Annotated in this window: 175 protein-coding genes and 6 pseudogenes; 86 read left to right on the top strand and 95 right to left on the bottom strand. The window is 72.0% G+C overall.

Annotated elements, in window-relative coordinates; genetic code table 11:
- Positions 1 to 138 precede the first annotated feature (138 nt).
- From ACFU3E_RS09545 to ACFU3E_RS09530, 4 genes are all read left to right on the top strand, one after another.
- Complete coding sequence (locus ACFU3E_RS09545) at positions 139 to 930, top strand: ATP-binding cassette domain-containing protein (protein WP_384154356.1); 792 nt, start codon at positions 139 to 141, stop codon at positions 928 to 930.
- Complete coding sequence (locus tag ACFU3E_RS09540; protein ID WP_384154354.1) at positions 927 to 2,219, top strand: sugar ABC transporter permease; 1,293 nt, start codon at positions 927 to 929, stop codon at positions 2,217 to 2,219. Before ACFU3E_RS09545 ends, ACFU3E_RS09540 begins: the two co-directional genes overlap by 4 nt.
- A gap of 191 nt (positions 2,220 to 2,410) precedes the next feature.
- Entirely contained in the window at positions 2,411 to 4,342 is a 1,932-nt protein-coding gene (gene dxs / locus ACFU3E_RS09535) for a 1-deoxy-D-xylulose-5-phosphate synthase (protein ID WP_384154352.1), read from the top strand.
- Between the two features lie 136 nt (positions 4,343 to 4,478).
- The gene (locus ACFU3E_RS09530; protein WP_384154350.1) at positions 4,479 to 5,999 is read left to right on the top strand and encodes an amino acid permease; all 1,521 of its coding nucleotides are present in this window, start codon (positions 4,479 to 4,481) and stop codon (positions 5,997 to 5,999) included.
- 522 nt (positions 6,000 to 6,521) lie between these two features.
- On the opposite strand, the gene ACFU3E_RS09525 is transcribed toward ACFU3E_RS09530, so the two are convergent.
- Positions 6,522 to 6,893: an NTP pyrophosphohydrolase gene (locus ACFU3E_RS09525; protein WP_384154348.1), complete on the bottom strand. Its 372-nt coding sequence runs from the start codon at positions 6,891 to 6,893 to the stop codon at positions 6,522 to 6,524.
- Positions 6,894 to 6,975: 82 nt separating this feature from the next.
- On the opposite strand from ACFU3E_RS09525, the gene ACFU3E_RS09520 reads away from it, so the two are divergent.
- Positions 6,976 to 7,995: a hypothetical protein gene (locus ACFU3E_RS09520; protein ID WP_384154346.1), complete on the top strand. Its 1,020-nt coding sequence runs from the start codon at positions 6,976 to 6,978 to the stop codon at positions 7,993 to 7,995.
- Here the strand turns inward: ACFU3E_RS09520 and ACFU3E_RS09515 are convergent.
- The 5 genes from ACFU3E_RS09515 to ACFU3E_RS09495 form a co-directional block, all read right to left on the bottom strand.
- Positions 7,940 to 8,419, bottom strand: coding sequence for a hypothetical protein (locus ACFU3E_RS09515; RefSeq protein WP_384154344.1), 480 nt, complete (start codon positions 8,417 to 8,419; stop codon positions 7,940 to 7,942). The two genes, ACFU3E_RS09520 and ACFU3E_RS09515, sit on opposite strands and share 56 nt — an antisense overlap.
- 41 nt (positions 8,420 to 8,460) lie before the next feature.
- A complete protein-coding gene (locus ACFU3E_RS09510) occupies positions 8,461 to 10,590 on the bottom strand; it encodes a 3-hydroxyacyl-CoA dehydrogenase NAD-binding domain-containing protein (protein WP_384154342.1) in 2,130 nt (709 codons plus the stop codon).
- On the bottom strand, positions 10,587 to 11,804 hold the full coding sequence (locus tag ACFU3E_RS09505) for a thiolase family protein (RefSeq protein WP_384154340.1): 1,218 nt from the start codon (positions 11,802 to 11,804) through the stop codon (positions 10,587 to 10,589). Before ACFU3E_RS09505 ends, ACFU3E_RS09510 begins: the two co-directional genes overlap by 4 nt.
- Positions 11,805 to 11,925: 121 nt before the next feature.
- Positions 11,926 to 12,969, bottom strand: coding sequence for a LacI family DNA-binding transcriptional regulator (locus ACFU3E_RS09500; RefSeq protein WP_384154338.1), 1,044 nt, complete (start codon positions 12,967 to 12,969; stop codon positions 11,926 to 11,928).
- The gene (locus ACFU3E_RS09495) at positions 12,966 to 15,335 is read right to left on the bottom strand and encodes a glycoside hydrolase family 2 protein (RefSeq protein ID WP_384154336.1); all 2,370 of its coding nucleotides are present in this window, start codon (positions 15,333 to 15,335) and stop codon (positions 12,966 to 12,968) included. The genes ACFU3E_RS09500 and ACFU3E_RS09495 overlap by 4 nt, the downstream gene beginning before the upstream one ends.
- Positions 15,336 to 15,498: 163 nt before the next feature.
- On the opposite strand from ACFU3E_RS09495, the gene ACFU3E_RS09490 reads away from it, so the two are divergent.
- The 3 genes from ACFU3E_RS09490 to ACFU3E_RS09480 are packed head-to-tail and all read left to right on the top strand — an operon-like array spanning position 15,499 to position 18,577.
- Positions 15,499 to 16,812: an ABC transporter substrate-binding protein gene (locus tag ACFU3E_RS09490; protein ID WP_384154334.1), complete on the top strand. Its 1,314-nt coding sequence runs from the start codon at positions 15,499 to 15,501 to the stop codon at positions 16,810 to 16,812.
- Entirely contained in the window at positions 16,812 to 17,750 is a 939-nt protein-coding gene (locus ACFU3E_RS09485; RefSeq protein WP_384154332.1) for a carbohydrate ABC transporter permease, read from the top strand. The genes ACFU3E_RS09490 and ACFU3E_RS09485 overlap by 1 nt, the downstream gene beginning before the upstream one ends.
- Positions 17,747 to 18,577: a carbohydrate ABC transporter permease gene (locus tag ACFU3E_RS09480; protein ID WP_384154330.1), complete on the top strand. Its 831-nt coding sequence runs from the start codon at positions 17,747 to 17,749 to the stop codon at positions 18,575 to 18,577. The genes ACFU3E_RS09485 and ACFU3E_RS09480 overlap by 4 nt, the downstream gene beginning before the upstream one ends.
- Positions 18,578 to 18,583: 6 nt before the next feature.
- Here the strand turns inward: ACFU3E_RS09480 and ACFU3E_RS09475 are convergent, their stop codons facing one another.
- From ACFU3E_RS09475 to ACFU3E_RS09465, 3 genes are all read right to left on the bottom strand, one after another.
- Positions 18,584 to 19,873, bottom strand: coding sequence for a ribonuclease D (locus tag ACFU3E_RS09475; RefSeq protein ID WP_384154328.1), 1,290 nt, complete (start codon positions 19,871 to 19,873; stop codon positions 18,584 to 18,586).
- Between the two features lie 187 nt (positions 19,874 to 20,060).
- Complete coding sequence (locus ACFU3E_RS09470; RefSeq protein ID WP_279541410.1) at positions 20,061 to 20,723, bottom strand: response regulator transcription factor; 663 nt, start codon at positions 20,721 to 20,723, stop codon at positions 20,061 to 20,063.
- 322 nt (positions 20,724 to 21,045) lie between these two features.
- Positions 21,046 to 21,720, bottom strand: coding sequence for a DUF3000 domain-containing protein (locus ACFU3E_RS09465; protein WP_384154325.1), 675 nt, complete (start codon positions 21,718 to 21,720; stop codon positions 21,046 to 21,048).
- Between the two features lie 103 nt (positions 21,721 to 21,823).
- Between ACFU3E_RS09465 and hemE the strand changes: the two genes are divergently transcribed.
- The gene (hemE, locus tag ACFU3E_RS09460; RefSeq protein WP_384154323.1) at positions 21,824 to 22,891 is read left to right on the top strand and encodes a uroporphyrinogen decarboxylase; all 1,068 of its coding nucleotides are present in this window, start codon (positions 21,824 to 21,826) and stop codon (positions 22,889 to 22,891) included.
- 64 nt (positions 22,892 to 22,955) lie between these two features.
- On the opposite strand, the gene ACFU3E_RS09455 is transcribed toward hemE, so the two are convergent.
- From ACFU3E_RS09455 to ACFU3E_RS09445, 3 genes are read right to left on the bottom strand one after another with little or no spacing between them, the layout of a single operon-like run.
- Positions 22,956 to 24,488, bottom strand: a complete 1,533-nt coding sequence (locus ACFU3E_RS09455) for a tripartite tricarboxylate transporter permease (protein ID WP_384154321.1) — start codon at positions 24,486 to 24,488, stop codon at positions 22,956 to 22,958.
- A gap of 24 nt (positions 24,489 to 24,512) precedes the next feature.
- Complete coding sequence (locus tag ACFU3E_RS09450; protein WP_384154319.1) at positions 24,513 to 25,061, bottom strand: tripartite tricarboxylate transporter TctB family protein; 549 nt, start codon at positions 25,059 to 25,061, stop codon at positions 24,513 to 24,515.
- 20 nt (positions 25,062 to 25,081) lie between these two features.
- On the bottom strand, positions 25,082 to 26,098 hold the full coding sequence (locus tag ACFU3E_RS09445; RefSeq protein ID WP_384154317.1) for a Bug family tripartite tricarboxylate transporter substrate binding protein: 1,017 nt from the start codon (positions 26,096 to 26,098) through the stop codon (positions 25,082 to 25,084).
- A gap of 334 nt (positions 26,099 to 26,432) precedes the next feature.
- Between ACFU3E_RS09445 and ACFU3E_RS09440 the strand changes: the two genes are divergently transcribed.
- On the top strand, positions 26,433 to 27,263 hold the full coding sequence (locus ACFU3E_RS09440) for a response regulator (protein WP_384154315.1): 831 nt from the start codon (positions 26,433 to 26,435) through the stop codon (positions 27,261 to 27,263).
- A 14-nt stretch (positions 27,264 to 27,277) separates the two neighbouring features.
- Here ACFU3E_RS09440 and ACFU3E_RS09435 read toward each other — a convergent pair.
- Positions 27,278 to 27,624: pseudogene (locus tag ACFU3E_RS09435) on the bottom strand (rhomboid family intramembrane serine protease); the annotation flags it as partial.
- 194 nt (positions 27,625 to 27,818) lie between these two features.
- Here ACFU3E_RS09435 and ACFU3E_RS09430 point away from each other — a divergent pair.
- Positions 27,819 to 28,151 carry a hypothetical protein gene (locus tag ACFU3E_RS09430; RefSeq protein WP_384154313.1) on the top strand — a complete coding sequence of 111 codons (333 nt, stop codon included), beginning with the start codon at positions 27,819 to 27,821 and terminating at the stop codon, positions 28,149 to 28,151.
- 129 nt (positions 28,152 to 28,280) lie between these two features.
- Here the strand turns inward: ACFU3E_RS09430 and ACFU3E_RS09425 are convergent, their stop codons facing one another.
- Entirely contained in the window at positions 28,281 to 29,666 is a 1,386-nt protein-coding gene (locus ACFU3E_RS09425; RefSeq protein WP_384154311.1) for an FAD-dependent oxidoreductase, read from the bottom strand.
- 27 nt (positions 29,667 to 29,693) lie between these two features.
- Positions 29,694 to 30,677, bottom strand: a complete 984-nt coding sequence (locus ACFU3E_RS09420) for a DUF4349 domain-containing protein (protein WP_384154309.1) — start codon at positions 30,675 to 30,677, stop codon at positions 29,694 to 29,696.
- Between the two features lie 157 nt (positions 30,678 to 30,834).
- Between ACFU3E_RS09420 and hemG the strand changes: the two genes are divergently transcribed.
- Together hemG and hemQ are read left to right on the top strand one after the other, a co-directional pair.
- Positions 30,835 to 32,280, top strand: a complete 1,446-nt coding sequence (gene hemG / locus ACFU3E_RS09415) for a protoporphyrinogen oxidase (protein ID WP_384154307.1) — start codon at positions 30,835 to 30,837, stop codon at positions 32,278 to 32,280.
- 5 nt (positions 32,281 to 32,285) lie between these two features.
- Positions 32,286 to 33,029 (top strand): hydrogen peroxide-dependent heme synthase, encoded by a 744-nt coding sequence (gene hemQ / locus ACFU3E_RS09410; RefSeq protein WP_384154305.1) that lies wholly within the window; start codon positions 32,286 to 32,288, stop codon positions 33,027 to 33,029.
- Here hemQ and ACFU3E_RS09405 read toward each other — a convergent pair whose 3' ends face one another.
- Together ACFU3E_RS09405 and ACFU3E_RS09400 are read right to left on the bottom strand one after the other, a co-directional pair.
- Positions 33,030 to 34,634 (bottom strand): alpha/beta hydrolase, encoded by a 1,605-nt coding sequence (locus ACFU3E_RS09405; RefSeq protein ID WP_384154303.1) that lies wholly within the window; start codon positions 34,632 to 34,634, stop codon positions 33,030 to 33,032.
- Between the two features lie 114 nt (positions 34,635 to 34,748).
- Positions 34,749 to 35,519 (bottom strand): TIGR04222 domain-containing membrane protein, encoded by a 771-nt coding sequence (locus ACFU3E_RS09400; RefSeq protein WP_384154301.1) that lies wholly within the window; start codon positions 35,517 to 35,519, stop codon positions 34,749 to 34,751.
- 403 nt (positions 35,520 to 35,922) lie between these two features.
- Here ACFU3E_RS09400 and ACFU3E_RS09395 point away from each other — a divergent pair, with 403 nt between their 5' ends.
- Entirely contained in the window at positions 35,923 to 37,389 is a 1,467-nt protein-coding gene (locus ACFU3E_RS09395) for an aldehyde dehydrogenase family protein (RefSeq protein WP_384154299.1), read from the top strand.
- A 223-nt stretch (positions 37,390 to 37,612) separates the two neighbouring features.
- Here the strand turns inward: ACFU3E_RS09395 and ACFU3E_RS09390 are convergent, their stop codons facing one another.
- On the bottom strand, positions 37,613 to 38,992 hold the full coding sequence (locus ACFU3E_RS09390) for a DUF692 domain-containing protein (RefSeq protein ID WP_384154297.1): 1,380 nt from the start codon (positions 38,990 to 38,992) through the stop codon (positions 37,613 to 37,615).
- A gap of 97 nt (positions 38,993 to 39,089) precedes the next feature.
- Here ACFU3E_RS09390 and ACFU3E_RS09385 point away from each other — a divergent pair, with 97 nt between their 5' ends.
- Positions 39,090 to 39,311, top strand: coding sequence for a hypothetical protein (locus ACFU3E_RS09385; protein WP_384154295.1), 222 nt, complete (start codon positions 39,090 to 39,092; stop codon positions 39,309 to 39,311).
- Here ACFU3E_RS09385 and ACFU3E_RS09380 read toward each other — a convergent pair.
- Positions 39,287 to 39,748, bottom strand: a complete 462-nt coding sequence (locus ACFU3E_RS09380) for a hypothetical protein (protein ID WP_384154293.1) — start codon at positions 39,746 to 39,748, stop codon at positions 39,287 to 39,289. The genes ACFU3E_RS09385 and ACFU3E_RS09380 overlap by 25 nt on opposite strands.
- 70 nt (positions 39,749 to 39,818) lie before the next feature.
- Entirely contained in the window at positions 39,819 to 40,580 is a 762-nt protein-coding gene (locus ACFU3E_RS09375) for an aminoacyl-tRNA hydrolase (RefSeq protein WP_384154291.1), read from the bottom strand.
- A 42-nt stretch (positions 40,581 to 40,622) separates the two neighbouring features.
- Between ACFU3E_RS09375 and ACFU3E_RS09370 the strand changes: the two genes are divergently transcribed.
- On the top strand, positions 40,623 to 41,297 hold the full coding sequence (locus tag ACFU3E_RS09370; protein WP_384154289.1) for an ATP-binding cassette domain-containing protein: 675 nt from the start codon (positions 40,623 to 40,625) through the stop codon (positions 41,295 to 41,297).
- Here the strand turns inward: ACFU3E_RS09370 and ACFU3E_RS09365 are convergent.
- Both ACFU3E_RS09365 and ACFU3E_RS09360 read right to left on the bottom strand, forming a co-directional pair.
- Positions 41,239 to 41,418: a hypothetical protein gene (locus tag ACFU3E_RS09365; protein ID WP_384154287.1), complete on the bottom strand. Its 180-nt coding sequence runs from the start codon at positions 41,416 to 41,418 to the stop codon at positions 41,239 to 41,241. The two genes, ACFU3E_RS09370 and ACFU3E_RS09365, sit on opposite strands and share 59 nt — an antisense overlap.
- Before the next feature lie 28 nt (positions 41,419 to 41,446).
- Complete coding sequence (locus ACFU3E_RS09360) at positions 41,447 to 42,964, bottom strand: FAD-dependent oxidoreductase (RefSeq protein WP_384154285.1); 1,518 nt, start codon at positions 42,962 to 42,964, stop codon at positions 41,447 to 41,449.
- Positions 42,965 to 43,049: 85 nt separating this feature from the next.
- On the opposite strand from ACFU3E_RS09360, the gene ACFU3E_RS09355 reads away from it, so the two are divergent.
- Positions 43,050 to 43,424: an ArsR/SmtB family transcription factor gene (locus tag ACFU3E_RS09355; protein ID WP_384154283.1), complete on the top strand. Its 375-nt coding sequence runs from the start codon at positions 43,050 to 43,052 to the stop codon at positions 43,422 to 43,424.
- Positions 43,421 to 43,906, top strand: coding sequence for an SRPBCC domain-containing protein (locus ACFU3E_RS09350; RefSeq protein ID WP_384154281.1), 486 nt, complete (start codon positions 43,421 to 43,423; stop codon positions 43,904 to 43,906). Before ACFU3E_RS09355 ends, ACFU3E_RS09350 begins: the two co-directional genes overlap by 4 nt.
- 127 nt (positions 43,907 to 44,033) lie before the next feature.
- Here the strand turns inward: ACFU3E_RS09350 and ACFU3E_RS09345 are convergent, their stop codons facing one another.
- From ACFU3E_RS09345 to zapE, 6 genes are all read right to left on the bottom strand, one after another.
- Positions 44,034 to 45,416, bottom strand: a complete 1,383-nt coding sequence (locus ACFU3E_RS09345; RefSeq protein ID WP_384154279.1) for a PhoX family protein — start codon at positions 45,414 to 45,416, stop codon at positions 44,034 to 44,036.
- A gap of 90 nt (positions 45,417 to 45,506) precedes the next feature.
- The gene (locus ACFU3E_RS09340) at positions 45,507 to 46,472 is read right to left on the bottom strand and encodes a slipin family protein (RefSeq protein ID WP_384154277.1); all 966 of its coding nucleotides are present in this window, start codon (positions 46,470 to 46,472) and stop codon (positions 45,507 to 45,509) included.
- A gap of 171 nt (positions 46,473 to 46,643) precedes the next feature.
- Positions 46,644 to 48,128, bottom strand: coding sequence for a SulP family inorganic anion transporter (locus ACFU3E_RS09335; RefSeq protein WP_384154275.1), 1,485 nt, complete (start codon positions 48,126 to 48,128; stop codon positions 46,644 to 46,646).
- 8 nt (positions 48,129 to 48,136) lie between these two features.
- Positions 48,137 to 48,718: a carbonic anhydrase gene (locus ACFU3E_RS09330; protein WP_384154273.1), complete on the bottom strand. Its 582-nt coding sequence runs from the start codon at positions 48,716 to 48,718 to the stop codon at positions 48,137 to 48,139.
- 81 nt (positions 48,719 to 48,799) lie between these two features.
- Positions 48,800 to 49,228 (bottom strand): hypothetical protein, encoded by a 429-nt coding sequence (locus tag ACFU3E_RS09325; protein ID WP_384154271.1) that lies wholly within the window; start codon positions 49,226 to 49,228, stop codon positions 48,800 to 48,802.
- Between the two features lie 197 nt (positions 49,229 to 49,425).
- Entirely contained in the window at positions 49,426 to 50,526 is a 1,101-nt protein-coding gene (gene zapE, locus ACFU3E_RS09320) for a cell division protein ZapE (protein WP_384154269.1), read from the bottom strand.
- 37 nt (positions 50,527 to 50,563) lie between these two features.
- On the opposite strand from zapE, the gene ACFU3E_RS09315 reads away from it, so the two are divergent.
- From ACFU3E_RS09315 to msrB, 4 genes are all read left to right on the top strand, one after another.
- Positions 50,564 to 51,379, top strand: a complete 816-nt coding sequence (locus ACFU3E_RS09315) for a pyrimidine reductase family protein (RefSeq protein WP_384154267.1) — start codon at positions 50,564 to 50,566, stop codon at positions 51,377 to 51,379.
- Positions 51,380 to 51,625: 246 nt separating this feature from the next.
- Positions 51,626 to 52,099, top strand: coding sequence for a hypothetical protein (locus ACFU3E_RS09310; RefSeq protein WP_030838854.1), 474 nt, complete (start codon positions 51,626 to 51,628; stop codon positions 52,097 to 52,099).
- Positions 52,100 to 52,215: 116 nt separating this feature from the next.
- On the top strand, positions 52,216 to 53,607 hold the full coding sequence (murC, locus tag ACFU3E_RS09305) for a UDP-N-acetylmuramate--L-alanine ligase (RefSeq protein ID WP_384154265.1): 1,392 nt from the start codon (positions 52,216 to 52,218) through the stop codon (positions 53,605 to 53,607).
- A 14-nt stretch (positions 53,608 to 53,621) separates the two neighbouring features.
- On the top strand, positions 53,622 to 54,029 hold the full coding sequence (gene msrB, locus ACFU3E_RS09300; protein ID WP_384154263.1) for a peptide-methionine (R)-S-oxide reductase MsrB: 408 nt from the start codon (positions 53,622 to 53,624) through the stop codon (positions 54,027 to 54,029).
- Between the two features lie 144 nt (positions 54,030 to 54,173).
- Here the strand turns inward: msrB and ACFU3E_RS09295 are convergent, their stop codons facing one another.
- From ACFU3E_RS09295 to ACFU3E_RS09280, 4 genes are read right to left on the bottom strand one after another with little or no spacing between them, the layout of a single operon-like run.
- Positions 54,174 to 54,428 carry a hypothetical protein gene (locus ACFU3E_RS09295; RefSeq protein ID WP_384154261.1) on the bottom strand — a complete coding sequence of 85 codons (255 nt, stop codon included), beginning with the start codon at positions 54,426 to 54,428 and terminating at the stop codon, positions 54,174 to 54,176.
- Positions 54,429 to 54,461: 33 nt separating this feature from the next.
- Positions 54,462 to 55,202, bottom strand: a complete 741-nt coding sequence (locus tag ACFU3E_RS09290) for an FAD:protein FMN transferase (RefSeq protein ID WP_384154259.1) — start codon at positions 55,200 to 55,202, stop codon at positions 54,462 to 54,464.
- Positions 55,203 to 55,206: 4 nt separating this feature from the next.
- Positions 55,207 to 55,620 (bottom strand): FMN-binding protein, encoded by a 414-nt coding sequence (locus tag ACFU3E_RS09285; RefSeq protein ID WP_384154257.1) that lies wholly within the window; start codon positions 55,618 to 55,620, stop codon positions 55,207 to 55,209.
- 13 nt (positions 55,621 to 55,633) lie between these two features.
- Positions 55,634 to 56,920 carry a ferric reductase-like transmembrane domain-containing protein gene (locus ACFU3E_RS09280; protein ID WP_384154368.1) on the bottom strand — a complete coding sequence of 429 codons (1,287 nt, stop codon included), beginning with the start codon at positions 56,918 to 56,920 and terminating at the stop codon, positions 55,634 to 55,636.
- A gap of 206 nt (positions 56,921 to 57,126) precedes the next feature.
- Between ACFU3E_RS09280 and ACFU3E_RS09275 the strand changes: the two genes are divergently transcribed.
- The 7 genes from ACFU3E_RS09275 to ACFU3E_RS09245 all read left to right on the top strand — a co-directional run bounded on the left by ACFU3E_RS09275 (position 57,127) and on the right by ACFU3E_RS09245 (position 63,909).
- Positions 57,127 to 57,825: a response regulator transcription factor gene (locus tag ACFU3E_RS09275; protein ID WP_384154255.1), complete on the top strand. Its 699-nt coding sequence runs from the start codon at positions 57,127 to 57,129 to the stop codon at positions 57,823 to 57,825.
- A complete protein-coding gene (locus ACFU3E_RS09270) occupies positions 57,822 to 59,279 on the top strand; it encodes a sensor histidine kinase (RefSeq protein WP_384154253.1) in 1,458 nt (485 codons plus the stop codon). Before ACFU3E_RS09275 ends, ACFU3E_RS09270 begins: the two co-directional genes overlap by 4 nt.
- Positions 59,280 to 59,359: 80 nt before the next feature.
- Entirely contained in the window at positions 59,360 to 60,484 is a 1,125-nt protein-coding gene (locus ACFU3E_RS09265; RefSeq protein ID WP_384154366.1) for an ABC transporter ATP-binding protein, read from the top strand.
- A complete protein-coding gene (locus ACFU3E_RS09260; RefSeq protein ID WP_384154251.1) occupies positions 60,481 to 61,185 on the top strand; it encodes an ABC transporter permease in 705 nt (234 codons plus the stop codon). The genes ACFU3E_RS09265 and ACFU3E_RS09260 overlap by 4 nt, the downstream gene beginning before the upstream one ends.
- On the top strand, positions 61,182 to 61,847 hold the full coding sequence (locus ACFU3E_RS09255) for an ABC transporter permease (RefSeq protein WP_384154249.1): 666 nt from the start codon (positions 61,182 to 61,184) through the stop codon (positions 61,845 to 61,847). Before ACFU3E_RS09260 ends, ACFU3E_RS09255 begins: the two co-directional genes overlap by 4 nt.
- 77 nt (positions 61,848 to 61,924) lie before the next feature.
- Positions 61,925 to 62,881, top strand: a complete 957-nt coding sequence (locus tag ACFU3E_RS09250) for an ABC transporter substrate-binding protein (protein ID WP_384154247.1) — start codon at positions 61,925 to 61,927, stop codon at positions 62,879 to 62,881.
- A 122-nt stretch (positions 62,882 to 63,003) separates the two neighbouring features.
- Entirely contained in the window at positions 63,004 to 63,909 is a 906-nt protein-coding gene (locus ACFU3E_RS09245) for a hypothetical protein (protein WP_384154246.1), read from the top strand.
- A 12-nt stretch (positions 63,910 to 63,921) separates the two neighbouring features.
- Here the strand turns inward: ACFU3E_RS09245 and ACFU3E_RS09240 are convergent, their stop codons facing one another.
- From ACFU3E_RS09240 to ACFU3E_RS09210, 7 genes are all read right to left on the bottom strand, one after another.
- Positions 63,922 to 64,506, bottom strand: coding sequence for an ATP/GTP-binding protein (locus tag ACFU3E_RS09240; protein ID WP_384154244.1), 585 nt, complete (start codon positions 64,504 to 64,506; stop codon positions 63,922 to 63,924).
- The gene (locus tag ACFU3E_RS09235; RefSeq protein ID WP_384154242.1) at positions 64,493 to 64,852 is read right to left on the bottom strand and encodes a DUF742 domain-containing protein; all 360 of its coding nucleotides are present in this window, start codon (positions 64,850 to 64,852) and stop codon (positions 64,493 to 64,495) included. The genes ACFU3E_RS09240 and ACFU3E_RS09235 overlap by 14 nt, the downstream gene beginning before the upstream one ends.
- A gap of 1 nt (position 64,853) precedes the next feature.
- Positions 64,854 to 65,285 carry a roadblock/LC7 domain-containing protein gene (locus ACFU3E_RS09230; RefSeq protein ID WP_020271575.1) on the bottom strand — a complete coding sequence of 144 codons (432 nt, stop codon included), beginning with the start codon at positions 65,283 to 65,285 and terminating at the stop codon, positions 64,854 to 64,856.
- A gap of 14 nt (positions 65,286 to 65,299) precedes the next feature.
- Positions 65,300 to 67,786 carry a nitrate- and nitrite sensing domain-containing protein gene (locus ACFU3E_RS09225; RefSeq protein ID WP_384154240.1) on the bottom strand — a complete coding sequence of 829 codons (2,487 nt, stop codon included), beginning with the start codon at positions 67,784 to 67,786 and terminating at the stop codon, positions 65,300 to 65,302.
- Between the two features lie 190 nt (positions 67,787 to 67,976).
- Positions 67,977 to 68,981, bottom strand: coding sequence for a substrate-binding domain-containing protein (locus ACFU3E_RS09220; protein WP_384154238.1), 1,005 nt, complete (start codon positions 68,979 to 68,981; stop codon positions 67,977 to 67,979).
- Positions 68,982 to 69,492: 511 nt separating this feature from the next.
- On the bottom strand, positions 69,493 to 69,939 hold the full coding sequence (locus ACFU3E_RS09215; protein ID WP_384154236.1) for a DUF6114 domain-containing protein: 447 nt from the start codon (positions 69,937 to 69,939) through the stop codon (positions 69,493 to 69,495).
- On the bottom strand, positions 69,939 to 70,610 hold the full coding sequence (locus ACFU3E_RS09210) for a DUF6230 family protein (protein ID WP_384154234.1): 672 nt from the start codon (positions 70,608 to 70,610) through the stop codon (positions 69,939 to 69,941). The genes ACFU3E_RS09215 and ACFU3E_RS09210 overlap by 1 nt, the downstream gene beginning before the upstream one ends.
- A gap of 630 nt (positions 70,611 to 71,240) precedes the next feature.
- Between ACFU3E_RS09210 and ACFU3E_RS09205 the strand changes: the two genes are divergently transcribed.
- Complete coding sequence (locus ACFU3E_RS09205; RefSeq protein ID WP_384154232.1) at positions 71,241 to 71,882, top strand: Tat pathway signal sequence domain protein; 642 nt, start codon at positions 71,241 to 71,243, stop codon at positions 71,880 to 71,882.
- An 18-nt stretch (positions 71,883 to 71,900) separates the two neighbouring features.
- Here ACFU3E_RS09205 and ACFU3E_RS09200 read toward each other — a convergent pair whose 3' ends face one another.
- Positions 71,901 to 72,830 carry a lytic polysaccharide monooxygenase gene (locus ACFU3E_RS09200; protein WP_384154230.1) on the bottom strand — a complete coding sequence of 310 codons (930 nt, stop codon included), beginning with the start codon at positions 72,828 to 72,830 and terminating at the stop codon, positions 71,901 to 71,903.
- Between the two features lie 360 nt (positions 72,831 to 73,190).
- On the opposite strand from ACFU3E_RS09200, the gene ACFU3E_RS09195 reads away from it, so the two are divergent.
- From ACFU3E_RS09195 to ACFU3E_RS09175, 5 genes are all read left to right on the top strand, one after another.
- Positions 73,191 to 74,990: a S8 family serine peptidase gene (locus ACFU3E_RS09195; RefSeq protein WP_384154228.1), complete on the top strand. Its 1,800-nt coding sequence runs from the start codon at positions 73,191 to 73,193 to the stop codon at positions 74,988 to 74,990.
- 289 nt (positions 74,991 to 75,279) lie between these two features.
- Positions 75,280 to 75,927 (top strand): ScbR family autoregulator-binding transcription factor, encoded by a 648-nt coding sequence (locus tag ACFU3E_RS09190; protein WP_384154225.1) that lies wholly within the window; start codon positions 75,280 to 75,282, stop codon positions 75,925 to 75,927.
- Positions 75,928 to 75,982: 55 nt separating this feature from the next.
- Positions 75,983 to 77,173, top strand: coding sequence for a damage-control phosphatase ARMT1 family protein (locus tag ACFU3E_RS09185; protein WP_384154223.1), 1,191 nt, complete (start codon positions 75,983 to 75,985; stop codon positions 77,171 to 77,173).
- A gap of 141 nt (positions 77,174 to 77,314) precedes the next feature.
- Positions 77,315 to 79,513: a germacradienol/geosmin synthase Cyc2 gene (gene cyc2, locus ACFU3E_RS09180; protein WP_384154221.1), complete on the top strand. Its 2,199-nt coding sequence runs from the start codon at positions 77,315 to 77,317 to the stop codon at positions 79,511 to 79,513.
- Positions 79,514 to 79,754: 241 nt separating this feature from the next.
- Positions 79,755 to 80,315 (top strand): PDZ domain-containing protein, encoded by a 561-nt coding sequence (locus ACFU3E_RS09175; RefSeq protein WP_384154219.1) that lies wholly within the window; start codon positions 79,755 to 79,757, stop codon positions 80,313 to 80,315.
- A 10-nt stretch (positions 80,316 to 80,325) separates the two neighbouring features.
- On the opposite strand, the pseudogene ACFU3E_RS09170 reads toward ACFU3E_RS09175, so the two are convergent.
- Positions 80,326 to 81,080, bottom strand: a pseudogene (locus ACFU3E_RS09170) (metallophosphoesterase).
- A 184-nt stretch (positions 81,081 to 81,264) separates the two neighbouring features.
- On the opposite strand from ACFU3E_RS09170, the gene ACFU3E_RS09165 reads away from it, so the two are divergent.
- Positions 81,265 to 82,392, top strand: coding sequence for a M24 family metallopeptidase (locus ACFU3E_RS09165; RefSeq protein WP_384154217.1), 1,128 nt, complete (start codon positions 81,265 to 81,267; stop codon positions 82,390 to 82,392).
- A gap of 47 nt (positions 82,393 to 82,439) precedes the next feature.
- On the top strand, positions 82,440 to 83,438 hold the full coding sequence (locus ACFU3E_RS09160) for an aminoglycoside phosphotransferase family protein (protein ID WP_384154364.1): 999 nt from the start codon (positions 82,440 to 82,442) through the stop codon (positions 83,436 to 83,438).
- Positions 83,439 to 83,830: 392 nt separating this feature from the next.
- Here the strand turns inward: ACFU3E_RS09160 and treZ are convergent, their stop codons facing one another.
- Positions 83,831 to 85,576, bottom strand: coding sequence for a malto-oligosyltrehalose trehalohydrolase (gene treZ / locus ACFU3E_RS09155; protein WP_384154215.1), 1,746 nt, complete (start codon positions 85,574 to 85,576; stop codon positions 83,831 to 83,833).
- Between the two features lie 173 nt (positions 85,577 to 85,749).
- Here treZ and ACFU3E_RS09150 point away from each other — a divergent pair, with 173 nt between their 5' ends.
- On the top strand, positions 85,750 to 86,301 hold the full coding sequence (locus tag ACFU3E_RS09150; RefSeq protein WP_384154213.1) for an FHA domain-containing protein: 552 nt from the start codon (positions 85,750 to 85,752) through the stop codon (positions 86,299 to 86,301).
- A gap of 159 nt (positions 86,302 to 86,460) precedes the next feature.
- Positions 86,461 to 87,807 carry a M14 family zinc carboxypeptidase gene (locus ACFU3E_RS09145; protein WP_384154362.1) on the top strand — a complete coding sequence of 449 codons (1,347 nt, stop codon included), beginning with the start codon at positions 86,461 to 86,463 and terminating at the stop codon, positions 87,805 to 87,807.
- A gap of 53 nt (positions 87,808 to 87,860) precedes the next feature.
- Here the strand turns inward: ACFU3E_RS09145 and ACFU3E_RS09140 are convergent, their stop codons facing one another.
- The 3 genes from ACFU3E_RS09140 to glgX form a co-directional block, all read right to left on the bottom strand.
- A complete protein-coding gene (locus ACFU3E_RS09140; RefSeq protein WP_384154211.1) occupies positions 87,861 to 89,111 on the bottom strand; it encodes a M14 family zinc carboxypeptidase in 1,251 nt (416 codons plus the stop codon).
- A gap of 180 nt (positions 89,112 to 89,291) precedes the next feature.
- A complete protein-coding gene (gene treY, locus ACFU3E_RS09135) occupies positions 89,292 to 91,661 on the bottom strand; it encodes a malto-oligosyltrehalose synthase (RefSeq protein ID WP_384154209.1) in 2,370 nt (789 codons plus the stop codon).
- Positions 91,662 to 91,767: 106 nt separating this feature from the next.
- Positions 91,768 to 93,900 carry a glycogen debranching protein GlgX gene (gene glgX / locus ACFU3E_RS09130; RefSeq protein WP_384154207.1) on the bottom strand — a complete coding sequence of 711 codons (2,133 nt, stop codon included), beginning with the start codon at positions 93,898 to 93,900 and terminating at the stop codon, positions 91,768 to 91,770.
- A 181-nt stretch (positions 93,901 to 94,081) separates the two neighbouring features.
- On the opposite strand from glgX, the gene ACFU3E_RS09125 reads away from it, so the two are divergent.
- From ACFU3E_RS09125 to ACFU3E_RS09110, 4 genes are all read left to right on the top strand, one after another.
- Complete coding sequence (locus ACFU3E_RS09125) at positions 94,082 to 94,912, top strand: Tat pathway signal sequence domain protein (RefSeq protein ID WP_384154206.1); 831 nt, start codon at positions 94,082 to 94,084, stop codon at positions 94,910 to 94,912.
- Between the two features lie 58 nt (positions 94,913 to 94,970).
- Positions 94,971 to 96,296 (top strand): copper amine oxidase, encoded by a 1,326-nt coding sequence (locus ACFU3E_RS09120; protein ID WP_384154204.1) that lies wholly within the window; start codon positions 94,971 to 94,973, stop codon positions 96,294 to 96,296.
- A gap of 103 nt (positions 96,297 to 96,399) precedes the next feature.
- Positions 96,400 to 97,641 (top strand): SAV2148 family HEPN domain-containing protein, encoded by a 1,242-nt coding sequence (locus tag ACFU3E_RS09115; RefSeq protein WP_384154202.1) that lies wholly within the window; start codon positions 96,400 to 96,402, stop codon positions 97,639 to 97,641.
- A 131-nt stretch (positions 97,642 to 97,772) separates the two neighbouring features.
- Positions 97,773 to 98,495, top strand: coding sequence for a 3'-5' exonuclease (locus ACFU3E_RS09110; RefSeq protein WP_384154200.1), 723 nt, complete (start codon positions 97,773 to 97,775; stop codon positions 98,493 to 98,495).
- 16 nt (positions 98,496 to 98,511) lie between these two features.
- Here ACFU3E_RS09110 and ACFU3E_RS09105 read toward each other — a convergent pair whose 3' ends face one another.
- Positions 98,512 to 99,375: a phosphotransferase enzyme family protein gene (locus tag ACFU3E_RS09105; protein ID WP_384154198.1), complete on the bottom strand. Its 864-nt coding sequence runs from the start codon at positions 99,373 to 99,375 to the stop codon at positions 98,512 to 98,514.
- Positions 99,376 to 99,604: 229 nt separating this feature from the next.
- On the opposite strand from ACFU3E_RS09105, the pseudogene mgt reads away from it, so the two are divergent.
- A pseudogene (gene mgt, locus ACFU3E_RS09100) lies at positions 99,605 to 100,859 on the top strand (macrolide-inactivating glycosyltransferase).
- A 205-nt stretch (positions 100,860 to 101,064) separates the two neighbouring features.
- Here mgt and ACFU3E_RS09095 read toward each other — a convergent pair.
- Positions 101,065 to 102,015 (bottom strand): zinc metalloprotease, encoded by a 951-nt coding sequence (locus tag ACFU3E_RS09095; RefSeq protein WP_384154196.1) that lies wholly within the window; start codon positions 102,013 to 102,015, stop codon positions 101,065 to 101,067.
- Positions 102,016 to 102,216: 201 nt separating this feature from the next.
- Here ACFU3E_RS09095 and ACFU3E_RS09090 point away from each other — a divergent pair, with 201 nt between their 5' ends.
- Positions 102,217 to 102,534, top strand: a complete 318-nt coding sequence (locus ACFU3E_RS09090; RefSeq protein ID WP_384154194.1) for a hypothetical protein — start codon at positions 102,217 to 102,219, stop codon at positions 102,532 to 102,534.
- 67 nt (positions 102,535 to 102,601) lie between these two features.
- Here the strand turns inward: ACFU3E_RS09090 and ACFU3E_RS09085 are convergent, their stop codons facing one another.
- Positions 102,602 to 104,854: an MMPL family transporter gene (locus ACFU3E_RS09085; RefSeq protein WP_384154192.1), complete on the bottom strand. Its 2,253-nt coding sequence runs from the start codon at positions 104,852 to 104,854 to the stop codon at positions 102,602 to 102,604.
- 340 nt (positions 104,855 to 105,194) lie between these two features.
- Here ACFU3E_RS09085 and ACFU3E_RS09080 point away from each other — a divergent pair, with 340 nt between their 5' ends.
- From ACFU3E_RS09080 to ACFU3E_RS09070, 3 genes are all read left to right on the top strand, one after another.
- Positions 105,195 to 105,743, top strand: coding sequence for a DUF1697 domain-containing protein (locus ACFU3E_RS09080; RefSeq protein WP_384154190.1), 549 nt, complete (start codon positions 105,195 to 105,197; stop codon positions 105,741 to 105,743).
- Positions 105,736 to 106,110, top strand: a complete 375-nt coding sequence (locus tag ACFU3E_RS09075) for a DUF4440 domain-containing protein (RefSeq protein ID WP_384154188.1) — start codon at positions 105,736 to 105,738, stop codon at positions 106,108 to 106,110. Before ACFU3E_RS09080 ends, ACFU3E_RS09075 begins: the two co-directional genes overlap by 8 nt.
- 367 nt (positions 106,111 to 106,477) lie before the next feature.
- Complete coding sequence (locus ACFU3E_RS09070) at positions 106,478 to 107,305, top strand: GvpL/GvpF family gas vesicle protein (RefSeq protein ID WP_384154186.1); 828 nt, start codon at positions 106,478 to 106,480, stop codon at positions 107,303 to 107,305.
- Between the two features lie 22 nt (positions 107,306 to 107,327).
- On the opposite strand, the gene ACFU3E_RS09065 is transcribed toward ACFU3E_RS09070, so the two are convergent.
- The 15 genes from ACFU3E_RS09065 to ACFU3E_RS08995 form a co-directional block, all read right to left on the bottom strand.
- Positions 107,328 to 108,068 (bottom strand): sirohydrochlorin chelatase, encoded by a 741-nt coding sequence (locus ACFU3E_RS09065; RefSeq protein ID WP_384154184.1) that lies wholly within the window; start codon positions 108,066 to 108,068, stop codon positions 107,328 to 107,330.
- A gap of 5 nt (positions 108,069 to 108,073) precedes the next feature.
- Entirely contained in the window at positions 108,074 to 108,970 is an 897-nt protein-coding gene (locus tag ACFU3E_RS09060; protein ID WP_384154182.1) for an ABC transporter permease, read from the bottom strand.
- Entirely contained in the window at positions 108,957 to 109,745 is a 789-nt protein-coding gene (locus ACFU3E_RS09055; protein WP_384154180.1) for an ABC transporter ATP-binding protein, read from the bottom strand. The genes ACFU3E_RS09060 and ACFU3E_RS09055 overlap by 14 nt, the downstream gene beginning before the upstream one ends.
- A 49-nt stretch (positions 109,746 to 109,794) precedes the next feature.
- Positions 109,795 to 110,898: an aliphatic sulfonate ABC transporter substrate-binding protein gene (locus ACFU3E_RS09050; protein WP_384154178.1), complete on the bottom strand. Its 1,104-nt coding sequence runs from the start codon at positions 110,896 to 110,898 to the stop codon at positions 109,795 to 109,797.
- 223 nt (positions 110,899 to 111,121) lie between these two features.
- Entirely contained in the window at positions 111,122 to 112,456 is a 1,335-nt protein-coding gene (locus tag ACFU3E_RS09045; protein ID WP_384154176.1) for a sulfate adenylyltransferase subunit 1, read from the bottom strand.
- A 2-nt stretch (positions 112,457 to 112,458) separates the two neighbouring features.
- The gene (gene cysD, locus ACFU3E_RS09040; RefSeq protein ID WP_384154174.1) at positions 112,459 to 113,394 is read right to left on the bottom strand and encodes a sulfate adenylyltransferase subunit CysD; all 936 of its coding nucleotides are present in this window, start codon (positions 113,392 to 113,394) and stop codon (positions 112,459 to 112,461) included.
- Between the two features lie 91 nt (positions 113,395 to 113,485).
- Entirely contained in the window at positions 113,486 to 114,049 is a 564-nt protein-coding gene (gene cysC / locus ACFU3E_RS09035; RefSeq protein ID WP_384154172.1) for an adenylyl-sulfate kinase, read from the bottom strand.
- Positions 114,046 to 114,756, bottom strand: a complete 711-nt coding sequence (locus ACFU3E_RS09030) for a phosphoadenylyl-sulfate reductase (RefSeq protein WP_384154170.1) — start codon at positions 114,754 to 114,756, stop codon at positions 114,046 to 114,048. The genes cysC and ACFU3E_RS09030 overlap by 4 nt, the downstream gene beginning before the upstream one ends.
- The gene (locus ACFU3E_RS09025; protein WP_384154168.1) at positions 114,753 to 114,932 is read right to left on the bottom strand and encodes a hypothetical protein; all 180 of its coding nucleotides are present in this window, start codon (positions 114,930 to 114,932) and stop codon (positions 114,753 to 114,755) included. Before ACFU3E_RS09025 ends, ACFU3E_RS09030 begins: the two co-directional genes overlap by 4 nt.
- Positions 114,929 to 116,626 (bottom strand): nitrite/sulfite reductase, encoded by a 1,698-nt coding sequence (locus tag ACFU3E_RS09020; RefSeq protein ID WP_384154166.1) that lies wholly within the window; start codon positions 116,624 to 116,626, stop codon positions 114,929 to 114,931. The genes ACFU3E_RS09025 and ACFU3E_RS09020 overlap by 4 nt, the downstream gene beginning before the upstream one ends.
- A 127-nt stretch (positions 116,627 to 116,753) precedes the next feature.
- Positions 116,754 to 116,837 (bottom strand): putative leader peptide, encoded by an 84-nt coding sequence (locus ACFU3E_RS09015; RefSeq protein ID WP_311241247.1) that lies wholly within the window; start codon positions 116,835 to 116,837, stop codon positions 116,754 to 116,756.
- Between the two features lie 127 nt (positions 116,838 to 116,964).
- Positions 116,965 to 117,537, bottom strand: a complete 573-nt coding sequence (locus ACFU3E_RS09010) for a GNAT family N-acetyltransferase (protein ID WP_384154163.1) — start codon at positions 117,535 to 117,537, stop codon at positions 116,965 to 116,967.
- Between the two features lie 67 nt (positions 117,538 to 117,604).
- On the bottom strand, positions 117,605 to 118,915 hold the full coding sequence (locus tag ACFU3E_RS09005) for a hypothetical protein (RefSeq protein ID WP_384154161.1): 1,311 nt from the start codon (positions 118,913 to 118,915) through the stop codon (positions 117,605 to 117,607).
- A gap of 175 nt (positions 118,916 to 119,090) precedes the next feature.
- Entirely contained in the window at positions 119,091 to 120,368 is a 1,278-nt protein-coding gene (locus ACFU3E_RS09000) for a GAF domain-containing protein (RefSeq protein WP_384154159.1), read from the bottom strand.
- Between the two features lie 262 nt (positions 120,369 to 120,630).
- Entirely contained in the window at positions 120,631 to 122,265 is a 1,635-nt protein-coding gene (locus ACFU3E_RS08995; RefSeq protein WP_384154156.1) for an acyl-CoA dehydrogenase family protein, read from the bottom strand.
- A gap of 110 nt (positions 122,266 to 122,375) precedes the next feature.
- Here ACFU3E_RS08995 and ACFU3E_RS08990 point away from each other — a divergent pair, with 110 nt between their 5' ends.
- From ACFU3E_RS08990 to ACFU3E_RS08980, 3 genes and pseudogenes are all read left to right on the top strand, one after another.
- Positions 122,376 to 123,557 (top strand): YihY/virulence factor BrkB family protein, encoded by a 1,182-nt coding sequence (locus ACFU3E_RS08990; protein ID WP_384154154.1) that lies wholly within the window; start codon positions 122,376 to 122,378, stop codon positions 123,555 to 123,557.
- A 23-nt stretch (positions 123,558 to 123,580) separates the two neighbouring features.
- A pseudogene (locus tag ACFU3E_RS08985) lies at positions 123,581 to 123,826 on the top strand (cupin domain-containing protein); the annotation flags it as partial.
- A 133-nt stretch (positions 123,827 to 123,959) separates the two neighbouring features.
- The gene (locus tag ACFU3E_RS08980; RefSeq protein ID WP_384154152.1) at positions 123,960 to 124,649 is read left to right on the top strand and encodes a DUF6597 domain-containing transcriptional factor; all 690 of its coding nucleotides are present in this window, start codon (positions 123,960 to 123,962) and stop codon (positions 124,647 to 124,649) included.
- Here ACFU3E_RS08980 and ACFU3E_RS08975 read toward each other — a convergent pair.
- Positions 124,629 to 125,033 (bottom strand): VOC family protein, encoded by a 405-nt coding sequence (locus ACFU3E_RS08975; RefSeq protein WP_384154150.1) that lies wholly within the window; start codon positions 125,031 to 125,033, stop codon positions 124,629 to 124,631. The genes ACFU3E_RS08980 and ACFU3E_RS08975 overlap by 21 nt on opposite strands.
- 232 nt (positions 125,034 to 125,265) lie before the next feature.
- Entirely contained in the window at positions 125,266 to 126,309 is a 1,044-nt protein-coding gene (locus ACFU3E_RS08970; protein ID WP_384154147.1) for a LacI family DNA-binding transcriptional regulator, read from the bottom strand.
- Between the two features lie 461 nt (positions 126,310 to 126,770).
- Between ACFU3E_RS08970 and ACFU3E_RS08965 the strand changes: the two genes are divergently transcribed.
- On the top strand, positions 126,771 to 128,342 hold the full coding sequence (locus ACFU3E_RS08965) for a carboxylesterase/lipase family protein (protein WP_384154145.1): 1,572 nt from the start codon (positions 126,771 to 126,773) through the stop codon (positions 128,340 to 128,342).
- Between the two features lie 6 nt (positions 128,343 to 128,348).
- Here ACFU3E_RS08965 and ACFU3E_RS08960 read toward each other — a convergent pair whose 3' ends face one another.
- The 3 genes from ACFU3E_RS08960 to ACFU3E_RS08950 are packed head-to-tail and all read right to left on the bottom strand — an operon-like array spanning position 128,349 to position 129,378.
- Positions 128,349 to 128,549, bottom strand: a complete 201-nt coding sequence (locus tag ACFU3E_RS08960; RefSeq protein WP_384154143.1) for a DUF397 domain-containing protein — start codon at positions 128,547 to 128,549, stop codon at positions 128,349 to 128,351.
- Positions 128,546 to 129,199: a DUF5753 domain-containing protein gene (locus tag ACFU3E_RS08955; RefSeq protein ID WP_384154141.1), complete on the bottom strand. Its 654-nt coding sequence runs from the start codon at positions 129,197 to 129,199 to the stop codon at positions 128,546 to 128,548. Before ACFU3E_RS08955 ends, ACFU3E_RS08960 begins: the two co-directional genes overlap by 4 nt.
- 2 nt (positions 129,200 to 129,201) lie before the next feature.
- On the bottom strand, positions 129,202 to 129,378 hold the full coding sequence (locus tag ACFU3E_RS08950) for a hypothetical protein (RefSeq protein ID WP_384154139.1): 177 nt from the start codon (positions 129,376 to 129,378) through the stop codon (positions 129,202 to 129,204).
- A 300-nt stretch (positions 129,379 to 129,678) separates the two neighbouring features.
- On the opposite strand from ACFU3E_RS08950, the gene ACFU3E_RS08945 reads away from it, so the two are divergent.
- Together ACFU3E_RS08945 and ACFU3E_RS08940 are read left to right on the top strand one after the other, a co-directional pair.
- Positions 129,679 to 129,951 carry an ATP-binding protein gene (locus tag ACFU3E_RS08945; RefSeq protein ID WP_384154137.1) on the top strand — a complete coding sequence of 91 codons (273 nt, stop codon included), beginning with the start codon at positions 129,679 to 129,681 and terminating at the stop codon, positions 129,949 to 129,951.
- Positions 129,952 to 129,988: 37 nt separating this feature from the next.
- Positions 129,989 to 130,801: a MerR family transcriptional regulator gene (locus ACFU3E_RS08940; RefSeq protein WP_384154135.1), complete on the top strand. Its 813-nt coding sequence runs from the start codon at positions 129,989 to 129,991 to the stop codon at positions 130,799 to 130,801.
- 45 nt (positions 130,802 to 130,846) lie between these two features.
- Here ACFU3E_RS08940 and ACFU3E_RS08935 read toward each other — a convergent pair.
- Positions 130,847 to 131,281, bottom strand: a pseudogene (locus tag ACFU3E_RS08935) (substrate-binding domain-containing protein).
- On the opposite strand from ACFU3E_RS08935, the gene ACFU3E_RS08930 reads away from it, so the two are divergent.
- The gene (locus ACFU3E_RS08930) at positions 131,173 to 132,021 is read left to right on the top strand and encodes a class I SAM-dependent methyltransferase (protein WP_384154133.1); all 849 of its coding nucleotides are present in this window, start codon (positions 131,173 to 131,175) and stop codon (positions 132,019 to 132,021) included. The pseudogene ACFU3E_RS08935 and the gene ACFU3E_RS08930 overlap by 109 nt on opposite strands.
- A gap of 116 nt (positions 132,022 to 132,137) precedes the next feature.
- On the opposite strand, the gene mmuM is transcribed toward ACFU3E_RS08930, so the two are convergent.
- A complete protein-coding gene (gene mmuM / locus ACFU3E_RS08925) occupies positions 132,138 to 133,049 on the bottom strand; it encodes a homocysteine S-methyltransferase (protein WP_384154131.1) in 912 nt (303 codons plus the stop codon).
- A 130-nt stretch (positions 133,050 to 133,179) separates the two neighbouring features.
- Between mmuM and ACFU3E_RS08920 the strand changes: the two genes are divergently transcribed.
- Positions 133,180 to 134,568 carry an amino acid permease gene (locus tag ACFU3E_RS08920; protein ID WP_384154129.1) on the top strand — a complete coding sequence of 463 codons (1,389 nt, stop codon included), beginning with the start codon at positions 133,180 to 133,182 and terminating at the stop codon, positions 134,566 to 134,568.
- 9 nt (positions 134,569 to 134,577) lie between these two features.
- A complete protein-coding gene (locus tag ACFU3E_RS08915) occupies positions 134,578 to 135,693 on the top strand; it encodes an aminoglycoside phosphotransferase (RefSeq protein ID WP_384154127.1) in 1,116 nt (371 codons plus the stop codon).
- 19 nt (positions 135,694 to 135,712) lie between these two features.
- On the opposite strand, the gene ACFU3E_RS08910 is transcribed toward ACFU3E_RS08915, so the two are convergent.
- Complete coding sequence (locus ACFU3E_RS08910; protein ID WP_384154125.1) at positions 135,713 to 137,821, bottom strand: autotransporter-associated beta strand repeat-containing protein; 2,109 nt, start codon at positions 137,819 to 137,821, stop codon at positions 135,713 to 135,715.
- A gap of 321 nt (positions 137,822 to 138,142) precedes the next feature.
- Here ACFU3E_RS08910 and ACFU3E_RS08905 point away from each other — a divergent pair, with 321 nt between their 5' ends.
- The 3 genes from ACFU3E_RS08905 to ACFU3E_RS08895 all read left to right on the top strand — a co-directional run bounded on the left by ACFU3E_RS08905 (position 138,143) and on the right by ACFU3E_RS08895 (position 141,367).
- Entirely contained in the window at positions 138,143 to 138,655 is a 513-nt protein-coding gene (locus tag ACFU3E_RS08905) for a hypothetical protein (protein WP_384154360.1), read from the top strand.
- 176 nt (positions 138,656 to 138,831) lie between these two features.
- Positions 138,832 to 139,953 carry a family 43 glycosylhydrolase gene (locus ACFU3E_RS08900; RefSeq protein WP_384154123.1) on the top strand — a complete coding sequence of 374 codons (1,122 nt, stop codon included), beginning with the start codon at positions 138,832 to 138,834 and terminating at the stop codon, positions 139,951 to 139,953.
- A gap of 1 nt (position 139,954) precedes the next feature.
- Entirely contained in the window at positions 139,955 to 141,367 is a 1,413-nt protein-coding gene (locus ACFU3E_RS08895; RefSeq protein WP_384154121.1) for an RICIN domain-containing protein, read from the top strand.
- 6 nt (positions 141,368 to 141,373) lie between these two features.
- Here ACFU3E_RS08895 and ACFU3E_RS08890 read toward each other — a convergent pair whose 3' ends face one another.
- Positions 141,374 to 143,035, bottom strand: a complete 1,662-nt coding sequence (locus ACFU3E_RS08890; protein WP_384154119.1) for a rhamnogalacturonan lyase B N-terminal domain-containing protein — start codon at positions 143,033 to 143,035, stop codon at positions 141,374 to 141,376.
- A gap of 196 nt (positions 143,036 to 143,231) precedes the next feature.
- On the opposite strand from ACFU3E_RS08890, the gene ACFU3E_RS08885 reads away from it, so the two are divergent.
- Both ACFU3E_RS08885 and ACFU3E_RS08880 read left to right on the top strand, forming a co-directional pair.
- Positions 143,232 to 144,275, top strand: coding sequence for a rhamnogalacturonan acetylesterase (locus tag ACFU3E_RS08885; RefSeq protein ID WP_384154117.1), 1,044 nt, complete (start codon positions 143,232 to 143,234; stop codon positions 144,273 to 144,275).
- 95 nt (positions 144,276 to 144,370) lie between these two features.
- Positions 144,371 to 146,053 carry a DUF2264 domain-containing protein gene (locus ACFU3E_RS08880; RefSeq protein ID WP_384154115.1) on the top strand — a complete coding sequence of 561 codons (1,683 nt, stop codon included), beginning with the start codon at positions 144,371 to 144,373 and terminating at the stop codon, positions 146,051 to 146,053.
- Between the two features lie 67 nt (positions 146,054 to 146,120).
- Here the strand turns inward: ACFU3E_RS08880 and ACFU3E_RS08875 are convergent, their stop codons facing one another.
- The 3 genes from ACFU3E_RS08875 to ACFU3E_RS08865 form a co-directional block, all read right to left on the bottom strand.
- Positions 146,121 to 146,711, bottom strand: coding sequence for a TetR/AcrR family transcriptional regulator (locus ACFU3E_RS08875; protein WP_384154113.1), 591 nt, complete (start codon positions 146,709 to 146,711; stop codon positions 146,121 to 146,123).
- Positions 146,712 to 146,869: 158 nt separating this feature from the next.
- On the bottom strand, positions 146,870 to 148,189 hold the full coding sequence (locus ACFU3E_RS08870; RefSeq protein WP_384154111.1) for a jacalin-like lectin: 1,320 nt from the start codon (positions 148,187 to 148,189) through the stop codon (positions 146,870 to 146,872).
- Positions 148,190 to 148,308: 119 nt separating this feature from the next.
- Positions 148,309 to 148,767: a hypothetical protein gene (locus tag ACFU3E_RS08865; protein WP_384154109.1), complete on the bottom strand. Its 459-nt coding sequence runs from the start codon at positions 148,765 to 148,767 to the stop codon at positions 148,309 to 148,311.
- 91 nt (positions 148,768 to 148,858) lie between these two features.
- Here ACFU3E_RS08865 and ACFU3E_RS08860 point away from each other — a divergent pair, with 91 nt between their 5' ends.
- A complete protein-coding gene (locus tag ACFU3E_RS08860; protein WP_384154370.1) occupies positions 148,859 to 149,020 on the top strand; it encodes a hypothetical protein in 162 nt (53 codons plus the stop codon).
- A gap of 175 nt (positions 149,021 to 149,195) precedes the next feature.
- Here the strand turns inward: ACFU3E_RS08860 and ACFU3E_RS08855 are convergent.
- From ACFU3E_RS08855 to ACFU3E_RS08825, 7 genes and pseudogenes are all read right to left on the bottom strand, one after another.
- A pseudogene (locus ACFU3E_RS08855) lies at positions 149,196 to 149,335 on the bottom strand (ABC transporter ATP-binding protein); the annotation flags it as partial.
- A gap of 127 nt (positions 149,336 to 149,462) precedes the next feature.
- On the bottom strand, positions 149,463 to 152,333 hold the full coding sequence (locus tag ACFU3E_RS08850) for a glycoside hydrolase family 2 TIM barrel-domain containing protein (protein WP_384154107.1): 2,871 nt from the start codon (positions 152,331 to 152,333) through the stop codon (positions 149,463 to 149,465).
- 11 nt (positions 152,334 to 152,344) lie between these two features.
- Entirely contained in the window at positions 152,345 to 153,241 is an 897-nt protein-coding gene (locus tag ACFU3E_RS08845) for a carbohydrate ABC transporter permease (RefSeq protein WP_384154105.1), read from the bottom strand.
- Positions 153,238 to 154,203, bottom strand: coding sequence for a carbohydrate ABC transporter permease (locus ACFU3E_RS08840; protein WP_384154103.1), 966 nt, complete (start codon positions 154,201 to 154,203; stop codon positions 153,238 to 153,240). Before ACFU3E_RS08840 ends, ACFU3E_RS08845 begins: the two co-directional genes overlap by 4 nt.
- 20 nt (positions 154,204 to 154,223) lie before the next feature.
- A complete protein-coding gene (locus ACFU3E_RS08835) occupies positions 154,224 to 155,489 on the bottom strand; it encodes an ABC transporter substrate-binding protein (protein ID WP_384154101.1) in 1,266 nt (421 codons plus the stop codon).
- 219 nt (positions 155,490 to 155,708) lie between these two features.
- Positions 155,709 to 156,956 (bottom strand): ROK family transcriptional regulator, encoded by a 1,248-nt coding sequence (locus ACFU3E_RS08830; protein WP_384154099.1) that lies wholly within the window; start codon positions 156,954 to 156,956, stop codon positions 155,709 to 155,711.
- Positions 156,957 to 157,157: 201 nt separating this feature from the next.
- Positions 157,158 to 157,823 (bottom strand): ANTAR domain-containing protein, encoded by a 666-nt coding sequence (locus ACFU3E_RS08825; protein WP_384154098.1) that lies wholly within the window; start codon positions 157,821 to 157,823, stop codon positions 157,158 to 157,160.
- A 238-nt stretch (positions 157,824 to 158,061) separates the two neighbouring features.
- Here ACFU3E_RS08825 and ACFU3E_RS08820 point away from each other — a divergent pair, with 238 nt between their 5' ends.
- Positions 158,062 to 158,412 (top strand): helix-turn-helix transcriptional regulator, encoded by a 351-nt coding sequence (locus ACFU3E_RS08820; RefSeq protein ID WP_384154096.1) that lies wholly within the window; start codon positions 158,062 to 158,064, stop codon positions 158,410 to 158,412.
- A 284-nt stretch (positions 158,413 to 158,696) separates the two neighbouring features.
- Here ACFU3E_RS08820 and ACFU3E_RS08815 read toward each other — a convergent pair whose 3' ends face one another.
- The gene (locus ACFU3E_RS08815) at positions 158,697 to 159,953 is read right to left on the bottom strand and encodes a D-arabinono-1,4-lactone oxidase (RefSeq protein WP_384154094.1); all 1,257 of its coding nucleotides are present in this window, start codon (positions 159,951 to 159,953) and stop codon (positions 158,697 to 158,699) included.
- Positions 159,954 to 160,126: 173 nt separating this feature from the next.
- On the opposite strand from ACFU3E_RS08815, the gene ACFU3E_RS08810 reads away from it, so the two are divergent.
- From ACFU3E_RS08810 to ACFU3E_RS08785, 6 genes are all read left to right on the top strand, one after another.
- On the top strand, positions 160,127 to 161,134 hold the full coding sequence (locus ACFU3E_RS08810; protein WP_384154092.1) for a hydroxyacid dehydrogenase: 1,008 nt from the start codon (positions 160,127 to 160,129) through the stop codon (positions 161,132 to 161,134).
- A gap of 123 nt (positions 161,135 to 161,257) precedes the next feature.
- Positions 161,258 to 162,577, top strand: a complete 1,320-nt coding sequence (locus ACFU3E_RS08805) for a radical SAM protein (protein ID WP_384154090.1) — start codon at positions 161,258 to 161,260, stop codon at positions 162,575 to 162,577.
- A gap of 236 nt (positions 162,578 to 162,813) precedes the next feature.
- Positions 162,814 to 164,304: a cellulose binding domain-containing protein gene (locus tag ACFU3E_RS08800; RefSeq protein WP_384154088.1), complete on the top strand. Its 1,491-nt coding sequence runs from the start codon at positions 162,814 to 162,816 to the stop codon at positions 164,302 to 164,304.
- Positions 164,305 to 164,534: 230 nt separating this feature from the next.
- On the top strand, positions 164,535 to 165,680 hold the full coding sequence (gene rsgA, locus ACFU3E_RS08795) for a ribosome small subunit-dependent GTPase A (protein WP_384154086.1): 1,146 nt from the start codon (positions 164,535 to 164,537) through the stop codon (positions 165,678 to 165,680).
- 88 nt (positions 165,681 to 165,768) lie between these two features.
- A complete protein-coding gene (locus ACFU3E_RS08790; RefSeq protein WP_384154084.1) occupies positions 165,769 to 167,181 on the top strand; it encodes a DNA-3-methyladenine glycosylase 2 family protein in 1,413 nt (470 codons plus the stop codon).
- On the top strand, positions 167,181 to 167,675 hold the full coding sequence (locus tag ACFU3E_RS08785; protein ID WP_384154082.1) for a methylated-DNA--[protein]-cysteine S-methyltransferase: 495 nt from the start codon (positions 167,181 to 167,183) through the stop codon (positions 167,673 to 167,675). The genes ACFU3E_RS08790 and ACFU3E_RS08785 overlap by 1 nt, the downstream gene beginning before the upstream one ends.
- Before the next feature lie 4 nt (positions 167,676 to 167,679).
- Here the strand turns inward: ACFU3E_RS08785 and ACFU3E_RS08780 are convergent, their stop codons facing one another.
- Positions 167,680 to 168,162, bottom strand: a complete 483-nt coding sequence (locus ACFU3E_RS08780; protein WP_384154080.1) for a DUF456 domain-containing protein — start codon at positions 168,160 to 168,162, stop codon at positions 167,680 to 167,682.
- A gap of 211 nt (positions 168,163 to 168,373) precedes the next feature.
- On the opposite strand from ACFU3E_RS08780, the gene ACFU3E_RS08775 reads away from it, so the two are divergent.
- Together ACFU3E_RS08775 and ACFU3E_RS08770 are read left to right on the top strand one after the other, a co-directional pair.
- Positions 168,374 to 170,482, top strand: a complete 2,109-nt coding sequence (locus tag ACFU3E_RS08775) for a protein phosphatase 2C domain-containing protein (RefSeq protein ID WP_384154078.1) — start codon at positions 168,374 to 168,376, stop codon at positions 170,480 to 170,482.
- A gap of 66 nt (positions 170,483 to 170,548) precedes the next feature.
- Positions 170,549 to 172,291: a pyruvate dehydrogenase gene (locus tag ACFU3E_RS08770; RefSeq protein ID WP_384154076.1), complete on the top strand. Its 1,743-nt coding sequence runs from the start codon at positions 170,549 to 170,551 to the stop codon at positions 172,289 to 172,291.
- 78 nt (positions 172,292 to 172,369) lie between these two features.
- Here ACFU3E_RS08770 and ACFU3E_RS08765 read toward each other — a convergent pair whose 3' ends face one another.
- Positions 172,370 to 173,713 (bottom strand): helix-turn-helix domain-containing protein, encoded by a 1,344-nt coding sequence (locus tag ACFU3E_RS08765; protein ID WP_384154074.1) that lies wholly within the window; start codon positions 173,711 to 173,713, stop codon positions 172,370 to 172,372.
- Between the two features lie 231 nt (positions 173,714 to 173,944).
- Between ACFU3E_RS08765 and ACFU3E_RS08760 the strand changes: the two genes are divergently transcribed.
- On the top strand, positions 173,945 to 174,568 hold the full coding sequence (locus tag ACFU3E_RS08760) for a hypothetical protein (RefSeq protein WP_384154072.1): 624 nt from the start codon (positions 173,945 to 173,947) through the stop codon (positions 174,566 to 174,568).
- Between the two features lie 425 nt (positions 174,569 to 174,993).
- Positions 174,994 to 175,476, top strand: coding sequence for an ATP-binding protein (locus ACFU3E_RS08755; protein ID WP_384154070.1), 483 nt, complete (start codon positions 174,994 to 174,996; stop codon positions 175,474 to 175,476).
- A 57-nt stretch (positions 175,477 to 175,533) separates the two neighbouring features.
- Here the strand turns inward: ACFU3E_RS08755 and ACFU3E_RS08750 are convergent, their stop codons facing one another.
- Positions 175,534 to 176,574, bottom strand: a complete 1,041-nt coding sequence (locus tag ACFU3E_RS08750; RefSeq protein ID WP_384154068.1) for a DUF2637 domain-containing protein — start codon at positions 176,572 to 176,574, stop codon at positions 175,534 to 175,536.
- 303 nt (positions 176,575 to 176,877) lie between these two features.
- Complete coding sequence (locus ACFU3E_RS08745) at positions 176,878 to 177,729, bottom strand: (2Fe-2S)-binding protein (protein WP_384154066.1); 852 nt, start codon at positions 177,727 to 177,729, stop codon at positions 176,878 to 176,880.
- A gap of 177 nt (positions 177,730 to 177,906) precedes the next feature.
- Here ACFU3E_RS08745 and ACFU3E_RS08740 point away from each other — a divergent pair, with 177 nt between their 5' ends.
- On the top strand, positions 177,907 to 178,722 hold the full coding sequence (locus ACFU3E_RS08740) for a GntR family transcriptional regulator (RefSeq protein ID WP_384154064.1): 816 nt from the start codon (positions 177,907 to 177,909) through the stop codon (positions 178,720 to 178,722).
- A gap of 317 nt (positions 178,723 to 179,039) precedes the next feature.
- Here the strand turns inward: ACFU3E_RS08740 and ACFU3E_RS08735 are convergent, their stop codons facing one another.
- Together ACFU3E_RS08735 and ACFU3E_RS08730 are read right to left on the bottom strand one after the other, a co-directional pair.
- Positions 179,040 to 179,807: a hypothetical protein gene (locus tag ACFU3E_RS08735; protein WP_384154062.1), complete on the bottom strand. Its 768-nt coding sequence runs from the start codon at positions 179,805 to 179,807 to the stop codon at positions 179,040 to 179,042.
- A gap of 164 nt (positions 179,808 to 179,971) precedes the next feature.
- Entirely contained in the window at positions 179,972 to 181,645 is a 1,674-nt protein-coding gene (locus ACFU3E_RS08730) for a PucR family transcriptional regulator (protein ID WP_384154060.1), read from the bottom strand.
- Positions 181,646 to 181,953: 308 nt separating this feature from the next.
- Between ACFU3E_RS08730 and ACFU3E_RS08725 the strand changes: the two genes are divergently transcribed.
- From ACFU3E_RS08725 to ACFU3E_RS08705, 5 genes are all read left to right on the top strand, one after another.
- Positions 181,954 to 182,844 (top strand): FAD binding domain-containing protein, encoded by an 891-nt coding sequence (locus tag ACFU3E_RS08725; protein WP_384154058.1) that lies wholly within the window; start codon positions 181,954 to 181,956, stop codon positions 182,842 to 182,844.
- Positions 182,844 to 183,425, top strand: coding sequence for a (2Fe-2S)-binding protein (locus ACFU3E_RS08720; protein ID WP_384154056.1), 582 nt, complete (start codon positions 182,844 to 182,846; stop codon positions 183,423 to 183,425). The genes ACFU3E_RS08725 and ACFU3E_RS08720 overlap by 1 nt, the downstream gene beginning before the upstream one ends.
- A gap of 2 nt (positions 183,426 to 183,427) precedes the next feature.
- Positions 183,428 to 185,869, top strand: a complete 2,442-nt coding sequence (locus ACFU3E_RS08715) for a xanthine dehydrogenase family protein molybdopterin-binding subunit (RefSeq protein ID WP_384154054.1) — start codon at positions 183,428 to 183,430, stop codon at positions 185,867 to 185,869.
- A gap of 112 nt (positions 185,870 to 185,981) precedes the next feature.
- Positions 185,982 to 187,439, top strand: coding sequence for an NCS2 family permease (locus ACFU3E_RS08710; protein WP_384154052.1), 1,458 nt, complete (start codon positions 185,982 to 185,984; stop codon positions 187,437 to 187,439).
- Between the two features lie 37 nt (positions 187,440 to 187,476).
- A complete protein-coding gene (locus ACFU3E_RS08705) occupies positions 187,477 to 188,628 on the top strand; it encodes an XdhC family protein (RefSeq protein ID WP_384154050.1) in 1,152 nt (383 codons plus the stop codon).
- Positions 188,629 to 188,663: 35 nt separating this feature from the next.
- On the opposite strand, the gene ACFU3E_RS08700 is transcribed toward ACFU3E_RS08705, so the two are convergent.
- Together ACFU3E_RS08700 and ACFU3E_RS08695 are read right to left on the bottom strand one after the other, a co-directional pair.
- The gene (locus ACFU3E_RS08700; RefSeq protein ID WP_384154048.1) at positions 188,664 to 189,104 is read right to left on the bottom strand and encodes an SRPBCC family protein; all 441 of its coding nucleotides are present in this window, start codon (positions 189,102 to 189,104) and stop codon (positions 188,664 to 188,666) included.
- Positions 189,105 to 189,223: 119 nt separating this feature from the next.
- Positions 189,224 to 190,012 carry a polysaccharide deacetylase family protein gene (locus ACFU3E_RS08695; protein WP_384154046.1) on the bottom strand — a complete coding sequence of 263 codons (789 nt, stop codon included), beginning with the start codon at positions 190,010 to 190,012 and terminating at the stop codon, positions 189,224 to 189,226.
- 145 nt (positions 190,013 to 190,157) lie between these two features.
- Here ACFU3E_RS08695 and ACFU3E_RS08690 point away from each other — a divergent pair, with 145 nt between their 5' ends.
- Positions 190,158 to 191,159, top strand: coding sequence for a glycosyltransferase (locus ACFU3E_RS08690; protein ID WP_384154044.1), 1,002 nt, complete (start codon positions 190,158 to 190,160; stop codon positions 191,157 to 191,159).
- Positions 191,156 to 191,824, top strand: coding sequence for a D-glycero-alpha-D-manno-heptose-1,7-bisphosphate 7-phosphatase (locus ACFU3E_RS08685; RefSeq protein WP_384154042.1), 669 nt, complete (start codon positions 191,156 to 191,158; stop codon positions 191,822 to 191,824). Before ACFU3E_RS08690 ends, ACFU3E_RS08685 begins: the two co-directional genes overlap by 4 nt.
- Positions 191,825 to 192,036: 212 nt before the next feature.
- On the opposite strand, the gene ACFU3E_RS08680 is transcribed toward ACFU3E_RS08685, so the two are convergent.
- The 3 genes from ACFU3E_RS08680 to ACFU3E_RS08670 all read right to left on the bottom strand — a co-directional run bounded on the left by ACFU3E_RS08680 (position 192,037) and on the right by ACFU3E_RS08670 (position 194,895).
- Entirely contained in the window at positions 192,037 to 192,357 is a 321-nt protein-coding gene (locus tag ACFU3E_RS08680; RefSeq protein WP_384154040.1) for a DUF3040 domain-containing protein, read from the bottom strand.
- A gap of 107 nt (positions 192,358 to 192,464) precedes the next feature.
- Positions 192,465 to 193,391, bottom strand: a complete 927-nt coding sequence (locus ACFU3E_RS08675) for a polysaccharide pyruvyl transferase family protein (RefSeq protein ID WP_384154038.1) — start codon at positions 193,389 to 193,391, stop codon at positions 192,465 to 192,467.
- A gap of 61 nt (positions 193,392 to 193,452) precedes the next feature.
- Positions 193,453 to 194,895 (bottom strand): family 43 glycosylhydrolase, encoded by a 1,443-nt coding sequence (locus tag ACFU3E_RS08670; protein ID WP_384154036.1) that lies wholly within the window; start codon positions 194,893 to 194,895, stop codon positions 193,453 to 193,455.
- 505 nt (positions 194,896 to 195,400) lie between these two features.
- Between ACFU3E_RS08670 and ACFU3E_RS08665 the strand changes: the two genes are divergently transcribed.
- Positions 195,401 to 196,261 (top strand): helix-turn-helix domain-containing protein, encoded by an 861-nt coding sequence (locus ACFU3E_RS08665; protein WP_384154034.1) that lies wholly within the window; start codon positions 195,401 to 195,403, stop codon positions 196,259 to 196,261.
- 64 nt (positions 196,262 to 196,325) lie between these two features.
- On the top strand, positions 196,326 to 196,778 hold the full coding sequence (locus ACFU3E_RS08660; protein WP_384154032.1) for a VOC family protein: 453 nt from the start codon (positions 196,326 to 196,328) through the stop codon (positions 196,776 to 196,778).
- Positions 196,779 to 196,787: 9 nt separating this feature from the next.
- On the opposite strand, the gene ACFU3E_RS08655 is transcribed toward ACFU3E_RS08660, so the two are convergent.
- Positions 196,788 to 198,317, bottom strand: coding sequence for an MFS transporter (locus ACFU3E_RS08655; RefSeq protein ID WP_384154358.1), 1,530 nt, complete (start codon positions 198,315 to 198,317; stop codon positions 196,788 to 196,790).
- A gap of 624 nt (positions 198,318 to 198,941) precedes the next feature.
- Here ACFU3E_RS08655 and ACFU3E_RS08650 point away from each other — a divergent pair.
- Positions 198,942 to 200,501, top strand: coding sequence for a Re/Si-specific NAD(P)(+) transhydrogenase subunit alpha (locus ACFU3E_RS08650; RefSeq protein WP_384154030.1), 1,560 nt, complete (start codon positions 198,942 to 198,944; stop codon positions 200,499 to 200,501).
- Positions 200,502 to 200,507: 6 nt separating this feature from the next.
- Positions 200,508 to 201,941: a Re/Si-specific NAD(P)(+) transhydrogenase subunit beta gene (pntB, locus tag ACFU3E_RS08645; protein WP_384154028.1), complete on the top strand. Its 1,434-nt coding sequence runs from the start codon at positions 200,508 to 200,510 to the stop codon at positions 201,939 to 201,941.
- Positions 201,942 to 201,989 lie beyond the last annotated feature (48 nt).

The following is a 201,989-nucleotide window of genomic DNA, read 5'->3' as shown; positions in this document are numbered from 1 at the left end:
CGCCCACCTGGCGGGCGGCACGACCACGCACAGCTCCTCCGGCGCCCCGCACACACCAGCCCCGCAAGCTAGGCGGGGCGCCGGACGGAACCCCCAACTCTTCTGCACTACCTTCCGCCGGGTCAGGCGGCGAAGGAGATGATTCACGTGTCCGCTACGCCCGTGCTGGCGTTGCGCGGGGTCTCCAAGCGATTCGGTGCCGTCCAGGCGCTCACCGACGTAGAGCTTGAGGTCCATGCCGGTGAAGTGGTCGCCCTGGTCGGCGACAACGGCGCCGGAAAGTCCACGCTGGTCAAGACGATCGCCGGCGTGCACCCCATCGATGACGGCGTCATCGAGTGGGAGGGCAAGGCCGTATCGATCAACAAGCCGCACGACGCCCAGAATCTGGGCATCGCGACCGTCTACCAGGACCTCGCGCTGTGCGACAACATCGACGTCGTCGGCAACCTGTTCCTGGGCCGGGAACTGCGCCGCCGCGGCGTCCTCGACGAGGTGGAGATGGAGCGCCGCTCGCGCGAGCTGCTCGACACGCTGTCGATCCGCATCCCCAGCGTCCGCATCCCGATCGCCTCGCTCTCCGGCGGTCAGCGCCAGACCGTGGCCATCGCCCGCTCCATGCTCGGCGAGCCGAAGCTGGTCATCCTCGACGAGCCGACCGCGGCGCTCGGCGTGGAGCAGACCGCACAGGTCCTCGACCTGGTCGAGCGGCTCCGTGAGCGCGGCCACGCCGTGGTGCTCATCAGCCACAACATGGCCGACGTGAAGGCGGTCGCGGACAAGGTCGCCGTGCTGCGCCTCGGGCGCAACAACGGTGTCTTCGAGGTCAAGTCGACCTCACAGGAAGAGATCATCTCCGCCATCACCGGTGCCACGGAGAACGCCGTGACCCGCCGTGCGGCGCGCACCAACGGGGAGGCTCAGAAGTGAGCATCGACAAGACCTCCACGCCCACGGACGAGCACATCGTGGAGAACCCCGAGGCCGCCGCCGGTTCCGACACCGCCGTCGACCCCCGGCTGCTCGTCCGGGAGCAGGGCTTCGCCGGCTACCTCAACGAGTTCAAGCGGAAGATCCGCGGCGGTGACCTGGGTTCGATCCCGGTCGTCGTCGGCCTCGTCGTCATCTGCGTCACGTTCCAGAGCCTGAACTCGGCGTTCCTGTCCGCGAAGAACCTCAACGACATCTCCGTCGCCATGGTCGCGACCGGCATGATGTCCATCGGCATCATCTTCGTGCTGCTGCTCGGGGAGATCGACCTGTCGGTCGGCTCGGTCAGCGGTGTCTCCGGTGCCGTCTTCGCCGTCCTCTCCATCACCCACGGCGTCAACGAATGGCTCGCCCTGCTGATCGCCGTCGTCGGCGGCGCGGCGATCGGCGCCCTGCACGGCTTCTTCTTCGCGAGAATCGGGGCACCGGCCTTCGCGGTCACCCTCGCGGGGCTGTTGTTCTGGAACGGCTTCATGCTCCAGATGCTGGGCCAGAACGGCACCATCAACATCGACAGCGAGGGCGTGGTCGGGCAGCTGACCACGTACTACTTCTCCGACGTCGCCGCCGCGTACGGCCTGGCGACGCTCGCCGTCGCGGGCTACTTCGTCTCCGCGTTCCTCGACAGCCGCCGGCGGGAGGCCGCCGGGGTCCCGTCCCGGCCGCTGAGCGACATTCTGCTGCGTACCGGTCTGCTGGCCGTCGTCGCCTTCGCCGCCGCGGTCATGTTCAACCAGTACAAGGGCCTGCCCCTGGCTCTGCTGCTGTTCCTCGTCGTCCTGGTCGCCATGGACTTCCTGGTGCGCCGTACCCCGTACGGCCGCAAGGTGTTCGCGCTCGGCGGCAGCGTCGAGGCGTCCCGCCGCGCGGGCATCAACGTCGTCGCGGTCCGTGTCTCGGTGTTCGCCCTCGCGGGCCTGTTCGCCGCGGTCGGCGGCCTGTTCTGGGCCTCCAAGATCGCGGCCGCCAACCAGAGCGCCGGGGCCGGCGACCTGCTGATGAACGTCATCGCGGCGGCCGTCATCGGCGGCACCAGCCTCTTCGGCGGCCGCGGCCGCATCTGGAACGCCCTGCTCGGTGTCATGGTGATCACCTCGATCCAGTACGGCCTGGCCCTCCAGGGCACCGGAGCGCCGGTCCAGTACATGATCACCGGTGGCGTGCTGCTGGCGACCGTGGTCATCGACTCGGTCACCCGCAAGACGCAGCGGACGGCCGGTCGCGCGTAACAACGCCGACGGACGTCCCGGAAGCTGTGCCCGGCACCCCTGGGGGTGCCGGGCACAGCCGTGTCGTAGAGCGGGCCGTAGCTGGGTACGGCAGATCGGGTGACGTACGACGCACCGCCCGGACACCTTCCACCGCGGCGGAACATTAGACTCGACAAGCCCGGCAACAGCTCTACTGCAAGGAGGCACGGGTGCCGCTGCTGACCCGTATCAGGGGACCGCGCGATCTGGACCGGCTCAACCCGGAGGAGCTGAACCAGCTGGCGGAGGAGATCCGTAGCTTCCTTGTCGAAGCGGTCTCCAAGACCGGCGGTCACCTCGGCCCCAACCTCGGCGTGGTGGAGCTCACCATCGCCCTGCACCGGGTCTTCGACTCGCCGAAGGACAAGGTGCTCTGGGACACCGGCCACCAGTCCTACGTGCACAAGCTGCTCACCGGCCGCCAGGACTTCTCGAAGCTGAAGATGAAGGGCGGCCTGTCCGGCTACCCCTCGCAGTCCGAGTCCGAGCACGACGTCATCGAGAACTCGCACGCCTCGACGGTCCTCGGCTGGGCCGACGGCATCGCCAAGGCCAACCAGATCCTGGAGCGCGACGACCACGTCGTGGCCGTGATCGGTGACGGCGCGCTGACCGGAGGCATGGCCTGGGAGGCGCTGAACAACATCGCCGACGCCAAGGACCGCCCGCTCGTCATCGTCGTCAACGACAACGAGCGGTCCTACGCGCCGACCATCGGCGGCCTCGCCAACCACCTGGCGACCCTGCGCACCACCGACGGCTACGAGCGGTTCCTCGCCCGCACCAAGGAGGTCCTGGAGCGCACCCCCGTCGTCGGGCGGCCGCTCTACGACACCCTGCACGGCGCCAAGAAGGGGCTGAAGGACTTCATCGCCCCGCAGGGCATGTTCGAGGACCTCGGCCTGAAGTACGTCGGGCCGATCGACGGGCACGACCTGGAGGCCCTGGAGTCCGCGCTCGCCAAGGCCAAGCGGTTCGGCGGGCCGGTCATCGTGCACTGCCTCACCGAGAAGGGCCGCGGCTACCAGCCCGCCCTCCAGGACGAGGCGGACCGCTTCCACGCCGTCGGCAAGATCCACCCCGACACGGGCCTGCCGATCGCCAGCTCCGGCGCCGACTGGACCTCCGTCTTCGGCGAGGAGATGGTCAGGCTCGGCGAGGAGCGCGAGGACATCGTCGCCATCACGGCCGCCATGCTCCAGCCCGTGGGCCTGGACAAGTTCGCCAAGCGCTTCCCCAAGCGGGTCTACGACGTCGGCATCGCCGAGCAGCACGGCGCCGTCTCCGCGGCCGGCCTGGCCACGGGCGGTGTGCACCCGGTGTTCGCCGTGTACGCCACCTTCCTCAACCGCGCCTTCGACCAGGTACTGATGGACGTGGCCCTGCACAAGTGCGGCGTCACCTTCGTGCTCGACCGGGCCGGTGTCACCGGCACCGACGGGGCCTCCCACAACGGCATGTGGGACATGTCGATCCTGCAGGTCGTGCCCGGCCTGCGGCTGGCCGCGCCGCGCGACGCCGACCAGGTGCGCGCCCAGCTGCGCGAGGCCGTCGCCGTCGACGACGCGCCGACCGTGGTCCGCTTCTCCAAGGGCGCCGTCGGCCCCGCCGTGCCGGCCGTGCGCCGGGTCGGCGGCATGGACGTGCTGCGCGAGCCCGGTACCGACCGGCCGGACGTCCTGCTGGTCTCGGTCGGCGCCCTCGCGCCGATGTGCCTGGAGATCGCCGGTCTGCTCGACAGGCAGGGCATCTCCACGACCGTCGTCGACCCGCGCTGGGTCAAGCCCGTCGACGAGGCCATGGCCCCGCTCGCCGAGCAGCACCGCGTGGTCGTCACCGTCGAGGACAACAGCCGGGTCGGCGGCGTCGGCTCGGCGATCGCGCAGGCGCTGCGCGACGCGGGTGTCGACGTGCCGCTGCGGGACTTCGGCATCCCGCCCCGTTTCCTCGACCACGCCTCGCGCGCCGAGGTCCTCGCCGAGATCGGCCTCACCGCGCCGGACATCGCCCGGCAGGTGACCGGGCTGGTCGCCAAGCTGGACGGCCGGTACGAGCGGTCCACCGCGGACGCCGTGGACTCGGTGGAGCCCGCGCGCGACTGACACTGCTGAAGGGGCCGGTTTCACCACCGCGAAGGGTGGTGAAACCGGCCCATTGGCGTGAATTCTTCCCCGCCTGGGCATACGCACGCTGCCCCCTCTCGATCATGTCGAGGACGACAAGCGTGGGAGGTACCCCGTGAGCAGTACCCTCTTCCGGACGAAGAAGGTCGAGCAGTCCATCCTCGACACCGAGGAGCCAGAACACGCGCTCAGGAAGTCCTTGTCCGCGCTGGATCTGACCGTCTTCGGCGTCGGTGTGATCATCGGTACCGGCATCTTCGTACTCACCGGCACTGTCGCCAAGGACAACGCCGGGCCCGCGACGGCTCTGGCGTTCGTCGCGGCCGGCATCGCGTGCGCCCTGGCCGCCCTCTGTTACGCCGAGTTCGCGTCCACGGTCCCGGTCGCCGGGTCCGCCTACACGTTCTCGTACGCCTCCCTCGGTGAACTGCCCGCCTGGATCATCGGCTGGGACCTGGTCCTGGAGTTCGCACTCGGTACGGCGGTGGTGGCCGTCGGCTGGTCCGGCTACATCCAGTCGCTCATGGACAACGCGGGCTGGGCCATGCCGACGGCCCTCGGCAGTCGCGAGGGCGCCGACGCCTTCGGCTTCGACGTCCTCGCCGCCGCGCTCGTCCTCGTCCTGACCGGCATCCTCGTGGTCGGCATGAAGCTGTCCGCGCGGATCACTTCGATCGTCGTCGCCATCAAGGTGACGGTCGTCCTCGTCGTGATCATCGCGGGCGCGTTCCTCATCAACGCTGACAACTACGACCCGTTCATCCCCAAGGAGAAGCCTGTCGAGGCCGGGGCCAGTCTCGACTCCCCGCTGATCCAGCTCATGTTCGGCTGGGCGCCCTCCAACTTCGGCGTGATGGGCATCTTCACCGCCGCCTCGGTCGTGTTCTTCGCCTTCATCGGCTTCGACGTCGTGGCCACGGCCGCGGAGGAGACCAAGAACCCGCAGCGCGACATGCCGCGCGGCATCCTCGGCTCCCTCGTGATCTGCACGGCGCTGTACGTCCTCGTCTCGATCGTCGTCACCGGCATGCAGCACTACAGCGAGCTGTCCGTCGACGCCCCGCTCGCCGACGCGTTCAAGGCCACCGGGCATCCGTGGTTCGCGGGCTTCATCAGCTTCGGCGCCGCGGTCGGCCTGACGACGGTCTGCATGATCCTGCTCCTCGGGCAGACCCGGGTGTTCTTCGCGATGAGCCGTGACGGGCTGCTGCCGCGGTTCTTCTCGCGCGTCCACCCGCGGTTCAGGACGCCGCACCGGCCGACCATCCTGCTCGGCGTGATCATCGCGGTCCTCGCCGGGTTCACGCCGCTGACGGAACTCGCCGCGCTGGTGAACATCGGCACCCTGTTCGCCTTCGTGGTCGTCGCCATCGGCGTGATCATCCTCCGCAGGACCCGCCCCGACCTGCCCCGGGCCTTCCGCACGCCGTGGGTGCCGGCCCTCCCGATCCTGTCGATCTGCGCCTCCCTCTGGCTGATGATCAACCTCCCCGCCGAGACGTGGGTCCGCTTCGCCATCTGGATGGCCGCCGGCTTCGTCGTCTATTTCCTCTACGGCCGCACCCACAGCCGCCTCGCGCGCGGCGAAGCGGGCGAGGAACAGCCGAGCGTGGGTGGCGGTGGCGGCACGCCGTAGGCGTCTGCCGCTCGCCGGGCGGCTGCGCCTGCTCGCCGGGTGCCGGGGCCACGGCGGTGGCGTCCGTCCTCGGAGACGGCGCGAGGGGGTTGCGTACCGGCGCACCGCCCGTCGAGTCGCCCACCGCTGCGGGCGGGCCCCCGGCACGGCCCCTTTGCGTCATCCGGCGGCTGTGGGGCCGCTGAGCCGCGGGCACTCGTGCTGCCGAGGGCGGCACGGGCGTGGGGTCCCGCCGCTCGGGCGGAGCCGAGAGCCTGGGCGAGGCACCCCGCTCCGCCGGGGTCGGCGGACCCACCCCGGCCGCGGTGCGACGCCGAGCCCTGAGGGGCCCTCACCATGCCCGCCCGGGTCGCGCGGCCTGGCACCGCGCCTCGCCGCGTTGCCGAGAAGCCCTGGTGGCTCCTCGCCCGAGCTCTCGCCTTCGCTCGAGCAGGGGGCACCCCCATCGAGGGCTCTCCGGCGCCTTGCGATGCACGGCACCAGACCACGCGACCTGATCGGACGCTCATGGTGAAAGGACCCCTAAGGGCGAACCGTCCGTGGCCCCGCCACTTCCGCCCCCAGCTCCCCGACCCGCCTCCGCAGCTCCCGGTCCGCCGTGATCACCAGGACGGAACGGTCACCGGCCGACGCGACCACCTCGACGATGTGATCGTCTCCATTGCCCGGAGCCGGGGACACCCGCACCCCCGGCACGGACTCCACCCCCCGCGCCGCCCCCTCGACCACCAGGACGATCTCCACCGGCCCGGACACAGCGGGAACCCCTTCCGACGCCAGCCGGTCCCGCAGCCGTTCCGCCGCACCGCGACGGTCCCGCCACCACCCGTCCGGCACCGACCCGACGACATTCGCGGCGTCGACGACGACGAGGACAGGCGCGTGGGCGTTCATGTGGCCAGGGTCGCACGGCAGATGGGCCCGGGGCAGGGGAGGGCGGGCGCGCCGGGCCCTGTCGGCCGCATAAAGTGAACTGGTGAACGGCGACTGGCTCATCCGCGGCCGCGACGGCCGCCTCACCGTCTACCTGCCCTCCGGCGAAGCCGTCCTGTGCCGTGCGGAACGCGGCCCCGCCGGCCCCTGGGAGGACGCTCCGCGCACCGTCGGCGGCAGCCAGAAGCTGCACCCGGGCGCGGCGGTCGGCCAGGGCGCCGACGGGTACGGTCACCTGGCCGCCTGGCGGCCCACCGTGCCGGGCGAGTCGGGGCTCGTGCACTCCACGCACTTCCGGCCCGGACTCGCGCCCCTGGACTGGGTCCCTATCGGGCACCCGGACCAGAAGGGCGACCGGACGGGCCCGCCGGCCGTCGCCGTCGACGGCGCGGGGCGCGGCTATGTCTTCGTCCGGAACAAGGGTGGCGGGGTGAGCCTGCGCAACCAGAAGGTCAAGGGCGGCTGGGGCGGCTGGCTGGACCTCGAAGGGCACGACGTCGAGGGGGAGTTGGCCGCCGTCACGGGGGAGTCGGGACTCGTGGAGCTGTATGCCTGCGTGCCCGGCGGGATCCTGCACTGGCAGCAGGAGGGGGACGGGAAGAAGCCGGTGCGGACCGAGGGCGTCGACGCCCCCGTCCGTCCGGGGACCCTGCGCGCGCTCGCCACGTCCACCGAACACACCACCCTCTTCTTCACCGACAGGTCGGGGGACCTGTGCGCCTGGCGCCCCGGTGAGAAGCCGGTGACCCTCCTGACGTCCGCCGGTCCCGGCCCGGTCTCCGCCGTACGGTGTGAGATCGAGGGGCACGACTGCACCGTGCTCGCACAGCGGTCGGCGAGCGGTCGTGTCGCCTTCGCCGCGTATCCGAGCGAGCAGGAGCCGGCCGGTGCCTGGTGGACCGAGTCCGGGCCCCGGCTGCCCGCCGACGCCATGGTCTCGGTGGCGCTCGACGAGCACGGGGAGGTCGTTGCGGCCTCCCTGTCACCCTCGACCGGGACCGTGCTGCTCACCCGGCGCAAGGACGAGCCGGGGCTCGCGCTGGAGGCCTGGCGGGAGATCTGACCCCACCAGAAGCGGAACCGCCCTCTTCATCTCGAGGCTCTTGTTCGTGGTCTGGTAGACCCGGTCGTTCGTCCGGCTCCTCGCCCCGGACGAGGTCGCCCCGCTTGTAAGCGGTGATCTTCTCCTCCGGCTTGCAGCTGGTCATCTCCGCGTCGAAGGAGCGGTCGTCGGACTGCTTCCGCTTCTTGTGGTCGGTGCGGAAGAGCTGGAGATCGATGCCCTTGCTGTTGGCGCCGGGCTCCAGGCTGCCCGCGGCGACCGTGAACCGGGCCTCCAGGTAGTGGTCGGCGGTGTCGGTGGGCTTGTCCATCGCGACGATCCGCTCCGCCACGTTCGAGCAGCCGAAGACGACGTTGACGCAGTTGAAGCGTACGAGGAGGGCCCGCGGCGCCGTCGGCCGTGAACCAGTGGGGGGCGGGTGCACGGATTGTTACCGTACGCCCCGCCCCCCTCCGGGGTGACGCGTTACGCCGGGACGCTCGCCACGCCCTGCGCCAGGAACCTCTTGCCGTTCACGCGCTCGGAGACACCCTCGCGGTCCAGGTACGGCGTGATGCCGCCCAGGTGGAACGGCCAGCCGGCGCCCGTGATGAGGCACAGGTCGATGTCCTGCGCCTCGGCGACGACGCCCTCGTCGAGCATGATGCCGATCTCCTGCGCCACCGCGTCGAGCACGCGGTCGCGGACCTGCTCCTCCGTCAGGACGGTGTCGCCCTGCTTCAGCAGCGCGGCGACCTCGGGGTCGAGCTCGGGCTTGCCGCTGTCGTAGACGTAGAAGCCGCGCTTGCCCGCCTCGACGACCGCCTTGAGGTTCGGGGAGACCGTGAAGCGGTCCGGGAACGCCCGGTTGAGCGTCTCGGAGACGTGCAGGCCGATCGCCGGGCCGACCAGCTCCAGCAGGACCAGCGGCGACATCGGCAGACCGAGCGGCTCGACGCCCTTCTCGGCGACCTCGACGGGGGTGCCCTCGTCGATGATGTTCTGGATCTCGCCCATGAAGCGGGTCAGGATGCGGTTCACGACGAACGCCGGGGCGTCCTTGGTGAGGACCGCGGTCTTCTTCAGCTTCTTGGCGACACCGAACGCCGTGGCGAGCGAGGCGTCGTCGGTCTTCTCACCGCGGACGATCTCCAGCAGCGGCAGGACGGCGACCGGGTTGAAGAAGTGGAAGCCGACGACCCGCTCGGGGTGCTTCAGCTTCGACGCCATCTCCGACACCGACAGCGAGGAGGTGTTGGTGGCGAGGATCGCGTGCGCCGGGGCGACCGCCTCGACCTCCGCGAACACCTGCTGCTTGACGCCGATCTCCTCGAACACGGCCTCGATGATGAAGTCCGCGTCCGCGAAGCCCTCGGCCTTGTCCAGCACACCGGACACCAGCGCCTTGAGGCGGTTGGCCTTGTCCTGGTTGACACGGCCCTTGCCGAGCAGCTTGTCGATCTCGGCGTGGACGTAGCCCACACCCTTGTCGACGCGCTCCTGGTCGATGTCGGTCAGCACGACCGGCACCTCCAGGCGGCGCAGGAACAGCAGCGCGAGCTGGCTGGCCATCAGACCGGCGCCGACGACACCGACCTTGGTGACCGGACGGGCCAGGGACTTGTCCGGGGCACCGGCCGGGCGCTTGCCGCGCTTCTGCACCAGGTTGAAGGCGTAGATGCCGGAGCGCAGTTCGCCGCCCATGATGAGGTCGGCGAGGGCCTTGTCCTCGGCGTCGTAGCCCTGCTGGAGGTCGCCGTTCTTGGCGGCGGCGATGATGTCCAGGGCGCGGTAGGCGGCCGGGGCGGCGCCGTGCACCTTGGAGTCGGCGATGAAACGGCCCTTGGCGACGGCCTGGTCCCAGGCCTCGCCGCGGTCGATCACCGGGCGCTCGATCTCGATCTCGCCCTTGAGGACGGTCGCGGTCCAGATCAGCGACTGCTCCAGGAAGTCCGCGCCCTCGAAGATCGCGTCGGCGATCCCGAGCTCGTAGACCTGCTTGCCCTTGAGCTGCTTGTTCTGGTTGAGGCTGTTCTCGATGATCACCGAGACGGCCTTCTCGGGGCCGATCAGGTTCGGCAGCAGGGCGCAGCCGCCCCAGCCCGGGACCAGACCGAGGAAGACCTCGGGCAGCGAGAACGCCGGGAGGGCCGCGGACACGGTCCGGTAGGTGCAGTGCAGACCGACCTCGACACCGCCGCCCATCGCGGCGCCGTTGTAGTACGCGAAGGTCGGGACCGCCAGCTTGGACAGCCGCTTGAAGACCTCGTGGCCGCCCTTGCCGATGGCGAGAGCGTGCTCGTACTCCTTGAGGATCTCCACGCCCTTGAGGTCGGCGCCGACCGCGAAGATGAACGGCTTGCCGGTGAGGCCGACGCCGACGATCTCGCCGTCCGCGGCCTCCTTCTCGACCTGGTCGATCGCGGCGTTGAGGTTCGCCAGCGAGGCCGGGCCGAAGGTGGTCGGCTTGGTGTGGTCGTGGCCGTTGTCCAGGGTGATCAGGGCGAAGCGCCCGGCACCCAGCGGCAGGTCGAAGTGGCGTACGTGCGCACTCGTGACGACCTCGTCCGGGAACAGCTCGGAAGCCTGCTTCAGAAGCTCGGCGGTGGTGCTCACTTGTCCCCCTCGAAGTGCGGGTTCTCCCAGATGACCGTCGCGCCCATGCCGAAGCCGACGCACATGGTCGTCAGGCCGTAGCGGACGTGCGGCTGCTCCTCGAACTGGCGGGCCAGCTGCGTCATGAGGCGGACGCCGGAGGAGGCGAGCGGGTGGCCGAAGGCGATGGCGCCACCGTACTGGTTGACGCGCTCGTCGTCGTCGGCGATGCCGTAGTGGTCGAGGAAGGCCAGGACCTGGACGGCGAAGGCCTCGTTGATCTCGAACAGGCCGATGTCGGAGATCGACAGGCCCGCCTGGGCCAGCGCCTTCTCCGTCGCCGGGATCGGGCCGTAGCCCATGACCTCTGGCTCGACACCCGCGAAGGAGTAGGAGACCAGGCGCATCTTCACGGGGAGGTCGTGCTCCCGCGCGAAGTCCTCGGAGGCGATGAGCGAGGCGGTGGCGCCGTCGTTCAGACCGGCCGCGTTGCCGGCGGTGACCCGGCCGTGCACACGGAACGGGGTCTTCAGCCCGGAGAGGTTCTCCAGGGTCGTGCCCGGACGCATCGGCTCGTCGGCGGTGACCAGGCCCCAGCCCGTCTCGCCGGCCTCGGGGGAGGTGCGGCGTACCGAGATCGGCACCAGGTCGGCCTGGATCTTGCCGTTGGCGTACGCCTTGGCGGCCTTCTCCTGGGAGCGCACGGCGTACTCGTCGGCACGCTGCTTGGTGATCTGTGGGTAGCGGTCGTGCAGGTTCTCCGCGGTCATGCCCATGAACAGGGCCGACTCGTCGACCAGCTTCTCGCTGACGAACCGCGGGTTCGGGTCGACGCCCTCGCCCATGGGGTGGCGGCCCATGTGCTCGACACCGCCGGCGATCGCGGCGTCGTAGGCGCCGAAGGCCACGGAACCGGCCACCGCGGTGACGGCGGTCAGGGCGCCGGCGCACATGCGGTCGATGGAGTAGCCCGGGACGGACTGCGGGAGGCCGGCGAGGATCCCCGCGGTGCGGCCGATGGTGAGTCCCTGGTCACCGATCTGCGTGGTCGCGGCGATGGCGACCTCGTCGATCTTCTTGGGGTCGAGTCCGGGGTTGCGGCGCAGCAGCTCCCGGATCGCCTTCACGACGAGGTCGTCGGCACGGGTCTCGTGGTAGATGCCCTTCGGGCCCGCCTTGCCGAACGGGGTGCGGACGCCGTCGACGAAGACGACGTCCCTGACGGTACGAGGCACGATGGCTCTCCTCCAGGGTCAGGATCTGCATTGCTGCTGCGATGCGCTGAGCGCGCGCTCAGGCCCCATGCTACTTATGAGTAACGTAGCTGCACAGTCCTGACGGGGGGAGCGGCGAACGTCACACCTTCGGGGGTGCTGTGGACCCTCTCGGCGTCAGGACGGGCGTGGGCACGGGGTGGGATCCGGCCGCCTCCTCACCACCCGTGATCACCGAGAGCAGCGTCCGGGCCACCTCCGCCCCGAACCCGTGCACGTCATGACTCATCGCCGACAGGGTCGGGTGCGTCAGCCGGCACAGCTGTGAGTCGTCCCAGGCCAGCAGCGACACGTCCTCCGGCACCCGAAGGCCCATCTCCGCCGCCACCGACAGCCCCGCCACCGCCATGATGTCGTTGTCGTACACGATCGCGGTCGGCCGGTCCGGCGACGAGGCGGTCAGCAGCGACCGCGTCGCCCGCGCCCCCGCGTCCCCCGAGAAGTCCGTCGCGACCTGCCACGCTCCGGCCAGGGCCAGCGCTCCGGCCGCCCCGTCGAACGCCGCCGTCCGGATCGCCGTGTGCCCGAGGTCCGCCGCCCCGCCCACCCGGGCGATCCGCCGGTGCCCGAGCGCGGCCAGATACCGCACCGCCTCCGTCACGGCCGTGGCGTCGTCCGTCCACACCGACGTGAGCCCCCCGGTCAGCGAGGGGTGCCCGACCGCGACCACCGGCATCCCGAGCCGCTCCGTCATGGCCACCCGGGGATCGTCCGCGCGGAAGTCGACGAGGATCGACCCGCCGATCTGCCGCCCCCGCCACCACGCCTCCTGGACGCCCACCTCCTCGTCCATGTTCCGTACGAGCCTCAGCAGCAGCGAGCTGGACTGCTCGGCCAGCACGCTCTGCACGCCCGAGACGAACTCCATGTACCAGGGCTCGAGGCCCAGCACCCGTGCCGGCCGGCACACGGCCAGCCCCACCACGTCCACCCGCGATCCGGCCAGCGTCCGCGCCGTGAGGCTCGGCGACCAGCCCAGCTCCCGCGCGGCGAGGAAGATCCGGTCCCGGGTGGCCTCCGACAGGCCCGGCTTGTGGTTGAACGCGAGGGACACGGCACCCTTGGACACGCCGGCGCGCGCGGCGACGTCCCTGATGGTGACGCGAGGGGGCGGCGTTGCCGTCATCGGGTGGGCTCCACGCAGTACAGGGCCGAACGGGCGGTCTCCGTGTCCGGAGTCTTCCAGCCGCGCACCCCGATGGTCACCTCTTCGCCCGGCAGCAGTGTGACCAGCCCCCGGTCGGCCCGCGCCCCCGGCTCCAGCCGGTCGGCCTGGAGCAGCAGGTCCCGCACCAGGGTGCGGGCGGTCACGGTGATGCCGCCCGGGGTGAGCGCGACATCGAACTCCGGCTGAGGGTAGGAGACTTCACGGTCCGGCACCGGGAAGTGCACCCCCCGCATCCCGTCCATGTCGGCGACCAGGAACTCCTTCGGCCCGTCGGGCGTCAGCTCCCGGGGCACCTCGACGCGCGCCACGGCCCGCACCCCCGCCACCAGTTCGACATCCGCCCGCCCCAGCACCTCACCCTCGACGGACCACCGTCGCAGCGTCAGCCGGCCCCTCCATTCCTCCGCCCCCTGGTTGACGGCGGCCAGCACCAGCGCACCGTCCCGCACCCGGAGCGTCAGCAGCCGGTCCGCGTACAGCCGCTTCAGCTCGTGGTAGAGCGGCTTCTCCCGGCCGTCCCCGTCGATCGCCGCCCAGGACGTCACCGGCCAGCAGTCGTTGAGCTGCCAGACGATCGTGCCCGCGCACACCGGCCAGTGCGCACGCCAGTGCTCGATCCCGGCGGCGACCGCCCGCGCCTGGTTGAGCTGCATGAGGTAGTGCCATCGGTCGAAGTCCCCGTCCGGCACGGCGAAATGCCGCTGGAGCCCCCGCTCCAGCTTGCCGTTGCCGTCGTCGGCCTTCTGGTGGTGCAGCATGCCGGGGGAGCCCGGCGCGAGTTCCTCCCCGGGCAGCGCCCGGCGCAGCGTGGCGTACGCGGGCGGCGCCTGCCAGCCGAACTCGGCGACGAACCGGGGCACGCTCAGCCGGTAGTCCGCGTAGTCCTCCCGGTTCCACACCTCCCACGAATGGTGGGTGCCGTGCGCCGGGTCGTTGGGGTGGTGCCGCCAGGACCCGGACCAGGGACTCCCCGCGGTGTACGGCCGCGTCGGATCCAACTCGGCTACCACACGCGGCAGAACACCCAGGTAGTAGCCCTCGCCCCAGGAGTCCCCGGCCAGCCGCGGCTCCCAGCCCCAGTCCCGGAAGCCCCACAGGTTCTCGTTGTTGCCGTTCCACAGCGCCAGCGACGGATGAGGCATCAGCCGTACGACGTTCTCCCGCGCCTCGGCCTCCACCTCGCCGCGCAGCGGCTGCTCCTCCGGGTAGGCCGCGCACGCGAACGGGAAGTCCTGCCAGACCAGCATGCCGAGCTCGTCGCAGGCGTCGTAGAAGTCCTCGTTCTCGTAGATCCCGCCGCCCCAGACCCGTACGAGGTCCACGCCCGCGCCGGCTGCCTGCTCCAGCCGCTCCCGGTAGCGCTCGCGGGTGATCCGGGACGGGAAGACGTCGTCGGGGATCCAGTTGACGCCCCGTGCGAAGAGCCGCTCGCCGTTGACGACGAGGGTGAAGCCGGTGCCGTGCGCGTCGGGCCGCCGGTCCAGCTCCACGGTCCGGAAGCCGATCCGCCGCCGCCACACGTCCAGGGCGTCGTCGCCGTGCAGCAGCGTCAACTCCACCTCGTGCAGCGGCTGTTCGCCGTACCCGCGCGGCCACCACAGCTCCGCGTCCGGCACCCGCAGCCGTACGACCCCGCCCGCCCCCTCGATCTCGGCCCGAGCCCGCACTCCTGCGACGGTCGCCTCCACGGCGAGCGGTGCCTCGACCCGGGTCCGCTCGACGTCGACGGCCAGCTCGACGACGCCCGTGCCCTCCTCGACGGTGACCAGCGGGCGCACCCGGGCGATCCGGGCCGTCGACCAGTGCTCCAGGCGCACCGGCCGCCAGATTCCGGCCGTCACCAGGGTCGGTCCCCAGTCCCAGCCGAAGGAGCAGGCCATCTTGCGCAGGTACTGGTAGGGCTCGGCGTAGGCGGCGGGCCGCTCACCCACCCGGCCCCGCACGGCCTCTGCCTCGGCGTAGGCGGAGACGAACCGCACGGACAGCCGCCCGGACAGGCCCGTCACGTCGAACCGGTACGAGCGGTGCATGTTCCGCACCTTCCCCAGCAGCCGCCCGTCCAGGGAGATCTCGGCGACGGTGTCGAGCCCGTCGAAGACCAGGTCGGTCTGCTCCTGCCCCCAGGAGCCACCGATCTCCCGCTCGTACGTCCAGTCCCGGCGCCCCACCCACGCCACCTCGGTCTCGTTGCGGCCGAGGAACGGGTCCGGGATCGCCCCGGCCGCCATCAGGTCGGTGTGCACGCACCCCGGCACGGTGGCCGGCAACGTGTCCGAGTCGTGCCGCAGGATCCATCCCTCGCCGAGCGGTGTGGCCTCCAGCATGCGCGCTCCCTTAACCGGTTCAGTGAAGAGTCGTGAGACGGTTTCGCATCGTTGGCGGGATTGGGACTTTACCGGTTGAGTCCGCGCTGTCAGAGTTCCGAACCAGCCATACCGCACGTGCTCTTCCGTCCCGAGTTCCCCTCCGCGAACGGAGCTGATGCACATGAACCGCCGAACCCTTCTCGCCCTCGCCGTGGGCGCAGCCCTGCTGGCCTCCGGCTGCACCGGCACCTCGGGCTCCTCCAAGGGCGCCGACGCAGAGGCGCCCGACGATCCCTCCAAGGTCGACGGGACCATCACCGTCCTCACCCACCGGACCGACCTCGTGCAGGACGGGACGATGAAGAAGTACGCCGCGGAGTTCAACAAGACGTACCCCAAGGTGAAGGTCGAGTTCGACGGCATCACCGACTACGAGGGCGAAGTCAAGATCCGTATGAACACGGAGAACTACGGCGACGTCCTCATGATCCCCGCAGTGATCGAGAAGAAGGACTACCCCAGGTTCTTCGCCTCCCTGGGCAGTCAGGAGGAGCGGAGCAAGAAGTACCGCTTCACCGACTTCACATCCGTCGGGGGGAAGGTCTACGGCCAGAGCCCGCTCGGTGCGGTCCCGGGGTTCATCTACAACAAGAAGGTGTGGAGAGAGGCCGGGGTCACCGAGTGGCCCACGACACCGGCCGAGTTCCTCGCCGGCCTCAAGGCGGTCAAGGCGAAGACCGACGCGATCCCCTACTACACCAACTTCAAGGACAAGTGGCCGCTCAGCCAGTGGACGGGCGTCAACGGCTCGGTCAGCTGCGACGAGCAGGCCACCACCAGGCTGGCCGAGGGCAACCCCTGGGCCGAGGGCGCCGACCTGCGGGTGGCGGACACGCTGCTGTACGACATCGTGCACGAGGGGCTCATCGAGAAGGACCCGACGACCACCAACTGGGAGGCGTCCAAGCCCAAGCTGGCCAAGGGCGAGATCGCCACCATGTGGCTCGGCTCCTGGGCGGTCATCCAGATGCAGGGCGCGGCGAAGCAGGCCGGCGCCGACCCGGACGACATCGGGTTCATGCCCTTCCCCGCCCAGAAGAACGGCACGTTCTGCGCGGTGACGTCGCCCGACTACAACCAGGCCGTCAACGTCCACTCCGAGCGCAAGGGGGCAGCCCGCGCCTGGATCGACTGGTTCACCGAGAAGTCCGGCTACGCGCAGGACAACCTGGCGCTGTCCCCCATCAAGGACGCCCCGTTGCCCGGTGTCCTGAGGCCGTACGAGGAGGCGGGGGTCAAGCTCCTCGAACTCGACGACAGCAAGGGCGCCGAGGTGAAGACGATCGAGAACCAGTCCGAGGTCGGCATCAACAAGCCCGACTACCGCCAGGAACTCGTCGACATGGCCCGCGGCGCCAGGAAGGGCGACCCGGACGACTACCTGGACGGCCTCGGCCGGAAGTGGACCGAGACCCAGAAGTCGCTGGGGCACTGATGACGGGCACGACGGAGACGGCGGCCGTCAAGGCCGCCGCGGGAGCGGCCGCCGCCCCCGCCCCGCGCCCGGCACGCCTGTGGCGCGGGGCCACCCCCTGGCTCTTCCTGCTCGCCCCGCTCACTCTGCTGATCGTCTTCACCTACGCGCCGATCGCCAACATGGTCGCGTACAGCTTCACCGACTGGGACGGAGTGAGCCCCGACCTGCGCTTCACGGGAGCCGGGAACTACACCGAACTCTTCACCCGCTCCGAGTTGTTCGAGGTCTTCTGGGTCAGCGGCTACTACCTGGCGGCCTCCGTGGTCCAGATCGTGGCCGCGCTCTACTTCGCCACGATCCTCAGCTTCAACGTCCGCTTCCGGAACTTCTTCAAGGGCGTGCTGTTCTTCCCGTACCTGGTCAACGGCGTGGCGATCGGGTTCGTCTTCCTCTACTTCTTCCAGGACGGCGGCACCCTCGACTCCGTGCTGAGCCTGTTCGGCGTGGAGACGGACCGCGCCTGGCTCGGCACCCCGACGTCGGCGAACACCTCCCTCGCCGCCGTCTCGGTCTGGCGCTACCTCGGCCTGAACTTCGTCCTCTTCCTCGGCGCGATCCAGTCGATCCCCGGGGAGCTGTACGAAGCGGCCGAATTGGACGGCGCGAACCGCTGGCACCAGTTCCGCTACATCATCGCGCCGGGCATCAAGCCCGTCCTCTCCCTCACCGTGATCCTCTCGATCTCGGGCTCCCTGTCGGTCTTCGAGATCCCGTACATCATGACCGGCGGTGCGACCGGAACCGAGACGTTCGTGATCCAGACCGTGAAGCTGGCGTTCCAGTTCAACAAGACGGGGCTCGCCTCGGCCGCCGCGGTCGTGCTGCTGCTGATCGTCCTGGCGGTCACCTGGGTGCAGCGGCGCCTCGCCCCCGACGACAAGGTGGACCTCGTATGACGCGCCGCGCGGTGACCCGCGTCCTCATGTACCTGTCGCTGATCGCGGCGACCGCGGTGGTCCTGCTCCCCCTGGCCGCCGTCTTCCTGACGTCCCTCAAGTCCGAGAAGGAGATGGCGGACGGCAGCGGAGCGCTCGCGCTCCCCGGCGACCCGCTCAACGCCGACAACTACGTGACGGCGTTCCAGGACGGGCGGATGCTCTCGGCGTTCGGCAACACGGCCATCATCCTGGTCGTGGCCATCGGCGGCACGGTTCTCATCGGCTCGATGACGGCCTACGCCATCGACCGCTTCCGGTTCCGCTTCCGCAGGTCGGTCCTGGCCCTGTTCCTGGTCGCCGCGCTGGTCCCCGGAGTGACCACCCAGGTGGCCACCTTCCAGATCGTCAACAGCTTCGGCATGTTCGACAGCCTCTGGGCACCGATCGCCCTCTACATGGGCACGGACATCGTCTCGATCTACATCTTCCTGCAGTTCGTCCGCTCGATCCCGGTCTCCCTGGACGAGTCGGCCCGCATCGACGGCGCCAACGCCTTCACGGTCTACCGCAAGGTCATCTTCCCGCTGCTGAAACCGGCGATCGCGACGGTCGTGATCGTGAAGGGGATCAACGTCTACAACGACTTCTACATCCCCTTCCTCTACATGCCCTCCGAAGATCTTGGCGTGATCTCGACGTCGCTGTTCCGCTTCAAGGGCCCGTTCGGCGCGCACTGGGAAACGATCTCGGCGGGAGCGATCCTGGTCATCGTCCCCACTCTGGTCGTCTTCCTGTTCCTCCAGCGGTTCATCTACAACGGCTTCACCCGGGGGGCCACGAAGTAGCCGGCCTCAGGCCTCCTTCGCGGACAGGGCCTCCACCAGCACCGGCGTCACCTGCTCCACCTGCCACGGCCGCGCGCCATGAGCGGTCAGCGCAGCCGTCACCGACTCGGCATCCACCACCGCCGGCGGCTCCCAGCACACCCGACGCACCGTGTCCGGCGTGATCAGGTTCTCCTGCGGCATGTTCAGCTGCTCGGCCAGCGCCGACACCCCGGCCCGGGCCGCGGACAACCGCGCCGCGGCAGCGGGGTCCTTGTCGGCCCAGGCGCGCGGCGGCGGAGGCCCGGTCACCGACTGCCCCGGCTGCGGCAGCTGCGCCTCGCTCAGCTCCTTCGCCCGGTCCACCGCCGCCTGCCACTGCTCCAGCTGCCGCTTGCCCACGCGGTGGCCGAAACCGTTCAGCGCGGCCAGCGCGTGCACATTGGCCGGAAGCGCCAGCGCGGCCTCCACGATCGCCGCGTCCCCGAGCACCTTGCCCGGCGACACGTCCCGTCGCTGCGCGATCCGGTCCCGGGTCTGCCACAGCTCGCGTACGACGGCCAGCTGCCGCCTCCGGCGCACCTTGTGCATGCCGGACGTACGTCGCCACGGGTCCTTGCGGGGCTCGGGCGGGGGAGCCGAGGCGATCGCGTCGAACTCCTGGCGGGCCCACTCCAGCTTGCCCTGCCGGTCCAGCTCCTTCTCCAGCGCGTCGCGCAGGTCGACGAGCAACTCGACGTCCAGCGCCGCGTAGCGCAGCCAGGGCTCGGGCAGGGGCCGGGTCGACCAGTCGACGGCGGAGTGCCCCTTCTCCAGGACGAAGCCCAGCACGCTCTCGACCATCGCGCCGAGGCCGACCCGGGGGAACCCGGCGAGCCGTCCGGCCAGCTCCGTGTCGAACAGCCGCGTCGGCGCCATGCCTATCTCGCGCAGGCAGGGCAGGTCCTGGGTGGCGGCGTGCAGCACCCACTCGACGCCGGACAGGGCATCACCGAGGGCGGACAGGTCGGGGCAGGCCACGGGGTCGATCAGGGCCGTGCCGGCGCCTTCGCGGCGCAGCTGCACGAGGTAGGCGCGTTGCCCGTAGCGGTAGCCGGACGCGCGCTCGGCGTCCACGGCGACGGGCCCGGATCCCGCCTCGAAGGCGGCGATCACCCGGGCCAGGGCGGTCTCGTCCGCGATGACGGGCGGAATGCCCTCACGCGGCTCCAGCAGAGGGATCGGCGCCTCCGTAGCAGAAGATCCGCCGTCGTCCGGAGGAGCGCCTCCGGTGGTTCGCAGTGAGCTGTCTGCTGCGGTGTCGTGGGCGTCGGTCACATGTCAAGGGTATCCATGTATGGACAGCGCCCGTCGACGGAACGTTCCGTCGACGGGCGCCCGAGGGTCGCAAACCAGTCATGTCGGGGAAGCGGCGGGTTCGCGAACCGTGAGTGGCGTGAACGGGGCCGACGACCGGTTCCCGTTCACGTGAGTGAATGATCACGAAGGGTCACGGCGGAGCGGATCAGTGGATGATCCCGGTCCGCAGCGCCACCGCGACCATGCCCGCGCGGTCGCCCGTGCCGAGCTTGCGGGCGATGCGGGCGAGGTGGCTCTTGACGGTCAGGGCGGACAGGCCCATCGAGACGCCGATCGCCTTGTTCGACTGGCCTTCCGCGACCAGTCGCAGCACCTCGACCTCGCGGCCGGACAGTTCGCGGTAGCCGCCCGGGTGGCTCGGGGTACCCGGGGGGCGGCGGTGCAGTCGTGCGGCGGCGGCGCCGATGGGGGCGGCGCCCGGCCGGGTGGGAAGCCCGACGTTGGTACGGGTGCCGGTGACGACGTAACCCTTCACCCCGCCGGCGAGTGCGTTGCGCACGGCGCCGATGTCGTCGGCCGCGGAGAGGGCGAGCCCGTTGGGCCAGCCCGCGGCGCGGGTCTCCGACAGCAGGGTGAGGCCGGAGCCATCCGGCAGGTGGACGTCGGCGACACAGATGTCGCGGGGGTTGCCGATGCGGGGACGAGCCTCCGCGATGGACGAGGCCTCGATGACGTCGCGCACACCGAGCGCCCACAGGTGGCGGGTGACGGTGGAGCGGACGCGCGGGTCGGCCACGACCACCATGGCGGTCGGCTTGTTCGGGCGGTAGGCGACCAGGCTTGCGGGCTGCTCGAGGAGAACGGACACCAGGCCTCCTGGGGTGCGGGACGGGGCCGGCTCGTGGGGGTGAAGCCGGGACGAACCGTGCTTTCAAGGTCACAGTCGTCTTCGGCATCGAACCCGTCCGCCTTTAGAGAATGATCACGATTCAGTGATAACAATCCGTGCAATTCGGACACGCGGTCGATCATTCGAAGGTCGAACGGTTTCGGTCTGCGTCGGTACGCGGTCGAAAGTGGCCGTATCGACAAAGTGATTCGGCCAAGAGGGGGACGCAGGTGTGATCGTCGGCAGGACATGGTTGACCGCCCCGCACAAGATCGATCAGTGCGGGGCGGTCAGGGTTCGATCAGCGGGACTGCGGCCCTCGTCGCTGGGGCAGTGTCACCACGGACGCGTCGCCCGGGCCGGCCGGGGGCAGCCCGGCGATCTGGGCGAGCAGGTCGCACCAGGACGCCAGGTGGGCGGCCGTGTCCGGGACTCCGCCCAGGCCCTCGCGGGGCGTCCACGACGCACGGATCTCGATCTGCGAGGCGGCCGGGCGCGCGGACAGCCCGCCGAAGTAGTGGGAGCTCGCGCGCGTGACGGTGCCGCTCGGCTCCCCGTACGTCAGCCCCCGCGTCTGGAGCGCCCCGGTCAGCCAGGACCAGCACACCTCCGGCAGCAGCGGATCCGCCGCCATCTCCGGCTCCAGCTCCGCGCGCACCAGCGTCACCAGCCGGAACGTGCCCCGCCAGGCGTCGTGCCCGGCCGGGTCGTGCAGCACCACCAGCCGGCCGTCGGCCAGGTCCTGGTCGCCGTCGACGACCGCGGCCTTCAGCGCGTAGGAGTACGGGGCGAGCCGCTTCGGCGCCGGCGTCGGCTCGACCTCGATCTGGGGCCGCAGCCGCGCCGTCCTGAGCGCGTCGACCGCGGCCCGGAAGGGCAGCGGGGCGGAGTCCGCCTCCCGCCGGTCGTTCTCGGTGTCCTTCGCTTCGTCCATACCGCCAGCGCCGTCCGACAGTGGTCCCTGAGCCGCAGCCATGCGGGAAGGTTACGGGGACCGGAGCCCGGGTGCCGGGCTAGACACCCCCGCGCCCGTCCAGGGGCTGAACAGTGCTGTCCGGCGGCGTGCGAAACTTGGCCCCGTGAGTGCCAACGACGCCCCTCGGGCCCAGCAGCCGTCCGCCCCGTACGCATCCGCCTTCCTCAAGGCCTGCCGGCGCGAGCCCGTGCCGCACACGCCGGTGTGGTTCATGCGGCAGGCCGGGCGCTCACTGCCGGAGTACCGCAAGGTGCGCGAAGGCATCCCGATGCTCGATTCCTGCATGCGGCCCGACCTGGTCACCGAGATCACGCTCCAGCCGGTGCGCCGGCACGGCGTGGACGCGGCGATCTACTTCAGCGACATCGTCGTCCCGCTCAAGGCCATCGGCATCGACCTCGACATCAAGCCCGGCGTCGGACCGGTCGTCGAGCGCCCCATCCGCACCCGCGCGGACCTGGCGCAGCTGCGCGACCTGACCCCCGAGGACGTCTCCTACGTCACCGAGGCCATCGGCCTGCTCACCGGCGAGCTCGGCGCCACCCCGCTCATCGGCTTCGCCGGCGCCCCCTTCACCCTCGCCAGCTACCTCGTCGAGGGCGGCCCGTCCCGCACGTACGAGAACGCCAAGGCGATGATGTACGGCGACCCCGGGCTGTGGGCCGACCTGCTCGACCGCCTCGCGGACATCACCGCCGCGTTCCTGAAGGTGCAGATCGAGGCCGGCGCCTCGGCGGTCCAGCTCTTCGACTCCTGGGCCGGTGCGCTGGCCCCCGTCGACTACCGGCGCTCGGTGCTGCCCGCGTCGGCGAAGGTCTTCGAGGCCGTGGCCGGCTACGGCGTCCCGCGCATCCACTTCGGTGTCGGCACCGGCGAGCTGCTGGGCCTCATGGGCGAGGCCGGCGCGGACGTCGTCGGCGTCGACTGGCGCGTCCCGATGGACGAGGCCGCCCGCCGGGTCGGCCCCGGCAAGGCGCTCCAGGGCAACCTCGACCCGACCGTGCTGTTCGCCCCGACGGAGGCCGTCGAGGCCAAGACCCTCGAGGTCCTGGACTCGGCGAAGGACCTCGAAGGGCACATCTTCAACCTCGGTCACGGCGTCATGCCGTCCACGGACCCGGACGCGCTGACGCGGCTGGTGGAGCACGTCCACACCCGGTCGGTCCGATAGCCGGCCGGGCGGCAGTGCCGTGAGCCGTGGCACTGCCGCCCGAGGGCCGGTTCCTGTCACGCCGTCATGCGTCGGCCCGCTCCTCTGCCGCGCGGGCCGAGGCCCGCCGCGCCGCGCGTTCACGCCGCCAGTTGCCGAACAGCGGGGCCACCATGGAGAGCACCGCGACCGCGAGCAGGGCGGCGGAGATCGGCTTGGTGACGAAGGTGCTGAAGGAGCCGTCGGAGATCAGCAGCGCCTGACGCATGGACTTCTCCATCAGGCCGCCCAGGATGAGCCCCAGGATGAGCGGTGCCGCGGGGAAGTCGTTGGCTCGCATCAAGAAGCCGAGCACACCGAAGCCGAGCAGCAGCCACAGGTCGAACGTGCTGAAGGACTGCCCGTAGACGCCGACCACGCAGAAGACCACGACCAGCGGCAGCAGCAGCGTCTGCGGGGTCTTCAGCACCTTGGCGAACAGCGGGATCAGCGGCAGGTTGAGGATCAGCAGCACGATGTTGCCGATGTACATGCTGGCGATGACACCCCAGAACATGTCCGGGTTCTCGTCCATCAGCAGCGGGCCCGGCTGCACGCCCAGCACCAGCAGCGCGCCGAGCAGCACCGCCGTCGTACCCGACCCGGGCACGCCCAGGGTCATCAGCGGCACGAAGGAGCCGACGGCGGCCGCGTTGTTGGCGGACTCGGGGGCGGCGACACCCTTGATGCTGCCCTTGCCGAATGTCTTGCCGCCGTCCTTGGCCAGCCGCTTCTCGAAGGCGTACGACATGAAGGAGGCGATGGTGGCGCCCGCGCCCGGCAGTACGCCGATGAAGAAGCCGAGGACCGAGCTGCGCCCGGCGGGGCCGCTCATCTCCTTGACCTCGCTCCGGTTCAGCCGGAGCGAGGAGATCGTCCCCGCCTTGCCGCTGTCCTCGCCGCGGTTCATCAGCATGACGAAGACCTCGGCCAGCGCGAACACACCCAGGGCCACGATCAGGAACTCGATGCCCTCGAACAGTTCGATCTGCCCGAAGGTGAAGCGCTGGGTGGAGGTCTGGGAGTCGATGCCGATCAGGGCGATCATCACGCCGACGGTGCCGGAGATCAGGCCCTTGACGAGGTTGTTGCCGGCGAGCGAGACCACGGCGGTCAGACCGAGGAGCATCAGCGAGAAGTACTCGGCCGGGCCGAAGCTGGTCGCGACCGCCGACAGCGAGGGCGCGACGAGCATCAGGCCGATCACGCCGATCGTGCCGCCGGTGAAGGAGGCGTACGCGGCGATCGCCAGCGCCTTGCCCGCCTTGCCCTGACGGGCCATGGGATAGCCGTCGAAGGACGTGGCCACGGTGCCCGCCACACCGGGGGCGTTGAGCAGGATCGACGAGGTCGAGCCGCCGAAGATCGCGCCGTAGTACACCCCGGCGAGCATGATGATCGCCGAGACGGGATCCATGGTGAAGGCGATCGGGATCATCAGCGAGATCGCGCTGATCGGGCCCAGGCCCGGCAGCATGCCGATGACCGTGCCCATGAGTACGCCGAGGAAGACGTAGAGGAGGTTGGCCGGGGTGAGGGCCACCCCGAAGCCGTCGATGAGTCCGTTGAGAGCGTCCATGCCGTATGTGCCTCAGTCTCCAGGTCAGAAGGGCAGCGGCCCGGTCGGCAGGGCCACGTCGAGCCCCTCGGACATGGCGAGGTACAGCGACAGGGCCACGCCCACGCCCACCAGCACGCTCACCCAGTGCCGGGCGAAGCCGAGGTGCCAGGCGGTGCCGACCACGAAGAGGCTGGTCGAGATCACGAACCCGAGCGGCACGAACAGCGCCACGTAGAGGGCGATCGCGATCATCAGCACGGCCGGCTCCAGCCGGGGGTCGGAGAGGCGGCCGACGCGGGGCCGGCTCGTGGCCCCGTCCTCCTCAGCGTCCGGCGCCTCCGGCGCGTCGGCCTCCGCGCCGGAGGCCGCGCCGTCCTGCCCCGCGGCATCCCGCGGCTCGGAGTTCTGGAAGAACAGGGCCACGCTCAGGGCGATCAGCGCCAGGCCCAGACCCTGGGGCAGGGTGCCGGGCTGCACCGGCACCTCCACCGCCGTGAACTCGGGGATGTTGAACGCCCCGACCGTGTAGGCCACCGCCACCAGGCCGAGTACGACCGCGAGGGTGCGCTGCGAGAAGCGGAAGTGATGCATTGTCCTGCCGTCCCCGCCGATTACTTCTTCAGACCGACGTCGGTGAGGATTCCGCTGAGCGACTCGTTCTGCTCGTCGAGGAACTTCCCGAACTCGGCGCTGCCGAGGAAGGCGTTGGTCCAGCCGAGCTTCTTGCTCTCCGACGTCCAGGAGTCGTGCTCGACCATCTTCTTGTACGCGTCCTCGTAGTAGGCGACCTGGCTCTCGGTCAGCCCCTTGGGTCCCATCACTCCGCGCCAGATGTCGAAGACGTAGTCCACGCCCTCCTCGGTGAGGGTGGGCGCGTCCGGCAGGATCGCCGAACGCTCCTGGGTGGACACGGCGAGCACCCGCACGTCGCCGGACTTCGCCAGGCCGGTCACCTCCGAGGCTCCGGCGACGGCCGCGTCGGCGTGCCCGCCGAGCAGCGCGGTCATGGCCTCGCCGCCGCCGTCGAAGGGGACGTACTTCACCTGCGCGGCGTTCACGCCGGCTGCCTGGACGGCGCCCGCGAGGCCGACGTGGTCGAGGCTGCCGGGGCCCGAGCCGCCCGCGACGCTCAGGCTCTTCGGGTCGGACTTCAGCTTCGACGCCAGGTCGTCGAAGGTCTTGTAGGGCGAGTTCGCCTTCACCACGTAGGCCAGCGGCTCGGTGTTGAGCCGGGCGATGGGCGTGAAGTCCTTGTACGTCTGCTGCGACTCGCCGGCCAGCGGCACCAGCAGGATGGGAGGGCTGGTCACGAAGAGCTTGTGCGGGTCGGCCTGGTGCTGGGCGATGTACGACCAGCCGATGGCGCCGCCGCCACCGGGCTTGTTGACCACCCGCATCTGTCTGTCGACGAGATTTGCCTCGTCCAGCACCCGGGCGCTGGTGCGGGCGAGGGTGTCCCAGCCGCCGCCGGTGCCCGCGGGGGCGACGTACTCGATGGGCTTGGTCGGCTTCCAGGCGCCGTCGCCACTGGCGCCGGTGGCCGCCTGCTCGCCGCACGCGGCGAGCAGCAGAGTGGCCGAACCGGCGGCCACGGCCGCCGTGACTGCTCGGGGGGCTGAGCGGAACACACTTCCTCCAGCTGTGCACTCGGGTGTTTCCGGGGTCTCGCGGTGTCGAGGCGTCATGGAAACAGCGCGAGGCATGGCCGAAAAGAGAGGTTGAGCGTTGTGGAGCTATTGGCCCTAACGAACGTTGTGGAACCAGCCGTCGACAACTTTCGTAACTTCTGTTCACTCCCCGGGGGCGTCGCACATCCGGCATCGATGCGGCATCACCTTTGCTCGACCTGGTGACTGTCTTTGCACTCTCATGCACAATGCGCTGGGCATCAGAGAGGTCTCGGGTGTCCTCTGCCGCGGTCTGCCGCCGAGTACAACGAAGTCCGGGCGGAAGGGAGTCACCATGATTCGTGTACTGGTCGTCGACGATGACTTCATGATCGCCCGCATCCATCGCAAGCTCGTGGAGCGCGTTGCCGGGTTCACCGTCGTCGGAGAGGCACGCAACGGCGCGGACGCGTTGCGGGCGGTGCGCGAACTGGGCCCCGATCTGGTGCTGCTCGACCTCTACCTGCCCGACATCGGCGGTCTCGACGTCCTGCGCGAGCTACGCGCCGGGGAGACCGCCGGGGCCGAGGTCGACGTGATGGTGGTGACGGCCGCGCAGGAGGTCGACACCGTACGCGGCGCGCTCCGCCAGGGCGCCGTCCACTACATCATCAAACCGTTCGACACCTCCGTCCTGGAAGAACGTCTTCAGCAGTACGCGCGTCAGCGGCGCGAGCTCGCCGACATGGCGATTCCCGAGCAGGGCGACGTCGACCGGGTCTTCGGCAAGGCCTTGCCCGGTCCCGGCGACCATCCGGCCCCCCGCACGAGCGGCGCGCCGCCCGGCCTCCCGGCCGGGGCCGCGTTCCCGCCCGCCGTTCCCGCCTCCGCCTCAGCCCTCACCGGCCCGGCTGCCGTACCGACCAGGCTGCCCAAGGGCGTCACCGAGCAGACCGCCGAGCTGGTGCGCCGTAACCTCTCCTCCGCGCAGGCCGACGGCCTGTCCGCCTCGGAGTGTGCCGGGGCCACGGGGCTGTCCCGGGTCAGCGCCCGCCGCTATCTGGAGTTCTTCGTCTCCACCGCCCAGGCCCAGGTCTCCCTCCGCTACGGCACGACCGGCCGTCCCGAGCGCCGCTACCACTGGCTGGCCGGACCGTCCCGTCCTGCGGACATCGAGCACGGCTGACGCCCAGCCGCCCACCAGGTGTGCCGGGGCCGGGCCTGCCTGCCGACGAGCAGACCGCGCGACTGCGGCGGCGCCCCGGGCCGCATCGGCCGGGCGATCGCCACGTCGGCCAGGCAGCCGACGACATCGCGGCATACGCCACGGTGCCCTCGCCGGAAACGCCCTCGCCGGACGAGTACGCCGCCCGCAGCACGAACCACAGGCCCCAGCACGATCCAGTCGGCAGCCGCGGCGGCAGGAAGATCTGGAAGCGGACGAGGACCCGGGCCCTCGGATGCCGCACCGTCCAGGCGCCGAGCACCCCGGCGACCGCTCCCGAGGCGCCGACCAGCGGTGCGCCCGAGCCGGCGTCGAGGACCGCGCCGGCACGACGCGGCCGTCTGCGTCGGCGACCCCGTCGGAGACGTCCGCGGCGCCCCACGCCGCACATGTGCCCGGGGCGGAGTGCGTGAATCGGCCCTCCCGCTGAACGGGGCCGCACGGGCGTGCGTATGTGTCGGCAACCGCCCGCGGCGCGGGGAAGGCGGGTCGCGGGGCCGACGTGAGGAACAGGCGATGAACGACCGAGTTACTCCCGCGATGCACGCACTGCCCGACGGCGAGGCGGAGCTGACGCTGGTGGTGCGGCTGCCCTGGGAGGACGTGGCCCGCCTCGGCCAGGAGGCCGGGCGGCTGGCGACCCAGATGCGGCGGCCCGTGACGCTGGAGGAGGCGGTGAGCCACCGGTTGCGGTCGACCCGGGCGGCCTCGCACGCGAAGCCGGCGGGGGAGCAGCCGCCGGCGGTGACGGCCGCGCCGGCCTCGGTGTCGTCCCTGCCGTCGCGGCCGCCGGCGGAGCAGGCGCGGCAGGCGATCGACCGGATCACCGGCACGGCGGGGACCGCGTAGGGGCTTCGCCGTGGGAGTGCGGGTGTGTCGCCGGGTGCGGGACGTCTGCGGCTCGTCGCGCCCACGCGGCCGAGCCGCACCTGGATACAGCCCCGCGCCCCTGACGGCACGCCCCCACCCCGCCTCACCTCACAAGGAACCGCGGACCTTTGCCGCCGCCTTGCGGGCCGCCACCAGGACCGGGTCCCAGACCGGGGAGAACGGCGGGGCGTAGCCCAGGTCCAGGGCCGTCATCTGTTCTGCCGTCATGCCGGCGGTGAGGGCGACCGCCGCGATGTCGACCCGCTTGCCCGCGCCCTCCCTGCCGACGATCTGGACGCCGAGGAGGCGGCCCGTGCGGTGCTCGGCGAGCATCTTGACGGTCATGGGGGAGGCGTTCGGGTAGTAGCCCGCGCGGCTGGTCGACTCGATGGTGACTGCCTCGAAGCGCAGGCCCGCCCGGTGGGCGTCCTTCTCGCGCAGGCCCGTGCGGGCGATCTCCAGGTCGCAGACCTTGCTGACCGCCGTGCCGACCACGCCCGGGAAGGTGGCGTAACCGCCGCCGATGTTGGTGCCGATGACCTGGCCGTGCTTGTTGGCGTGGGTGCCGAGCGGGATGTGCCGGTCCTGTCCGGAGACCAGGTCGAGGACCTCGACGCAGTCGCCGCCGGCCCAGATGTTCTCGTGGCCGCGCACCCGCATCGAACGGTCGGTGAGGAGACCGCCGTGCGGCCCCAGGGGGAGTCCGGCGGCCTGAGCGAGGGTCGTCTCGGGGCGGACGCCGATGCCGAGCACGACGACGTCCGCCGGGAACTCGCGGTCCTGGGTGACCACCGCCCGCACCCGTCCGTCGCCGGTCAGGATCTTGGTGACCTCGGCGTCGTTCACCATCGTGATGCCCAGGCCCTCCATGGCCTTGCGCACCAGGCGGCCCATGTCGGGGTCGAGGGTCGCCATGGGTTCGCTCCCGGAGTTGACGACCGTCACCTCGTAGCCGCGGTTGATGAGCGCCTCGGCCATCTCCACACCGATGTAGCCGGCCCCGACGACCACCGCCCGGCGGCCCCGCGTGTGTTCCAGCGTGTCGAGGAGCGCCTGACCGTCGTCCAGCGTCTGCACGCCGTGCACCCCGGCCGCGTCGGCCCCGGGCATGTCGGGCCGGACCGGCCGGGCGCCGGTCGCGATCACGAGCTTGTCGTACGACGTCCAGGACTCCTCGCCGGAGTCGACGTCACGCGCGCGTACCCGCTGCCCGTCGAGGTCGAGTTCCGTGACCTCGGTGCGCAGCCGCAGATCGATGCCGCGCGCGCGGTGCTCCTCGGGGGTGCGGGCGATGAGCTGGTCCCGGTCGGTGACGTCGCCGCCGACCCAGTAGGGGATGCCGCACGCCGAGTACGACGTGAAGTGGCCCCGTTCGAACGCCACGATCTCCAGCTCGTCGGGGCCCTTCAAGCGGCGCGCCTGCGACGCCGCGGACATTCCCGCGGCGTCGCCGCCGATGACGACCAGTCGTTCCCGTACGCGGCTCATGCTCATGCGAACACGCTACGGGACCAGGGCATTTCAGTCCCGCTCACCCGTCTGCGTGGACTCCGGTGCCGGCCGGGCCGTCGGCAGCGGGCCCAGGGCGGTCGTCGCGGGTGCGGACGCGCGGCGGCGCGGCAGGCGGGGGCGTACGACGCGCAGCCACAGCAGGACGATCAGCCCGGCCACCGCCGCGAACGGCAGGATGGCGCCGATGGCCACCGCGAGCCAGCGCAGCATCGTCACGAAGGCGTTCCAGCCGCCCGCGAGCGCGTCCACGAACCCGGGGTCGTCGTCCTTGGTCTCCTTCTTCACCGCGGTCTCGGACAGCGACAGGGTGATGGTGGCCAGGCTGGTGCGGTCCTTCAGGGACTCCTGCCGGGCGAGCAGCGCTTCCAGGTCGGCCTGGCGGGTGCTCAGCTCGCCCTCCAGGGTCACCACGTCGGTGAGCTCGGTGGCCTGGTCCATCAGCTCGCGGATCCGGGCCACGCTGGCGCGCTGCGTCTTGATCCGGCTCTCCACGTCGACGACCTGGTCGGTGACGTCCTCGGCCTTCGCGCTGCGGTCGAGGAGCTTGCCGGTGCCCTCCAGTCCGGCGAGGACCTCGTCGTACTTCCCGACGGGGACGCGCAGCACGACCCGGGTGCGCTCATGGCCCTCGGCGTCCCGGGTGGTCGTCTCGTCGCCGACGTAGCCGCCCGCGTTCTCGGTGCCGGTGCGGGCCTGCTCCAGGGCCTTCGGGACGTCCTTGACCTGCACGGTCAGGGAGACCGTGCGGATGATGTGGCTCGGGGCGAGCTTCGGCGGCGCCGCCGTGGCCCTGGCGCCGCTTCCGGTGCCGCCGGGGGCGGCCTCGCCCGAGCCGGCCTTGCCGTCCGCCCGGGAGGCGACGCCGCGGTCGGCTGCGGAGCTGCCGCCGGCCGCGTCGTCCCCGGCACTGCACCCGGTGAGTGCGAGGGCGGCCGCCAGCAGGAGTGCGGCCAGGGCCGGGGCGGGGCGTCGTACGGATCGTGGTGTGCGCATGCGGGCATCCCCCGGGGTCGATTCTGCTGACGCTTCTTCGACGCCCGGACGGCGTCGATCGTTTGGCCCGGGACGGTTCCGATGCGGTCACGGTCGGGACTCGTGACGGACACCGGGGCGTGGCGGCGACGTCCGCGGGGTCTGAGAGGCTGGGGCCATGCGCGAAGTTCAAGGGCAGGTCGTCGTCATCGGGGCGGGCATCGCGGGGCTGGCCGCCGCGCACCGGTTGCTGGAGCGCGGGGCGCGGGTGACCGTGCTGGAGGCCTCCGGCCGGGTCGGCGGCAAGCTGCTGCCCGGGGAGATCGCGGGGGCGCGCGTGGACCTCGGCGCCGAGTCGATGCTGGCCCGCCGCCCCGAGGCCGTGGCGCTCGCCCGCGAGGTGGGCCTCGCCGGCCGCCTCCAGCCCCCCGCGACCGCCACGGCCTCGCTCTGGACCCGCGGCTCCCTGCGCCCCTTCCCCAAGGGGCATGTGATGGGCGTGCCCGGCACCGCGTCCGCCCTGGCCGGCGTGCTGTCCGAGGAGGGCCTCGCCCGCATCGAGCGGGACGCCGAGCTGCCCCGCACCGAGGTCGGCGACGACGTGGCCGTGGGGGAGTACGTGGCGCAGCGCCTCGGACGCGAGGTCGTCGACCGCCTGCTGGAGCCCATGCTGGGCGGGGTCTACGCGGGCGACGCGTACCGCATCTCCATGCGCTCGGCCGTCCCGCAGCTCTTCCAGGTGGCCCGGACCCACACCTCCCTGACGGCAGGGGTGCGCGAGCTCCAGGCCAAGGCGGCCGCGGCCCGGCAGACCGGCCCGGTGTTCATGGGCGTCCGGGGCGGCATCGGCACCCTGCCCCTCGCGGTGGCCGACTCGGTCCGGTCACGCGGGGGCGAGATCCTGACCGGGACGCCGGTGACGCGGCTGCGCCGCACCCCCGAGGGCGGCTGGCATGTCGTCTCCGGTGAGCGCGAGTGGCTCGCGGACGCCGTGGTCGTCGCCGCCCCCGCCCCCGCCGCCGCCCGGCTGCTGCGCGCCGAGAACCCCGGAGCCGCCGCCGAACTCGACGGCGTCGAGTACGCCTCCATGGCCCTGGTCACCCTCGCCTACCGCCGCGCCGGGACGGCCCTGCCCGACGGCAGCGGCTTCCTCGTGCCGCCGGTCGACGGGCACACCATCAAGGCGTCCACGTTCGCCTCGCAGAAATGGGGCTGGATCGCGGACGAGAACCCCGGCCTGGTCGTCCTGCGTACCTCCGTCGGGCGGTACGGCGAGACGGAGATCCTCCAGCGCGACGACAGCGAGCTGGTCGAGATCTCCCGGCACGACCTGCTGGCGGCGACCGGCCTCGGCGCCACGCCCGTCGCCGCCCGCGTCACCCGCTGGGACGACGGCCTGCCCCAGTACCCCGTCGGCCACCACGCGCGCGTGGCCCGCATCCGCGAGCACATCGCCAGCCTCCCCGGCCTCGCCGTCTGCGGCGCCCCGTACGACGGCGTCGGCATCCCGGCCTGCATCGCCAGTGCGTACGCCGCCGCCGACCAGATCCACGGTGACCTGCGCGGTGTGCAGGAGCTCACCGCCCACCCGGTGCAGAGTCTGCACGGCGGAGCGGGAGAATGAGGAGCATGAGTGACGACGCCTCCACCACGGCCTCCAGCGCCGCCCCCGACCGCATCCCGAACAAGGGCAAGCTGGCCAAGGACCTCAACGAGGTCATCCGCTACACGCTCTGGTCCGTCTTCAAGCTGAAGGACGTCCTCCCCGAGGACCGCGCCGGGTACGCCGACGAGGTCCAGGAGCTGTTCGACCAGCTCGCCGCCAAGGACGTCACGATCCGCGGCACGTATGACGTCTCGGGTCTGCGCGCCGACGCCGACCTCATGATCTGGTGGCACGCGGAGACCAGCGACGCGCTGCAGGAGGCGTACAACCTCTTCCGCCGGACGAAGCTGGGCCGCGCCCTGGAGCCCGTCTGGTCGAACATGGCGCTGCACCGCCCCGCCGAGTTCAACCGCGCGCACATCCCGGCGTTCCTCGCCGACGAGACGCCCCGCGACTATGTGAGCGTCTACCCCTTCGTGCGCTCCTACGACTGGTACCTGCTGCCCGACGAGGACCGCCGCCGCATGCTCGCCGACCACGGCAAGATGGCCCGCGGGTACCCGGACGTGCGCGCCAACACCGTCGCCTCGTTCTCCCTCGGCGACTACGAGTGGATCCTCGCCTTCGAGGCCGACGAGCTGTACCGCATCGTCGACCTGATGCGTCACCTGCGCGCCTCGGAGGCCCGCCGGCACGTCCGCGAGGAGGTGCCGTTCTACACGGGCCGCCGCAAGGACATCGCCGAGCTGGTCGCCGGTCTGGCCTGATCAGCGGCTGCGTCCGCCGGCCCCGGCCCGGTCCGGGGCCGGCGGCTTCGGCTCGGCGTGCGGGGCGCACTCCGCGCGTCGTCCCGGCAGCCGGCCCTCCAGCAGGTACGCCTCCATGTGCCCGTTGACGCAGGCGTTCGGCCCGCCCGCCAGGCCATGGGCGCCGGCGTCCCGCTCCGTCACCAGGACCGAGCCCGCGAGGCGGTCGTGGAGTTCGAGGGCGCCGTCGTAAGGCGTGGCGGCGTCCCGCTCGGCGGCCAGGATCAGCGTCGGCGGCAGTTCGCCCGGCCCGGCGCCGACGTCGAGCGGCCGCTGCCGGGGGGCCTGCCAGTAGGCGCAGGGCAGGTTCGTCCACACGTTGTGCCAGGTCTCGAAGGGCGCCACCCGCGCGAGCCGGGTGTTGTCCCGGTCCCACACCTTCCAGTCCGTGGGCCAGGGGGCGTCGTTGCACTCGACGGCCACGTAGACCGCGCGTGAGTTCTCCGCCTCGGCCGCCGCTTCCGGGTGCTGCTCGGCCTGCTCGACCAGCGGCCCGGAATCGCCCTTGAGGTACGCCGACAGCGCGTGCGCGCGGTGCGGCCACTGGTCGTCGTAGTACCCGGCCTGCAGGAACGCCCCCTGCAACTGCCCCGGCCCGACCTTCCCGCCCGCCGGTTCGGCGGCCAGCTTCGCGCTCGCCCGCTCGTAGCTGCGCAGCACCTCCCGCGCCGTCCGGCCCAGCCCGTACACGTCGTGGTGCCGGGCGATCCACGCCCGGAAGTCCGCCCAGCGGTCCTCGAACGCCGCCGACTGGGCGAGGTTGTTGCGGTACCAGATCCGCTCGGGGGCGGGGTGGACCACCGAGTCGAACACCATCCGCCGCACGTGCGCCGGGAACAGCGTCGCGTACAGGGCCCCGAAGTAGGTGCCGTACGACGAGCCCATGAAGGTCAGCCGCTCCTCACCGAGGGCGGCGCGCAGCACGTCGAGGTCGCGGGCGTTGTTCAGCGAGTGGTAGTGCCGCAGCGCGTCGCCGGACCGCTCGGCGCAGCCGCGGGCGTACGCCTTGGCCTGCGCGACGCGTTCCCGCTTGTACGCCTCCGAGGGATGGGTCGGCGCCTGGGAGGGCCCCTTGAAGAACTGCTTGGGGTCCTTGCACGACAGCGGCGCGGAACGGCCCACCCCGCGCGGGGCGTAGCCGACGAGGTCGTACGCGGCGGCGATCCGCTTCCACTCGGGGAGCAGGCCGATGAGCGGGAAGTACAGGCCGGTGGCGCCAGGACCACCGGGGTTGTGGACGAGGGCCCCCTGCCGGCGGACCTTGTGCTTGCTGTTGAGCGGGTCCTTCTGCGTGGCCCGGGCCCTGCTGACGGAGAGTTCGATCCGCTTGCCGTCCGGGCGGGCGTAGTCCAGCGGGACGCTCACCGTGCCGCACTGCATGCTGCCCGGCAGGTCCTGCGCGTCGGGGCACGGGCCGAAGGTGACACCGGCCGCCTTCGCGCGCGCGGCGGCCACGGCGGTGCCGCGCCTCTCGGCCGCCCCCGTCCGGTCCTCGGAGTCCGGCGCCGCGGTGAGGGTGCTCAGCAGCAAGGACCCGGCGGCCGAGTAGAGGAGGGCGGCTCTCATCGCGTATCCCTTCGGTGCACGGTGGCGACGAAAGGGATGTTTCGTTCGGAGTTGGGGGAAGGCAAGCACCGTCCGCCGGTGTCGGGCCCGATGCCCCTGTGCGCCCCCGGTCCGTCAGTCGTGCGACTCGCGGTGCGCGAAGGCGGCGCGCAGATCCGGTTCGCCGATCGCGCGGACGCCCCGCACGGCCACCGAGGTGAGGTACGTACGGTCGTCAGCGGTGCCGTCCGCCGTCCGGGTCAGCGTGCCGAGCAGCCGCCGGCCGGCCGGGGAGGCCCAGCGTGAGTACGGGTGGATCTCGACCCGTGCGACGGCCAGGCAGCTCAGGGTCAGGGCGAGCGGCAGCGCGAACCACAGGGCGACCAGGTGCCGCGGCAGGTCCGGCGGAGCGGGCATCAGCAGCGCGGCCACGCCCAGTCCGAGGACCGCGAGGGCTGCGACGCGCACCTGCCGTACGGCCGTCGCGACCGTCGTACGGGCGCTGTCCGGCACGGCGAGCCCCGCGCGCACCAGGCCCTCGGCGATCCCGCGCACCGCGTCCGCAGCCGCGGCCGTGGCCCGCAGCGGCGCGATGCGGGACTGCCCCTCGGGGCCGATGGCCCCTATCACCGACCGCTCCATCTCGTCCCGCCCGCGTGGGTCGACGACCGTCGCCCAGCCCGTGTGGGCCAGGAGCAGACGGCGCTGCCGCGCCATGGCGACCAGGGTCACGTCGGCCACCCGCCGAGGGCCGCCGGAGAGGAACGCGGCCTCGTACAGCGTGAGTTCACGCGCGCGGCCGGTGTCCGCGTCCACGGCCGCGGCGCCCACGGCGGCCAGGCACAGGCGTGTGCACGCCGTGCCGGCCACGGCCCAGGCCGCCAGGAGGAAAAGGACCCAGAGCATATGTTGTTTGTATGTGACACGGTCCCGAAAGCACCATGCCTCGTTCACCATCCGGACGGAGTGTTGTCGGTATGTGACGTTCCGTTTCGGCCCGGTGGCGGACTGCAGGCGGAGAGGACACCGGCCCCGGGGCCGACGGCCGGGAACACCATGCCGTGCGCCGGCCGCAGGATGGTGGCGAACTCGCGGTCGCACTCCGCGCCCTGAGCGCTGTCGAGCCGGTCCGGCCACTGCTTCTGCTGCTCGCCGGGCTCGTCAAGACGGAACAACTAGCCCACCCGGGTCCTCTGGGCCGCCCGGACACCGTCGCGGCGGTGTGCCCCGTGGCCGCAGCCCGCCCGATGGGCCATGTTGCTGACCGTCGGGCCGATCGGGCTCCGGCCGATGCGAAGGAGGCCCCGCGGTGGGTGAGCTGTACATCGACGGCGAGTGGACGCGGGCGGCGGCCGGTGGCCGGCGCGAGGTGATCAACCCCTACGACGCCTCGGTCGTCACCACCGTCGACGAGGCCGACGCCACCGACGCCGACCGCGCGGTGCGCGCCGCCCGGCGCGCCTTCGCCGAGGAGGACTGGGCGAACGCCCCCTCCCGCCGCCGGGCCGACCTCCTGTTGCGTGTTCACGACCTGCTGCTGCGCGACCGGGAGGACATCGCGCACACCGAGACGCTCGACACCGGAAAGACCCTCGCCGAGGCCCGGATCGACGTGGAGGACGTGGCGAACGCCTTCCGCTACTTCGCCGAACTCGTGGGCAAGGACGGCGGCCGGGTCGTCGACGTCGGCCCGGACGTCCTCAGCCGCGTCGTCTACCAGCCCGTCGGCGTGTGCGTGCTCATCGCCCCCTGGAACTACCCGCTGCTGCAGGCCTCCTGGAAGGTGGCACCCGCCCTGGCCGCCGGCAACACCTTCGTCCTCAAGCCCAGCGAGACCACCCCGCTCACCACCATCGCCATGATCAAGCTCATCGAGGAGGCCGGCGCCCCACCCGGCGTCGCCAACCTGGTGCTCGGCTCCGGGGCGACCGTCGGCGCGGCCCTGACCAGCCACCCCGACGTCGACCTGATCTCCTTCACCGGAGGCCTGAACACGGGACGGGCCATCATGGCCGGCGCCGCAGAGGGGCCGCGGACCGTCGCCCTGGAACTGGGCGGCAAGAACCCCAACATCGTGTTCGCCGACGCCGACTTCGAGGCCGCCGTCGACTACGCCCTCGACGCCGCCTTCCTGCATTCCGGGCAGGTCTGCTCGGCCGGTTCGCGCCTGCTCGTCGAGGACTCCCTGCACGACCGGTTCGTCGAGGCCTACGCCGGGCGCGCCCGGGCGATCCGGCTCGGCAACGGCCTGGAGGAGGGCACCGAGAGCGGACCGCTCAGCTCCGCCGAGCACCGCGAGAAGGTCGAGGGCTACATCGCCGTCGCCAAGGAGGAGGGCGCCCGGCTCGTCACCGGAGGCACCCGCCCCGATGACCCCACCCTCAGCCGGGGCTTCTTCCTGCTGCCGACGATCTTCGCCGACTGCGACCGGTCCATGCGGATCGTCCAGGAGGAGGTCTTCGGCCCGGTCGTCACCGTCGAGCGCTTCCGCACCGAGGACGAGGCGGTGGAACTGGCCAACGACACCCGCTACGGCCTCGCCGGCGGTGTGTGGACCTCCGACGCGAGCCGCGCCCAGCGCGTCGCCCAGCGGCTGCGGCACGGCACCGTATGGATCAACGACTTCCACCCCTACGTACCGCAGGCCGAGTGGGGCGGCTTCGGCCGCTCCGGCGTCGGACGCGAGCTCGGCCCGACCGGGCTGCGCGAGTACCAGGAGGCCAAGCACATCTACCAGAACCTCGCCCCCGCCCCCTCCGGCTGGTTCAAGGGCTGACCCGCACGCCGCACCATGTCACCCATGAGAGGTTCCCCCACGAAAGCACGGCACGGCCGCCACTCCCGCGCACGCGCCGGGTCCGCCCACGACTGCGTCATCGCCGGCGCTGAGCGCATCCTGCGCCTGCGCAAAGCTGAGCGCACCCTGTGCCTGCGCAAACCGGGGAGGCACCGGCCGGCGAGGAGCGAGGAGCGAGAGGCCCCGGCCGGGCCCCGCGCCGTCAACGCCGCAACAGCACCCTGCGCGTGGCGCGGGCGAGGCGGTGGGCAGGCCGCCGGGAGCGCGGTGCCGGGCCCGACCGTTCCCGCCACCACTCCCGGAGCTCCCTCCGCGCCCGCGGGTCCCCGGGGCACCCGGTGGACAGCAGGTGCTCGGCGAAGGTGAGGGCGTCGCGTCGGTAGCCGGAGGTCATGGGGTGGGTCTGGGCATAGCCGAGAAAGGCCGTGCGGTACCCCTCCCCGAGGATCTCCGGCAGCTCGGGAGCGACCTTCGCCACGACGTCCGCCCGCTTCGCGGCGAGCGCCCGCGCCTGTACGCCGACTCGCGCCCGGTCGAACCCCTCCGGCACGGGTGTTCCCGCGACAAGCGCCGACAGCAGAGCGGCCTGCGCCAGCCCGAGCCGCTGCCGAGCGCCGCCGACGCCCTCCTGGTGGGGCAGGCCGAAGGCGCCCCGTGTCGCCCCGGCCGCCCCGGTCTCATGGCCCTGCCCCGTCGCGCCGGTCCAGGTCTCCACCCCTCGCCCGGCCGAGCGGAGCTCAGCCTTCACGCGTTCGACAGCCCCCGCCTCCAGCGCCCGGCGGATCGTGCGCAACTCCTGCTCCAGCTCCGCCGGTTCCGGGAAGTTCTCGTCCCGTTCCAGGAGGACGCCCGGAGGGGAGACGCGGGAGGCGAGGTCGGTGAGGATGTCGAGGACCGGCCGGGGGACGGGGTGGGCATGGCTGTCGTGCCAGACGCCGTCGCGTTCGAAGCCGCCGGCGACGTGGACGTAGGCGATGGCCTCCAGGGGCAGTTCGGCGAGGGCCTTGGACGGGTCCTCACCGCGGTTGACGTGGTTGGTGTGCAGGTTGGCCACGTCGATGAGGAGGCGGACGCCGGTGCGGTCGGCGAGGTCGTACAGGAACTGCCCCTCCGTCATCTCCTCGCCCGGCCAGCAGACCAGCGCGGCGATGTTCTCGACGGCCAGCGGCACCGGCAGTGAGTCCTGTGCGATGCGTACGTTCTCGCACAGGACGTCCAGGGCGTCCCGGGTCCGGGGGACGGGCAGCAGGTGGCCCGCCTCGAGATGCGGGGACGCCGTCAGCGACCCGCCCGCCCGCACGAACGCGATGTGCTCGGTGACCAGCGGGGAGCCCAGTGCCTCCGCGCGCTCGGCCAGTGCGGTCAGTCGGTCCGCGGCGGGCCGGTCCGCACCCCCGAGGCCGAGCGAGACGCCGTGCGGCACCACGGTGACGCCGCGCTCGCGCAGCCGCCGCAGCGAGTCGGGCAGGTGCCCGGGGCAGACGTTCTCGGCCACCGCCTCGACCCAGTCGATCCCCGGCATCCGCTCCACGGCGTCCGCGATCTCAGGCCGCCACCCGATGCCCGTCCCCAGTCGCTCCATCGTCCCCTCCTCCACCCGGCCCGTTCCTCGAACGTGAGGGGGGTATGGCCCAGCCGTCCGCCCTCGAACCCCGCACCGCCCGCCTTCAGAGCAACATTTGAGGTTCGCGGGCCTGGCTCCCGTCCCCACCGGCGGAGGCGCAAGGGTCGCGTCCGCCCTGACACGCCGTGGACCGGACCTGTGCCCGAAGGCAGCGAGCAGCAGCCACATCACCCCGCGCGGGCAGGAGGCGCGGCTGGTGACCGTCGCTCAGGTCGTGTACGCGTCCGCCGCCGTCCTGAAGCGGGGGCAGCTCTACACCGGGCGGGAGGAGCGGTAGTTGAACACCGACCAGAGGACGAACAGGCCGGTCACGATCATGATGATGGACCAGAACGGCTGGTACGGCAGCCAGAGGAAGTTCGCGATCAGCGCCAGGCCGACCACGATCGCGCTCACCACCCGTGCCCAGGCGGCTCCGGCGAACAGTCCGAGCCCGGCCGCCACCACGAGCGCACCGACGATCACGTGGATCCAGCCCCACGCGGTCAGGTCGAACTCGAAGGAGTACTGGCCGAAGCTCGTGTACACCTCGTCGCCGGCGATCGCCGCGATGCCCTGGAGCACCGCGAAGAGGCCGTAGACGACCATCAGGATGCCGCCGAGAACGAGCCCTCCGGCCGCCAGTGGGTCGCCGGAACCGCCCGGGCCGGGGCCGCCTGGCGTCCGGTCGCCGGGGGCGGGCGGGGCGGGGGGAGGGGGCGCGGCGCTGGTCATGGCTGCCTCCTGGGTCGGGGTCGGCTGGTAACCCCACTGGAGCACTCGTCCGGGACCGGCGCGCCTGCGGCTACTCCGAACGGGTGGACGCCGCGCGGCCGGCCCCGTGCGGCTCCCGGCGCAGCGCCGGGTGGTCCGCGACCACCGTGCACGAGCCGGGCGCGATCTCCGTGAACCCCGCGTCGCGGACCAACGGCAGCCCGGTGCCGGTCAGTTCGGGCCAGCGGGCCGGGTCGGCCGTCCGGACGGCGAGCGGGAACCCCGCGTCGTGCCAGACGGCCCGCTCCTCGTCGGACAGCTCCCACCAGGCCAGTTGCGCGGCGTGCCCGGCCTGGGCCATGGCCTTGCCGGCCGACATGCCGAGGTCCGGGTTCAGCCACAGCACGGGGGCGGCCGGGTCCGCGCCCACCGGCGGCTCCGGGTCGTCGAGGTCGGTGCCGGAGACCTGGAGTCTGGCCAGGTCCTTGGGCCAGCCGTCCAGCGGGACGGGCGGGAAGACCCGCACCTCGGCCGACTTGCCGGTGACCGTGATGCCGGGCAGTGCCTCGGCCCGCCGCCACTCGGCGCGGCGCGCCCGCCGCACCACCTTGCGGATCCTGGCGTCCTGCCAGTCGCGCATCGCCCCGGCCCACTCGCCCTCGCCGGCCGACCGCTCGTCGGCCAGGATCGTCAGCACGGCCCGCGCGGCCGTCTCCAGCGCGTCCGTACGCGCCGGCGGGTCCGCCCGCTCGATCCGCACGACCAGGGGCAGCACGAACTGCGGTGCCTCGTCGCGCGCCGAGGGCTCGGACCGGAAGGGACTGTCGCTCACGGGCGTCGGGTCTTCGCTCACGAATCCCAGTGTGCCAGCCGGAAGATCGTGCAGGATGGCCGCATGCGACCCGCCCTGTGCCTCCGGAACGCGGGCCGCCGCTACGGACTGCGCGGTCCCTGGGTGCTGCGCGGTGTCGACCTGGCGGTGGCCCCGGGCCGGCTCGTCCGCGTCGAGGGAGCCAACGCCAGCGGCAAGTCCACGCTGCTGCGACTGCTCGCCGGCATCGACGCGCCGAGCGAGGGCCGTGTCACCGGGCGGCCGCGCACGGCGTACGTCCCCGAGCGGTTCCCGCCGGCCCTGCCCTTCACCGCCGCCGGATACCTCACCCGTCTCGGCACCGTGCACGGCCTGACCCGGGCGGCGGCCGCCCGGGCCGCCGGGGAGTGGCTGGAGCGACTCGGTGCCGCCGCATACGCCGAGAATCCGATGGCCCGGCTGTCGAAGGGCAGCAGCCAAAGGTCGCGGTCGCCCAGGCCATGCCGGCGATGGGGGCACCTCCCTGCTCGAGCGAAGCCGAGAGCTTGGGGGACCGAGCTGCTGGTGCTGGACGAGGCGTGGACCGGCCTGGACACCGAGGCCCGCGCCGAGTTGGAGCGCGCGGTCGCCGAACGCACGGCGGCCGACGGTGATCGCTGCCGCGGCACTGGTCCTGGCCGGTGCGCTGGCCTCCCGCAGATCACCCTGAGCAGGCGGTGCGCTGTGCCTCCTGCCACTCGCAGACGGGGCAGAGCGTGATGCCCTTGTACGACTCGGGGTACTCCGTCGGCTCCCGGCACAGCACGCACTCCGCGTACGGCGGTCCGTCCGCCCGCGGCGGCCTGGCCGCGTCGATCAGGCAGTAGTCGTTGTCGCTCATACGTCCAGCGTAGGCCGGGGGCGAGCCGTCAGAGGTCCCGCTGTTCCAGGGGTTTGGTCGCCGGGCCCTGGATCACCTTGCCGTCCGTGTCGAAGCGGGAGCCGTGGCAGGGGCACTCCCACGCGCGTTCGGCGTCGTTGAAGCTGACCAGGCAGCCCAGGTGGGTGCAGCGGGCGGAGACGGCGTGGAGCCCGCCGTCCTCGTCCCGGTACACCGCGACACGGTGGCCGTCGGCGCGGACCACGGCGCCCTCGCCGGGTGGCAGGGACTCCACCGGCGGCGCAGGACGCAGCCGGTCGCCCACGAAGTGCCCGGCGACCTTGGCCTGTGTCCTGAGGAACGACGGCGCCTCACGCACCGCGGGCTTCAGCCGTCGCGGGTCGTACAGCCCGCTCCACTCGCACTCCTCGCCCGTGATCTGCGCGGTCAGCAGCCGGCCCGCCATGATGCCGCCGGTCATGCCCCAGCCGCCGAATCCGGTGGCCACATAGGCGTGGCGGGCGCCCGGGTGCAGCGGGCCGACCATCGGCACGGTGTCCGTGGGCTCGGTGTCCTGCGTGGCCCACCGGTGGGTGACCTCCAGGTCCGGGAAGTGGTCGGTGGCCCAGGCGGTGAGGCGCTCGAAACGGGCCCGTGGGTCGCCCGTGCCGGGCGTGAAGTGCTCACCGGTGACGAGGAGCAGCCGCCGGCCGCCCTCGTGGGGCGCGGTGCGCACCGAGCGGGTGTCCTCCTCGGGCGTGATGAACATGCCGTCCGGGTCCTGGTCCGCGGGGATGGTCCCGGCGACGACCAGCTCACGGCGCGTGGAGAGGCGGGCGAAGAGCAGGGCCCGGTCGAAGATCGGGTAGTGCGTCGCGACGACGACGTCCCGGGCCCGGACCGTCGCCCCGGTCGTGGTCGACAGCCTGCACGGCTCGCCCTCGTCCAGGCCGAGGACGGTGGTGTCCTCGTAGATCCGCCCGCCGCGTTCGACCAGGTCGGCGGCGAGGGCCAGCAGGTACTTGCGCGGATGGAACTGGGCCTGCCCGGTGACCTGGACCGCGCCCGCCACCGGGAACGGCAGCCCGGTCTCCGTCGCGAACGAGGCGGTCAGCCCGGCCTCGGCCGCGGCCCGGGCCTCGGCGCGCAGTTCCTCCACGCGGCCCGTGTCGCGGGCGTAGGTGTAGGCGTTCCTCGTTTCCCACTCGCAGTCGACGCCGAGTTCCCCGGCGATCCGGGCCGCGTGCCCGATCGCCTCCGACTGGGAACGCGCGTACAGCCGCGCGCCCTCGGGGCCGCGGGTGCGCCGCAGCTTGTCGTAGACGAGCGTGTGCAGGGCGGTGACCTTGGCGGTGGTGTGCCCGGTGACGCCGGCCGCGACCCGCCCGGCCTCCAGCACGGCCACACTCCGCCCGGCCCGCGTCAGTTCCCACGCCGTGCACAGCCCGGCGATCCCCGCGCCGATCACCGCCACGTCGACGTTCAGATCCTCCGCGAGCGCCGGATGGCGGCCATCCGGCGCCGTCTCCAGCCAGTACGAGCTGCTGACCTGCTGCTTCTCGCTCATGGGCCGCCGAGTACCCCCGTCCGTTCGCTTCAGTGTCGGGCGGGTCGCTTTACAGAAGGGGTGGACCGGACTAACCTACAACCAAATGGTTGTAGATGAGTTGGGTGACGAGACGGTGGACCGGCTGTTCCACGCGCTGGCCGACACCACGCGCCGGGACATACTGCGCCGCTGCGTGCGCGGGGAGCTGTCGGTGTCCCGGCTGGCCGAGGCCTACCCGATGAGCTTCGCCGCGGTGCAGAAGCACGTCGCGGTGCTGGAACGCGCGGGTCTGGTCACCAAGCAGCGCAGCGGACGGGAGCAGCTCGTGTGCACCGACCCCGACGCGGTGGGCCGCGCACGCCAGGCCCTGGACGAACTCGAGTCCGCCTGGCGCGGACGCGTGGACCGGATGGCCCGGCTGCTCGCCGAGGACCCCGGAACCGAAGAGCACGACACGACGGAAGGATCCGAGCGATGAGTGTCACCAGTGTCGACAAGGACCTCGACAACCTCACCCTCACCCTGGTCGCCGACTTCGCCGCCCCGGTCGAGCGCGTGTGGCGGCTGTGGGCCGACCCCCGGCAGCTGGAGCGCTGGTGGGGTCCGCCGACCTACCCGGCGACCGTGGAGGAGCACGACCTGACGCCCGGCGGGGAGGTCACCTACTTCATGACCGGCCCGGAGGGGGACCGGCACCGCGGCTGGTGGCGGATCACCTCGGTCAGCGAGCCGACGGCCCTGGAGTTCACCGACGGCTTCGCCGACGACGACGGCAAGCCCAAGGACGACATGCCGACCATGTCCGTGACGGTGCGGCTCAGCGAGCAGGGCGGCGGCACCCGGATGGAGATGCGCTCGCTGTTCGATTCCCGTGAGCAGATGGAGCAACTGGTCGCCATGGGCATGGAGGAGGGCCTGAAGGAGGCCGTCGGCCAGATCGACGCCCTGCTCGCGGCCTGACCGGCTGGATCAAGGCGTGAGCCCCCCCGGGACGGCGTCGTCGTACCGTCGGGCTGCTCTGTCCCCCGGCGGTCCGGCGGGGCGCCGGGTTCCGTACCCGGCGCCCCGGACGGCGGTGCAGCGCCGGCTACCGGCGCCAGGGGCCCGTCACGGCGAACGTGGTGCCGGGCGCGTAGCAGTTGACGTACATGGTGTCGCCGTCGGGGGAGAAGGCCACTCCGGCGAACTCACCCCACTCGGGCTGCTGCGGGGTGCCGATGTTCTGCCGGTTGCGGGCCATCGCGTAGACCTCGCCGCGCCTGGTGACACCGTAGACGTGCTGGGCGCCGCTGCCGTCCTCGCAGACCATGAGGCCGCCGCTGGGCGCCAGGCAGATGTTGTCCGGCGACTCGCCCGGCATCTGCACATCGGTGTCCGGGCCGAAGACGATCACCAGGGTGAGCCGGCGGCACTCCGGGTCGTAGCGCCAGACCTGCCCGAAGTGGTCGGCGGCCGAACCGTCCGACCGGCGCGCGAAGGACGACACGAAGTACACCGAACGGCCGCCCCAGTAGCAGCCCTCCAGCTTCTGCGCGTGCGTGATGCCTTTGCGGCCGAAGTCCTGGAACCGGATCGGCGTCTGCGCTGCCTGCGGGTCCGGGACGTCCACCCACTCGATCTGGTCGAACTCGGCACCGACGTCCTGGATGGAGGACAGGTCCGGCACACCGGGCACGCGCATGGCCTGGAGCCGGCCGCCCGCGCGCAGCGAACCCCTGCCGCCCAGCGGCCGGTCCGGCAGGAACCGGTAGAAGAGGCCGAAGGGCTTCTCGAAGGCGTCCTCGGTCTCGTAGACGACGCCCCGCCGGGGGTCGACGGCGATCGCCTCGTGCGCGAAGCGGCCCATGGCGGTCAGCGGCACGGCTCCGGTGCGGTGCGGGTCGGCCGGGTCGACCTCGAAGATGAAGCCGTGGTCCTTGGTGTACCCGTTGGTGCCGGCCTTGTCCTCGGTCTCCTCGCAGGTCAGCCAGGTGTCCCAAGGGGTGGGGCCGCCCGCGCAGTTCACGGCCGTACCGGCGATCGCGACGCGCTCGGACCGGACCCTGTTGCGGGAGTCCAGTGTCAGGGCCGTGCAGCCGCCCTTGCCGGCCGGGTCGTAGGTGAGGCCCTCGACGGCCGGGACCGGCACCTTGCCGTTGGCGCGGTTCTCGTGGTTGCGGACCAGGTGGACCCGGCCGCCTCTGCCCGGGAAGGCCGCCATGCCGTCGTGGTTGGAGGGGACCTTGCCCTCGCCGGAGCGGAGTTCGTCTCCCTCGCGGGAGAGGATCCGGTAGTGGAACCCTTCCGGCAGGTCGAGGACGTCCTTCGGGTCGGGGACGAGCGGGCCGTAGCCGGTGTGGCCGAGGCCCTGTGCGGCGGCGGTGCCGGAGAAGAGTTCGGACAGGGCACCGGAGAACGCGATCCCGACGCCCAGGGCGCCCGTTCCGGCGAGTACCTGACGTCGTGTGGCGGAGCGACCGGATGCGGTCATGGGGAAACCTTCCTGCTGGCGGACAGGAACTGTGATCCCGCTGTGTCTATCACCTGCTGCGGGCAGCGGGAACCACGCGCGTAGCGCGGGTCACTGCTCGACGGCGCGCCGCAGCTCCTCCAAGGCCTGTTCGGCCTGCTCCGTGCGGTCGGCGGAGCCCTCCGCGATCTCCGCGGGGTCCGTGGTCTCCGCGTCCTCCGCGCTCCCCGTGGTCTCCGCCCGTCCCGCGATCTCCGCAGGGCCCGTGGTCTCCGCAGGGCCCGTGGTCTCCGCCTGTCCCGCGCTCTTCGCGGCGGGCTGTGCGCCCCGCTCCAGGAACCGCAGGAGTTCCACCGGAATGGGCAGGACGAGCGTGGAGTTCTTCTCCGCCGCCACCGCCATGACGGTCTGCAGCAGCCGGAGCTGGAGAGCCGAGGGCGTGTCGGCCATCTGGCGGGCCGCCTGGGCCAGCTTCTTGGAGGCCTGGTACTCGGCGTCGGCGTTGATCAGACGGGCCCGCCGCTCCCGGTCGGCCTCGGCCTGGCGGGCCATGGAGCGCTTCATGGTGTCCGGCAGGGAGACGTCCTTGATCTCCACGCGGTCGATGGTCACGCCCCACTCCACGGCCGGACTGTCGATCATCAGCTCCAGGCCCTGGTTGAGCTTCTCCCGGTTGGACAGCAGGTCGTCCAGCTCGCTCTTGCCGATGATCGAGCGCAGCGAGGTCTGAGCCATCTGCGAGACGGCGAAGCGGTAGTCCTCGACGTTGATGATCGCGGCAGACGGGTCCACGACCTTGAAGTACACCACCGCGTCCACCCGCACGGTCACGTTGTCGCGGGTGATGCCCTCCTGGGCGGGGACCGGCATGGTCACGATCTGCAGGTTGACCTTGCGCATCCGGTCGACCGCGGGGATCACGAGGGTGAACCCGGGCCGCCGCACGTTCCCGTGCAGGCGCCCGAGCCGGAAGACGACCCCGCGCTCGTACTGCTTGACGACCCGCGCCGCGGCGGCCAGGTACACCAGCGCGCCGGCTCCGACCGCTGCCACCACGCCGACCAGCTCTTCGACCATGCCGACCTCCCCGCTCAGAGGTCCGAATCCGTCTGCTTCTGTCACGATATGCCCGAACCGGGGTGTGGGGCCATGCCCTGGAATCCCGGCCGGAGCGGCGGCGGACGCGCGTGGTCCGGGGCGCGCTGGGTGCGCGCCCCGGACCAGGGCCTGGGTGAAACGATCAGGCGGCTATGCGGCGGTGACCTTCTCGGCCGCGGCCTCCTCGGGCTCCGTGACCTTCACCGGCTCCGTGCCCGTCGCGCTGTGGCGCGCGGCCCAGTTCTCCAGGGCCGTGCGGCAGGCGTGGTCGAGGTGGTGCAGGCCGGAGAGGTCCAGCTCGACCGGACGGTCCTGCGGCAGGCTCTCCAGGTTGTCGAGGATCTTCGGCAGCCGCAGGAAGGTCGCGTTGCCGGACAGGTACGCCTGGATCGGCCCGGCGCCCTTGTCGATGATCTCCATCTTGATGTGCGAGGCCTCCCAGGCGGTCTTGACGACCGACAGGGCCAGGCCGATGAGCACACCCTCGAACATGTTCACCGCGACGATCGACACGGCCGTGACGACCAGGATGAGAGCCTCGCCCCGGTGCTCCTTCCACAGCGGCACGAGCTTGCGGAAAGGGATCAGCTTCCATCCGGCGTGGACCAGGATGCCGGCGAGGGCGGGCAGCGGGATCAGCGCCAGCGTGCCCGGCAGCAGCGCGGCGAACAGCAGTAGCCAGACGCCGTGCATCACCCGGGACGCCTTGGTCCTGGCGCCGGCGCTGACGTTCGCGGAGCTGCGGACGATGACCGCGGTCATCGGCAGTGCGCCGAGCACACCGCAGATCGTGTTGCCCGCGCCCTGCGCCATCAGCTCCTTGTCGTACTGGGTGCGCGGGCCGTCGTGCAGCCGGTCCACGGCGGCGGCGCTGAAGAGGCTCTCGGCGGAGGCGATCAGGGTGAAGGCGATGATCGTCCCGATGATGCCGACGCCCACGCCGCCGAAGGCGTCCAGGCCGGGCGGCTGGATGGAGTCCAGCAGACCCTGCACCTTGACGGTCGCGACCGGCAGGTCGAACAGGGCGGTGACCGCGATCGCCAGGATCACCGCGGCGAGCGCGCCGGGTACGGCCTGCACCTTCTTCGGCAGCTTCTTCCACAGCACCATCACCGCGATGGTGGCCGCGCCGAGCACGAGGGACGTGAGCGCCGCCGTGCTGCCGGCCGCGTCGACGGCTGCACCGGGCAGGCCCAGGATCTTGTCGATACCGGAGGCGGGTGCCTTCAGCCCGGCCGTCGCGTACAGCTGACCGGCTATGAGCACCAGACCGATTCCGGCCAGCATGCCCTCGACGACCGAGACCGATATCGCGCGGAACCAGCGGCCGAGCTTCAGCGCGCCCATGACCAGCTGGAGCAGACCGGCTGCCAGCACGATGATGCCGAGCGCGGGCAGCCCGTACTGGTCGACCGCCTCGAAGACGAGCACGGTCAGACCGGCGGCCGGACCGGACACCTGCAGGCTGCTGCCCGGCAGGAATCCGGTGACGAGGCCGCCCACGATGCCGGTGACCAGGCCGAGTTCGGCCGGGACACCGGAGGCGACGGCCACGCCCACGCACAGCGGGAGCGCGACCAGGAACACGACGAGCGAGGCGGTGAAGTCCTGCTTGAGGTAAGGGAACTTGGTCATGGAGTCCCTCACAGCTTCTCGAAGGAGTCGGTGTCCGCGCGGTGTTCCCGCACGGTCCCGGTGTGCACCTCGTAGAACCAGGCGTGCAGGCCGAGTCGGCCCTCCGCCAGCCGGCGCTCGACGCAGGGGTACGACCGCAGTCGAAGGACCTGGGTGAGGGCGTGGTTCTGCACGGCCTCGGCGACGGTCGGGTCGGCGGGGTCCGAGCACGCGGGCTCGTCGGCGGCGCGAGCGAGCCAGTCGCGCACCGCGGGCACGGCGGCGAGGTCGTCACCGCGTACCACCGCGCCCACGGCGCCGCAGTGCGAGTGGCCGCAGACCACGATCTCCTTGACGCCGAGAACCTCCACGGCGTACTCGATCGTGGCCGCCTCCGATGTGGGGTGGTCGAAGGAGTGCGGGGGGACGACGTTGCCCGCGGTGCGCAGCTCGAAGAGCTCGCCGGGACGGGCGCCCGTGATCAGGGCCGGTACGACCCTGGAGTCGGAGCAGGTGATGAACAGGACGTCGGGGGACTGGCCCTCGGCGAGGTGGGCGAACTCCTCAGGGCGCTGTCCGAAGGTGCGGGCGTTGTCGATGAGGGGTTGCATGAGTGTGGTGACTCCTCCTGGCGCGCAGTGGGGGCGCGTCGGACGGGCATGACAGAGGGTGGGGGGGAACTGCTCTGCTGCTCAGCAGCGAAAGACCTGCAGTGCTGCCGGGGTGTGCGACGCCGAGGATCTCGACGTGCGGTGATGCGCGGCGCCGGGTCTGACCGGGTCGTCTGCCGTCGGCTGGATGCGCCGCTGCAGCGGCCGCTCGGGCGCCGTGGGTGCCGAGTCGGCGGTGTGGGACCGGTCGCGGGTCCGCAGGGGACCGGTCGGGTCCCCGTGGTGTCCGGCGCGGCAGGTGGCCATCTCGTCGCGCAGAGCCTTCCCGGAGGACTTGTGCCCGGGGCGCGAGGACTTGCCGGAGGGCTTCGGCCCGGGCTGGGCGTTGGCCTCGGCCTGGCTCTGCGCATGCGCGGATGCGAAGGACGCGGTCGGTGCGAAGAACTGAAGGGCGAGCAGGACGGCGGCGAGGATCGAAACCACGGTCCGTGCCGTCGTACCTCGGTACATGCGCCCCCCTTCAGGTACTTCGCACGTCTAGTGCGGACCAATACTTGGTCAATGGCTGGTCAAGAAACACGTTAACCCGGCAAGGTCGTTTGCAGGGTTAACTTAACGTTTCGAGCTGAAGAGAGCCTGAAAACCGTGGATGGACGGCTTGAATGAGCCCTTTCCCGCGGGGAGTTGGTGCGGTAGAGGGGCTGTGGTTACCGGGAGCCCACCAGTTTGCCCGCGTCGCGGGCGAGGGCGGTGAGCCGGGAGATGGCCCGGAAGTACTTCTTGCGGTAGCCGCCGTTCAGCATCTCCTCGCTGAACAGCTGGTCGAAGGGCAGGCCCGAGGCCAGCACGGGCACCTCGCGGTCGTAGAGCCGGTCGGCGAGGACGACCAGCCTGAGGGCCGTCGACTGGTCGGGAACCGGGTGCACACCGGTGAGGCACACGGCCTTGATCCCGTCGGCCAGAGCGCCGTACCGGCTGGGGTGGACCCGGGCCAGATGCTCCAGGAGGGGCGAGAACGCGTCGAGGGAGGCGCCCTCGGCGGCGCGCGCCACGCCGGTCACCTGTTCGTCGGAGTACGGCGGCGGCGCCTCGGGCAGTCCGCGGTGGCGGTAGTCCTCGCCGTCGATGCGCAGGGCCCGGAAGTGGGCCGACAGGCCCTGGATCTCGCGCAGGAAGTCGGCCGCGGCGAACCGGCCCTCGCCGAGCTTGCCGGGCAGCGTGTTGGAGGTGGCGGCGAGCGCCACGCCGGCGTCGACCAGCTTGCCGAGCAGAGTGGAGACCAGGACGGTGTCGCCCGGGTCGTCGAGCTCGAACTCGTCGATGCACAGCAGGCGGTGGCCGGACAGCGTCCGGACGGTCTGCTGGAACCCGAGGGCGCCGACCAGGTTGGTCAGCTCCACGAACGTGCCGAACGCCTTCAGCGCGGGCTCCGCCGGGGTGGCGTGCCACAGGGACGCCAGCAGGTGGGTCTTGCCGACGCCGTAGCCGCCGTCGAGGTAGACGCCGCGCGGGCCGGCGGGGGCCTTCTTCGGTGCCTTGCCGAAACCGAACAGCCGCCGCTTGCCGGAGCCCGCGGCTCCCGAGTCGAGGCCCGCCGCGAAACCCTCCAGGACCCGGACGGCCTCCGTCTGGCTGGGCTGGTTCGGGTCGGGGATGTACGTGCCGAAGCGGACGGAGTCGAACCGCGGCGGCGGCACCATCTCGGCGACCAGCCGGTCCGCGGGGACATGCGGCTCACGGGCGCACAGGGACAGCGGGGCCGGGTCGGGTATGGGGCCGGTACCGGAGGGGGCCAGGGGAGAGGACACGGTTCACCATGCTACGGCGCGTGGAACACTGCACCGCATGCGACGTCTGTTCCCCGTGACCGATGAAACAGCAGCTCCGGCGCCGGGCGGCGCGTCCGGTGAGGGCGCCGGGCGGGAGTGGAGCCTGGACGAGCTGGCCGCCGCGTACGCCTACCCCGAGCCGGGGCCCGGGGGGCCGGGGGCGTGGCTGCGCGCCAACATGGTGTCCACGCTGGACGGGGCCGCCCAGCACGACGGCCGTTCGCAGCCCATCTCCAGCGCCACCGACATGCGGATCTTCGGCACCCTGCGGGCGCTGGCCGACGTCGTGGTCGTCGGCGCGGAAACCGTGCGCAAGGAGGGGTACCGGCCGGCCCGCGCGCGCGAGGACTTCGCCGCGAGGCGGGAGGCGGCCGGGCAGCGGCCCGCACCCGCGATCGCCGTGGTCACCGCCAGTCTCGACCTGGACTTCTCGCTCCCGCTGTTCACCTCACCCCTGGTGCCCACCCTGATCCTCACGGGCGCCGCGGCCGCCCCGGACCGGGTCGCCGCCGCCGAGAAGGCGGGCGCCCGGGTGGTGACCGCCGGGGACGGCATCGGCGTGGACCCCGCCCGCGCCGTCCGGGCCCTCGCCGGCCTCGGCCACACCCGGCTGCTCACCGAGGGCGGTCCGCGGCTGCTCGGGCAGATGGTCGCGGCCGGGGTGCTCGACGAGCTGTGCCTGACCGTGTCCCCGATGCTCACGGCGGGCGAGGCACAGCGCATCGCCGGGGGGCCGGCGGTCACGGTCCCGCACCGTTTCGGGCTGGTGTCGATCCTCGAGGAGGACGGCTTCCTGTTCACGCGGTACGGGCGGGCCCTGCCGGCGTACTGAATCGCCGGACCCGGGGTACAAGGTCTCGGCGGCCGGCAAGTCCGGCCCCCCGGTACGTCCAGAAGTGGGGGCAAAGGGCGTCGCCGGTCCGTTAATCAGTGAAATGTGCCGTTCCGTTTGGTTTCCGGAGGGCACACTGGATCCGGCAGTACCCGTGCGCACACGGGGCAGGATGGTTTCCGCCGGGCCCGCTGCGGCCCGCGGAGGAGTGGGGCCACGGGCCCCCGGGAGCAGAAGGGGCGCCTGGTGTTCACAAGCGTATTGATGATCGAGAAGGCGCTGACGTCCGCCGACGTGGAGTTCGTCACCACCTTGCACGGGGAGGAGCAGGTCTCCTTCCAGGTGCTGCTGCAGCCGCGCGGCGAGCAGGCGGACCGCCTGCTGCGGGCCATCGACGACGTGGCGCTCGGCGAGCTCGACGAGGCCGTCCGCGAGGGGGAGACGCCGGAGGGGGAGGAGGCGCTGAGCGTGGGGCAGCGGGCTCTTGAGGTGTCACTCGCCGCGTTGCGCGCCTCGGGCAGTCCGGCGGAGGGGCGGCTGATCGAGGACCATCCGCTGGATGCGCTGAAGTCCCTGGTGGAGGAGGCCGGGGCGGACGAGGTCATCGTGCTGACCGATCCCCACTACGTGGAGGAGTTCTTCCACCGGGACTGGGCTTCCCGGGCCCGGCACAAGGTGGGGGTGCCGGTGCTGAAGCTGTTCTCGCACAGCAAGGCGTAGTGCCGGGGTGCGGTGGTCCGCCGGGTGCTCCCGGCGCCCCCTGATGGGCGTTGCGGCCCTGCGTACGCAATAGGCTTGGCCCCGCTAACCCCCGTCACCCGAACTTGGAGACACGCATGGCAGCCGGCCTTCCTCCCGCCATGGACCGACCGCACTTCATCGGGATCGGTGGGGCCGGGATGTCGGGGATCGCGAAGATCCTCGCGCAGCGCGGGGCCGTCGTGGCGGGCAGCGACGCCAAGGAGTCGGCCACGGCCGAGGCGCTGCGGGCGCTGGGGGCGACCGTGCACATCGGGCACGCCGCGGAGCATCTCGCCGACGACGCCAGCTGTGTGGTCGTGTCGTCGGCGATCCGGCAGGACAACCCCGAGCTGGCCCGCGCGGCCGAGCTCGGTATCCCCGTCGTGCACCGGTCCGACGCGCTCGCGGCGCTGATGGACGGGCTGCGGCCGATCGCCGTCGCCGGTACGCACGGCAAGACGACCACGACGTCGATGCTGGCCGTGTCGCTGAGCGCGCTGGGCCTGAAGCCCTCGTACGCGATCGGCGGGGACCTGGACGTGCCCGGCTCCAACGCGCTGCACGGCGAGGGCGAGATCTTCGTCGCCGAGGCGGACGAGTCGGACCGCAGCTTCCACACGTACGCGCCCGACGTCGCGATCGTCCTCAACGTCGAGCTCGACCACCACGCCAACTACGCGTCGATGGACGAGATCTACGAGTCGTTCGAGACGTTCGTGGACCGGATCACCGAGGGCGGCACGCTGGTGATCGCCGCCGACCACGAGGGCGCCCGGGAGCTGACGCGCAGGGTCGCCGGGCGCGGCGTGCGCGTGGTGACCTACGGCGAGTCCGAAGACGCCGGCGTGCGCATCCTGTCGGTCGTGCCGCAGGGGCTGAAGAGCGAGGTCACCGTCGTACTGGAGGGACAGGAGCTCACCTTCACGGTCTCCGTCCCCGGCCGGCACTACGCGCACAACGCGGTCGCCGCGCTGACGGCGGGCGTGGCCCTCGGCGTCCCGGCGGCCGAGCTGGCCCCGGCGATCGCCGCGTACACGGGCGTGAAGCGGCGGCTCCAGCTGAAGGGCGAGGCCGCGGGCGTGCAGGTCATCGACTCCTACGCGCACCACCCCACCGAGATGACCGCCGACCTGGAGGCCATGCGCGCGGCGGCCGGTGACGCCCGGATCCTGGTCGTCTTCCAGCCGCACCTCTTCTCGCGGACGCAGGAGCTCGGCCAAGAGATGGGCCAGTCCCTCGCCCTCGCGGACGCCTCGATCGTGCTGGACATCTACCCGGCCCGGGAGGACCCGATCCCGGGCGTGACGAGCGAGCTGATCACCGAGGCGGCCCGGGCCGCGGGCGCCGACGTGACGCCGGTGCACGACAAGGCGGACGTCCCGTCGGTCGTCGCGGGAATGGCGAAGCCGGGTGATCTCGTTCTCACCATGGGAGCGGGCGACGTCACCGACCTCGGCCCGCACATCCTGGACCGTCTGTCGAACTGAGGGGCTGGAAGCTCATGGCGTACGACGTCGAGAAGCCGGACGAGCAGTGGCGCGCGGAGCTGAGCCCGGGCGAGTACGCGGTCCTGCGGCAGGCGGCCACCGAGCCCGCCTTCACCGGTGAGTACACCGACACCAAGACCCGGGGCGTCTACTCCTGCCGGGCCTGTGGCGCGGACCTGTTCACCTCGGACACCAAGTTCGAGTCGCACTGCGGCTGGCCGTCCTTCTTCGACCCGAAGGACACCGACGCGGTGGAGCTGATCGAGGACCGGTCGCACGGCATGGTGCGGACCGAGGTGCGGTGCGCCCGATGCGGCTCGCACCTCGGGCACGTGTTCGCGGGCGAGGGGTACCCCACGCCCACGGACCAGCGGTACTGCATCAACTCGATCGCGTTGCGCCTGGCACCCGGGGAGCGCTGAGGCGGCGCTCAGCGGATCCGGCACTCCTTCTGTGTGAGGGGTGCCGTGTGCCCCGCGGTGCGGCGGCACACCACGCGGGGGTCGGACCTGCCGTCGTCGGCGCGGCGGAGACCGCCTTCGGTCCGCCCCACTTGCGCGGGTCGCTCAGCGTCCGCACCAACCGCGGCCCGGCCGCACCTCCGTGCGCCCCTCGTAGGCGTCCCGGGCCACCGCGCAGCACGTGCCGTGCGCCTCCTGGCCCGTGTACAGCAGCCGGACCAGCCCGGCCACCGCGTCGTCGTCCCGGCTCTCGTGCGTGTGCACGGCGAACACCGGCATCGGCGTCGGTGCTCCTGCGGACGTCCTGGCTGAGATCTCGAACTGGTTCTGGAGGTGGCGCCCGGCGTCGCTCTCCGGCATGCCGTCAGGGCCCCCAGGGCGGGCCGGTGGCGCTCACGCCGCCGCGACCCCGCTCGTCGCCCCCTCCCCCGGAAACCCCGCACTCCGCAGCACCCGCCTCCCCGCGTCCACCGCGAACACCTCGCAGTGGTCGCGGGCCGCTGCCCACTCGACGCCTGCCACGCCGAGGGCGAAGGCCGCTGTCGCGACCGTGTCCGCCTCCGTCAGGGTCGGGGCCACGACGGTCATGCTGAGGAGGCCGGTCGCGGGGCGGCCGGTGCGGCCGTCGAGGATGTGGTCGCCGCGTTCGTAGCGGGCGGAGGTCGCCACGGCCCGGTCCGTGACATCCAGGACCGTGCACAGCCGGTCGGCGTGCTCGGGGTGGCGTACGCCGACGCGCCAGGGGCCGCCGGAGGCGATCACATCGCCGCCCGCGTTGAGGCAGAAGCGCCTCGCCCCCGCCGCCGACAGCAGCTCCGCTGCCTTCTGCACCGACCAGCCCTTCACCACGGCGCAGGGGTCGAGGCCGCGGCCGGGCAGACGGACGTCGAAGGCGCCCCCCGTCGCGATCCGGTACTCCTCGCACAGGTCCAGCACCTCGCGCAGCCCCGGGCTGGGCCCGCGCACCTCGCCCCGGTCCAGCCGTGACACCTCGCTGTCCGGGCGGAACGGGCTGAACCGCGCGTCGACCTCGCGCAGCCAGGCGAACAGGCCGTCCACCGGCGCCTCGGGGAAGTCCTCGTCGTCGACGCGGACCGAGACCGGGAACCCCATGACGTGCTCGACGCGCCTCATTCCGTCAGCCCTTCGCGTCGATGGCGGCCTGGAGGGACTTCTTGTAGCCGTCGCTGGTGATGGTGGCGCCGGACACGGTGTCGATGTCGGCGCTCTGCGCCTGGAGCGTCTCCTCGATCAGCCGGGGCACGGCCGCCGTGGTCTGCGGGTGGTCCGGCTGCTGCACCATGCGCACCGAGGCGATCTTGTCGTCGTCGAAGGTGACCTCGACCTGCACCGGGCCCTTCTCGGTGTCGATGGTCGAGCCCGACACGACCGTGGTCGTGGAGCCACCCGACGAGGAGACCGAGGGCGTCGACGCGGGTGCCGCGGCCTCCGTGGCGGTGGACGACGCCCCGGTGTCGTGCGAAGGGGCGTAGCGCCAGACCGGGATCAGGCCCGCGACGCTCAGGACGAGGACGGGCAGGGCTCGCTTCACGAATCTCTCCTCGTCATCCGGCCAGGCTGAAGCGTTCGAAGTGGATCTGCGGCCTGGGCACGTCCAGCTCGCGCAGGCTGCCGAGCACCGCGTTCATCATCGGCGGCGGGCCGCACAGGTAGACGTCCCGCTCGGCGATGTCCGGCACCAGCCGGGCCAGCTCCCGCGGCGCCAGCCGGTCCGGCACGGGCGGCCCGGTCACCAGGTGCAGTTCGGCTCCCTTGGCGAGCGCGAGGTCGCGCAGTTCGCCGTAGAGGACGGCGTCCTGGTCCGTGGCCACCCGGTAGATCACGACCGCGTGGCCGTGCAGTTCCTCCAGCAGGGCCCGGATCGGAGTGACACCGACGCCACCGGCGATGAGCAGGGCGTCCGGGCGGGTGCGGTGCAGGGTGGTGAAGGCGCCGTAGGGGCCTTCGGCGAACACGCGCGTGCCGGGCTTCAGGTGCCGCAGCGCCGCGCTGCCGTCACCGGCCCGCTTGGCGGTCAGGCGGAGTGTGCGGCCGTCCGGAGCGGCGGAGAGGGAGAACGGGTTCGCCTGCCACCAGCGGTCCTTCGTCAGGAACCGCCACAGGAAGAACTGCCCGGCCCGGGCGGGCAGCCGGTCCAGGTCGCGGCCGGTGATGTAGACCGAGACGACGTGGTCGTTCTCCGGGACCACCGCCGTCACCCGGAGCCGGTGGCGGAGGTTGCGCCACAGCGGCAGCACCAGCCGGCCGGTGAACACCGAGGCCAGGGCCGTGCCCCACACGCCGTACCAGTACGTCGTCGCCACCGGCGACGAGGTGAAGGTCGTCCCCGCCGCGACCTGGTGCGTGAACGCCAGGACCACCGCGACGTAGGTGTACAGGTGGATGAAGTGCCAGGTCTCGTAGGCCAGCCGGCGCCGGGCGTACCGGGCCGAGACGGCGCCGATCACGATGATGATCGCCAGGGCGACGATCGCCCGCAGTACGCCCTCGACCGTCCCGGCGAGGTCCACCAGCTGGTTCACCGGGTCCAGCGACGAGGACCGCGCGTAGCCGAAGACGATGAACACGGCGTGCGCCAGCAGCAGCCACAGCACCGAGAAGCCGGTCCAGCGGTGCCAGGACGTCAGCCGGTCCATGCCGATCCGCCGGTCGAACCATGGCAGCCGGGCCACCAGCAGCAGCTGGAACGCCATCAGCAGTGCCGCGTACAGGCCGGACAGCCGGCCCAGCACGATCAGCGCGTTCGAGGCGAACCCGGCCTGCGCGAAGAACACGGTCACCACGACCGCGTTCGCCAGCAGCACCGCGTACAGGCCGGTGCGGCCCACCACTCTGGGCCGCACGCCCGGGCGGGTCGCCGCGGGAGGTTGATGGAGGGTCGTCACGGTCGGCAGCTCCTTGATCGGATCCTGGTACACCGAGCTTGGCGCGGGGGAGCTGTCGGGAAGCTGTCGCTCAACTTTCAAGTGTCTATCGATCCCGCGGCGGAAGGGCGGGCGGCTGGGGCGGCACGGCTCCCGTGCAGCACTATGAGCTCGTGGAAAAAGTACGACTTCTCGTCGTCGACGACGACCCGCCCATCGCCGACCTCGTCGCGACCGTCGCCCGCTACGAGGGCTGGGAGGCGGTCACGGCGTACACCGGCGAGGACGCGCTGCGGCGGGCGGCCGAGTTCCACCCGGACATCGTGGTGCTCGACCTGATGCTGCCCGGCGTGGACGGCTTCGGCGTCCTGGACCGGCTGCGGGCCTCCGGCACGATGGTGCCGGTGGTGTTCCTCACCGCGCGCGACGGCGTCGCCGACCGGGTCGCGGGCCTCACCCGCGGCGGCGACGACTACCTGGTCAAGCCGTTCGCCGTGGAGGAGCTGATGGCCCGGCTGCGGACCGTGCTGCGGCGCAGCGCCGGACCCGCCTTCCAGCGGTCCGTGCTCCGGATCGGCGACCTGACGATGGACGAGGACACCCGAGAGGTCCGGCGCGGCGACAGGCTGCTGTCGCTGACCCCGACCGAGTACGAGGTGCTGCGCTACCTCATGCGCAAGTCGCCCACCGTGCTCACCAAGGCGCAGATCCTCGACCACGTGTGGGAGTACGGCTTCGGCGGCCGCTCCAACGTCGTCGAGCTGGTCGTCAGCCGGCTGCGCCGCAAACTCGACGAGACCGACGACGGCGGGGCGCCGCTCATCCACACCGTGCGCGGATTCGGGTACGTGCTGCGGCAGGCCGCCGAGTGATCGCCCGGCTGCGAGGCACCTACCGCAGAATGCGGCTGGGCACCCGGCTGGCCCTCGGCCTCGGCGCCCTGTCCCTGGTCGTGTTCGCCGTCGTCGGCACGGCCCTGACCACGTACATGCGGGACTACCTGTCGGCCCAGCTCGACACCCAGCTCGCGCAGGCCCAGATCGCCCAGTCCAAGAGCATCGCGGACTACGGCACCCTCTCGGGCAAGAAGTACTACAGCTGGTTCTACGCCGTGTACGACGTGTCGGAGGGATCGCCCGAGCTGCGCAGGCCCGAGGACCCGGCCGACCTGCCGGAGGACGTCGACGACTTCACCTCCCTGGCTTCGGCGCAGATCGCCGCGCACACCGAACTGCTGCGCACCGAGCACCTCAAGGGCGCCGGCACCTACCGGCTGCGCGCCTGCCAGGTCGAGCACGGGGTGGTGCTGGTCAGTGCCGCGCCCATGGAGGACATCGAGGACACGGTCGGACAGCTGATCACGCTCCAGGTCGTCACCTTCGCCCTGGCGCTGCTCGCGCTGGTCGTCTTCGGCCGCCGGATGCTGCGCCGCGGCCTGAAGCCGCTCAGCGACATGGCGTCCACCGCGCACGGCATCGCCTCGCACGACCTCACCGAGTCGGCGGCCCGGCTGCCGCTGCGCGCCGACGGCCGGGACGGCGGGCCCGAGGTGGACGAGCTGCGCACCGCCTTCAACACCATGCTGGAGCACATCGACGACTCCCTCGCCGTGCGCGCCGAGGCCGAGCAACGGCTGCGCCGCTTCGTCGCCGACGCCTCGCACGAGCTGCGCACCCCGCTGATGTCGGTGCGCGGTTACGCCGACCTCTTCCAGTACGCCGCCGCCAACGCCCCCGAGGAACGCGACCGGCATCTGGCCCGCCTGCGCGCCGAGGCCGCCCGCATGGGCATCCTCCTGGACGACCTGCTGCTGCTCGCCCGGCTGGACGCGGCGGAGGTGGAGGCGCCGCTGCGGCTGCAGGACGCCGACCTCGTGGAGCTGGTGGGCCAGGCCGCGGACGCCTTCCGCGCGGGCCGCCCCGGCCATCCGCTGACCGTCCTGGCCGGTCCGGCGCCGGTGCGGCTGCTGATGGACCCGCAGCGCATCCGGCAGGTCGTCGACAACCTCCTGACCAACGCCGCCGTGCACACCCCCGCGGGGACGAAGGTGTCGGTGGAGGTGGCCGTAGTGCCCGGCGCGGCCGAGGTGCGGGTCGCCGACACCGGGCCGGGCATCCCGCCCGGCGACCGGGCCCGTGTCTTCGACCGCTTCTACCGCGTCGACAAGGCCCGCAGCCGCGACCGCGGCGGCAGCGGCCTCGGCCTCGCGGTCGCCCGGTCCCTGGTCCGCGCGCACGGCGGCCGCATCGAGCTGAACAGCGCACCCGGAGCGACGGTCTTCACCGTGCGCCTGCCGGCCCAGGGTGTCCGCCCGGCGGACCGGTGAAAGGCGCCCTCTAGACTCGACCGGAACCAGCCCGTACGACCATGGCCAACGCTTCCGCCAACCCGAAGGGCTCCGGCGCCTTGATACGGATCGAATCAGTCACCAAGCGCTATCCGGACGGCACGGTGGCGGTCGACCGGCTCTCCCTGGAGATACCCGACCGCTCGATCACCGTCCTCGTCGGACCCTCGGGCTGCGGCAAGACGACCACCCTGCGGATGATCAACAGAATGGTCGAACCGAGTGAGGGAACGATCCTCCTCGACGGCGAGGACATCCAGCGACGGCCCGTCACCACCCTGCGCCGGTCCATGGGTTACGTCATCCAGAACGCCGGCCTCTTCCAGCACCGCACGATCCTCGACAACATCGCCACCGTGCCCCGCGTGCTCGGCTGGGGCAAGCAGAAGGCCCGGGCCCGCGCGGCCGAGCTGATGGAGCGCGTGGGTCTCGACACCGCACTCGCCAAGCGGTACCCCTACCAGCTGTCCGGCGGCCAGCAGCAGCGCGTCGGCGTGGCCCGGGCGCTCGCCGCCGACCCGCCCGTCCTGCTCATGGACGAGCCGTTCTCGGCGGTCGACCCGGTCGTGCGCAAGGGTCTCCAGGACGAACTACTGCGCATCCAGGACGAGTTGGGCAAGACCATCGTCTTCGTCACCCACGACATCGACGAGGCGATCAAACTCGGCACGACGGTCGCCGTGATGCGCGAGGGCGGTCACCTCGCCCAGTACGCACCCCCCGCCGAGCTGCTGTCCCACCCCGCGGACACCTTCGTCGAGGACTTCCTCGGGGCCGACCGCGGCATCCGGCGGCTGTCCTTCTTCCCCTCCGCCGGACTCCCGCTCACCACCGGCCCGGTGATCCCGGCGGACGCCACCGCCGAGCAGATCGCCGCCCCCGACGAGCCCTGGCTCCTGGTCACCGATGCCGACGGCAGGCCCCTGGGCTGGGGCGAGCGGCGCGACCTGACGGCCGGTGACATCAGGGCCGGCCGGCTCGTCCCGCACGGACGGCCCTTCGTCCCCGGCACCGACTCCCTGCGGGCCGCCCTCGACTGCGCCGTGCTCTCCCCGGCCGGCCACGCCGTCGCCGTGGACGACTCCGGGCGGGTGACCGGCGTGGTCTCGCAAGCGGCCATCGGCGAGGCGATCCGCAGCGCCCACGCCGCCGGCCACGCCGACGAGGCCAAGGTCGCGTCGTGAACGGCTTCTTCGACATCCCGAGCGACCTCCAGCACAGCTACCTCGGCCTGATCGGACTGCACCTGCGCGAGGCCCTGCTGCCCGTGCTGGCCGGGCTGCTGCTCGCGCTGCCGCTCGCCCAGCTCTGCGTCCGGTTCCGCTGGCTGTACCCGCCCGTGCTCGGCGCCACCACCATCCTCTACGCCGTCCCGTCGCTGGCGTTCTTCGTGGTCCTCATCGACTACACCGGCCAGACCGAGCTGACCGTGATGATCCCGCTGGCCGTGTACAGCCTCGTGGTGCTCGTGCCGGCCATCGTCGACGGGGTGCGGTCGGTGCCGCAGGAGACCCTGGCCGCCGCCACCGCCATGGGGTTCGGGCCCGTACGCCGGTACCTCCAGGTGCAGTTGCCGATCGCCGTGCCCGCCATCATCGCCGGGCTCCGGGTCGCCACCGTCTCCAGCATCTCCCTGGTCAGCGTCGGCACCCTCATCGGCAACCAGGGCGCCCTCGGCAACCTGCTCGCCGACGCGCAGAAATACGACCGGCCCGAGCTGGCCGTGAACTCCGTCATCACCACGGCCGTCCTGGCCATCGCGTGCGACGCCTTGCTGGTGCTGCTGCGCGTCGCGCTGACCCCGTGGATGCCGAACGGCACCCGCAGGCGACCGAAACCCGGCGTGCGGCAGCAACAGCCCGCCCCCCAGGACGTGACCCGGTGAACGTACTGAACTTCGTCAACGCCTTCTTCAGCGACGGCTCCCACTGGCACGGCTACGACGGCATCCCGCAACGCCTGCTCGAACACGTCCAGTACGCCGCTCTGGCCCTGACCCTCGCCGCCGCGATCGGACTGCCCGTCGGCCTGGTCACCGGGCACACCGGGCGGGGCGGCAACGCCCTCGCCTTCATCGCCACCGCCGCCCGCGCGCTGCCCAGTTTCGGCCTGCTCGTGCTGATCGTCATCGTGATGGGCTTCGGCCTGCTGCCCGTGATGATCCCCCTGGTCATCCTCGCCGTGCCGCCGATCCTGGTGACCACCTACGAGGCCGTCCGCACCGTCGACCCCTCCCCGGTCGACGCCGCCCGAGGCATGGGCATGCACGAGTCGCGGATCCTCTTCCAGGTCGAACTGCCGGTCGCGCTGCCGCTGATCCTGAGCGGGCTGCGCTCGGCGGCCATCCAGATCGTCTCGACGGCCACCATCGCCGCCTACGTCAGCCTGGGCGGCCTCGGCAGGTACATCGTCGACGGGCTCTACCAGCGCAACTACGAGAAGGTGGTCGGCGGCGCCACCCTCGTGGCCGTCCTGGCGCTCGTCACGCTGGCGGTGTTCTGGGCGGTGGGCCGCCTGGCCGTGTCGCCGGGGGTGCGCCGACGCTGACGCCCTCGCGGTGTCCGCAAGAAACCGTGACCAGGGCGCTCTTGACTGATCGTAAAGCGGCTGGATTGGATCGGTGGATGACTTCCACCGCGAAGAGCAGCTGGTCCAGGACGAGGCACACCGGTGCGGCGGCCGCCGCGCTCACCGCCGCTGCGGCACTGCTCGCGGGCTGTTCGTCCGGCGACACCTCCGACGACCCCCTGGCGGGCGAGAAGGCGAAGGCGGGCACCGTCGTCGTCGGCTCCAACAACTTCGCCGAGAGCACCCTGCTCGCCGACATCTACGGCGAGGCGCTCAAGGCCAAGGGCATCAAGGTCGCCTACAAGCACAACATAGGCAGCCGTGAGACGACGTACGGCCTGATGAAGAACGGCTCCGTCACCGTGCTGCCGGAGTACAACGGCTCGCTGCTCGCCTACCTGGACCCCAAGGCCGAGCAGAAGTCCGCCGAGGCCGTGAACGAGGCCGTCAAGGCCAAGCTCGACAAGAAGCTGACGCTGCTCAGGTCCTCGCCCGCCGAGGACAAGGACTCGGTGACCGTCAACGCCGAGACCGCCGAGAAGTACAAGCTCACCTCCTCGTCCACCCTCGCGGACCTCAAGGACGCGGCACCCGACCTGGTGATCGGCGGTTCTCCCGAGTTCCAGACCCGGCATCAGGGCCTGGAGGGCCTGAAGTCCGTGTACGGCCTGGAGTTCAAGTCCTTCAAGGCGCTCGACGCCGGCGGCCCGCTGACCCAGGCGGCGCTGACCAGGAACACCGTCCAGGCCGCCGACATCTTCACCACGGACCCGACCATCGTGAAGGAGGAGTTCGTCGTCCTGAAGGACCCCGAGAACCTCTTCGGGTTCGCCAACGTGACCCCGCTGGTCCACAAGAGCGGCCTCTCCCAGAAGGGCGTCGACGCGCTCGACGCGGTCTCCGCCGAGCTGGACACGAACACCCTCCTGGATCTGGACGCGCAGGTGCAGCTCGAGAAGAAGGACCCGCTGGACGTGGCGCGGGCGTGGCTGAAGTCGGCGGGCCTGGCCTGAGCCGGCCGCCCGTCTCGACGCGATAGCGGGCTCGGCCGGATCCCGGGGGACCGAACGCGGGCCGGTCGGGGGACGTCACAGGTACGGAACCACGCCCGGCACCGCGATCCCCTGGGAGAGCCATGCGTACCGACCGGACACGTACCGCCCGTCTTGTGCTCGTCCTCGCCCTGTCCGCCACCGGAGCCGGTGCCGCCGCCGGCTGCGGCACGGCGGAGGCCGGTGGCAGCGACCCGGCCCCGCGGTCGCAGGACCGCGCCCGCCGGGTCGCCGACGCCTGGGACGGCTCCCGGGCGGCCGCACAGTGGCGCGAGGGATACCACCCCACGGCTCCGGTCGTCCAACCGCCCGCGGAGGGCCTGCGCGACGACGACCGGCGCGCCTACGCGACCGGCAACTTCGACCTGCGGGCGCCCCTTCCCTCCACCCGCGGCAAGGGCGGTCGGGTGACCTGGCCGGACGGGGGCTCGCTCACCAGGCCTCTCATGGCCGCCGAGCAGGCCTACCGGAGCCTGGACCGCAACAGTGGCCCCGGCCCCCGGCTGACCGTCACCCGGGCCGAGCCGGGGGACATGACCGTGCTCACCGCCCGCGGGCCGGCGACCGTCCCGGCCTGGCTGTTCACCCTGGAGGGCTACACCGGTCCGCTGAAGAGGGCGGCGGTGAGCCCGTCCGGACTGCCCACGCCGCCTCTCGCACCGCTCGGACGGGACGCGCCCGAGGACGGGCTCGCTCCGCTCGGCGGCTTGACGAAGGTGGCGGGGGACGGCCGGTCCGTCACCGTGATGGCGCATCACGGATCCTGCGACGACGGTCCCGTCGTGACGGCGTTCGAGACGGACGGCAGCGTGGTGCTGTCCGCCGGGGTGGAGGGCGTCGAGGACGGCCCCTGCACGGCCGATCTGCGCGGCGAGAAGGTGACGGTGACGCTGGACCGGCCGATCGGCGACCGCATCCTCCTGGACGCGTTCACGGGCCGCCCGGTGCCCTGCGCCGAGTGGCCCGCGAACGCACCCGGCCGGAGCTGAACCGTCCCCGACTCAGGCCTGCACCGCCGACGCGATCAGCTGGTCGAGCAGGGCGATCAGCACGTCCCGGCACGACTCCCGGTCCCGGGCGTCGCACAGCAGCACCCGCACGTGCTCCGGCACCGCGAGCGCCTCCCGGATGTCCTCGGGCGGGTACGGGTGTTCGCCGTGGAAGCCGTTGACTCCGACGACGAACGGAATGCCCCGGCGCTCGAAGAAGTCGATCGCGGCGAAGCTGGACTCGGGTCTGCGCACGTCGACCAGGACCACGGCACCGAGCGCGCCGAGCGCCAGGTCGTTCCACATGAACCAGAACCGCTGCTGCCCCGGCGTGCCGAACAGGTACAGCACCAGTTCCCGGCTGATGGTGATCCGGCCGAAGTCCAGGGCCACGGTGGTGGCCCGCTTCTCCTCGATGCCGTCGAGGTCGTCCACGCCCAGACCGGCCATGGTCAGGGGTTCCTCGGTGCGCAGCGGCACGATCTCGCTGACCGACCCGACCATGGTGGTCTTGCCGACGCCGAAGCCCCCGGCGATGAGGATCTTGACCGTGTCGGGTGCCGAAGACGCGTCAGTGGCAAGGTCAGAGCCGGCCAAGGCCGTCCCTCACTTTCTGCAGCAGGTCCAGGTCCGGAGTGGTACGGGAAACGAGGCGCGGCGGGCGCACGGTGATCCGGCCCGCCTCCAGCAGGTCGCACAGCAGGATGACGACCACGCTCACCGGCAGGTCGAGCCGGGCGGCCAGCTCCGCCACGGCGACCGGCTCGGCGCACAGCCGGAGGATCCGGGTGTGCTCGGGCTGGCACCGGGCCGCCGTGACGGGGGGCGGATCGACCGCCGTGACCGTCGAGATGAGCGTGAAGTCGGCGCGGCTGGGCCGGGTCCGGCCGCCGGTCAGAGCGAACGGCCGGACGAGCCGGCCCGCCGAATCACCTACGCCCACCTCACACGCCTGGATCGACGACGGGCCCGGCCATGCCCCGCGGTGCCGCGCTGAGGTGCTCGCCGATCTTCTTCACCAGCATGTTCATCTGGTACGCCACCACCCCGACGTCCGCGCCCGGCCCGGTCAGCACGACCAGATGCGCACCGGGGCCGGCGGAGGTCAGGATCAGATAGCTGTTGGCCATCTCGATGAGGGCCTGGCGCACCGGGCCGCCCCGGAAATCCATGCTGACGCCCTTGCTGAGGCTCATCAGACCGGACGCGGTCGCCGCGAGCCGCTCGGCGTCGTCGCGCAGGAATCCGGTGGACTTGGAGACCACCAGGCCGTCCTCGGAGAGCACCACGGCCTGGTTCACGTCGGCGACCCGCTCCACGAGTCCGGTCAGCAACTGGTCGAGCTGGGTGTGCGTGGCGGGGATGGGGCGTGTCATTGCGGTGTCCTTCGTCAGCGGTCGGCGGGCGGAGTCGAGGGGACGGGGGCGGCCTGCCGGGGTGCGGCGGCCGCCTCCTCGTCGCGGGGCGGCTCGGCGTCGTCGTCACGGGCCCGGAGCGTGCCGCGCTGGAAACCGGCCAGGGAGGACGCGGCGGCTTCCGCGGTGAAGTCGTCGGGGGAGCCGTCGTCATCCGCGGGCGCGGCCTCCTCGCGCAGCTCCTCCACCAGACTGGTCTGCGGCACCCGGCGGGGAAGCGGGGCGAGACCGTCCTGGCGGGGGACGACCTCGCGGCCGGCGGCCGGGGCGGCGGAAGCGGCGCGGGCCGTGACGAGGGGACGAGGCTCGCGGGCGGACCCGGCGGCGCGTTCCGTCCCCCGCGACGCCTCGGCGCGCCCGGGCTCCTCACTCTGCTCGGCGTCCATCGAACCCCGTCCGTCCACCGCCAGCGGCCCGCTCTCCGGGGCGTCGCCGTCCTTCGCGTCACCGCCCGCGCCTCTCGTGCCGGCCGGGGCCACGAGGCCGTTCACGCCGGCCCCGTCCTCGGCGGCCCGCGGCGCCGCACTTCCCGTGCTCTCCCGCACCACGATCTCGTGCGGTATCAGCACGATCGCCGTGGTCCCGCCGTACGGCGACGAGCGCAGGGTGACGGCGATGCCGTGCCGGTGGGCCAGCTGGGCGATCACGAACATGCCCAGGCGCAGGTCGTCGGCGAGTGCCACCACGTCGAACTGCGGGGGCACCGCCAGCTGTTCGCTGAAGGACGTGTAGTCCTCCTCCGACATGCCGAGGCCGCGGTCCTCGACCTCGACGGCCAGGCCCTTGGCCACCATGCCGGCCCGTACCGTGACGGGACTCGGGGCGGGGGAGTACGCGGTCGCGTTGTCGATGAGCTCGGCCAGCAGATGGATCACGTCGGCCACCGCGGGCGGCGCGACGCACACCTCCTCCTCGGTGAGCACCTCCACCCGCTGGTACTCGGCGACCTCCCCGACCGCGCTGCGCAGGATGTCCATCAGCGCGACCGGCTCGGTCCAGCTGCGGCCGGGCCGTTCGCCGCTGACGATGACGAGGTTCTCCTCGTAGCGGCGCAACTGGCTGGCCGTGGAGTCCAGTTCGTACAGGCCCTTGAGGATGTCGGGGTCGGTGTGCTCGCGCTCCAGCGTGTCGAGCTTGCTCAGCTGGAGGTTGACGAGGTTCTGGCTCTGCCGCGCTATGCCCAGGATGATCTTCTGGAACCCGCGCCGGGTGTCGGCGAGTTCGACCGCGGTGTGCACGGCCGTGCGCTGGGCGGTGTTGAACGCCCGGGCCACCTGGCCGAGTTCGTCGTGGCCGTAGTCCAGCTCGGTCGTCGCCGACTCCGGGTCGACCGTCTCGCCCCGGTCCAGCCGCGCCACCACATCGGGCAGCCGCTCCTGCGCGAGGCTGACGGCGGCCCGGCGCAGTCCGCGCAGCCGCCGGGACAGCGAGCGGGTGATGCGCCACGACATGCCGACGCACAGCAGCAGCGCGAGCAGCCCGCCGGCGCTCAGCAGCGCCGCCTTGAGCAGCAGTGCGTCCGCCTTGTCGGCGCTGCGCTCCAACAGCCCCGCCGTCTGCTGCTGGATGAGGCCCGCGTACTGCTCGGACAGCTTGTCCATGGCGGCGGACCACTGCTTCCGCGCGTCCGGCAGGGCGATCCGGCCGGCGGTCTCGCCGGCGTTGCGCGACGCCAGCACCCGGTCCTCGACGGACTGCAGCGTCTGCCACTCCCGGCTCGCCAGGATTCGCTCGGTCTGCGCCTTGGCGCCACCCGTCAGCTGCGGCAGGACCTGGTCCTTGACCAGCCAGCGCCGCGTGTTCACCAGTTCCGTGAACTGCGTCCACGCCTGGTCGTCCAGATGCCCGGACGGCCAGGCCAGGGTCAGCTGCGCGTCCTCCCGGGACACCAGCTCCGCCGCGTGCTCGAGACCGACCAGCGGGCCGGCCTGTGAGGTGAGGTCACCGTCGTCGACCTGGGAGAGCTCCTGGAAGGCGTGGATCTGGTCGTCGATGATCGAGGAGTACTGGTCCAGCGCCTGCTGCGGGGTGATGTCGGTGGGGTTGTCCACCTGGTCCCGGTAGTACTCCAGGCTGCCCACCGAGCCCAGCACCGAGTACAGCCGCTCGGATATCCGGGAGGGCGCCCTCTCGATCGCGTCCGCCTGCCCGACCAGCTTGGCCACCGCCTCGTCGGTCTCCTCGCGCTGCGCGTCGAGGGCGGCCCGGGAGCCTCTTGGGGAGGCCAGCCAGGCGGCCGACAGACTGCGCTCCCGCTGCAGCGCGAGCGTCGCGTCGGTGCCCATGGCGCCGGTCGACCGGCTGAGCTCCGTCTGGGCGCGCAGCCTCAGGCCCTCGGAGAACATCTGGATCGTCGTCACGCCCCACATGCCGGCGAGGGTGACGCTGGGCACGAGGGCCAGGAGCACCAGGGAGAGGCGTATGGAACCGAGACGGCGCCGGGCACCTGTCCGTCGAGACATCGTCGTCCTAGGGCGATCAGCGGGAGGTGAGGAACGGGAGGGCGGAACGATCGGGGGGTGTGAGGGACGGGCGCGGGGGTGGTGCCGTCCCGGGTACGGCACATGGGATGTGCAGGATGTTATCCGTACAAGTGGACATGCGGACCGGGCCTGACCGAATCTTTGGCGACACCGTCACAGAAAGTGCCCGTCACCGGGTCCCGGCGGCCGCGAACCGCGCCACGGCGGACACGTTCGACCTGGTCACGAAGGCGGGGCCGGTGAGCACCGGGGCCGTCCCGCCGCCGCTGACGTTGCCGTTGGTCCGGTACAGCCACAGGGCGTCCACCGCGAGGTAGCCCTGCAGATACGGCTGCTGGTCCACGGCGAACTGCACCTCGCCGTCCCGGACCGCCTCGACCAGGTCCTTGTTGAGGTCGAAGGTGGCGACCTTCGCCCGGCTGCCGGAGCGCCGCACGGCTTCGACCGCGCTCAGTGCGAACTGGGCGCCGTTGGTGACGACCTCGTCGATGCTCGAGTCCTGCCGCAGCCGGGAGGCGATCGTGGCGGTCACCGCGTCCGGGTCGGTGCCGTCCACGTACAGGTTGTCGGTGTCGCCGCCGAAGGCCTTGCGCACACCGGCGCAGCGGGCCTCCAGCGCGACGTTGCCCCGCTCGTGCACCACGCACAGGGCGTGCTCCGCCTTGAGGTCGTCCAGTTTGTCGCCGACGGCCCGGCCCGCGACGGACTCGTCCTGGCCGAAGTACTCCAGGAGCCCCGTCGGCCGCCAGGCGTCGATGCCGGAGTTGAGCCCGACGACGGGTATGCCGGCCGCCTTGGCCTGGGCGACCGGGCCGCGCATGGCCGCCGGCTTGGCCAGGGTCACCGCGATGCCGTCGGCCTTGTCGCGGACCGCGTCCCGCACCAGATCGGCCTGCGCGGCCGGGTCCGCGTCGCCGACGTACGTCAGATCGACGCCGTCCTTGGCGGCCGCCGCCTCCGCGCCCCTGCGCACCAGGTCCCAGAAGGCGTCGCCCTTGCCGCCGTGCGTCACCAGGGTGACCCTCATCCCGCCGCCGGATCCGCCCGCTCCGTCCGCCCCGTCGTCGGCCGCGCCGAGGACGGAGCAGCCGGACACCAGCAGGCACAGGGCGGACGCCAGTGCCGCGACACGGGTGCGTCTCACGGAGGTGGGCGGCGGGGACGGAGTGTTCATGAGGGGCGGACCTCGCAGTGCGGCCGAGCAAGAGCAGGGCGAGAGTGCAGGCGGGGCCGCAGCGGGTGCGCCGACCGGATGACTCTCGCTGGCCCGGAGCCAACCGTGTGTGACCACTGGTCGTCAAGTGAGCGGCCACATGCCGTGAGTTGATGCTGCCGCATTGTGATGATCCGTCCGACGGGTCGAACGGCGGGATTCCGGTTACGGCCTGCGCGCCACCGCCCCGTACCTCACGATGCCCTCGCCGGTGATGCTCCCACCTTCGCTTTCCGTACCGTCCGTGCGGTTCGGACGCCCTTGTTGACCGGGACGGCGCCGGGTTCCGCCGCCGCATCGGCATGCCCCTGGCCGCGGGCCCCGGGCGACCCGGCCGGCCTCGTCCGGCGTGACCTGGCCTCGCCGGGCGGGTCGGCGGCGCGATGCGGAGGGGCCGCCGGCGGGTGCACTGCGCCTTGAGGCCAGTCGCGCACGCGGCCTCGCGCGGCCGGTGCCGCCTTCGCGGCAGTCGTCAAGCCTGCCGCACCGGCGCCGGGGGCGAGGTCTCCGCCACCCGGGCCTCCTTCCGGCGCTGCCTGCGGCCGACGCGGGGCTCCTGGTCCGGGAGCCAGCCGAAGGCGAGGCAGCTGCCGGTCACGCCCAGGAGCAGGCCGATGAAGAAGCCGCCCAGGTTGGAGGTCAGCCAGGTGCCCAGCGAGACCAGCACCCCGATGACCGAGTAGAACAGGCGCTGGGCGGGGTTGAAGAGGATCAGCACGCCGCACAGCAGCATCACGGCCGGGAGCAGATAGCCGGCCAGGCCCTGCATGCCGACGTGCAGGATGACGTCCAGCGACGCCTTCAGGGTCAGCAGGACCTCCGCCCCGCCCAGGGCGAGCAGCAGCCCGCCCCAGAACGGACGGCCGGCCCGCCACTGCCTGAAGGCGGGCCGGACTCCCTCGCGCGGGCCGCGCGGCATCAGCAGCCCGATCCGCTGAAGCCCAGTTTCAGACCGGGCAGCTTGAACACACCGGCTGTCGTGGCGTAGTTGGTCTGTCGCAGGTTGGCGATGTGCACGGTGTCGGACTGCTGGCTGAACACGCCCTTCGGTCCGCGGCCCTTCGGCCCTGCCTTGTCGAGGGTGCTGGCGTCGTTGCCGATCTCGATGTTGTTGAACGCGGCGTTGCCGGACAGTTCGGTGGAGTCGGTCGTCAGATCGCTGGCGGTGACCTTCTGGGCGCCCTCACCCGCCCGGATGACCAGGTTCGTGCCGCCCAGGTCCACGCTCTGGCACAGCTTGGTGAGCGTCGCGTTCTTGATCACGGACGTGACGACCAGCACCTGACCGCCGGTGTCACCCGCGTTGGGGCTGCCCTCGGCCATCTCGTCCAGACCGCCGAACTGTGCGAAGCCGGTGCCGTTCAGCTCGGTCGCGGTGACCGTGAACGGCATGCCGGAGATGGCGAACTGCACACCCAGCGCCCCCTGGGCGGTGAGGACCGCGAGCCCCGCGGCGGCCAGGGTGGCCGGCACCGCCATCACCGCGGCCCGGCGCGCCCGGACCCGCCCGCGTCGCGCCGGAGCGTCAGTGACGTCCGGGGCGGTGGCGCCGTCCGGTCTCTCGGGGGTGTGCTCGACGGAGGAGGTCATGTCTGCTCCAGGTGCGTGTCGGTGCGGATCGGACTTCGGTGGCACGTTGCCCTGGCGCGGACATCGACCGCGTGCGCACGTCTCCCGCAACTCCCGGCGGTTGCAAGGGCTTTCTCGTTACGCCGCAGTAGCCGTCGAGGAAGTTACCGGGGGTTACATGAAGGGTCAAGGGAAGTGTGGACAAAGAGTGTCGATTGTGTTCCGCGAGTGAGCCGCCGGTCTCCCGAAAGGCTCAGCACAAGCACAACTCCCTTGAGAGGCCTTGACGTTGGCTCACGCGTAGGTCTACAACTCTCCTCGTCCCACCGGATCCGTGGCGCCGGATCCGCCACGCGGCACGTCCGTGGGTCCCGGACCCGCTCGTCCCCGTCAGGGCATCAAGTCGCCCGGTGCGTCCGAACGGGCTTTCCCTCGCCCGAGTCCCTACGCCGCGGCACGGCCGCTCTCCCCGGGGCCGTGTCACCAGCCACCCCCCGCCCGGCCCGGCCGGAGGTCCCCTCCCGTGTGAACCTCCGGCCGGTGACCGGCCTGCCGTTGCCGGCCCGTCATGTACGGAGAAGGCGTGACGGGCCGGCGGCGGCGGACGTCCGGCGCACCCCTCACCCCCGCTATGGAAAGAGGTACACCCGCATGCGTACGCGCACCCTCCTCACCCTCACCGCCGCCGTCGCCGCCCTGGGGCTCGCCGCCCCCGCCTCCGCGGCCGACACCCCCGTCCTGACCACCACCGACGGCACGGCCGTCGCGGTCGGCGACGTGCTCGACGCGTCCCTGGCGAGCGGCACCGCCGCCACCTTCTACTCCAGCGCGACCGGCACCAGCGGCATCTCCTGCACCAAGTCGGCGTTCTCCGCGGCCGTCACCGACAACCCGGCCGCCCCGGGCACCGCCACCGAGTCCCTCACCTCGCACAGCTTCGACACCAGCGGCTGCACCGCCAACGTCGTCGGGGTGCTCGGTGTCAGTGGCATCACCGTCGACAACCTGCCCTACACCACCAGCGTCTCCTCCGGCGGAACCGTCTCCGTGACTCCGGCCGCGGGCTCCGCCGTGCAGTCCACGGTCAAGCTGCGCACCCTGCTCGGCACGATCACCTGCGTCTACCAGGCCCCCGGCCTGACCGGCACGGCGAGCAACGCCGACAACAGCATCTCCTTCACCAACCAGCAGTTCACCAAGGTGTCCGGATCCTCGCTGTGCTTCAGTAACGCCTTCTTCACCGCCAAGTACGCCCCGGTGACCAAGGGAGGCGCCGCCATCCACGTCAACTAGGCGTCGGAGGAAGGTAGTTCAGCGTCGCCGTAGTCGTACGGCCAGGGCGGCGCCGCCGGTGAGCAGCAGCACCGCCGCGGCGCCGCCCGCCAGCACGGGCGCGGACGGGCCGGAGACCGGGCCGGAGGTGGTCGCCAGTGGCGTCTGGTCGCCCTGAGGCCGCGGGCCGGGGCTGTGCACGGCAGGGCTCACCGACGGCTGTTCCGTCTCCGGCTCCTGCTTCTTCTTCTCCTGCTTCTTCTGCTCCGGTTCCTCCTCCGTCTGCGGCTCCCTCTTCTGCGGCTCCGCCTCCTTCGGCTCCTTCCTCGTCTCCGGGAACACCACGTCCGAGCACGAGTAGTAGGTGTCCGGCGTGCTGCTGTTCTGCCAGACCGTGTACAGCACATGCCGCCCGGTCCGGTCGGACGGCAGAGTCGCAGCGAAGCGGTACGCGCCGTCCGTCAGGGCCGGGTCCGTCACCTCGGCGAACGGCTTCCCGGGCAGGTCTGACCAGGACAGCGGCCCGGCCGGGTCGTAGCCGGGCTTCGTCAGATACATCCGGAACGTGCCGGCGTGCGGGATCGTCGAGGCGTACTGCATCGTCAGCGTCGCGCCGGGCGTCGTCCGGGTCGACGGCCAGTCGGCGCGGGCGAGATCGAGGCCCCGGTAGGCCGGCAGTCCTCCGCTGCACAGCTTCCCGTCGGGGACGACCTCCCGGTCCCTTCCGCCGACGTTCGCCACCCGCAGGTTGTCCCACGCCGTGAAGGGCGCGCCGTTCGCGGCGACGGCCGCACGGCACGCCGCTGTGCCCGCGTGGTCACCGCCCTCCGGCGAACAGGCCACCACCCGGCTCACCGGATCCGTCGGTGCCCCGTGCGCCCGGGCCGGCCCCGCCGCCCACAGCGGCAGCAGCAGCGGGGTCACGAGGGCGGCAGCGAGCGCGGTGCGGTGTGCGGTCGTACGGGGCATGCCTCTGCGTCTCCTCGGCCGGGGCGGCGACGTTCGACAGTGAAGTACGGGAAACCGGCCGGGCGCGTTCACCTCGCCACGAGCTGTTGGAAAAGGGGCCATTCGCGCTCAACGGCCCGTCATAGAGGGTCGGTTCGCGGCCGGATCGAGGGTTTCCCCCGTATCCCGGTGACCTGCCCTTTGCCTATCGTTCGAGCACTGCTGACCCACAGGTAACCCCGAACGGTCAGCTTCTGTCTCGCGCCTGGCCGGCCACCGCGTCGCTCTTCGCTTTTCGAATGACCCCCCTCCGCTTCGACGACGAAGCGACCCCACCGCCGCTCCGCCCAGCCCGGAGTCCGGCCACGAAAGGCAACGACCGTGCGTATCTCCCCAGAGCTCAGACGGAAGCTGATATCCGTCGCCGTCGTCTCCACCGCCCTGCTGACCGCAGCCCCCGCCTCGGTCGCCGTCGCCCAGGAGCCGGCTCCCCGACCGGCCGCCGTCCCCGCCGCCCAGACCGAGGCCGCCCCCGGCATCCGGGCGGAGCGCCTCATCGTCGGCTACAAGTCCGGCGCCACCGAGGCCGAGTCCAACAAGGCGGCGGCCGCCGACGCCGCGTCCAAGGCCGAGAAGACCGGCGAGGAGATCGACTTCCAGCGCCGCCTCGGCACCGGCGCCGCCCTCGTCGAGCTGGGCACCAACCCCACCCGTGCCTCCGTCGCCGACGTCGTCGCCCAGTACCAGGCCGACCCGCAGGTCGCCTACGTCGTCCCGGACCGCCTGAACAAGCCGACGGCCGTCACCCCGAACGACACCGAGTACAGCAAGCAGTGGGACCTGTTCGAGTCCACCGCGGGCATGAACGTCCCGGCCGCCTGGGACACCACCACCGGCAGCGGCGTCACCGTCGCCGTCATCGACACCGGCTACGTCGCCCACTCCGACCTGGCCGCGAACATCGTCGGCGGCTACGACTTCATCTCCGACACCGCGGTCTCCGTCGACGGCAACGGCCGCGACAGCAACCCGGCCGACCCGGGCGACTGGTACAACGCCAACGAGTGCGGCCCGGGCATCCCCGCGTCCAACTCCTCCTGGCACGGCACCCACGTGGCCGGCACCATCGCCGCCGCCACCAACAACGGCAAGGGTGTCGCCGGTATCGCCTACGGCGCGAAGATCTCCCCGGTCCGTGTCCTCGGCAAGTGCGGCGGCTACGACTCCGACATCATCGACGCCATCACCTGGGCGTCCGGCGGCAGCGTCTCCGGCGTGCCCGCCAACACCAACGTCGCCAAGGTCATCAACATGAGCCTCGGCGGCAGCGGGGCCTGCTCCACCGCCACGCAGAGCGCCATCAACGGCGCCGTGAACCGCGGCACCTCCGTCGTCGTCGCGGCCGGCAACGAGAACCAGAACGCCGCCAACGCCTCCCCGGCGAACTGCAGCAACGTCATCACCGTCGCCGCGACCAACCGCGCGGGCAGCCGGGCCTCCTACTCCAACTACGGCTCGGCCGTCGACATCGCGGCCCCCGGCGGCGAGACCCGGTCCTCCACCGCCAACGGCATCCTGTCCACGCTGAACTCCGGCACCAGGACGCCGTCGAGCGAGAACTACCACTACTACCAGGGCACCAGCATGGCCGCCCCGCACGTCGCGGGCCTCGCCGCCCTGATGAAGTCGGCCAACTCCGCCCTCACCCCGGCGCAGATCGAGTCGGCCATCAAGACCAACGCCCGTACCCTGCCCGGCAGCTGCTCCGGTGGCTGCGGCGCGGGCCTGGCGGACGCCGCCAAGACGGTCCAGGCAGTCAAGGGCGGTTCGTCCACCGGCACGACCTTCTCCAGCACCACCGTCGTCGCCATCCCGGACGACGGCGCGGCGATCGAGTCGCCGATCAGCGTCACCGGCCGCAGCGGCAACGCCCCCTCGGCCCTCCAGGTCGGCGTGGACATCACCCACACCTACCGGGGCGACCTCGTCATCGACCTGGTCGCGCCGGACGGTACGGCGTACCGCCTGAAGTCGGCCTCGTCGGACTCCGCGGACAACGTGAACGCCACCTACACGGTCAACGCCTCCGGTGAGACGGCCAACGGCACCTGGAAGCTGCGCGTCCAGGACACCGCGGCGCAGGACACGGGAAAGCTCAACAGCTGGAAGCTGACCTTCTGATCCTCTCGGTCCTCGGACGAGGACGCTGAACGGAGCAGGCCACAAGCGGGCGGGCCGGCCGGTGCGGATGGGGCACCGGGCGGCCCGCCTTTACGTCTGGCCTCATATGCCCCACAGTTAGATACCGAACGCGCTGTTTTCTTTCACCAGTTGCGCTTGTTTTGCCGGAAGTGTGCCCGCACTCCGGCACACTGGTGTGATGGGCGCCGTCTCAGGGTGAGTTATCGTGTACGGGGGGTAAAAACAAACGGCATGACCCGTTCATTTCCGTCCCGGGAGAGTTCAGCCGATGGCGAGGCAGTTGCGGGCCGAGCAGACCCGCTCGACGATCATCACAGCCGCCGCTGACCTGTTCGACCGTCGCGGCTACGAATCGACCAGTCTCAGCGACATCGTGGAGCACGCTCACGTCACCAAGGGCGCCCTGTACTTCCACTTCGCGGCGAAGGAGGATCTCGCCCACGCGATCCTCGAACTCCAGTCGCACACCGCCCGCCGGCTGGCGACGGAGACCGACCACCGCGGCCACACCTCCCTCGAGGCGCTGATGCGCCTCACGTTCGGCATCACCCGCATGTCCGTCGAGGACCCGGTGCTGCGGGCCGGGCTACGGCTCGCCACGGGTGGAATCCGGCCCCGGCCGCCCCTGAGCCACCCGTTCACCGAGTGGCTGGACATCGTCACGGCCCGGCTGGTCGGCGCGGTCAAGGAGTCCGACGTCCACCCGGACGTCGATATCGACGTCGTGGCCCACTCCCTGGTCTGCTTCTTCGTCGGCACCCGCGTCGTCGGCCGCTCCCGCGAACCGGTCGCACGCCAGCCCCGCCGGACGGCCGAGATGTGGAACATACTGATCCGCGGCCTGGTCCCGGTGACCCGCAGATCCCGCTATCTGAGCCTGGCGGCGCGCCTGGAGCGGGAGATCGCCCCGGTGTGACCGGGCGCCGGGCGGCTCGGCCCGAGCGAAGGGCACGCGCGTTACGGTGTGGCCCATGCCCGACATCCCCTCCGCGCCCCTGCTCCTCGGCAACCAGCCGGGCTCCTTCCCCCACAGCGTGCTGGCCGAGCGGCACCCCGCGATCATCAAACAGGTCCGCGAGGCCTTCCCGTACGAACCAGGGCAGCACCGCGCCCTCGACGAACTGCTCGCCAACTGCACCGATGGCGAGATCGAACCCCTCCCCGCCGACGCGCACGACCGGCATCACTGGGAGACGTGGGGGCTGCACGAATACACCGGACGCTCCTGGTTCGACGTGCCGTGGCTCTGGTCCGAGAGCTGGTTCTACCGCCGGCTGCTGCAGGCCGTCGGCTGGTTCGGCCCCGGCCCCTGGCAGGGCATCGACCCCTTCCGCCCCTTCAAACGGGCCGAACTCGACTCCGCCGAGACCGACGAGGAACTCGCCGCACTCGACGACCTCGCAGGCCGGCCCGCCGCCGAGCAGACCCAGGCCCTGCTGCACGGCTCCCTCTGGGGCAACCGCGCCGACCTCGGCTTCCGTCTCTCCGCCGAAGGCGCGCGGGACGCGGAGGCGGCGCCCGGCCTGGTCGCCGACGACAGCGCCCGGCTCTGGTCACTGCTCGACACCACCGGCCCGGGGGCCGGCACGCTGTGCCTGGTCGCCGACAACGCGGGCCGCGAACTCGTCCCCGACCTCCTCCTCATCGCGCACCTCCTGGAGACCGGCCGCATCGGACGGGCCGTCCTGCACGTCAAGCCGTACCCCTACTACGTCTCCGACGCCACCACCGCCGACGTCGTCGACGCCCTGCGCCGCCTGACCGGCGCCGGGGGAGCGGCCGCCACGTACGGACAGCGGCTCTGGTCGGCCCTGGCCGACGGCCGTCTCACCCTGCGCGCCCACCCCTTCTCCAGCGCCCCGCTGCCGTACGAGGAGATGCCCGGCGACCTGCGGGCCGAGTTCGCCTCGGCCACCCTGACGATCGTCAAGGGCGACCTCAACTACCGCCGCCTGGTGGGCGACCGGCTCTGGGCCCCGACCACGCCCTTCGCGGACGTCACCGCCTACTTCCCCGGTCCGGTCGCCGCCCTGCGCACCCTGAAGTCCGACGTGATCACCGGCCTCGAGGCGCACACCGAGGCCGCGCTGGTCGCCGCGGAGGACCAGCGCTGGCGCACCAGCGGCACCCACGCGCTGATCCAGGTACGCGACGCCCGGTAAGCGGTGGGACGCGGCGCCCGGTGGAGGGAGGAACGCCACAAGGGCCGGGCAGAGCTTTCGCGTTCGGCCCTGATTCACGCGATGGTGTGATCATGTCCGGCCCCGCGGATGCGGCAGCGGGGCACCGGGTAGGGCCCGGCCATGACGCAGCCGTTCGAACTCCCGCACTTCTACATGCCGCACCCCGCGCGGCTGAACCCCCACCTCGACGAGGCCCGCGCCCACTCGAGCGCGTGGGCGCGCGAGATGGGCATGCTGGAGGGCTCCGGCGTCTGGGACCAGGCCGACCTCGACGCACACGACTACGGCCTGCTCTGCGCCTACACCCACCCCGACTGCGACGGCCCCGCTCTCTCCCTCATCACCGACTGGTACGTGTGGGTCTTCTTCTTCGACGACCACTTCCTGGAGTTGTTCAAGCGCACCCAGGACCGCGCCGCCGGCAAGGCCCACCTGGACCGGCTGCCCCTGTTCATGCCGCTGGACCTGTCGGCTCCCGTGCCGGAGCCGGAGAACCCGGTCGAGGCGGGTCTCGCCGACCTGTGGGCGCGCACGGTGCCGAAGATGTCCGAGGACTGGCGCCGCCGCTTCGCCGTGGCCACCGAGCACCTCCTCAACGAGTCGATGTGGGAGTTGTCCAACATCAACGAGGGGCGGATCGCCAACCCCGTCGAGTACATCGAGATGCGCCGCAAGGTCGGCGGCGCCCCCTGGTCGGCGGGGCTCGTGGAGTACGCGACCGCGGAAGTGCCCGCCCCTGTCGCCGGTTCCAGGCCGCTGAGGGTGCTGATGGAGACGTTCTCCGACGCCGTGCACCTGCGCAACGACCTGTTCTCCTACCAGCGCGAGGTCGAGGACGAGGGCGAACTCAGCAACGGCGTCCTGGTGCTGGAGACCTTCTTCGGCTGCACCACGCAGGAGGCCGCCGACACCGTCAACGACGTCCTCACCTCCCGCCTCCACCAGTTCGAGCACACGGCGTTCACCGAAGTGCCCGCAGTGGCCCTGGAGAAGGGGCTCGGGCCCGGCGAGGTCGCGGCCGTGGCGGCGTACACGAAGGGGCTGCAGGACTGGCAGTCCGGCGGCCACGAGTGGCATCTGCGCTCCAGCCGCTACATGAACGAGAACGCGGTGCGCGGCGGCAGTCCGTGGCCGGGGTGCACCGGCATGGGCACGGCCGCCGCCGACGTCCGCGCCCTGCTCGCCTCGTCCGGCGCCATGGGGGCACGTCCCGGGCCTTCCGGGCAGTGGGGGAGGCTGCGCTCCTACACGCATGTGCCGTACCAGAAGGTCGGGCCGTCGCGGATCCCCGACATCCGCATGCCGTTCCCGCTGGAGCTCAGCCCGCACCTGGACAACGCCCGCCGTAGTCTGCGCGACTGGGCGGAGCGCATGGGCATCCTCGCCGAGGGCGTCTGGGACGAGGACAAGCTCCGCGCCTACGACCTCGCGCTCTGTTCGGCCGGCCTCGACCCGGACGCGACGCCCGAGGCCCTCGACCTCAGCGCGCAGTGGCTCGCCTGGGGCACCTACGGCGACGACTACTACCCCTTGGTCTACGGCCACCGCCGCGACCTCGCCGCCGCCCGGGTGACCACGGCCCGCCTGTCCGACTGCATGCCCGTCGACGGCGCGGAGCCGCTGCTCCCGGCCAACGCCATGGAACGCGCCCTGGCCGATCTGTGGGCGCGTACCACCGCGGAGATGCCGCCCGGGGCGCGGCGCACGCTCAAGGACGCGATCAACGTCATGACCGAGAGCTGGGTCTGGGAGCTGTCCAACCAGCTCCAGAACCGTGTGCCCGATCCGGTCGACTACCTGGAGATGCGCCGGGCGACCTTCGGCTCCGACCTCACCCTGAGCCTGTGCCGGATGGGACACGGCCCGGCCGTCCCGCCCGAGGTCTACCGCAGCGGCCCGGTCCGCTCCCTGGAGAACGCCGCGATGGACTTCGCGTGCCTCCTCAACGACGTCTTCTCGTACCAGAAGGAGATCGAGTTCGAGGGCGAGATCCACAATGCGATCCTCGTCGTGCAGACCTTCTTCGGCTGCGACTACCCGACCGGGCTCGGCATCGTGCACGATCTGATGAGCCAGCGCATGCGCCAGTTCGAGCATGTCGTCGAGCACGAACTGCCCGTCCTGTACGACGACTTCCAGCTCACGGAGGAGGCTCGCGCGGCGATGGCGACGTATGTGACGGACCTGCGGAACTGGATGGCGGGCATCCTCAACTGGCATCGCGAAGTGGACCGCTACAAGGACGCATGGCTGTCCCGGCGTGTCCACGGCTTTCTCCCGGACCGGCCACCGGCCGTGCCCGTGCCCGCTCTTCGCTGAGTTCGGTTCCGGCCGGAAGGCCACACCGGCTGACCGGCCCGCGCATCCTCGCGGCTCGTACCGCACCCCGCGACCGGGTGCGGTACGAGCCGTGCCCGCGTTCGGGCGGCCCTCCGAGCGCCCCGGCGCCGGTCAGTCTCACTCGTTCGTGGCTCGTCGGCCGCCGATGCGCCGGGTAGAGCACCTGCCGTGATCGCCCCGGGATCCGCCGGAGGCGATCGGCACCATCCGGAGGCGAGCCATGGAACAGACCGCGCTGCGACCCAAGCCGATGCCGGGCCGGGAGCCCGACGGGGCCGCACCGGCGACGGGGACCGGCCCCTCACGGCCTCGCCCGCACGCCGCCCGCCGACGGGGGCGGCGGCTGCTCAACATGCTGCTCGCCGGGTTCACGGGCACGGTCCTGGTGCTGTCCGGGATCGGCCTCGGAGCGATGGGGAGCGCGGTGCTCGGCAAGGGCGGGCGCCTCGACCCGCGGGGTGGGTATGCGCCGTCGCTCCCCGGCCCCGCGCCCGCATCCGCTCCCCCCGCACCCGCCGCCGCGACGCTCGGCGTGCAGGTCATGGACGCCCGGAAGCCGGGGGCCGTGGTCGTGGGGCTGCACGTCCCCGGTCCCGCGCAGGCCGCCGGCCTGGTGCGCGGCGACGTCCTCCTCGCCTTCGGCGCGACCCGGATCGACACGGCCGCCGATCTGGTCCGGGCCGTGAGCCGTGCCCGCCCGGGCTCCGAGGTCAGGCTGACGGTCCGCCACCGCAGCGGTGGATACGAGCAGCTGACCCTCGTACCGGCCGTCGCCGCGTGACAGCGCGCCCTCAGGACACGACCCGGAAGTGGCTCGTGAGCCGCCCCGAGTCGTCCAGGACATGGAACGCGAGACCGGGCGGCGCTTCCCGGTCCGCGATCTGCTCGCCCTCCCAGGGCAGCCGCAGCGTCCACGTCACGGCGGGCCCTACGACCAGCGGCCGTCCCGCGAACGAGGTGGCGGCGGGGTGTGGGCGTGGCCGGTGATCAGCCCCGCGATCTCGGGCCTGCGGGCCAGCAGGGCGGCCGGCCGGCCCGGGTGCCGCAGCGGGCAGGAGTCCGGCAGCGGGTGGTGCAGCGCCACCGGCGGGTGGTGGAAGGCGAGCAGGGCCGGAAGGCCGCCGTCGAGTTCGTCGAGGGTCGTCTCGATCCAGTCGTACGTCTCCTCGTCCAGCTCCCCGTCGTCGCTGCCCGGCACGCTGGAGTCTCACATCAGCATCGCCCCGTCGTCGAGGACCTGCACGCTGTCGACCGGCCCCTCACCCCCGGGCCGGTCCAGCAGCGCCTTGCGGTACGGCGTACGGCTGTCGTGGTTGCCCGGACAGGTCAGCACCGGGAAGGGCATGTCACCGGCGCGCAGCCCCAGGACGCGGGCCGCCTCCTCGTACTCCGGCTCCGTGCCGTGGTCCGCGATGTCCCCGGTCACCAGCAGAGCGTCCACCCGGCCCGGCAGCTCCCACGAGCGGTCGCGCACCCGCTCGGCGCGCTCCGTCGCCCGCGTGCTCCCGTCCAGATGCAGATCGCTGATGTGTGCGAGTACCAGCACCGTCGTACGCCCCCTCGACCGATCACTAATGGAAGAGCTGCATATAAGCATTAGATCTCATGCGGGCAATCCTCTGCCGTCAGGGGCGGGTTGCCGGGGTGAATGCCCGCAGACGGCTCGCGCCGCCCCCGCTGGCCGGGCAGGATGCTGCCCGTAGCCCTTTCGACCGTCCAGGGAGGTCCGGATGACCGGAAGCACGGGCGCGTCCTTCACCGCCGACGACTACCGGGCCCGCATGGAGCGCGCCGCGCGGACGGCCGCCGAGGCCGGTCTCGCGGGCCTGCTGGTGGCCCCCGGACCGGACCTGGTGTGGCTCACCGGCTACACACCCCCGGCGGTCACCGAGCGGCTCACCCTGCTGGTCCTCGCCGCCGGGCAGGACCCCGTCCTCGTCGTCCCCGCCCTGGAGGCCCCGGACGCGCACCGGGCGCCCGGCGCGGCCGCCCTCACCCTGCGCGACTGGACCGACGGCAAGGACCCCTACACCGCCACCGCCGCCCTCCTCGGTACCTCCGGCCGGTTCGGCATCAGCGACAACGCCTGGGCCCTGCACCTGCTGGCCCTCCAGCAGGCCCTGCCCGGCAGCTCCTACGCCTCGCTCACCGAGGCCCTGCCGATGCTGCGCGCCGTCAAGGACGCGGCCGAGCTGGACCTCATGGCGGCCGCGGGCGCTGCCGCCGACGCGACGTTCGAGGAGATCCGCGACGTCCCCTTCGCCGGCCGACGGGAATCCGAGGTGGCCGCGGACCTCGACCGGCTGCTGCGCCGGCACGGCCACGAGCAGGTCGACTTCACCATCGTCGCCTCGGGCCCGAAGGGCGCCGACCCGCACCACGAGGCGGGCGACCGCGTCATCGCCCGCGGCGACATGATCGTCCTCGACTTCGGCGGCCTGCGGAACGGCTATGGCTCCGACACCTCCCGCACGGTCCACGTCGGTGAACCCACCGACGAGGAGCGCCGCGTGCACGCCGTCGTGCGCGAGGCTCAGGAGGCCGGCTTCCGCGCGGTGCGGCCCGGGGCCGCCTGCCAGGACGTGGACCGGGCCGCCCGCCAGGTCATCGCCGACGCCGGCTACGGCGCGTACTTCATCCACCGCACCGGTCACGGCATCGGCGTCACCACCCACGAGCCGCCCTACATGATCGAGGGCGAGGAACGGCTCCTGGTGCCCGGCATGTGCTTCTCGGTGGAACCGGGCATCTACCTGCCCGGCCGGTTCGGGGTCCGCATCGAGGACATCGTGACCGTCACCGAGGACGGCGGGCGGCGCCTGAACACCACCACGCGTGAGCTGGTCATAGTGGAGTGAGGCCCCCGATGTCCCCAGCACGCCTCCCGAACGGCAACGGCGCGACCATGACCCAGGCACCCACACCCACCGCGGACACCGTCCGCCGGCTGGTCCTGTCCCTCCTCAAGGACACCAAGGACGGCAAGGACACCAAGGACGGCAAGGACACCAAGGGCGGCAGGGGCGGCAAGGAGACCCGGCAGGGCGGGAGCGGCCCGGGCCCCGACGTCCGGCCCGCGACCCAGGGAGCCGAACCCGTCACCTGGTGGGTCGGCACCCGCCACGTGCTGCGCCTCGCCCCGGACCGCGAGGCCACCCTGCGCCAGCGCCGCGAACTGCGCCTGCGCGACCTCGTCCGCCCGCACGTCCCGGTGGCGGTTCCGGCCAGCGTCGCGCACGGCGAGTGGGCACCCGGGCTGAGTTACACGCTGGACACCAAGGTGCCCGGCGGCTCGGGGGAGGAGCACGACGTGTCCGCCGTCGGCGAGGCCGACCTCGCCGCGCTCCTCACGGGGCTGCGCGAGGTGCCGGTCCGGCAGGCCGAGACCCTCGGCGTGCCGCGCACCTCGCCGCGCTCCCTGGAGGCACTGCGCCGGGCCGCCGTACGCGCGGCCGAACGCCTCGCCGGATCCGACGAGTTCGACGCCGCACGCCTGCACCAGCTCACCCCGCCCGCCGCGTCCCAACTGGCCGCCCAGCCCGGCTCGGCGGTCCTCACCCACCACGCCCTCACGGGCGGCCATCTCGTGGTCAGCGCCGACGGCCGGGTGCGGGGTGTCCTCGGCTGGGCGGGCGCGGTCGTCGGCGATCCGGCCGAGGACATCGCGGGCCTCGCACTCGCCGTCGGCTCACCCGCCGCCGTGCGCGCCGCCACCCTCGCCGGCTACGGCGCCCGCCCCTGCCTGCGCGGCCTGTGGCTCGCCCGCTGCGACACCGTCGTCCGCCTCGCCGAGGACCTCGCCGGCAAGAACGCCACCCTGCCGCGGACCCGGCTGCGCCGCGCCTGGGAGCCGATCCTGCTGGAACGCGTGACGGACCTGGGGAACGCCGACGACGCCCTGTAGAGGGCCGGGCAGCGCCCTCCCGGACGGCTGTCCTCCGCGCACGAAGCGCACCGCCGCGGCCCTGTCCCTGCCCGACCGCCGCCGCCCGCACGTGCCCGGCCGGCTGCTCCGGCACCGCCGCACAGGCCACGCACGGCGCCACGGCGTCCCCGCCCGGCCGCATGCCCCGGCACAGCGCCTCACCGCGCTCATGGTCACGGCGGCCCGGCCCCGGCTACCCCGTGCGGGAGTCGGCCCGGCCACGGGGAGGTCCGTCCTCGCCCGGCCCGCGCGCGAGATCCCGGCAGCGCCCGCACCCCGCCGGCGGCCATGACGCACCAGTTGCCCCCCGGTAGGCCTTCACGCCCGTCATCGAGGCGCAGGACGTCAAGGTCCGCTGCCTCTCCCCGCGCTCAGTCCTGGGCGAGCACCACGGCCGACTCCCCGGGCAGCCGGACCACCCCGTCCGCCCCGGGCTCGTCCACCGGCTCCCAGGCCGCCAGCACGCGCGCGTGGGGCACGCCGAGCGGCAGCGCGGCCGGCTCGGAGGCCAGGTTCACCGCCACCAGGACGTCCCCGCGCCGGAAGGCGATCCAGCGGCGCTCCTCGTCGTGGGCCACCTTGGTGTCGGCGAGGTCGGGGTCGGTCAGGTCGGGCTGCGCGTGGCGCAGGGCGAGAAGCTGCCGGTACCAGGCCAGCACACGCGCGTGGGGCTCGCGTTCCGGTTCGGACCAGTCGAGGCAGGAGCGGTTCCGGGTCGCCGGGTCCTGCGGGTCCGGCACGTCCTCCTCCTTCCAGCCGTGCGCGGCGAACTCCCGCCGCCTGCCCCGCCGTACGGCGTCCGCGAGCTCCGGGTCGGTGTGGTCGGTGAAGAACTGCCAGGGCGTGCCCGCCGCCCACTCCTCGCCCATGAAGAGCATCGGCGTGAACGGCGCCGTCAGGATCAGCGTGGCCGCGCACGCCAGCAGACCGGGGGAGAGCAGGGCCGAAAGCCGGTCCCCCTGGGCTCGGTTGCCGACCTGGTCGTGGGTCTGGCCGTAGCCGAGCAGCCGGTGCCCGGCCACGCGTGTGCGGTCCAGCGGGCGTCCGTGGTGCCGTTCCCGGAAGCTGGAGTACGACCCGTCGTGGAAGTATCCGCCGGTCAGGGTCTTGGCGAGGCCGCCGAGCGGAGACCGCGCGAAGTCGGCGTAGTAGCCCTGCGACTCACCGGTCAGCGTGGTGTGCAGGGCGTGGTGGAAGTCGTCGTTCCACTGCGCGTGCAGCCCGATGCCGCCCTCCGCGCGGGAGGTGATGAGCCGCGGGTCGTTCAGGTCCGACTCGGCGACCAGGAACAGCGGCCGGTCCACCTCGGCGGCCAGCGCGTCCACGGCCGTCGACAGCTCCTCCAGGAAGTGGCACGCGCGCGTGTCCACCAGCGCGTGCACCGCGTCCAGGCGCAGCCCGTCCATCCGGTAGTCGCGCAGCCACGCCAGCGCGCTGCCGATCAGGAACGCGCGCACCTCGTCCGAGCCCGGCGCGTCCAGGTTGACCGCGGCGCCCCAGGGCGTGTGGTGCGTGTCCGTGAGGTACGGGCCGAAGACGGGGAGGTAGTTGCCGGACGGCCCGAAGTGGTTGTGCACCACGTCGAGCACCACGCCCAGGCCGAGTCCGTGGGCCCGGTCGACGAAGCGTTTCAACGCCTCGGGCCCGCCGTACGGCTCGTGCACCGCCCACAGCGAGACACCCTCGTAGCCCCAGCCGTGCGTGCCCGGGAAGGGGCACAGCGGCATCAGCTGCACATGCGTGACGCCCAGCTCGGCGAGATGGCCGAGCCGCTCGGCGGCCGCGTCCAGGGTGCCGTCGGGCGTGTAGGTCCCCACGTGCAGCTCGTACAGCACCGCGCCGGGCAGCGGCCGCCCCCGCCACTGCGCGCGCCACGCGAACCGCTCGTGATCGACGACCGCGCTCAGCCCGTCCGGGCCGTCCGGCTGCCGCCGCGAGCGCGGATCGGGCAGCACGGGCCCGTCGTCCAGCGCGAAGCCGTACCGGGACCCCTCGCGCGCCTCGGCCTCGCCCCGCCACCACCCCGCCCGTTCCGGATCGCGCTCCAACACGCGTGTGACGTCGTCGCACTGGAGCGTCACACGGCCGGCCTGTGGTGCCCACACCTCGAACTGCACGGACGGTTCCCCTTCGTCTGCTCACCGTGATGTAGCCCGTCCATGGTGCGTCACAAGAGATCAATCCGCTGGTGCATCCACCCATTTGCGGCGGGTCTCACCGGGTACGCTCGTGTGGCGGCCGATTTCCGGTTTTCTGGACAGCCCGGCCACGCTGCCCGACAATCACCAGCGTGACGTCGTCCTTCGAGTTCAACACGTTCCCCGCGCGGCTCTCCGACGCGGAGCGCGACCGGGTGCTGAAGGTGCTCCGCGACGGCGTCGCCATGGGCCGCCTGTCCCACGACACGTTCGTCCGCCGCATGGAGCTGGCGCTCGCCGCCCGCCGCCCGGACGAACTCGCCGTGCTCACCGCCGACCTGCGCACCGAGAGCCGGTTCTCGCGCCTGGTGTTCGGCACCGTCGAGGCCGTCTCCGGTTTCACCGTACGGCTGCGCAGGGCCTGGCAGGCCGAGCGGCTGCCCAAGCTGCTGCTGCCCCACCCGTCGCACGGCCATCCGCTGCGCATAGGCCGCGACCCCGCCAGCGGGCTGCGCCTCAACCACGAGACGGTCTCCCGGGTGCACGCGGAACTCCGTCATCAGGGCGGCATATGGGTCCTGCGCGACCTCGGCTCCACCAACGGCACGACCGTGAACGGACGGCGCGTCGTCGGCGCGGCCGTCGTCCGCGAGGGCGACCAGGTGGGCTTCGGCCGGATGGCGTTCCGGCTGTCGGCCGGCTGACCGGAAACGCACCCAAACCTCAGCCCTGGCCTGGGGATTACCGAACGTCGGCCCCGTGAGTGTGGCCGAATCCCTTTGCGGTCCACGGTGTTGACGTACCCCTGAAGTCGTGACTGACTGTGTTTACACCAGCTACACCTGGTGAACCGACGGCACCGCATGGGGAGGTGTGCCCTGCCGCCCCTCCTGAGCTACCCGACCGTCGGCGAACTGCGCGCCCGGGCCGCCGCCCTCGTCGCCCGCCACCCCCGGGACGCCCGGCTGCGCCGGGTCGGCACCTCCCGCGCGGGCACCCCCATGTGGCTGCTCTCCGTCGGCCACGGCAGCCGCCAGGCCCTGGTCGTCGCCGGCCCGCACGCCAACGAACCGGTGGGCGGCGCCACCGTGCTGCGCCTGGCGGAGCGGGCCCTGGCCGACCCGCGGCTCACCGAGGGCGCCGACGCCACCTGGAACCTGCTGCTGTGCCTCGACCCGGACGGCTCGCGCCGCAACGAGGGCTGGCTGCCCGGTCCCTTCACACTCGGCCGGTACGCCCGGAACTTCTTCCGGCCCGGCTTCCTGGAGCAGCCCGAATGGCTGCCCGACGGCGCGGCCGGCGCCGCCCTGCCGGAGACCCGTGCCCTGCTCGGCCTCCAGGACGAACTGCGCCCGTTCCTCCAGTGCTCCCTGCACGGCGTCGACATCGGCGGCGGCTTCGTCGAGCTCACCCACGACCTGCCGGGCCTCGACCGGCGCCTCGCCCATATCGCCGCCCGGCTCGGCATCCCGCGCGAACTCGGCGCGTACGACGCCCTGTACTGGCCCGGCCTCGGGCCCGCCGTCTACCGGATCCCGCCGCCGCGCCGGGCCGATCTGATCGCGGCGATCACGGAGGCCGCCGTCGAGTCCACGTGGTTCCATCCGTACCGGCACGGCACCGTCACCGCGGTCGTCGAGGCGCCCATGTGGGGTGTGACGGCCGTGGCGGACGGCTCCCCGCCCGCGGACGGGGACGCCGTGCTGCGGGCCGTCAGCCGCACCCTGCGCCACGACACGGGCCTCCTGCGGCACCTGCTGGCCCGGATCCGGCCGCACCTGGCCACCGTGCCCGACGCGGCCCGCCTGCTCGCCCCGGTCGACGACTACCTCCTGGTCTGCCCCGGCCTCGCCGACGCCTGGGACCCCGACACCGGCGACAGCCCGGCCCGCCCCCTCCCGCCCCTGAGCACCGCCCACCTGGTCGCCCTGCGCATCTCCGGGCGACGGCTCGCCCTGCGCACGGCGGGACTGCTGCACCAGCTCGTACGGGCCGCAGGCCGCGACCCGGCCGGGGTCCTGCCGGAGCTGGACCGGCTGATCGACGCGTGGTGCGCCGAGTACCGCGACGGCTGCGGGGCGCGCTGGATCCCGGTGGCCCGCCAGGCCGAGTACCAGGCCCGGGTGGTGCTCGCCGCGTTCGAGCTGGCGGGGCGGCACGCGCGCGCGTGTTCCGGTTCGGGCGAGCCGGTGCCGATGCAGCGGGACTGAGACGCAGGGCCGTTCGGGCGCACCTGCTGTCCGGGGCGCCCCGCCACACGGCCCTACGACGCCCTCTCGCGCGCGTGCAGCGCCGCCGCGACCACGGTGCGGGACTGGTGCTCCACCTGGTTCTCCAAGGGCACCCAGCGGGCGCGGAAGCGTTCCGCGAAGGCGTCGCTCCAGGTCGAGACAAGCTCCTCGAGCTGCCTCGCCGCACCCTCGTCGGTCCCCCGCAGTACCCGCAGCAGCATGGCCGCCGCCCGCAGCGGCACGCGCCGCGCGAACGCGTCCACGCTGCCGACGTACGCCCGGGTGAGGCCGGCGGGCGGGGTGTGGACCAGGTCGGAGGCCAGACCCGGCACCAGCTCCAGCCCCCAGCGGGCGGCCCGCAGCAACGGGCCGTCCAGGTCCGCCAGCCGCGGCAGCGCGCCCTCGAGCACACGCGTCACCTCCAGAGTGTCACGCTGCAGCCGCCGCGCCAGCCGCCCGATCGCGGCCGCCGGAGCCGGATGCGGAGCCGGGTCGTCCACCAGATCGCTCGCCCACATCGGCACCTCGACCACCGCGGTCAGTCCGCCGTACCGGTGCGCGTGGTACCAGGTGCTGTGCCGCGCGTCGTCCGGCAGGCTCGGGTACGCCGGCCCGATCCCCGGCGCGGGCATCACATGCACGCCCGGCCCGGACGCGGGCCAGCCCGCGGCGTCCGAGGCGCCGGTCTCCACGGGGATGTGCAGCTCGGCGGCGGACTTCGCGAACGGCTCGGCCAGCCCCGGCACGTCCTTCGTCAGCTGCACCCAGCTGCCGCCCAGGTCCGTGCCGTGCAGGGTGACCTGCAGATAGGGGCGCAGCTCGTCGATGACGCCCGTCAGGGCCCGGGTCTCGGGCGGCAGCCGGTCCGGCGGCAGCACGGACGGCGCCCACTCGGGCTGCTCCGGACCAGCGGGCCGGAAGAAGCCGAGGTGGTAGTCGTACAGGCTGCGCGGCGCCGGCGTCATGTGCAGGCTCGCCCCGTCGGGGTCCGCGCACAGCAGGAAGTGCCAGGAGATGCCGTCGCGCAGCTCCCGCTGCTCCAGCACCCGACGGGCGAGCGCGAGCAGGGTGCAGGAGCCGGTCGGCTCGTTGGCGTGGGCGCCGGCGACCACCAGGACGGCACGGCGCGCCCGGCCCACGGACAGCAGGTGCAGGGGCCTGCCCGCGCGTGAGGCACCCACCTGCCGCAGGGTGCACACGCCGGGGCGCGGAGCGGTCAACGCCCGGGCAGCGGAAAGCTGTTCGGTCACCGTCGGGTAGCGCAGCTCCGGCAGGACACTCACCCCCGTCACATCCGCCCGAGTTCGCCATCGCAGTACCCCACGGCCATGGTGCGGTGTCAAGGGCACGATGGGGGAGGCTCCCGGGGGCGCCCGGAAGCATGGCGCCCGGGCGCCGAGACCGCAGTGGGTCCGGCCCTGCCCCGCGCGTGCCGGACACCCCTCAGCCTGGTCGCCCCGCCCTCACTCGCCCACCCTCTCCAGCAACGCCACCGGCACTCCCGAGAACAGCTCCGCCACGCGCGCGTGCCCGGTGAACTCGCGCCCCGGCTCCCGTACGTCCGCCCAGCGGCCCGGCGGCAGCGGCAGCCGGGTGTCCTGCCAGCCGCCCGCCTCCGCGAGCCGCAGGGACAGCCGGGTCACGGCCGTCAGCACCTCGCCGGAGCGGACGAACGCCAGACAGTGGGCCGCCGCCGGTCCCTCGGCCGGCAGCGCCCGGTACGTCGCCGTGTCGCCGAAGGCGCCGGGCCGCCGGGCCCGCAGCCCCAGTGCCGCCCGGGTCACCGCCGCCTTCTCCCCGGACGTGCCGCCGGACTGCGAAGGCGGGAAGTCCACCGCCCGCCGGTTGTCCGGGTCGACCAGCGCCCGGTACTCGGCCTCCGTGCCCTGGTAGACGTCCGGGACGCCCGGCATCGTCAGCTGTACCAGGGCGGTGCCCAGCACGTTGGCCCGGATGTGCGGTGCCAGCGACTCCCGGAACGCGGCGACCCGCCCGCCCGGCGCCCCGCACGGCCCGGCCGCCACGAACCGCTCCACCGCCTCCTCGTACGGCGGTTCCTGCTCGGTCCAGCTCGTGTACAGGCCCGCTTCACGCACGTGCTTCAGCAGCGCCCCCTGCACCCGCTCCCGCACCCCGGACGCCGGGCCGAGACCGAACACCGTCTGCCAGGCCGCCCACGCCAGTTGCGCGTCCGGCACGCCCTCCCCGGTGCGGGTCACCTCCGCCAGCACGTCCGCCCAGCGGTCCGGGCACTCGGTGAGCACGTGCAGCGCCGCCCGGACGTCCGCACTGCGTTTGGTGTCGTGCGTGGTGGCGACCGTCCCGGTCACCGGCCAGTCGCGCTGCACGCGTGCGCAGTACGCGTGGAACTCCTCCGGCGACAGCGCGGGAGCCCCCGGGTTCCCGCCCACCTCGGTCGCCGACAGCAGCGGTACGTACCGGTAGAACGCCGTGTCCTCCACGGACTTGGCCCGCAGCGCCGACGAGGTCTGCGCGAACCGTGTCCGGAACTCCAGCTGCGCGGGCCCGTCGCCGTACCGTCCCAGGACCAGGTCCCGTACCACGTCCACCGCACCGGCCTCCTCGGGCACGGCGAAGGCCTGCCGGGCCTCGGCTGCTGCCTCCTCGGTGACCACGGACGCGGCGTCGGCGGACTCGTAGGGCCGGTAGACCTCCATCCGTACGAGGAGCTCCTGGAGCGCGGTGCGCAGCGCCCAGGGGGCTCGGTCGCGCAGCGCCGGCTCCGGTGAGGTCGCGCACAGCCGGGTCGCCACCCGGGTCAGCCGGTCGGTCTCGGTCGCCAGCTCGTGCGTGAGGACCTTGTACGCCGCCCGCCGTACGGTCGCCTCCCACTGCCCGCCCCGGTCCGTCTGGGGGGCCGCGAAGCGCCGGTACCGCCCCAGCAGGTCCCCGAACCCGGCCGGGTCCGTGAAGACCCCGTCCACATGCCGCAGGGCGTCGTAGCCGGTGGTCCCCGCGACGGGCCAGGACGCCGGGAGGTGCTCGCCGTCGGCCAGGATCTTCTCCACGACCGTCCAGCGGCCCCCGGTCGCCTCGTGCAGCCGGCGGAGGTAGCCGTCGGGGTCGGCGAGCCCGTCGGGGTGGTCGATGCGCAGCCCGTCGATCACGCCCTCGTGCAGCAGCTTGAGGATCTTGTCGTGGGTGGCCTCGAAGACCTCCGGGTCCTCCACCCGCACCCCGATGAGCTCCGAGATGCTGAAGAACCGCCGGTAGTTGAGCTCGGTCCGGGCCAGCCGCCACCACACCGGGCGGTACCACTGCGCGTCCAGCAGATGCGGCAGCGGCAGGTCCTCGGTGCCCTCGCGCAGCGGGAGGACGTGGTCGTAGTAGCGCAGTACGTCACCGTCGACGCGCAGCTCGTCGAGCACCTCGCCCAGCGGCCCGCCGAGGACCGGCAGCAGCACCTGGCCGTCCTGCGCCTCCCAGTCGACGTCGAACCAGCGCGCGTACGGCGACTTCGGGCCCTCGCGCAGCACCTCCCACAGGGCGCGGTTGTGGCGCGGGGCCATGGCCATGTGGTTGGGGACGATGTCCACCACCAGGCCGAGGCCGTGCTCGCGCGCGGTGCGCCCCAGTGCCCGCAGCCCCTCCTCGCCGCCCAGCTCCTCACGCACGCGTGCGTGGTCGACGACGTCGTAGCCGTGCGTCGAGCCCGGCACCGCCTCCAGGACGGGGGACAGATGCAGGTGCGAGACGCCGAGCGAGGCCAGGTACGGCACGACGGCCGCGGCTGCTCCGAACGGGAACTCGGGCTGCAGCTGCAGCCGGTACGTGGCCGTGGGCACCACCGGGTCAAGTCGCTCAGGTGTCATGGAACGTACGTACCCGCCCCGCCGCCGTTCGTGTCATCGCCGGTGCCAGGTGCGCCGCGCGTCGCCCGGACGAGTGGCTTCCGGGCGACGCGCACGCGCTGAGCGGTCAGACGGGCCGCTGGAGCACCGTCATGCTCCGGTCCGTCAGGGTCAGCCGGTCCCCGGCCTGCACCTTCGGGCCGGTGTCCGGGGGCGTGCCGTCCGGCAGGGCCGTGTCGACCACGACCTCCCACTGCCGCCCGTGATTGACCGGAACCACGAACTCCAGCGGCTTCGGGGAGGCGTTGAACATCAGCAGGAACGAGTCGTCGGTGATGCGCTCCCCGCGCGCTCCCGGCTCGGAGATCGCGTTGCCGTTGAGGAACACCGTCAGCGCCGACGCCTGCGCCGAGTCCCAGTCCCGCTGGGTCATCTCCCGGCCGTCCGGGGTGAACCAGGCGATGTCGGACAGGTCGTCGTGCGTGCCCTCCACGGGCCGCCCGTGGAAGAAGCGCCGCCGGCGGAAGACCGGGTGGTTGCGGCGCAGCCACACCATCGCGCGGGTGAAGGCCAGCAGCTCCCGGCTCGGCCCGCCCTCCGGGTCCTCGTCCTCCTCCGGCCACTCGACCCAGGCCAGCTCGTTGTCCTGGCAGTAGGCGTTGTTGTTGCCGCCCTGGGTGCGGGCGAACTCGTCACCGTGGCTGATCATGGGCACGCCCTGGGACAGCATCAGCGTCGCGATGAAGTTCCGCATCTGCCGGGCCCGCAGCCGCAGCACGTCCGGGTCGTCGCTCTCGCCCTCGACCCCGCAGTTCCAGGACCGGTTGTGGCTCTCGCCGTCCCGGTTGTCCTCGCCGTTGGCCTCGTTGTGCTTGTCGTTGTAGGCCACCAGGTCGTGCAGGGGGAAGCCGTCGTGGCAGGTCACGAAGTTGATCGAGGCCAGCGGGCGGCGCCCGTCGTCCTGGTACAGGTCGGACGAGCCGGTCAGCCGCGAGGCGAACTCCGCGAGGGTGCGCTGCTCGCCCCGCCACAGGTCGCGCACGGTGTCCCGGTACTTGCCGTTCCACTCGGTCCACAGCGGCGGGAAGTTGCCCACCTGGTAGCCGCCCTCGCCCACGTCCCACGGCTCGGCGATCAGTTTCACCTGGGAGACCACCGGGTCCTGCTGCACCAGGTCGAAGAACGACGACAGCCGGTCCACCTCGTGGAACTGCCGGGCGAGTGTCGCCGCCAGGTCGAAGCGGAACCCGTCGACGTGCATGTCCGTGACCCAGTACCGCAGCGAGTCCATGATCAGCTGGAGCACGTGCGGGGACCGCATCAGCAGGGAGTTCCCCGTCCCTGTCGTGTCCATGTAGTAACGGGGGTCGTCCGTCAGCCGGTAGTAGCGCGAGTTGTCCAGGCCCTTGAAGGACAGGGTCGGACCCAGGTGGTTGCCCTCGGCGGTGTGGTTGTAGACCACGTCGAGGATCACCTCGATCCCGGCCTCGTGCAGCGCCTTGACCGCCGACTTGAACTCCAGCACCTGCTGGCCCCGGTCGCCCCAGGACGCGTAGGCGTTGTGCGGGGCGAAGAAGCCGATGGTGTTGTAGCCCCAGTAGTTGTTCAGGCCCATGTCGACCAGGCGGTGATCGTTCACGAACTGGTGTACGGGCATCAGCTCCAGGGCGGTGACCCCGAGCTCGGTGAGGTGCTCGATGATCGCCGGGTGCGCGAGGGCCGCGTACGTGCCGCGCAGCTCCTCCGGCAGGCCCGGGTGCTTCATGGTGAGGCCCTTGACGTGGGCCTCGTAGATCACCGTGTGGTGGTACTCGGTGCGCGGGCGCCGGTCGTCGCCCCAGTCGAAGTAGGGGTTGACCACGACCGACGTCATCGTGTGCGGCGCCGAGTCGAGATCGTTGCGCCGCCCCGGATCGTCGAAGTGGTAGCCGTAGACCTCCTCGCCCCAGCGGATCGAACCGCTGATCGCACGCGCGTACGGGTCGAGCAGAAGTTTCGCGGAGTTGCAGCGCAGTCCGCGCTCCGGGGCGTACGGGCCGTGCGCCCGGAACCCGTACCGCTGCCCCGGCATGATGCCCGGCACGTACGCGTGCCGCACGAACGCGTCGCTCTCCCGGAGCTCGATCGCCGTCTCCGAGCCGTCGTCGTGCAGCAGACACAGCTCTACTCGGTCCGCGGCCTCCGTGAAGACCGCGAAGTTGGTACCGGCGCCGTCGTACGTGGCACCGAGTGGATACGCCTCGCCAGGCCAGACCTGCATGGATACGACTCTTTCAGGTGTGCGGCGCCGGTGGGGACGCCTTGGTCCCGAGTCTCCCCGAAAGTGAGGGAACCTCCTATGACTTATGTCCCTCTTACCGAGTGACCAGTGCATACGCGGTATGCCGAACCGTTGGGGCAAACACATACTCCCGGGGCCGTTGGGGGAGTAGGGGGAAGACGTGCGCAACATAGTGCACCGCCACCTGGGCAAGATGGTGGCCGGTACGTCCATCGCGGTGGCGGGGACCGCCGTGATGGTGGCGGTGACCCTGCCGGGCACGGCGGGGGCGGACGACGCCGGGACCCGGGCGGGGCGGTCCGTTCCGCAGGCCGCGGGGGCCGCCGGGGCCGGCGATGCGGCGGCCGGCGGCCGGGCCGTGGCGCCGGGGGTCGTCGAGGCGGCGCCCGCCGAAGGGCAGCAGGGCGAGGGCCGCGATCCGCTGACCGACGACGAGCTGAAGCGGGCCGAGAAGATCGCCCTCAGCCGGCAGCTGTTCCGGAGCAGCGAGAGCGTCGACGGGGACCGCGGGCCGCAGCGCCTCGGCGTCGACCTCGCCGAACCCGACGCCGCCGAGGCCGGCAAGCCGGACGCGCCCCGGCGTGCCGACGTGACGTTCTACGACTACCGGGACGACACCCTCGTCACCCGGACCGTCGATCTCGGCACCGGCAAGGTGGTGGCGACCGGCACCCAGCGCGGCGTCCAGCCGCCGCTGAGCCGCGCCGAGAAGGCCGAGGCGGCCGGTCTGCTGATCGCCGACCCGCTGGGCTCGGGCCTGAAGGCCGACTACGAGGACGCCACCGGCAAGGCGCTCACCTCCCCGGAACAGCTCCAGCTCAGCGGCGCGGTCTACCGGGCCGCCCCGGGCGCCCAGCCCGCCGTGCTCGACAAGTGCGGAGAGCACCGCTGTGTCCGGCTGTTCCCGAAGATCAAGAACGGCCCGTGGGTCGACGCCAGGTCGCTGGTGATCGACCTGAGCGCCCGCGAGGTCGCCCGGCTCGGCCGCTGACCCGCCCTCGTCGCTCACCCGTCCACCTCGCTCCTCCTCGTCAGGGAGTCATCTCGTCATGCGTGTGAACAGCACCACCAAGGCCCGCACCCGGGCGGCCGCGGGGCTGACCGTGGCCGCCGCGCTGGCCGCGGGCGCCACGGCCGGCGCGGGACCGGCCACGGCCCAGCCGAAGGCCGCCCCCACGGCGGCGCCGGCCGCCGACTGCAGCGCCGCCTACCGCATCGAGCGGAAGCTCTCCTCCGGCACCACCTGGCGGATGTGCTGGCGCTACGACGGCAAGGCCGGCCTCGTGCTGGAGAAGATCTCGTACCAGCCCAAGGGCGAACCCAAACCGATCATGGTCCTCAACAGCGCCCGCCTGGGCCAGATCCACGTCCCCTACGACGACGGCTCGGTCGAGTACGACGACCTCACCGGCTTCGACTTCGCCCAGGGCCTGATGAACCTGGCGCCGGGCGAGTGCCCCGGCGGCACCATCAAGACGGTCAAGGTCCCGGACTCCTGGAACGAGGACCCGAACGTCAAGGGCCTGTGCACCACCACCCGCTCCCGCGGCCACGCCTACCGCATGCAGGGCGACACCGCCGGCAAGGTCTTCCAGGCCGAGGGCAAGGACCTCCTGGTGTACACGGTGAACCAGGTCGGCTGGTACGAGTACATGACCGAGTGGCGCTTCCAGGACGACGGCGCGATCACCATGAACGTCGGCGCCACCGGCAGTCTGTCCTGGGACGACTACGACGCCGGCGACGGCCGCGGCTGGCCCATCGGCAAGGGCGCGAGTGCCAAGTCCACCAGCCACAGCCACAACGCCTTCTGGCGGCTCGACTTCGCGCTGGACGGCTCCACGAAGAACCGCGTCGAGCAGTACGACTCCACCGTCACCGCGCCCACCCGGGGCCAGCGCGCCCCCACCACGAAGACGACCCGCACCAAGGTGAGCAAGGAGCTCGCCGGGAACAGCAAGAACTACCGCTGGTGGCGCGTGGTCAGCGCGACCGGAAAGAACAAGGACGGACACGCGCGCTCCTACGAGATCGTCCCCGGGGCCACCACCAAGTACCCGGGCCGCAGCTACACCAAGCACGACCTGTACGTCACGCAGTACAACAAGTGCGAACTGTTCGCCAGCCACAACCCCGGCAACTGCGGTCCCGGAGCGGGGAAGTCCGTCGACAAGTGGGTGAACGGGCAGACCCTGACCCATCCGGTGGTCTGGATGAACATCGGCTTCCACCACATAGCCCGGGACGAGGACCAGCAGCCCATGCCCGTCCACTGGCAGGGGTTCTCCATCGCCCCGCGCGACGTCACCGCCATGAATCCGCTCACTCCGGCCGAGCTCGGCTGGCAGAACGGGCACTGGCAGCCCCGCAGTTGAGAACTACCCTGCCCATCGGGCTGCACCGCCGACCGCTCCCGGAGTACCCTTCCTTGATCGTTGACAAGGGCGGTGTCCCGGGGGAGCGGAAGGCGGTGCGCGGGTGGGCTCGGGAGGGCTGGAGCTGCCCCCTGGTGACGAGGGTCACGAGGGGAACTCCGCTGACGTCCCGACCGGTGCCGTGTCCCTGGCGCGGCCGATGGACGCCACGGGCTCGATCGGCCCGGAACTGGACTGGGACGCCGACGCCTGGCGCGAGGTGCGCACCCGCGCCCAGCGGGCCGGCCGGGCCTACATCTGGCTGAACCTCGTCGAACAGCGGCTGCGCGCGGTGGTCGCCGCCGTGCTGCGGCCCATCTACGAACCGGTCCATGGCGAGGACTGGGTGGTGGCCGCCGCCGGCCCGGCCGGCCAGGAGTGGGTGCAGCGCGCGGTCGCCGTGCGCGAGGTCAGCCGCCGCAAGGGATATCTGCTCGACCCGGCCGACGACAACGTGCTGTCCTTCCTCACCCTGCCGCAGCTGCGGGAACTGATGGTGCAGCACTGGCCCTGCTTCGAGCCGTACTTCGACGACCGCCGGGACGTCGAGCTCGCTCTGGACGAACTCGAGGTCACCCGGAACGTCGTCTCCCGCAACCGGGCCCTGTCCGAGGCCGTGCTCAACCAGGCCGAGCGGGCCTCGGCCCGGCTGCTGGAGATGCTCGGCGCGGGCGGTGACGTGCCCTCGGCGCGCCGGCTGCCCGTCGACGCCGTCGAGGACCTCGTCGGCGACCGGTATGCCGACGTGGTCGCGGTCCACCCGGACCGGGTGCGGCTGATGCGGCAGTTCCCGGCCGAGGACATCTTCGGCGGCGCCCGCCGTCTGGACGCCATCGGCATCGGCCTCAACCTGCTCGTGCAGAACTTCTCCGGCCGGCGTCTGGTGCGGCTGGCCGAGTCCGGCTGCCGGGTGCGGCTGCTGTTCCTCAACCCGGCCTCCAGCGCGGTCAAGCGGCGCGAGCGCGAGCTCGGCATCAAGCGCGGCGAGCTCAGCAGGGCCGTCGAGATGAACATCCTGCACATGCGCCGGGTGCGGGCCCGGCTGCGCGACCCGGGCGCCTTCGAGATCCAGGTCTTCGACGAGACGCCCCGCTTCACGGCGTATCTCGTGGACGGCGACGGAGCGGACGGCATCGCGGTCGTGCAGAGCTATCTGCGCCGTACCCGGGGCATGGAGGCACCCGTGTTCGTGCTGCGCAACGGCAGCAAGGTGGTCAAGTCGGGCGAGATGGACGAAGCAGGCCTCTTTCCCACCTATCGCGAGGAGTTCGAGGTGATGTGGGCGGATTCGCGGCCGGTGTCGTGAACTGTGCCCCGGTACGGGGTGGTTCTCCGGTCCGCCGCCGCGGGTAACCGGAACGCGAGCCGTCGATTGTCAGTGGTGCATGGGAAGGTGGAGACCACTGGGGGAACGCACCACAAGAAGGGGGGACGGCCATGGGCTGGCACCGGGAGCTGCTGGTCGGCTTCGACCTGGAGACGACGGGCACGGATCCGCGCGAGGCGCGCATCGTCACGGGGGCCGTGATCGAGGTCAGGGCCGGGGAGCCGATAGGGCGCCGGGAGTGGCTGGCCGACCCGGGCGTGCCGATCCCCGAGGACGCGGTCGCCGTGCACGGCATCAGCAGCGAGCGGGCGGCGGCCGAGGGCAGACCGGCCGACCAGGTGGCGGACGCACTGGCCGACGTCCTCACCTCCTACTGGAGGACGGGCGTGCCGGTCGTCGCCTACAACGCGGCCTTCGACCTCACCCTGCTCTCCGCGGAGTTGCGGCGCCACGGCCTGCCGTCCCTGCGTGACCGCCTGGGCGGTGCGGAACCGGCCCCGGTCATCGACCCGTACACCATCGACCGCCGGGTCGACCGCTACCGCCGTGGCAAGCGCAACCTCGAAGCGGTCTGCGCGGAGTACGGAGTCGTCCTGGACACCGCCCACGACGCCATGGCCGACGCCCTGGCGGCAGCCCGCCTGGCCGGTGCGATAGCCGACCGCCACCCCAAGATCGCCACCCTCGGCCCGGCGGCCCTGCACCACCGCCAGATCGAGTGGTACGCGCAGTGGGCGGCGGACTTCCAGAGCTTCCTGCGCGGCAAGGGCGATCCGACGGCCTCGGTCGACGGGACGTGGCCCCTGCGGGAGTCGGCGGACGAGCCGGTCTGAGCCGGCTGCCGGGCGGTCAGAACGGATACCACCGCACCGTCTCGTCCCCGTCCCTCAAGGACCTCACCCGCCGCTCGAACTCGGCCAGCGCCTTCGGGTTGCCCGGCGCATGCTGGGCGACCCACGCACAACTGGCCGTCTCCCGGGCCCCGCGCAGCACACCGCAGCCCTCCCACCCGCGTACGTCCCAGCCGTAGGTCTCCGCGAACGACGCGTAGGCCCCCTCGGGCAGTCCGTACCGGTCGTGGGACAGCACCATCACCACGAGATCGTGCTCCCGCAGATCCGCGGACACCGTCTCCAGATCCACCAGCACGGGCCCGTCGGGCCCCACATGCACATTGCGCGGCAGCGCGTCCCCGTGGATCAACCCCCGCGGCAGATGCGGGGTGAGCGCGGCGGCCCGAGCGGCGAACCCGTCCCGGCGCTCGCGCAGATACGCCGCGTCCGCGGGGTCGATCGCTTCGCCCGCGAGCCGCAGCCACCGCTCCACACCGCCCAGCAGATCGCGGGCCGGAAGTTCGAAGGGAGGCAGGGGCATGGCATGCACGACCCGCAGCAGTTCGGCCACATCCCGCGGCTCGGCGGGCCGCACGGCCTCCGGCAGCCGATGCCACACCGTCACCGGATGACCGTCGACCAGCAGCGCCTCCGGCTCGGCTGCCCGCACCGCCGGCACGCCCGCCTCGGCGAGCCACCCCGCGATGTCCAGCTCGCGGCGCGCCCGGTCGAGGAGTCCGGCGTCGCGGCCGACCTTGACGACCAGGTCACCGGCGGCGAACACCGCGTTCTCGCCCAGGGCGAGCAACCGCGCCTCCCCGGCCGCGCGGGGCAGTACCCCCGCCGCGGCCAGTACGTCCCGCGCCCGCGCCTCGTCCATCGTCCGCCTCCGTCGTCCATGCCTCGACCGCCGGGTTCCGGTCGTCCGCCGGTCAGTGTCGCATCGGCACAGGTCGGGCGGCGTACGCGGTGCCATGACGAGGCGCACGGCCTTCACGGGCACGACCGGGCCGGCCGAGCGCGCACGGGGCTGATTCCGTGACCACGGTGACCGGGGAGCTGCGGGCACGTCTGAAGGAGAACGGCACCCTGGTGCCGGCGCCCCGCCGCTGACGGGATTCAAGTTGCACGAGACGTATCGTCTCGCATACGGTTCGGCGCATGACCAGTCGCGCGCACATCGCCATGTTCTCCATCGCCGCCCACGGCCACGTGAACCCGAGTCTGGAGGTGATCCGCGAACTCGTGGCGCGCGGCCACCGGGTGACCTACGCGATCCCGCCCGTCTTCGCCGACAAGATCGCGGGCACCGGCGCCGAGGTGAGGCCCTGGAAGTCGACGCTGCCCTCGCCCGACGACGACCCGGAGGCGTGGGGGAGCGCACTGCTGGACAACGTGGAGCCGTTCCTCGACGATGCGATCCAGGCCCTTCCGCAGCTGATCGCGGCCTACGAGGGCGACGAGCCGGACCTCGTCCTGCACGACATCGCCTCCTACCCGGGCCGGGTCCTCGCCCACCGGTGGGGCGTCCCCGCGGTCTCCCTCTCTCCGGCCATGGTCGCCTGGGAGGGGTACGAGGAGGAGGTCGCCCGGCCCATGTGGGAGGAGCCGAAGAAGACCGAACGGGGCCGCGCCTACTACGCCCGCTTCCAGGCCTGGCTGGAGGAGAACGGGATCACCCTGCACCCCGACGACTTCGGGGGCCGGCCCGCCCGCTCGATCGTCCTGCTCCCCAAGGCGCTCCAGCCGAACGCGGACCGGGTCGACGACGGGGTGCACTCCTTCGTCGGCGCCTGCCAGGGCGACCGCACCGCCGAGGGCGACTGGCAGCGGCCGGCCGATGCCGGGAAGGTCGTACTCGTGTCCCTGGGGTCCGCCTTCACCAAGCAGCCCGGCTTCTACCGGGAGTGCGTCAAGGCGTTCGGCGACCTGCCCGGCTGGCATCTGGTGCTCTCGGTCGGCAAGCACGTCGACCGGGCCGAGTTCGCGGACGCCCCGGCGAACGTGGAGGTGCACTCCTGGGTGCCGCAGTTGGCCATTCTGAAGCAGGCCGACCTGTTCGTCACGCACGCCGGCGCCGGCGGCAGTCAGGAGGGCCTGGCCACCGCCACGCCGATGATCGCCGTACCGCAGGCCGTGGACCAGTTCGGCAACGCGGAGATGCTCCAGGGTCTCGGCGTCGCCCGCTGCGTTCCCACGGAGGAGGCGACCGCCGAGACCCTGCGCGCAGCGGCCCTCGCCCTGGCCGGCGATCCGGAGGTCGCCCGGCGTCTGAGGGAACTGCAGGCGGAGACGGCCCAGGAGGGCGGCACCAGGCGCGCGGCCGATCTCATCGAGGCCGAACTGGCCGCCCGCCGGAGCTAGTGCCGCGACAGCAACGTTCGCCCCGTCGCGACGCCCGGCACGCTCCCCCAAGCTCTTCGAGCAGGGGGGACCCCCACTCGCCGCACCGGCCGAAAGCCCGAGTACGACCAGTACGAGGACTTCCGGCCGGCACGCCGAGAGCACGCACCGGACGCCGCTCCTCGACGGGCAGACGTTGCCTGCCGCGGCACTAGGCAGGCCGTCGTCACACCGCGACGGCCTGGCGGGTGAGGGTCAGTCGGGCGTTGTCGAGGGTGGCGTCCATGCGTGCCGACTGGCCCTTGGTGAACATGAACATCGCGGCGTCGTCGGTGTAGTCCATGTAGTTCATGAACATGTCGCCGTCCGGTCCGTTGCCACATGTCACGTGGGGGAAGCTGGGCGAACCGGCGTTCCCCCCGGCCTGGTTGGGGGTGTCCGCCACGAAGTCGCTGCCGCTGCACCCCTCGTCGTCGTCGCCCCAGATGTGCCGCAGGTTCAGCCAGTGCCCGATCTCGTGCACGGCCGTGCGACCACCGTCGAAGGGTGCCGTGGCGGTGCCGGTGGTCCCGAGGGCGGTGTGCGTGACGACCACGCCGTCCGTGGAGGCGGCGCCGCCCGGGAACTGGGCGTAGCCCAGCAGCCCGCGGCGCAACTGGCAGACCCAGAGGTTCAGGTAGATGTCCGCGGGCCAGGCGTCCCGGCCGCCGCTCAGGCTGAACTTGACCAGGTCGTCGGTGTCCCAGCCGGGGTTCGCGCTCTGCGTCCGTGTGATGCCGTCCGTGGGGCGGCCCAGCGGGTCGGTCCGGGCGAGGTGGAACTGCAGGCGCGCGTCGGCCACCAGGTCCTGCCAGACCGCGGGCACCTTGCTCACGTCCGGGTTGCTCGCCCGGAAGTCCTGGTTCAGCACGTCGATCTGACTGTGGATCTGGGCGTCGCTCACGTTCTGCTCGGGGGTGCTGTGCACGACGTGCACGACGACGGGGATGTCGATGATGCCCTGCCGGGCGGTGACCTGCTCCATCGACTCGTAGGCGAAGGCGGTGTTCTCGATCAGGGCCCGGTTCTCGGCGTACTCCGGGTTCAGGGTGAGGAGTCTGCGGTGTACCTCCATGGCGCCGCACCAGTGGCTGAAGTCGGGCGAGGTGGCGCGAAGGAATGCCTGCGCATCGGACATGGCTCGGCCCTCCGGGGAGCTGGGGTGTGCCGCGTGCACGGCTGCGGAAACTGCGCGTCTGACACGCGCCGCGAGGGCCGGGCGACGCCGGGCGGAGCGGTCGGTTGCCCGTTCCCTCCGAACCCATACACTGATAATTCTAGTCACTTCGGCATAAGAGCGGCAATGTGGACGACGTTGGACGAGTGAGGTGGCCGGGTCATGCGAGAGCCCCCGTCGGGCCTGTTCCGCTCGTGGTGGCACTCCTACGAGGAGGACCACGAGGATGTGAAGGTCTACCGGCCCGACGACTTCCCCTTCCCACCCGCGCGCGGGCGCCGCGGCATGGAGTTCGCTCCCGACGGCGCCGTCGTCGACCACCCGCTGGGACGCGGGGACGCCCCCGGCGCCGTGCCCGGTCGCTGGCGGCTCGTGTCGGACCGTCACCTCGCGCTCACCTTCGGGGGCGTCCGCCCGGACCGGGAGCTGGAGATCGTACGCTGCGACGAGCAGACGCTCCAGGTGCGGCGGCTGACCTGACGAGAGCGCGCCGCGGGGCCCGTCGGCTGCCCCGGCAACCAACGGGCCCCGCGCGCCACCGCGGCGCTCAGACCTTGAGGGGCTCGCCCTCGCCGTCCCGCGCCGCCGGTCCGGCGACCGCCTGCGGCGTCTCGTCATGCGTGAGGTCCGGCAGCCGGTGCAGCCACTTCGGCAGGTACCAGTTGCGCTCGCCGAGCAGCGCCATCACGGCCGGCAGCAGCACGCCCCGGATGATCGTCGCGTCGATGAGCACCGCGGCCGCGAGGCCGACGCCCATCTGCTTCATGGACTGCATGGACAGCGTCCCGAAGATCGCGAACACGGCGACCATGATGACCGCCGCGCTGGTGACCACCCCGGCCGTGGTGACCACGCCGTGCCGGATCGCGTCCTTCGTCGCCAGGCCCCGCAGCCGCGCCTCACGGATCCGGGAGACCACGAACACGTGGTAGTCCATCGACAGGCCGAACAGGATCACGAAGAGGAACAGCGGCAGCCAGGTGATGATCGCGCCGACACCCTCCGCCCCCACCAGGGACGCCCCCCAGCCGTGCTGGAAGACGGCGACGAGGATGCCGTACGCGGCGCCCACCGACAGCAGGTTCAGCACGATCGACGTGACCGCGATGGTCAGCGAGCGGAACGACAGCAGCATCAGCACGAAGGCGAAGACCACGACGAACGCGAACACCGGCACGACAGCGCCCGCCAACTGGTCGTTGAAGTCCCTGGAACCGGCCACCTGCCCGGTGATGGGCGCCTCGACCCCGTCGACCTTGCCCAGCGTGGCCGGGCGTACCTCGTCACGCAGCTTGTCCAGGCTCGCCCCCGCCTTGTCCTGGTCGGAGCCGCCGACGAGGGGGACGTAGACGAACGCGATGTTCTGCGCGTCGTGCAGCTTGATCTCCACCGGGCCCCGCGAGGCGCCCGAACTGATCGCCCGGTCACGGAAGCCGGCGAGCGCTGACTTCACCTCCGGCGCGTTGATGTCGTCCGCCTTGACGATCACCTCGGCCGGCTCGGACCCGCCCGGGAAGGCCTCGTTGAGCCGGTTGTACGTCTGCACGATGGGCAGCGAGTCGCCGAACTCCTGGTCAAGGGTGAGCTGTTGTGTCTTCATGCCGAGCGCGGGAGCCGAGATGGCCAGCAGCGCCCCGGCCGCGACCACCACCGCGATCACCGGCTTGGCGAGGACGCGGCGCAGCACGGCCGTCCAGAACCGGCTGTCCTGACCGCCGCCGCCCCGCTTGCGCCGGCGCAGGAACGGTATGCGGCCCTTCTCGACGCGCTCGCCCAGCAGCGACAGCAGCGCGGGCAGCACGGTCACGGACCCCACCATCGCCACGGCCACCACCATCAGCGATGCCAGGCCCATCGCCTCGAACTCGGCGAGGCCGGTGAACAGCATGCCCGCCATCGCCACACACACCGTGACACCCGAGACGACGATCGCCCGGCCACTGGTCGCTGCGGCGATCCTGAGGGCCGTCTGCGCGTCCCGGCCGGCCTCGCGCTCCTCGCGCTCGCGGCGCAGGTAGAACAGGCAGTAGTCGACGCCGACGGCCAGACCGACCAGCAGCATCACGGAGTTCGCGGTGTCGCTCATCGGCATCACATGGCTGACGACGCCCATCAGACCCATCGTCGCCATGATCGCGGTGATCGCCAGCAGCACCGGCAGCAGCGCCGCCACCAGCGCGCCGAACGCGATGAGCAGAATGCCGAGGGCCACCGGCGCCGCGGAGTACTCGGCCTTCTTGAAGTCGTCGCCGAACGCGTCGTCGAACGTCTTCATCATGCTGGCGCCGCCGATCTCCTCGATCCGCAACGCCTCGTGGTCCTGCTGGACGCCCTCGACGGCCTGCAGCACCGGCTCGACCCGCTCGCCCGCCGTGTCCGCCTCGCCGCGCATGTCGAACTGCACGAGCGCGCTGCGGCCGTCCTTCGAGATCGTCTTCGTGTCGTACGGCGAGGCCACCTCCGTGACCCGGCCGGTCCCCTCGACGGCCCGCACGACGGCGTCGACGGCGTCCCGGAACTCGGTGTCCGTCGCCTTCAGGCCGCCGCCCTTGGCCTGGATCAGGACGGTCTCACTGGCCGGCTCGTCGATCCCGGCGTCCTCGATGATCCGCGCGGCGGTGTGCGTCTCGCCCTTGAGCTGGTCGCTGTCCTTGACGTCGACCCGGCCCGCTGCCGAACCGAGCCCCATCGCCAGGACGACGAACAGAACCCAGATGCCGACGGCAGCCCATCGGTGCCGGGCGCTCCAGCCGCCGGCCCGGGCGGCGAGGCCCCGCACCCGTATGTCTCCGTTCCCCATGACGGGCTTGCCCCCTCGTGACGCGGCGACGGCCCCCTGCCGCCCCCTTCCGCCTCGAAGGTATGGGCCGAATAAAGCCATCTCGTCGTGCCGTCCGGTGAAGTGGCGGGGCCGGAACTCATCCGCATGGAGCGAACCCCCTCCCCACTGGGGAGGACCCGCAGGGACTGTGGTCCCTTACACCTATCGCGAGACATTTCGGACTCCCCGGGTGTGTGGATCCTGAGCAGACGGTTGTGCGCCGCGAAGACCGGTGAGTAATTTACGGGGCCGGGCAGCTGCCCGCCGCGGTCGTCGTGCCCACCCCCACGGGGCACGACGGCCGCCTTATCGTGAGCGGATGACGACGACATACGCGGCCCTGCTGCGCGGAATCAACGTGGGCGGCAGCAGGAAGGTCCCCATGGCGGACCTGCGCACGCTCCTGGCGGACCTCGGCCACGACGACGTCCGGACACACCTGCAGAGCGGCCAGGCCGTGTTCTCCTCCGGCCGCGGCGGCGAGGAGTCGCTGGCCGGTGAGATCGCGCAGGCCATCGAGAAGCGCTTCGGCTTCGCCGTCGACGTGATCGTGCGCGACCACGCCTATCTGCGGGCGATCGCCGACGCCTGCCCGTTCCCGGCCGCCGACCTGGAGCCCAAGCAGCTCCACGTCACCTACTTCTCCGCGCCCGTCACCCCCGACCGCTTCACGGAGATCGACCAAGGCGCCTACCTCCCCGAGGAGTTCCGCCTCGGCGACCGGGCCCTGTACCTGTACGCCCCGAACGGCCTGGGCCGCTCCAAGCTGGCCGAGCACCTGTCGAAACCGCGCCTCAACAAGGGCATGATCGCCACGACCCGCAACTGGAACACCGTCGTCAAGCTGGTGGAGATGACAGATGTCTGAGCGCAACCCGGCTGTCGAGTCCGCGATGGAGGGCGAACTGGCCCTGCTCACCCCGAAGATCCGCCAGTCGCCCGAGCGGGTCGGGGCGCTGCTCCACCCCGAGTTCCATGAGTTCGGCGCCTCCGGCCGGCACTGGAGCCGGGCCGCCATCATCGCCTCCCTGGCCGCGACCGCCGAGCCCGACGCCCGGCCCGTCGCCGTCTCCGCCCTGCGGGGCGTGCAGCTCGCCCCGGACCTGGTCCACCTCACCTACGACACGGAGTACGACGGCAGCCGCGCACACCGCAGTTCGCTGTGGCGGCGGACGGAAGGCCGCTGGCTGCTCTGGTTCCACCAGGCGACCCCGTTCAGCGAACGGGCAACGTGACCCGGCGGTCCCCCAGGTAGGGCGCGTACGACGTGATCTCGGCCGGCACGGTCAGCCGCGGGTCCGTGAAGAGCCGCGGCCAGTCGTCCTCGGAGCGGGCCCGCGGCGACCGCGTCGGCCGCCGCGAGCCCGTTCCCGCTGAGAGCCGCGCCCTTGCGCAGCCACGGGCCCGGGATCGCTGTACGGCGTCTGCTGCACAGGGAAGTCCTCGTGAATGCCGGGACCCTCGGTCCCGCCCCCGGGGCAAGGTCAACCCGCCTGCCGTTCAGGTGAACGCCTCCGCCACGCCTTCCGTACCTACGGACGGACGGCACGAGAACGGAGTCTCGCGAGAGGATCGCACGGCCAGCGACAGGAGCCCGCAGTCATGAGCGACACGAACCTCGTCTACGCCTACGCGGTCCTGCGCCGCACCCCCGAGGCCGCGGCGGCCGCGGCCCACCTGCGCGGTGTCGCCGGAGAGCCGATCCACCTGGTCACCCCGGCGGTCAGCGGCCCGCAGCTCGCCTTCGCCGTCGGCCACGTCCCGCCCGCCGACTACGACGACGCTCCCCTCCAGGCCCACCTCGACGACCTGGACTGGCTGGAGTCCACGGTCCGCTCCCACCACGCCGTGGTGGCCGCCCTGGTCGCCTCCGGCACCGCCGTGCTCCCCCTGCGCCTGGCCACCGTCTACCGCGACGAGAACAGTGCCCGCGAAGCCCTCGACACCCGCCGCGGCTACTTCCTCTCCCTGCTGGACCGCCTCACAGGCCATGTCGAGCTCGGCGTCAAGATCTACGCCGCCCCGGACATCGTCCCGCCCGACGCCGGCACGGAGCCCGCGCAGGACCCGGTCACCGGCCTCGGGGTCGGCCGCGCCTACCAGGTGATCCGCCGCCGCAGACAGCGCAGGAACGAGGAGGCCTGGCGTACGGTCGCCCAGGCCGCGGCCCGGGTCACCGAAACGGCCGGCGGCCTCGCCGTCGACCGTGTCACCCACACCCCCGAACGCGGCAGCCTGGCGGGCTCGGCCCCCGGCACGAACGTCGCCAACGACGCCTACCTCGTCCCGGCCGACCGCGTGGTCGCCTTCCGCGCGGGAATCCTCGCGGCCGCCCAGGGCGTCCCGGGCCTCCGGGTGGAGATCACCGGCCCATGGGCCCCGTACTCCTTCGCCCTCCAGCCGGAACCACACGAGGAGACGGCCGCGTGACCGTCACCCCGCCCCGCTGACGTCAGGCACTCACAGCCGCGGGCAACGGCGTCCGTGCCGCCTCGTACCGCTCCAGCACCACCCGCGCCACCTCCGGCGCCGGCCCCAGGACGTCCGCCAGGACATCCGCCTCCGCCGCGCCCCGGGCGATGCGGTCCGGGAGGAAACCGGGGGCCAGGACGTACGGGGCCACGGCCACGCGGGAGCAGCCCAGCAGACGGAGTTCGCGGACCGCGTCCTCCGTACGGGGAAGAGATGCGGAGGCGAACGCAGGCCGCACGGCGCACCAGCCGGTGTGCCGCCACTCCCGCGCGATTTCTGCGATCACTGCGATCGCCTCCGGGTCGGTGGACCCCGCCGAGGCCAGGACGACCCCGGTCGAGGACTTGTCGGCGGGGGCCAGGCCCGCCTCGTGCAGACGTCGTTCCAGTGCCGTCAGAAGGAGGGGGGAGGGCCCGAGGACGTCCGCCTGGTGGATGCGCAGCTGCGGGGGCGCGTCCGCGAGGACCGCGGGGATGTCCGCCTTCGCGTGGAACGCCCGGGTGAGGAGGAGCGGCAGGGCGACGACGTCGCGCACGCCCTGCACCGCCAGGGACTCCAGGACTCCCTGCGCCGAGGGGACGTTGAAGTCCAGGAAGCCCGTCTCCACGCGCACGTCGGGGCGCAGCGAGCGCACCCGGCGTACCAGGGCGTGCACCGTCGCGGCATGGCGCGGGTCGCGGCTGCCGTGGGCGATGACGAGGAGGACGGGATTGCTGTTCATGGGCTTCAGCTCTTCACCAGCAGCCCGCGGCTGCGCAGCACCCACCGCTCCAGCGGGCTGAAGATCAGCAGGTCGATGGCGATGCCGACGACGAGGATCAGGAGGATGGCCTCGAAGACCATGGCCATGTCGCTGGCGTTGCGGCCGTTCTCCAGCAGCTGGCCCAGGCCGATGCCGAGGTCGGGGAAGGACGCGATGATCTCGGCGGCCATCAGGGAGCGCCAGGAGAAGGCCCAGCCCTGCTTCAGGCCCGCCACATAGCCGGGCAGGGCGGCGGGGAGCACGATGTGCCAGGTGCCCTTCAGGCCCGTGGCACCGAGCGTGCGGCCCGCGCGCAGGAACAGCGGGGGCACCTGGTCGACGCCGGAGACCAAGCCGTTGGCGATCGACGGGACAGCGCCGAGCAGGATCACCGCGTACATCATCGAGTTGTTCAGACCCAGCCAGATCACCGCCGGCGGCACCCAGGCGACCGACGGCAGGGACTGCAGGCCCGACAGGATGGGGCCGATCGCCGCGCGGATGAACTTCACCCGGGCCACGATCAGGCCCAGCGGCGTGCCGATCAGCAGGGCGAAGCAGAAGCCGAGCAGGCCGCGCGAGACGCTGGTCCAGATGTAGCCGAGCAACTCGCCCTGGAGCCAGGCCGTGTGGACGACGTCCCACACCGCGGACGGCGCGGGCAGCTTGGTCGGGTCGTCGACCACCTTGAACGAGACGAGCGCCTGCCAGACCGCCAGTACCAGCGCGACGGCGAGGACGGGCGGCAGGATCTTCTGGACGAAGGTCTGCCGGAACGGCGTGCGGAGCGTCTGCCGAGACTCCAGCGCGTCGAGGCCCGCCTCCAGCCCGGCGAGATCGCTGCCGTCCTTGGCGACGGTCGTCGAATCAGTGCTGGCCATGACGGCGGATCTCCCCACGCAGTTCTTCGGTGATCTCGACGGACAGCTCCGCCACGGCGGTGTCCTCGATGCGGCGCGGATGCGGAATGTCCACGGTCCACTCGCGTGCGATCCGTCCCGGACGGGAGGACAGCAGCACCACGCGCTGCGCGAGCCGGACCGCCTCGCGCACGTTGTGCGTGACGAACAGGACGGACAGCTGCGTCTCGCGCCAGATGCGAGTCAGCTCGTCGTGCAGCACGTCCCGCGTGATGGCGTCCAGCGCCGCGAACGGCTCGTCCATCAGCAGCAGCTTGCTCTCCTGGGCGAGCGCACGGGCCAGCGCCACACGCTGGCGCATGCCGCCCGACAGCTCGTGCACCCGCTTGCCGTGCGCGCCCTTCAGCCGCACCAGTTCGAGCAGCTCCTCGGCCCGCTCCCGGCGCTCGCCCTTCGGCACACCCCGGAGCTTCAGGGCGAGTTCGATGTTCTTGCCCGCGGTCAGCCACGGGAACAGCGCGTGCTCCTGGAACATCAGCGCCGGGCGGCCGTCCGTGGTGATCTCCCCGACGGTGGGCCGGTCCAGGCCCGCCACCAGGTTGAGCAGGGTGGACTTGCCGCAGCCCGAGGCCCCCAGGAGGGTGACGAACTCCCCGGGCGCGACATCGAGGGTGATGTCGTCCAGCACGAGCTGCTGCCCGGCGGGGCCCGGATACGACTTCGACACGTGGTCGATCCGGGCGGCGTGCGTGGCCGACTCGGTGCCGTCGGCGGCCTTGGCGAGGGTCGTGGCCATGGTCGTCACCTCCTGGGAACTCTTCACAATGCGGCTTCGGGATGCGGGCTTACTTCGCGCCGAGACCGGCGTCGTCGACCGCGGGCTCGCCCTCGGCCTTCAGGACCTTGTTCAGCGGCGCGAGGTCGTAGATGCCCTTCAGGTCCGGCTTCTCGAGCAGCCCCGCTTTCACCGCGTGCTCGGCCTCGGTGCTGAGGGTGGAGGCCAGCGGGTCGTCGGTGAAACGCATCGACTTCCACGCCGGGTCCAGCACCTCGGCCGGCAGCGCCTTGCCGGAGTCCTGCTCCACCTGCTTGTTCGCCGCTTCCTTCGCCGCGTCCGGGTTGGCGTTGATCCACCGGTTGGTCTCGAGCGAACCCTTGAGCACGGCCTCGACGACCTTCGGGTGCTCCTTCAGGAAGTCCTGCCGCACGATGATGTTCGTGATCACGAACTTCTTCTCCGGCCACAGCGACGCCTCGTCGAGCAGCACCCTGCCGCCCTCGGCGACCATCTTGGACGCGGTCGGCTCCGGGACCCACGCACCGTCCACGGAACCGGACTTGTACGCGTCCGGGGTGACCTTGTTGTCGCTTCGGACGACCGTGACGTCACCCTTGCCGCTCATGGGGTCGATCTTCCAGCCCTGCTCCGCGGCCCAGTTGAGGAACGCCACGTCCTGCGTGTTGCCGAGCTGCGGGGTCGCGATCCGCTTGCCCTTGACGTCCTTCAGCGACTTGATCTTGTCCGGGTTCACCACGAGCTTCACCCCGCCGGACGCCGAACCGCCGATGATGCGCAGGTTCTTGCCGTTCGACTTGACGTAGCCGTTGATCGCGGGGGAGGGGCCGATCCAGCCGATGTCGATGGACTGGGAGTTGAGCGCCTCGATCTCCGAGGGGCCCGCGTTGAAGACCGCGGGCTGGACCTCGGTGGCTCCGAGGGCCTTCTGGAAGAAGCCCTTCTGCACGCCCACCAGAGCGGTGCCGTGGGTGAGGTTGCCGAAGTAGCCGATCCTGACGGAGTCGAGGCCGTCGATCTTCTTCGCCCCGGCGGCGACCTGGGCGGTGCCGTCGTCCTTGGCCTGGGAGCCGTAGCCGCAGGCCGCCAGCGTGAGCAGGGGAAGTGCGGCGATGACCGCGAAACCGCGGCGGACGGCGGATGAAACAGGCACGGGAGGTGGTCCTCTCGGAGGCCCGGCGGTCACGGTCCGATCAGGTCGTGGCCGGGAGGTCGGCGGGTTTTCGTCTACGGCGGTGGGGGGTGCGGGCGCGCATGCGGTGCGCGTACGTCAGCGCACACATCGCGCCACTCCGCCCTGCCCGCTGCCGAGAGCACCGCTGCCGACGCGGCCGCCCTCCTTGGCGAACATCGAGAAGAAGCCGGGGGAGGTCATGTCAGAAGTCCCACCCGTCGTCCTCTGACTCGTCCTTGACCGGCTCCGGGGCCGCGAAGGACTCGCCGACCATGCCGGCGGTGAGGGTGGTGCCGTCGTTCGGGTCGATGAGGATGAACGAGCCGGTGCGGCGCGAGTCGGCGTAGGAGTCGACCGGCAGCGGCTCCGCGGTGCGGATCTTCACCCGGCCGATGTCGTTGGCGACGAGCTGTCCCGGGTGCGGGTGCAGGGACAGGTCGTCGAGCGTGAGGCGGGACGGGATGTCCTTGACGATCGCCTTGACCGTGCGGGTGCCGTGCTTGAGGAGGACCCGGTGCCCGACCGTCAGCGGGGCGTCGGCGACATGGCAGACGGTCGCCTCGATGTCCTGCGTGGTCGCGGGCGCGTCCTTGCTCGGCACGATCAGGTCGCCGCGGGAGATGTCGATGTCGTCCTCCAGCAGGAGGGTCACCGACTGCGTCGTCCAGGCCACGTCGACCGGCTCGCCCAGCAGGTCGATGCCGGAGATCCGCGAGGCGCGGCCCGACGGCAGCACCGTGACGGCCTCGCCCACGTGGAAGGAACCGGCCGCGATCTGACCGGCGTAGCCCCGGTAGTCCGGGTGGTCCGTGCTCTGCGGCCGGATCACGTACTGCACGGGCAGCCGGGCGTGGCAGTGGCTCAGGTCGTGCGCGACCGGAACCGTCTCAAGGTGCTCCAGCACGGTCGGGCCGCCGTACCAGTCCATGTTCGCGGACGCTTCCACCACGTTGTCGCCGACGAGCGCGGAGATCGGGATCGCGGTGACCTCGGGGACGCCCAGCTCGGTCGCGTACGCCGTGAACTCCTCGGCGATGCGGGCGAAGACCTTCTCGTCGTAGCCGACGAGGTCCATCTTGTTGACCGCGAGGACCGCGTGCGGCACGCGCAGCAGGGCGGCGATGGCCGCGTGCCGGCGGGTCTGCTCGACGACGCCGTTGCGGGCGTCGACCAGGATCACCGTCAGCTCGGCGGTGGAGGCGCCGGTCACCATGTTGCGCGTGTACTGCACATGGCCGGGGGTGTCGGCGAGGATGAACCGCCGCCGGGGCGTGGCGAAGTAGCGGTACGCCACGTCGATGGTGATGCCCTGCTCCCGTTCGGCCCGCAGGCCGTCCGTCAGCAGCGCGAGGTCCGGGGCCTCCTGGCCGCGGCTCGCGGAGACGCGCTCCACGGCCTCCAGCTGGTCGGTGAGGACCGACTTGGAGTCGTGCAGCAGCCGCCCGACGAGGGTGGACTTGCCGTCGTCGACGGAGCCCGCGGTGGCGAACCGCAGCAGCGTGGTCTCCGAGAGTTCCTCGGTCGTGATGGTGCTCATCTCTAGAAGTACCCCTCGCGCTTGCGGTCTTCCATCGCGGCCTCGGACATCTTGTCGTCGGCGCGGGTGGCGCCGCGTTCGGTGAGCCGGGAGGCGGCGATCTCCAGGATCACCTTCTCGATGGTGTCGGCGCCGGAGTCCACCGCGCCGGTGCAGGACATGTCACCCACGGTCCGGTAGCGCACGAGCCGCTTCTCGACGGTCTCGCCGTCCTTCGGCCCGCCCCACTCGCCGGCGGTCAGCCACATGCCGCTGCGGGAGAACACCTCGCGCTCGTGCGCGTAGTAGATCTCCGGCAGCTCGATGCCCTCGCGGGCGATGTACTGCCACACGTCCAGCTCGGTCCAGTTGGACAGCGGGAAGACGCGGACGTGCTCACCGGGCGCGTGCCGGCCGTTGTACAGGTTCCACAGTTCCGGGCGCTGCCGGCGCGGGTCCCACTGGGAGAACTCGTCGCGCAGGGAGAACACCCGCTCCTTGGCCCGGGCCTTCTCCTCGTCGCGGCGGCCGCCGCCGAAGACGGCGTCGAACTTCTCCGCCTGGATCTTCTCGGTCAGCGGCAGCGTCTGCAGCGGGTTGCGGGTGCCGTCCGGGCGCTCCTTGAGGACGCCGCGGTCGATGTAGTCCTGCACGGAGGCGACGTGCAGCCGCAGCCCGTGCTTCTCGACCGTGCGGTCGCGGTAGTCGAGGACCTCCGGGAAGTTGTGCCCGGTGTCCACGTGCAGCAGCGAGAAGGGCACCGACGCCGGCCGGAAGGCCTTCAGCGCCAGATGCAGCATGACGATGGAGTCCTTGCCGCCGGAGAAGAGGATCACCGGCCGCTCGAACTCGCCCGCCACCTCGCGGAAGATGTGCACCGCCTCGGACTCGAGGGCGTCGAGGTGCGACAGCGCGTACGGGCTGTCGGTCTCCTCGGACACGGTGGCGGCGGTCGTCATGCTGCGCCCCTTTCGTTCGCTTCTCCGCCCGCGCGGCGCAGCGGTGCGGCCATCGTCGTCGTCTGCGGCTGAGCGGCCGCGCGTGCGTCGCTCACAGGAGTCCCCTTTCGCTGAGCAGGGCGTGCACCGACGCCGCGGACTCCTGCACGGTCTGGTTCTGCGACTCGATGCGCAGATCGGGCGACTCGGGTGCCTCGTACGGGTCGTCGACGCCGGTGAGCCCGGTGAGCTCGCCCGCGGCCTGCTTGGCGTACAGGCCCTTCACGTCCCGCTCGCTGCACACCTCGACGGGCGTGGCGACATGCACCTCGACATACGCGGTGCCGTTCGCCTGGTGGCGCTTGCGCACCGCCTCCCGGCTGTCCTGGTAGGGCGCGATGACCGGGACGAGGGCCAGCACGCCGTTGCGGGCGAGCAGTTCGGCGACGAAGCCGATGCGCTGCACGTTGGTGTGCCGGTCCTCGCGGCTGAAGCCGAGGCCCGCGGAGATGAACTCGCGGATCTCGTCGCCGTCGAGCACCTCGACCCGGTGGCCCTCCGCGCGGAGCCGGCCGGCCAGCTCGTAGGCGATGGTGGTCTTGCCCGCGCTCGGCAGACCCGTGAGCCAGACGGTGGCTCCGGTCGTCACGTCACTCTCCTGAATCGTCGTCGTCATCCGTGCAGCCCGCACTCGGTCTTGCTGCGGCCCGCCCAGCGGCCGGCGCGGGCGTCCTCGCCCTCCAGGACCCGGCGGGTGCAGGGGGCGCAGCCGACGGAGGCGTAGCCGTCCATCAGCAGCGGGTTCGTCAGGACACCGTGCTCGGTGACGTACGCGTCCACGTCGTCCTGGGTCCAGCGGGCGATCGGCGAGATCTTGACCTTCTGCCGCTTCTCGTCCCAGCCGACCACCGGGGTGTTCGCCCGGGTCGGGGACTCGTCGCGGCGCAGGCCGGTCGCCCAGGCCTGGTAGTCCTTCAGGCCCTGCTCCAGCGGCTGCACCTTGCGCAGCTTGCAGCACAGGTCGGGGTCGCGGTCGTGCAGCTTCGGGCCGTACTCGGCATCCTGCTCGGCGACCGTCTGGCGCGGGGTGAGCGTGACGAGGTTGACGTCCATCACGGCCTCGACCGCGTCGCGGGTGCCGATCGTCTCCTCGAAGTGGTAGCCGGTGTCGAGGAAGACGACGTCGACGCCGGGCATGGCGCGGGCGGCGAGGTGGGCCACCACCGCGTCCTCCATCGAGGAGGTCACGCAGAAGCGCTTGCCGAACGTCTCGGCCGCCCACTGGAGGATCTCCAGCGCGGAGGCGTCCTCCAGGTCGCGGCCCGCCTGCTCGGCGAGCTTCCGCAGATCCTCGGCGGTGCGCTCTTCCTGAACGGTCGTCATATCTGTGCCCCTCCGGAATCGGATCGCCTCAGCCCCTGGGACAGCAGCCCCAGGAACTTCAGCTGAAAGGCCCGGCTGCACGCCGCGCATTCCCACGCGCCGTGCCCCTCCTCGCTCGGCCGCAGGTCCTCGTCGCCGCAGTACGGGCAGTAGAACGGGGCCATTCGCTCGCTCACGACAGGGCCTCCTCGCCGGCCCGCGCCGCCCACGCGGCGAACCGCTCGCCGTTCTCACGCTCGGCCTGGAACCGCTTCAGGACGCGCTCGATGTAGTCCGGCAGTTCGTCGGAGGTGACCTTCAGGCCACGCACCTTGCGGCCGAAGCCGGCCTCCAGGCCCAGGGCGCCGCCCAGGTGCACCTGGTAGCCCTCGACCTGCTCGCCCTGGTCGTTGAGCATGAGCTGGCCCTTGAGACCGATGTCCGCGACCTGGATACGGGCGCAGGCGTTCGGGCAGCCGTTGAGGTTGATGGTGAGCGGCTCGTCGAAGTCCGGCAGACGGCGCTCCAGTTCGTCGATCAGCTGCGCACCGCGCTGCTTGGTCTCGACGATGGCGAGCTTGCAGAACTCGATGCCGGTGCAGGCCATGGTGCCGCGCCGGAACGAGGAGGGCCGGGCGGTCAGGTCGAGCGCCTCGAGGGCCTCGACGAGCGACTCGACCTGGTTCTCCTCGACGTCGAGGACGATCATCTTCTGCTCGACGGTGGTGCGCACCCGGCCCGAGCCGTGGGCCTCCGCGACGTCGGCGATCTTCGTGATCGTCGCGCCGTCGACGCGTCCCACGCGCGGGGCGAAGCCGACGTAGAACCGGCCGTCCTTCTGCCGGTGCACACCGATGTGGTCGCGCCACAGCTGGGACGGCTGCTCCGGGGCGGGCCCGTCCACCAGCTTGCGCTTGAGGTACTCGTCCTCCAGGACCTGGCGGAACTTCTCGGCGCCCCAGTCCGCGACGAGGAACTTCAGGCGGGCGCGGGTGCGCAGCCGGCGGTAGCCGTAGTCGCGGAAGATCGAGATGACGCCCTCGTAGACGTCCGGGACGTCGTCGATCGACACCCAGGCGCCCAGGCGCACGCCCAGCTTGGGGTTGGTGGACAGGCCGCCGCCGACCCACACGTCGAAACCGGGGCCGTGCTCGGGGTGCTCCACGCCGACGAACGCGACGTCGTTGATCTCGTGCACCACGTCCAGCACCGGCGAGCCCGAGATCGCGGTCTTGAACTTGCGGGGGAGGTTCGAGTACGCCGGGTTGTTCAGCACGCGGCGTTTCATCTCCTCCAGGGCCGGAGTGGCGTCGATGATCTCGTCCTCGGCGATGCCCGCCACCGGCGAGCCGATCATCACACGCGGGGTGTCGCCGCAGGCGGTGACCGTCGACAGGCCCACGCCCTCCAGCCGGTTCCAGATCTCGGGCACGTCCTCGATCCGGATCCAGTGGTACTGGACGTTCTGCCGGTCCGTGATGTCGGCCGTGCCGCGCGCGAACTCCTGCGAGATCTCGCCGATGACCCGCAGCTGCCGCGTGGTCAGCGCCCCGCCGTCGATCCGGACGCGCAGCATGAAGTACTCGTCGTCCAGCTCCTCCGGCTCCAGGACGGCCGTCTTGCCGCCGTCGATGCCGGGCTTGCGCTGGGTGTACAGACCCCACCAGCGCATGCGGCCGCGCAGGTCGTTGGGGTCGATCGAGTCGAAGCCCCGCTTGGAGTAGATCGTCTCAATGCGTGTCCGCACATTGAGACCGTCGTCGTCCTTCTTGAACTGCTCGTTGCCGTTCAGCGGGGTGAAGTGCCCCGCGGCCCACTGGCCTTCACCGCGGTGACGGCTCACCTTGCGGCGTGGAGTCGCGGCGGCAGGCTTCTGCGGGGTGGCGGCCATGGTTGATACGTCCTTCGGACAGGCGGGAATGCGGCTCTGACCTGCGCGTGCGCGCATGGGCATACATGCGCGTCATTGCGCGGGAAAGGAAAGGAGAAGGGGGATGTCGGGCGCGGGCTGAGTACGCTCAGTGCGCCGGACAGATGGCGCTGGACATGCGGCCGAGGTCGACGTGCCGCCGACTCACCAAGGCAATTCCAGTTCCAGACATGACGGAAGCGTGTCACGGCGATCTGGACAGAGTCCAGCTTCGTCCAAGATGCGGACACCCTTGTCTCGCAGAGCAAGACAAGGGTGGTGTTGGTCACACCGGGGGGCGCTCGAGGTGTCCGTCCAGGTCAGACAGGGAATGCCCCAGGCCACGGTCCCGGAGCGGCGGACTTCGCCTCCTCCTCGACCTTGGTGTCGAACAGCTTGAAGCCGCGCCGCTGGTAGTTGTCCATCGCGTGCTCGCCATCCTTGCTGCAGGTGTGCAGCCAGACCCGCTTCGTCGGCGCCAGTCCCGCCCAGCGGTCCGCGAGGTCCCAGGCCCGGGCGGTGCCGTACGACAGCAGGTGCCCGCCGATGCGGCGGCCCCGGAAGGCGGGGAGCAGCCCGAAGTAGACGATCTCCACGACCGCGTCGTCCTGCGCCTCCAGCTCCACGTACCCCGCGGGCGTGCCCCGGTCGTACGCCACCCACGTCTCCACCCCGGGCCGCTCCAGGTGCTCCACCCACCGCGCGTACGACCAGCCGAGCCGGTCCGTCCAGCGGATGTCGCCGCCCACCGACGCGTACAGGAACCGGCTGAACTCGGGCGAGGGCACCTCGGAGCGGACGACCCGGACGTCCCCGTCCGGCGCGACCGCCGGCAGCAGGTCGGTCGGGGCGGTCTGCTCCAGAGACCAGGTGGTCACGGCGATGGTGGTCATGCGGGCCAGAAAATCATCTGACCTACATGTCTGTCGATCGGCCTCGTGCTCCGGGGGCCGGCGCCGGTCAGCCCAGCGCCCTGTCGATGGACGTCAGCGGCAGCGCGAACAGCATCCGCCCCGACTGGGACCAGACCTCGCCGGTCTCCTCCCAGTAGGACAGGGAACCCGATCCGCCGCTCCAGCAGTGCCGCGTCTCGTCCGTGCCGCACTCCGTCGCCCGCGCGCCGTCCGTGTCCTGGCGCCACAGGGTCCCGTGTCCGCCCGGGCTGCCCGCCGCGCGGTCCAGGTACCAGCCCGAACGGCGGGCCAGCACGCCCCGCACGTCGGCCGTCTTCGTCTCGTACGCCTCGACCGGGGCCGCCTCGCCGGCGGAGTCGGTGGTGAGCAGGCCGGAGCGGGCCGGGTCCCGGCTCAGCGCGTAGCGCCACAGCCGGGTGCGCCGGTCGCCGTCCGCCGGCACCCACTCGCCCGCGACCAGACTGTCGGGGGAGGTGCTGCGGTCCAGGGAGACGGTGGCCGGACGGGACGCGTCGTCCCCGCCGGGCAGGGTGTACGAGCCGACGGCCGGCAGCACGAACCGGTTTCCGTGCGCCGCCCAGCCGCCCCGCACCCGGCCGACCGCGTCGGACTCGACGGTGGCGCGCTGGATGCGGTCCATGTCGTACACGTACAGCGCGTCCCGGTCGCCCTCGCGGGTCGTCACCAGCAGCTTGTCCTGGTACCAGACCATGCCGGACAGCGGGGAGACCAGCCCCCGGTAGTCTCGCCCGCCGTCCACCGGGACGGCCAGCAGGGCCCACGTGTAGCGGAGCGCGCCGGGGTCGTTGGCGTCGACGAAGGCGACCTTGGCGAGGCCCTGCCCGGGGGCGGGGCCGTCCATGGAGCCGCCCTCGGCGCCCCGGGTCCAGCCGGAAAGGATCACGCGGTTGCCGCCCCAGCGGCCGTCGTCGTCCGCGTCGCCCGAGGTCGTGACCGCGCCGGCCCGCCAGCCCCGGGTGTCGGAGCCGCCGAAGCAGTACGCGCGCGTGGCCGCCGGCTCGACCGGCAGGGTGTGCTTCTCGGCGGTCGAGCAGCCGGCCGCGTCCCGCAGAGGGAGGTCGGCGTTCTCCAGCACCGTGCCGACGCCGACCGGCCGGCCCATCTCCGACGCGAGCCGGTCCAGCCACCGTCCGGGCACCCGGCGCTCGGCCAGCGGAAGCCGCCCGGACCCGTCGGACACGGCGACCGGCTTCAGAGCCCCGGGGGCGTCGGCGACGGTGGCCTGCGAGGCGCTGATCACAGTGGCGGCGGCGGTGAGCGCGAGAGCCGTCCCGGCCAGGGTCGCGCGCAGCACCCTGCCCCGCCTGCGTCGCCGGTGTCTGCCGCGATGCTTCATAACGTCCTCCCGAGTCGGACCAACTGCGCCTGTTGATCCGTACGTTGACGGAGGAGCAGGTGGGGCGGTCCGTAAGGGGATGCTACGGCAGGTGAGCGCTGCGGGGGACGAAGACCCCGCAAATATGCGAAAGATGCACCCCTCGGGGCGGCTCGCACGGCACTCGCGGTGAACCTCAGGGCGCCGGTGCGGGCCTGCGCTGCCTGCTTACCGCCGGCGCGGTCGAGTGCGGCAGCAGATCCCGCGGGTCGTCCGGCAGCAGCACCTCGACCTCGGCGTTCTCGGCGAACCGGTACGGCCGGTGCTCCAGGAACGCCCCCAGATAGCGGCGTACCCGCGACATCTCGGCACGCACCGTCACCGTGCGGGCGGGGTCGCCGAACACGTCCCCGGCCAGGCCCGAGGCGCTGCGGCCGGAGCGGTGGACGGCGAGGAGATACAGCAACTCCGCGTGCCGCGGGCTCAGTTCCCGGGTGAAGGAGCCCGCCCCGCCGAGCACCTCCACCGACCAGCGCCGGGTCTGCCTGAGATCCAGCACGATCCTGGCCGGGCCGCGCGGCACCGGGTCGTCGTCGGCCGCCCGCACCAGCCAGCCCCCGGCCAGCGGTTCCACCGAGCACAACCCGAGCGCCGGCAGCCATCTCGGGCCCGCCGACAGCGACTTGGGCAGGGCCACACGCCGCGCGTACGGCATCCCGCTGACCGCGGCCGTCCAGCCGTCCGGGTCGACGACCACGGCACGGCCGCCGATCCGGGCCAGCACCGGCGCGGCCACCGCGCGCAGCCGCTCCAGCGACTCCGCGTGCATCTCCCGCAGCCGGGCCTCGGCGAGTCTGGCCACCGAGCCCACCCAGGCGAGCGTGGCCGGGTGCATCGTCTCCAGCGGACCGCTCACGTCCACCACCCCGAGCAGCCGGCCGTCCCGTGGATCCACCAGGGGAGCGCCCGCACAGGTCCAGCCGGCCTGGGAGCGCACGAAGTGCTCGGAGGCGAAGACCTGCACGGGCCTGCGCACCACCGCCGGAGTGCCCAGACCGTTCGTGCCCACCACGTCCTCACGCCAGTCCGCGCCGAGTTCGAAGCCGAGCCCGTCGGCCTTGCGCAGCACCGGCGGGCTGCCCTCGCGCCACAGCACCCGGCCGTCCTCGTCGGCCACCACCATGATGTGGTGGGCGACGTCCGCGGCCGCCAGCAGTCCCTCCCGCAGCACCGGGAGCACATGGCGCAATACCGATGTCTCGCGCCGCCGCTGCACCTCCTCGCGGGACAGCGGATCCGCCCGGACGTCGCGGTCCGGGTCGACGCCGCTGCGCAGCATCCGCTCCCAGGACCGCTCGATCACCGGACGCGGCGCCACCGGAGCGGGCTGCCCGGCCAGCCGGGCCGAGCGGACCTCACTGAGGACCCGGGCCGCGCGCGTGCTGTCGACGGCGGCCAAGTGCGTGACGTCCATACGCGTGCGCCCCCCGGAGTCGCTTTTGACTGTGCGTCTCATAGTGCCGTCTGCTCCCCGGGCGCGCGTGCAGTCCGCAGCAAGTTGCAACCCCCTGCAACCCTGGTGGACAGCCCGGCCGTGTCCGAAACTTGAGCGGCGCCGTCCCGAGCGGCGTTCAGTGGCTCGAACGGGCCAGTGCGGCGGGGGTGGTGCCGTGTCGGCGCAGCACCACCCCCGCTTTCCGCGTGGGCGCAGGACTACGGGGAAGAGACGGACCGGATCAGGACACCGGCCGGGCCCGCTCCACCACCGACGCCAGGTCCAGCGTGTGCGGCAGCGTCCCGAACACGGCGCCCCCGTCGACGCCGAGCCGCCCCGCGCAGAACGCGTCGGCGACCTCCGGTGGCGCGAAACGGACCAGCAACGAGCCCTGGAGCACCAGCGCGATCCGCTCCGCCAGCCGCCGCGCCCGCCCCTCCACGCCTTCCAGGTCGGCGAGTTCGGTCAGAAGGTTCTTGATGGCGGCGTCGAGGCGGTGATCGGCACCGCGCGACTGCCCGACCTCCCGCAGATACGCGTCCAGCGCGCCCGGCTCCCGCTGCAACGCCCGCAGCACGTCCAGCGCCTGGACGTTGCCCGCGCCCTCCCAGACCGAGTTCAGCGGCGACTCGCGCACCAGCCGGGGCATCCCGGACTCCTCCACGTACCCGTTGCCGCCGAGGCACTCCGCCGCCTCCACCGCGACGGGCGGGCACCGCTTGGTCACCCAGTACTTGGCGGCCGGCACCGCGATCCGCAGCAGCGCCCGCTCCTGCTCGCCGCCGTCGTCACAGGCCGCAGCGAGCCGCAGCGCCAGGGTCGTCGCCGCCTCCGACTCGATCGCGAGATCGGCCAGGACGTTGCGCATCAGCGGCTTGTCGACGAGCTTTCCGCCGAACGCCTCGCGGTACGTGCAGTGGTGCACCGCCTGCGCCACGGCCTGCCGCATCAGCCCCGCCGAGCCGAGCACGCAGTCGAGCCGGGTCGCCGCGACCATCTCGATGATGGTGCGCACCCCGCGCCCCTCCTCGCCGACCCGGCGCGCCCAGGTCCCGTCGAACTCGACCTCGGCGGAGGCGTTGGACCGGTTGCCCAGCTTGTCCTTGAGCCGCTGGATCCGGAACACGTTGCGCGTGCCGTCCTGGAGCACCCGCGGCACCAGGAAGCAGGTCAGCCCGCCCGGAGCCTGCGCCAGCACCAGGAAGCCGTCGGACATGGGCGCCGAGCAGAACCACTTGTGCCCGGTCAGCTCGTACGTCCCGTCCTCTGCGAGCGGCCGCGCGGACGTGGTGTTCGCCCGGACGTCGCTGCCGCCCTGCTTCTCCGTCATGCCCATCCCGAACAGCGCCCCGGCCTTGAGGTGCGCGGGCCGCAGCTCACGGTCGTAGACCATGGACGTCAGCCGCGGTTCCCACTCGGCGGCCAGGTCCGGGTCGGTGCGCAGGGCGGGCACCGCCGCGTGCGTCATCGACAGCGGGCAGCCGTTGCCGGCCTCGACCTGCGTCCACACCAGGAAGGCGGCGGCCCGCCGCAGGTGCCCGGCCGGCCGGCCCCACGCCGCCGTCAGACCGGCCGAGACGCCCTTGCCGAGCAGCCGGTGCCAGGAGGGGTGGAACTCGACCTCGTCGGCGCGGTCACCGTACCGGTCGTGCGTCAGCAGCCGCGGCGGGTTCTCGTTGGCCAGCCTCCCCCACTCCTGCACCTGGGCCGAGCCGGAGGTCCGGCCGAGTGCCGCCAGCTCGCCGAGGACCTCCTCGCGCAGGTCCGGATCGAGATGCCGGCCGACCGCGGCGGCCAGGGCCCGGTCGGCGGAGAAGACGTCGTAGCCGACCAGCGGCGGGACCTGGTTCGTCACGGTGTGGGTGCTGCCTGCCATGCTGCGAAAGTACCCCGCCGCGGCACCTTGGCACCCGGCGGACCCGGCCCGGTCCGCGAAGACCCGGCCTGTGGGTGAGTGGGGCCGGACACGACGGCTACCGTTAGGGGGTGCAGCCAGCAAGTGAAACCCCCGACACGCCTTCCGGGCGCCTCCACCGGGCGCGTGCCCTGTACCGGAACGTCTCCAAGCGCAGGACCGCCTGGCTGTTGCTGAAGGACACCGTCAACTCCTGCATCGAGTACCGCATCCTGGGCCTGGCGGCCGAGGCCGCGTTCTTCACCCTGCTGTCGGTGCCACCGCTGCTGCTGAGCATGATCGGACTGCTCGGCTACGTCGACGCCTGGACCGGCGCCGACACCATCGAGAGCCTCCAGACCAACCTCCTGGAGGCCTCCCGCACGATCCTGTCCGACCAGGGCGTCCGCGAGATCGCCCAGCCGATCCTGCACGACGTGATGAAGGGCGGCCGGCCCGACGTCATCTCCATCGGCTTCCTGTTCGCCCTCTGGTCGGGCTCCCGCGCGGTGAACGTCTTCATCGACACCATCACCGTGATGTACGGCCTCGACGGCGTCCGGGGCATCGTCAAGACCCGCCTGATGGCCTTCCTGCTGTTCATCGTGGCCCTGCTGATCGGCTCGGTCGCGCTGCCGCTGATGGTGGCCGGGCCGGACGCGGTGGTGCGGATCGTGCCGTGGTCGACGACGCTCGTGCAGGTGCTGTACTGGCCGGTGGTCATACTCCTGTCGATCGCCTTCCTGACGACGCTGTACCACGTGTCCGTCCCGGTTCGCTCTCCCTGGATCGAGGACGTGCCCGGCGCGCTGGTCGCCCTCGGCATGTGGGTGCTCGGCAGCTTCCTGCTGCGGATCTACCTGACCAGCACGGTCGAGGGCCCCACGATCTACGGCTCCCTCGCCGCGCCCGTCGCCGTGCTGCTGTGGATCGGTGTGTCCGCGTTCGCCGTCCTGGTCGGGGCCGCTGTCAACGCCGCCATCGACCGGGTCTGGCCGGCCGCCGCCACGGCCGCGGCCCGCGAGGCCAACGAGCGGCTGCGGCAGGCCCAGGTCGCCGAGTACGTCGCCCGCGCGACCGCCGGCGGCGAGGCCGACCCCGACATGCCCTCCGAGTTCCCGGAACGCTGGTCCCGCTTCCTGCCGCCGGACGACGTGTCGGCCCGCCTGCGCACCCATGTCAAGAGCACCCACGTGAAGAACAGCCACGTGAAGAACAGCCACGTGAAGAGCACCCAGGTCAACGGGGAGGAGCACCCGCCCGAGGACTCGTGACGGGCCGCGCGCGGGGCGCGTTCATGATCAGGGCCTGCTTCGACCCGCCGTGGGCGGTCCGCGTGGAGGACCGGGCCCCGCTCACCGTGATGCTCGTCGTCCGCGGCGAGGCCTGGATCGTGCCCGACCGGGGCGAGCGCACGCGGCTCAGGGCCGGGACCTCGCCATCGCCCGCGGCCCGGACCGTACACCTGCGCCCACGCCTACGGCACGGCACCGCAGCCGGTGATCCCGCGCACCAGGAGTGCCGCAATCCCGACGGACGGCCCCCTCGAAACCGGGGGCGGGAGGCGAGCGGGGCCGGCCCTCGGGCCGGCCATCGTGTCGCGAGGACCGGGGGCGGCCGGATGAAGCGGCACCGGGCCCGGCCCCGCCGCCGTGTCGCGGCGTAGTCTGGCCCTCGTGTATGTGGAGCGGGCGTCGCGGCTGCCCGGGGCGGTCGTGTGGACCAGCACCCCGTCCCGGCCCGGGGTGGGGCGGGTCCTGCCCGACGGGTGCATGGATCTGCTGTGGCACGACGGGCGGCTGATGGTCGCCGGACCCGACACCCGGGCGTACCTCCCCGACGGGGCGACCGGCCCCTGGGCCGGGGTCCGCTTCTACCCGGGCACGGCTCCGGCGCTCCTGGGCGTTCCGGCGCACGAACTGCGCGACCGGCGCGTCGAGCTCGCGGACCTGTGGCCGGCTCAGCAGGTGCGGCGACTGGCCGGAGCTGTGAACGCGGCCCCCGACCCGGCGAGCGGCCTGGAGGAGCTGGCGCTGCGGCAGGCGGCCGGTGCCGACCCCCCTGACCCGCTGCTGCGGAAGGTCGTCACCGCCCTGGACGCGGGGCGTCCGGTCGCGGCCACCGCCGACGAACTCAGCTTCGGGGCACGCCAGTTGCACCGCCGTTCACTGTCGGCCTTCGGCTACGGCCCCAAGACCCTGGCCCGTATCCTGCGGCTGCACCGCGCCCTGGCACTGGCCCGGGCCGGTGTGCCCTTCGCGGAGACCGCCGCACGAGCCGGGTACGCCGACCAGGCCCATCTGGCCCGTGAGGTGCGGGAGTTGTCGGGGCTCCCGCTGGGGGACCTACTCGGCCGCGGTGCCTAGCGGGGCGAACAGGTCCACCCCGTTGCCGTCCGGGTCGTGCACCACGGCGTACCGCTGCCCCCAGAAGGCGTCCCACGGCTTGAGCTCGCCGTGGTACCCCGAGCCGACCAGCTCCTCGTACAGCGCGTCCACCTCCTCCGGCCCGTCGCACCGCAGGGCCAGCGAGGTCCGGCCCCCGTGCGCGGGCGGCTGCCATCCGGGCAGGAAGGAGCGGACCGTTTCCTCGGTGTCGAACATCAGCCGCAGCCCGCCGGGCAGTCCGGCCTCGGCGTGCGGCTGGTCCTCGGCGCCGTCCGGGAAGGTGAACCCGAGCCGGCGGTAGAACGCGACGGAGGCGGCCATGTCGGAGACGACCAGGCCGATGGCATCGAATCGTGCAGTCATGGAGTCACCGTAGGCAGGCCACGGCGCCCGGTCTTGAAGAAAACGGACGCCCCGGGCCGGGGGCGCCCCGGGCCGGAGACGTCCGTGCCGGATGCCCCGCGGTGGCCGCTCTGCCCGCCGAGCGCGGGATCCCCGGTCGCCGCAGCAGCCCCGCCGGCGGCCCGGCCCCCGGGCCGGTGTGCCCCACGCTGCGGTGGCGGGCGACCGCCACGGCAGCGGCCGGGAGCACCTCCTACGCGCGCGGCTCCGCCGTACTCGCCCGTTCCACCAGGCGCGTCGACAACTCCGTCCGGGTGCTCTCCGGGTGATGGCCGTCCATCATGCGCAACAGCGACCGCAGGGCCGTCGCGGCCATCTCGGACAGCGGCTGGCGGACGGTGGTCAGGCCGGGAGAGGCCCAGCGGGCCTCGGGCAGATCGTCGAAGCCGACCACACTGATGTCGTCCGGGACCCTCAACCCCCGTTCGGTCAGGGCCTCGTAGACACCCAGCGCCATCCGGTCCGAGCAGACGAAGACCGCGGTCGGCGGCTCGGGCAGGTCGAGGAGTTCCAGCGTGCGGCGGTGGGCCACACTCTCGTCGAAACCGGCGTGCCGGACGTACTCGGGGCGCTGCCGGACCCCGGCCGACGCGAGCGCCGAACGGTACCCGGCGACCCGCGCGCTGCTGCACATCGTGCGCCGGGGGCCGGCGATGACGGCCACCCGCTCGTGGCCCAGCGACAGCAGATGCTCCGTGGCCGTCAGACCCCCGTGCCAGTTCGCCGCCCCGACCGAGACCACGCCCTCCGGCGGCTCCTGCACCGGGTCGATCATCACGAACGGGATGCGGTGCTGCTCCAGCCACGCGTACTGCGAGTCACTGAGCTCGGCCAGGTTGAACAGGACCCCGGAGGAGCCCCGGGCGACCAGCTTGTCCAGCCAGCCGCGCTCCGGGCGGCCGACCCGGGAGCGGATCAGCGCAGCCGACACCACGACCTCCAGGCCCGCGTCGTGCGCCGCCCCCTCCACCCCGTGCAGCACCGCACCCGACCAGGAGCTCTCCAGCGAGTGCACGACCAGGTCGACCAGCCGGGGTGCCTTCGCCGCGTCGAAGCGGGGTCTGCGCACGTACCCCAGCCGGTCGAGTGCCTCGGTCACGCGGCGGCGGGTCTCTGGTGCCACGTCCTCACGGCCGTTGACCACCTTCGACGCGGTCGGTACCGACACCCCCGCCTCGCGCGCCACGACCGCCAGCGTCGGACCGGCAGGCACGCTCGCACTCGCCGTACGGACCATCGGGAACCCACCTCTCCGGCCCGCCCGAGGGCCGTGGAAAGTTTCGACCAGCGCTGCACACGGCGGGCACGAGGTCCGGCCGGGCAGAAAGCGCTTCCTACTGTAGGTGCGGCGCAGGTCGGCGGGAAGACAAGTGATTCACCGCTTCGCGCCGGGCAAAACTTTCGAAACCCCGAACAGCACCCGCAGCCGGGTGCACAGGTCGGCCGAAACCCGGTGAAGTCCGCCGTGAACGCCGCGTCCACGGGGTCCCGGGCGTGGATCCCCGCCATCGCACCGGTGAACCGCAGCCGGGAGCCGTGGTCGTCGGGCGGCCGGCCGAAGTCCGGCGCCGCCCCGCACGGACGGTGACCGCGTACGCCGAACAGCCCTCACACTCCCTCGCGCACCGGAATACCGGGCCACAATGAGGTGCTCTGATCTTCACGGTGCACGAGCGCGGTGAGGAGGCTGGTGGACGTATGACGGCAGACCAGGCAGACCCCGTGGTGAGCACGCCCCACGGTGCCCTCCGGGGCCGGTACGAGCGCGGTGTCGCGGTCTTCCGCGGCATCCCGTACGCGGCCCCTCCCTTCGGTCCCCGCCGCTTCCGTCCACCCGTCCCCCTCCCGCCCTGGGACGGCGTCCGCGACGCCGGTGCCTTCGGCCCCACCCCGCCGAAACCGCCGTACTCCGACGCCTTCGCGCACTACCTGTCCGACCCGGTCGTGCCGGGCGACGACTGCCTCAACCTCAACATCTGGACCCCGCAACCGGACCCCGGAGCCCGGCTCCCCGTCCTCGTCTGGCTGCACGGCGGCGCCCTGACCAGGGGTTCGTCCGCCGTACCCGTCTACGACGGCCATGCCTTCGCCCGCGACGGCGTCGTGTGCGTCTCGGTCAACTACCGGCTGGGAGTCGAAGGCTACGGACTGTTCCCGGACACGCCCCCGAACCCCGGCCTGCGCGACCAGATCGCCGCCCTGACCTGGGTGCACGAGGCCATCGAGGCCTTCGGCGGCGACCCCGGCCGCATCACCCTGTGCGGCCAGTCCGCCGGGGCGATCAGCATCGGCGCGCTCATCGCCGCCCCGCAGACCCAGGGACTGGTCCGGCGGGCGGTCCTGCAGAGCGGGCCGCCCGAGGCGTCCGAGCGGGCCAAGGTCCGGCGGATGGTGCGCCGGATGGCCTCCCGGCTGAAGATCCCCGCCACCGCCGAGGCCTTCGCCGCCGTCGACCGCGACCTGCTGCTGCACACCCAGGCCGAGGTGGGCCGGCTCAGCAGCCCGGTGGTCGGCGGCCCCGCCTTCGGCATCGTCATCGACGGCGACACCGTCCCGCGCGACCCCCTTCAGGCCCTCACCGAAGGCGGCGCCGCCCCGGGTGTCGAGCTGATGACGGGCTGGACCCGCGACGAGTACCGGCTGTGGCTGGTCCCGGGCGGCCTGATGGACCGCGTGGACCGCCTCGGAGCCGTCGCCTTCGCGGGCGCCATGGCCCGCTGCCACTGCGGCAGCGAGGTCCCGCGCGGCTACCGCGCCCTGCACCCCGAGGCGAGCACGGCGGACATCGTCGGCCAGCTCGTCACCGACCGCCTCCTCCGCATCCCCCTGCACCAGCTGGCCGACGCCCGTACGGAACCGTCGTACGTCTACGAGTTCGCCTGGCCCTCGAACCTCCCCGGCCTCGGCTCCTGCCACGCGCTGGAGCTCGGCTTCGTCTTCGACACGGGGGAGGTCCCGGAGTCCCGCAAACTGGCGGGGGAGGGCGCTCCGCAGGAGCTGGCCGACGCGATGCACACGGCGTGGGTGCGGTTCGCGACGGACGGCGACCCGGGCTGGGAACGCTGGGACGCGGCGCATCCGGTGCGCGTCTTCGGAGACCGCGCACCGGACGCCGGGAACGGCGTGGCCTACACGGCGTACGGTCCCCGCGACCGCGAACTCGCCCTCTGGGCGACCGACGCCGCCGCCGACGCCGCCGTTGTCACGCCTGAGGAATCCACACCCGCCGTACGGCGGCTCCGTCGCTCCGGCGTACTCCGCCGGCACTGACGAGGCTCACGCCGGTGGGGTGGAGGTTCCGCCGAGTGTGGACAGGAAGGCGGTCCAGGTGGCGGGGGCGATGGTGAGGTGGGGGGTGGAGGGGGTTGTGCTGTCGCGGATGTGGATGGCGGCGGGGTGGGCGGCCATTTCGACGCAGGCGCCGCCCTCGCCGCTGCTGTAGCTGGGCTTGAACCACTCAAGTGGGGTGCCGCTCACGCTTCTCCCAGAAAGCGGTCTAACAGATCCCTCGTGTCCTCGGTGTTGAGGGCCTGCGTCCGCGGCATCGCATACTTCTGGGTAAGGATCCCCACCTCGTCGGGGGCCGCAACAAGTGTGCTGCCACGCTGAGTTTCGCTGTAGGCGAGCCGCTGGTGGTCGGGGGTTTCCAGCAGGATGAACGGGCCTTCGAGTCCGGCATGCGAGGTACGGTCCAGCGGCAGAACCTGGATGGCGACCCCGGGGAGCTCGGAGTACTCGCGCAGGTGCCGCAACTGTTCGACGTACACGTCCCTTCCGCCCAGACGGTCGCGCAGGGCCGCCTCCGAGATCACGAAACTCGCGGTGGGCGGCACCTTGCGATGCATAGTCTGCCGTCGTTCGATGCGAGCCGCGACGAACTGCTCGATCTCGTCCTCGTCGTAGACCGGAACGCGGCTGCGGAACACTGCGCGGGCGTACACCTCGGTCTGAAGCAGACCTGGAACCAACAGGCTCTCGTACCAGGAAATCGCAAGGGCCTCCCGCTCCCGATCCAGATACTCCTCCGCCCAGAGCGGCACGAGATCCACCTCCGGCATCTCCACCAGCGCAGCCACGAACGCCCGCTTGGTGTCCAGGAGTCGGTCCAACTGCTCCGCGAGATCCATCTTCAGTGGCCGTTGCCCTGCTCGATGGACGCGATCTGCTGCTCGCCGACGACGAAGATCTCCCCGAGGGACCTCTGCGTATGCCCGGCCGCCCCCCGGAAGAGGGCGAGCAGCGCGCCCACCATCCTCGTCGCCGAGGCGTTCCTGCGTGACCGTCGTGACCGTGTCGTGGTGCTCATGGCGGCGAACTCCCCACCCGCGCGCGTACTTGCCGTGTTCCGCACGTACAACATGGCCGTACGGGTGCGCGATCTGTTTCATGATGGCCACGGAGTGTGACTGTCGTCCCGTGAACGACAAAACTCCACTCCTCTCCCAACCCCCGTCTCCGCGCGAGCGGTTCGACCGCCGGGAGCGCCAGTCCGTCCCGGCCGCACGCGCGTTCGTGCGCGACGCCCTTGTGGACTGGGGCGGGTGCGGGTGCGGGTGCGGGTGTGGACTGGGGCGGGTGCGGGCGCGCGGAGGACGTGCTGCTCTGTGTGAGCGAACTGGTGACGAACGCGCTGGTGCACGGCGTGCCTCCCGGCCGTGGATTCCTGCTGAGGCTGGTGCCGTACGGCGAGGACCGCGGCGTGCGGATCGAGGTGCACGACAGCGGTGACGGCGTGCCGGTGCTGCCGCGGCAGGACGTCCAGCAGCCCTGCGAGGGCGGGCGGGGCCTGTTGCTGGTGTCGGAGCTGGCGGACAAGTGGGGCGTGGGGGCGAGGTGCCCGGGCAAGATCGTGTGGTGTGAGTGCGAAGGCGGGGGTTGACCCTCACACTGTGTCAGCCAGTGAAGTGGATGACGTCATGTTCAGCATCGGAGAGTTCGCCAAGTACGGCGGCGTGTCAGTGCGCATGCTGCGCCACTACGACGCCGTGGGGCTCGTGCGCCCCGCCCACGTCGATCCGCACACCGGCTACCGGTCCTACGAAGCCGACCAACTGGCCCGGCTCAACCGCGTCATCGCCCTCAAGGAGCTGGGCTTCACGCTCGAACGGGTGCGCGCCATCCTCGACGAGCAGGTGGACGCGACGGAGCTGCGCGGCATGTTGCGGTTGCGGCACGCGGAGCTGGAGTCGGCCATGGCGGCCGATGCCGCCCGGCTGGCGCAGGTCGAGGCGAGGCTCCGGGTGATCGAGAGTGAGGGGCAGATGTCGTTCGACGACGTGGTGATCAAGCAGGTCCCGGCGATGCGTGTGGCGGAGCTGACGGCTGTTGTGGAGAGCTTCGAGCCGCGGTTCATCACCCCGGTGATCACCCCGCTCTACGAGGAGTTGTGGAGCCGGATGCAGGCCGCCGGGCTCCGGGCGAGCGGCGCGGCCGTCGCCTACTACGAGAACCTCGACGGGCCGGTGACGGTGCACGCCTCCATCCCCGTCGACGCCGAACCAGACCCCTCGCAGGATTTCGCGGTGGTGGATCTGCCGGCGGCGGAGGTCGCGACGCTGGTGCATGACGGCCCGATGGAACAGGTCATCCCCAGCGTCCAGGCGCTCGCCCGCTGGATCGACGCCCATGGCTACACGTCGGCCGGCCCCGCCCGCGAGGTGACTCTCTCCTGTCCCAACTGCGGCGACCACACGGTGACCGAACTGCAAGAGCCGGTCGCTCGCCGCTGAGTACTGTGGATCACGGAGGTGATCCGGCGACAGGGCCTGGCGGGCCTATGGCGGTCCCACCGAGTCCCGTACCACCACGTGCGTGCCCAGCGACAGGTGTTCGGCCGGGGCGCCAGGCGTGCGTTCGAGGGCCGTGCGGACGGCGAGGCGGCCGGGTTCCTCGTAGGGGACGTGGGCCGTCGTGAGGGCGGGGTGCAGGTCGCAGGCGAAGGAGAGGTCGTCCTAGCCGGCCAGGGAGACGTCACCCGGCACCGACAGGCCCGCCTCGTGCAGGGCGGTGAGGGCGCCCGCCGCGACCATGTCGGTGGCGGCCACGACGGCCGTGAAGTCGAGGTCGTCCTTGAGCGCTTGCTGCCAGCACGAACGCGAGCGTGGGCGTGTCGACGCCCGCGATCGCCTTCGCCGGCGCCGTGGAAATACCGTTGCCGGAACAGCAGCATCTTCGATCGAATGCCTCCATGACTCACGACGGCCCGGCAGACCATGTGGAGCAGAATCGACGCTTCTGGGATGACGAGGCGGCTGCGTGGCACGGGCCGCTCGCCCGTGATCACTGGGCGCAGGTGGAACCGTACTGGGGATTGTGGGCCACCCCCGAGTCGCAGGTTTCCGTGCTTCCCGACGGCATCGACGGTATGCGCACCATTGAGTTGGGCTGCGGCACTGCCTACGTTTCCGCTTGGCTGGCCAGGGCAGGAGCCCACCCGGTCGGGATCGACCTCTCGGAGAAGCAGCTCGCCACTGCTCGCGAGATGCAGGCAGAGTTCGGCATCGACTTCCCCCTTGTCCTGGGCAACGCTGAGAAGGTGCCCTACGAGGACAACACGTTCGGCTTGGCGATCAGCGAGTACGGCGCCTCGCTGTGGTGCGACCCCTACCAGTGGATCCCGGAGGCAGCCCGGCTTCTCGTCCCCGGAGGCCACCTGGTGTTCTCGCGCTACTCACCGCTGTTCGCACTGTGTGTACCGCCCGAGGGACCGGCGTCCACCACTCTGTCCCGCGGCCAGTTCGGCCTGACGCGGCTGGACTGGGGGAATCACGTGGAGTTCATCCTGCCGCACGGTGAGATGCTCCGTCTGCTGCGGGCCTGCGACTTCGTCGTGGAGGACCTGATTGAGATTCAGGCACCCCGGCCTGCACGGGACTACGAAGAAGTTTCCGCCGACTGGGCCCATCAATGGCCCAGCGAGGAGATCTGGAAAGCTCGGCTGGCAGGCTGACAGCTCCGCAGGCACCGTGTGACGTCCTACTCATCCCGCGGAGCACCTCGATGCTCCCACCGCAAGCCCTTCTGCCAATCCCAGCGGCGGTTTCCGCGCCTCATCCACTCACGGCCCTACGCCGCCCCCAGCGTCCCCGCGATCCCCGAGATCGCCTCCGGGCCCACCCGGCAGCAGCCGCCGATCAGCCGTGCTCCGGACTGCTGCCAGCCCTTCACCTGGTCGGCGCTGAAGGTGGAACGGCCTGTCCAGGCGCGGGCGTCGGCGTCCCAGGTCTCGCCGCTGTTGGGGTAGACGACGACCGGCTTGCCGGTGACCCGCGCCGCTGTCGCGGCCGCGGCGTCCGCGTCCTCGGGTGCGCAGCAGTTCACACCGACCGCGATCACCTCGTCCGCCTCGGCGGCCAGGGCGAAGGCCTCCTCCAGCGGCTGCCCGGCGCGCGTGCGGCCACCGGCGACGGAGTACGTCAGCCAGGCCGGCACTCCGAGCCCGCGCACCGCCCGCAGCAGGGCCGCTGCCTCGTCGGAGTCCGGGACCGTCTCCAGCGCGAGGACATCGGGGCGGGCCGCGGCCAGCACCTCCAAGCGCGGCCGGTGGAAACGCTCCAGCTCGTCCACCGTCAGCCCGTAGCGGCCCCGGTACTCGGAGCCGTCCGCGAGCATCGCCCCGTAGGGGCCGGCCGAGGCCGCCACCCACAGGGGGCGCGAGACGCGTGCGAGCCGGGCCGCGTCCCGGGCCGACTCCACGCTGAGCGCCATGAGTTCGGCCGCCCGGTCGCGGTCGATCCCGCGCTTGGCGAAACCCTCGAACGTGGCCTGGTAGCTGGCCGTGATCGCCACGTCCGCGCCGGCCCGGAAGTAGGCGAGATGCGCCTCGGTGATCGCCTCCGGCCGCTGCGCGAGCAGCCGCGCCGACCACAGCTCGTCGCTCAGGTCGTGCCCTGCCGACTCGAGCTGGTTGGACATGCCGCCGTCGAGGACGACCGTCCCGGCGGCGAGGGCTTCGGCGAGCGTGAGGGTGCTGGTCATACGGACGACCGTAACCGAGACCCGGGGGCGGACCCCAGCCGATCGTGTCCATTGCGTGAACAGGTCGACCAGCATGTGGGACGGCGGGTTACGATCACGACCCTCCCCCCTCCGCTCGTCAGGAACGCCCATGACCGTCCCCAGCCCCGCCGAGGCCGCCGGATCCACCGAGCCGGGCGAAGCCGCCGCCCCGGCGCCCGCTCCCCGCCGCACCTTCGGCCTCGCCGCCGCCACGGCCCTCGTCATGGGCAACATCATCGGCGGCGGCATCTTCGCCCTGCCCGCCACCGTCGCCCCCTACGGCACGATCAGCCTGCTCGCCTTCCTGGTGCTCTCGGTCGGCGCGGTGCTGCTCGCGCTGCTCTTCGGCAGGCTGGCGCGGCGCAGCCCGGTCACCGGCGGGCTCTACGTCTACCCGCGGGACGCCTTCGGCGAGTTCGCCGGGTTCCTGTCGGCCTGGTCGTACTGGACGATGTGCTGGGTCAGCATCGCCGCCCTGGCCGTCGCGGTCGTCGGCTACGTCGACGTCCTGATACCCCTGCACGGCAACCACGTCCTCCAGGCAGCCGTCGCCATGGCCGCTCTCTGGCTGCCCGCCGCCGCCAACTTCGCGGGCACCCGGTGGGTCGGCACGGTGCAGGTCGTCTCCACGGTCCTGAAGTTCGTCCCGCTGCTCCTCCTCGCCACCGTCGGCCTGTTCTTCGTCGACGCGGACAACTTCGGACCGTTCAACGCCTCCGGCCAGAGCGTCTCCGGCGCGCTGGCCGCCTCCGCCGCGCTGCTGCTCTACAGCTTCCTCGGGGTCGAGTCAGCCGCTGTCAGCGCGGGCGAGGTGCGCGACCCGGAGCGCACGGTCGGCCGGGCGAGCGTCCTCGGCACCCTGGCCTCGGCCCTGGTCTACATCCTCGGCACGGTCGCCGTCTTCGGCCTCGTCCCGCACAGTGAACTCGTCGACTCCGGCGCCCCGTTCGCCGACGCCGTCAACGCGATGACCGGCGGCGGCTGGGGCGGCGTCGTCATCGCCCTGGTCGCGGTCGCCTCGATCACCGGCTGCCTCAACGGCTGGATCCTCATGGCCGCGCAGATGCCGTACGCCGCCGCCCGCGACGGTCTCTTCCCCGCGCCCTTCGCCCGGGTCGGCAAGGGCGGCGTCCCCGGCTTCGGCGTCTGGGCCTGCGCGGTCCTCGGCACGCTCCTGATCGCCCTCAACTACACGGCGGGCCCGGACACCACCTTCCGCGTCCTCGTCCTGATCACCACGTTCACCGGCTGCGTGCCGTACCTGCTGTCGGCCGCCGCCCAGCTGTACTGGCTGGCCCGCGGTACCCGCGAACGCGTCCGCCCCGCGGGCCTGGTCCGCGATCTGATCGTCGCCGCCCTCTCCTTCGGCTTCTCGTTCTGGCTGATCGCGGGCGCCGGATACGCCGCCGTCTACCAGGGGGTGCTGTTCCTGTTCGCTGGGATTCCGGTGTACGTGTGGCTGCGGGGACGCAAGGACACGGCGGAGGTGTCGGCATAGCATCGGGGGATGCCCGAGGTCGCTGTCGCACATGCCGAAGTACGTGAGGTCCTGGGAGTCCCGGCGGACCGGGCGGTGTTCGAGCCGCTCACGCACAACCCGTGGAACGGTGTCACGGCCGGGGTGTGGCGGGTCGGTGGCGGCGGCCGGTCGGCCGTCGTGAAGGTGCTGACGCGGACGAAGGAGACCAGCGTCTCGTGGGCCGCCTCCAACGACCCCCGGCACTGGAACTTCTGGCGCCGGGAGGCGTACGTCTACCAGTCGGGGCTCGCCCAGGTCTGGCAGCGGCACGGCATCCGCGCGCCCCGGCTGCTGGAGTGTGTCGAACGCCCGGACGGCGACGTGGCGTTGTGGCTGGAGGACGTGCCGGGCGAACCGGCGGCGGCCTGGCCGCTCGCCCGGCACGTCGAGCACGCGCACCGGCTCGGGGCCGCCCAGGGCGCGGTGGGCGCTGGGGAGGACCGGCCGTGGCTGTCGCAGTGCTTCCTGCGCGACTACACAGCCTGCAAGAGGACGGGCCAGGAGCTGCTCGACGACGACGAGGCCTGGCGACACCCCCTGGTCCGGGAGCACTTTCCGGCGGGCCTGCGCGAGGACATGGTCCGCCTCCACCACGACCGCGAGTGGTTCCTCACGGTCATGGAGTCCCTACCGCGGGCCTTCTGCCATCTCGACCAGTGGCCGGCCAACGTCCGCTCCGACGGCCGCGACAGCGTCCTGTTCGACTGGGCGTTCGCCGGGGACGGCGCGCTCGGCGAGGACCTCGGCAACTACCTCCCCGACTCCGTCTTCGACCTGTTCGTCCCGGCCGCCGACCTCCCCGGCCTGGCCAAGGCGGCGTACGACGCGTACGTGCAGGGCCTGCGCGAGAGCGGCTGGCGCGGCGACGAACGGCTCGTACGGCTCGGCGTGTGCGCCTCCGCCGTGAAGTACGACTGGCTCACCGCGCTGATGCTCGCCCGGGCGGACGACGAGCAGCCGGCCTACGGCGGCCACGGCGCCGTCCCCGCCGGACTCCGCTACCGCGAACGCGGCCTGACCCTCGCCCTCCTCGCCGACTGGGCGGCCGAGGCCCGGCTGCTGGCTCCCCGACTCGGTTTCCCGGAGGCGCCGAGCGGCCGCTGATCCCCCGCGTTCCTGCGCCTCACCGCCGCGCCTGGCCCGCGTGCCGGCCGCCCCGTCGCCGGCCCCGGCCGCGTCGCGTCGCCATCGGCACGGCGAGGCTGACGACGAGGGCCAGCCCGAGGGCGTACGGCCACCAGCCGAAACCGACGTCCTCCGACGCGCCGGCGCTCCGGGCTGCCACGGCGCCGGACGCGGACTCTCCGGGCGCAGTCGGGGAGGGACTCGGGGTGGTTTCCGCGGTCAGGGCGACGTCGTTCCCGTCTCCCGCCCGGTAGTCGATGCGGTAGGTGGTGTCGCCGAGCTTCAGGCGGGCGCCTTGCCGCAGCCCCTTGAACGTTCCCGAGATCCTGCCGTCGCCCCTGTGGTCGAGGACGGTGACCTCACGAGCAGACCGGCCCCGGCCTGCGAGGGCCGAGACGTCGAGGTCCCCTGCCAGCCGTACCGTTTCCGTCACCTTCAGCGGCTTGCCGCGCAGGACCAGGGTGCCCTTGGAGCTCTGCGTGTAGGCGCCGTGCACGGTGAGGCCGGTCGTCACGGCACCTTCGTTCGTCACCGCTCCCGCGACCGTGCCCTTGCCGGTGAGCGTGGTCGCGACGCGCAGGCCCGCCGTACCGGCGTCCAGCCGTGCCCCGGCCGCCGTGAGCCGTATGGCCCGGCTGTGCGTGAGCGTGGCGCCCTTTCGCAGGGCCAGGGTGCCCTGGGAGACGGTGGTCGTCCCGGTGTACGTGACGGCGGGGCCCGTCAGGGTCGTCGTGGCGGTTCCCGACTGGGTGAGCGAGCCGCTGCCGCTGATGCGGGAGAGGGTGAGAGGCCGCTTCGTGTTGCGCAGGACGAGTGAGCCGTCGTTGACGACCTTGTAGCGGGCGCCTGCCGTGTACAGCCCGCCGTCCCCGCCGCGCTTCCCGCTGCCCAGGCGCAGCACCGCCCCCTTCTCGACCGTCGTCGAGCCGTCGTAGTGCTGGACGGCCGCGAAGGTCACGTCGTTGCCGGGGGTTCCGGCGACGACGATGTCGCCGGCGCCGGGGGCCGAGAGGGTGTCGTGGAACCTGCCGCCGCCGATGGGGGCGCCGAGCGTCACCGGGCCGTCGTAGTCGAAGGTGAGGCGGGAACGGGAGCGTGCGGCCAGGAGGTTGATGTAGACCGTTTCGGCGGTGCCGGGCATGAAGATCCTGTTCGTGGTGCCGTCGCCCCACTGGACGTTCGCGCCCTTGATGTTGGTACCGCGCTTGTTGACGTTCTTGCGGGCGGGCGTCCAGTTGAGGGCCGGGTCGCTGAGCGACGGGTCGTTGTCGCCGCCCCGGTCCGACCAGCTGTACTGGCCGGTGAGCACGACCTTGCCGCCCGGCCTGGACTGGACGTTGATGTCGCTGCCGTACTCGCGCTGGTAGAAGTCCATGCCCATCGTGACCGTGCGGCCCAGCGGGGTGTCGACGGTCCAGGTGCCCTGGTTGAGGACCTTGCGGACGTCCGGCAGCGACGTCGCGTACTCCGGGCGGCCCGCGTTCAGCTGGGTGCCGTTGTCGATCACCCCCGAGAAGGGGTGCGTGCCCGACAGGTCCCAGGTGCCCCACAGGAACCTCGGCTGGGTGATCAGCCCGGAGCCGCTGATGGTGCCCAGGTTGTACGCGCTCCTCAGCGACAGCCGCAGGGTGCCGTCGACCCGGATGTTGTCCTGGTTGAGGCGGAACGCCGGGGTGTTGTACGGGAAGTGGCCGATCAGGCCCGTCGTCCCGCCGTCGCCGTACTGGAGCGTCGCCCCGCGCTCGACCGTGACCGCGGGAGGGTCGGGCCGGGTGACGGTGACGTATGGATGGTTGCCGCCCGCCGTCCGCACGCGCTGGCGTTGCCGGGCCCGGGGGAGCGTGAAGTCGCTGTCCCTGGTGAGGACCAGCGTCCCGCGGCCGCGCACCGTGAGCGTGCCCTCGCCGCGGAACACGCCGTCGTACGTCGTCGTCCCCGGCGGCACGGTGACGGCCGTGTCGCCGGTGAGCGTCACGTCCCGGCCGGCCAGCACGTCGGCGGTGACGTCCCGGGGGCCGGCGGCCGCCGCCGGGGGAGCGGCGAGGAGGGAGGCGACCGCCGCGAGGACACCGGCGGCCGCTGCTGTGGTGTGGGTGAGACTGCGCACGGGAGGGGAGACGCGGGCGGCGGGCGGCCGATAACAGAAAATCGGCGATTGCCGGTCCGGTGCCGATGCCACGGCGGGCGGGAAGCGGTGACGATGAATCGACCCCGTAGTGCTGCGCGGCCCGCACGCAGCGCCTGGTGCCGTGACCTCGAGCGTCCATCGGGCTGGTCGCGAGGTCCTCGCTCGCTGGACGGTGGATACCCCGGCTGGTGCGGCGAGTGAGCCCTCCTCAGGTCCTCCCTCAGCGGGTGCGCTCTCATTCGCAGGGCGGATACGGTCCGCCGTAGCGGACGAAGCGTGGCCGCCATGTCCCGGGCCAGCATGTACGTCATGACGACAGCGACCGCCCCTCTCCCCGCCTCCGCACCTGCGCCCGTCTGGGCTCGCCGCGCCGCCCACGCCATCGCTCTGTGCGCCGTCCCGTCCGGCCTGTGGCGCATCGCCATGGCATCCGGTGTCTATGTGGGATACAGCAACCAAGTGCTGCGCGATGTCTTCGACATCCCGGGCTGGGGCATCGCATACGTCGTCGGCCTCTCCGTCCTCACCGAGCTGGCCGCTCTGTTTCCGCTGCTGCTCGTCAGCGACCGGTGGAGGCCGCTGCACCCCAGGGTCCTCACCCCGCTGGCCTGGACCGCCTCGGGCGTCCTGGTCCTGGTGGCACTGTGGCAACTCGTGGTCGCTTTCACCGTCGAGAGCCAGACGTACATGTCGAGCGGTACGGCACAGACGGTCTGGGGATTCGCTTTCGCCCCGCTGTTCGCCATCCCGGCCCTGATGACCGCGGTGACCTGGTCGTACGCGAAGCGGCACCGGGCACGGGGACAGGCATGACCCCTATGGTTGCGACGGTTTCCCGGACCGGGCCGTCTTCGTCCCGTCAGACCCGTTGACCTCCCCGTGACACACCCTTACCTTTTCGGCGTTCGTAATGACAGATGGTGTTCGAGATCTCAGACGACACGTCAGACAACGCCGTGTGTCCCCCAGTGAGAGGCAGGCCCCACCGCATGAGCCGCGACCGCGACCACGCTCTGCCCGACCCCCCCAGCCGCAGGCTGCTGCTGAAGGGCGCCGCAGCCGCCGGTGCCCTGGCCGCCGTCCCCGCCTTCCCCGGCGTCGCCGAGGCAGCGCCCCAGGGAGAATCCGCTGCCGGAACACCCGCCAGGCACCCGAGGCCGGCCCCCCTCGTGAACCCGCTCGTCCGCAACCGCGCCGACCCGCACATCAACCGGCACAAGGACGGCTTCTACTACTTCACCGCCACCGCCCCCGAGTACGACCGCATCATCCTGCGCCGCTCCCGCACCCTGAACGGCCTGGGCACGGCGGACGAGTCCGTGATCTGGCGCGCCCACGCCACCGGCCCCATGGGCGCGCACATCTGGGCGCCCGAACTGCACCGCATCGGCGGCAAGTGGTACATCTACTTCGCCTCCGCGCCCGCCGAGGACGTCTGGGCGATTCGCATCTGGGTGCTGGAGAACTGCCACCCCAACCCCTTCAAGGGCACCTGGGTGGAGAAGGGCCAGGTGAAGACGGCCTGGGAGACCTTCTCCCTGGACGCCACCACCTTCACCCACCGGGGCAAGCGCTACCTCGCCTGGGCGCAGCACGAGCCCGGCATGGACAACAACACCGGCATCTTCCTGTCCGAGATGGCGAACCCTTGGACCCTGAAGGGCCCGCAGGTCCGGCTCTCCACCCCCGAGTACGACTGGGAGCGCATCGGCTTCAAGGTCAACGAGGGCCCGTACGTCATCACGCGCAACGGCCGCCTGTTCATGACGTACTCGGCCAGCGCCACCGACTCCAACTACTGCATGGGCCTGCTGACCGCCGACGCCGACAGCCACCTCCTGGACCCCGTGAGCTGGTCCAAGTCGCCGACGCCGGTCTTCACCAGCAACGACACCACCAAGCAGTACGGCCCCGGCCACAGCTGCTTCACCGTCGCCGAGGACGGCCGCACCGACGTCCTCGTCTACCACGCCCGCCAGTACAAGGAGATCAACGGCGACCCGCTGAACGACCCCAACCGGCACACCCGTATCCAGAAGCTCGGCTGGAAGCCGGACGGCACCCCGGACTTCGGCATACCGGTCGCCGACACAGCCACGGCGGGTGAATGACATGAGACGTGCGTACGCCGCCCTCCTCGCCCTGTGCCTCGGGTTGTTCGGCGCCCTCGCCACCGCCGGCCCCGCCCAGGCCGCACCCCAGAGCGTCACCAACGGCACCCAGTTCAAGGACACCTCGGGCAACCCCGTGCACGCGCACGGCGGCGGGGTCCTCAAGGTCGGCTCCTACTACTACTGGTTCGGCGAGCACCGCAACGCCGACAACACCTTCCGGTACGTCGACGCCTACCGCTCGACCGACCTGAAGAACTGGGAGTTCCGCAACCACGTCCTGACCGAGGCCACCGACCCGGAGCTGGCGACCGCCAAGATCGAGCGGCCGAAGGTCATGTACAACGCGGCCACCGGCACGTTCGTGATGTGGATGCACAAGGAGAACGGCACCGACTACAGCGAGGCCCGCGCCGCCGTCGCCGTCTCCGACACCGTCGACGGCGACTACACCTGGAAGGGCAGCTTCCGTCCGCTCGGCCGGCACATGTCGCGTGACATCACGGTCTTCGTCGACACCGACGGCGCCGGCTACATGATCTCCGCCGCCCGCGAGAACTACGACCTGCAGATCTACCGCCTCACCGCCGACTACACCGGCATCGCGAGCCTGGTCGCCAACCCCTGGCCCGGCGGCCACCGCGAGGCGCCCGCGTTGTTCAAGCGGAACGGCGTGTACTTCATGCTGACCTCGGGCGCCACCGGCTGGAACCCCAACCAGCAGCAGTACGCCACGGCCACCAGCATCGGCGGCCCCTGGTCGGCCATGAAGAACATCGGCGACTCGACGACGTACGGTTCGCAGACCGCGTTCGTCCTGCCGGTGCAGGGCACCTCGGGCACCTCGTACCTCTACCTGGGCGACCGCTGGGGCAACTCCTTCGGCGGCACCGTCAACGACTCGCGGTACGTGTGGCTGCCGCTGGCCTTCTCCAACCCGACCACCATGTCCATGTCCTGGTCGCCCGAGGTCACGATCGACACGGCGGCCGGGACCGTCACCGGCACCAGCGCCACGTACCACACGCTGATCGCCCGCCACTCCTCCAAGTGCGTGGACGTGACGAGCCAGTCGCTCCGGGCGGGCGCCCAGCTCAAGCAGTACGACTGCAACGGCGGCACCAACCAGAAGTACTGGTTCAAGTCCGCCGGAGGCGGCTACTACCAGCTGATGGTCCGGAACAGCAGCCTCTGCGTGCAGGAGAACGCGACCACGGTCACGCAGGAGAACTGCTCCTCCTCCGCGGCGAGCCAGCAGTGGTCGCTGACCACCACCGGCTCGTACGTGAACGTCAAGTCCCGCGCGAGCGGCGAGTGCCTCGACGTGAACGGCGCGTCCACCGCCAACGGCGCCGCTCTCATCACGTACACGTGCAACGGAGGCACCAACCAGCAGTGGACGCGCGGGACCTGACCCGGCTCAGGCCAGCAGGTCGATCGCGTCGACCGCCGTCCCCGCGCTGAGGAACCCGCTCGCCCCCGACCCGCTCACCACGTCGATCCTGAGCACGTTGTACTGACTCGTGTCCGTCTTCCAGGCGGACGCCGGGACGCTGTACGTGAACGTGTGGTTGTTGCCGCGGTACGAACCGTTGGTCAGCGACCGGGTGTTCGGCTGGGTGGGCGGGGAGGGGACGGCGGACGTCCAGGCGTCGTTGACCGTCACCCGCGGACGGCCGTTGGCGTACGCCGTCGTCACCCCGATCCGCAGGGTGTGCGCGGCGGCGGCCTGGGCTGCGGTCAGCCGGAAGTACACCAGGATGCCGCTGTTGACGTCCTTCCAGAGGTAGCAGGGGAAGGCCGCCGTCTCGCCGTCGCCGATGACGACGTTCCCCGTCCAGGACGCGGCCCGGACGTCGGAGGGGTGCGCGTACGTCATCAGGTCCGCGTTCTTGAACCCGCCCGGCGTGCCGTTCCAGTCGCCGATCCGCCAGATCGCGCTCGCGTTCGACGGGTCGTTGGAGGACGGGATCGCGATCGTGTTCAGGGTGGTCGTGCTGCCCGCCGACACGTTCACCGACGTCGTGTACACCGCCAGTTCGCCCTTGAAGACGGTCAGCGTGTACGTGCCCGGCAGCACACCCGGGACGGAGAAGAAGCCGTCCGAGGAGCGCGCCGGACCCCAGTACTGCGCGGCCGCGTTGGCCAGGCCCACCGTGTACGGGTACGCCGTGTCCCGCCCGGAGATCCCGACCCCCGCCACCCTGCCCCGGGCGCTCGCCGGGACGTACCCCGGGATGCCGAGCGAGTCGGCCCACGGCGTGGTCAGTGTGCCCGGGAACAGCGCCGGGGAGGGGGCCCCGCCGTCCGTGAAGGCGATGACGTACGGGCCCTGGAGGCCAAAGCGCTGCGCCTCGGTCTGATTCTGCCCGTAGTAGAGGATCTCGTACAGGCCGCCGCCGTCCGCGCTCTGGTGGCGGAGCAGGGAGCGGTAGAAGGGCCCGCCGGAGGCCTTCTCGTGGTTGCTGCGGACCATCCACAGGCCGACGCCGCCGGCGGACCAGCCGATGTGGTCGTAGTCCATGACGCGCCGCCTGGAGTAGTGCTTGGAGCGGGTCTGGCCGTCGGGCTTCCGGAAGACGTCCGAGGCCTCGATGGCGGTGGGCGCGTAGGTGTAGGAGTCGGGTTCGTCGTTGAGGAACGCGCCCTTCTTCACGCGCACGATGTAGCGGGTGGCCGAGACGGAGGTGTCGGCCTTGTCGGTCCACAGGTAGATGTTGTTCTCGCCGCTGCGGGCCGCGTAGTAGTGCTTCAGCGTGCCGTGGGTGACGGAGATCAGGATCGTGGGACCGGACTGCTTGATGCTCACGGCGGAGGCGCCGAGGCCGGACTCGATGTGCGAGTTCATGCCGCCGTAGCCCTGGTACTCCGTGCCCCGGTAGACCAGGGAGGTGAGGTCGCCGGTGGACTTGCTGACCTTGAAGACCAACTGGGCGCCGGTGTCGACGACGTAGTGGGAGCCGTCGTCGGTGTGGCCGAAACCGGCGGCGTGTCCCGTCCCGGTGAGGGCGGCGCCGACGACGGCGGTGGCGCCGAGCACGACGGCGCGGCGGCCGACCGGTCTGTTCGTGGGTCCGGGCATGGGGGTGCCTCCTGCGGAAGGTGGGGGGGAGGGGAGTGTGGTGGGAGCGAGGGTGACAGTTGAATCGATTTCGCGAAAGGGCTTTCGCTCAAGTGGGATCGAAGATCAGGTGAATGCTGTTCGAGGTCTAGAAAGCGCTTGTCCGGACGGGTACGGTCCCCCTCCAGGTCTTGTCGTCCGCTGGGAGGAGCCCGGAGTGAGACGTTTCAGCATCGCCGTCGTGGCGGCGGTGACCCTGGGTGCCGCGTTGTCGTCCGCACCCGCCCAGGCCGGCGAAGGGGGCGGAAGGCCGGGCCTCGCCCACTGCACCGCCGGCACCTGCCACTTCGACGTCCCGCCGGGCACGTACGACGTCCGCGTCACGCTCGGCGGGGAGGCCGCGTCCAGCACGAGCATCAGCGGCGAGACCCGCCGCGCCCTCCTTCCCGAGACGGCCGCCCCGGCCGGCGAACGTGTCACCCGCAGCTTCACCGTGAACGTCCGCACCCCCGAGGGCGAGCCCACCGGACCCGAGGGAACCCCCGGCCTCGACCTGCGGATCGGCGGTACCGCCCCCGCCCTGGCCGGCATCAAGGTCACACCCGCCCGGCACGCGCGCCAGATCTTCCTGGTCGGCGACTCCACGGTCTGCGACCAGCCCGGCGACCCCTACTCCGGCTGGGGCCAGCAGCTTCCCCAGTTCCTCCGCAAGGGCGTGTCCGTGGCCAACTACGCCGATTCCGGGGAGAGTACGGTCTCGTATCTGGGGAACCCGCAACTGTGGGCCACCGTACGGCCCCTGATCCGCCCCGGCGATCTGGTTCTCGTCCAGCTCGCGCACAACGACAAGACCACGGACGAGGCCACCTACCGGGCCAACCTGGAGACCCTGGTCGCGGGCGTCCGGGAGCGGGGCGGACGGCCGGTCCTTGTCACCCCCATCGTGCGGCGCTGGTTCAACCCCGACGGCACGCTGAACAACGGAACCGCGCTCCTGGTCAACGGCCTCGGTGTCGACCACCCGGCCGTCATCCGCTCGGTCGCCGCGGCGCGGGACGTCCCGCTGATCGACCTCACGGCGAAGACCAAGGCGCTGGTGGAGTCCCTCGGCGTGGAAGGCTCCAAGGCGCTGTACCTCTACAACGAGGCGCGTGACAACACGCACACCTCCGTGCGCGGTGCGACGGCCTACGCGGGCCTCGTCCGCGACGAACTCGTCACCCGGCATCTGGTGCCGAAGGGCACGGTGCGGGTGGGATGAACCCCTGGGGCGCCCCGACCGGAACCGGGGCGCTCCAGGCCCGATCCGTTCCGAGTCCGATCCGTTCCGACCGGCCCGAGCACGAAAGACATCCGATGCAGCTGCCTCCCGCCGACCGCACGACGTCCCCGATCACCGGCTACACCCGCGCCCACTGGGAGGCGGCGGCCGACTCCCTGCTCACCGCCGTCGAGCCGTACGCGAGCGAGGACCGCGCGCTCTACCACCTGCCCGGCGACCGGGCCGGCTGGTCGGGCCGCCTCTCCGACGGCCTGGAGGGCTACGCCCGCACCCTGCTGCTCGCCGCCTTCCGCCGCGACGAGAAGGCCCTGGAGCGCTACGCGACCGGCCTCGCCGCCGGCGTCTCGGGTGTCTGGCCCCGAATCGAGGACCGCAGCCAGCCCCTCGTGGAGGCGGCGTCCATCGCCCTGGCCCTCCGCCTCACGCGGGACCTGCTCTGGGACCGACTGGACGAGGGCGTACGCCAGCGGACGGCCGCCTGGCTGGCCGGCGCCCTCACCTCTGAGCCCTGGCCCTGCAACTGGGAGCTGTTCCCGGTCACCGTGGGCGGCTTCCTCGCCGAGATCGGCCACGAGCCGGCCGCCTCCCGCGCGGCCATCGACCGCGGCCTGGAGCGCATCGAGCAGTGGTACGTCGGCGACGGCTGGTACACCGACGGCGACGGCCGCAAGTACGACTACTACAACGGCTGGGCGATGCACCTCTACCCGGTGCTGCACGCCTGGCTGGAGCAGGACGAGCGGCTGCTGGCGCTGTACGGCGACCGCCTCTCCCGGCACCTCCGCGACTACGCCCGCCTGTTCGGCGGCGACGGCGCCCCCATGCACCAGGGCCGTTCCCTGACGTACCGCTTCGCCACGACGGCCCCGCTGTGGCTGGGCGCGCTGACCGGCCGTACGCCCCTGCCCCCCGGCGAGACCCGGCGGCTGGCCTCGGGGGCGCTGAAGTACTTCCTCGACCGGGGCGCGGTGGACGACCGGGGCCTGCTCTCCCTCGGCTGGCACGGCCCCGACGAGTCCGTCCTGCAGGGCTACTCCGGCCCGGCCTCCCCCTACTGGGCGAGCAAAGGCTTCCTCGGCCTGCTCCTCCCGCCGGACCACGAGGTCTGGACGGCACCGGAGCACCCCGGTCCCTCCGAACGCGCGGACGCCGTCACCCCCGTCGGACCGCCCAACTGGCTGCTCCAGTCCACCCGTTCCGACGGCGTCGTCCGCCTCCACAACCACGGCAGCGAGGACGTCCGCTACGACCCGTACTACACGCGGCTGGCGTATTCGACCGTGACGGCCCCCGCCAAGTCGTACGACAACAGTGTGGTCGTCGCCGGCGACCCGAGCCGGACCGGCATCGAACCGCTCGGCGTGGGCGAGGGCTGGGTGGCGTCCCGGCACACGACGGGCGGGGGAGCGCGGGTGACGAGCGTGGTGCTGGCGCGTGGGGCGGCGGAGGTGCGTGCGCATCTGGTGACGGGCGCGGAGCCGGGGACGGCGGTCCGCGTGACCGGCTGGTCCGCACCGGACGGTGTCCGGGCGGAACTGCTGCCCGCCGTCGGCCTCGGCGACGACCTCACCGGCGTCACCACCGGGGACACCACCCTGTTCGTCGCCCTGGCCCGGCTCACCGCCGAGGCGGATCCCGTTCCGCTGGCGGAAACGGTCGCCGTAACCGCCTCCGGTGAGGGGGAGCTGACGGTCCGCTGGAGCACGGGGGCCGAGGTGCGGGTCCGGCTGGACGGCTCCGGCGTGCACGTCGAATGAGACGTGCTGCCTCACCCGTGTCCGACGTACTTCGGCCGCCCCGGCCCTCGCGTCGGGGCGGGCCCGTTCAGCCGTCGGGTGTCCGCTTCTCGCCGGGCCAGTTCAGCAGCACTGCGTGCAGGGCGTCGATCGCCCTGTCCCAGGAGGCCTGCACGTCACGGGGCGCGCCGAAGGAACCGGTGGACTCCAGGGCGCAGTAGCCGTGGAACGTGCTGCGCAGCAGGCGCACGGCATCGGTGAGGTCGGGTTCCTCCAAGCCGTAGGCGCGGAGCATGCCATAGGTGACGTCGGCGGTGCGACGCATCGCGGGGGAGCCGGTGACGAGCTCCGGGTCGATGCGGATCTGCGTCGCCGCGTACCGGCCGGGGTGCTCCAGGGCATAGGCGCGGTAGGCGGCGGCGAAGGCGGCGAGCGTGTCCCTGCCGGCCTCCCGCCCCTCGACCGCCGCCGCGATCCGGTCGATCATCTCGCCCCCGGCGAGGAGGGCCATACGGGCCCGCAGGTCCTTCAGACTCCGGACGTGGGTGTACAGACTGGCGTCCTTCACCCCGAAGCGGCGGGCCAGGGCGGAGAGGGTGACACCCTCGGCCCCGACCTCGTCGGCGAGCTCGACCGCGGCCGCGACGAGGCGCTCGGGGGTGAGACCGGCTCTGGGCATGGGGACTCGGGGCTGCCTCTCGAAGGGGGCCGTGTCGTCGGTGAGGCCCCACAGGAGCCGGGAGCGATCGTAGCCGCCCGGGTGGGGCTCGAGGGCGTTCGTACGCCACGGCCACGGCCTTCGTTCACGGACCACCTGCTTCAGGACGGGCGGTCTCCTCAGCGGACCGGCGCGTACACCACCCCCAGCTTGTCGACTTCGTCGCCCGCGCGGCCGGTGAAGCCCACGATCTGCCAGCCGGACGGGGCCGTGAAGGTCTTCGCGTCGGACGTGGCCGTGCCGGCGGACAGGGTGCGGTTCCTGTCCGTCGTGAAGGACGCCGAGAAGACCCGGGTACGGCCGTCCTTCTGGCCCTGCGTCAGCTTCACCGAGGTCAGGTGCTCGCCGGCGGCCAGCGTCAGTGAGGTCGCCGTGCCGCCCGTGCCGCCGTGGGTCAGGGCCGTACCGCCGTCGTGGGTCAACGAGACCGCGTCCAGACGGGCGCCGCCGCGCAGGGTGAGGGTGCGGGGCGCGGGGGTCGCCGGCAGGTCGTCCGCGTCGTTGAAGGCCGTGCCGTGCGGGCCGCCGAAGAAGTCGCTCGCCCGCAGCGAGGAGTTGAGCGTGTAGGAGAACCCGACCGTGTGCGGGAAGTGGTCGGAAAGGTGCTTGCCGTCGGAGCGGAGGAAGGCCGCCCAGTCGTTGTGGTAGCGGGTCGCGTCGAGGCCGACGAGTTCGCCGCCCCGGTAGAGGACCTTGTCCACCACCTCGCAGTCGTCCGTCGGCGCCGCCTTGTCACAGACCAGCGCGTCGCTGCCCGGGGCCGGGGGCGTGCCGCCCTTCACCAGCTCGACCCACGCGTCGGTCAGCCCGTTCTGCGACAGCAGGGTGCGGATGTTGTCGCCGGTGCGGGTGTACCGCGTGTTGGTGTCGCCCATGACGATCACCGCGTTGCCGGAGGAGTTCGCCCGGATGAAGTCGGAGAGCTGCTCGATGTTGGCCCGGCGGGCCGCCAGCGCATCATCGGTCGCGTCGGCGTTGGTGTGCACGTTGTACAGGTCGACGAACGTACCCTCGGCCAGCCTCACCCGCGCGAGTGAAAACCCCTTAGGCGTCAGGCAGTTGGTGCCGGTGCAGTCGTTCCACCTCACCCGCTGGAAGTCCTCGAAGGAGTGGTCCGAGAGGGTGTTGAGGCCGTCGCCGAAGACCGCGCCGCCGCTGGTCGCCGTGCGGTACGGGTGCTTGTCGTTGGCGTACAGCGAGGCGTGGTAGTTGAAGTCCTCCTGCACGTTCACGATGTCGTAGGGCCCGAGCCGCTGCCCGATCAGCGGGGTGTTGGTCTCGGGGTCGCTGTCGCCGAGGCCGAGGGGGAGGCCCGCGATGTTGTACGTCAGGACGTCGAAGGAGCCGGAGTCCGCGGCGGTGGCGGTCGGCGCGCCCGTGGTGGTGAGGCCGGTCACCGCCAGCACGGCGGCGGTGAGGGCACCGGTCAGTCGTCTCATGGGGGTCCTGTCTCAGGTCGGGGGAGCCCAGCAGGGAAAGAGAGGTGAGCAGTGCTCAGGTTCGAGGGCAACGCCGTGGGGCGCAAGGGGATTCGGGGAAACAGTGGGGAACGAGTGCGTCACCGGTGGCGCAGGAGCTCCAGGTCCGTGCCCCAGGCGTCGAGGACCTCGTCGTGACCGGCCCGGCGTGACGCTTCCTCGATACCGGCGAAGAGCGCGCGCTGGGTGGGCGGGTCGCCGTCGGCCAGGATGCGCCGCAGGACGGGTAGGAGCCCGGACGCCTCCCACCGGGGGTCGCCCAGCGGCCGCCGCTCCAGCTCCCACCGCAGGTACTTGTTGTCGGGCCGGACACGGCGGTGCAGGGCGAAGAGCACCTCCAGGGCGCACGGGACGGACTCGGCGGCGTCCAGGTGGCCCAGGTCGGGCCGGTCGTCGCGGTAGCTCTTCAGGGAGCGGTAGGTCTGGTTGACGTAGGCGTCGAGCCAGCCGTCGACCGCGGTCCGGACCTCGTCGGCGCCGAGCGTCCGCTTCTCGTCGAGGATCCGGGCGATCGTCCCGTCCAGCCGGTCGAGCAGCACCTCGGCGTGGACGTAGGAGGACCGCGCGAAGCTGTCGGGCCGGCATCCCCCGGGTGCGGAACTCCGCGAGGGTGACGACCACGAGGTCGAGGTGGGCCGAGCGGAAGCGGTCCAGTTCGGCCAGGGCCGGGACGGTCTCGTCGAGGACGACGACGTGCAGGTCGTAGTCGGAGCGGTGGGTCGGCCTGCCGTCGTGGACCCTCGAGCCGCTGAGGACCAGGCCGACGACGCCGGGGTCGGCGGTCGCCTGTGAGGTGAAGGCCCTCAGCGTCTGCTCGGGCGTACGGCCGGGGACGACCCGGGGGGTCCTGTTGTCGCGCACCATGGTGATCTCTCCACGCGGAAACGTCCGCGGCGCGCACGCGGCGGCCGCGGATGCGGATCGGTTCGCGTCTGCGGCGCCGGGAGCGCCGCCGGGGAATCACCGCGTCGAAGGTGATGTCGGTGACGGCGTGCTTGGCCACCCGCTCCGGATTGACCATGATCTGACGGCGCCCAGGAATCCGGGGCGGCGGACGGTGGTGTGGAAGGTGCGGGACAGTCCGCGGACCTCGATGGCGACACTCAACTGACCCACCGGCTTCCTCGTGGGGGGAGACAGTTGCGGCCGGCCGGCTTCGAGGGCCGACCGGCCGCGGATGACATCCCGACCCTGTCGGAATGTCGATCAATCGGTCAATCGATTGATCGAGGTCCTACCTGGTGATCGAGAACACGAACGCGAACTCCGCCGGTTCCGCCTTCAGGAAGTACCGCGGCAGCGGGCCCGGGCCGCACGACTGCGAGCCGATGCCGTGCTGCCCGTGGTCGAGGTTGACCCACACCGTGTCGCCCGGCGTGAGGTCCGTGCGGTGCCGCGCCGCGTCCAGCTGCTCGGTGGTCCAGCGCCGCGCGGTGAACCAGAACTCCGGGTCGCCCTCGATTCGCAGACCGCCGAGCTCCACCCAGCGGACGTCGGCACGGGCGCCGTTCTCCTGCGGCCGGACGTACGGCGTCTGGAGCCGGTCCACCGTCGACTGCCAGCGGCCCACCATGGACGCCGCCCGGGTGTCCGGGTACGCCTCGCCGGGACCGCCGCCGAACCACTCCACGGCGTCGGCCTCCGACAGCCCGAAACGGACGCCGAGCCGGGGCAGCGGCACCGTCCAGTCGCCTTCCGGCGTCACGGACACGGCCAGCCGCAGCCGCTCGCCGTCGGACGTCCAGCGGTACACCGTGTCCAGGCCGACCTCGCGGGCGGCGGGCGCGACCCGGGTGCGGACCGTCAGCGCGTCGTCGCCGGCCTCGACCGAGACCAGGCGGTGCCGCATGCGGTGCAGGCCGAGCCTGCGCCACAGCATCCCGTGGCGGGTGTCGGTCTGCCACTCGGCGCCGTCGTCGTTGTCGGTCGGCGCCCGCCACACGTCCAGCCGCGGCGCCGCGCCGACCTCCACCCCGCCGATCGACCGCAGCGCACCGGTGCGGGTGTCGAACGCGGCCGGGCCGAGGGTGAACCGGTCACCGTCGCGCACGGGCCGGTCGGTCGCGGGGAAGGACGGCAGCGGCCGTGCCCCCGCGGCGAACTGCCCCCAGGCCACGACATGGCCCTTCGGGGCCCACAGCGTGTCGTCCGCGAGCAGCGCCCGTACGGTCCACTGGCGTTCGCCGCCCCGGCCGTCCATGGGCGGCTCCGGCAGCTTCACCTCGCCGCTCTCGCCCGGCGCCAGCGCCGGCACCGGCAGCGAACCCGACTCGACCGTCTCGCCGTCCACCTGGCACGACCACTCGAAGGCCAGCGCGGACAGGTCGGCGAAGTCCTGCTTGTTGGTGACCCGCACGATGCCGTTCGCGCCGTCGCCCTCGATGTGGACCGGCTCGATCACCTTCTTGTACTCCACGAGCCCCGGCGACGGCGTCCGGTCCGGGAAGACCAGACCGTCGCACACGAAGTTGCCGTCGTGCAGCTCCTCGCCGAAGTCACCGCCGTAGGCGTAGCCCAGCTCGGCGTGCTTGACGCCGTGGTCGATCCACTCCCAGATGAACCCGCCCTGGAGCCGCTCGTACTTCTCGAACAGCTCCTGGTAGTCGGCGAGCCCGCCTGGGCCGTTGCCCATGGCGTGCCCGTACTCGCATTGGATGAACGGCAGTTCGCGGCGCTTGTGGGTGCCGCCGTCGAGCCCCTGCCCGATCTTGTCGACCTCGTCGTGGAAGGCGTACATCCGCGAGTACACGTCCGTGTCGCGGCAGTTCCAGTCGCCCTCGTAGTGCACCAGCCGCTCGGGGTCGCGGCCGTGGACCCACTCGGCCATGGCGGTGAGCCCCCGCCCGGTGCCGGCCTCGTTGCCCAGCGACCAGAACACCACCGACGGGTGGTTCTTGTCCCGCTCGACCATGCGCGCGGCGCGGTCCAGCAGCGCGGGGGTCCATCGGTCGTCGTCGACCGGGTTGTCCCGCCAGTCCTGCTCGACGAAGCCGTGGGTCTCCAGGTCGCACTCGTCGATGACCCACAGGCCGTACTCGTCGCACAGGTCGAGGAAGGCCGGGTGCGGCGGGTAGTGCGAGGTGCGCACGGCGTTGAGGTTGTGCCGCTTCATCAGCAGTACGTCCTCGCGCATGGTCTCCAGGTCGAGCGCGCGGCCCTGCTCGGGGTGCCACTCGTGCCGGTTGACGCCCCTGAAGAGGACGGCCCTGCCGTTGACCTTGACCAGCCCGTCCTCGAGGGCGACCGTACGGAAACCGATCCGCAGCGGCACCCGCTCCCCGCCCGTGGCCAGCACCCCGTCGTAGAGCTTCGGCGTCTCGGCGGTCCAGGGCTCGACGGCCACCGCCACCGGCGAGCCGGTGGCGACATCGATGCCCAGGGCCGGCACGGTCACCCGCCCGTCGACGTCGGAGTCGACGCGCAGGGTGCCCTCGCCGGTGGTGTGGTCGTACGAGGCGTGCACGAAGAAGTCGCCCACGCTGTCCGCCGGGCGGTGCAGCAGGGTGACGTCACGGAAGATGCCCGGCAGCCACCACTGGTCCTGGTCCTCCAGGTACGACCCCGCCGACCACTGGTGCACGCGCACGGCGAGCACGTTGCCGCCCGGCTTCAGCAGCTCACCGACCGCGAACTCGTGCGGCAGCCGGGAGCCCTTGAACTCGCCGAGCTCCGTGCCGTTCAGCCAGACGCGGGCGCAGGACTCGACGCCGTCGAAGCGCAGCACCGCCCCGCCGTCCGACGGCCAGTCGGACGGCAGGTCGAAGACCCGCAGATGGTCACCGGTGGGGTTCTCCGTCGGGACGTGCGGCGGGTCCACCGGGAAGGGGTAGAGGTGGTTGGTGTAGATCGGGGAACCGAACGCCCCGTCACCCTGGAGGACCCAGTGCCCCGGGACCGTGACCTCGGCCCAGTCCCCGGCCTCGTAGCCCGCCTCGGCGAACGAGTCGTCCTCGGCGCCGGCGGTGGCCGACAGCCGGAAACGCCAGCTGCCGTTCAGCGACAGGGACCGCGCGTCGGAGGACGCGTACCAGGCGCGGGGCGGCAGGGCCCCGCTGCCCGGGGAGACGTCCTCGACGTAGTCGACGGAGGTGGTGCGGAAAGACATCGGACTCCTAGCTAGCCCTTGATGCCGGTCTGGGCGATCCCCTGCACCAGCCAGCGCTGGAGGAAGAGGAAGACGAACACCAGGGGCAGGATGGAAAAGGCGGTGGCCATGAAGACCAGATGGAAGACGACGGTCTGGTTGGTCATGTAGTTGGAGAGCGCGACCTGGACGGTCCACGATCCCGGATCCTGGCCGATGACCAGCGGCCACAGGAAGGAGTTCCAGCCGTTGATGAAGGTGATGGTCGCCATCGCCGCGAAGAAGTTCAGCGAGTTGGGTACCACGATGCGCCAGTACGCACCCCAGTAGCCCAGTCCGTCCACGCGCGCCGCCTCCTCCAGCTCCTTGGGGAACCCCAGGAAGTACTGCCGGAACAGGAAGCACGTGAATCCACTGAACAGGCCCGGGATGATGAGGCCCCGGTACGTGTCCACCCAGCCGAGCGACGACACCAGCACGAAGCTCGGGACGAAGGTGACCGCAGTCGGGACCATCAGGGTGCCCAGTACGGCGTAGAAGACCTTGTTGGCGTGCTTGTACGGGATGCGGGCCAGGCCGTAGCCCGCGAGGGAGCACACCAGCAGGACACCGACGGTGTGCAGGGTGGCCACGATCGCCGAGTTCCACAGGGACTGGCCGAAGGGCACCGTCTCGTCGGTGAACAGTTCGCTGACGTTGCCCCACTGGAGGTCTGTGGGGAAGAACTTCCAGTTCTCTCCGGTGATCTCGGCGTCGGTGGAGAGGGCGTTGCGGATGATCAGGTAGAACGGGATCAGGAAGAGGAAGCCGGCGATCCCGGTGGCTATGTAGAGGCCGGTGGAGCTCATCACGCCGCCACCGCGCTTGTCGCGGCGGGGCTTGCCTGCCGACGGCGCGGACTTCCGCACCTCGGGCATCGTGGTGGTCACTTGGATTCCTCCCCCCTTCCGAAGCCCATGATCTTGCCCTGGAACAGGGTCACGGCACAGATCAGCACGGTCAGGATGACCGCACCTGCGCTGCCGGAACCGTAGTCCTGGCTCTCGCCCAGGGCCTTGTAGTACAGCTCGACGAGGGGCGGACGGCCCCAGGTGGTCTTCGACAGCAGGTTGTAGAACTCGTCGAAGGCCTGGTACGCGGCGATGAGCAACAACAGGATCACCGCGGTGGACGTGGCGCGCAGTTGGGGCAGCGTGATGTACCGGAAGGTCTGCCACCCCGGCTTGGCGCCGTCGATGGCGGCGGCCTCGTACAGCTCGTCCGGGATGTTCTGCAGCGCCGCGATGAAGAGGATCATGAAGAAGCCGGACTGGAGCCACAGCCGCGCGGTGACGATGACCAACCAGTACCAGGGCGGATTGGGGTCGGACAGCCAAGCGATGTTCTCGATCCCGAACCAGCTCAGCACCGTGTTCATCAGGCCGAAACGGACCCCGCTGAAGATGGACATCTTCCAGATCAGCGAGGCGGCCACGTAACTGCACGCGGTCGGCAGGAAGAAGACCGACCGGAAGAACGCCCGCATGAAGCGCAGCCGGTTCACCAGCAGGGCCAGGCTCAGCGAGAGCGCCCAGGTGGTGGGCACGATGAACGCGGCGAAGACGGTGAAGGTGACAAGCGAGCCGACGAAGTCGTCGTTCGTCAGCATGTACACGTAGTTGTCGAAGCCGACGAACTTGTCGGGCGTGACGGTGAAGCGGGCTTCGAAGAAGCTGAGCCAGAGGCTCCACAGGATCGGCGCGTAGACGAAGATCGCCAGGCCGATGAGGAACGGCCCGGTGAAGAGCCAGAAGTTGAAGGTGGGGCTGCCCCGCAGACCCCGCCGCGGCTTGGCCGGTGAGGCCTTCGCCGCGGCGGGGCGCGCGAGGTCGCGCGTCTTGGTCGTCGACATGTCGAGGTCCGTCCCGCGGTCTATCCGAACAGCTTCTTGAGCTCGCGGTTGACGGCCGCGTCGCACTTGTCGAGGGCGGCCTCCGGGTCCATGTTCTTGCGGACGCAGTTGGCGAAGACGTCCTCGAAGGCGGTGCGCATGGCCTGGGTCCAGCCGATGTTGTCGAAGTGCCCGAACTCGTTGAAGAGCCGGACGCCCTCAGCGGCGTTGCCCGACTTGAGCTTGTCGGCGTTCTCCGCGATCGAGGTGCGCGGCGGAATGTGGAAGCCGTAGGAGGTGGCCCAGTCCTCCTGGTACTGCTTCTGGTCGATCCACAGCCACTTGACGTACTCCTTGGCGGCCTCGACGTTCTTGCCCTTGGCGTTGACGAACATCGACCAGCCGCCGTTGTAGACGGACTGCTTGCCGGAGTCCGTGACCTTCGGGAAGGGGAAGACCCCCCAGTCGTCGCCGAGCGCGTCCTGGATCGCCGGCATCGCCCACATGCCGCAGAACTGGATGGCACACAGGCCCTGGTTGAACGAGGAGGGGTCCCAGGATTCGGTCGGTGCGCCGAGGAGAAGGTCGCCGCTGGTGAACAGCTTGCGCATCTTCTTGAGGCCCTCGACGACCCCGTCCGTGTGGTAGGCGATCTCGTTCTTCTCGTCGAGGTGCTGGGCGCCGGCCGACCAGATCAACGTGTCGTTGACGTTGTGCAGGTCGTTGCCCATGTACAGGCCCTTGACCTTGCCGGTGGTGAGCTTGGCGGCGGCCTCCATCAGCTCGTCGAGCGTGGTCGGCACGTCGACGCCCGCCTTCTCCAGCATCGACTTGCGGTAGAAGAAGAACTGCGGGTCGTCGATCATGCGGACGCCGTATATCTTCCCGTCCACCGTGTGCGACTTGATGTCCGCCGGGTTGAAGTCGTTCTTGACCGGCTCGATGATGTCGGTCAGGTCGGCCACCTGCCCGCTCTTGATCATCTGGATCTGCGGGTGGAACTCGAACAGATCGGGCGCGTTGTCGGTGAGCAGCGTCGCGAAGAGCTTGCTCTCGAAGTCGGAGCTGGTGATCCACTGCGTGGTCACGTTGGCCTTGTCGTAGGCCTTCGCGTACCGCTTGATGGCCTGCTCGGTGCCCGCCTCGCCATACGCGTGGAAGTACTGCACCAGGTTCTTGCCCGACCCGGACCCGCCGCCCCGCCCGTTGTTGCCGCCACACGCGGCGAGTCCGCCGACGGCGGCCAGGCCCATCGCGGCCCGCAGTACGTTTCGGCGGTCCCAGTTCATGTTGCTCGATGCCGACATGCTGACGTCCTTGTCTCGAGTGCGGCTGCGGCTCTGCGGCTCACTGCCTGATGGCTCACGGCCCGGGGGCTCGCGCCAGATGGCTCAAAGAGAGGTGCGGTGCGGGACGCTAGAGCTTCGGCTAAGGCTTCGGCAAGGGGTTGGACGAAGTCTGTGCGAAGCGTTGTGTCCGGTTCGTGATTTCGAACGCGCCGTGGGTGCGGAGGAGTTGGTTCCGCGTTACGACGGTGCGGCGGTGGTGCGGCTCTTCGGGGATGCTGTGCGTTTGCCGTTCTTCTGCCCGACGGCCTGCAGCGCGCCCTCGAGCGCGAACGTCGCCGCGCCCAGGCACACCGGGTCGGTGGGGATCGGGGAGAGGACGATCTCGGTGGCGGCCAGCGGCCGTGGCAGCGCGTGCCGGGTCACGGCCTCGCGCACCTCGTGCAGCAGCGGTTCGCCCAGGGTGCGGGCGACCCAGCTGCTCAGCACGACGATCTCGGGGTTGAACAGGTTCACCAGATCCGCGATGCCGGCACCCAGGAAACGGGCGGTCTCGCGGACGACCCGGTGTGCCACGGGGTCGTCCGCCGCGACCCCGCGGGCCAGCGCGTCGATGGTCGCCGTCTGGTCGTCCGGGTGCAGCAGTGCGCTGTCGGGGCCGATCTCCCGCAGGTTCAGCATGATGCCGCGTGCGCCCACGTACGTCTCCACGCAGCCGTGGTTGCCGCAGCGGCACAGGCGTCCGTCCAGCACCATCGTGGTGTGGCCCCACTCGCCGGCGCTGTTGCTGACGCCGCGGTGCAGCCCGCGGCCCAGGACGAGACCGGCGCCCACCCCGGTTCCGAGGTTGACCACCACGGCGTCCCCGCGCCCGCGCGCCGCCCCGAACCACAGCTCGGCGACCGCGCTGGCGCGCAGCGGGTTGTCCAGGTGCAGCGGGTAGGCGATGTGCTCGGTGAGCAGGTTCAACAGCGGTACGTCGTGCCAGTCCCAGTTGGGTGCGTACTCCGAGATGCCCGTCGCGCGGTCCACCTGCCCCGGCACGCTCACGCCGACCCCGAGCACGCGGGCGCCCTCGATGCCCGCCTGCGTGACCACCGAGCCGACGGCGGTGGCCACATGGCCGACCACCTGCTCGGGCAGGCTCTCGCTGGGCCGTACGTCCTCCTCGGCGCGGGCCAGTACGTTCAGTCCGAGGTCGAACAGCTCGACATGGACGTACGTCTCGGCGATGTCGACGCCGATCAGCGCGCCGCCCGAGGCGTTGACCGCGACCAGGCCGCGCGGGCGGCCGCCGGCCGAGTCCTCGAAGCCGACCTCGGTGATCAGGCGGAGGTCCAGCAGCTCGCCCACGAGGGTGGCGACCGTCGCGAGGCTGAGGCCGGTGGCCGCTGCCAGCTCCTGCCGGGAGGTGGGTGACTCCGCGATGATCTGGCGCAGCACCTCGTAGCGGTTCGCGGTGCGGATGTCACGTGATGTGCGCTTCACCGGGGTGCCCCATTCCTTCCCAGACCGGCCGGGCCGGGTCGACGTCGGCACCGGCGCGGCGCAAGGCTATGGGCTGCCGGGACTTTCGACAAGGGGTTTGGAAAGGGGCTTTATAAAGTGCCCGCCCGATGAGGACCGGTGGTGGCCGACCATGGCCTGCCCATGATGCCTCGGAGCGGTGCGGAGCGGGGGCGGGGTGTGTCAGTCACCGGCTTCGGTGGCTCCGGACGCGGGGCACACCGCCGCCGCGCCCGGGTGGCCGGTGCCGGCGACCGCGGCGGCCAGTTGCTGCTGCACCTGCTCCGGCAGCGTGCTGCCGCGCACGGTGCCCACCAGGTCCTGGGCCAGGTTGTGCAGCTTGGTGTTGGTGTTCTGGGAGGTCCTGACCAGCACGCTCCAGGCCGCCTCGGGGCTCAGGCTGAAGGAGGCCATCAGGATGCCGCGGGCCAGGTCGATGGTGGGCCGGGTCTGCATGGCGCGGCGCAGTTGGGCGACTTCGGCGCGCAGGCCCTGGCCGTCCTCCTCCGGCGGGGCGATGGCGGGCGGGGCCTGGAGTGCGGGGCCCTCCGGCCGGCCGGAGTCCGTGAACAGCTCCCGCGTGCCGGTCAGGTCGAGAAGGCGCTCGACCGCGACGCCGCAGGACCGGACGGTGACCGTCTTGCCCTGGTCGACGGCGCGGGTGCGCAGATCGAGCAGCGCGTTGAGGCCGGAGCAGTCACAGAACCCGACGGCGTCCAGGCGCAGGTCGATGCCACCGCCGGACAGCGTGAGCAGGTCGTACAGCTCGGGCAGCAACCGTCGGCTGCCCAGGTCCAGTTCACCCCACATGGTCACGGTCATCCGGTCGCCGTCCGGAACGACGTCCATGGTCGCCATGCAGGGCGGGACCGCCGCCGGCGCACTGTCGACCGCCGTGGGTGCGGCGTCCTCCTGTGTGTGAGACCGCGCAGAGTACGCAGGCTCCGGCATGGCCCTGTTCTCCCTTGCTCTGTTCGCCCTGCCTCCGCTTCCAGCGTTGCCTCTCTACCCCACACACGTCAACTGATACATGAAACGAAGTACGTGTTTTTGGGTGCGTGAATGTTCTGTCGTTAGAGTTGGGAGCATGGATGGAGTGCCCGAGCCACACACCGGATGGACGTTTCTCACCAACCACGCCCGCGTGCTGGCCGCCATTGCCGACAATCACAGTGCTCGTATCCGGGACATAGCGGCCCACTGCCGTCTCACCGAGCGAGCCGTACAGAAGATCATCGCCGACCTGGAGCAGGACGGGTACCTCTCCCACACCCGGGAGGGGCGCACCAACACGTACCGGATCGACCCCGGCAAGGTGCTGCGCCACCCGGCCGAGGCGGGTCTGACCGTGGCGGCCCTGATGTCCCTGCTCGTCAAGGACGAGGCCGACCGCGCCACGACCTCCGCCGTCCGCAGCCGCCCGCACGCCGCGACCTGACCGCCCTGCCGAGCACCCACCGGACCTGCCCCGGTGGTCCGGCCCCACGCCGCGGCCCGACCGGTGGACTGTCGGCAACCCACCGCCCGAGCGGCGGGCCCCCGTGCGTCGCGGCCCGGCCGGCGGGCCACGCACGTCATGGCCCGACCGGGTGGGCTGTCCGCAGGCCGGCGCCTGGCCACCGCACCATCCGTACTCGGCGACCTGCCCGGAGGCTCCGTACGCCGCGGCCCGGCAGACCGTCCGTCCGTATCCGGACGGGTGGCCGGTCTCCCCGTAGCCGCCTACGCCTGCGCGAGCACACCCTGTACGAAGGTGTTGGCGAACTTCCCCTGAGGGTCAAGCTCCCGCGCCAGCGCCCGGAAGTCACCGAGCCGTGGATACAGCTCGCGCAGGCCGGAGGCGGGCAGGGCGAAGACCTTTCCCCAGTGCGGCCGGGCCCCGAAGGGAGCCAGCGCCGCCTCGACCCGCCGCACGACCGGCAGTACCGCCCGCGTGTCCTCGATCCACGTGAAGTGCGCCGCGACGGTGTCCCGCCCGTGCGAGGGGCTCAGCCACTGGTCGTCCCCGGCGACCGTGCGCACCTCGCAGGTCTGCAGGACGGGGGCGACGGTCTCCCGGATCGCGTCGAGCGCGTGCAGCATCGCCACGGCGTGCCCGCGCGGCAGCAGGTACTCGGACTGCAGCTCCGCCCCGCTGCTCGGGACGAACTCCGCCCGGAAGTGCGGCAGCCGCTGGTGCCACGGCCCCGGGACACCGAACTGCTCGGTGCAGTTGACCGCGGGCATGCCCGGCACCGGGTGCATCTTCTCCCTGGCGGGAGCGGCCCACGGGAAGGCCGGCAGCGGCTGGTCGGTGCGCCGCTTGAGCCACACCTGCCGGAAGCCCGGCTCCCGCCAGTCGGTGAACAGGCTGACGCTGTACCCCGTCGCCATCACCGTCTCGAACACCCCGGAGTCCAGGCCCTCCAGCGGCAGTTCGGTGAACACGTGTTGCTCGACCTCGAAGGCCGGCTCCAGCTCAAGGGTGAGCGCGGCGACGACGCCGAGTGCGCCCAGCGACGTGACGGCCCCGCCGAACCGCTCCTCGTCCCGGCCTATGGTCACCACCGAGCCGTCGGCCGTGACCAGTTCCACCTCGCGCACCGACGCCGAGAGCGGGCCGTTGAGCACCCCCGAGCCGTGGGTGCCGGTCGCGACCGACCCGGCCACCGAGATGTGCGGCAGGGACGCCATGTTGTGCAGCGCGAGTCCCTGACCGTGCACCCGGCGGGCCAGGTCCGCGTAGCGCACGCCGCCGCCGACCCGGACCGTCCGGGCCACCGTGTCGACGTCCACCTCCGGGGGGAGGTCCGCCAGGGACAGCAGGACGCCCTCGGGGCCCGGTTCGGCGATCTCGTTGAACGAGTGCCCGCTGCCCAGGACCCGCACCCGGTCGCCGTCCGCGACGAGCGTGCGCAGCGCGGCGAGCGACCCGGGCCGGTGCAGTTCCTTGGCCGCGTAGGTGATGTTGCCCGCCCAGTTGGTCACGGTCCCGTTCATCGCGTCGTCCTTCTCCCGAGACAGCGGGGACCGGGAAGCCCCCGGCCGGAACCTACCCCGGCCCCGCAGTCCATTGCCGACGCCGCCCGGCCCGGCCTACCGTAGAGGCCGTAGAGAGCGGTTTCCCATCCGGTTCCACCCCGGTTTCCACCTCGATCCGGAAGGTCACCTCCTTGAGCCAGCGCCCCCAGGCACTGTTCGCCATGGCCGCCGAGAACGTGCCGCAGGTCTTCCCGCCCGAGGTGCTGGCGCGGCTGAGCAGGTCCGTGGACATCGACCCGGCGCTCGTGGCCCAGGACTTCACCGGCCCACGCGTCCTCGGCGCGCTGGCCCGGGCCGAGATCCTGGTGACCGGCTGGGGGTGCCCCCGGCTCGACGAGACGGTCCTCGACGCCGCTCCCCGGCTGCGGGCGGTGCTGCACTCGGCCGGATCCGTGAAGTCCTTCGCCACCCCCGCCCTCTGGGAGCGCGGCATCGCCGTCTCCTCGGCGGCCGTCGCCAACGCGCTGCCGGTCGCCGAGTACACCCTCGCCATGATCCTGCTCGCCGGGAAGGACGTCCTCGCCGCCCGCGACCGGATGCGCACGGCACGCACCTCCACCGGCTGGGGCGTCATCCCCGGCATCGGCAACCACGGCCGCCGGGTCGGCGTCATCGGCGCCTCCCGCATCGGCCGCCGCGTCCTCGAACTGCTCCGCCCCTTCGACCTGCGGCCCGTCCTGACCGACCCGTACGTCGACGAACGGCAGGCCGCCGCGCTCGGCGTCCCCCTGCTGCCCCTGGACGAGCTGCTGCGCACGTCCGCCATCGTCACCGTGCACGCCCCCGAGACACCCGAGACCCACCACATGATCGGCCGCCGTGAGCTGGCCCTGATGCCCGACGGGGCGGTGCTGATCAACACCGCGCGCGGCGCGCTGGTCGACCACGACGCCCTCGTGGCGGAACTGCGCGCCGGGCGCCTGACCGCGATCCTCGACGTCACCGACCCGGAGCCGCTCCCCGCCGACTCGCCCCTCTACGACCTGCCCGGCGCCTTCGTCACCCCGCACCTCGCGGGCTCCCAGGGGAACGAGCTGGCCCGGCTCGGCCTGACGGTCGCCGAGGAGGCGGAACGGCTGCTGGCCGGGGAGAAGCCTGCCCACGCGGTCGACTGGGCGGCACTGGAGCGCGAAGCCTGACAGCTGCTCCGGCAATCGCGGCGAACGGTGCATTCCGCCGGCTCGGGGGGACCCGGTACCGGTCACGCACACCCATGGGCATACCGTGAGGAGTCGTACGTCCGAACCGGGAGGAGAGACGGGATGGGCAGCCGTACCGCGCTGGTCGAGGATCTGATGGAGCGGTTCCCGCACGTGCCGCGGGAGGCCGTCTTCAAGGAGGACCTGCTCCGCGGCGGCGTCGCCTTCGACCCGTCCGCGCTCAGCGACAACGAGGGCGGCGAGGTCAAGCCGAAGTCGTACTTCATCTTCTCCTTCGACCACGGCACCCTGCCCGAGCTGGGCGAGGCCGCGCTGCGCCGGCCGCCCGAGGAGATCATCCTCACCGGCGGCCCCTACGACCTGCGCCGCACCGTCGTCTCGGTGCGCGTGAACCCGTCCTCGCCGTACCGCGTCGCCGCGAACGACGACGGTGTGCTCGGTCTCTACCTCGACGGCAAGCGGATCTCCGACGTCGGTGTGCCGCCGATGCCCGAGTACTACCGGCACACCCTCGCGAGCGGGAAGTCGGTCATGGAGGTCGCCCCGACCATCCAGTGGGGCTACCTGATCTACCTGACCGTCTTCCGGGTCTGCCAGTACTTCGGCGCCAAGGAGGAGTGCCAGTACTGCGACATCAACCACAACTGGCGCCAGCACAAGGCCGCCGGCCGGCCCTACACGGGCGTGAAGGACGTCGAGGAGGTACTGGAGGCGCTCGAGATCATCGACCGCTACGACACCGCCAAGGCCTCCACCGCCTACACCCTCACCGGCGGCGCCATCACCAAGACGGTCTCCGGCCGGGACGAGGCCGACTTCTACGGCCACTACGCCAAGGCCATCGAGGAGCGCTTCCCCGGCCGCTGGATCGGCAAGGTGGTCGCCCAGGCGCTGCCGCGCGACGACGTCCAGCGCTTCAAGGACCACGGCGTGCAGATCTACCACCCCAACTACGAGGTGTGGGACGAGTACCTCTTCAAGATGTACTGCCCGGGCAAGGAGCGCTACGTCGGCCGGGACGAATGGCACAAGCGCATCCTGGACTCGGCCGAGATCTTCGGCGCACGCAACGTCATCCCCAACTTCGTGGCGGGCGTGGAGATGGCGGAGCCGTTCGGCTTCACGACGGTCGACGAGGCCATCGCCTCGACCACCGAGGGCCTGCGGTTCTTCATGTCGCACGGCATCACGCCCCGCTTCACCACCTGGTGCCCGGAGCCCACGACTCCGCTCGGCAAGGCCAATCCGCAGGGCGCGCCCCTGGAATACCACATCCGCCTGCTCCAGGCCTACCGGCAGACCATGGAGGACTTCGGTCTCTCCTCGCCCCCCGGCTACGGCCCGCCCGGCGCCGGCAACGCGGTCTTCTCGGTCAGCTCCTTCATGGACAGCCTCCCGGCCGACGAACCCACCGCTGTTTGATAACACTTCGATGACGTCCTCGCCTGCGGCGGCACGACGATGAGTCGCAGGGCGGCCGCAACCGTATGACACTCCGAAGCCGGAGCCATGGGGGTGCGGCCGCCCTGTCGTGATATCTGAACAGGGCGCTTGTCAGTTGTGCGGAAGGCGTGAAAAGCTCTTGCCCTGCCGCGAGGGTCCCCCCAACTCCAATGCCGATGTGGTGAGTTGACCTCGCTTGTGGATGCAGGAGACTCATGCCCGACCTGCCGACCCCTCAGGACGCCACCGAGGCCGCGCTGTTCTCCGAGTGCTGGGACGCGGTCCTCGCGTACGCGGACCTGTGCACGTCCGGTTCCGCCGCCGCCGCACAGCTGGGCCGCGAGGCGTTCGCGCACGGCATACGCGAAGCCCGCGCCGCCGGCGCCGGCCCGGTCCGCGGCACCGGCCGCCGCCCGGCCCTGCTGCCCCGCATACCCCTGCTGCTGACCTCCGTGCGCACCACGGCCGCGGCCTGGGAGGAGGAGGGGCAGGGCCACAAACTCGACCCCGACCTGCGTCTGTGGCTCAACTCGGACAAGGCCGCCCGCTACACCGGCCCGCCCCTGCAGCGCCCGCTCGCGCTGCGCGGCCTGCGCGATCTGCAGCAGGCGGACGCCGAACTGCTGTGGTTCGCCGAGGTGGAGGCGCTCCCGCTGCCCCTGGTCGCCCGCCGCCTCGGCCTCGACCCGGCCGGCGTGGCCGAGGAACTCCAGCAGGTGCGCACCCTGTTCCGGGACCGCTGCCACCGCAACCACCTCGACACGCCGATGGACGGCCAGTGCCGCAGCTACGCCCGGCTGCTGGACGCCGTCACCCGCTCCTCCTGCGCCGAGACCCCCGGCGACCTCTCCCGGCACCTCGCCACCTGCGTGCAGTGCGCCGAGGCCGCCGCCTGTCTGCGCCTGCACGGCGGCTCCCTGCCCGGGGCGCTGGCCGGTGGGGTGATCGGCTGGGGCGGCCTCGCCTATCTGGAGCGCCGCCGCCGCGCCGCCGAGGTACGGCTCGGCGCCGGCCGCCCCGGCCCGGCGGACAAGGCGGCCGGCGAACCGGAGGACGACGAGCAGAAGGCGCGTGTGGCCCGCAACGGCCTCCTCGTCGCCGCGGTCCTGGTCTCCGTGCTGGCCCTCGGCGTCTCGTTGATGCCCTTCGGCGGCGGAGGCGACGACCTCGGAGCGCCCGGCGGCGACCGCCAGCCGGTGGCCGACCCCGCTCCGCCCCTGCCGTCCGCCCCGTCCCTGCCGCCCGCGACCTCGAGGCCGGCCGACCGGACCGCCCGGAGCACGAAGCAGCCGGAGAAGCCCGGCACTTCGGAGGGCAGCAACCGCCACACGGAACCGCAGGGCACCTCCTCGCCCACGGACCGGACCGAGCCCGGTGAGAGCGGGGACCCCGCCTGCCGGGTCGAGTACGACCTGGTCAACCAGTGGCCCGACGGCTTCCAGGCCACCGTCACCGTCACCAGCACCGAGTCCCTCGACTCCTGGCGCGTCGCCTGGTCCTTCCGGGACGGCCAGCGGGTCGGTCAGATGTGGGACGCCTCCGTGTCCCAGGACGGCTCCCGCGTCACCGCCACCGGCGCCGACTACAACAAGTCGGTCCCCGCGGGCGGCGATCTGGCCTTCGGCTTCCTCGCCTCCTGGCACGGCAAGAACTCCCCGCCCTACGACTTCGAGCTGAACGGCCACGCCTGCGCGAAAAGCAGTTGACGCGCCTCCGCCGTGACCGGATAGCGTTACGGCGGTTCCGCGCACGGCAGTTCCGCGCGCGGCGGCCCCACGACGTCCCGCGAAGTATCGAGCAGAAAGACAAGGAGGTGTCGACCGATGGCTGACATTGCGATGAGCGCTGCCCGCATCCAGTTCGTCAAGTCCACCTCCGTGGCCTTCGGCTGATCCGACCGACTGTCGGGCCGGGGGCCGACCTGGAAGGGTCACCCTTGTCTTTCACTTCTGCTTCATCCGTTGCCTCGGCTCTCGCTCCCTACGGCTGGGACGAGGCCTGGGCCGAGGCGTTCGCCCCGTACGAGACCGAAGGGCTGCTGCCCGGCCGGGTCGTCCGGGTCGACCGCGGTCAGTGCGACGTGCTCACCGCCGACGGGCTGCTGCGGGCCGACACCGCGTTCGTCACCCCGCACGACCCCCTGCGGGTCGTCTGCACCGGTGACTGGGTCGCCGTCGAACCCGGCGGGAACCCGCGCTACGTCCGCACCTACCTGCCGCGCCGCACCGCCTTCGTCCGTTCCACCTCCTCGCAGCGGTCCGAGGGGCAGATCCTCGCGGCCAACGTCGACCATGCCGTCATCGCCGTGTCCCTCGCGGTCGAGCTCGACCTCGGCCGCGTCGAGCGCTTCCTCGCGCTCGCCTGGGAGTCCGGGGCCCAGCCCGTCGTCGTCCTCACCAAGGCCGACCTCGTGCCGGACGCCGTGACGCTCTCGTACCTCGTCCAGGACGTGCAGACGAGCGCGCCCGGCGTGCCGGTCGTGCCCGTCAGCGCCCTGGACGAGGGGGGCGCCTCCCCGCTCGAGCGCGGCCGAGAGCCGGGGGGAGGGCTCGACGTGCTCGCCGCGATCGTCGGCGGGGGGACGTCCGTGCTGCTCGGGCAGTCCGGCGCGGGCAAGTCGACCCTCGCCAACGCGCTGCTCGGCGAGGACGTCATGGCCGTCCGGGCCACCCGGGAGGTCGACGGCAAGGGCCGCCACACCACGACCACGCGCAACCTGCTCGCCCTGCCCGGCGGGGGCGTCCTGATCGACACCCCCGGGCTGCGGGGCGTCGGCCTGTGGGACGCCGAGACCGGCGTCGGGCAGGTGTTCTCCGAGATCGAGGAACTGGCCGAGCGGTGCCGCTTCCACGACTGCGCCCACGAGGCGGAGCCCGGATGTGCCGTGCTGGCCGCGATCGAGACCGGTGAGCTGCCCGAGCGGCGGCTGGAGAGCTACCGCAAGCTGCTGCGGGAGAACCAGCGCATCGTCGCCAAGACCGACGCCCGCCTCCGGGCCGAGATCCGCAAGGACTGGAAGCGGAAGGGGGCGATCGGCAGGGCCGCGATGGAGGCGAAACGTGGATCGCACTGGCGTTCGTAGCTGATCCGCGTCCCGCCGCCCGGGCCCACCCGATCGCGGTGTCCGATTTCCGCCAGCGACCGCCCGGCCGACGGCGGAGACTGGGCCTGTGAGAGACCAGGGAACGGACGATGGCACCAGGTACGAGGCCGTACGCAGCCGCGACGCCCGTTTCGACGGCGTGTTCTTCTTCGCCGTCGAGACGACCGGCATCTACTGCCGGCCGAGCTGCCCCGCGGTCACCCCGAAGCGGGCCAACGTACGGTTCTTCGCCACGGCAGCCGCCGCGCAGGGCTCGGGCTTCCGGGCCTGCCGGCGGTGCCGCCCGGACGCCGTGCCCGGCTCCGCCGAGTGGAACGTCCGCGCGGACGTGGTGGGCCGGGCCGTGCGGCTGATCACCGACGGTGTGGTCGACCGGGAGGGGGTCGCCGGTCTCGCCGCACGCCTCGGCTACAGCGCCCGGCAGGTGCAGCGGCAGCTCACCGCCGAACTCGGCGCCGGGCCGGTCGCCCTCGCCCGGGCCCAGCGGGCCCACACCGCACGCGTCCTGGTGCAGACCACCGAACTGCCGATCACCGAGATCGCGTTCGCGTCGGGCTTCGCCAGCGTGCGGCAGTTCAACGACACGATCCGGGCGGTGTACGCGTCGACCCCCAGTGAGCTGCGCGCCGCCGCGCCGAAGCACGGCCGGGGCCGCCGTGCGGCCACCCCGGACGCCGGCATCCCGCTCCGGCTCGCCCACCGCGGCCCCTACCGGGCCGGACCCGTCTTCGACCTGCTGGACCGCGAGGCCGTACCCGGCATCGAGGAGATGAGCGGCCCGCCCGGCACACGCACCTACCGGCGCACCCTCCGCCTCCCGTACGGCACCGGCATCGTCGCCGTCGACGAACGCCCGGGCACCGCCCGGCCCGGCCGCGGTGCCCACCCGGGCGGCTGGCTCGACGCCCGGCTGCACCTCACCGACCCGCGCGACCTGACCACCGCAGTCCAGCGGCTGCGGCGGTTGTTCGACCTCGACGCCGACCCCTACGCCGTCGACGAGCGCCTCGCCGCCGACCCGCGGCTCGCACCCCTGGTCGCCGCCCGGCCCGGGCTGCGCTCACCGGGCACCGCCGACCCGGAGGAACTCGCGGTGCGCGCCCTGACCGGCCGCACGGAGGCGGAACGGCTCGTACGCCGCTACGGCAAGGCCCTCGACGTCCCCTGCGGGAGCCTCACCCACCTCTTCCCCGAGCCGGCCGTCCTCGCCGGGGCCGAGCCCGGCGGCACCCTCGGCGCGCTCACCGCCGCCCTCGCCGACCACGCCGTACGCCTGGACCCGGGCGCCGACCGGGACGACGCGCAGGACGCCCTGCGTGCCGTGCCCGGACTGGACGCCCGTACGGTGGCCGAGATCCGCACCCGCGCCCTCGGCGACCCGGACGTCGCCCCGCCCGGCCTCGACGTCCCCGACCACTGGCGCCCCTGGCGCTCGTACGCTGTGAACCACCTGCGCGCAGCAGGGGAGTGGGAGTTGTGATGACCTGCCCGACCTACTGGACGAGTGTGCCCGGCCCCCTCGGGCCGCTGCTCCTCACCGCCGCCCCCACCGGCGAGCTGACCTCCCTGTCCGTGCCCGGCCAGAAGGGCGGACGCGAGGTGCGGGACGACTGGCGGCGCGACCCCGGGCCCTTCAGGGAGGCCGAGGAGCAGCTCGCCGCCTACTTCGCCGGGGAACTGAAGGAGTTCCGCCTGGTCTGGCGTACCGAGGGCACCGCCTTCCGTGAGAAGGTCTGGGCCGCGCTGGACGACATTCCCTACGGCGCGACCGTGACCTACGGTGAGATCGCCGCGCGCATCGGAGTGCCCCGGGCGGCCGTGCGGGCCGTCGGCGGTGCGATCGGCGCGAATCCGCTGCTGGTGGTCCGCCCGTGCCACCGGGTGATCGGGGCGGACGGCGCGCTGACCGGCTACGCGGGCGGCCTGGACCGCAAGATCCGGCTGCTGACGCACGAGGGTGTGCTGCCCGTCTGAGGGCTCAGCCCCAGAAGGCCGCGCCCACCCACGCCGCCGCGATCAGCTGGCAGGTGAACAGTTCGGCCAGGATGCTGGAGCCGCCCGCGCGCATGATCGTGCGCAGGGCGGCGACCGCGTCGGCGTGACGGCCGAGGCGGAGCCGCTCGAAGAGGTAGACACCGCCCAGGAAGCCGGGGATCGCGCCGACTACGGGGACCACGACGAAGCCGAGGACGGATCCGGCTCCGGCGTGGGCCAGCATGCGGCGGGTGGTGCCGTTCATACGCAACCGCCGGGGCGGGAGTGCCCAGCGGACGGCCTGGGAGACGAGCAGCAGGACCGTGGCTCCCACCAGCACCCACCAGGAGACGGGCTGCGGATCCTTCAGCGCCCACCACAGGACCGCGGCCCACACGAGCCACGATCCCGGCATGGCGGGCAGCAGCACTCCGCACAGCCCGAGCAGGATGACCAGCCCGACCAGCAGGAGGTCCCACACTCCCATCTGACCAGACTGCCGGAAGACGTGAGAACGCGCAGGTCAGAGACGTGTCCGGGGCTCAGACCCGCAGGTCAGCCGCTCGCGCCCCGCCGGAGCCCCTATTTCGCATGGCCGTTCTACGGCTCACTCGACATGCCGTTCACCGCGCCGTGGCGGGCCGGTTTTTTCCACAAGCCCCGTTTTCACGCGGCTCGTGCGGTGGACAATTACGGGCATGAGCCAGCAGGGGGGAAGGCCCACCGGTCACGAGGACGACTGGTGGAGGGAGTTGTACGACGACTCCGCCGACGACACGGGCCCCGCACCGGCACGGGATTCCCTGGACGACCGGTTCGCGTCGGCTTCGGGAGCCGTGGGAGACGGGGCGGAGGAGCGGACAGGGCCCTCGGACCGGCCGGTGGCGCGGCCCTTCGGCGCGGAACCCGTGGTACCCGCGCCCCGGACCGGGGCCGATGACGTGCTGGACACGCCCCGCCCGAACGGCCGGGCCCCACAGCGCGCGCCCTGGGAGCCGCCGTCGGCCCGGCCCACCGGGCCCGTGAGCTTCCCGACCGCGGCGAAACCGCCGGGGCGCGCCGAGCAGGCACCCGACCCCGCCCCCACGGCCGGACGGACAGGCGACGCGGCCCCGCCGGTCAGCGGCGCCACGCGCTCGGGGGGTGCCGCGGCCCCGCCGGACAGTGGCGGCACGCGCCCGGGTGAGCGCTCGGGGGGTGCCGCGGCCTCGCCGGTCAGCGGCGGTACGCCCTCGGGCGAGCGCACAGGGAGTGACGCAACCTCGTCTGCGGCCGCCCCTCGTCCGCCCTCGGAGAGGCCGCGGCAGACCCCCGCCCCGACGATCCCCGCCTCACGGACACCCCCGGTGCCCCCGCCCCCCACGACCCCTCCGGCCTGGCCGAACCCCGAGGCCGGCCCGGCCACGGCTCTGGGCCCACCCGGCAGTCCCGCCCCCCAGGCCCCCGCGACCGCGCCCGGCGGCTCCGCGCCCTACCCGCCCGAGCCCAGCGGAGCCGCGTCCCCCGCCGACCCCGGCAACGCTGCGTACCCGACCTCGGCGGACCGGCCACCGGCGCCGCCGCGCCCCGCCGCCCCGCCGCCCCCATCCGCAACCCCGACCGACCAGCCGCCCCGGCTTCCACGCCCGAGCGACTCGGCGCCCGCGCCGACGGGCCCGGCTGATCAGGTGCCCGTGCCGCCGCCCCCCGCCGAGCCGCCGTCCGCGGTCCCGCACCCCGCAGCTCCTCAGCCGGTGCTGACGGGCCCCGCCGACACCCCGCCCACACCTCCCACCACGAACCCCCCGCCCGACCCGCCCGACCAGACCGGCCCCCGGATCGAGCGCCCCGCGCCCACCCCCCGGCCACGTGGCCACGTAGGCACCCGGCCGCCCACCTACGACGCCGAACCCACCGCTCTCCCGGCCGCCGATCCGGATGATCTCGACGACCTCGTCGCGGACACCGTGCTGGACGGGGCCCGGTACGGGGCCTGTACGTTGCGGGCCGTCTCCGTGCGGGGGGACTCCGCACGGTACCGGGGCGAGCCCCGCAGGGATTCGCTGCTCACCGCCCGGTTCGGCACGGGGGAGCACGCGCTGCTGCTGGTGGCGATGGCGACCGGTGCCCGGGCCGCGCCGGGCGCGCACCGGGCCGCCGCCGAGGCCTGTCACTGGATCGGGCGGGCCGTCGGCCGCAGCCACGCACGGCTGGTCGAGGACATAAGGGACGGCCGCCGCGGCGACCTGAAGTCCGGGCTGCACCGGCTCACCGACCGCAGTCTCGGCAAACTCCGGGCCAGCGCCTCCGAGCAGGGCGTCGACCCCGAGGCGTACGCGGCCGGCCTGCGCTGCCTGCTGCTGCCGGCCGACCCCGACTGCCGTACACGGGTCTTCTTCGGGGTCGGACAGGGCGGACTGTTCCGGTTGCGGGAGGGGGAGTGGCAGGACATCGAGCCGCAGGTCGCCGAGACCAAGGGCGAACCCGTCCTGGGCTTCGGCTCACCGCCCTCCGAGACACCCGAGGGCGACCGGCTCACCATGGACCTGGGCATCCCGACCCCGCCCAGCCCGTACGAACCGGCCCCGGAGCCGCCCCGCGAGCCCTTCCGCTTCCGGACCTCCGTCGCCCGCCCGGGTGACACGCTCCTGATGTGCAGCGGTGGCCTCGCCGACCCCCTGCGCGGCGAGCCAGAACTGGGCGAGTACCTCGCGGAGCGGTGGTCCCGCCCCGAGCCGCCCGGTCTCGCCGCGTTCCTCGCCGACTGCCAGGTACGGGTCAAGGGGTATGCCGACGACCGGACGGCCGCCGCGGTCTGGGAGGCGTGAGCACGACCGGTGTGACTTGATGGAACCCGGAGGGATCCCAGGAGACCGAAGGGGCAGACGAGAACCATGGCCAGACAGAACGTCGCGGAGCAGTTCGTCGACATCCTGACCCGCGCCGGAGTCAAACGCCTCTACGGAGTCGTCGGCGACAGCCTCAACCCGGTCGTCGACGCCGTCCGCCGCAACTCCGCCATCGACTGGATCCACGTCCGGCACGAGGAGACCGCCGCCTTCGCCGCCAGCGCCGAGGCGCAGATCACCGGCGGGCTCGCCGCCTGCGCCGGCTCCTGCGGCCCCGGCAACCTCCACCTCATCAACGGCCTCTACGACGCCCACCGCTCCATGGCCCCGGTCCTCGCCCTCGCCTCGCACATCCCGTCCAGCGAGATCGGCCTCGGCTTCTTCCAGGAGACCCACCCCGACCGGCTGTTCGCCGAGTGCAGCCACTACAGCGAGATGATCTCCAGCCCGCAGCAGATGCCGCGGCTGCTGCAGACCGCCGTCCAGAACGCCGTCGGCCGCAGCGGGGTCAGTGTCGTCACCCTGCCCGGCGACATCGCCGACCTGCCCGCCCCGGAGAAGGCCGCCGAGACCGCCCTCGTGACCTCCCGTCCGACGGTCCGCCCGGGTGACGCCGAGATCGACCGGCTTCTCGAGCTGATCGACGACGCCGGCAAGGTCACCCTCTTCTGCGGCAGCGGCACGGCCGGCGCGCACGCCGAGGTCATGGAGTTCGCCGGGAAGATCAAGTCCCCGGTCGGGCACGCCCTGCGCGGCAAGGAGTGGATCCAGTACGACAACCCCTTCGACGTCGGCATGAGCGGACTGCTCGGGTACGGCGCCGCCTACGAGGCCACCCACGAGTGCGACCTGCTGATCCTGCTCGGCACCGACTTCCCCTACAACGCCTTCCTCCCCGACGACGTGAAGATCGCCCAGGTCGACGTCCGGCCCGAACACCTCGGCCGCCGCTCGAAACTGGACCTCGCGGTGTGGGGCGACGTTCGGGAGACGCTGCGCTGCCTGATCCCACGGGTGAAGGAGAAGAAGAACCGCCGCTTCCTCGACCGGATGCTGAAGAAGCACGCCGACGCGCTGGAAGGGGTGGTGAAGGCGTACACGCGCAAGGTCGAGAAGCACACGCCGATCCACCCGGAGTACGTGGCGGCCGTGCTCGACGAATTGGCCTCCGACGACGCCGTGTTCACCATCGACACCGGCATGTGCAACGTCTGGGCCGCCCGTTACATCTCGCCCAACGGCCGCCGCCGCGTCATCGGCTCCTTCTCCCACGGCTCGATGGCGAACGCGCTGCCCATGGCGATCGGCGCCCAGTTCACCGACCGCAAACGGCAGGTCGTGTCGATGTCCGGCGACGGCGGCTTCTCCATGCTGATGGGCGACTTCCTGACGCTGGTGCAGTACGACCTGCCCGTGAAGGTCGTACTGTTCAACAACTCCTCCCTCGGCATGGTGGAGTTGGAGATGCTGGTCGCCGGCCTGCCGTCGTACGGCACGGCGAACAGGAACCCCGACTTCGCCGCCGTCGCCCGCGCCTGCGGTGCGTACGGGGTGCGCGTCGAGAAGCCCAAGGACCTCCCCGGGGCCCTGAAGGACGCCTTCAAGCACAAGGGCCCGGCTCTCGTCGACGTCGTCACCGACCCCAACGCGCTGTCCATCCCGCCGAAGATCAAGGCCGAGATGGTGACCGGATTCGCCCTGTCCGCCTCGAAGATCGTGCTGGACGGCGGGGTCGGCCGGATGCTCCAGATGGCCCGCTCCAACCTGCGCAACGTGCCCCGGCTCTAGGGGGCTTCTGATGGATCTCCGCGGCGTCGCGACGCCCGGTACTCCTTCTTCCACGGAGATCCATCAGAAGCCCCCTAGCTAGGGCGTCCACCGGCGTGCGGAGGTGTCGTACACGTAGCGCGGCAGGCCCTTGATGCCGCTGGTCCGGAAGGGGCGGCCGGCGTCGTCGATCCGGACCGTGCCCGTGCGGCCCTGGGAGGACCAGTCGAGCTCCAGGTACCAGCGGCAGTCGCACCCCTGGGTCCTGGCGTTGACCAGCAGCACCTCGGGGTCGCGCGCGGAGACCCGGTAGGGCATGCGCACCGCCGGGATCGGCGTACCCGCGTCGCTCCCGGCCACCGCGCGGGCGATGGGGCGGTCCTTGTCGAGGTTCACGTCGAAGGTGCGCGGGGTGATCGAACCGCCGCAGCCCTGGTCCATGGCGTAGACGTTGCCCGGCGTGGGTGCCGAGCGCCCCACCACGCGTACGCGCAGCGCCTCCAGCACGACGGCCGTGTCGGTCCGCCCCTGCACGGACAGCCGCACGAGCGTCTCGCCGCCGTGCACCGCGTTCTGCGACGCGGCCCAGACCCCGGCGTCCTGGGGGACCGGCGGCGGTGGCACCTGCTCGGGTGGCGCGGCGACGACGTAGTCGTGACCGCAGCCCAGCTTCCACGCCTGGGAGTCGGCGGACCAGGTGAGGGGGACGGCGGGGGTGGCCGCGTCGGCGGGAGGGGTGGTTCGGGCGGAGGAAGAGGGGGTGGGCTTCTTCGTCGGAGTGGGCGACGCCGAGGGCCGCCGGGCGGTGGGGGAGCTGCCGCTCGGGGTGGGGGAGGCGCTCTCCCGGTCCGGGGCTTCGGCCGCCGCCGTAGTGGACGGAGCCGGACCGGCCGCGGATGCACGGTCGCCGGCGGACGCACGCCGCCCGTCCGGCAGCGCGGCGAGGCTCCCGAGCGCCGCGAACACCACGCAGGCGGCGGCCAGTCCGACCGCGACGCGTCTGCGGCGGTACCAGGGGCGGCCGGGGCGCGGGTCCGCTTCCGCAGGGACGTCGACAGGGCCGTCCACCGTGGTGTCCGCGTCCGTGGCCGCATTCGTGGCCGCATTCGTGTCCGCGTCCGCGTCCGTATCCGCATCCGCATCCGTGTCCGCCGTACCGGCAGCGCTCGCCGGCCGGGGACGCTGCCGCGCCGCCACCGCGAGGAGCCAGCGGCGGTGCAGCTCCAGACGCTCCTCCGCTGACGCCCCGCACAGGGCGGCGAAGCGCTCCACGGGCGCGAAGTCGAGCGGGACCGCCTCGCCCGCGCAGTAGCGGTGCAGGGTCGAGGTGTTCATGGCCAGCCGCCGGGCCAGCGAACCGTAACTGCGGTCCGTGCGCTCCTTCAGCGTCCTCAGCAGCGCCGCGAACTCCCCGACGTCGTCGACGTCCTTCCGTACCGACACCGTTCCTCCGTCCTCACGGTCCGACCCGGCCCGGAACGGCATCCCAGGCACCTCATGTATCTGCACGTCAGACGGGCTGGGATGGTTCCACCGTGCCGGATCGCATGCGGGCCGTTGCATCCGCCCGGTGTGACCGCTGATGCTTTTGGTGTCGCACCGAGCAGGTCCGGGCCGACCAGCCGGCCTCGCGGCGGCATCGACCATCCACGCACTCACCCACGGGGGACACCCATGCCCAAGCACATCCGAGCGAGCGCGCTCACCGCACTCACCGCCGCCGCCCTCGCGGCGGGCACGGTCCTCACGGCACCGGCCGCCGGTGCCGCGCCGAAGGCCGCGGCACCGAAGTTCCTGTCGGCGTCCCAGCTGCCGCCGCACCCGACCTCGGCCTGGACGGCCGGCCCGGTCACCGAGGGGTTCCCGGAGGGACTCGGCTTCTGCGTGAGTACGGAGGGCGTGCTCGACTACGACTACCGGCACCGGGAGTTCCGGACCGACCTGGACACCAGCGCCGTGCAGCTGACCGTCGTGACGGGCACAGCCGCCCAGGCCAAGGCCCTGGCGAAGCACTACGACGACCTGATCCGCACCTGCGCCGACCGCATCGAGGAGTCGTCCTCGGACATCGAGGCCGAGGGCCGGGACTACGGTTCGCTGCCGGTCGAGGAGGGCGCCCGCGTCCGCGGTCTGCACACCGAGACGTCCTGGGGCGCCACGGACATCTCGCTGCTGTCCGTCGGGCGGGACGGCAGGACCGTCACCGTCGTGTCGTGGGGCCAGATGGGCGACTTCGGCGACGCCCCCGTCGGCGCCTTCAAGAAGACGACGACCACCGCCGTCAACAAGCTCTACTGACCGCGCCCGCCGGAAGACCGGGGCCGTCCTCCCGCCACGGGGGTGGGGAGGACGGCCCCGTACCGGTCGTGGCGGCCCTGCGGACCGTCGTACTTCGGCCAACTTCACCGCAGCGCCGCACATCCGGGACCGCCGCCCCGGCCCTCCACCGCGTACGCAGGGATCGGCAGCCGGCCATCGGCCCATCGGCCGATCTCCGGCGGTCAGGATCCGCCCGAGGACGATGACCGGCTACCCTCTTGTCCCCCTCCCCGCCACCGTCGTACTGCCCGGCGGCCTGCCGCCCGGGCCGCCCGCCCCGTTCCGGTGGCCGAACACCCGGTCGTTGACGATTCGACATGACTGCCGCGTTCCCGTTGGGGCATGGATCCCCGTGAACGTGTTCGAGCAGGAGGGGAACCGACATCGGCGCGCGGGCGGGGGTCATGGAGAGGCAGGCACGACGAGGCGGTCCCATCGCGATCAGGGGCTTTTCGGCGAAGACGGTGGAGGACAGGACCGACGACGTCACGGAGCGGGATCCGGCGCCGCAGCTGAGGCGCAGACTCGGACGGGCGGACCTGCGGGCCGTCCCGGAAGCCCGCAGGGCCCTGCGGGAGATGCTCGGACAGTGGGGGAAGCACGGGCGGTCCGACGTGGCGGAACTGCTCACCAGCGAACTCGTCACCAACGCGATCGTCCACACCGACCACGACGCGGTCCTCACGGCGACCGTCGGACCCCGCGGACTGCGGGTGGAGGTGCGGGACTTCGTGGCCCGCAGGCCACGCGTGCGGGTGCCGGTCCCCGACGAGGGCACGAACGGCAGGGGCATGTTCCTGGTGCAGGCTCTCGCGGACGCCTGGGGGGTCCGGCCGCACGGCGTGGGCAAGGCCGTCTGGTTCGAGCTGGAGGCCGAGGCGGCGTGAACGCCGAAGGGGCGCGGCCCGCAGGCCACGCCCCCTCGCTGCGTCGCTGCGACTCGGCTAACCGAACTGCTGCTCCAGGTCCTTGAGCTTGCGCTCCAGGGAGTCCAGACGCGGCAGCGCCATGGTGTCGTCCTCCGCGGTGAGGTCGACGGTCACAGGGTCAGCTCCTTTGCGTACCGGCTGAAGGGAGGGACGCGAGCGCACGGGCAGGGGCTCCGGCGCGGATATGGCAGGCTCCGCGGAGACCTGCGAGGAGCCGCGCTCCACCTGCACCTCCAGCTGCCGTCCGCCACCACGGCCGAAGTGGCCGCGGTGACCGCGGCTGATCGCCTTCAGCTGGGCCCGCTCCACGCGCTGCTGGTCGCGCCGCCGCTGCCGGGCCTCATCCTTCTTGCGCTTGTCGTCGCGCACCTCGTCGACCGCCTCGTCCAGGCTGCGCACACCCTCCAGGAGCATCAGCGACCAGGCACGGTAGGTCTCCCGGGGGGCCCGCAGCCAGCGCACCATACGGATCTGCGGCAGCGGGCGGGGCACCAGGCCCTGCTCCCGCAGGGCGGCCCGGCGGGTCTGCTTCAGCGCGCGGTCGAAGAGGACCGCCGCCGACAGGGACATACCCGCGAAGAAGTGGGGGGCACCCGCGTGGCCGACACCCCGGGGCGCGTGCACCCAGTTGAACCAGGCCGCGGCGAAGGCGAACGTCCAGACCAGTATCCGGGAGCCGAGCGCCGCGTCACCGTGGCTGGCCTCGCGCACCGCGAGGACGGAGCAGAACATCGCCGCGCCGTCCAGGCCGAACGGGACGAGGTACTGCCAGCCGCCGGACAGTCCGAGGTTCTGCTCGCCGAAGCCGACCAGGCCGTGGAAGGAGAGCAGGGCGGCGACAGCCGCACAGCAGAACAGGAGGAGGTAGGAGAGGGTGCCGTAGATGGCTTCCTTGCGTCTGCGGCGTTCCTCGCTGCGCTCCCAGGAGTCGTCCGCGCTCGTGTCCTTGACCGAGGAGCGCTTGCCGCGCGCGAGCACCGCCACCGCCGCCAGCATGCCCAGGAGAAGCACGGCGCCCGGAAGCAGCCAGTTCAGCGATATGTCGGTCAGTCTCATCTGGGTGGTCCCTTGCATTGGGATAGGGCGTAACGCCCGCCATAGTGGCCCAATCCCATCGGCCCTCAGGGGGTTTCGGGGCAAGAGGCCGCCAAGGAAGTGCAAGGGGATGCCCAGGGCGGCGTTCTGCTCGAACTGCCGCTTGAGGGGCGGGAGTTGAGTTCGAACAAGACTACCCGTACGAGTGGTTCTCCGGAAAGTTCCCGTGACGCGTGAGGAATGTGTGAATCGCTTGTGGGCGCGTGGGTGTCCGGTTCCGCGATGATCTTACGGGACGGCGGGGGTGGTTGACCCCGCGAGCGCTCAACTGGCCGTGGCCAGCAGCTTGGTGACGCGGTCGGTGTCGCAGGTGCGCGGGCAGGTGGCGCAGGTGTCCTCCGGCCGGAGCGTGTAGAACATGCAGCAGCTCGCGCGGTCCCGGGTGAGCAGGGGCTCGCCGCCGGGGCCGGTCAGCTCCCGGAACGCCGCCGTGCCGACGTACGGCTTGGTCGCACCCGGCAGGAGCAGTTCCAGCTCGCGCATCGCGCGCCGCTCCTCGACCTCGCCGAGCAGCTGGGCGATGTACCAGACCCCTTCGACGATCTCGTCGGTCGCCATGCCCCACAGGGCGCGTCCGCGCCGCCGCATCCGGGGGCCGAAACCGGTCAGCACCGGCTCCAGGTGCTCGGCGACCGCCGCCCGCACCTCCGCGCGCAGCGCCTCCTCGCCGGGGACGACCCGGGCGCCGGGCAGAGCGGCCGCCTCGTCGCCGGGCAGGCAGGCGAAGCCGGAGGGGCGGACGGCCAGGTGCCCGAGGGCGTGCCCCGGGGCGGTGCGGTCGTACGAGACGTGCGTCACGGGGTAGCGGGGGACGCGGCGGTGCAGGAACCACGGCACGGTGATCAGGAGGCAGGCGGGCCAGGCGTAGCGGTGCAGGCCGAAGCTGGCGACGACGTCGGGGCGGGCCTGCCGGTCGTAGTCCCGCTGGATCTGCTCCACGTCCCACGCCAGGAAGCGGTCGAGGGCGGGGCCTGCGGCCGCGAAGTCGGCGGCCGCGGTCCAGCCACCGCCGTGCGGGGTCTCGTCGCCCGCGTTCAGTTCGGTGACCGCCAGCCCCGGGAGAACCTCGGCCAGGCGTGCGTAGGCGCCGGAGACGGCCGAAAGGAGCGCAGGCATGTGATCACCGATCCGTCGGGGTGAAACGGGGCTCTTGAAGGTAAGCCTAACCTTACTAAGGATCTCCGGAAATTGAACTGGGATTTGAACTGCGGGCCGGGGCGCCTATGGTGCTTGACGGACGAGTGACAACCCGCCGTAATGACCCCAAGTACCGATACGTCCGGAGGAGGACCCGTGGAGCAGGGAGCGCAGGGCTCCGCGGACACGGGGACTCCGTGGGCGGCGGCGGGCCCGGCCGGACCTGGTGTGCCGGCCGGGCGGGCGCAGCCGCGGGTGCCGCAGCAGGGCGGGGCGGTGTGCGGGGAGCACACGCACAGCGAACCGCCCGCGCCGGTCGTGGCGCGGGCCCGGCCGATGGTCCAGCGGGCCTCGGTGCGGGGGCAGATCCTCGACGCGCTGCGCGCCGCGCTGGTGGCGGGGGATCTGCGGCCCGGTGAGGTGTACTCGGGGCCCGTGCTGGGCGAGCGGTTCGGGGTCTCGGCGACGCCGGTCCGGGAGGCCATGCAGCAACTGGCCCTCGAGGGGGCCGTCGAGGTCGTGCCGAACCGCGGGTTCCGGGTGGTCGAGCGGGGTGTGCGGGAACTGGCGGAACTGGCCGAGGTCCGGGCGCTGATCGAGATCCCGGTGATGCTGCGGCTGGCCCGTACCGTTCCCGCCGAACGCTGGGCCGAGCTGCGGCCGCTGGCTGAGGCGACGGTCCGCGCGGCGTCCTCCGGCTGCCGCGCGACCTACGCGGAGTCCGACCGGGGGTTCCACCGGGCCGTGCTGTCCCTCTCGGGCAACGAGCAGCTGGTCCAGATCGCGGAGGACCTCCACCGCAGGGCGCAGTGGCCGTTGGTCGGGGGTGGACCGGGACTCCGGGGGCGGGCCGATCTGGTCGCGGACGCGCACGAGCACTCGGCGTTGCTGGACGCGCTGGTCGCACGGGACCTGGATGTGGTGCGCGCGCTGGTGGGCGAGCATGTCGCGGGGGCGGCTGCGGCCGGTTGAACTCGAGCGGCGGTGGGGGCGCGCGTCGTCCGCGCCTGACCGCCGTGGGTGGGCCGGGGCCGCGCCGGGGGTGTCCGTCCTCGGAACGGCGCGATGGGGTTGCGTGCCGACCGACTGTTCGTCGACGCGCCAACCACTGCGGGCGCGGACATCCCCCGACACGGCCCGTTCCGTCGTACGGCGGCTGCGGGCGCGTGGGGGCGAGCGCCCCGTCCCGCTCAGCCGCGGGCATACGGGCGAGACCTTGGGGAGGCGCCCCGTCACGCCGGTCCGCAGCCCCGCCCGCCCTCAGCGACAGGGCCGGGTACCCCGCACCCTCAGGCCGTCGCGGCCGGCGGGACCGGCGGAGCCAACCGGCGGGCCAGCCATGTCGGTACGCCCCCCAGCAGGCGGAACAGCCGCCGGGCCTCCTCCCGCAGCCGGGACGCCTCCGGCTCCGTCTCGGCGTCGGCGAGGGACACCAGCGCCGGGGCCGTGCCGATGAGATAACCCAGCTCCTCCCGGATCCGCAGCGACTCCGTGAAACCGTGCCGCGCCTCTGCCAACTCCCCCTCCCGCAGGGCGAGTCCCGCCAGGTGCCGCCATGTGAAGGACAGCAGCAGCGGGTCGGAGTGCGCCGTCGCCCCCGCGTGGGCCCGGCGGTACGCGGCGCGGGCGGACTGGGGCGCGCTCGTCAGGTTCTCCGCCAGGAGCCCGCGGCGGAAGTCGAGCAGGGCCCGCGCCGGAGCCCCGGGAGGGACCAGCGCCGCCGCCCGGCCGAGCGCGGCCCGCGCCTCGTCGGCCCGGTCCCGCACCGCGAGCACCGTCGCCGCGTAGGCCAAGTACCCGCGTTCACAAGCGGCCGCACCGCGTTCGTCGTCGCTGTGGGCCATCGCCTCGGCCGTGCGCAGCGCGTCCTCGGCCTCCTCCCAGCCCTGCTCGGTGTAAAGACACCGTTCCACCAGCAACGACGCGCGTTGGAGCGCCGCCGCCGGTGTGGCCGGCAGCAGCAGCGCTGCCGCGTCGGCCCAGCACCCGCGGGAGCGCAGCCGCCATACCGCGGTCTGGAGGGGATCGTCACCGGCGGTCGTTCCGTTACCAGACATGGCGGAATGCGCCACGTTGCCCTCCCCGAGCACGCCATCGAGCTGTTGAGTGGTGGCGGCATCTCAGCACGAATGGGCGGGCCGGGCCAAGAGGGTGGGTGAAGGATTTCACAAAGTCGTGGGACTCGGGGGCGGTCCGGGTTCGGACCGGGACGCCCCGCGGCTCAGCTCATACGCAGGGCCAGGAAGAAATCCAGCTTGTCCTCGAGCCGCGACAGGTCACGGCTCGTCAACTGCTCGATCCGGCCGACGCGGTAGCGCAGCGTGTTGACGTGCAGGTGCAGACGGGTGGCGCAGCGGGTCCAGGAGCCGTCGCAGTCGAGGAAGGCCTCGAGGGTGGGGATCAGCTCGGCGCGGTGGCGGCGGTCGTAGTCGCGCAGGGGGTCCAGGAGGCGGGCCGTGAAGGCCCGGCGGACGTCGTCCGGGACGAAGGGCAGCAGCAGGACGTGCGAGGCCAGTTCCTGGTGGCCCGCCGCACAGACCCGGCCCGGGCGGGCCGCGGCGACGCGCCGGGCATGGCGGGCCTCCTCCAGCGCACCGCGCAGGCCCTCCGCCGAGTGGACGGCCGCGCTGACGCCCAGGGTGAGCCGGCCGTCGTCGTCCAGGCCCGCCGTGAGGGGGTCCCGTACCGAGCCCAGGAGCGCGTCCGCGAGGACGCCCGTCTCCGAGCCGTCGTGCTCCGTCGAGACGGCCGGGAGCGGGACCAGCGCGATGGCCTCGCCGCCCGTGTGGGCCACGGCGATCCGGTCGGAGTGCTCCGGCCCGACGACCGCGGGGTCGACCAGGACCTCCTCCAGCAGGGCCTGCGCCACCGGGCCGCCCTCGATCTCCTCGCCCGCCCAGTCGACGCGGGCCACGACCACCTGCCAGTGCGGCGCGGCGCCCAGGCCGGGCAGCAGCACCGGCGCGGCCACGCGAAGCCGGGCGGCGATCTCGGCGGGCGCCGCGCCCGTCTGGACCAGTTCCAGGACCTCCTGGGCCAGGCGGCGGCGGACCGTACGGGCCGCGTCGCGGCGGTCCCGTTCGACCGCGATCAGCTGGGTGACGCCGTAGAGCAGGTCGAGGCGCTCCTCGGGCCAGTCCCCGGCGTCCGCCTCCACGGCCAGCAGCCAGTCCGACAGGACGGTCTCGCGGGCGTCCCGGGCGGGCTGCGGGGAGCGGCCGGTGGAGCGGACCGGGAACAGGGAGTACGTCGTGGCGCCCAGGGCGACGCGGTGGGGGCCGCGGCGGCCCGTGCGCGTGGCGGCCAGGTGCTCTCCCGCGAGCCGTGCGCACGCCTCGGCCGGCAGGGCGGGCCCCGCCGCCTTCGAGCCGGCGATCAGGCGGCCGGTGGGGGAGAGGACCCAGGCCCGCAGGTCCAGGTCCGTGCCGAGCAGGTCGAGCACCACGTCGGGGCCGCCGCCCGCCGGGCCCGAGGTCATCATCCGGCGGTGGCGGTCGACGACCGCCGCGAGGTCGCCGGCGCGCTCACCGGACACCTGCCGTACGACGTGTTCGGTGATGGTCGCGAACGCCACCGACTCGTGCACCGCGAAGAGCGGGAGGTGATGCCGGGCGCAGGCCACGACCAGGTCCTCCGGTACGTCCCCGAGTTCGGCCTCGCCCGCGGCGAGGGCCGTCACGCCCGCCTGCACCAGGATCCGGACGAACGGCTCCGAGTCGCCGGCGTCCCGGCGCCAGGCCAGGCCCGTGAGCACCAGTTCGCCGCCCGCGAGGTAACGGCTGGGGTCGCGCAGGTCGGTGGTCATCACACCCCGAACGGTGCGGTCCAGCTCGTCCTCGCCGCCGAGCAGCTTGAGGCCCAGCGCGTCGGTGTCCAGCAGTGCGCGCAGCCGCATTCTCGTCGCCGCCGTTCTTTGTCTCGAAATCAAACCCTGCCCGGGCTGTGTCCCAGGTCACGCGACTGTGTCGCGCGTTTCCACAGGAAGACGAGGAGGTTTCTGAGGGCCTCCGTTCATACGAATCTACAAGATGCCTGTCCTGGCCAGCCAACTCCTTCATGGTTTCCGTGACTGACTCGCCCGGCTCAGCGCGCTGTGTACTGAGACCACTACGCGTAAACAGCACAGGAACGAGCCGGGACCGCCGCACACGGATTGGCTCAATCTGAACGCCCCACGAGAACACGAAGAAGAGAGCCGGTTTCATGGACTTCCTTCGCCCCGCCAGCTGGGAGGAGGCGCTCGCCGCGAAAGCCGAGCACCCCTCAGCTGTGCCGATTGCGGGTGGCACCGACGTGATGGTCGAGATCAACTTCGACCACCGCCGGCCCGAGTACCTCTTGGACCTGAACCGCATCGGCGACCTCTCCGAGTGGGAGGTCGGCGAGGAGAGTGTGCGGCTGGGTGCCTCCGTGCCGTACACGAAGATCATGGAGAACCTGCGCGCCGAGCTGCCGGGGCTGGCCCTCGCCTCGCACACGGTCGCCTCGCCGCAGATCCGCAACCGCGGCGGCGTCGGCGGCAACCTCGGCACCGCCTCCCCGGCCGGTGACGCCCACCCCGCCCTGCTCGCCGCGGGCGCCGAGGTGGAGGCCGAGTCGGTGCGCGGCTCCCGCCGGATCCCGATCGACGCGTTCTACACGGGCGTGAAGCGCAACGCGCTGGCGGCCGACGAGCTGATCCGCGCCGTGCATGTGAAGAAGGCCGACGGTCCCCAGCAGTTCTCCAAGGTCGGCACCCGCAACGCCATGGTCATCGCCGTGTGTGCCTTCGGACTGGCCCTGCACCCGCAGACCCGGACCGTGCGGACCGGCATCGGTTCGGCCGCTCCGACACCCGTCCGGGCCAAGGCCGCCGAGGAGTTCCTGAACGCCGCGCTGGAGGAGGGCGGCTTCTGGGACAACGGCAAGATTGTCACCCCGTCGGTCGCCAAGCAGTTCGCGGACCTGTGCTCCGCCGCCTGCAACCCGATCGACGACGTCCGGGGCACCGCGGGCTACCGCCGCCACGCGGTCGGCGTCATGGCCCGCCGCACGCTGACCTGGACCTGGGAGTCCTACCGCGGCACCCGCCGCCTCACCGAGGGAGCTGCGTGATGCGCGTCAACTTCACGGTCAACGGCCGTCCGCAGGAAGCCGACGACGTGTGGGAGGGCGAGTCCCTGCTGTACGTGCTGAGGGAGCGGCTCGGCCTGCCGGGTTCGAAGAACGCCTGCGAGCAGGGTGAGTGCGGCTCGTGCACGGTCCGTCTGGACGGTGTGCCGGTGTGCTCGTGTCTGGTCGCCGCCGGACAGGTGGAGGGCCGCGAGGTCGTCACCGTCGAGGGGCTCGCCGACTACGCCAGGCAGCGCGCCGAGGGCGGCTGCGCGACCGGCGCCTGCGGTACGACGCTGCAGAACGCTCAGCACTGGGAGGCCAAGGGCAGCGACTCGCACACCGGCGAGGGCACCGAGCTCTCGCCGATCCAGCAGGCGTTCATCGACGCCGGCGCCGTCCAGTGCGGTTTCTGCACCCCCGGTCTGCTGGTCGCCGCCGACGAGATGCTGGAGCGCAACCCGACCCCGACCGACGCGGACATCCGCGAGGCCCTGTCGGGCAACCTGTGCCGCTGCACCGGCTACGAGAAGATCATGGACGCGGTCCGCCTGGCGGCCGCCCGGCAGGGAGAGGCGGTCTGATCATGTCTTCCCCCAACGGAACCCCCACCAAGATCACCCAGGGTTCGCAGACCAAGGGCGGCATCGGCGAGTCCACGCTCCGCCCCGACGGCATCCTCAAGGTCACCGGCGAGTTCGCCTACTCGTCCGACATGTGGCACGAGGACATGCTGTGGGGTCAGATCCTCCGCTCGACCGTCGCGCACGCCGAGATCGTGTCCATCGACACGAGCGAGGCCCTGGCCCTGCCGGGCGTCTACGCCGTGCTGACGTACGACGACCTGCCCACCGACGTGAAGAACTACGGGCTGGAGATCCAGGACACCCCGGTCCTCGCCCACGGCAAGGTCCGCCACCACGGCGAGCCGGTCGCGATCGTCGCCGCCGACCACCCGGAGACCGCCCGCCGGGCGGCCGCGAAGATCAAGGTCGACTACCGCGAGCTGCCCGTCATCACCGACGAGGCGTCGGCGACCGCGCCGGACGCGATCCTCGTCCACGAGGGCCGCGACGACCTCCCCCAAGGGCCTCCGGCAAGCTCCGGTCCAGGGGGTACCCCCATCGCCGGGCACGTCCCGCACCCCAACATCGTGCACCGCCAGCCGATCATCCGGGGTGACGTCGCCGCCGCCCGTGAGCGGGCCGACGTCATCGTCGAGGGTGAGTACACCTTCGGCATGCAGGACCAGGCCTTCCTCGGCCCCGAGTCCGGCCTCGCCGTGCCGGAGGAGGACGGCGGCGTCCACCTCTACATCGCCACCCAGTGGCTGCACAGCGACCTGCGCCAGATCGCGCCCGTGCTCGGCCTGCCCGAGGACAAGGTGCGGATGACGCTGTCCGGCGTCGGCGGCGCGTTCGGCGGTCGCGAGGACCTGTCGATGCAGATCCACGCCTGCCTGCTGGCCCTGCGCACCGGCAAGCCCGTCAAGATCGTCTACAACCGCTTCGAGTCCTTCTTCGGGCACGTCCACCGCCACCCCGCGAAGCTCCACTACGAGCACGGGGCCACCAAGGACGGCAAGCTCACCCACATGAAGTGCCGGATCGTCCTGGACGGCGGCGCCTACGCCTCCGCCTCCCCGGCGGTCGTCGGCAACGCCTCCTCCCTGTCCGTCGGCCCGTACGTGGTCGAGGACGTGGACATCGAGGCCATCGCCCTCTACACCAACAACCCGCCCTGCGGCGCGATGCGCGGCTTCGGCGCGGTGCAGGCGTGCTTCGCCTACGAGGCGCAGATGGACAAGCTCGCCGCGAAGCTCGGCATGGACCCGGTGGAGTTCCGCCGGCTCAACGCCATGGAGCAGGGCACCCTCCTGCCGACCGGGCAGCCCGTCGACTCCCCGGCGCCCGTCGCCGAACTGCTGCGCCGCGTCAAGGCGATGCCGATGCCGCCGGAGCGCCAGTGGGAGTCCAGCGAGGGCGCCGACGTACGGCAGCTGCCCGGCGGCCTGTCCAACACCACGCACGGCGAAGGCGTCGTACGCGGAATCGGCTACGCGGTCGGCATCAAGAACGTGGGCTTCTCCGAAGGTTTCGACGACTACTCCACCGCCAAGGTGCGTATGGAGGTCGTCGGCGGCGAGCCCGTCGCCACCGTGCACACCGCCATGGCGGAGGTCGGCCAGGGCGGCGTCACCGTCCACGCGCAGATCGCCCGCACCGAGCTGGGCGTCGCGCAGGTGACCATCCACCCGGCCGACACCCAGGTCGGCAGCGCCGGTTCGACGTCGGCCTCCCGGCAGACGTACGTCACCGGCGGCGCGGTGAAGAACTCCTGCGAGCTGGTCCGCGAGAAGGTCCTGGAGATCGGGCGCCGCAAGTTCGGCTCCTGCCATCCCGCCTGGGCCACCGCCGAGCTGCTCCTGGAGGGCGGCAAGGTCGTCACCGACGGCGGCGAGGTCCTCGGCGACCTGGCCGACGTCCTGGAGGACGAGGCCGTGGAGGTCGAGGCGGAGTGGCGGCACCGGCCGACCGAGCCCTTCGACCTGCGCACCGGCCAGGGCAACGGGCACGTCCAGTACTCCTTCGCGGCCCACCGCGCCGTCGTCGAGGTCGACACCGAGCTCGGCCTGGTGAAGGTCATCGAGCTGGCCTGCGCCCAGGACGTCGGCAAGGCGCTCAACCCGCTGTCCGTGCTCGGCCAGATCCAGGGCGGCACCACGCAGGGCCTCGGCGTGGCGGTCATGGAGGAGATCGTCGTCGACCCGAAGACGGCGAAGGTCAGGAACCCCTCCTTCACCGACTACCTGATCCCGACCATCCTCGACACGCCGACCATCCCGGTCGACGTCCTCGAACTCGCCGACGAGCACGCCCCGTACGGGCTGCGCGGCATCGGCGAGGCACCCACCCTGTCGTCGACCCCGGCCGTCCTCGCGGCGATCCGCGACGCGACCGGGCTCGAGCTGAACCGCACCCCGGTGAGGCCCGAGCACCTGACGGGTACGCAGCTCTCCGCGGGCTGAGCAGTCACGATCGCCTGGAGGCTTCGTCCCCCAGGCTTCCCCCTGTTCGTCTCGGGCCGTCCCCCGGGTCGTGAACATCCCAACCCCCTTTGAAACTTGGGAGACGGCACCCATGACCCAGCAGTCAACAGAGCCGAGGACCACAGCCGACGACGCGGGTGAAGGCACCCGCGTCCCGGCCGGACGGTCCTGGCTCGACCGGTACTTCCACATATCCCACAGAGGGTCCAGCGTCGCCCGTGAAGTGCGCGGCGGCATCACGACCTTCATGGCGATGGCGTACATCCTCCTGCTCAACCCCTTGATCCTGTCCGGCAAGGACGCGGCCGGGACCACGCTCGCCCAGCCGGCCCTGATCACCGCCACCGCGTTCGCGGCGGCCCTCACGACCCTGCTGATGGGCTTCGTCGGCAAGGTGCCCCTGGCCCTCGCCGCCGGCCTCTCCGTCTCCGGAGTCCTCGCCTCCCAGGTCGTACCCGAGATGACCTGGCCGCAGGCGATGGGCATGTGCGTGATGTACGGCGTGGTCATCATGCTGCTGGTCGTCACCGGCCTGCGCGAGATGATCATGAACGCGATCCCGCTCGCGCTCAAGCACGGCATCACCATGGGCATCGGCCTGTTCATCGCCCTCATCGGCTTCTACAAGTCCGGCTTCGTGCACCAGGGCGAGGCCACGCCCCTCGCGCTCGGACCGGCGGGCGAACTGGCCGGCTGGCCCGTTCTGCTGTTCGCCGGGACGCTGCTGCTGATCTTCATGCTCCAGGCCCGGAACGTCCCGGGCGCCATCCTCATCGGCATCGTCAGCGGCACGGTCGTCGCGGCGGTCCTGAACGCCGCAGGCGTCGTCGACCCCAAGCAGTGGGCGGGCGGCGCACCCGAACTGCACGGCAGCGCCGTCTCCATGCCCGACTTCTCACTCTTCGGCGACGTCGAGTTCGGCGGCTGGGGCGAGGTCGGCGCGATGACCGTGGGCCTGATCGTCTTCACGCTGGTGCTCGCCGGGTTCTTCGACGCGATGGCCACCATCATCGGCGTCGGCACCGAGGCGAAGCTCGCCGACGACAAGGGCCGCATGCCGGGCCTGTCCAAGGCACTGTTCATCGACGGGGCCGGCGGTGCGATCGGAGGTGTGTCCGGCGGCTCCGGCCAGACCGTGTTCATCGAGTCGGCGACGGGGGTCGGCGAGGGCGCCCGCACCGGCCTGGCCTCCGTGGTCACGGGCCTGTTCTTCGCGGCCTGCCTGTTCTTCACCCCGCTCACGGCGATCGTGCCGTCGGAGGTCGCGTCCGCCGCCCTCGTCGTCATCGGCGCCATGATGCTGATGAACGCCCGGCACGTGGACTGGGCCGACCGGGCCACCGCCGTCCCGGTGTTCCTCACGGTCGTGCTGATGCCGTTCACGTACACCATCACCACCGGTGTCGCGGCGGGCGTCATCTCCTACGTCGCCATCAAGACCGCCCAGGGCAAGGTGCGCGAGATCGGCGCCTTCATGTGGATCCTCGCGGCGGTGTTCCTCGTCTACTTCGCCCTCAACCCGATCGAGAGCTGGCTGGGCGTCCACTGACGCTCCGCCCGCCGCAACCTCAAGGAGACCGAGACAGATGCTGGACATCGCCGAGGAGCTGAACCGGTGGGTCGAGCAGGGCCGTGACTTCGCCGTGGCCACCGTGGTGGCCGTCGGCGGCAGCGCGCCCCGCATGCCCGGCGCCGCGCTCGCGGTGGACGCCGAGGGCACGGCGATCGGCTCGGTCTCCGGGGGGTGCGTGGAGGGCGCGGTCTACGAGCTGTGCGCGCAGGCGCTGCGGGACGGCGGGACCGTCCTGGAGCGCTTCGGATACAGCGACGACGACGCCTTCGCCGTGGGGCTGACCTGCGGCGGCGTCATCGACATCCTGGTCACCCCGGTGCGGGCCGCCGATCCGGTCCGCCCGGTGGTCGAGTCCGCGCTGACCGCCGCCGCCCGAGGGGAGGCGGCGGCGGTGGCGCGGATCGTGTCGGGCCCGCGCGAACTGACGGGCCGGGCCCTGCTGGTCCGTCCCGACGGCTCCCGTGACGGCGGCTTCGGCGCCCATCCGGAACTGGACCGCACGGTCGCCGCCGAGGCCGCCGCCTTCCTCGACGCCGGCCGAACCGGCACCGTGGAGATCGGCGAGCAGGGCTCACGCTGCGGAGCGCCCCTCACGGTCCTCGTCGAGTCCTCGGTCCCGGCGCCCCGCATGATCGTGTTCGGCGCGATCGACTTCGCCTCCGCACTGGTCCGTGTCGGCAAGTTCCTCGGATACCACGTCACCGTGTGCGACGCGCGGCCCGTCTTCGCGACCCGGACGCGCTTCCCGGAGGCCGACGAGATCGTCGTCGAGTGGCCCCACCGCTACCTGGAGGGCACGGACGTCGACGCCCGCACGGTCCTGTGCGTCCTCACCCACGACGCCAAGTTCGACGTGCCCCTGCTGAAGCTGGCGCTGCGCCTGCCGGTGGCGTACGTCGGCGCCATGGGCTCCCGGCGCACCCACCTGGACCGCCAGACCCGCCTGCGGGAAGTCGGTGTCACCGACCTGGAGTTGAGCCGCCTGCACTCGCCGATCGGCCTGGATCTCGGTGCCCGTACGCCCGAGGAGACGGCTCTGTCGATCGCGTCGGAGATCGTCGCCGGGAAGCGGGGCGGGAGCGGGGTCTCGCTGACCGGGGCGCACACGCCGATCCACCACGAGCCGGAGTCGGACGCCGTGGGGCGGATCGGGTCGGTGGCCTGAGCCCCGCCGGGAACGACGTGCCGCCGGCCGGTGCGTCAGGGCTGTCTGAGCAGCCGGTTCAGGGCCCTCCCGAACACGTACCGCGAGGAGCGCCGCACCATCCCGTCGAAGAGCGACGGCAGAAACCGGATCCGGATCTCCTCCCGCCAGATCACCCGTGTGCGGCCCCCCGGCCCCGGCCGCACCTCGAGTTCGGCCCACCCCAGCACCACACGGCCCCGCTTCTCCAGCCGGCACATCCCCGGAGCCCCGTCGTCCGGCGGCTGCCACACCGTGACCTCCATCGGGTCGTCGAAGACCAGCGGCCCGGCACCCGAGCGGGCCACGACGAGAGTGCCCTCGCGTGTCGGCTCGGGCGGCACGACCCTGACCACCGTCAACGGCACCGACTCACCGTGCCGCGGCCACTGTGTGATCCGCCGCCACGCCTCGTCGAGGGGGAGCGGGGCCGTGCGTTCGAGCAGGATGTTCGCCACGGCACGATCGTAGGGCTGCCCCGGCCGGCTGCCGAGGAGCCCGCGCGGGGCGCGGCGGGCGCGCACGGCGGCGCCCACGGGTCGTCACGCCCGCACCGGAGGGCGGTCGTTCGCGCCGGCTACCGGTACACCTTCCCCGGCTCCGCCTTCCCCGGTGCCAGGAGCTGGGGCACCGTCACGAAGACGTAGCCGCGTTCCTTCAGCGCGTCGACGATCCCCGGCACGGCCGGCACCGTGCCGTCGTAGAGGTCGTGGAGGAGGATGATCCCGTCCCGGGAGGACTGGGCGAGGACGCGGCGGGTGATCAGGTCGGAGTCGGTCGTCCGGTAGTCCTTGGCCGTCACGCTCCACAGCACTTCGGAGAGGCCCAGTTCGCGGCAGATGGCGTGCACGGTGTCGTCGGTGCGGCCCTGCGGCGGGCGCATCAGGGTGGGGCGGCGGCCGGTGAGGCGTTCTATCTCCTCGTTGGGGCGTTCCAGTTCCTCGCGTATCTCCTCGGGTCTGAGCCGGGTCAGGATCTTGTGGTCCCAGGTGTGGCTGGCCACCTCGTGGCCCTCGTCGGCCATGCGCCGCACCAGCTCCGGGTACTTCTCGATGTGCCGCTTTCCGAGGAGGAAGAAGGTCGCCGGGACGTGTTTCTCCTTCAGGATGTCCAGCAGCCGGGCGGAGTGCTCGCTCGGCCCGGCGTCGAAGGTGAGTGCGATGCACTTGGCCTCGCGGCAGTCCACGGTGCCGAAGCGGGCCGCCTGCCCGTCCGTGGCCGGGCGGGCCCGGACGGCGCTGGGGGCCGTGGTGTCGGCCCCCGTGCAGCCGCTCAGGGCGAGGGTGAGGGCGGCGGTTGCCGCGAGCGTTCCGGCCGTTCGGAACGCGGTCCCCGTTTTCTTCATCTTCTTGGTCAGAGAAGGCATGCCGGGACTATATATCGCGTGTATACGCGCGGTTTATAGTCATCGAGGCGTTCCCTGACGGCCCGGCCAGGTGTTTGAGGGGGCCTTACCGCGGCACTCGCCAGCACGGTAGTCCGCGCACGCCGCCGGAGGGAGGGCCGCACGCATGACCCCGTACGCCGTCGTGATCCCCACCCTCGCCCCGGACGCCCTCGCCGACTGTCTCGCCGCGCTCGCCGCCGCGACCGGGCCGCGCCCCGAGGAGATCGTCCTCGTCGACGACCGGGCCGACCGCGAACCCGGGCCGCTGCAGCACCCGTTGAGCGTCCTCGGCGACCTGCGGGAGCGGACCACCGTGCTGGGCGGCGGCGGTCGTGGGCCCGCCGCCGCCCGCAACACCGGGCTGCGGGCCGTGCACACGCCCTGGACCGTGTTCCTCGACGACGACGTCCAGGTGGGGGCCCGCTGGTGCGAGCAACTGGCCGAGGACCTCGCCGAGGCGTCCCACGACACCGCGGGCGTCCAGGGTGTCCTCGCCGTGCCCCTGCCCGGCGAACGCCGCCCCACCGACTGGGAACGCGGCACCGCTGGACTCGTCCGGGCCCATTGGGTCACCGCCGACATGGCCTACCGCACGGAGGCCCTGAAGCAGCTCGGAGGCTTCGACGAACGCTTCCAGCGCGCCTGCCGCGAGGACGCCGACCTCGCGCTGCGCGTCCTCGACTCGGGCTGGCGCATCCGGCAGGGTCGCCGCACCACCCGCCACCCCGTGCACCCCGCCTCGCGCTGGGCGTCCGTGCGCCAGCAGCGCGGCAACGCCGACGACGCCCTCATGCGGCATCTGCACGGCCCCGACTGGTGGGCCAAGGCCGTCGCACCGCGCGACCGGATCCGCACCCACGCGGCCATCACGACCGCCGGCGTCGCCGCCTGCGCCCTCGCTGCCACCGGGCACGGCCGGGCCGCGACGGCCTGCGCACTCGGCTGGGCGGCCGGCACCGCGCGGTTCGCCCGCGCCCGCATCGTCCCCGGCCCGCGCACCCGCCACGAGGTGACGACGGTGCTGGCGACCAGCGTGCTCATCCCGCCCACCGCGACCTGGCACCGGCTGGCAGGTGCCTGGCGCCACCGTCACACCCCCGCCTGGCAGGAGGAGGCCACCCCGTGAGCCCGGTGAAGACCGTGCTGTTCGACCGCGACGGCACGCTCGTCGAGGACGTCCCGAACAACGCCGACCCCGACCGCGTACGCCCGGTCGAGGGCGCCCGCGAGGCGCTCGCCCTACTGCGCCGGCACGGCATCCGCACCGGCGTCGTCACCGACCAGCCCGGTGTCGCCCGCGGACTGCTCACCGACGCCGACGTCCGCCGCGTCAACCGCCGCGTCGACGAACTCCTCGGCCCCTTCGACGTGTTCGCCGTCTGCCCGCACGGACCCGACGACGGCTGCCACTGCCGCAGGCCCGAACCCGGCATGCTGCTGTGGGCGGGCGGGCGGATCTGCACCGGGCCCGCCGAGCTCGTCGTCATCGGCTCCACCGCCGTCGGCGCCGAGGCCGCCCGCCGTGCGGGCGCTCGCGGCATCCTCGTCCCGAACGGGCGCACCCGCACCGAGGAGGCCACGCGGGCCGACCACGTCGCCCCGAACCTGCCTACCGCCGTCCGCGCCGTACTGGACGGACTGCCGAAGGGCCGTGTCCTCGCCGACGAACGCCCCGTCCAGGAGGCGTTCACGGCCGGCCCCGGACCGGGCCGGCATCGGTGTCGTCCGGCGCGCCACGGAACGGCCGCCCGCACTGACGTGGCCACCGTGGTGGTGCGCGGGACCCGATGAGCGGGCCCGCGGCGGCGGGCCCGGCGTGCGGGGGCAGGCTGCCGGCATGACCCCGGACCGGACGGCGCAGGACGCCCGCCCCCGCTTCCTCGTCCCGCGCGCCCCCGACTCGGTGACCTCCTCCCGGCCTCCCGCGCATCACCGCCGGCGGCGTCCTGCGTGCCGGCGGCGAACTGCCCGGCGCCCCGCGGCCGTAGCGACGAAAACGGCGCTCAGTTTCCGCACCACCGGCACATCAGCCGGAACCCGGCGAACACCGTCAGGGGCCACAGCGCGGCGAACGCCCAGATCACACCCGGCTCGGACGTGACGATCCCGGAGGCCATCAGCCCGGCCGACATCGCGAGCAGGACCACCACGGTCCCGACGCGGGGGCGGTAGGCGGCCAGACGGGCCAGGACGCGGGCGGGGGCGGGGCGGCGGTTTACTCGGTGGGTGCGCAGCTTGCGGTCGAGGCGACGGTCGCGGCGCAGAGCGCGTTCCATCTCGTCGAGGATGCGCTGCTCGTTCTCGGGAAGTCGGCCGGTGGACATGCGCTCTCCTTCCGGGGCGGCCGGATCGTCTCTCCTCCCGGGGGGACGTGCGGCGTGGGGAAGTGCAGCGGGGGACGTACCCGCGGGTGCCCCCTGGTGCCCCCGCGCTAACCGGGCACGGGCCGCGCCAGTGCCTCGACGAGCCGGTCCGCGCTGTCCGGCACGGTGCCTTCGCGGAACCCGTCGCGGATCTGCCGCGCGGTCACCCGGCCGCCGGTCAGGCACCAGTCCCACCAGCGGTCCAACTGCCTCACGTCCAGCCGCTCGGCGCGTACCAGCGCGGGCCAGCCGCAGGCACGGGCCTGCGCGGTCAGCTTGGCGCCGCCCGCGACCGGGTCCACGGCCAGTACCGGCGTGCCGACCCGCAGTGCGATCACCAGCCCGTGCAGCCGGTCGGTGACCACGAGGTCCAGCCGGGCCAGCACGGACTGCAGCTGCGCGGGCGTCGCGCTCAGATGCCAGTCGTGCGTGTCCAGCCGGGTCTCCAGCTCCAGCCGTCCGCAATCCTTCGTGGCCAGCCAGCGCGTCACCTCCTCGGCGACCTGACCGTGCCGCCGCAGCTGCCCGTACTCGTGCTGCCCGTGCGCGAGGATCACCCCGACGACGGGCCGCGCCGGTACGTCCGGGGCGCGGGCCGCGAGGTCCTCCACCGGCTCGCTGTCCGGGCCGTCCCGGGGCAGCACCCGGTGGAAGCCGGTGACGGCCGCGCTGCCGGGGTCGATCACCGAGGTGCCGACGGCGATCCGCACGCAGTGCGCGAACCGCCGGTGCAGCTCCTCCACCTGCGGCCCGTGCAGCGGGCCGCACACGAACACCAGGTGGGTGTAGTCCTCGGGCCACAGCCGGTCCAGATGCAGCGCCTCCGGACGGAAACGGGGACTCCAGGCGACGTCGTAGGGGATACCCGTCCCCCGCAGCACGTCCTCCACCCGGCGCAGGGCCAGCACGTCCCCGGCGGTCGCCTCCCTGTCCCGGAAGCTGAACCACCCGGTGAGCAGCACCCTGCGCGGTCGCTTGCCCTCTTGTGTGTGCACATGCCCTGAGTGCCCGCCCACCGGAAAGACATTCAGGGCATTACGCGCATTTACCGTGCGGTCACTGGGTGTGGAAGGTGGCGTCCGCCCGGTCGGTCGCGGTGCTCACCGCCTGCACGTTCAGCAGGTACTCCCAGTGGCGTACGTATCGCCCCGGGTAGTTGGAGGACTCGTACGACACGCCGGCGGGGTCCGCGAGTCCGGCGCGCTGCCGGAAGGCCGCGTCGGACGCGAACTGCGCGCTTCCGTCGTTCTTCTCCAGCCACACCTCGAAGTTCTTGTGCCGCAGGTAGTAGCCGGGGAAGTTGGCCGACTCCAGCGAGACGGTTCCGCTGCCGGCGAGCCCGGGCACGACACGGAACTGCGAGTCGGCGAGCTTGGTGACGTTCGCCTCGATCCGGGCCCGGTAGTCGTAGTGCCGGACGAAACGGTCCGGGACGTTGTACGAGGAGAAGCGCTGCGGGGTGACCCCGTCGGCCACCGGGATGCCGAAGCTGGGCGTGCCGTCGGCGTTCCAGTACACCTTCTGCACCCGGGTGCGGCGGTTGGGGTCGTCGAGGGGGTCGCCGCTGATGTCCTTGTAGCTGCGGTCGTGGTAGACGAGGATGTCGCTCCTGCCGTCCTCGGAGACCGTGAACGAGTTGTGGCCCGGGCCGTACTGGCTGGTCGCGGCGCTGCTCGCGAACACCGGGGCGGTGCTCTTGCTCCAGGACGCCTGGCTGAGCAGGTTCGCGCTCGCGGAGGCGGTGAGCATGCCCAGGCAGTAGTTGGCGTCGGTGGCGCTGGCGGAGTACGTCATGAAGACCTTGCCGCCGCGCTGGATCACGGCCGGGCCCTCGTTGACCTTGTAGCCGACGGTCTCCCAGGAGTAAGTGGGCCGTGACAGCATCACCGGAGTGCCGGTGATCGTCCAGGGGTTGGCCATCTTCGCCAGGTAGACGTCGGTGTTGTTGTTCACGGACGGGTCGCGCTGTGCCCAGGCCAGGTAGCGCACGCCGCCCACGACGAAGGTTGTGGCGTCGAGCGAGAAGCTCTCCCACTGGGTCCTGATCTGGCCCTTCTCCGTCCAGGAGGCCGTGAGCGGGTTGGCGCCGGTGCCCTCCAGGACGTACATCCGGATCGCCCACACGTCGTTGGTGGCGCCGGCGGCGAAGTGCACGTACCACTTGCCGTCGATGAAGTGGATCTCCGGCGCCCAGATGTGGGCGCCCATCACGCCGCTGGCGTGCTTGGTCCAGATGGTGCTCTCGGGGGCCGTCTTGAGCCCCTGGATGGTGGTCGCCCGGCGCAGCACGATCCGGTCGTACTCGGGGACGGTCGCGGTGAAGTAGTAGTAGCCGTCGGTGTGTTTGAAGATGTGCGGGTCGTCCCGCTTCTCCGCGATCGGGTTGGTGTACGTGACGGCGGGGGAGTCGGGCGCGGCGGCCTGCGCGGGCGCGCTCCCGAGGCAGGTCGCGAGGGTGACGAGGACGGCGAGGAGCAGCCGTACGGCCATACGTCTCAAGGAGGTTCTCCAGAGGGTGGTCGGGGGTGGGAACGAGCTGCCTCTGTCCGGCATTTCGAACGTAGTTCGTGAATTCGGCCATGAAGTGGTCAGAAGATAAGGGGGCTCCTACCGCCGTCAACGGTTCGGGCGGCGGGCCGCGCGGCTAACTAGGCGCGCACCCGCTTCGCGGCGGCGGGTGCCAGCCCGGCGCGCATCCCGCGCGTGCCGCTGCCGGGGCGAGGATCCAGGCCCTGTCCGGGGACAGCGGGGTGCCGAACTGCCGCCGGACGACCCGGGGCGGGGCCCCCTCGAAGTCCCCGAGCCGGGCCGCGAGGGTGTTCGCGGGGTCGGTCCGGGCGTGTTGCTCCCGCCGCGGCCGGCGGGGCAGGTCGCGTTCCGTCAGGACCGCCTTCCTGAGCGGCGGCTGCCGGCCGTCGGGCACGCCCATGTGCTGGGCCGGACCAGGCGGTGTGGCTGACGGTGCGGCTCCGGGGCCGGCGTCACCCGGCCGTACGCTGGACGCATGACGCGTACGGCTCGTACGGCTCGTCCGGCGGAGCGGACGCCGGTCTCGGTCACGGTCCGGCCGTCGGCAGCCGCCCTGGTGCCCCTGATCGGCGCGATGGGCTACGCCGAGGGGCGGTTCGCGCACTCCGCCGAGCTGGCCCTGCCGACCGGCGAGGCGCAGCTGCTGGTGAACCTCGACGGGGACGCCCTGTCCTCCTCCCCGCTGCGGGGCGCGGAACGGCAAACCCGGGGCGCTGCCGTGCACGGGCCGTACACGGAGCCGGCCCTGATCGACCCGGCGCAGCAGCGGGCCGTCCTGTGGGTGGCGTTCCGCCCCGCGGGCGCCCACCCCTTCCTCACCGCCCCGGTCTCCGCGGTCCGCGACGAGCTGGCCGGCCTCGACGAACTGTGGGGCACGGACGGCACGGTGCTGCGCGAGCGGCTGCTGGAGGCCATGGCCGCCGGTGGCCCCGAGGCCGGGCTGCGGGAGCTGGAGACGGCCCTGCTGGGGCGGGCGGTACGCCCGCTGGAACCCGACCCGGCGGTCCGCCTCGCCGCGGCGCTGCTCGATCGCGGCACCCCCGTGGGCGAGGTCGCCGACCGACTCGGCTGGAGCGCCGGACGGCTGGCCCGCAGATGCGGCGAACAGCTGGGGCTCCCGCCGAAGCGGTATGCGCGCATCCGGCGCTTCCAGCGGCTGCTGGGCCGCGTGAACGCCGGGCACGGGGCGCCGGACTGGGCGGCGCTCGCCGCGGACTGCGGCTACCACGACCAGGCCCATCTGATCCACGAGTTCCGCGCCCTCGCCGGGATCACCCCGACCGCGTACGCACCGCGCTCGCCGCTCGAACGCAACCATGTTCCGCTCGGCGGGTGACGGGCCCCGCCCGGCCGGCCGTTTTCTACAATCCACGGCTCCCGTGACCCGCGATCGTGAAGGCATGACGCACGCAACCGATCCACAGACCGTCACCCGCCTCTACGCCCGGCTCGTGGTCTCCGACGGGGCCCGGGCCATCGACTTCTACCGGGCCGCGCTCGGCGCCGAGGAGACCGAGCGGTACACCGGCCCCGAGGGGAAGATCGTGCACGCGATGCTGCGTCTCGGCGACGCGGTGATCGCGGTCAAGGACGCCGACGACGGGGACCCGGCGCCCACGTCCCTCGGCGGCAGCCCGGTGATCATGGCGCTCGACGTGTCCGACGCCGACGCCGTGGCCGAGGCCCTGCTGCGTGGCGGGGCCACGGTCGTCCACCCCGTCGCCGACCAGCACTACGGGCAGCGGGGCGGCCGCCTCGCCGACCCGTTCGGCCATCTCTGGATGATCTCCCAGACGATCGAGGACCTGACGCCCGATGAGATCCAGCAGCGCACCGACGAGTTGTTCACCTGACCGGCGGCGTCAGCGGGACTGCGCGGCCGGTTCCTCCACCGCCGCGTTCGCGTCCACCTTGCCGCCGGGGTGCCGCAGGGCACACAGGAAGCCGATACCGAGGGCGATGGCCATGCCGTAGAACACCCACTGGTTGGCCTCGGCGAAGTCCATGCGGATCGCGGACATCGACTCCCGGGTCGCCTCGGCGGCGGGGCCGGTGCCGGTGGGCGGCCGGGAGTCGCCGCTGCCGGTGATCGACTCGGTGACGTCGCGGGCCACGGTGTTCGCGTCCCCGGCGGACATGCCCTCGGACGTCAGGGTGCCCACCACCTTGTCGGTCGTCACGTGGGTCAGGATCGTGCCGTAGATGGCCAGGCCCACGCTCGCCGCGTAGTTGCGCACGGTCTGGGTGATGCCGGTGACCTCGCCGTACGAGGCGCCGATGGCCCGGTTGACGGCGTCCGTGGAGGCCGGCGCCAGGACAAAGCCGATGCCGGCCCCGGCCAGGGCCGCGTAGGGCCACTGGTCGTGCATGGACAGGTCGGTGAGCTTGCCCGCCCACAGGGCGAAGCCGACACAGCCCACGGCCGTGCCCAGCTTCAGCGCCGGCCGGGCGCCCTTCTTGTCGAGGATCCGGCCGCCCCACTGCGAGGCGATGGCGAAACCCGCGAAGAAGTACAGCAGGAACAGGGCCGCCTGGTTCGGCGAGGCGCTCAGGGACACCTGGGCGTACACGGAGGCGAAGAAGAACAGCGGGACGAAGGCCAGCATCGAGAAGAACAGCACCGCCGCGTCCATCGTGAACGCCTTGTCCCGGAAGACCCGCAGGTCGATCAGCGGATGCTCCACCTGCCGCTCGAAGCGGACGAACCCGGCGAGTACCGCGAGGCCGCCCGCGATGCACACCCAGGTCGCCCAGCTGTCCCAGCCCCAGGACCAGGCCTGCTGGAAGCCGAGGACGCTCAGGCCCATGCCGGCCACGATCAGGGCTGCTCCCGGGACGTCCAGGGTGCCGGACCGCCGCCGGTCGGAGATGTGCGCCAGGGCCGTGAGGACCAGCGCCACGATCGCCACGGGCACGTTGACCCAGAACACCGCGCGCCACGTCCAGTTCGTCAGCCAGCCGCCCAGCAGCGGGCCGACGGCGGTCAGCGCGCCGGTGACCCCGAAGAACAGGGCCAGGGCACGGCCGCGCCGCTCGACCGGGAACACCGCCACCACCACGGCCAGGGCCGCGGGGAACAGCAGCGCCGCCCCCAGCCCCTGGGTGGCGCGGAAGACGATCAGCCAGGCCTGGGCGGCACCGCCTTCGGGGACGCAGCCGCACAGTACCGAGGAGACGACGAACACCAGCGTGCCGATGACGACGACCCGGCGCGGCCCGTAGAGGTCCGCCAGACGCCCGCCCAGGGCGAAGAACGCGGCGAGGGCGAGCAGGTAGGCGTTGACCACCCACTGCATGCCGGAGGACGACAGACCCAGTTCGCGGACGATGTCCGGGGCCGCGATCGACACGATGGTCTGGTCGATGAAGGTCATGGCGACGGCGAACATCATCGCCGCCAGCGCGACGGTCTGCTGCGGTGCGAATCGGGAGGGGGCGGCGGCCTCGCCGCGCCCCGGGCGTGTGCTGCTCACGACATCAGTCTGCGCCCGGCCGCGTCGTGTCGCATCACAGGACGGCGGCCCCGGCCCACCGCACACGCCGGCGACGAGCGACCGGAACGACAAACGGGCGACGCGTGACCGTGCCCCTCGAGAAGACCGTCGGCCCGGGGGTCGGCACATCGCCTTCCGCGACGGCGCGCAGGGCGAACTGATGCAGCGTCATGTCCCGTGCAGTGAAGTGCTGGTCTGTTCCTGGGCGGTGACCGTCGGCTTCATGTTCCCGCCGCCGTCCGGATGGGGACTGACTCTCATGGGGGTGGGCGGCGGGCTCCCTCGCGGTCACCCGCATCGGCGTCCCGGCCCGGTGGATCACCCTGGCCGAGGCCGTCGGGCTGACCGCGCTGCCCGGCCACAGCGTGGCGATGCACACAAGCGCCCCGCCCGGCAACCCCTCGGCGGTGTGAGGACGGCCTCCTCGGCCGTGTGACCACGGTCCGCCCCGTACACCGCGTCGAACGTGCAGGATGCGGGCACCAAGGAGTGCAGGCACCGGAACGACAGGAGAGGCAGACGATGGTCCCAGCGGAACCGGAACCCCAGCGGATCGGCGTACCCGCCGAATCCACTGCGGGCGAGACCAGGGTGGCGGCCACACCGGCCACCGTGGGGAGACTTGTCGCGCTCGGGTACGACGTGGTGGTCGAACCGGGAGCGGGAGCCTCGTCCCGCTTCTCCGACGCGGCGTACGAGGAGGCGGGGGCCCGGCTCGGCGACCCGTGGCAGGCCGAGGTCGTGCTCAAGGTGAACGGCCCCTCCAGCGAGGAGATCGGCCGGCTGCGCGACGGGGCGACCCTGATCGCGCTGATCAGCCCCGCCCTCAACCCCGAACTGGTCGAGGAACTGGCACGGCGTCCGATCACCGTGCTGGCCATGGACGCCGTCCCGCGCATCTCGCGCGCCCAGTCCCTGGACGTCCTCAGCTCGATGGCGAACATCGCCGGCTACCGGGCCGTGGTCGAGGCGGCGCACGCCTTCGGACGCTTCTTCACCGGCCAGGTGACCGCCGCCGGCAAGGTGCCGCCCGCGAAGGTGCTGGTGGCCGGCGCCGGGGTGGCCGGGCTCGCGGCGATAGGAGCGGCCCGCAGCCTCGGCGCCGTCGTCCGCGCCACCGACCCCCGGCCCGAGGTCGCCGAGCAGGTGCGCTCCCTGGGCGGGGAGTTCCTGACCGTGACCGCCGAGCAGGAGGTGAGCACCGACGGTTACGCCAAGGCCACCTCCGACGACTACAACCGGCTCGCCGCCCGGCTCTACGCGGAGCAGGCCGCGGACGTCGACATCATCGTCACGACCGCGCTCATCCCCGGCCGCCCGGCGCCGAGGCTGATCACGGCCGAGGACGTCGCGCGCATGAAGCCCGGCAGCGTGATCGTCGACATGGCCGCGGTCCAGGGCGGCAACGTCGAGGGCACGGTCGCCGGGAAGGCCGTCGTCACCGACAACGACGTGACGATCATCGGCTACACCGACCTGCCCGGCCGCCTCCCCGCCCAGGCCTCGCAGCTGTACGGCACGAACATCGTCAACCTGATGAAGCTGCTCACGCCCGGCAAGGACGGCCGGCTCGTCCTCGACTTCGACGACGTCGTGCAGCGGTCGATGACCGTGGTCCGCGAGGGCGAGAAGACCTGGCCGCCGCCCCCGGTCCAGGTGTCCGCCGCACCTGCCCCGGGCGGGGCGAAGGAGCCGGAACCGGCGGCCCCTGCCGAGACCCCGGCCAAGGCCGCCCGCCCGGCCTGGTCCGCGTACGCCCTGGTCGGTGCCGGAGCGCTCGCGCTGTTCCTGCTGACGGCCTTCTCCCCGAGTGAACTCCTCGGCCACTTCACGGTGTTCGTCCTGGCGATCGTCATCGGCTTCTACGTCATCGGCAACGTGCACCACGCGCTGCACACCCCGCTGATGTCGGTCACCAACGCCATCTCCGGCATCGTCGTCGTCGGCGCGCTGCTGCAGATCGGGCACGGGAACACCGCCGTCACCGTGCTGTCGTTCGCCGCGATCCTGCTGGCGAGCATCAACATCTTCGGCGGATTCGCCGTCACCCGCCGCATGCTCGGCATGTTCTCGAAGGGCTGATCAGGGATGACCACAGACACGGCCGCCCAGGCCGCCTACGTCGTCGCCGCGCTGCTGTTCATCCTCAGCCTCGCCGGCCTCTCCCAGCACAAGACGTCCCGTTCGGGGGTCGTCTGGGGCATCGCGGGCATGGTCGTCGCCCTGGCCGCCACGGTCGGGCTCGCCTCCCGCAGCATCACCGCGACCGGGCTCGTACTGATCGCCGTCGCCACGGCCCTGGGTGCGGGCATCGGCCTGTGGCGGGCCCGGGTGGTCGAGATGACCGGCATGCCGGAGCTGATCGCCATCATGCACAGCCTCGTCGGCCTCGCCGCCGCGTTCGTCGGCTGGAACGGCTACCTGGACGTCGACGCCGAGCTCTCCGGTTCGCTGCTGGCCATCCATCACGCCGAGGTGTTCATCGGGGTGTTCATCGGCGCCGTCACCTTCACGGGTTCCGTCGTCGCGTACCTGAAGCTCTCGGCGCGCATCAACTCCCGCCCGCTCACGCTGCCGGGCAAGCACGTCCTCAACGTCGGGGCGCTCGTCGCGTTCGTGGGGCTCACGGTGGCGTTCGTCGTACGCCCGAACATGGGCCTGCTCATCGCCGTCACCGTGATCGCGCTCGCTCTCGGCGCGCATCTGGTCGCCTCCATCGGCGGCGGTGACATGCCGGTGGTCGTCTCCATGCTCAACAGCTACTCCGGCTGGGCCGCCGCGGCTTCGGGCTTCCTGCTCGCCAACAACCTGCTCATCGTCACCGGCGCGCTGGTCGGCTCCTCCGGTGCCTACCTGTCGTACATCATGTGCAAGGCGATGAACCGCTCCTTCCTCTCGGTGATCGCGGGCGGGTTCGGCACCCCGGCGGCTGCCGCCGACGACGGCGAGCAGGGCGAGCACCGGGAGATCAACGCCGAGGAGACCGCCGAACTGCTCCGTGACGCCACCTCGGTGATCATCACGCCGGGCTACGGCATGGCCGTCGCCCAGGCCCAGTACCCGGTCGCCGAACTGGCGCGCAAGCTGCGCGACCGGGGCGTGGAGGTGCGGTTCGGCATCCACCCCGTGGCCGGCCGGCTGCCCGGGCACATGAACGTGCTGCTCGCGGAGGCCAACGTGCCGTACGACGTCGTCCTGGAGATGGACGAGATCAACGACGACTTCGCCGCCACCTCGGTCGTCCTGGTCATCGGCGCCAACGACACGGTCAACCCGGCCGCCACCGACAACCCGGCCAGCCCCATCGCCGGGATGCCGGTCCTGCACGTGTGGGAGGCGGCCAACGTGATCGTCTTCAAGCGCTCCATGGCCGCCGGTTACGCGGGTGTGCAGAACCCGCTGTTCTTCCGGGAGAACACCCAGATGCTCTTCGGTGACGCCAGGCAGCGCGTGGAGGACATCCTGCGCGGCCTGGACGCCCTGGACGCACCGGTTCCGGAGATGGCCGGCACGTCCCGCTGAACAGCGGGCGGCTGCCACGCGGCAGTACCACGAAAGGCCGGATCGACG

The sequence above is a fragment of the Streptomyces sp. NPDC057424 genome (genome assembly GCF_042803315.1).
Classification (GTDB): domain Bacteria; phylum Actinomycetota; class Actinomycetes; order Streptomycetales; family Streptomycetaceae; genus Streptomyces.
This window is presented reverse-complemented; position numbering and strand designations above follow the sequence as displayed.

Excerpts from the sequence above, each read along its gene's own strand:
- ACFU3E_RS08680 (WP_384154040.1), bottom strand. The coding sequence starts at position 192,357 with ATGTCCACCGGCCGACTTCCCGAGAACGAGCAGCGCATCCTCGACGAG.
- ACFU3E_RS09070 (WP_384154186.1), top strand. The coding sequence starts at position 106,478 with ATGAGCGACACGAACCTCGTCTACGCCTACGCGGTCCTGCGCCGCACC.
- ACFU3E_RS09315 (WP_384154267.1), top strand. The coding sequence starts at position 50,564 with ATGCGACGTCTGTTCCCCGTGACCGATGAAACAGCAGCTCCGGCGCCG.
- ACFU3E_RS09380 (WP_384154293.1), bottom strand. The coding sequence starts at position 39,748 with ATGACCAGCGCCGCGCCCCCTCCCCCCGCCCCGCCCGCCCCCGGCGAC.
- ACFU3E_RS09045 (WP_384154176.1), bottom strand. The coding sequence starts at position 112,456 with ATGAGCACCATCACGACCGAGGAACTCTCGGAGACCACGCTGCTGCGG.
- ACFU3E_RS09480 (WP_384154330.1), top strand. The coding sequence starts at position 17,747 with ATGACGCGCCGCGCGGTGACCCGCGTCCTCATGTACCTGTCGCTGATC.
- msrB (WP_384154263.1), top strand. The coding sequence starts at position 53,622 with ATGGCGTACGACGTCGAGAAGCCGGACGAGCAGTGGCGCGCGGAGCTG.
- ACFU3E_RS09200 (WP_384154230.1), bottom strand. The coding sequence starts at position 72,830 with ATGCCCCGTACGACCGCACACCGCACCGCGCTCGCTGCCGCCCTCGTG.
- ACFU3E_RS09370 (WP_384154289.1), top strand. The coding sequence starts at position 40,623 with ATGCGACCCGCCCTGTGCCTCCGGAACGCGGGCCGCCGCTACGGACTG.
- ACFU3E_RS09545 (WP_384154356.1), top strand. The coding sequence starts at position 139 with ATGATTCACGTGTCCGCTACGCCCGTGCTGGCGTTGCGCGGGGTCTCC.
- ACFU3E_RS08825 (WP_384154098.1), bottom strand. The coding sequence starts at position 157,823 with ATGGACGTCGTTCCGGACGGCGACCGGATGACCGTGACCATGTGGGGT.
- ACFU3E_RS08695 (WP_384154046.1), bottom strand. The coding sequence starts at position 190,012 with ATGCCTTCTCTGACCAAGAAGATGAAGAAAACGGGGACCGCGTTCCGA.
- ACFU3E_RS09400 (WP_384154301.1), bottom strand. The coding sequence starts at position 35,519 with ATGCTCTGGGTCCTTTTCCTCCTGGCGGCCTGGGCCGTGGCCGGCACG.
- ACFU3E_RS08820 (WP_384154096.1), top strand. The coding sequence starts at position 158,062 with ATGGATGGAGTGCCCGAGCCACACACCGGATGGACGTTTCTCACCAAC.
- cysC (WP_384154172.1), bottom strand. The coding sequence starts at position 114,049 with ATGACGACGACGATTCAGGAGAGTGACGTGACGACCGGAGCCACCGTC.
- ACFU3E_RS08800 (WP_384154088.1), top strand. The coding sequence starts at position 162,814 with ATGCCCGACCTGCCGACCCCTCAGGACGCCACCGAGGCCGCGCTGTTC.
- ACFU3E_RS08780 (WP_384154080.1), bottom strand. The coding sequence starts at position 168,162 with ATGGGAGTGTGGGACCTCCTGCTGGTCGGGCTGGTCATCCTGCTCGGG.
- ACFU3E_RS09345 (WP_384154279.1), bottom strand. The coding sequence starts at position 45,416 with ATGACCGCATCCGGTCGCTCCGCCACACGACGTCAGGTACTCGCCGGA.
- ACFU3E_RS08785 (WP_384154082.1), top strand. The coding sequence starts at position 167,181 with ATGACCTGCCCGACCTACTGGACGAGTGTGCCCGGCCCCCTCGGGCCG.
- ACFU3E_RS09110 (WP_384154200.1), top strand. The coding sequence starts at position 97,773 with ATGGGCTGGCACCGGGAGCTGCTGGTCGGCTTCGACCTGGAGACGACG.
- treY (WP_384154209.1), bottom strand. The coding sequence starts at position 91,661 with ATGACACCTGAGCGACTTGACCCGGTGGTGCCCACGGCCACGTACCGG.
- ACFU3E_RS09030 (WP_384154170.1), bottom strand. The coding sequence starts at position 114,756 with ATGACGACCGTTCAGGAAGAGCGCACCGCCGAGGATCTGCGGAAGCTC.
- ACFU3E_RS09245 (WP_384154246.1), top strand. The coding sequence starts at position 63,004 with ATGCGTACCGACCGGACACGTACCGCCCGTCTTGTGCTCGTCCTCGCC.
- ACFU3E_RS09485 (WP_384154332.1), top strand. The coding sequence starts at position 16,812 with ATGACGGGCACGACGGAGACGGCGGCCGTCAAGGCCGCCGCGGGAGCG.
- ACFU3E_RS09330 (WP_384154273.1), bottom strand. The coding sequence starts at position 48,718 with ATGCAACCCCTCATCGACAACGCCCGCACCTTCGGACAGCGCCCTGAG.
- ACFU3E_RS08915 (WP_384154127.1), top strand. The coding sequence starts at position 134,578 with ATGCCCGAGGTCGCTGTCGCACATGCCGAAGTACGTGAGGTCCTGGGA.
- cyc2 (WP_384154221.1), top strand. The coding sequence starts at position 77,315 with ATGACGCAGCCGTTCGAACTCCCGCACTTCTACATGCCGCACCCCGCG.
- ACFU3E_RS08965 (WP_384154145.1), top strand. The coding sequence starts at position 126,771 with ATGACGGCAGACCAGGCAGACCCCGTGGTGAGCACGCCCCACGGTGCC.
- ACFU3E_RS08745 (WP_384154066.1), bottom strand. The coding sequence starts at position 177,729 with ATGCCTGCGCTCCTTTCGGCCGTCTCCGGCGCCTACGCACGCCTGGCC.
- ACFU3E_RS08760 (WP_384154072.1), top strand. The coding sequence starts at position 173,945 with ATGCCCAAGCACATCCGAGCGAGCGCGCTCACCGCACTCACCGCCGCC.
- hemQ (WP_384154305.1), top strand. The coding sequence starts at position 32,286 with ATGAGTGACGACGCCTCCACCACGGCCTCCAGCGCCGCCCCCGACCGC.
- ACFU3E_RS09440 (WP_384154315.1), top strand. The coding sequence starts at position 26,433 with ATGATTCGTGTACTGGTCGTCGACGATGACTTCATGATCGCCCGCATC.
- ACFU3E_RS09335 (WP_384154275.1), bottom strand. The coding sequence starts at position 48,128 with ATGACCAAGTTCCCTTACCTCAAGCAGGACTTCACCGCCTCGCTCGTC.
- ACFU3E_RS08995 (WP_384154156.1), bottom strand. The coding sequence starts at position 122,265 with ATGGCAGGCAGCACCCACACCGTGACGAACCAGGTCCCGCCGCTGGTC.
- ACFU3E_RS08890 (WP_384154119.1), bottom strand. The coding sequence starts at position 143,035 with ATGCCCGGACCCACGAACAGACCGGTCGGCCGCCGCGCCGTCGTGCTC.
- pntB (WP_384154028.1), top strand. The coding sequence starts at position 200,508 with ATGACCACAGACACGGCCGCCCAGGCCGCCTACGTCGTCGCCGCGCTG.
- ACFU3E_RS08730 (WP_384154060.1), bottom strand. The coding sequence starts at position 181,645 with ATGCGGCTGCGCGCACTGCTGGACACCGACGCGCTGGGCCTCAAGCTG.
- ACFU3E_RS08715 (WP_384154054.1), top strand. The coding sequence starts at position 183,428 with ATGTCTTCCCCCAACGGAACCCCCACCAAGATCACCCAGGGTTCGCAG.
- ACFU3E_RS09340 (WP_384154277.1), bottom strand. The coding sequence starts at position 46,472 with ATGGTCGAAGAGCTGGTCGGCGTGGTGGCAGCGGTCGGAGCCGGCGCG.
- ACFU3E_RS09420 (WP_384154309.1), bottom strand. The coding sequence starts at position 30,677 with ATGCGCACACCACGATCCGTACGACGCCCCGCCCCGGCCCTGGCCGCA.
- glgX (WP_384154207.1), bottom strand. The coding sequence starts at position 93,900 with ATGCAGGTCTGGCCTGGCGAGGCGTATCCACTCGGTGCCACGTACGAC.
- hemG (WP_384154307.1), top strand. The coding sequence starts at position 30,835 with ATGCGCGAAGTTCAAGGGCAGGTCGTCGTCATCGGGGCGGGCATCGCG.
- ACFU3E_RS08880 (WP_384154115.1), top strand. The coding sequence starts at position 144,371 with ATGCAGCTGCCTCCCGCCGACCGCACGACGTCCCCGATCACCGGCTAC.
- ACFU3E_RS08710 (WP_384154052.1), top strand. The coding sequence starts at position 185,982 with ATGACCCAGCAGTCAACAGAGCCGAGGACCACAGCCGACGACGCGGGT.
- ACFU3E_RS09295 (WP_384154261.1), bottom strand. The coding sequence starts at position 54,428 with ATGCCGGAGAGCGACGCCGGGCGCCACCTCCAGAACCAGTTCGAGATC.
- ACFU3E_RS09160 (WP_384154364.1), top strand. The coding sequence starts at position 82,440 with ATGACCCAGGCACCCACACCCACCGCGGACACCGTCCGCCGGCTGGTC.
- ACFU3E_RS08955 (WP_384154141.1), bottom strand. The coding sequence starts at position 129,199 with ATGGATCTCGCGGAGCAGTTGGACCGACTCCTGGACACCAAGCGGGCG.
- ACFU3E_RS09360 (WP_384154285.1), bottom strand. The coding sequence starts at position 42,964 with ATGAGCGAGAAGCAGCAGGTCAGCAGCTCGTACTGGCTGGAGACGGCG.
- ACFU3E_RS09020 (WP_384154166.1), bottom strand. The coding sequence starts at position 116,626 with ATGGCCGCCACCCCGCAGAAGCCTGCCGCCGCGACTCCACGCCGCAAG.
- ACFU3E_RS08840 (WP_384154103.1), bottom strand. The coding sequence starts at position 154,203 with ATGTCGACGACCAAGACGCGCGACCTCGCGCGCCCCGCCGCGGCGAAG.
- ACFU3E_RS08895 (WP_384154121.1), top strand. The coding sequence starts at position 139,955 with ATGAGACGTGCGTACGCCGCCCTCCTCGCCCTGTGCCTCGGGTTGTTC.
- ACFU3E_RS08755 (WP_384154070.1), top strand. The coding sequence starts at position 174,994 with ATGGAGAGGCAGGCACGACGAGGCGGTCCCATCGCGATCAGGGGCTTT.
- ACFU3E_RS09500 (WP_384154338.1), bottom strand. The coding sequence starts at position 12,969 with ATGACGGCAACGCCGCCCCCTCGCGTCACCATCAGGGACGTCGCCGCG.
- ACFU3E_RS09495 (WP_384154336.1), bottom strand. The coding sequence starts at position 15,335 with ATGCTGGAGGCCACACCGCTCGGCGAGGGATGGATCCTGCGGCACGAC.
- ACFU3E_RS09325 (WP_384154271.1), bottom strand. The coding sequence starts at position 49,228 with ATGTACCGAGGTACGACGGCACGGACCGTGGTTTCGATCCTCGCCGCC.
- ACFU3E_RS09055 (WP_384154180.1), bottom strand. The coding sequence starts at position 109,745 with ATGGCCACGACCCTCGCCAAGGCCGCCGACGGCACCGAGTCGGCCACG.
- ACFU3E_RS08690 (WP_384154044.1), top strand. The coding sequence starts at position 190,158 with ATGACCCCGTACGCCGTCGTGATCCCCACCCTCGCCCCGGACGCCCTC.
- ACFU3E_RS09225 (WP_384154240.1), bottom strand. The coding sequence starts at position 67,786 with ATGTCTCGACGGACAGGTGCCCGGCGCCGTCTCGGTTCCATACGCCTC.
- ACFU3E_RS09090 (WP_384154194.1), top strand. The coding sequence starts at position 102,217 with ATGCGAGAGCCCCCGTCGGGCCTGTTCCGCTCGTGGTGGCACTCCTAC.
- ACFU3E_RS08725 (WP_384154058.1), top strand. The coding sequence starts at position 181,954 with ATGGACTTCCTTCGCCCCGCCAGCTGGGAGGAGGCGCTCGCCGCGAAA.
- ACFU3E_RS08970 (WP_384154147.1), bottom strand. The coding sequence starts at position 126,309 with ATGGTCCGTACGGCGAGTGCGAGCGTGCCTGCCGGTCCGACGCTGGCG.
- ACFU3E_RS09450 (WP_384154319.1), bottom strand. The coding sequence starts at position 25,061 with ATGCATCACTTCCGCTTCTCGCAGCGCACCCTCGCGGTCGTACTCGGC.
- ACFU3E_RS08835 (WP_384154101.1), bottom strand. The coding sequence starts at position 155,489 with ATGTCGGCATCGAGCAACATGAACTGGGACCGCCGAAACGTACTGCGG.
- ACFU3E_RS08805 (WP_384154090.1), top strand. The coding sequence starts at position 161,258 with ATGGGCAGCCGTACCGCGCTGGTCGAGGATCTGATGGAGCGGTTCCCG.
- ACFU3E_RS08705 (WP_384154050.1), top strand. The coding sequence starts at position 187,477 with ATGCTGGACATCGCCGAGGAGCTGAACCGGTGGGTCGAGCAGGGCCGT.
- ACFU3E_RS08920 (WP_384154129.1), top strand. The coding sequence starts at position 133,180 with ATGACCGTCCCCAGCCCCGCCGAGGCCGCCGGATCCACCGAGCCGGGC.
- ACFU3E_RS09355 (WP_384154283.1), top strand. The coding sequence starts at position 43,050 with ATGGTTGTAGATGAGTTGGGTGACGAGACGGTGGACCGGCTGTTCCAC.
- ACFU3E_RS09230 (WP_020271575.1), bottom strand. The coding sequence starts at position 65,285 with ATGACACGCCCCATCCCCGCCACGCACACCCAGCTCGACCAGTTGCTG.
- ACFU3E_RS09205 (WP_384154232.1), top strand. The coding sequence starts at position 71,241 with ATGCGTACGCGCACCCTCCTCACCCTCACCGCCGCCGTCGCCGCCCTG.
- murC (WP_384154265.1), top strand. The coding sequence starts at position 52,216 with ATGGCAGCCGGCCTTCCTCCCGCCATGGACCGACCGCACTTCATCGGG.
- ACFU3E_RS08815 (WP_384154094.1), bottom strand. The coding sequence starts at position 159,953 with ATGAACGGGACCGTGACCAACTGGGCGGGCAACATCACCTACGCGGCC.
- mmuM (WP_384154131.1), bottom strand. The coding sequence starts at position 133,049 with ATGACCAGCACCCTCACGCTCGCCGAAGCCCTCGCCGCCGGGACGGTC.
- ACFU3E_RS08775 (WP_384154078.1), top strand. The coding sequence starts at position 168,374 with ATGAGCCAGCAGGGGGGAAGGCCCACCGGTCACGAGGACGACTGGTGG.
- ACFU3E_RS08665 (WP_384154034.1), top strand. The coding sequence starts at position 195,401 with ATGACGCGTACGGCTCGTACGGCTCGTCCGGCGGAGCGGACGCCGGTC.
- ACFU3E_RS08650 (WP_384154030.1), top strand. The coding sequence starts at position 198,942 with ATGGTCCCAGCGGAACCGGAACCCCAGCGGATCGGCGTACCCGCCGAA.
- ACFU3E_RS09210 (WP_384154234.1), bottom strand. The coding sequence starts at position 70,610 with ATGACCTCCTCCGTCGAGCACACCCCCGAGAGACCGGACGGCGCCACC.
- ACFU3E_RS08770 (WP_384154076.1), top strand. The coding sequence starts at position 170,549 with ATGGCCAGACAGAACGTCGCGGAGCAGTTCGTCGACATCCTGACCCGC.
- ACFU3E_RS08940 (WP_384154135.1), top strand. The coding sequence starts at position 129,989 with ATGTTCAGCATCGGAGAGTTCGCCAAGTACGGCGGCGTGTCAGTGCGC.
- ACFU3E_RS09390 (WP_384154297.1), bottom strand. The coding sequence starts at position 38,992 with ATGGAGCGACTGGGGACGGGCATCGGGTGGCGGCCTGAGATCGCGGAC.
- ACFU3E_RS09525 (WP_384154348.1), bottom strand. The coding sequence starts at position 6,893 with ATGAACGCCCACGCGCCTGTCCTCGTCGTCGTCGACGCCGCGAATGTC.
- ACFU3E_RS09190 (WP_384154225.1), top strand. The coding sequence starts at position 75,280 with ATGGCGAGGCAGTTGCGGGCCGAGCAGACCCGCTCGACGATCATCACA.
- ACFU3E_RS08735 (WP_384154062.1), bottom strand. The coding sequence starts at position 179,807 with ATGTCTGGTAACGGAACGACCGCCGGTGACGATCCCCTCCAGACCGCG.
- ACFU3E_RS09430 (WP_384154313.1), top strand. The coding sequence starts at position 27,819 with ATGAACGACCGAGTTACTCCCGCGATGCACGCACTGCCCGACGGCGAG.
- ACFU3E_RS08905 (WP_384154360.1), top strand. The coding sequence starts at position 138,143 with ATGTACGTCATGACGACAGCGACCGCCCCTCTCCCCGCCTCCGCACCT.
- ACFU3E_RS08870 (WP_384154111.1), bottom strand. The coding sequence starts at position 148,189 with ATGAGACGACTGACCGGTGCCCTCACCGCCGCCGTGCTGGCGGTGACC.
- ACFU3E_RS09185 (WP_384154223.1), top strand. The coding sequence starts at position 75,983 with ATGCCCGACATCCCCTCCGCGCCCCTGCTCCTCGGCAACCAGCCGGGC.
- ACFU3E_RS08660 (WP_384154032.1), top strand. The coding sequence starts at position 196,326 with ATGACGCACGCAACCGATCCACAGACCGTCACCCGCCTCTACGCCCGG.
- ACFU3E_RS09490 (WP_384154334.1), top strand. The coding sequence starts at position 15,499 with ATGAACCGCCGAACCCTTCTCGCCCTCGCCGTGGGCGCAGCCCTGCTG.
- ACFU3E_RS08750 (WP_384154068.1), bottom strand. The coding sequence starts at position 176,574 with ATGAGACTGACCGACATATCGCTGAACTGGCTGCTTCCGGGCGCCGTG.
- ACFU3E_RS08720 (WP_384154056.1), top strand. The coding sequence starts at position 182,844 with ATGCGCGTCAACTTCACGGTCAACGGCCGTCCGCAGGAAGCCGACGAC.
- ACFU3E_RS09000 (WP_384154159.1), bottom strand. The coding sequence starts at position 120,368 with ATGGACGTCACGCACTTGGCCGCCGTCGACAGCACGCGCGCGGCCCGG.
- ACFU3E_RS09405 (WP_384154303.1), bottom strand. The coding sequence starts at position 34,634 with ATGAGAGCCGCCCTCCTCTACTCGGCCGCCGGGTCCTTGCTGCTGAGC.
- ACFU3E_RS09080 (WP_384154190.1), top strand. The coding sequence starts at position 105,195 with ATGACGACGACATACGCGGCCCTGCTGCGCGGAATCAACGTGGGCGGC.
- ACFU3E_RS09220 (WP_384154238.1), bottom strand. The coding sequence starts at position 68,981 with ATGAACACTCCGTCCCCGCCGCCCACCTCCGTGAGACGCACCCGTGTC.
- ACFU3E_RS08900 (WP_384154123.1), top strand. The coding sequence starts at position 138,832 with ATGAGCCGCGACCGCGACCACGCTCTGCCCGACCCCCCCAGCCGCAGG.
- cysD (WP_384154174.1), bottom strand. The coding sequence starts at position 113,394 with ATGACGACCGCCGCCACCGTGTCCGAGGAGACCGACAGCCCGTACGCG.
- ACFU3E_RS09290 (WP_384154259.1), bottom strand. The coding sequence starts at position 55,202 with ATGAGGCGCGTCGAGCACGTCATGGGGTTCCCGGTCTCGGTCCGCGTC.
- ACFU3E_RS09175 (WP_384154219.1), top strand. The coding sequence starts at position 79,755 with ATGGAACAGACCGCGCTGCGACCCAAGCCGATGCCGGGCCGGGAGCCC.
- ACFU3E_RS08975 (WP_384154150.1), bottom strand. The coding sequence starts at position 125,033 with ATGACTGCACGATTCGATGCCATCGGCCTGGTCGTCTCCGACATGGCC.
- ACFU3E_RS09005 (WP_384154161.1), bottom strand. The coding sequence starts at position 118,915 with ATGAAGCATCGCGGCAGACACCGGCGACGCAGGCGGGGCAGGGTGCTG.
- ACFU3E_RS09085 (WP_384154192.1), bottom strand. The coding sequence starts at position 104,854 with ATGGGGAACGGAGACATACGGGTGCGGGGCCTCGCCGCCCGGGCCGGC.
- ACFU3E_RS09095 (WP_384154196.1), bottom strand. The coding sequence starts at position 102,015 with ATGTCCGATGCGCAGGCATTCCTTCGCGCCACCTCGCCCGACTTCAGC.
- ACFU3E_RS09165 (WP_384154217.1), top strand. The coding sequence starts at position 81,265 with ATGACCGGAAGCACGGGCGCGTCCTTCACCGCCGACGACTACCGGGCC.
- ACFU3E_RS09465 (WP_384154325.1), bottom strand. The coding sequence starts at position 21,720 with ATGGCTGCGGCTCAGGGACCACTGTCGGACGGCGCTGGCGGTATGGAC.
- ACFU3E_RS08875 (WP_384154113.1), bottom strand. The coding sequence starts at position 146,711 with ATGCCCAGAGCCGGTCTCACCCCCGAGCGCCTCGTCGCGGCCGCGGTC.
- ACFU3E_RS09365 (WP_384154287.1), bottom strand. The coding sequence starts at position 41,418 with ATGAGCGACAACGACTACTGCCTGATCGACGCGGCCAGGCCGCCGCGG.
- ACFU3E_RS09065 (WP_384154184.1), bottom strand. The coding sequence starts at position 108,068 with ATGAACAGCAATCCCGTCCTCCTCGTCATCGCCCACGGCAGCCGCGAC.
- ACFU3E_RS09350 (WP_384154281.1), top strand. The coding sequence starts at position 43,421 with ATGAGTGTCACCAGTGTCGACAAGGACCTCGACAACCTCACCCTCACC.
- ACFU3E_RS09250 (WP_384154247.1), top strand. The coding sequence starts at position 61,925 with ATGACTTCCACCGCGAAGAGCAGCTGGTCCAGGACGAGGCACACCGGT.
- ACFU3E_RS09075 (WP_384154188.1), top strand. The coding sequence starts at position 105,736 with ATGTCTGAGCGCAACCCGGCTGTCGAGTCCGCGATGGAGGGCGAACTG.
- ACFU3E_RS09010 (WP_384154163.1), bottom strand. The coding sequence starts at position 117,537 with ATGACCACCATCGCCGTGACCACCTGGTCTCTGGAGCAGACCGCCCCG.
- ACFU3E_RS09215 (WP_384154236.1), bottom strand. The coding sequence starts at position 69,939 with ATGCCGCGCGGCCCGCGCGAGGGAGTCCGGCCCGCCTTCAGGCAGTGG.
- ACFU3E_RS09455 (WP_384154321.1), bottom strand. The coding sequence starts at position 24,488 with ATGGACGCTCTCAACGGACTCATCGACGGCTTCGGGGTGGCCCTCACC.
- ACFU3E_RS09060 (WP_384154182.1), bottom strand. The coding sequence starts at position 108,970 with ATGGCCAGCACTGATTCGACGACCGTCGCCAAGGACGGCAGCGATCTC.
- ACFU3E_RS09145 (WP_384154362.1), top strand. The coding sequence starts at position 86,461 with ATGGGGAGGTGTGCCCTGCCGCCCCTCCTGAGCTACCCGACCGTCGGC.
- ACFU3E_RS09120 (WP_384154204.1), top strand. The coding sequence starts at position 94,971 with ATGCGTGTGAACAGCACCACCAAGGCCCGCACCCGGGCGGCCGCGGGG.
- ACFU3E_RS08850 (WP_384154107.1), bottom strand. The coding sequence starts at position 152,333 with ATGTCTTTCCGCACCACCTCCGTCGACTACGTCGAGGACGTCTCCCCG.
- ACFU3E_RS09015 (WP_311241247.1), bottom strand. The coding sequence starts at position 116,837 with ATGTCTGGAACTGGAATTGCCTTGGTGAGTCGGCGGCACGTCGACCTC.
- ACFU3E_RS08655 (WP_384154358.1), bottom strand. The coding sequence starts at position 198,317 with ATGATGTTCGCCGTCGCCATGACCTTCATCGACCAGACCATCGTGTCG.
- ACFU3E_RS09425 (WP_384154311.1), bottom strand. The coding sequence starts at position 29,666 with ATGAGCATGAGCCGCGTACGGGAACGACTGGTCGTCATCGGCGGCGAC.
- ACFU3E_RS08950 (WP_384154139.1), bottom strand. The coding sequence starts at position 129,378 with ATGAGCACCACGACACGGTCACGACGGTCACGCAGGAACGCCTCGGCG.
- ACFU3E_RS09105 (WP_384154198.1), bottom strand. The coding sequence starts at position 99,375 with ATGGACGAGGCGCGGGCGCGGGACGTACTGGCCGCGGCGGGGGTACTG.